We start from the raw sequence: 228,622 nt of genomic DNA, 5'->3' as shown, positions 1-228,622 counted from the left end.
CGCGCGAGGTTGATAGCGCCCTCGAAGCCGCCGCCGAGCACAACGATGCCGTCTACCTTCGCCGGCAAAGGCGGCTTGGGAAAGCGTTCTTCCAACGGATTGAGCATCATGGCGCCCAGCGACGTCCAGGCCGATAGCGCAAGGATCGCAAACGCCAGCACGCTGCCGGTGACGGCAAGTCGCCGCCGGCCGAGCATCCCGGCGATCAGCCCTGCCAGAAGCAGGAAGATCGTCAGGTTGAGCGGCTGGATGAAGAACCAGAAGATCTTGGAGAGAAAGTAGAACATCGCTCAACCCCTACAGCGCCAAGGACGCTGCAATGCTTTAGTTTTGCGCATGCCCCCGGAAATCGATCGCAATTTCGGGGTCATACGTCAGGCGAGCGATATCCTTACCACCACTTCTCCGGCTGGAATGTGCCGGCCGCCTGCTCGATGACGGCAGCGGTCTGGAACAATGTCTCTTCCTCGAACGGCCTGCCGATCAGCTGCAGGCCGAGCGGCAATCCCTTGGGATCGAGCCCGGCGGGCACGGCGATGCCCGGCAGGCCGGCCATATTCACGGTGACCGTGAAAATGTCGTTGAGGTACATCTTGACCGGATCGGCGGCCATGTCCTCGTCGGCGATGCCGAAGGCGGCGGACGGTGTCGCCGGGGTCAGGATGACATCGACGCCGGCAGCGAAGACGTTTTCGAAGTCGCGCTTGATCAGATTGCGCACCTTCTGAGCCTGCAGATAGTAGGCGTCGTAGTAGCCGGCGGACAGCACATAGGTGCCGATCATGATGCGGCGCTTGACCTCGCGGCCAAAGCCGGCGGCGCGGGTCTTCTCGTACATCTCGACGATGTCCTTGCCCGGCACTCGCAAGCCGTAGCGGACGCCGTCATAGCGGGCGAGATTGGACGAAGCTTCCGCGGGTGCCACGATGTAATAGGCCGGCAGCGCGTATTTGGTGTGCGGCAGGGAGATGTCGACGATCTCGGCGCCGGCATCCCTGAGCCAGGCAATGCCCTTCTGCCACAGGGCCTCGATCTCCTCCGGCATGCCTTCGACGCGGTATTCCTTGGGAATGCCGACCTTCATGCCCTTGATCGGCTTGCCGATCGCAGCCTCGTAGTCCGGCACCGGCCTGTCGACTGACGTCGTGTCCCTCGGATCGACCGAGGCCATCGACTTGAGCAGGATCGCGGCGTCGCGCACGTCGCGGGCGATCGGCCCGGCCTGGTCTAGCGACGAGGCGAAGGCGACGATGCCCCAGCGCGAGCAGCGGCCATAGGTCGGCTTGATGCCGACCGTGCCGGTGAAAGCGGCCGGCTGGCGGATCGAGCCACCGGTGTCGGTCGCCGTCGCACCGGCGCAAAGGAAGGCTGATACGGCGGTCGCCGAACCGCCGGAAGAGCCGCCCGGCACCAGCTGTGCATTGTCGAGGCTGCGCTGGGTTTTCGTGCCACCGGCCGACACGAAGCCGCCATCACCCTGATGCGTCGTCGGCATCACCACCGTATCGAGGCGCGAACGTCGCCACGGGTTGATGACCGGGCCATAGTAGGAGGTTTCGTTGGACGAGCCCATGGCGAATTCGTCCATGTTGAGCTTGCCCAGCATGACCGCGCCGTCGGCCCACAGATTGGACGTGACGGTTGATTCGTAGCGCGGCTTGAAGCCGTCGAGCACGTGGCTGCAGGCTTGGGTATGGACGCCTTCGGTACCGAACAGATCCTTGATCCCGAGCGGAATGCCTTCCAGCGCACCGCCCTCGCCCTTGAGCAGCCTGGCGTCCGACGTCTTGGCCATGTCGCGCGCCTTGTCGCCGGTCACCGCGACATAGGCATTGAGCGCCGGATTGGCGCGATCGATCGCCAAGAGATAGGCCTCGGTGATCTCGGTGGCGGTGATCTCCTTGGCGCGCAGCTTGGCGCGGGCCTGCGAAATCGTCAGATGGGTCAGGTCGCTCATCAAAGGCTCTTTTCGTAAAACACCGACCACTCGGAATCGGGATAATCCAGCACCGGGCCGCAGCGCGAGAACCCGGCACGTTCATAGACGGTCCAGGCGGCGGGATGGCGATCGCCGGTTTCCAGCACCAGCCGCTTCAACCCTTCGTCGCGCGCCAAGGCTTCAAGGCGTTCGACAATCCTGGCGCCGATCCGCTGACCGCGATGCGACGGCCGCGTGTACATGCGTTTCACCTCGCCGGTGGCATCACCATGCCGCTTCAAGGCGCCACACCCAACGGCGACACCATTGTCGCGAGCGATGAAAACCGTCGTGTCCTGGCCCGCCATCTGCTCGACCGTCAAATGGTAGCAATGCTCCTGCGGCGTCAACTCGAGCAAGGTTTCGTTGAGTTCCCTGACTAGGCCGCGCACGTCATCCTGCAGCGGCGTCTCGATGGCGATCTCGATTGCCATCGGCGCCTTACTCCACGACCTTCGGCACGAGGAAGAAATTCTCGTCGGTCGCCGGTGCGTTGGCAACGATTTCGGCCGCCTTGTTGCCGTCGGTGACAACATCCCCGCGCTTCTTCATCTCCATCGGAGTCACCGAGGTCATTGGTTCGACGCCGGAAACATCGACCTCGTTCAACTGTTCGACGAAGCCCAGTATGGCGTTCAACTCGCCGGTCATCCGCTCGGCATCTTCCTCGCTCACCGCGATGCGGGCGAGATGCGCGACGCGCTTCACTGTCTTGACATCAACGGACATGTATTTTGCCTCGGGGAAAACCAGTCCGGGCTATAGCGGCGCGGCGCGCGGCGCGCAACATGCGCCGGCCGACAATCGGGCAAACAGCTTCATGGCAGGGCAACACCCTCGCACAGATAATAGCTGCCGCTGTTACCGCTCGCCTCGCTTTCATCGTCGATGGGCCGGACCGAGACGAGATCGAACTGCGTCGGCCTGATCCGCGTTACCGACAGGACACGCGTCGCCTTGCTGACATGAACGAATTCGCATTGTATTCCACGCCTTGCAGGCCATTCTTCGAAAGTACGATGTTGCCGGTATCGATCAGCGCCTGCAGCGTGTCCTTCCTGGCCTGCGCGCAAAGCTCCTCGGACTGCAGATAGCGCCTTCGATGAATTCATCGGCGGCGAGCGCGGGCGACGCCGCGACAACCATCGATACGCAAAGAGATCGCCCCAACGCCATGGATCTGTTCTGTTTTGGTTGTTTCTAGATGGTTATCGTTTCACCAATCTTCGGCAATGCGACCTTGACGCCGGATCCTTCCATGCCGGCTTCGAATTTCTCAGCCGTCGGATCGATCATTGGAAACGTGCCGAAGTGGCAAGGGACAACCGTGTCGAACTTGAAGAAGCGGCGGCAGGCAAGGGCTGCCACCGCGCCGCCCATGGTGAAGCGGTCGCCGATCGGAACAATGCCGATCTTCGGCTCGTGCAGCTCGTTGATCAACGCCATGTCGGAAAAGATGTCGGTATCGCCCATGTGGTAGAGCGTCTTGTCTTCCGGGAAATGCAGAACCAGCCCACCCGGATTGCCGAGATAGACGTTCTTGCCGCCCTCTTCGCCAAACGAGGAGGAGTGCAGCGCCTGGACGAAGGTGGTGGTGAAGCCGCCGCAATCGACCGTGCCGCCGATATTGCCGGGATTGATCGTCTTGTCGCTGACGCCCTTGCCGACGAGGTACATGCAGATCTCGAAATTGGCGACCAGTTGGGCGCCGCTCTTGCCGAGCACTTCCAGCGCGCCGCTGATGTGGTCGCTATGCCCGTGCGTCAAAAGAACATGCGTGACCCCTTCGGCCGGCCCTTCCCAATCGCCCGTCCAGGACGGGTTGCCGATCAGATAAGGGTCGATGAGGATTTTCGCGGCACCGGTTTCGATGCGGAAGGCCGAGTGGCCGTACCAGGTCAGTTTCATGAATGCATTTCCTCGATTTTTGCCGAGCCAGACGATAGAACGCCGATAGCCCCGATATCAAAGGGTATAGTGTCCGCCGCGTATCCGAAAAGACGCGTGCTACCGAAAAGACGAGAGAAAACCGTTGGCCGTCATCACGATTGAGCAATTGCCGGCACGGCTCACCGGCGGCAGGACCCTGGCGGGGCTTGATCTCGGCGACAAGACGATCGGCGTAGCGGTTTCCGACCGCGGTTTCTCCTTCGCCCACCCCCGCCCGGTCATCCTCAGAAAGAAATTCTCGCTCGACGCCGCCGTCCTTCTGGCCTTACTGGAGAAAGAAAATGTCGGCGCGGTGGCGATCGGACTGCCGATCAACATGGACGGATCCGAAGGCCCACGCGCACAGAAATCGCGCGCCTTCGTGCGCAACATGGCGCAACTGAGCGACCTGCCCTTCGTGTTCTGGGATGAGCGGCTGTCGACGGTCGCTGCCGAACGGACGCTGATCGAAATGGACTTCTCGCGCGCCAAGCGCGCCGGCAAGATCGATTCGGCGGCAGCCGCCTTTATTCTGCAGGGAGTTTTGGACCGGCTTCAGTCGCTCGACGCAGCCGATCGAACGGAACCGGACCCGTCCAGCGGCGCCTGATCCAGCCCAAAATCTCGCGACGCCTGCGAAACACCCATATCGCAACAAGCAGCAAGCCATCGAACACGCAGGCTTTTGCCACCATGCCGGGGATGATTGCCGGATCGATGCCGAGCAGTTGGCCATAGAGCTGGAACACGAAATCGTGCAGCTGCCGGGTGAGCATCACATAGCCGAAATTCATGTCGTTGAGCGACAGGTAGAACCAGCCCCAGAACAGCGCCATCGGGCCCGCCCACAATGCGAAGATGTAGCGCATCAGCGACCTCCCTTGCCGTTCGGCCCGGTCCGGCCCGATATCAGGGAGAGCAGTGAATTATGCGCCGCCGCCTTTGCCATGCTGTGCGCCGTGGCGTGGAAATCGTCCTCATCCAACGCAGCTACCGAACGCCGTTCGGCGAGCATCGCGACATAGGAGGCCAGAAGTGCGGCCAATTGCACGGCCACCACCATGAACAGGCCGTCGATGCCTTGGGCCGCGCCGCCGATCAGGATCATCGACATCACGCCCGAAGCGGAAATAAAGGCGATGCGAACGACGCTGTCGGCGCCCGGGCTGGACGCGTCGTTGATCAGCGTATCGACAAAGGCCCAGAAGAACAGCACCGCCACGACCAGCAATGCGGTCGCCAGCGGAGCGACCACGACGATGTTCTCCAGATTGATCAATCGGGCGCTTTGGACGGCGACGCCGAGTACGCCAAGAGCCGCCGCCACACCTCGATTTCCATCGATACAGATCAGCGCGAGCAGAGCGAAAACGATCGCCCAGTGCACCGACAGAAAGGAGGTCAATACGTGTCGCATCGTGATTCCTGCTTCGACAGGAATGACAGTGGGCTTTGCGGTTCGCCGCCGCAATGGAAACCATTTGTTAAGGTTAACGGCGCCGGCCAGGATTACGTCGTCGAACGATGAATGGCTTCGTCGTCAATTCAGCGGCGGATAGAGCGTATCGATGATCATGCGCGCATCGTGACGCGAATCGAGCATACCGTAGGTATTGCGCCATTGGCCCGCGAGCCGCGTCTCGACGAAAGCATCGGCGATCCGCCCTGCCCCCAGCCGGCGCAACTCGGCGGCCGCCGCCGACAGTGCAAGCTGTTCCGTCAGCAGCCGGGCCGAGCCCTCGTCCGTTGAAGCGACCTGCATGGCCGCATTCAGAACACCGATCGTGCCGCGCCCGCCGGTGCCGAGGTCGCGGTCGATGCCGCCCAGCACCTCGTCGAAAAGGCCCGGCGCGCGGCCAAGCACGCGCAGCACGTCGAGCGCCATGACATTGCCCGATCCTTCCCAGATCGCGTTGACGGGCGCTTCACGGTAGTAGCGGGCGAGCGGAGCCTCCTCGACATAGCCATTGCCGCCAAGGCACTCCATCGCCTCGTAAAGCAGCGGCGGCGCGATCTTGCAGACCCAGTATTTGACGACCGGCGTCATGGCGCGGGCGAACGCCGCCTCGCCGCGATCGCTCGCGGCCTCGTCGAAGGAACGCGCCAGCCGGAATGACAGCGCGGTCGCCGCGGCGACATCGAGCGCCATGTCGGCCAGCACGCGCTGCATAAGCGGTTGCTCGATCAGGTTGGTCCCGAACACCTGGCGATGGCGGGCATGATGGATCGCTTCGGCCAGCCCCGCCCGCATGATCGCCGAAGACGCCACCGCGCAGTCGAGCCGGGTCAGCGTCACCATGTCCATGATCGTCTTGACGCCGGCGCCGGGCTCGCCGACCATCTCGCCGATGGCATTGACGAACTCGACTTCGGAAGACGCGTTGGAGCGGTTGCCGAGCTTGTCCTTCAGCCGCTGGAAGCGAAAGCCATTGCCCGACCCGTCACCGAGCACGCGTGGCACCAGGAAGCACGACAGCCCCTCCGGCGCCTGCGCCAGCACCAGGAAGGCATCCGACATCGGCGCCGACATGAACCATTTGTGCCCCGTCAGGCGGTAGAACCCGCTTCCGACGCGTTCGGCCCTGGTCACATTGGCACGCACATCCGTGCCGCCCTGTTTCTCGGTCATGCCCATGCCGAGCGTCAGTCCGGTCTTCTCGACCGGCGGCTTTTGGCTCTGGTCGTATTTGCGCGTCGTCACGCGCGGCGCCCATTCGCGAAACAGTTTCGGGCTGGCCATCAATGCCGCCAGCGAGGCGCTGGTCATGGTGATGGGGCAAAGGTGTCCGGTCTCGAGTTCGGCGGTCAGGTAGAAACGGGCGGCCCGCACTTGATGGCGGCGGCCGATCTCGGCATCGCCATTTTCCCAGATAGAAGAGTGCAGACCGTTGGCCACCGAACGGCGCATCAGGGCGTGGTAGGCAGGATGGAATTCGACCAGGTCGATGCGCCGTCCCTGGCGATCGTGCGTCCTGAGTTTCGGCGTCTCGACATTGGCGAGACGCGCCAGTTCCTGCGCTTCTTGCGTGAGCACGAAGCGGCCAAGCCCGTCGAGATCCTTGCGCACCGGATCCGAGAAGCGCTCGGCAAGCTGGATCAGCAGCGGATCGCCTCGCCAGGCGTTGCCTCCCGTCAGCGGCGGCGGCTGGTTCGTCACGTCGTCGGTCACGCCCAATCCTTCTAGCCAATCCTTCTGGAAAGGCCCTATCGTCGGAAAGCCTCGAATCCGAGGCCATCGGCTAGATATAGCCAAGCGTTGCTGCGCGCGCGACGAAAATACCGGGGAGAACGGCGTCAATCCAACCCGGGTGCTTGCGGGCGCGAAATCCGCACCCTATAGCAGCCCCTTGAGATGACCGACGCTTCGTCCCTGCCACTCTATCCTCACCGCCATCTTCTGGGCATCAGCGATCTTTCGCCCGCCGACATCGAGCTGTTGCTCGACAGGGCGGATCGGGCGGTCGCGATCTCGCGGCAGTCCGAGAAAAAGACCTCGACATTGCGCGGCCGCACCCAGATCAACCTCTTCTACGAAGCCTCGACCCGCACGCAGTCGTCCTTCGAACTGGCCGGAAAACGGCTCGGCGCCGATGTCATGAACATGTCGGTGGCGAGTTCTTCCGTAAAGAAGGGCGAAACGCTCATCGACACCGCGATGACACTGAACGCCATGCGGCCCGATATATTGATCATCCGCCATCAGTCGGCGGGCGCGGCGGCCCTTCTGGCGCAGAAGGTCGGCTGCTCGGTGGTCAATGCCGGCGATGGCGCGCATGAACACCCGACACAGGCGCTGCTCGACGCGCTCACCATCCGCCGCGCCAAGGGTCCGCTGTCGAAGCTGATCGTGGCGATCTGCGGCGACATCCTGCATTCGCGTGTGGCGCGCTCCAATATCATGCTGCTCAACGCACTCGGCGCACAGGTGCGGGTGGTGGCGCCCTCGACGCTGTTGCCCTCGGGCATCGACAGGATGGGCGTGATCGTCTGCCGCTCGATGGCGGAAGGCCTGAAGGACGCGGATGTGGTGATGATGTTGCGCTTGCAGCGCGAGCGCATGGAAGGCGCCTTCGTGCCGTCGGTGCGCGAATACTTCCGCTATTTCGGCCTCGATGCCGAGAAGCTGAAGGCGGCCAAGGACGACGCGCTGGTCATGCATCCCGGCCCGATGAACCGAGGTGTCGAGATTGCCTCCGAAATCGCCGACGGCCCGCAAAGCGTCATCCAGGAGCAGGTGGAAATGGGTGTCGCCGTGCGCATGGCGGTGATGGAAGCGCTGCTCGATCCCCGTCGTAATCAAGACGGTCGCAACCAAGAGGGGCGCAATCCAGAGGGCCGCGGCGCATGAGCATCACGGTCTTTGAACGCGCCCGCATCGTCGACCCTTCGCGCGGGCTCGACGAAGTCGGCTCCGTCATAGTCGATGGCAAGAAAATCGTTGCCGCTGGCAAGGTGGCTCTGAACCAGGGCGTCCCCGACGGAGCCACGGCAATCGACTGCGCCGGCAAGGCGATCATGCCAGGTTTGATCGATGGCCGCGTCTTCATCGGCGAGCCGGGCGGCGAGCATCGCGAAACCATCGCTTCGGCAAGCGTCGCCGCTGCCGCCGGCGGGGTGACGTCGATCGTCATGATGCCCGACACCGACCCGGTGATCGACAATGTGGCGCTGGTCGAATTCGTGCTGCGCACCGCCAAGGACACGGCCGTCGTCAACATCTTTCCGGCCGCCGCCATCACCAAGGGCCTCCACGGGCGCGAGATGACGGAGTTCGGCCTGCTGCGCGAGGCGGGTGCGGTCGCCTTCACCGATGGTCGGCATACCATATCGAGCGCGCTGGTGATGCGCCGCGCGCTGACCTATGCGCGCGATTTCGGCGCCACCATCGTCCATGAAACGCAGGACGCCGATCTTGGGTCGTCGGGCGTCATGAATGAAGGCCTGTACGCCAGTTGGCTGGGTCTGTCCGGCATTCCGCGTGAAGCCGAATCCATACCCCTCGAGCGGGACCTTGCGCTGGCACGGCTGACGCGCGGTTCGTACCATGCCGCGAAGATATCGACGGCAATGGCGGCAAGCGCCGTGGCGCGGGCGAAGGCTGACGGCGCGGCAGTGACATCGGGCGTATCGATCCACAATCTGTCGCTCAATGAAAACGACGTCGGCGAGTACCGCACCTTCTTCCGCCTGACGCCGCCGCTGCGCGCCGAAGAGGACCGGCTGGCGATGATCGAGGCGGTGAAGGACGGAACGGTCGATGTCGTTGTCTCTTCACATGATCCGCAGGATGTCGACACCAAGCGGCTGCCCTTCGCCGACGCGGCAGCCGGTGCCATCGGCCTCGAAACCCTGTTGGGCGCGGCCTTGCGCCTCTACCACAATGGCGACGTGCCGTTGCTCAGGCTGATCGAGACCTTGTCCACCGCGCCGGCGAGGTTGTTTGGATTGCCCGGCGGCACGCTGAAGCCGGGCGCGGTAGCCGATCTCGCCATTGTCGACCTCGACGAACCCTGGATCGTCAGTGAAAGCGGCATCCGCTCGCGCTCGAAAAACACCTGCTTCGAAGGCGCACGACTGCAAGGCAAGGTCTTGCAAACGCTGGTGGCGGGCCGCACAGTATTTTCCGCCTGAGCCGGCGGTAGCCATGCGGCATCGAGCATGGTTGTGGAAAATGCGGGGGAAACAATGACTTATGGCCTGATCCTGGCGTTGGCGTTCGGTTATTTGCTGGGCTCAATTCCGTTCGGCCTGCTGCTCACCCGTGCGGCCGGCCTTGGAGATGTACGCAATATCGGCTCCGGCAATATCGGCGCCACCAATGTGCTGCGCACCGGCAACAAGGGGCTCGCCGCAGCGACCTTGCTGCTCGATGCGATGAAAGGTACGGCAGCCGTGCTGATAGCAGGCCATTTCGCGCCTGAAACGGCGATCTGGGCTGGCCTTGGCGCCTTTCTGGGCCATCTGTTTCCGGCATGGCTGGGGTTCAAAGGGGGCAAGGGCGTCGCGACCTATCTCGGAGTGCTGGTTGGCCTTGCCTGGCAGGTGGCACTGATCTTCGCCGTCGCCTGGCTGGTGATGGCTTTTCTTTTCCGCTTCTCCTCGCTGGCAGCGCTGGCTGCGGCCGTCGTCGTCCCGATCGCCCTGTATTTCATGAGCACCCCGCGGATTGCGGTGCTGTTCGTGGTGATGAGCATCATCGTTTTCATCATGCATAGAGCCAACATTTCGCGGCTGATTGCCGGCACCGAAGGCAAGATCGGAGCCAAGGGGTGAGCGAACCGGCCACCGGGCCGCGTCTCACCGATCGCCAGCGGCTGAGCTGGCTGCGGCTGATCCGCACCCAGAATGTCGGGCCGGCCTCCTTTCGCGACCTGATCAACCGCTTCGGTTCGGCCGAGGTCGCGTTGGAAATGCTGCCGGAACTGATGATTTCCGGTGGCGCCAACCGGATCGTGCGCACCCCTTCCATCGCCGAAGCCGAGGCCGAGATGGAGGCCGCGCGGCGGATCGGGGCACGCTTTGTCGGCATCGGCGAGGCAGACTATCCGCCGCTTCTGCGCAACATGGACAATCCGCCGCCGCTGCTGGCGGTCAAGGGGAACGCCGCGGTGTTCCGGCTGCCGGGGGTCGCGATTGTCGGCGCCCGCAACGCATCGCTTGCCGGCATCAAGATGGCGCGCATGCTGGCAGCCGATCTCGGAAGAGAGGGCTACGGGATCATCTCCGGCCTGGCGCGCGGCATCGACACGGCGGCGCATCAGGGCAGCCTCTCGACCGGGACGGTCGGTGTTCTTGCCGGAGGCCTCGACCTGCCCTACCCGCCCGAAAATGCCGGACTGTGCGATGACATCGCCGAACGTGGCGCCATCATCTCGGAAATGCCGTTCGGCTGGCAGCCGCGCGCCCAGGATTTCCCGCGCCGCAACCGCCTGGTCGCGGGCGCTGCCCTTGGGCTGGTGGTGGTCGAGGCGGCGCAGCGCTCAGGCTCGCTGATCAGCGCCAGGCTTGCCGGCGAGATGGGCCGACTGGTCTTTGCCGTGCCAGGCTCTCCGCTCGATCCGCGCGCAGCCGGTACCAACGGCCTGCTCAAGGACGGCGCCACGCTGGTGACGGAAGCTTCAGACGTTTCCAGGGCGATCCTTCCGCTGACCGGCATGCGAGCACCTGATCTGCCGCCGTTTGAAGATCCGCCCGATTTTTCGGCAACACCGCCACCAGGCGAGAGCGACCGGACCAAGGTGATCGAGGCGCTGGGACCGACACCGGTGCCGGTCGACGAAATCATCCGCCACACCGGCCTGCATCCCGCCCAGGTGTTCATGGTGCTGCTGGAACTCGATCTCGCCGGCCGCCTCGAACGTCACGCCGGCGGCAATGTTTCGTTGGTTTTCGGGGAAGGCTGACCGCCCTCAGTGGCGGCTGGTCTTTTTGTCCCCGGTCTCGGCGTAATCCTGCGTGTTGGCGCCAAAGAGATCCTTTTCGACAACCTGGCGCCAGACCTCGTCAGCGTCCTGCGGGCGTGGCGGATCGAAACTCGGCTCGCTCTCGTACGCATTCGGGAGCGACCGCCGGCGTAGCCAGGTGGGCATGATCTCCCGGATGAGACTGGTGAATTGGGTCATCACCGACTCCTTTGTTTCAAGGAACGGAACGGACCAGACCTGTCGATCCATTCCCATTGCGCTGGCTCACCGCACCCAGCCAAGCCAAAGCCTCGCCAACGCCTGCAAGCGCATGGCGTGCGGCGGTCGGTCCGCGCGGTTTGATGCGGATCGAAATGCCGTCCATCTCATTGACGGCCTCGAAACCATTCTCGTCGGACGTGTCGTCGCCCAGAAACACCGGCCGCCTCCCCTCGAAAGCCGGCAGGTCCAAGAAGCGCCTGATTGCTGCTCCCTTCGCTGCCTCCAGCGGCATCAATTCGACGCCGGCATTGCCGGCCAGCACTCGATATCCCCTGGGCAACCTGTCCAGCGCCTGCTCGACCAGTTGCGTGGCGCGCTGCAACAATTGCGGTGCCGCGCGTGTGTGGATGGCCAGGATCGGGCCCTTGCGCTCGATATAGACGTCCGTATTGTCCAGCTCTGCCTCGATTTCCTCGGCAAGCGCCGCAATGTCGGCCGGCTCTCCCGCCGCCTCGACCGGACCATCACGCGTGAGCCTGTGCTCAAGGCCGTAAAGCCCGGCAGCGCGCAGTCTGAGGGGCTGGAAAAGATGGTCGACCGCGGCGATCGACCGCCCCGTGATGAATGCCAGAGCTCCGTCCAATTGCAATTCGAGCCGTGCCAACAGCGTCCGCAACGCATCGCCGACAACCACCGCATCGGGATGCGCGGCATGTTCGAGAAGCGTGCCGTCGATATCGAGAAACAAGGCCCACGCATCCCGCGGGACGTTGGGTTCGGTCAAGTCTGACAATGTCGACATCACAGCGCTGCCACGCGCTTGCGGTCGTGCAGCGATATCACATTGCCAGGAGAACCAGGGCCAGGAGAACCGGGGCCAGCAGAACCGGGGGCACCGTTGACGGCACGATCGACCGCATCGCGTTTGCGCAGGCGCGCCGCGTCGAACAGCATGCTGCCCGCCCATCGATAGACATTGTTTTCACGCACGACCTCGCGCAAGCGCCGCATGCGCTGACGTTGCTCTTCCGATGACATGGTCAAGGCCTGCAGCAGGGCATCGCCCATCATCGCCGCGTCGTAGGGATTGACGATCAACGCTTCCAGCAACTCTTTCGACGCGCCGGCGAACATGCTGAGCAGCAGCACGCCCTGTTCATCCTCGCGCGCCGCCACAAACTCCTTTGCAACCAGGTTCATGCCGTCATGCAGGCTGGTGACCATACAGACATCGGCGGCCCGGTAAATCTCGTAGACCTGCACTTGCGAGTGATGTTCGGTCACCAGCACCACGGGGGTATAGCCTTCACGACCATGGCGCTGGTTGAGATCCTCGGCATGGCGCAGACATTCCTCGTACAATTGTTGGTAGGCGGGCAAGGTGCCGCGGCTGGGCGCGGCGATCTGCAGGAACGCCACCTTGCCAATCCATTCCGGATGCAGCGTCAGCAGCTCGTCGAGCGCGTTGAGGCGATCGAGGATGCCCTTGGTATAGTCGAGGCGTTCGACGCCGACGCACAGCCTGACGTTTTCGGCCAAGCCGAATCTCTCGCCAATGAGCTGGCGACATTCTGCAACGGCAGGCAGTTTGCTCAGATGCGGCGGCTCCCATTCGATTGAAATCGGATAGGCGTGAACCAGGCTGATCTGGCCGCCATAGGAGATGGCTGAATCCTCGCGCTCGATCCTGCTCTCCAGGAAGCGGTCGACGCTATCGATGAAGTTGTTGCAATGAAACTGGGTGTGAAAGCCGACGATCGAACTGCCCAGCAATCCTTCGAGAATCTTCTCTCGCCATGGGCAGATGCTGAACACCTCGGAATTCGGCCACGGAATATGCCAGAAGGTGATGATGATCGCTTCCGGCAGGCGCTCCCGGATCATCCGCGGCAACAGCGCGAAATGATAGTCCTGGACCAGCACGATGGGCCGCTCGTTGCGGGCCTCCGCGACGACGGTGTCGGCGAATTTGCGGTTGACCGCCTCATAGGCTTCCCAGTCGGAGGCGCGGAATATCGGCCGGGTAAAGGCTATGTGACACAGCGGCCAAAGCCCTTCATTGGCAAAGCCGAGATAATAGCCTTGCTGTTCTTCCTCGCTCAGCCAGACGCGGCGCAAGGTGTAGGAAGGATTTTCAGGCGGCACCTCGACGCGGTCATTTTCGTCGACGACAAGCGCATCGGCCGAACCGCCGCCATAGGCGATCCATGTGCCGGCGCAGGCGCGCGTAATCGGCTCCAGCGCGGAGACCAGCCCGCTGGCGGGCACGACCAGCTGGATATCATCCCCCTTGCGGTTGTGGATGTAGGGTTCGCGATTTGAAACAACGATCACCTGTGCATCGGGAAGTTCCTTCGCCAAAATGTGACGCAAGGTTTCCGGCGACCACTGGACGAGCGCGGCGGTCGCGGATTGCCCGTTCTTTTCGAATTCCGGCAAAGGACCGCGAACGGGTTCTGCTTCGAGGCGGGCGAGCTTGGCGCCTCTGGCCCGAAGCCCTCGCGCCATTACCACCGCAAGCACGATGCATGAGATACCGACAATTGCGAGAATGAAGAGCCACATTGCGGCCGGAGAAACGACTAGATACGAACCGTTGTCGGGCATTTCGAATTGACTACCTTTCAATGGGACGCGGCAAATCCACCGACAGGAACTCCGGCATCCATGGCGTGGTGGTCCAACGTTCCCGACACATGATGGTTCCGATTTTTCAACTCCTGACCACCAGAGGCACCAGTCCCTCGTGCGCATCCGCAAGGAAGGCGCCGACACGATCTCCAACGCGTTGAAACGTCAGATCCACCACCACATGTCCTACCGAGAGATGACGAATGACGAGATTGTCGATACCGATCGGCAAGCGCGGCTGGGTCACGTGGATTTCGTTCGTCCGACCGTCAATCTGGAGGCCGAGGCAGGCCTGCATGAGCATGAAGGCGGAGCCTGCGGACCAGGCCTGCGGCAAGCAAGCCACCGGGTAGGCTATCGGCGCTTCGCCGGCCGCGCGCGTGAACCCGCAGAACAGTTCGGGCAGCCGCATGTTGAAATGAACGGCGGATTCGAAGGTCCCACTCATCAACCGCACCACGCTGTCGCGGATGCCGTAGCGCGCCAGTCCGGCGGCGCAGATGGCGGTGTCGTGCGGCCAGATGGACCCGTTGTGATAGGACATCGGATTGAAGAAGATCGCGTCGTCCGCCAGCGTCCTCAACCCCCAGCCGGAATGGAACGAAGCCGATAGCAGTTGGTCGGCGACAATGCGTGCGCGATCCGGATTGGGAAGGCCGACATAGAGCAGATGGCCGGCGTTGGACGTGCGCACCTTGCAGGGTTGGCCGTCGCCATCGATCGCCAGCGCATAATAACCGAGGTCTTCGATCCAGAAATGGCGTTCGACGTGTTGGCGAATCGCATCGGCGAGCACTTCCCAATTTTCCGCCCGCTCCTCTTCGCCGCGCAGCCGTGCCAGCTTTGCCAGCCCCTGGAACGCGGCAAAGACGTAACCCTGGACCTCGACCAGCGCGATCGGTCCTTTCGGAATGCGGCCATCGGCATGGAAGACGGAATCGAAACTGTCCTTCCAACCCTGGTTGGCAAGGCCGGATTCCGCGGCGCGCTGGTAGGTGAGGAACCCCGTCGAACGGCTCGCTGTCTCGATCCACTCGGCGGCGGCGCACATCGATGGCCACAGGCCATCGATAAAATCCGTGTCTCCCGTGCGGTCGGCATAGGCACAGGCGAGATGGATGTAGAGCGGCGTCGTGTCGACGCCGCCATAATAGCGGCCGAACGGCAACTCGCTCAGCGCCGCCATCTCGCCCTTGCGGGTCTCGTGCATGATCTTGCCGGGCTCGGAATCGCTGAAGGGAGAGGTCTCGGTCGCCTGGTGCTGGGCGAGAAACGCAAGCACACCACGGGCGAGGCCGGGATTGAGCCAAAGCATCTGCAGAGCTGAAATCACGCCGTCCCGGCCGAAGGCGGTGGAGAACCACGGAATGCCGGCATAGGGATAAGGCCCCGTCGCCAATTCCGTCGTGAGCAACGCCACATCGGCGCGGGCCCGCTCCATCCAATCATTGAAGACGCGGCCCGAACTATGGAGCGTCGCCCCATGCCGGCGCTTGGCGCGCATGCCGAAACGGGCGCGGGCCGCGGCGGCCCGGAACCGATCACTTTGCGGTTGGGCGTCTGTCTTGCTCCCCACCTCCACGTAAAACGTCTGGCGGCTGCGCTTGGTGACGGCAATGAAGAAATCCGCCCGCTCGGAGGTCAGTTGATCTGGCGGCAGTGAAAACGAGATCGCCGATGTCCGCACCACTTCGTCCAGGCCTTCGTAGCGGAGCACGACCGAACTCTGGTCGATCTCGGCCGTGTGCGCCGTGCCGCGCTTGGAGCGGGTCGAACCCCGGACTTCGAACATGTCGCGAAAATCGACGCCAAAGCGTAGCGACACCAGGACCGTCGAATGCTCCCGGCTATAGTTGGAGAGCGTGATGCGTTCATATAGCCTTTCCTCCCACAGAAGCCTGACCCGCTCGATATGGATCGCGCCCTGCGGGATCTGGCGGCCCGCCGCGCTCTCGATCGGCAGATTGGTCAGGTTGCTGGTGAACAGGACGTTGTCCTGGCTAAGCGATGCGCCAAGCAAGGACAGCGACCGCCCGCCAACGGTCAGGCGAAATTCCGAAAGCATACGCGTGTCGTCACGAAAGAAGCCGTCGCCAGCGCCGCGTATGTCGCCATAGGCATCGGCGACGGCAAAGCAATCGCCATGCTTGAGGGCGTAAAGCCGATGCGGTTCCCTGGGCGCGGTTTCGTCCAGGGAAGCCAGTGCTATTGCAGGATCAAGCTTGCGCTCGTCGAGTTGGGTAATGGTCAAGAAGACTGTCCCGTGCTGATTTCTGGACGGTGAAGGTTTACGAGGCTCTGCTCTGCTCGTGGCCACCGCTCAGCCGCGAATAGGCTGCGACATAATCCCTGGCCATTCTGACGGCCGAAAACCGCCTTTCGAAGACCGTTCTTATTCGTCGCCTGTCGAGTTGCAGGAGAGTCGGCATCGAGGCGACGGCATCTTCGATGGTTTCGACGACAAAGCCCGTGACTCCATGGTCGACGATCTCGGGCATGGCCCCGCAACTCCAGGCCATGACCGGGGTTCCGCAGGCCATGGCTTCGATCACCGCAAGCCCGAAGGGTTCGGGCCAATCGATGGGAAACAGCAAAGCGGCCGCATTGCCCAGAAATCCGCTCTTCTGGTCCTCGCCGATCTCGCCGACATACTCGACCTGGTCGCCATCGATCATCGGCTGCACGACTTCCTCGAAATAGGCGCGGTCGCCATCGCCGATCTTGGCGGCGAGCTTCAGTTTCAGACCGGTGCGGCGGGCAATCTCAATCGCCCGGTCCGGCCGCTTGTCGCGCGACATTCTGCCGAGAAATGCAAGATAGGTACCGTCCGAGCCTGCCTCGAAATCGGGCTCATAAAGCCCAGGCGGCAAGCCGTGGTGGATTGTCGCCAGCCAATTCGCGGATGCGAACCGCGCCCGCTGGCTGCGGGATATGGAAATCATGGGGAAACGCGGAAACCGGTCATAGGCTTGCGCGAGGTCCGCGTAATCCAGCCTGCCATGCGGGGTCGTCACCGTGCGTTGCGGCATATCGCGGAAAAACGGGAAATGCAGGAAATGGCTGAGATGGAAATGAACGACGTCAAAGTCGTCGGCCCGATTCCTCACTTCGTCGAGCATGGACAGATGTGCCGCGATCTCGGACTTCAGCGGACGCGGATCGAGACGAAGCGCCCTTTCGCGGCACGCCACCAGTTTGGCGGAAGTCTTCGTGTCACCGCTGGCGAACAATGTCACGTCGTGGCCGAGATCGACGAGAGCTTCGGTAAGATATGAGATGATGCGTTCGGTACCCCCGTAAAGCCTTGGCGGCACCGATTCGTAAAGTGGCGCGACATGGGCAATCTTCATGTCCCGGCGTCCCTCAATGAGCTGGTCATAGAGCCAAAATGCATCAGGGCCGGGATCGTTCCTGAATCTTTGGAAGGTGCGTGGAATGATCGATCCGTTCCCCCTGTTTGATTCGACCAGCCGCCCTATTTCCTGTCAGTAATGCCGACCTTGCGCTTAGGCAGCCGAAGGAGGTCCAGATGCAGGAACCCGGGGATATCGCAGCCCGGCGTCTGAGCATGATCGTCGAACAATATGTCGAGGCCAGAAAACGGCACTTTGGCTTTGTGTCCACGGACCAGGCCGCCCGAGTGATCCGCCGAACCCTGAAACCCGATCCTTCGGAGCCGGCGCTCTCCGATCGCCACCTCGACGACATGGTCGCCGCCCTCGCCGTGAAGAATGGCCTGGCGGTCATCTTCGACCGGGGCGTGCGGGGACCGGCCGACGGCGCCGAGGCCGACTTGAACAGAAAGGAACCGATCATGCGAGCACCGACGGAGACTCCAGATGTCGCCGGCGCGGTGGACGCTATCCTGAGCGATCGCACCGTCCAGCTTTCGATGAGCGCGGTGATCTCGTTGCTACGCCAACGGACCGGCACCAAGCGATCCGACGCGGATCTGGAAGGACTGATTGCCAAGAAAGCCGCCGTTTTGGACGTGCATCTGTCACCAGGCGTCTGAGCGGTTGTTGCGCGCCGCACGGATTCACAAGCAAACCAAAAGCGCTGGCATGTCCTCAGACAATGGTGAGCGCGATGGGATTCGAACCCATGACCTACTGATTAAAAGTCAGTTGCTCTACCGGCTGAGCTACGCGCTCCCGCGGGCTCGAAAGGCCGCCCTCGAAATTGCGCGGAACATAGGGAGAGTGCCGCGACCGGTCAACCGGAAAAGATGGGTTCCAAACCCGCTCTTTGCCCTAAATCGCTGGCACCTGCTTGCTCCCCGGTTTCTGGCGAGCAGCCAGGCAGGTTCGATCTCAGTCCGGCGGCGGCACCCGGTATGGGGAACAAATCCGACGCGCTATCGTTTTTTGCCCATGGGACGCCCGACAAACCCTTGAGGAGAATACCAATGAATAGAATCACAACGGGCCTGCTTGCCGCCACGCTCTCGGCCACATTCGTCGCGGCGGAGGTGGTGCCGGTGAACGCCCAGCCGGCCTACGTGCCATTATCCCAGGCGGCAACGCCGGACGTACAGACAGTGCAGTACCAGGAGTGGAGAAGGAACCGCTCCTTCCACCGCAATTTCTCGCGCAATCGCAGCTTTAGCCGCAACGGTGACATGTATTGGAATGGCCATCGCGGCTATCGTGAATATCGCCGCGGCTATCGCCGTCATGGCGACTACTGGTTCCCGCTGGCCGCCTTCGCGACTGGCGCCCTGATCACCGGCGCGATCGTCAACGAGAACAACCGCGTCTATGAAGGCAATGCCCATGTGCAGTGGTGCTACGATCACTATCGGAGCTACCGCGCCTCGGACAACACCTTCCAACCGAACAGTGGTCCTCGCCGGGAATGCCGTTCGCCTTACTGATGCGTGGGTAACTATGAGTGACCTGCAAGTGTGAGTGGAAGGCCCGCGGCAGAAACAGCGCGGGCCTTTCCTTATGCGCTCAGCGTCCTGCGCACCGCATCGCGCCAGCCTGCCAACTTGGTGGATCGGATCGAGCTATTCATATCAGGCTCGAACCGTCGCTCAAGCGCCCAGCTTTTCGCAAACTCCCTCGCCGCGGGCCACACGCCCGCCTTCGAGCCGGCGAGCCAGGCGGCCCCCAGCGCGGTCGTCTCCAGGATTGTCGGCCGATCGACCGGCGCATCGAGAATGTCCGCCAGGCGCTGCATGGTCCAGTCCGACGCCACCATGCCGCCATCGACCCTGAGCACGGTTTTTGCCTTGGCGCCCTTCCAATCCTTGTGCATGGCGTCGAGTAGGTCGCGGGTCTGGTAAGCGACTGATTCCAAAGCCGCCCGGGCGAACTCGGCCGGACCGGAATTGCGGGTCAACCCAAAGATGGCGCCGCGCGCCTCGGCGTCCCAGTGCGGCGCGCCAAGCCCGACAAAGGCCGGAACCAGATAGACGTTCTGCGTCGGATCGGCCTCGGCAGCCAGCTTGCCGCTCTGCTCGGCCTTGCCGATCACCTTGATGCCGTCGCGCAGCCATTGCACCGCGGCACCCGCGATGAAGATCGAGCCTTCCAGCGCATAGGTGGTCTTGCCGTTCAGCCGGTAGGCGATGGTCGTCAAGAGGCGGTTCTTCGAACGCACCAGATCGCTGCCGGTGTTGAGCAGCGCAAAACAGCCGGTGCCGTAAGTAGATTTCATCATGCCAGGCTCGAAACAGGCCTGGCCGATGGTCGCGGCATGCTGGTCGCCGGCAACGCCGAGGATTCTTATCTCGGCGCCAAACAGGTTTTTGTCTGTGATTCCATAATCATCGGCGCAGTCTTTGACTTCGGGAAGCATTTTAGCCGGAATATTGAGAATCGCCAAAAGCTCCTCATCCCAGGCATTCTCCGCGATGTTGTAGACCAGCGTGCGTGAGGCGTTGGTGGCGTCGGTGGCGTGCACCTTGCCGCCAGTCAGCCGCCAGATTAAAAAACTGTCGATGGTGCCGGCGAGCAATTCGCCCTTCTCGGCGCGTTTCCTCCCGCCCTTCACCTTGTCCAGCATCCAGGCGATCTTGGTACCCGAGAAATAGGGGTCGAGCAGCAGCCCTGTCTTGCGTGTAAATTTCTTCTCCAGCCCCTGCTTCTTCAGCTTCTGGCACAGCGGTGCTGTGCGGCGGTCCTGCCAGACGATGGCATTGTGGATCGGCTTGCCGGTCGCCTTGTCCCATACGATGACGGTTTCGCGCTGGTTGGTGATGCCGATGGCGGCCACCTCCGACGCATTGCAGCCAGCTTTTTTCAACGCGGCCTTCACGGTCGTCACCACACTTGCCCAGATCTCTTCCGGGTCGTGCTCGACCCAGCCCGAGGCCGGATAATGCTGGGTGAATTCCTTCTGCCCGCTGGCCACCACCTTCATCTGGCCGTCGAACAGGATCGCCCGCGTCGATGTCGTTCCCTGGTCGATTGCCAGCACAAAACCGCTCATTCCCGCATCCTCCGCCTTGACACAAAGAAGGGAGACGGCAACGCGCCGCCTCCCTCAATTTCACACGAGCGCGAACGCCCGCATAGACCGTCTTACTTCTGCCAGCTCTTGACCAACTCGTCGTAGTTGATGGTGACCGGCTTTTCCTTCTCGTTGTCTAGCTTCAGCTGCGGTGCGAGGTTGCCTTTCTTGACCGCGTCCGCATTCCAGTAAGCAAGGTCTTGCTCTTCGGCCATCTTCGGACCGATATCGCCCTGGACGCCCGACTTCTCGATGCGCTCCAGAACCTTCTCCTGATCGGCGCACAGGCCATTCATGGCCTCCTGCGGCGACTTGGCGCCCGACGAGGCGTCACCGATGTTCTGCCACCAGAGCTGTGCCAGCTTCGGATAATCGGGAACGTTGGTGCCGGTCGGCGTCCACTGTACGCGCGCCGGCGAACGGTAGAACTCGATCAGGCCGCCGAGCTTGGGAGCGCGTTCGGTGAAGCTCTTGTCGTGGATCGTGGAGTCGCGGATGAAGGTCAGGCCGACATGGCTCTTCTTCACATCCACGGTCTTGGAGATCACGAACTGCGCGTAGAGCCACGCGGCCTTGGCGCGGTCGGTCGGCGTCGACTTCATCAGCGTCCACGAGCCGACGTCCTGGTAGCCGAGCTTCATGCCGTCCTTCCAGTAGGAGCCGTGCGGCGACGGCGCCATGCGCCATTTCGGCGTGCCGTCGTCGTTCATGACCGGCAGGCCGGGCTTGACCATGTCGGCGGTGAAGGCGGTGTACCAGAATATTTGTTGCGCCACATTGCCCTGCGACGGAACCGGGCCCGATTCAGAGAAGGTCATGCCTTGCGCCTCCGGCGGCGCATAGGCCTTCAACCAGTCGAGGTATTTCTGGATCGCATAGACCGACGCCGGGCCGTTGGTATCGCCGCCGCGCGCCACGCATGAGCCGACCGGACGAGAGTTCTCGTCCACCTTGATGCCCCATTCGTCAACCGGCAGGCCGTTTGGCAGGCCCTTGTCGCCATTGCCGGCCATCGACAGCCAGGCGTCCGTAAACCGCCAGCCGAGTGACGGATCCTTCTTGCCGTAGTCCATGTGGCCATAGACCTTCTTGCCGCCGACGTCGCGGCCGGTGAAGAATTCGGCGATGTCCTCGTAAGCCGACCAGTTGACGGGCACGCCGAGGTCGTAGCCGTATTTCGCCTTGAAGTCGGCCTTGTTCTTCTCGTCGTTGAACCAGTCGTAACGGAACCAGTAGAGGTTCGCGAACTGCTGGTCGGGAAGCTGGTAGAGCTTCTTGTCCGGCGCTGTGGTGAACTTGGTGCCAATGAAGTCGTCGACATCAAGCATCGGATCGGTGACGTCCTTGCCTTCGCCCGCCATCCAGTCAGTCAGGTTTCGCACCTGCTGGTAGCGCCAGTGGGTACCGATCAGGTCCGAATCGTTGACCCAGCCATCATAGATGTTCTGGCCGGTCTGCATCTGGGTCTGGATCTTCTCGACGACGTCGCCTTCCTGGATGACGTCATGCGTGACCTTGATGCCGGTGATGGCGGTGAAGGCAGGCGCAAGCACCTGCGATTCATACTGGTGCGTGGTCAAGGTTTCCGAGACGACCTTGATGTCCATGCCGGCAAACGGCTTGGCCGCATCGATGAACCACTGCATTTCCTTTTCCTGATCGGCGCGCGAGAGCGTCGAAAGAGGTCCTATCTCCTTGTCGAGAAAGGTCTTTGCTTCATCCATTCCGGCATAGGCATTGCCCGCGCCGAGCAACAGGACAAGGGCAGTCGTTGACGTTAAAATTTGCCGTCGCATTGTGTCTCCTCCGAGTTTTTAAAAGGTTTCAAGTGCGATCTGGAGCGACCATCTACGGGCGGCCGCTCCATCAGTATCCCCCTCTATACGTAGCGGAACACGCCAACGGCGTAGACCACGGAGAGAGCGAGAGCCCACCACAGGTTGGGTCCAACCAGACCCAGCCAAGCGAGATGGATGAAGGCGCTGCCAAGCAGCGAAACGAAGAGGCGGTCGCCGCGCGTCGTCTCGAAGCGCAGCACGCCGATACGTGGGTTGCCGCCGGGCGAGGCGTATTCCCAGACACCCATGCCAAGCAGAAGCGCCGCGATGACGCTGAAGAACGCGGCCGTCGGCCAGGTCCATGCCATCCACGAGAAGTCGAGGTTCATGTCACACCCTCCCCAGGGCGAAGCCCTTGGCGATATAGTTTCGCACGAACCAGATCACGAGCGCGCCGGGGATCAGCGTCAGCACGCCGGCGGCTGCCAGCAGACCCCAGTCCATGCCCGACGCCGACACCGTACGCGTCATGGTCGCGGCGATCGGCTTGGCGTCGGTCGTGGTCAGCGTGCGGGCGATCAGCAGCTCGACCCACGAAAACATGAAGCAGAAGAAGCAGGCGACGCCGATGCCGCTGGCGATCAGAGGCATGAAGATCTTGATGAAGAAACGCGGGAAGGAATAGCCGTCGATATAGGCGGTCTCGTCGATCTCCTTCGGCACGCCGGACATGAAACCTTCCAGGATCCACACCGCCAGCGGCACATTGAACAGGCAGTGCGCCAGCGCCACGGCTATGTGCGTGTCGATGAGGCCGAAGGCCGAATAGAGCTGGAAGAACGGCAGCGCGAACACCGCCGGCGGCGCCATGCGGTTGGTCAGCAGCCAGAAGAACAGATGCTTGTCGCCAAGGAAACGATATCGCGAGAAAGCGTAGGCCGCCGGCAGCGCCACCGACACCGAAATCACCATGTTCATGACGACATAGGTGATCGAGTTGATGTAGCCGGAATACCAGGCCTTCTGCGTGAAGATGGTGACGTAGTTGGCAATCGTGGGCGCGTGCGGATAAAGCGTCAGCGAGTTGACGATCTCGGCATTGGTCTTGAAGCTCATGTTGATGAGCCAGTAGATCGGCAGCAGCAGAACGATGATGTAAAGCGTTGGCACGATCCACCACCAGCGCGATTCCTCGCCGCGCCGGCGCATGCGCCGGTCGAGTTCGCCCTGTGACAGCGAACTGGCAATCCCTTCGGTGGCGGCAGTGCCGTTCATTGCATTGCGCTCGGTGCGTTCGTTGGCGTGAGCCATGTCAGCGCTCCGCGTCGTAGTTGGTCATCACGGTGTAGAACACCCACGACAACAACAGGATGATGAGGAAGTAGACCAGCGACATTGCCGCCGCCGGACCAAGGTCGAACTGGCCTAGCGCCGTCTTGACGAGGTCGATCGACAGGAACGTCGTCGAATTGCCCGGACCGCCCCCGGTGACGACGAAGGGTTCGGTGTAGATCATGAAGCTGTCCATGAAGCGCAGCAGCACGGCGATCAGAAGCACGCGCTGCATCTTCGGCAACTGAATGTAGCGAAAGACTGCCCAGCGCGAGGCGCCGTCGATCTTGGCCGCCTGGTAGAAAGCATCGGGGATCGAGACCAGACCGGCATAGCAGAGCAGCACGACAAGGCTGGTCCAGTGCCAGACGTCCATGATGACGATCGTCACCCATGCGTCGAACGGATCCTGCACGTAGTTGTAGTCGATGCCGATCGCGTTGAGGTAGTAGCCCATCAGACCGATGTCGCTGCGCCCGAACACCTGCCAGATGGTGCCGACCACGTTCCACGGTATCAGCAGCGGCAACGACATCAGCACCAGGCACACCGGCACGCCCCAGCCCTTTTTCGGCATGTTGAGCGCGATGAAGATGCCGAGCGGTACCTCGATCGCCAGGATGATGAAGGAAAAGATCAGGTTGCGAACCATCGCTTCCCAGAAGCGGCTTGATGAAAGCAGTTCTTCGAACCACTCCGTGCCTGCCCAGAAGAAGACGTTGTTGCCGAAAGTGTCCTGCACCGAATAGTTGACGACCGTCATCAACGGAATGACGGCGGTGAAGGCCACCAGAACCAGCACCGGCAGCACCAGGAACCAGGCCTTGTTGTTCCAGGTCTTGTCCATCTATGCCCCCATCTCGACACGCCAGGAATCGGCATAGATGTTGATACCGGCCGGATCGAACCGCACCTTCGGTTCGGCCGGAACGGTCTCGTCCTCGCCGATCACCGCCGCGATGTCGCGGCCCTCCAGCTTGGCGCGCACCACCTTGTGGCGGCCGACATCCTCGACCTTGGTGATTGAGACGGCCATGCCGTCGCGGCCGAGCCGTACATATTCCGGGCGGATACCAAGCTCGACGGCTCCGGCGCTGGCCTTCGGCACTCCAGGCAATTCGATCCGTTGCGAGCCGAGCGTCGCCATCCTGCCTTCGATTGCCACCGGCACCACATTCATGCCTGGCGAGCCGATGAAATAGCCGACAAAAGTGTGACGCGGCCGCTCGAACAGTTCCGCCGGCGTGCCGATCTGCACGATGCCGCCATCATACATCACCACGACCTGGTCGGCGAAGGTCAGCGCCTCGGTCTGGTCGTGCGTGACATAGACCATCGTGTAGCCGAAGCGGCGGTGCAACTGCTTCAACTGCGAGCGCAGCACCCATTTCATATGCGGATCGATGACGGTCAGCGGTTCGTCGAACAGGATGGCGTTGACGTCCGAGCGCACCAACCCGCGGCCGAGCGATATCTTCTGCTTCTGGTCGGCGGTCAGGCCCCTCGCCTTCTTCTTCGCCCAGGAGGCCAGGTCGATCATCTCCAGCGTCTCGCGCACCTTGCGGTCGACGTCGGCCTCCGGCACGCCGCGGTTGCGCAGCGGGAAGGCCAGATTGTCGTAGACCGTCATGGTGTCGTAGATGACCGGGAACTGGAACACCTGCGCGATGTTGCGCTCCTGCGTTGACAGGGTAGTCACGTCCCGGCCGTTGAACAGCAGCTGGCCGTGCGAGGGATGAAGCAGGCCTGAAATGATGTTGAGCAGCGTGGTCTTGCCGCAGCCGGACGGCCCGAGCAGCGCATAGGCACCACCATCCTCGAAAGTGTGGTGCACTTCGCGTAGCGCGAAATCGGCATCCGTGCGCGGGTTCGGCAGATAGGAATGCCTGACATGGTTGACGTCGATGCGTGCCATATCGTCCCTCCTAAGCCGCCAGCTTCGGCGCGGTCACGGCGCGGCCGTGCTCGTCGAAGACCATGATGTGACGCGGATCGATGAACACCTCGACCACTGCATCGGTCTCGAAATCCCTGATGCCGTGGGTCAGCATCACCCAGCGCGCATCGGCAAAGTCGAGATGGATGAAGCTTTCGGACCCGGTGATTTCGGTGATGGTGACCTTTGCCCGCACCGGCACCGCGGAGGCATTGGGCCGGTCGAGCGAAAGATGGTGCGGCTGGAAGCCAATCGTATAGTTCGTATCGGTGATGCCGGCGAGTGCTGAGGGCACCGGCAGCTTGACGCCACCCTCGAGCAGGAAGTCCGGGCCTTTCTTGGCCAGCACGATGGTGTTGAGCGGAGGATCGGCGAAGGTCCTGGCCGTCACCAGATCGACCGGTTTGCGGAATACGTCGATGGTCGGCCCGAACTGGGTGATGCGGCCTTCCGACAGCGTTGCCGTGTTGCCGCCGAGCAGCAGGGCCTCGTGCGGCTCGGTGGTGGCATAGACGAAGATGGTGCCGGCGGCGGCAAAGATCCTCGGCAGCTCGGCCCGCAATTCCTCGCGCAGCTTGTAGTCGAGATTGGCAAGCGGCTCGTCGAGCAGCACCAGGCTGGCATTCTTGACGATGGCACGCGCCAGCGCCGTGCGCTGCTGCTGGCCGCCCGACAGGCTGAGCGGGGTGCGGTCGAGATAGGGTGTCAGCTTTAGGAGTGCCGCCGCTTCGCGCACCTGGCTGTCGATTTTGTCCTGCTCGACGCCGGCCACCCTGAGCGGCGAAGCGATGTTGTCGTAGACGGTCATCGCCGGATAGTTGATGAACTGCTGGTAGACCATGGCGATCTTGCGCTTCTGCACCGGCGTGCCGGTGACATTCTGGCCGTCGAACCAGACCGAGCCGGAAGTCGGCACATCGAGGCCGGCCATCAGGCGCATCAGGCTGGTCTTGCCGGAAAGCGTGGGCCCGAGCAAAACGTTGAGCGAGCCGTGCTGAAGCGTCAGCGACACATCGCGGATGTGCTCGACCGCACCCACCGTCTTGGTGACATTCCTCAGTTCAAGCATGACGCCTCCTCCCAGGCTTTCCGCATCAGCTCAAAGCCCCCTTCATTCAGCAGCCGCGACATGCCGCCTGCTTATGCCGCGCATGAATTCATCGAGTGCCGCGACCTGCTCGCGGCCAAGATGCAGGCCGTGCTTGGTCCGCCGCCACAAAACATCTTCCGCCGTGACGGCCCATTCGTTTTCAACGAGATAGCGCACCTCGGCCTCGTGGAGATCGCCACCGAAATTGCGGCCGAGATCGGCAATCGACTTGGCCAAGCCGAGCAAAATCTGTGCACGCGTCCCGTAGAGCCGGGTCAGCCGGCGCGCCAAGCGCTGGTCGAGAAAAGGATAGGCGCTTTTCAGCTTCGCAACCTGCGCATCAAAACCCGTGGCCGGGAATTCGCCGCCTGGCAGCGGCGCATCTGATGTCCACGGCTTGCCGCGCTTGCCGAGAAAACCTTCGACCTTCTCCAGCATCGATTCCGACAGCCGGCGGTAGGTGGTGATCTTGCCGCCAAACGCGTTGACCAGCGGCGCGGCACCCTCGCCGCCATCGGCCTTCAGCACATAGTCACGTGTCGCTTCCTGCGCCTTGGAGGCGCCGTCATCATAGAGCGGACGCACGGCCGAATAGGTCCAGACGATGTCCGAATGCTTGACGGGAACCGCGAAATACTCGCTGGCCGCGGCGCAGAGATAATCGATCTCTGTGTCACTGATCTTCACATCGTGCGGATCGCCTGGATAATCCTGATCGGTGGTGCCGATCAGCGTGAACTCGTCCTCGTAGGGAATGGCGAAGATGATGCGGCCATCCTTGTTCTGGAAAAAATAGGCGCGCGGATCGTCGAACTTCTTGGCGATGACGATGTGGCTGCCCTGGACGAGGCGGACATTGTGAACGTCGTTGAGGCCGACAACGCCGGACAGCACGTGGTCGACCCAAGGACCCGCCGCATTGACCAGCAACCTTGCCTTGACCTCTTCGGTCTCGCCGGTCTGCAGGTTCTCGATCTTTATCGTCCAGATGCCGCCTTCGCGGCGGGCTCCGACCACTTTCGTGCGGGTCCGGATTGTTGCGCCCCGGTCAGCGGCGTCACGTGCATTCAGCGCCACCAGCCGCGCATCGTTGACCCAGCCGTCGGAATATTCGAAAGCCTTCTTGAACAGTGGTTTCAAAGGCTTGCCTGCCGGGTCGCTTGTCATGTCGAGCGTCCTGGTCGCCGGCAGCAATTTGCGCCCGCCAATGTGGTCGTAAAGGAATAGGCCAAGCCGGATCAGCCAGGCGGGGCGCAGGCCCTTGGCATAGGGCAGCACGAAGCGCATAGGCCAGATGATGTGCGGCGCGTTCTTCCACAGAACCTCGCGCTCCATGAGCGCCTCGCGCACCAGGCGGAATTCGTAGAATTCGAGATAGCGCAGCCCGCCATGGATCAGCTTGGTCGAGCCGGACGAGGTTCCGCTGGCGAGATCGTTCATCTCGGCAAGAAAGACCGAAAACCCGCGCCCAACGGCATCACGGGCGATGCCGCAGCCGTTGATGCCGCCACCTATGACGAAAATGTCCCGGACTGAAGATGTGTCCACCCAATTCCTCCACGATTTCGCATTGCACCATTTTGGGTCTTTTACGAAACCGTGGCGGAATTATTTCGAACTCATAACGAATGTCAAACGAAATATCACGAGCCTGTGAGAGGACGGCGAAATGCCTAGCCAAGCGATGTCTCGATCAGCTGAACCTCGGCCTCCTGGCAGATTTTGCGCACCGACGCGATATCGCAGCGATCGGTGATGAAGGTGTTGACCTGCGACAGGTGACCAATGCGCACCGGCGCCGTACGCTCGAATTTGGTCTGGTCGGATACAAGGATGACGTGCCTGGCATTGGCGATGATCGCTTGCGCTACCTTCACCTCTCGAAAATCGAAGTCGAGCAAGGCGCCATCATGATCGATGGCAGAGGCGCCGATAACAGCATAATCGACTTTGAACTGCCGGATGAAATCGACTGCCGCCTCGCCGACGACACCCCCGTCCGAGCCGCGCACCACGCCCCCTGCAATCACCACCTCGATCGAGGGATAGATGCGCATCCTATTGGCAACGTTAATGTTATTGGTGATGACCATCAGGCCGTCATGATCGAGCAATGCCTTGCTGACCGCTTCCGTCGTGGTGCCGATGTTGATGAACAGCGAGGCGTTGTCGGGGATCAACCTGGCCGCCGCGCGGCCGATCGCTTCCTTCTCGTCCGCCGCGATCTTGCGCCTGGCTTCATACTCCATGTTCTCGATACCAGACGGGAACAAGGCGCCGCCATGAATGCGCGAAAGTAGCCGTTGGTCGCACAGATCATTGAGGTCCTTGCGTATGGTCTGCGGCGTCACGTTGAAATGCGTGGCCAGGTCATCGACCAGCACGCGGCCATTGTCCTTGGCCATCTGAATGATCTCGGCATGGCGCGGCGACAGATACATCAGACAAGCTCCCGTTTTCGTTTTTCTTGCTTATAATCGAAAACGAAACCGTTGAAAAGGCATAAGCCGGCTAACGAAATCCGATGATTGCACGGGTGAACCTCCCCGCGACCTCGATCCAGCCTTTTCAGGCCGTGGCACGCGCAATTTCGGTAATGACGGTGAAAGCAATATCGACATCCTCTGCCGTCGTATCGAACTGGCCGACCTGGAAGCGGATCGCCACCCTGCCATCGACTTTCGTTTGCGTCAGGTAGATGCGGCCATCGTCGTTGATCATGTTGACCAGCCGCAGATTGTGCTCGCCGGCATCGGCGCCCGAGCCAGCCTTGTGCCGGAACGAAAACAGCGACAGCATCGGCTCGCTGACAATCTCGAAATCCGGCTCCCTTGCCAGGCGCGTGGCAAGGCCTTCGCTCCAGGCGACATGGTTGCGGATCATGGTTCGCAGATTTTCCAGTCCATGGGCGCGCAGCAGAAACCAAAGCTTCAGCGCGCGGAAGCGCCGGCCGAGCGGCACCGACCATTCTGAGTAGTTGATGATGCCGTCATGGCCGTGCGTCTTGAGATAGTCGGGCTTGATGGCCAGCGTCCTGACATGGCTCGAGGGGTCACGCAGGAACTGGATCGAGCAATCGAACTGCGCGCCGAGCCATTTGTGCGGATTGAAGACGATCGAGTCCGCGCCTTCGACGCCGATCCAGAAATGCCGGAACTCCGGACAGATCATCGCCGACCCGGCCCAGGCGGCATCGACATGCAGGTAGAGCCCGTGCCGCCGGGCAATCTCCGCGACCGCTGCAATATCGTCCGTGCCGCCGGTGCTAGTGCCGCCGACGCAGGCGATAATGCCGGCCGGCAGCATGCCGGCTTTCCGGTCGGCGATGATGGCTGCTTCCAGGGCCGCCGTGTCCATGGCGCGAAAACGGCCGGCGACCGGAATGCGCACCAGATTGTCCTCACCGATGCCTGACACCCAGATCGCCCGGTCGATCGATGTATGCACCTGGTCGGAAGAATAGATCCGCAACCTCGACTGTCCAAACAAGCCCTTTTTGTTGCCTTGCCAATCGAGCACCCGCTCGCGCATCGTCAGCACGGCGTTCAGTGTCGCCGAGGAGGCCGAATCCTGGATGACGCCGGAAAAGCCTTCCGGCAGGCCGAGCGCCTGGCGCATCCAGTCGACGGTGCGTGTTTCAAGCTCGGTCGCCGCCGGTGACGTCTGCCAAAGCATGCATTGCGCGGCCATCGCCGACACCAGATACTCCGCCACCACCGAGACGGGCGCCGCGTTTGCCGGGAAATAGGCGAAGAAGCGCGGGTGCTGCCAATGGGTCATCCCTGGCACGATCTTGGCTTCAAAGTCGGCGAAAATCCTGTCCATCGGTTCCGCCTCTTCGGGCGGCGATGCCTCGATGCTCCTGAAAATGTCGCCCGGCTCGACCAGCGGCCGCACCGGCTGCTCACGCAAATTGTTGCGATAGTCGGCGCCCCAAACGGCGGCGCGTTGCGACCATTCCCGGAAATCATCATTGTTCATCTTGTCCTCCCGACATGATCCTTAGCTGCCGGTGGTTGCCGCCGGCTCTTCAGATATTAATTAACATGTGAAATAATTGCAATCGCCGTCAAGTGGCGAAACAGCGGACTAGCCAGGAAAATCCGGCAAACTGGCGAAAGCCGTCTTCAGGGCATTCGACCATCCGTCAGAGATCGTGCGGTAATACTGATCGTCCTGGGCGATCCGCTTTTTCAGGCCGACCCGAAAGGCGTCCTGTTCCAGAAAAAGGAGGTCGAGCGGCAAGCCGACCGACAGGTTCGACTTCAACGTCGAATCGAACGACACCAGCAGGAGTTTCACCGTCGCGGCGAGGCTCATCGTCTTTTCGTAGGCGCGAATGATGATCGGTTTGCCGTATTTGGTTTCGCCGATCTGGAAGAACGGCGTGTCGTCGGTCGATTCGATGAAATTGCCTTCGGGATAGATCATGAAAAGGCGCGGCGGGCTGCCCTTGATCTGCCCGCCGAGGATGAAGGAGGCATTGAAATAGGAATCGGCCTTCTCGCCGGCGGGCGACGATTGCGCGATCACCTCTTTCACCGTGTCGCCGACCAGCCGCACCGTCTGGTACATGGACGGCGTTTCGAGCAGCTTCTCGTGGCGGTCGCTCACCGCCTTGGTACGCTCGTCCAGCAGGCTGACCACGGCCTGCGTCGTCGCCAGATTGCCGGCCGACATCAAGACGATGACACGCTCGCCAGGCTGTTCCCAGACATGCATCTTCTTGAAGGTCGAGATCGAATCCATGCCGGCATTGGTGCGCGTGTCCGACATGAACACGAGCCCGCGATCGATCTTGAGGCCGACGCAATAGGTCATGGAATCTCTTGAGGCAGCAATCCCTGGGGGATTACTGCTCTACCGTGACGGTGACCGCAAGCAGTTCTTCCGCCTGTCCCAGCCGAATTCCCGACACCGGCGAAGCGTCACGGTAGTCGCGGCCGGTGGCCACCTTCACATAGCGTTCGTCGGGAGAAATACCGTTGGCGGGATCGAAGGCAACCCAACCGAGGCCGGCGACATGAGCCTCGGCCCAGGCGTGGCTCGCCGCCTGCTCCACCGCATCCATCATCAGATAGCCGCTGACGTAGCGAGCAGGAAATCCCATGGCGCGCGCGGCGGCGGCAAAAATGTGGCTATGGTCCTGGCAGACTCCGGTTTTCAGGACCAAGGCCTCCTCGGCCGAGGTTGTCGCATTGGTGGTTCCCGGCGTGTAGGCGACGCGTTCGCCGATGGCGGCCATCAGCCGGTGCAGTCTTTCGAGGTCGTTGCCCTTGCCGACCGCCTCGGTAAGATTACGGATACCGTCGCCTATGGCGGTCAAAGCGGTCTCCTGCGCGAACAGCCAGAGCGGCGCGAAGCCTTGGTGCGGCCCACAGACGCCCGATGTATCGCGCGTCACCACCTCGCCCAACGCTTCGACTGTGATGAAGTCGTGATCACCTTCGACGCTCAACAGCCTGTTGTCGTTGCCGTAGTGGTCGGCAAATCGCACTTCCTCGCGCGCGCCTTCGACCTTCAGCGCCCAGGACAGCACGGTCTGGGTCGGCCCGCTCATGGGCAGCAGCCGCAGCCTCTGAAGCAAATACTGCACCGGTGCGTCGTAGCGGTATTCGGTCCGGTGCGTGATTTTCAGCCGCATGGCTTCCTCAATAAAACCTGTAGTCCTGCGCGATCTCGTCGCCGAGCCTGGTGTTGTCGCGAATGAACCCAGCCAGGAACTCATGCAGACCGGCGTCGAATATATCCTTGATCGACCCTGCCCTCAGCATTGCCTGCGTCTTTTCCGCCGTTGCGTGACACGCATGGCGCTCGCCATAGTCGTCGGAGAGGAACTTCAGATGCTCTGCCAGGAAGCGATAGCAGAAGGTCAGCGACCGCGGCATGCGGACGTTGAGGATCAGGTAGTCCGCGATATTGGTCGGCTTGTAGTCTGCGTCGTAGACCCAACGGTAGGAGCGATGCGCCGACACCGAGCGCAGGATCGATTCCCACTGATAGTTGTCGAGCGTCGAGCCGACCCAGGAGATCGACGGCAACAGCACATAGTATTTCACGTCGAGGATGCGCGCGGTGTTGTCGGCGCGCTCGACATAGGTGCCGAGCTGCGAGAAATCGAAAATTTCGTTGCGCAGCATGGTGCCGTAGAACGAGCCACGGATCAGCGCGGTCTCGCGCTTGATCGCGTCGAGCACGTTGGGCAGGTCGCGCTCGTCGATCGGCCTCGCCAGCATCCGTTTCAGTGCCATCCAGGCTTCGTTGATGCTCTCCCAGGTCTCGCGCGTCAGTGCGGTACGCACCATGCGCGCATTGTTGCGGGCAGTCTCGATCGACGACATCGTGCTCGATGGGTTCGACGTGTCGCGCAAAAGGAAATCGGAGACATTGGCCGCCGTATAGTCCGGGTATTTCTGCTTGAAGGCGACGTCGGAGCCGGCGCTGAGCAGCACCGAATTCCATTCCTCGGACGCATTCTGGGTGCGGGTCAGCGCCATGCGCAGCCCGGCGTCGACCAGCCGCGCCATGTTTTCCGCCCGCTCGATATAGCGGTTCATCCAGTAGAGCCCGTTGGCGGTGCGGCCGAGAAGCATGGAATGGCCCTTCGGGCTAGTGAGTAGGAATTAGCGAGCAGCGAATAGCAAGCGATTGAATTTCAACGGAATATGGCATTTCCCTGTCCCCTCTGCTTCCACTACTGACTACTGACTATTCCCTACTCACCCATTTTAATCATCCAGCACCCACGTATCCTTTGTCCCGCCGCCCTGAGAGGAATTGACAACCAGCGAGCCTTCCTTCAGCGCGACACGCGTCAGCCCACCAGGCACGATCTGGATGCGGTCGGAAACCAGCACATAAGGCCGCAAGTCGACGTGGCGCGGCGCCAGCCCCTTTTCAGTCAGGATCGGACAGGTCGAGAGCGCGAGCGTCGGCTGGGCGATGTAATTAGACGGCTTGGCCTGCAGCTTCTTGGCAAAATCCTGACATTCTTTCTTGGTCGCCGCCGGGCCGACCAGCATGCCGTAGCCGCCGGAACCATGCACTTCCTTGATCACCAGCTCGTCGATGTGTTCGAGCACATATTTCAGGCTGTCCGGCTCGGAACAGCGCCAGGTCGGGATGTTGCCGAGGATCGCCTTGCGGCCGGTGTAGAATTCGACGATCTCGGGCATGTAGGAATAGATCGCCTTGTCGTCGGCGATGCCTGTTCCCGGCGCATTGGCGATGGTGATGTTGCCGGCGCGGTAGACATCCATGATGCCGGGTATGCCAAGGGCCGAATCCGGCCTGAAGGTCAGCGGGTCCAGGAAAGAATCATCCACGCGGCGGTAGAGAACGTCGATCTGCTTGTAGCCTTCGGTCGTCCGCATCGCGACATGGCCGTCGACGACGCGCAGATCCTGCCCCTCCACCAGTTGCACGCCCATCTGATCTGCAAGGAAGGCGTGTTCGAAATAGGCGGAATTGAAACTGCCGGGCGTCAGAACCGCGATGGTCGGCGCGCCCTTGGTGCCTTGTGGCCGCACCGCCGCCAGCGACTGGCGCAGCAGCTGCGGATAATTCTCCACCGGCCGCACCTTGATCTTCTGGAACAGCTCGGGGAACAGTTGCATCATCGTTTCGCGGTTCTCCAGCATGTAGGAGACACCGGACGGCGTGCGTGCATTGTCTTCCAGCACGTAGAACTCGTCCTCGCCGATACGCACGATGTCGACGCCGATGATGTGGGTGTAGACGCCGGCCGGCGGCCGCACGCCAATCATTTCCGGCAGGAACGCCTCGTTCCTGGCGATCAGGTCCCTGGGGACGCGGCCGGCGCGAAGGATTTCCTGGCGATGGTAGATGTCGTCGAGGAAGGCGTTCAGCGCCTGTACGCGCTGCTCGATGCCTTGCGTCAGGCGGCGCCACTCATTGCCTGAAATGATGCGGGGAACGATATCGAACGGGATCAGCCGTTCGGATGCTTCCTGCTCGCCGTAGACCGCAAACGTGATGCCGGTCTTGCGAAAGACGCGTTCGGCGTCCTGCATCTTTTCGGTAAGTCTGGCTGGATCCTGCTCCTTCAGCCAGCGATCGTAAGCCGAATACGGTCTTCTAAGTCCGGAGACCTCCGGAAGCATTTCATCGAACGCGGCCAATCGCATACTCCCCTGTGACGCCATTTCACTGGCGTCGTCGGAGAAAATCAAGCGCAATCGGTGATTTGGGAGGTCCGGACGATCAGTATGTTGCGGCTGCCTAAAATTGAGGCAGCCTAAATATGAGCTTGATCAGGCTTTGCCTCATGCCCGGGCAAATGCCTCGCGCTGCTAAAAGGCGCGAAAGGTGACGACGGTGAACGTGTCCTTGATGCCGGGAAGAATCTGCACCTTCTCGTTGACGAAATGGCCGACGTCTTCCTCATCGTCGACATAGAATTTCGCGAGCAGATCGTAATTGCCGGCGGTGGAATAGATTTCCGAGGCGATCTCGGCGTCGGCAAGCGCGCTGGCAACCTCATAGGATTTGCCCAGCTCGCATTTGATCTGCACGAAAAACGCCTTCATGGCTTCGTCCCGCTAACTTCCAGGTCCAGCGGCCCTTCTGGCAGACTGGAGGCGGCCTTTCAAGCGTTGGAATGCGCACTTGGCCGGGCACCTGCTTTGGCAACGGCCTCGCGCAGCACACGCTCTCTCCCTCGGGGTCCATCATTGGCGCCTCTGAAACCGTGAAGCACCGTCACCCATATGTTAGGATGCCTCCTGGAACAGCGTTTCTGGAGGCGGCTTTTCGAAGGGACGGTGGAGACAGGCCATGCGCCGCGGCTTTTTCGCATTCGCATTCGTTTCGCTCATGCTGGTTTCCCAGGCGTTTGCCGGCGATGCCGAGATCAAGGCTGGCCAGGCCGTCATCGACGGTCAATTGAAGGCCCTCGTCGCCAATGACGGCGCCAAGGCCTACAGCTTCGCCGCCCCGAATGTGAAGCAGGTATTCCCGACCGTCGACGCCTTCATGAACATGGTGACCAACGGCTATCCGCCTGTGCGCAGGCCACAGTCCTACTCTTTCGGCAAGGTCGAGCAGAGGGGCCCGGGTTCGATCGTCCAGCAGGTGCTGATCGTCGGCCCCGACGGCAAGGACTACGAGGCGGTCTACACGCTACAGCAACAGCCCGACGGCACGTTCCAGATCACCGGCTGCAGCCTGCGGGCGTCGAATTCGCTGAGCACCTGAACGCTGCAGCGTCGGGGCGTTACAACACCGGGATATCGCCCCTCGCCCAGCCTTCGCTGATCTCCGCGCCGCGTGCCTCGAAGCTGCCCGCTTCGATCGCGGCCCGGATGTCCTGCATCAGCTTCTGGTAGTAGGAAAGGTTGTTCCAGGTCAGCAGCATCGCCCCGAGCGCCTCCTGCGAGCGCACCAGATGGTGCAGATAGGCGCGCGAATAGTCGCGCGCCGCGGGGCAATCGCTCTCTTCGTCGAGCGGGCGCGGATCGTCGGCGTGGCGGGCGTTGCGCAGATTGACCTTGCCGCGCCTGGTATAGGCAAGACCATGCCGGCCGGCTCGCGTCGGCATCACGCAGTCGAACATGTCGATGCCGCGCGCCACCGATTTCAGGATATCGTCCGGCGTGCCCACGCCCATCAGGTAGCGCGGCTTGTTGTCGGGCAGTTCCGGGCACGTGATGTCGAGCATATCGAGCATCACCGCTTGCGGCTCGCCGACAGCCAGGCCGCCGACAGCATAGCCCTTCAGGTTCATCGCGCTCAGCGCCTGCGCCGAGCGCACCCTGAGCGCGGCGTTGTCGCCGCCCTGCACGATGCCGAACATCGCCTTGCCTGGCTGGTCGCCGAACGCCGTCTTGCAGCGCTCCGCCCAGCGCAGCGACAGTTCCATGGCGCGCTCGATCTCTTTCACCTCGGCAGGCAGCGCCGTGCATTCGTCGAGCTGCATCTGGATGTCGGAATCGAGCAATCCTTGAATTTCTATGGAGCGCTCCGGTGACATTTCATAGGCCGCGCCATCGATGTGCGAACGGAAGGTGACGCCTTTCTCGGTCAGCTTTCTCAGCTTCGACAGCGACATCACCTGGAATCCGCCGCTGTCGGTCAGGATCGGGTGCGGCCAGCGGGCGAATTCGTGCAGACCGCCGAGCCGCGCCACGCGCTCGGCCCCGGGCCGCAGCATCAGGTGATAGGTGTTGCCAAGGATGATGTCGGCGCCGACGCCGCGCACCTGGTCCATGTACATGGCCTTGACCGTGCCACCGGTGCCGACCGGCATGAAGGCCGGCGTGCGGATTTCGCCGCGCGGCATGTCGATCAGGCCGCGCCGCGCCTTGCCATCGGTCGCCAGCACCTTGAAGCTGAACGTCTCAGTCATTGAATTCCTTGTCGTGGACCGGCGCATCCGGCGCCTGCCTGTCGAGCGATTGACGGTACCGGATGCAGCCTCGCATGAATTTGGGCCAGGGCGGCACGGCGATCGATGGCTCGGTCTTCTCAGGCAGCAGGTCCCACAGATCGGGGTGATGCCAGCACAGATCGTGGCCTGATGTATCGCGGTGCGCGCGAATGCCGGCGCGCAGCTTTTTCACTTCCGCGATCAGGCTTTCGCGATCGAGGGTTTGCAGATCATCGTCCATCGCTCATCTCCGCTCGGTAAAGCAGGCTTGCATCGCCATAGGAGTAGAACCTGTAACGGTTCGCGATGGCATGCGCATAGGCGGCACGCATCGTGTCGAGGCCACTGAAGGCCGAAACCAGCATGAACAGCGTCGAGCGCGGCAGATGGAAATTGGTCATCAGCATGTCGGCGGTGCGAAAGCGGTAACCGGGCGTGATGAAGATGTCGGTCGGTCCGGACCATGGCGCCAGCGTGCCGTCTTCACGCGCCGCGCTCTCCAGCAGGCGCAGCGAGGTCGTACCGACGGCAACGATGCGCGCGCCCCTCGCCTTCGCGGCGTTGAGCGCCTCGGCGGTCCCCGCGCTGACCGAGCCGATCTCGGCATGCATCTTGTGGTCGGCGGTGTCATCCGCTTTCACCGGCAGGAACGTACCGGCGCCCACATGTAAGGTGACGAAACGGCGCTCGACCCCCTTGGCATCCAGCGCCGCGAAAAGCTCCGGCGTGAAATGCAGGCCCGCGGTGGGTGCCGCTACCGCACCCTCTTCCCTGGCGTAGATGGTCTGGTAATCGGCACGATCGCGCTCGTCGTCGTCGCGCTTCGAGGCGATGTAGGGCGGCAGCGGAATGTGGCCGACCGCGTGCAGCGCTTCGTCGAGGAAAGGCCCGGATAGATCAAAGCCGAGCAGCGCTTCACCGCCCTCGCCTTTTTCGATCACGGTGGCGTCGAGCTGGCCGAGGAAACAGGAATTGCCGTCATGGCCGAAATGGATGCGGTCGCCGGCGGCGATGCGCTTTCCCGGCCGCATGAACGCCAGCCAACGGTCAGGAGCCATGCGCATGTGCAGCGTGGCCTCGACCTGCGCTTGTGTTTCGCCGCGCCGCCTCATGCCCTTCAGCTGCGCTGGAATGACCTTGGTGTCGTTGAAGACCAGCACGTCGCCGGCGCCGAGCGAGGACGGCAGATCGCCAACCGTCCGGTCCTCCAGCTCCTCGCCCGGCTTGATGACGAGCATTTTGGCGCTGTCGCGCGGTTCCGCCGGGCGAAGCGCGATACGCTCCTCCGGCAGGTCGAAATCAAAGAGGTCGACGCGCATCGGGAATCAAAACAGCCGAACGAGCAGCGCTCCGGCCAGCAGAAGCACCGCGCCGGCGATCCGGCCGAGCGAGATTTCACGCACCGCAACGCCAAGGAAGCCGATGCGGTCGATGAGCATGCCGGCGATCAACTGACCGGCCACCAGGAACGCCATCAGGGCGGCCGCACCGATGCGCGGCGTCAAGATGGTTGAAAGCGTTACGTAGAAGCCGCCGAGCATACCGCCGGCGACGAACAACCACGGCGCCGGCGCCTTCCAGTCGAGCGATATGCCTTGCAGCTTCACCAGCATGACCGAGATGATGCCAAGCACGACCGCGCCCGACAGGAATGAAAACGCTGCCGCCGCGACCGGGAGGCCCAGGCCGCGTGCAAGCTGCGAGTTGATCGGCGCCTGAATGGCAATGAAGGCGCCGGACAGGATGCCGAGAAGCGACCAGACGACGCCCATCATTGTCGTTTCGCCTTACTTGACGTCTGCCGCGACCTTCAGCGACACGATCTTGTCGGGATCCTGCACCGGCTCGCCGCGCTTGATCTTGTCGACATTGTCCATGCCTTCGATGACCTGACCCCAGACCGTGTACTGGCGGTTGAGGAAAGCGGCATCGTCGAAGCAGATGAAGAACTGCGAGTTGGCCGAGTTCGGGTTCTGCGAACGGGCCATCGAGCAGGTGCCGCGCCCGTGGTTCGCGTTGGAGAATTCAGCCTTCAAGTCAGGCTTTTCAGAGCCGCCCATGCCAGCGCGCGACGGCGCAAACGAGGGCTTGCTCGAATTGCCGAACTTGACGTCACCGGTCTGCGCCATGAAGCCTTCGATGACGCGATGGAAGACGACTCCGTCATAGGCGCCTTCGCGCGCCAGTTCCTTGATGCGGGCGACATGGCCGGGGGCCAAATCGGGAAACAGTTCGATGACGACCTTGCCCTTGGTCGTTTCCATGATGAGCGCGTTCTCGCGGTCCTTGATCTCAGCCATGTCAGATATCCTTTCGAGAAAATGAAACTATTTGTCGGCGGCGATGCGCACTTTGATCATGCGGTCGGGCTCGGTGACCGCGCCATTGTCCGCCTCGTCGCCCTTCTTGATCTTGTCCACCAGGTCCATGCCGCTGACGACATTGCCGACGATGGTGTACTGGCCATCGAGCGGCGGTGCCGGTGCGAACATGATGAAGAACTGCGAATTGGCGGAGTTCGGATCCTGCGAACGGGCCATGCCGACCACGCCACGCTTGTAGTGCTCGGTCTGCGAGAATTCGGCCGGCAGGTCGGGCAGGTCGGAACCACCGGTGCCGACGGCCTGGGCATTGAATCCCTTCTCCATGTTGCCGAACTTGACGTCGCCGGTCTGCGCCATGAAGCCGTCGATGACGCGATGGAAAGCGACATTGTCATAGGCATGATCGCGCACCAGCTTCTTGATCTGCGCTACATGCTTGGGCGCCAGGTCGGGGCGCAGCGCGACGGTCACGTCGCCATCTTTCAGCGTGATGATCATGGTGTTTTCCGGGTCGGCGGCATAGGCCGAAACGGATGCGGTCAAGAGACCGGCGAGCACAACAAAGAATGAGGCAAGCCTTTTGAGCTGCATGAGGATTTTCTCCAAGCTTATTTCGCGAATTTTGCGATGAGTGCACCGGCCACGGCCGCCGGCACGAAGGGGCGGATGTCGCCACCCATCGAGGCTATCTGGCGCACAAGTGTGGCGGTAATGGTTCGCACCGACGGGCTGGCGGGCAGGAAAACCGTCTGCAGCTCCGGCGCCATGGTTTCGTTCATGCCGGCCATCTGCATTTCGTAGTCGAGGTCGGTGCCGTCGCGCAGACCTCGGATCATGATCGAGGCGCCTTCTCTTCTGGCGGCATCGATCACCAGCCCATCGAAGGCGACGACCTTGATGCGGGCGCCATCGCGTCCGAATTCGGCTTTCGTGGCGGCTTCGATCAAGCGCACCCGCTCCTCGAAGGAGAACAGCGGCTTCTTGCCCGGATGAATGCCGATCGCGGCATAAACGATGTCGGCAACCGCCAGCGACGCTTTCAGCACATCGAGATGGCCGTTGGTCAGCGGGTCGAAGGAGCCGGCATATAGGGCGATGCGTTCGGTCATGCGGGAGCTTCTAGCGAGCCTCTCTAACAAAGGCAAATCCGATCGGCAGGCGGCCCGTGAACCTTTTCCGGCACATGAACGACAGATGAATACGCTGATCACGCAGCCTTCACGCAGCGTTCACTAGGTTCCACCCTTAATAAGATGAAACCAAACTCCCATATATCCGTTGGTAAGACGCAGGAGAACACGCACATGCTGATCTACATGCTCGCCACAGCGATGACCGTCGCCATGCTGATCGCCACAGTATTCGGGCTGCATCAGGAGGCACACCGCATCCGCGTCAAGGCAACCACAAAGCGCTTCGAAGGCTTCGGCCTCCGGAAGCCGTATCGTCACTACTAAGTCAGTCTTGACTTGCTGCCGCGCCGGCGATCAGGCCGGCGTTGCTATGTCAAACCGCTCCAGGAACTATTCGGCGCTATCCGGACCGTCAGTCGTCGAATTGGGCTCCGCGCCATCCTCGACGGCCTCTTCCACTTCCTCGTCGGATTGCGGCTCCGAGATTCGCTCGACCGAAACCACCTTTTCACCTTCAGCCGTGTTGAAGATGGTCACGCCCTTGGTGGCGCGGCTGGCGAAACGGATGCCGTTGACGGGCACCCGAATGACGGTGCCACCGTCCGAAACCAGCATGATCTGGTCGTCGTTGCCGACCGGGAAAGTTGCCACCAGACGGCCGATTTCGGCCGTCTTCGAGACATCTGTGGCTCGGATGCCCTTGCCGCCACGCCCGGTCAGGCGGAAATCATAGGACGAAGAGCGCTTACCGTAGCCATATTCAGTCACTGTCAGCACGTATTGTTCGTGCATCTTGAGGAACTCGTAGCGTTCGTCTGAAAGCTCCGTCTCCTCGCCGACCTCTTCGTTGGTCAGCGCGATCTCTTCCTCTTCACCGGCGGCGATACCGGCGGCGAGCCGCCGTTCGGCCGCCGCCCGCTTGAGATAGGCGGCGCGTTCGGCCGGCGGCGCATCGACATTCTCGATCACCGACATTGAGATGATGCGGTCGGTGTCTGCCATGGTGATGCCGCGCACACCGACAGAGTTGCGGCTCTGGAAGACGCGCACGTCGCCGACCGAGAAGCGGATGCACTGGCCGGAGCTGGCGGTCAAAAGCACGTCGTCATTGTCGGTGCAGGTCTCGACGCCGAGGATCTCGTCGCCCTCCTCCTCCAGCTTCATGGCGATCTTGCCGTTGCGATTGACCTGTACGAAGTCGGACAGTTTGTTGCGGCGCACGGTTCCGCGCGTGGTGGCGAACATCACGTCGAGCTCGCCCCAACTCGTCTCGTCCTCGGGCAGCGGCATGATCGTGGTGATGCGCTCGCCCTGCTCCAGCGGCAGCATGTTGATCAGTGCCTTGCCGCGTGACTGCGGATTGCCGATCGGCAGGCGCCAGACCTTTTCCTTGTAGACGATGCCGCGCGAGGAGAAGAACAGTACCGGCGTGTGCGTGTTGGCGACGAACAGCCGGGTGACGAAATCCTCTTCCTTGGTCGACATGCCGGAGCGGCCCTTGCCGCCGCGGCGCTGCGCCCGGTAGAGCGAAAGCGGCACGCGCTTGATGTAGCCGGAATGGCTCACCGTCACGACCATGTCCTCGCGCTGGATCAGGTCCTCGTCTTCCATGTCCGCGCCGCCGTCGGTGAGCTCGGTGCGGCGTGGCGTGCCGAACTCGTCGCGTACGGCGGCGAGCTCGTCCTTGACGATCTGCTGAATACGCGCGCGAGACGACAGGATGTCGAGGTAGTCCTTGATCTCGTCGCCGATCGTGTTCAACTCATCGGCGATTTCGTCGCGGCCGAGCGCGGTCAGGCGCTGCAGGCGCAGTTCGAGGATGGCGCGCGCCTGTTCCTCGGACAGATTGTAGGTACCGTCCTCGTTGATGCGGTGACGCGGATCGTCGATCAGAAGGATCAGCGATTCGACGTCACCCGCGGGCCAGCGCCGCTCCATCAACTGCTCGCGCGCCGTCTGCGGATCCGGCGCGGTGCGGATAAGCTTGATCACTTCATCGATGTTGGCGACGGCGATTGCCAGACCAACCAGCACATGGGCGCGGTCGCGCGCCTTGCGGAGCAGGAACTTTGTCCGCCGGCTGATCACCTCCTCGCGGAAGGTGACGAACGCCGTCAGCATGTCGATCAGGTTCAGCAGTTCCGGTTTGCCGCCGTTCAGCGCCACCATATTGGCCCCGAAAGACGTCTGCAGCGGGGTGAACCGGTAGAGCTGGTTGAGGACGACGTCGGCAACGGCGTCACGCTTGAGCTCGATGACGACACGATAACCCTGACGGTCGCTTTCGTCGCGGATGTCGGAAATACCCTCGACGCGCTTGTCGCGCACCAGTTCGGCCATCTTCTCGATCATCGAGGCCTTGTTCACCTGATAGGGAACCTCGGTGATGATGATCGATTCGCGGTCGTTGCCGCGCTGTTCGATGTTGACCTTGCCGCGCATGACGATGGAGCCGCGGCCGGTCGAATAGGCGCTGTAGATGCCGGAGCGGCCAAGCACGATGCCGCCGGTCGGGAAATCGGGGCCAGGAATGATCTCCATCAGCGCCGGCAGGTCGATTGCCGGATTGTCGATGACGGCGATGGCGGCGTTGCAGACTTCGCCGAGATTGTGTGGCGGGATGTTGGTGGCCATGCCGACGGCAATGCCGCCCGAGCCGTTGACCAGTAGATTGGGAAAGCGCGCCGGCAGAACCTTCGGCTCGGTGTCCGAAGCATCATATGTGTCCTGGAAATCGACCGTGTCCTTGTCGATATCCTCGAGAAGCTCGTGCGCGACCTTGGTCAGGCGCGATTCGGTATAGCGCATCGCCGCCGGCGGATCGCCGTCGATCGAGCCGAAATTGCCTTGCCCGTCGATCAACGGCACGCGCAGCGACCAATCCTGCGCCATGCGTACCAAGGCGTCATAGATCGAGGCATCGCCATGCGGATGATATTTACCCATCACGTCGGCAACCGGACGCGCCGACTTCACATATTTGCGGTTCCAGTGGTAGCCGCTCTCATGCGCCGCATAGAGAATGCGACGGTGCACCGGCTTCAGGCCATCGCGCACATCGGGCAACGCACGGCTGACGATCACGCTCATGGCGTAAGAAAGATAAGAACTCTGCATCTCCTCGATGATGGAGATGGGTTCAATGCCGGTGGGGCCGCCGTCGGCGCCGCGCGGTGTCTTTTGGTCGGTCAAATCGGATCACAATCTAAACAGGAATCACTCGCTGCTTATATAGGAAGCGAGGCTGAAACTCCAATGTCCGCGGCACTTTTCCAGTGTCATTTTTAGTGGTAATTTCAAAAGGATACCGCCAATTGCGACGATATGGCCGTTACGCTTTTCGCCGCCACCAAGGCAAAAGCCGGCAATGGACCGTTTCCCCCAGTCGAAAGCAGCGAGCGCGATGAGCCTGAGCTCGTGGCTGCCTTTGCGGGCGCCGCGCGGCTGGACACCGCGTGATCTCAATGGCGATCTCATCGCCGGTATGACACTGGCCGCGATCGCCATTCCCGAACAGATGGCGACAGCCAGGCTCGGCGGTTTTGCTCCCGAGCTTGGTTTTTTCGCCTTTGTCGCCGGTTCGGTGGCGTTTGCCCTGTTCGGCGCCAATCGCCACCTTTCGGCGGGCGCGGATTCGACGATCACGCCACTGTTTGCCGGCGGCCTCGCCATGCTGGCCGCATCCGGTTCGCCGCACTATCTGGCGCTGGCCGCCATACTGGCGCTGATGGTCGGGCTGATTGTGACGTTGAGCGGCATCCTTCGCCTTGGCTGGCTTGCCGATCTTTTGTCGGTTCCGGTCACCACGGGATTTCTGGCCGGCATCGCCGTCCATATCATCGTTTCACAGATGCCCGGACTGCTCGGCTTGCCCCCCGAGAGCGGTGAAACCTTACGACGTGTCGGCGAGATTGCCGGCAGTCTCCATCTCACCAATCCCTGGAGCCTCGGGCTCGGCCTTGGCGTGTTCGCGATCGTCCTTGGCGCCGACCACATCAGCCCCCGCATTCCCGGCGCCTTGATTGGCATGGTGCTTGCCACGACAGCGGTCGCCGTCTTCGGCCTCGAGGATCGTGGCGTCGAGGTGCTTGGCGCCCTGCCCAATGGGCTGCCGCACGCCGGACTGCCGCTTGCCAGTCTCAACGATGTGCAGGCGCTCGTTCCGCTGGCATTGCTGATCGCCATCGTCGTCATGGTGCAGACGGCCGCCACGTCCCGCTCCTTCGCCCAGCAGGGCGACGCGCCCGACGTCAATCGCGATTTCGTTGGTGTCGGCGCTGGCAGCATCGCGTCCAGCCTGTTCGGCGCCTTCGCCGTCAACGCCAGCCCACCACGCACGGCAATCGTCTCCCAGTCGGGCGGCCGCTCGCAATTCTCGAGCCTTGTTGCAGCGGCGATCGTTCTGGCCCTTGGCGCCTTTGGCGGCGGTCTGCTCGCCGACGTCCCGCAGGCCGCCCTCGCCGGGGTCCTGATGTTCGTCGCCCAGCACATTTTGCGCTGGAAGGTGTTCGCCAGCGTCTACCGGCAGGCGCCGGTCGAATTCGCATTGATCCTGATCACCATGGCGGCCATCGTCGTGCTGCCCATCGAAACCGGCGTGGCGGTCGGCATCGGCCTCTCGCTGCTGCATGGAATCTGGAGCGCGACCCGGACGCTGCCGATCGAACTGGAACAAGTGCCGGGAACTTCGGTCTGGTGGCCGCCGGCCAAGCCGGGCGCTGGCGAAAAACTCCCCGGCGTGCTGGTCGCGGCGTTCCAGGCGCCATTGTCCTTCGTCAATGCCGACCGTTTCAAACGCGGCTTTTGCGATCTGGTCGACGCCGGCAAGGGCGATGTAAAACTCGCCGTGCTGGAGGCCAGTAACATTGTCGAGATCGACTACACCGCCGCCCAGGCATTGATCGAAACCATCGCCTATTGCCGCAATGCGGGCGCAATATTCGCCATTGCTCGAATGGAGTCGGTGCGTGCCCAAGAAGCCCTTGCAAGGTTCGGCATCATCGATCTCGTCGGCCCGCAGCGGATCTTTCACAGTGTCGATGCCGCCATCAGGGCTCTGCATTCCGGCCAGCCGGAAAACCAGGAGAGTACGCCATGGTCGTCCTGAGAGAACCGCTGGTGACCCCGGTTCCGGTCAAGGAACTGCGGCCAACGCAGATTACCGTCGGGATGCGCGAGGTGGACCTCAAACGCCAGCTGATCCGCTCGCAGAGCGCCGCGAAAACAGGCGCTTTTCTGGGCAAGCACATGATCCCAGTCGTGTTGGGGCCCAAAAAGCGCAACTACGTCACCGACCACCATCATCTCGCCCGCGCCCTGATCGACGAAGGTGTCAAGGATGTGCTCGTGACGGTGATCAGCGACCTGTCGGCCCTGGACAAGGACGCGTTCCTTTTCATGCTCGACAATCGCGGCTGGATGCACCCGTTCGATGAAAACGGCCAGCGCCGCGACTATGCCGCCCTGCCAAAGACCATCGGCGAACTCGTCGACGACCCCTACCGGAGCATGGCGGGCGAACTGCGGCGGCTGGGCGGTTATGCCAAGGACACCACCCCGTTCAGCGAATTCCTGTGGGCGGATTTCCTGCGCCGGCGCATCGACAGGAGTGCGGTGGCGAAAAATTTCGACAAGGCGATGAAGGACGCGCTCGTGCTGGCCAAGGGCAAGGACGCCGACTATCTGCCCGGCTGGTGCGGGCCGATCATGGACTGATGCCGCGGGTGTGACGCGACTTTTCAGCTGCGGCCCGCGCGCCTGGCGCGATAGCGGCCCGGCGTCTCGCCCATGACACGCCGAAACCGCCGATTGAACGTCGACAGATCGTTGAAACCGGACTCGAAAGCAATTGCCGAGATGGCATCGTTCGATGTGCGCAATCGCACCGCCGCGCGATGCAACCGGGTCCTGAGCAGGTACTGATAGGGCGTCATGCCAGCGACATGCCGGAAGCTGCGCAGGAAATGATAGGGACTGGTCGCGGTCTCATCCGCCAGCGCCGGAAGCGAGATCGGTCCGTCGGCATCCAGTTCGATCCGCCGTACCGCTTCGGCAACCCTTTTCTGATCGCGGCGGCTTGGGTCGCAACGGGCATGCGTGGCGCCGGAGATTGTGGCCACAACGGCACCCCCAATGCGTAGGGCGAGTTCCTCGAATGCGCCCGTGTCGCCCATGTCGCGCGCGGCTTCCACCTCGGCCAGCAGCGGCGCCAAGGCCGCTAACGGCGGCAGGCGTGGCGCCGCGAAGGCGAGCGTCCGGGCGCCCGGTACGTCGGCCACGATTCGGTCCATATAGGTCGGCCCGAAATGGAAGGAGAGGCAACGGTCGCCGCTGCCGTGCTCGTGCCCGCATTCGTAGCATGTGCCGGAATTGCCGAGCAGGAGGCTGCCTGGCGCGAGCATTGCCGTGCCTTGCTGCGCGCGGTAGCGGAATGAGCCGCTGGTGACCGCCGCGACGCAGAAATCCCGATGCGCTTCCTCGTACGGCCGATCGCCGGCGCTGGCCGTGCAGATTACATCCGCCACGTGCCAACCGGGTCCGGATGCAAGGGTATCCGCAATCGCCGTCATGGCTGAAATATAGCAATTTTTCCCAAGCCCAGAACCCCGTCAGCGCCTATTCCTCGCGGTCTCCTGACAAGAAGAGACCCCAGCCATGTTCGACCAATCCTCGTTTGCCGAAGCCTTGCACAGTCCCGGACCGATCGAAGGGCTTGCCGAAAAACTGAACCTTTACGGCCGCTTCGTCGGCGCCTGGACGTTTGACGCCGCGCGACATCTCGAAGATGGCACGGTGCTGACCGGACGCGGCGAGGTGCATTTCGGCTGGGTGCTCGAAGGCCGCGCCATTCAGGACGTCTGGATCCTGCCCGCGCGTGACGCCGGCCCCTCGCCCTCGCTCGGCAAATGGACCTTTTACGGCACGACGCTGCGAGTCTATGACCCCGGCGTCGACGCCTGGCACATTTTCTGGAGCGATCCGCGCAACCAGTATTTCAGCCGCCAGCTCGGCCGCGCCGAAGGCGACACGATCGTGCAGGTCGGCGCCGATGGCACCGGCTCCTCCGTGCGCTGGAGCTTTTCGCGCATTACCGAAGATTCCTTCCGATGGCTCGGCGAGCGCTCGCACGACGGTGCGGACTGGCACCTCGAAGTCGAGTTCCTGGCGCGGCGGACGGCAACAAGATGAGGCTGTAATACATTGTAAGAATCGAGAAAAACATGTTCGATCATGTCTCAATCGGTGTCCGCGACGCCCAATATACCAGATACGAAAAGGCCTCGTGACTATGGCGATTTCTTCGTTTCTCACCGCTCTTGGATCCGAAGCTCCCACAGCCGATCGAGCGAAAGACATGGAGCTGTACCGCTGGCTGATCGGAAGCTGGGAAATGGAGCTGTACCGCTGGCTGATCGGAAGCTGGGAAATGGACACGGTCCGCCACCTTGACGATGGCACAATCCAGAAATGGACTGGAGAATGCCATTTCGGCTGGGTGCTCGAAGGCCGCGCGATTCAGGATATCTGGATCAGGCCAAGGCGCCCTGCGCGGTCCACTATGTATGGCACGACTTTGCGCATCTTCGATCCTGGGATCGGTGGCTGGCACATCATCTGGAATGATCCGCTCAACCAGGATTACTCGCGCCAGATCGGGCGGGCCGAGGGTAGGGACATTGTCCAGATCGGCGATGACTCGCGCGGTCTGCAAACTCGATGGCGTTTCACCGAGATCACGGCCAACAGCTTCCATTGGATCGGCGAGGAACGACCTTCCGAGAGCGACGCTTGGCAAATCACCTATGAACATTTAGCCCACCGAACAAAGCGCGTCGCCTGAATCGGTTTTCGACTCGACGCGACATACCGCATCGAAGTCTCCAGCCCTCCGACAGTTCCCACCGACCGGGCTTTGCTCTACCAATGCGGGTACGGGCCTGGCCCGGCGGGAGGGTCAGTAATGCCGAGTTTCGACAGCCTGTTCAACGCCTTCGTCACCATTCTCGTGACCATCGATCCGCCCGGCCTGGCGCCTCTGTTCCTGGCCGTGACACGCGGCATGAACCGCGAGGAGCGCAGCCAAGTTTCCGTGCGCGCCTCGATCATCGGTTTCCTGGTGATGGCGCTGTTCGCCGTCGCCGGCGCCTCTATCCTGTCGGTGTTCGGCATCACCTTGCCGGCTTTCCGCGTCGCCGGCGGGTTCCTGCTGTTCTTCATCGCCTTCGAAATGGTCTTCGAGCGCCGGCAGGACCGCAAGGAGAAGATCGGCGACGTCGCCATCACCAAGGACATGATCCACAACATCGCCGCCTTCCCGCTGGCGATCCCGCTGATCGCCGGCCCCGGCGCGATTTCAGCGACGGTGCTGCTCTCCGGCTCGTTTCAGGGCTTTGCGGCGCAGGCGGCCCTGGTCGGCATCATTCTCGTCTGCCTCGTCATAACCTATCTGGTGTTCGTGCTGTCGGAACGCATCGACCGCGTCCTCGGCCAGACCGGCCGCTCGATCCTGACCCGCCTGCTCGGCGTCATCCTGGCGGCATTGGCGGTGCAGTTCGTGGCAGATGGCATCAAGGCGCTGATGGCCGGTTGAGCCCTACCGCCCTACTTCGCCGTGTCGACGATCTCGAAATCATGCGTAAGCGTGGCCGTCTTGGCCATCATGGCGGAAGCCGAGCAGTATTTGTCGATGGAAAGATCGATCGCGCGCTTGACCTTGTCGCGTGACAGCGCACGGCCCTTGACGATGAAATGCATATGGATGCGGGTGAACACCTTCGGGTCGGTCTCGGCCCGGTCGGCTTCGAGTTCGACCACGCAGTCCTCGACCGCCTCGCGGCCTTTTTCGAGGATATGGACGACATCATAGGCCGAGCAGCCGCCGGTGCCGATCAGCACCAGCTCCATCGGGCTCGGTCCCGGCGTCTTGCCTTCCGGACTGGACGCCGTGCCCAGCACGACCTTGTGGCCGCTGCCGGACTCGCCGACGAAGGTGCGCTCCTCGACCCATTTTACCCGTGCCTTCATCGCTCAGTCCTTTCAGCCCTTGATCGAGCTGGCGTCAGCTCAAAACCACCAATGCAAAACCCCGAAAGTCCATCCGGACCCTCGGGGCATATCGAGCACAAGCATTCGCCGTTTGGTACGGCTTCCGATCAGAACGGAATTTCGTCGTCCAGTTCGCGCGACGAACCACCGCCACCCCTGGGAGCGTTGCCGCCACCGCGGTTGAACCCTTCATTCGGGCTCGACTGGCCGAAATCGGAACCGCGGCTGCTGCTGCCACCGCTGTAGCCGCCGACCTGACCGCCCTCACCCTGGCCGCGCGCGTCGAGCATCTGCAGTTCGCCACGGAATTTCTGCAGCACGACTTCGGTCGTGTATTTGTCGGCACCGGTCTGGTCCTGCCATTTGCGCGTCTGCAGCTGGCCCTCGACATAGACCTTCATGCCCTTCTTCAGATACTGCTCGGCCACCTTGGCGATGCCCTCATTGAAGATGACGACGTTATGCCACTCGGTCTTTTCCTTGCGCTCGCCGGAATTCTTGTCGCGCCAGCTTTCCGACGTGGCGATGCGGATGTTGACGACCGGCTCGCCCGAATTGAGGCGGCGGATTTCAGGGTCCGCGCCGAGATTGCCGACCAGAATGACCTTGTTGACGCTACCCGCCATGATATTTCTCCGCGCTCATCTCTAACAAATTTTGTCGCAGCACCTTACAGGCTACCGACGTCAGCCGCCTGCCAAGGCTGGCTTTTCCCACAAGGTTTTTGTTCCCTTTTCGTTCCTATATGCACTGCCGCTGATTGTCAAGGAATGGCAGCAATGCCTCCACGCTGCATATGGGTCTCAGAACAGCGCTTGCCAAATCAATAAGTATCGACTTATGCTTTTGCCATGATCGAAGCAGAGATTTTCCGCGCCCTGGCCGACCCGACGCGCCGCGCCGTCTTCGAGCGTCTCGCGACGAGCGAGATGAGCGTGTCGGAACTGCGCAGCGGCCTCACGGTTTCGCAGCCAGGCGTCTCCCAGCATCTGGCGGTGCTGCGCGGCGCCGGCCTGGTGGTCGAACGACGTGCCGGCCGCAACGCCTATTACCGCGCCAATCCACAGGGACTTGCCCCGCTGCTCTCCTGGATTGAACGCTATCGGACGTTCTGGCCGGAACGCATCGAAAGACTGAAGGCCGTTTTGAAGGACATGGATCAATGAAGAACCAAAGCGAAGTCGCTCCAGATGCGCTCGAGTTCGAATACGACCTTGCCGAGCCGCCGGAAAAGGTTTGGCGGGCGCTGACCGTGCCGGAATTGCTCGCCGCCTGGATGATGCCGAATGACATTAGGCCTCGGACTGGCAGCCGCTTTGCCTTCGCCGGGTCTGACGCGCCGATCGAATGCGAGATCCTCGACGCCGAGCCCGAGCGCCTGCTGCGCTATTCCTGGCGCGAGCAGTCGGACGATGCGGCGCATCCACTCGACAGCACCGTCACCTTCACGCTCGCCCGTACCGTCTCCGGCGGCACGCATCTGCGCATCGTCCATGACGGCTTTGCCCGCAAGACGATGCCCGCAGTTGCGATGGCTGGCGCCGGCTGCCGGCTTTCGCTGCGCGGGGCCGGAAAACCTATCGCCGCGAACACACCACGCCTTCAGCTGCTGCGCGCGGCCTGAACACGGAAAATCGGAGAAGAAAAATGAGTGGTGTTGCCAGTCTTGTACCGATGGTGATCGAGCAATCGAGCCGCGGCGAACGCGCCTTCGACATTTTTTCGCGGCTGCTGCGCGAACGCATCGTGTTCATCAACGGCGAGATCAACGACGACGTCTCGGCGCTGGTCTGCGCGCAGCTTTTGTCGCTGGAGTCGGACAATCCCGAGAAGGAGATCTCGCTCTACATCAACTCGCCCGGTGGCATGGTGACCAGCGGCTTCGCCATCTACGACACGATGCAGTATATCAGCTGTCCGGTGTCGACCGTGTGCATGGGCTTTGCCGCATCGATGGGATCGTTCCTGCTGATGGCGGGTGCGGCCGGGCGCCGCATCGCGCTGCCGAACGCCACCATCCTGCTGCATCAGCCGCTGGGCGGCTTCCAGGGCCAGGCTTCCGACATCCAGCGGCACGCCGAACGCATTGGCCAGACCAAACGCCACATGACCGAACTCTACGCCCAGCATTGTGGCCGCAGCTATGAAGAGGTCGAACGCACGCTCGACCGCGACCATTTCATGACGGCCCGCGAGGCCCAGGCATGGGGCATTGTCGACCATGTCTTCGACACCCGCAAAAAGGCGGCATGAGGCAAAGCCCAGATCAAATCCTGTTAGGTGTCGAAGATTTAACGATACCGGTCTGGTTCCGCTGGCGGCAGGTCCCTATAACGGGGGATGACCGACACTCACCGATCCGGAACATCGCACCGTGTCACAGCCGCCATGGTGCTCGTCGTCGTCTGCCTCGCGTCCAGTTCGGCACTTGCCGACGGCGCTTCGTTGTCGGCGCAAAAAAGTGCCCTGCCTGGCGTGACCGGCGACTATCGCATCGCCAAGCCGGCCCCGGTGCCCGAACCCGACGACGCGTTCCCCAGCAGCGGCAACGGGCAGTTCAAGATCGGCAATACGGATGTCAGGATTTCCGGCAGCATCACCGTCGATGTCGGAGTTGGCGGGATCAAGCCGCCTAGATAGGCAGAGATCGGGCCTGGCAACTCGGGCCCGCCCAAAAGAACAGCCCCGCCGTGCCTTGGGGCAAACGGACGGGGCTTTTTCTGGATTTTTAATCCATTCTTGCCGGGAGTGTACTGCCGGCGTTTGATTTCGGATGCTTCGCGGCATTCAGCCGACGATCCGACCATAGTCTCTGATTTTAAGGGATACGGCAGGTCACGGTTTGTCGGGCGGCGTAAACGCCTGCCTCTGGCACTTATGCCTGCCGCGGCTCCAATGACAACTGAAGCCCTGGTGGACTATCCGGTGGCGTCATGCTCCGCTCCTGTGTCCATTGCGACATTGTCCTGGCGAAGCGCAAATCGCTAATGCCTGCGGCGTCTCGCAGGCCGCCTTGGGGCGGCGAGGCCATCGAAAGACGGCCGGCTTCGCTGACTTCCGAAGACTGCTCCCGTGAGTTGGCCGCGTCAACCATCAATAGCCGGTTACGGGAAAATGTGATCGCCGGGAGGTTACGTCCAGGTCAGTTTCCGCACAGCTTTGTCAGGAGCGTGTTCGGCCTTTGTTCTTTCCGCTTGCCCCCTCGCGCGAAAGACGGTTAAACGAGTTCTGTCGGGAGTTGTGGCGTCTCTCGACGTGGCGGCAAAAAGACCTACATAGGGGATGGCTGGGAAAACCCGCCAATCCCACGAATTCCAGATCTGAGGCGGCGACCGGCGATGGCCGACCATAAATTCCTTTCCATTCGCGGGGCGCGCGAACACAATCTGAAGAACGTCGATCTCGACCTGCCGCGTGACAGCCTGATCGTCATGACCGGCCTGTCGGGCTCCGGCAAATCGTCGCTCGCCTTCGACACCATCTATGCCGAGGGCCAGCGCCGCTATGTCGAGAGCCTCTCGGCCTATGCACGGCAATTCCTCGAAATGATGCAGAAGCCCGACGTCGACCAGATCGATGGCCTTTCGCCGGCCATCTCCATCGAGCAGAAGACCACGTCGAAGAACCCGCGTTCGACGGTCGGCACCGTCACCGAGATCTACGACTATATGCGGCTTCTGTTTGCCCGGGTCGGCGTGCCCTATTCGCCGGCCACCGGCCTGCCGATCGAGAGCCAGACGGTCAGCCAGATGGTCGACCGGGTATTGGCGGTCGAGGAAGGCACGCGCCTGTTCCTGCTGGCGCCCATCGTGCGGGGCCGCAAGGGCGAGTACCGCAAGGAACTGCTGGAGTTGCAGAAGAAGGGGTTCCAGCGCGTCAAGGTCGACGGCATCTTCTATGAAATCGCCGACGTGCCGGCGCTGGACAAGAAATACAAGCACGACATCGACGTCGTCGTCGACCGCATCGTCGTGCGCGGCGACCTTGCCACGCGTCTCGCCGACTCTATCGAGACAGCGCTGAAACTGGCCGAGGGGCTGGCGGTGGCCGAGTTCGCCGACAAGCCGCTCGACGCCAGCCAGACCGGTGAGGATTCGGTCAACAAATCGAAGAACGAGACGCATGAGCGCATCCTGTTCTCGGAGAAATTCGCTTGCCCCGTGTCCGGCTTCACCATTCCGGAGATCGAACCCAGGCTGTTCTCCTTCAACAACCCGTTCGGCGCTTGCCCGACCTGTGACGGTCTCGGCAGCCAGCGCGCCATCGATCCCAACCTCGTCGTGCCCGACGAAAACGTGTCGCTGCGCGACGGCGCCGTCAGCCCGTGGGCGAAGTCAACTTCGCCCTATTACTCGCAGACGCTCGAGGCATTGGGCAAGGCGTACGACTTCAAGCTCGGCGACAAGTTCAAGGATCTTTCGACGCAAGCCCAGGAGGCGATCCTGCGCGGCACCGGCGAGCGCGAAATCACCTTCCAATATGATGACGGACTGCGCTCCTACAAAACCACCAAGACCTTCGAAGGCGTCATCCCCAATCTCGAGCGGCGTTGGAAAGAGACCGAATCCGCCTGGATGCGCGAGGAGATCGAGCGCTTCATGTCGGCAACACCCTGCCCGGTCTGCAAGGGCTACCGGCTGAAGCCAGAAGCGCTGGCGGTGAAGATCGCCGGCAAGCACATTGGCGAGGTCACGGAACAGTCGATCCGCAACGCCGACAAATGGTTCACCGATCTGCCGGCGCAGCTCAACGACAAGCAGAACGAGATCGCTGTCCGCGTCTTGAAGGAAATCCGCGAGCGCCTGCGCTTTCTCAACGATGTCGGGCTCGACTATCTCACCTTGTCGCGCAATTCCGGCACGCTGTCGGGCGGCGAAAGCCAGCGCATCCGGCTGGCCTCGCAGATCGGCTCTGGGCTGACCGGCGTGCTCTATGTGCTGGACGAGCCATCGATCGGCCTGCACCAGCGTGACAACACCCGCCTGCTCGACACGCTCAAGCATCTGCGCGACATCGGCAACACGGTGATCGTCGTCGAGCATGACGAGGACGCCATCCTACATGCCGACTATGTCGTCGATATGGGTCCGGCCGCCGGCATCCATGGCGGCGAGATCATCGCCCAGGGCACGCCACAGCAGGTGATGGCCAACCCCAATTCGATCACCGGCAAATATCTTTCGGGCGCACTCGAAGTGGCAACGCCAGCCATTCGCCGCGAAGCCAAGAAGAACCGGCGGCTGAAGATTGTCGGCGCGCGCGGCAACAATCTGAAGAACGTCACCGCCGAAATCCCGCTCGGCACCTTCACCGCCGTCACCGGCGTGTCGGGCGGCGGCAAGTCGACCTTCCTGATCGAGACACTGTTCAAGGCGGCTTCGCGCCGCATCATGGGCTCGCGCGAGCATCCGGCCGAGCATGACCGCATCGAGGGGCTGGAATTCCTCGACAAGGTCATCGACATCGACCAGTCGCCCATTGGGCGGACGCCGCGTTCGAACCCCGCCACCTATACCGGTGCCTTCACGCCGATCCGCGACTGGTTCGCAGGTCTTCCCGAGGCGAAGGCGCGCGGCTACCAGCCGGGACGTTTTTCCTTCAACGTCAAGGGCGGCCGCTGCGAAGCCTGCCAGGGCGACGGCGTCATCAAGATCGAGATGCACTTTTTGCCCGACGTCTACGTCACCTGCGACGTCTGCCACGGCAAGCGCTACAACAGGGAGACGCTCGACGTCCTGTTCAAGGGCAAGTCGATCGCCGACGTGCTCGATATGACCGTCGAGGAAGGTGTCGATTTCTTCGCAGCCGTGCCTGGCGTGCGCGACAAGCTGGAGACGCTGAAGCAGGTCGGCCTTGGCTACATCCATATAGGCCAGCAGGCGACGACGCTGTCCGGCGGCGAGGCGCAGCGCATCAAGCTGGCCAAGGAACTGTCGCGCAAGGCGACCGGCAAGACGCTCTACATCCTCGACGAGCCGACCACCGGCCTGCATTTCCACGACGTCGCCAAGCTGTTGGAAGTGCTGCACGAACTGGTCGACCAGGGCAATACGGTGGTCGTCATCGAGCACAATCTCGAAGTGATAAAGACCGCCGACTGGGTGCTTGATCTCGGCCCCGAAGGCGGAGATGGCGGCGGCGAACTGGTCGCCTCCGGCACGCCGGAAGCCATCGTGCGCGAGAAACGCAGCTACACCGGCCAGTTCCTGAAAGAGCTTCTGGAGCGCCGCCCCGGAGGCAAGCGCGAAGCGGCGGAGTGATGACAGAGGATGGTCTGATCACGGTCCAGAGCCGCTTTGGCATGAGGCTTGCCCGTCCCGAAGATCTCGCCGCGATCGTCGCGCTGACGCAAGCGGCCTATGCTCCCTACAGTGCGATACTCGACGCGCCACCGATCCCGGTTACCGAGGACTACGCGCCACGCATCGCCCAGGGCGAGGTCCGGCTTCTTGAGAGCGACGGCGCGCTTGCCGGGCTGATCACGCTGGAACGCCATCCTGATCACGCGATGATCTTCTCCGTCGCGGTCGCCCCCGGCTTTCAAGGCAAGGGGTTCGGCATCGCGCTGCTCAATCATGCCGACGAGCAAGCGCGTCTGTGGGGTTTGCCGGAGGTGCGGCTCTACACCAACGCCAAGATGGAGCGGAACATCGCGCTCTATCTGGCCTATGGTTTTCACGAAACGAGTCGCCGACCCAACCCCTATCGGCCAGGGTGGATACTGGTCGACATGGCCAAACCCGTAGGAAGGCCCAGCGCGGCCTGATCGCTTTGAGAAATCTGGTAGGACGACAATGAGCACATCGGGAACAATCCGCGCCGGCATGGGCGGCTGGACCTTCGAGCCCTGGGACACGTCCTTCTATCCCGAAAAACTGTCGAAGGCGAAGCAACTGCAATATGCCACCCGGCAGGTGCCGAGCATCGAGGTCAACGGCACCTATTATTCGAGCTTCAAGGAGCCGACCTTCGTCAAATGGGCCAACGAGGCGCCGGACGGTTTCGTCTATTCGCTGAAAGGCAACCGCTTCGTCACCAACAGACGCGTGCTGGGCGAAGCCGGCGAATCGATGATGCGTTTCCTGAGTTCCGGCGTTGCAGCACTCGGCGACAAGCTCGGGCCGATCCTGTGGCAGTTCGCGCCGACCAAGAAGTTCGATCCGGACGATTTCGAAGCGTTTCTGAAGCTGCTGCCGGAAAGGCAGGACGGCGTCGCGCTGCGCCACGCGCTCGAAGTCCGCAACGACAGCTTTATCGTGCCGGAATTCGCCGCGCTTGCCCGAAAATACAAGGCGGCGATCGTCTATGCCGACCATGCCAAATATCCTGACATCGCCGATATCACCGGCGATTTCGTCTATGCGCGGCTGCAGACCGGCAGCGACGACAATCCTGATTGCTACACGCCAAAGGGCCTCGACGAATGGGCGGAGCGCGCAAAAATCTGGGCGGAAGGCAAGCAGCCGGCCGATCTGCGGCACGCCGACCCCGCCACCGACGCCCCGGTCCTGCCGCGCGACGTGTTCGTCTACTTCATCACCGAGGGCAAGGTGCGCGCACCCTTCGGGGCGATGGCGCTGATGAAGCGTGTGGCCGATTAAAGTGGCAAGCTTGCGCCGCGGTCATGTCTTTTGTCGCGACTTCGAGGTCGGGTGTTGCTGCGTGTTCGGAACCTGCGGGGCATCTTGACCGTTTTGCCTATCTCCCCGAGAGCCGGTTTCCACGGCGGCCGGGTGGGCAAAAGCGAGGAGAGATGGCTATCATCCTCATCGGAGCGTTGCTGACTATAGCCGGCCTTGTGTACATGGCGGTTGCAGCCCTGAGGCGCGGCCAGTTGAGCGGCGGCTCGGTGCCTGCGGGCTCGGATCGACCGAAGCCAAACCTGGCAATGACGGGTCCGACGCTTGAGCCACCCCGGCGTGGCCTTCGCTTCCTGGGCCTCTCGCAACATTGGCCGGGTTTGCTGATGATGGCGATCGGCATCATCATGCTGTTGTCGGTGGCAATTCTCTGACACAGAGAAATCCTTGGCGTTCTCGGCCCATCGTAACCTTATCGACACTTCCTTGCCGCATGAATGTGCCGACGCCAAGCCGCAGAGCTGGGACCGCCGGCAGGGAAAGAGAGGCATGTCGCTCGACTACACTTCGCTTCTGCTGGCCGTCGGGTTCTCCGCCGCTTGCCTCAGCCTCACATTGTTTGGCATGTGGCTGACCGCCCGCACGGAAAAATTCCTGCTGACATGGGCGATCAGTCTGGTGTTCGTGGTCGGCGATATCTTCATCTATGACGCCTATATCGAGATGCCGGGACGCCTGCTCGGCATCGCCACCTCGGCGTTCCTGCTGATCGGCTTTTCGGCCATGCTGGGTGCTGCCTATCAGTTCCGAACCGGCGGCTCGCCATTGCCACGGGCGCTGTGGGGTTGCGTTTCCTTGGCGATAGCGTTGCCTCCCATGGGTTTGGGCTATGATGGCCTCGGCTTCATGTTCGAGAACATGTTCGCCGCCTTGCTCCTGTTTGCCACGGCGTTCGAATATTGGAGAGGCCGCGATGAGGCACCCGCCCTGACGATCGGCATCATCGCGCTCTATTCGGCCACGGCCACGTCCTTCGCGCTCTGCGCCATGGTTCTTGCCTGGGATGGCGAACTGGTGCTCGGACACGCACCAAGCAACTGGGCCGAGGAGCTAAGCCTCATCGTGGTTATCGCCAGCATGACGGGTATTGGCGCGCTTTCGCTTGCCCTCAACCAGGGGCGTCTGGCGCGGCACCACCACCGCAACGCCCTGACGGATTCCTTGACCGGCCTGCTCAACCGGCGCGCTCTGTTCGAGATGCACGGCGACGTCCCGGTCGGCGCCTTTACCGCGGTGGTCGTCTTCGACCTCGACAATTTCAAAGCCATCAACGACGAATTCGGCCACGCGGCGGGCGATGAAGTGCTGAAGGTGTTCGCCAGGGAACTCGCTGGCAATCTTCGCCAGACCGACGTCGCCGCGCGCATGGGCGGCGAAGAATTCGCACTGGTACTGAAGCGCACGCTGCCGGAAACGGTCGAGGAATCGGCAGAGCGCATCCGGGCCGTGTTCGCGACGCGGCAGATAGAAACCGAAAACGGCTCGCTGAGCTGCACGGTTAGCGCCGGTTTTGCGTTTGGCAGCAAGGAAGGGCTCAGCTTCGACAAGGTGCTCAACGCCGCCGACAAGGCGCTCTACGACGCCAAGCGAGGCGGTCGCAACCGCGTCGTGACCGCCTCTCCCTTCCGGCGCGCGAGCTGATCACGCGTACATGCCGAGCCTGTGATTGTTGGATAGCGGAGGCCGCCCTTAGGCCGCCATGACGATTTCATTGAAGGCATCGAGGTCGACGTAGAAGACCTTGGTGATCTCCTCGATCAGATCGTCGTAGTCGCAGCCCTGTGACCTCAAGATATTGATGGCGGCGATGATGTCGACGCGTTCGGTAAGCCGCCGCTTCTGGTAGTCCTCGACGTAACGTTCCATGGCTGTCCCTTAGCCTGTGTGCCCAAACGCGTTTGAACGACAATCAGATCGGGAAGCTAGGAAGCCTTGCTTGCGTGGAACTTGCAGAACCTTCGCCGCGCCTCGATCTGCTATAACCAGACTGATACGGAAACGGCCGACTCACAAAGCCTGGAAAAGACTAGCATGCGATATTGCATGTGCCAGAGACGCAGATGATGGACGGAAGAAATATTGGACTTGCCAAGAACTTGAAATCTTCAAATGAAGTTCAGTGCCGATTCTAGACCGTGAGGAATTTGCGAACATCAGCCCGGTCTAAATCTTCCGCCGGGCCGGTGTGGACGATCTGGCCGCGATCCATGATGTTGACCTCGTCGGCGAGTTCGCGGCAGAAGTCGAGATACTGTTCGACCAGCAGCACGGCGATGCCGGCCTGGTCGCGCAGATAGCGTATGGCGCGGCCGATATCCTTGATGACAGAGGGCTGGATGCCTTCGGTCGGCTCATCGAGCACCAGCAGCTTCGGCCGCATTACCAGCGCCCTGCCGATGGCCAACTGCTGCTGTTGGCCGCCGGAAAGATCGCCGCCACGGCGGCCAAGCATCTGCCTCAGCACCGGAAACAGCTCGAAGACGTGCGCCGGCACGTTGCGGTCGGCGCGCCTCAAGGGGGCGAAGCCGGATTCGAGGTTTTCCCGCACGCTGAGCAGCGGAAAAATCTCTCTGCCCTGCGGCACGAATGCGATGCCCGACCGGGCGCGGTCATACGCCGCGCTCCGGTCGAGCGCCTTCCCCTCGAAGGCAACGCTCCCGCTCGTCAGCCGGTGGTGGCCGACGATCGATCTCATCAAACTGGTCTTGCCGACGCCGTTGCGGCCGAGCACGCAGGTGATCTTGCCCGCACCCGCCTTCAGCGACACGCCGCGCAGCGCCTGGGCGGCGCCATAGTGGAGCGTGGCATTGGAAACTTCGAGCATGTCAGCGCCTTCTCCAGAACCGGAGGAACGACATGTCGAAGTGATGGAATTGCACCCGCCAGATCATGCTCATCTTCCCAGATAGACTTCGACGACGCGCTCGTCGGCCGAGACGAAATCGAGCGTCCCTTCGGAGAGCACCGAACCTTCATGCAGACAGGTCACCTTCACGCCGAGTTCGCGCACGAAGTGCATGTCATGCTCGACGACGATGACCGAATGGTCGTGGGCGATATCCCTGAGCAGCCGCGCGGTTTCCTCGGTCTCGGCATCGGTCATGCCGGCAACCGGCTCATCGACCAGAAGCAGCTTCGGGTCCTGCGCCAGCAGCATACCGATCTCGAGCCATTGTTTCTGGCCGTGGCTGAGATTGGCGGCGAGCTCGCGGCGCTTGTCACCCAACCGGATGATGCCGAGGATGTCATCGATCCGCCGAGCCTCGGCGGCCGATTGGCGGTGGAACAGCGCCGGGAAGATCGAACGCGGCCCCTTTAGCGCCAGCATCAGGTTGTCTTCAACGCTGTGGCTTTCGAAGACGGTGGGCTTCTGGAATTTGCGACCGATGCCCATCATGGCGATTTCGGCTTCGTCATGCCTGGTGAGGTCCACCTGGCCGTCGAAGAATACTTCGCCTTCGTCGGGCCGTGTCTTGCCCGTGACGATGTCCATCATTGTCGTCTTGCCGGCGCCGTTGGGACCGATGATGGCGCGCATCTCGCCCTTGTCGAGCACCAGCGACAGATTGTTGATGGCACGAAAGCCGTCGAAGGAGACCGAGACGCCGTCGAGATAGAGGATGGTGTTGGATTTGCTCATGGCCGCTTACTCCGCCGCCTGCGGCTCGGGGGCGGACCAGGACCATTCGCCCGGATTTCTCGCCGGCGAACGAACCGGCTTCGAGGTCGCGGACACGATCCCAACCTCGGTGCCGGCTTCTTCAGCGGCGGAGGCCGCGCGCAACGCCCTGGCATTGCCGCGCCAGCTGTCCCACATGCCGATGATGCCCTTCGGCAAGAGCAAGGTGACGGCGACGAACAGGCCGCCCAGCGCAAACAACCAGAATTCCGGCAGCACGCCGGTGAACCAGGATTTGCCGGCATTGACGAGCAACGCGCCGATGATCGGTCCGACAATGGTGCCCCGCCCGCCGACCGCCGCCCAGATCACCACCTCGATGGAGTTGGACGGCTCGAACTCGCCGGGATTGATGATGCCGACCTGCGGCACGTAGAGCGCGCCGGCAATGCCGGCCATGACGGCCGAAACGGTGAAGGCAAACAGCTTTACGTTCTCCGCCCGCCAGCCGAGGAAGCGCGTGCGGCTCTCGGCGTCGCGCACGGCCATCAGCAGCTTGCCGTATTTGGAGCCGACGATCGCCCAGGTGATGAAGACGGCGAGTGCGAGCATGATGGCGCTGGCGGCGAACAGTGCCGAACGGGTCGCATCGGCTTGCACGTTGAAGCCCAGAATATCCTTGAAATCGGTGAGCCCGTTGTTGCCGCCGAAACCCATGTCGTTGCGGAAGAAGGCAAGCAGCAGCGCATAGGTCATCGCCTGGGTGATGATCGAGAGATAGACGCCGGTGACACGGCTGCGGAAAGCGAACCAGCCGAAGATGAAGGCAAGCAGGCCGGGCACTGCCAGCACCATGAGGCCGGCGAACCAGAAATGGTCGAAGCCGGTCCAGAACCAGGGCAATTCCTTGTAGTTCAGGAACACCATGAAATCGGGCAGGATCGGGTTGCCGTAGACGCCGCGCGAGCCGATCTGGCGCATCAGATACATTCCCATCGCATAGCCGCCGAGCGCGAAAAACGCGCCGTGGCCGAGCGAGAGGATGCCGCAATACCCCCAGACCAGGTCGAGCGAGAGCGCCAGCAGCGCATAGCAGAGATATTTGCCGGTCAGCGCCACGATGTAGGACGGCACGTAGAAGGCGCTGGTCGGCGAAACGGCCAGGTTGAGCAGCGGCACGATGACGGCCACCGCCAGCAGGACGAAAATGGTGATGGCGATGCGGCGGTCAGCGCCCGCGGCGAAGAAGCGTCCTGACATCATGCTTCCACCGCCCTGCCCTTGAGCGCGAACAGGCCGCGCGGGCGCTTCTGAATGAACAGGATGATCAGCACCAGGACGACGATCTTGCCGAGCACGGCGCCGGCATAGGGCTCGAGAACCTTGTTGACGATGCCCAGCGAAAAGGCGCCGACCAACGTGCCCCAGAGATTGCCGACACCGCCGAAGACGACGACCATGAAGCTGTCGATGATGTAGCCGCGGCCGAGATTGGGCGAGACATTGTCGATCTGGCTGAGCGCGACGCCGGCAATGCCGGCAATTCCCGATCCCAGCGCGAAAGTCAGCGCGTCGACCCAGGGCGTCCTGATGCCCATCGAGGCGGCCATGCGCCGGTTGGCGGTGACGGCGCGCATCTGCAAACCCCAGGGCGTGCGCTTCATCACGTAGAGCAGCATGCCGAACACCGTGAGCGCGAACACCAGAATCCACAGACGGTTCCAGGTGATGGCCAGTTGTCCGATGTCGAATGAGCCGGACATCCAAGACGGATTGCCGACCTCCTGGTTGGTCGGTCCGAAGATCGAGCGCACCGCCTGCTGCAGGATAAGCGAGACGCCCCAGGTCGCCAGCAGCGTCTCCAGCGGCCGGCCGTAGAGGAAGCGGATCACACCGCGTTCTATGATGAGACCGACGAACGCCGCAACCAGGAAGGCAAGCGGCAGCGCAATCACCAGCGACCAGTCGAACAATGAGGGAAAGGATGTCCGGATCACCTGCTGGACGACGAAGGTCGTGTAGGCGCCAAGCATCACCATCTCGCCATGTGCCATGTTGATGACGCCCATGACGCCGAACGTGATGGCAAGACCGATCGCGGCCAGCAGCAAGACCGACCCCAGCGAAATCCCGTACCAGATGTTCTGGCCGGCATCCCACAAGGCCAGCGTCGAATTGATACTGGCGATCGCAGCCGTCGCCGCGTCCTTGACGGTGCCGGAGGCACTGGCTTCGACCGAGGTAAGCACCGAAACCCCATCGCGGTCGCCACGCGCACCGATCAAGGCGACTGCGGCGAGTTTGTCGGCCTCAGGCCTATCGGAAACAAGCACCGAGGCCGCACGAGCCTGTTCTAGAAGGGCCTTGACGCTGGCCACGGTCTCGCTGGCGATCGCCGTGTCGAGCGGCCCGATATTTGCGGCATCGGGCGTCTTGAACATGGTGTCGGCCGCGGCCAACCGAACAGCCGGATCCTTGGCGCCAAGCGTCAACGTGCCCAGTGCGTCGCGGATGACGCGGCGCAGCGTGTTGTTGACCTTGATCTTGGCGACGCCGTCCTTGGCAGCCTCGCCAGATGCATCGCTGCTCAGCGGATCGAAAAGCTGGACGCTTTCGCCGGTTTCCTTGCCGACGAAGACCAGGGAATCGGTCTTGCGGATATAGAGGTTGCCGTCGGCGAGCGCCGAGAGCGGGCGTTCGACGGTCGGGTCGCCGGTAGCCGCCAGTTCATGGACGACAGCTCCGGTCTCCGAAAAACCCTTGGCCGTCGCGAATTTGGCGATGATGGCACGCAGATCGGCTTCGCCTGCCCCCGACGACGACAGCGTCGCCAGCAGGAACAACAGCGTCAGGCCAATCGTGCGGATCAAGGTCATCGGCTTCCGTGAACCCTTGGAGGCTTGAAATGGGGCGTCCGGACGATGGAGGAAACCGTCCGGACGCGCGCGGTCTTGGGCATGGGCCCGAAGGCCCAGCCCGGTAGACCTGGGAGGATCAGTTCGTTCCCTTGCCGCCGCACTTGCCCGTGGCAACGTTGAAGTTGCCGCAGGACAGAGGCTTGCGCCAATCGGAGATCAGGTCCTTGGAGTCGGGCAGGTAATCCGACCATTCGTCGCCCATCACCAGGCCCGGCGTGCGCGAAACCGTTTCGAACTGGCCGTCGGCCTGGATTTCGCCGATCAGCACCGGCTTGGTGATGTGATGGTTCGGCATCATCGTCGAGTAGCCGCCGGTCAGGTTCGGCACAGAAACGCCGACCATGGCGTCGATGACTTTGTCCGGATCGGTGGTGCCGGCCTTCTCGACCGCCTTCACCCACATGTTGAAGCCGATATAGTGGGCTTCCATCGGGTCGTTTGTGGTGCGCTTGTCGTTCTTGATGAACTTGTGCCAGTCGGCGATGAACTTCTTGTTCTCCGGCGTATCGACACTCTCGAAGTAGTTCCAGGCGGCGAGATGGCCGACCAGGGGCGCGGTGTCGAGACCGGCAAGCTCTTCCTCACCGACAGAGAAGGCCATGACCGGGATGTCCTCGGCCTTGATGCCCTGGTTGCCGAGTTCCTTGTAGAACGGCACGTTGGCATCGCCATTGACGGTCGACACGACGGCGGTCTTCTTGCCGGCCGAGCCGAATTTCTTGATCGCCGAGACTTCGGTCTGCCAGTCGGAGAAGCCGAACGGCGTATAGTTGACCATGATGTCTTCAGCCGCGACGCCCTTGGCTTTCAGATAGGCTTCGAGGATCTTGTTGGTGGTGCGTGGATAAACGTAGTCGGTGCCTTCGAGCACCCAGCGCTTCACCGAACCGCCATCCTCGCTCATCAAGTAATCGACCGCCGGAATGGCCTGCTGGTTCGGCGCGGCACCCGTGTAGAACACGTTGCGCTCGCTCTCCTCGCCTTCATACTGGACGGGGTAGAACAGGATGTTGTCGAGCTCGGAGAACACCGGCAGCACCGACTTGCGCGACACCGAGGTCCAGCAGCCGAACACCGCCGCGACCTTGTCCTTCGAGATCAGCTCGCGCGCCTTTTCGGCGAACAGGGGCCAGTTGGAAGCCGGATCGACGACGACAGCTTCGAGCTTCTTGCCGAGCAGGCCGCCCTTGGCGTTCTGCTCGTCGATGAGCATCAGCATGGCGTCCTTGAGCGTCGTCTCCGAAATCGCCATCGTGCCCGACAGCGAATGGAGAATGCCGACCTTGATCGTGTCGTCGGCAGCCCTGGCCGGAGCGGACATCACCAGACCGGCGGCAACCACGCTCGCCGAGAACATTTTTGTTATTGTCGAGAAATTACCCCTCATTGCGGAAGACTCCCAAGCTGGTTGATTGCACCGCAACACTACGATGCAACCCCCATGCCAACCGCTGTGGGTATGCCGAAAATGGGAAAATAATCGAACTTTGTCAGTTAGTTATTATATTAGACTGAACAAAATAAAGAGAGCCGGTTAAGAATTGGCTGAGGGAATTTTGCGCAGCACACAGGCATTTGCCTAAATTTTGCCCAAATTGATCAAGTGCCTAGTTTTTGATCTCGACAAACAGATCGCAGACAGCGGATGTTGCGGCACGGAACGGAAATAGGGCAAGCTCGCGTTTCAACCGAGCAACGTCATGGCATCCCTGATTTCCCGCACTTTTATTGGCACAGTGCTTCTGGCGGCGGCAACCGGGGCGGCGCGGGCCGATTTCAGCGACGGCAAGATGCCCGACGGCACCTATCACTGCGAAGTCTACCTGCTCGGCATGTTCCTCAATCTCGGCGACATCACCATCAAGGGAAACATCTATACAGGCCCCGTCACCTTCGGTACCGCCCAACAGGCTTACAATTACCAGATGGACGCAAACGGTGTGATCTCCTGGCTGGGTCCACTGGGCGGCTACACTACTGGCGGCAACGCGCTCTCGATGACCCAGGCCACGCTGGACGGCGAGAGCCCGCCCTCCTTCGACATCATCATGAAGCAGCCCGATGGTGCCTTCACCGCCTCGACCTGCACCCGGGGAGGCAATCAGTAGGTCTTCCCTTGCAACGGCACCGCCTCGGTGCGGTCTGCAACCCTGCCCGTCTTATCACGTCATTTGGATGTTGCCGCAACGACCGCCGGCCGGTCGGAGCCTGAGGCCGCGAACAACAAAAAATGGCGCGGAACCCGGTCAGGTTCCGCACCAGCAGGCAGTCGGGAGGTCAGATGGTTTTCGCCGACATTTGCGCAGCGATGTAATCGGCCTGGCGGATCGCCAGCGACACGATTGTGAGGGTCGGATTCTCGGCGGCACCCGTGGTGAACTGGCTGCCGTCCGACACGAACAGGTTCTTGATGTCGTGCGTCTGGCCATGCTTGTTGACGACGCCGTCGGCCGCCTTCTCGCTCATCCGGTTTGTGCCGAGATTGTGGGTCGAGGGATAGGGTGGCGTCGGGAAGGTGCGCGTGGCGCCGACCGCATCGTAAAGCGCCGAGGCCTGCTTGTAGGCATGGTTGCGCATCGCCGTGTCGTTGGGATGGTCGTCGAAATGCACATCGGCGATCGGCATGCCGTGCTCGTCCTTCTCGTCGGCATGCAGTGTGATGCGGTTCTCTTCGCGCGGCATGTCCTCGCCGACGATCCACAGGCCGGCCATGTGGTCGTAGTGGTCGAGTGCGGTGGTGAACGACCTACCCCAGCTGCCTGGGTCGAGGAAGGCAGCCATGAACGGCAGCCCGAGCGAAAGCGTCTCGAACTCGTAACCGCCGACGAACCCTCGCGATGGATCATGGCGAGCCTCGTCGCGGATGATACCGGCCATGGTGGTGCCGCGATACATGTGCACCGGCTTGTCGAAGATCGCATAGACCGATCCCGTCGTATGACGCATGTAGTTCTTGCCTACCTGCCCCGACGAATTGGCAAGGCCGTGCGGGAACTTGGCCGATTGCGAATTGAGCAGCAGGCGCGGGCTCTCGATCGAGTTGCCGGCGACGGCGACGATGCGGGCCTTCTGTTCCTGCAGCTTGCCGTCCTTGTCCGCATAGACGACGCCGGTGACCTTTCCCGAGGCGTCATGGTTGATCTTGATCGCCATGGCGTTCGGCCGGACTTCGAGATGGCCCGTCGCCTCGCCCTTGGGGATTTCGGTATAGAGCGTCGACCATTTGGCGCCCCATTTGCAGCCTTGAAAGCAGAAGCCGGTCTGCTGGCAGGAATTGCGGTCATCGCGTTCGACCGAATTGATCGCCATGTTGCCGGTATGGCACTCCTTGTAGCCGAGCTTGTCGGCACCAGCCTTCAGCACCTTGAAATTGTTGTTGCCCGGCAGCCGCGGCCAGTCATTGGTGCCGGTGACGCCCATCTTGGCCTCCGCCTTGGCGTAGTAGGGCCCCATTTCGGCGAGCGTCACCGGCCAATCCAGAAGATTGGCGCCGTCCAGCTTGCCGTAGGTCGACAGCGTCTTGAACTCATGCTCCTGGAAGCGCAGCGAAGCGCCCGCCCAGTGGGTGGTCGAGCCGCCGACAGATTTGACGATCCAGGCCGGCAGGTTGGGAAAATCCTTGGCCACGCGCCAGTCGCCGGAGGTGGTGCGCTTGTCCTTCCAGGCGAGCTGGGCGAACGAATCCCACTCGTCGTTGATGAAGTCCTCATATTCATGGCGGGCGCCGGCCTCGAGGATGACGACGTCGATGCCCTTCTGCGCCAGTTCGTTGCCGAGCGTGCCGCCGCCGGCGCCGGAGCCGATGATGACGACCACGCCATCGTTTTTCAGGTCAAATGCTGCTGCCATGGTTTCCTCCCATGAAATCAATTGAATGCGGTTGCGCGCAGTGAGGTCAGAGCCATTCGATGTCGCTGAAACCGCGCGCGATATAGCCGCCTTTGGAGTAGGATTCGCCCTCGTAGCCGAAGATCGGCCAGACCTCCTTCTGGTTATAGAGGCTGACGACGAGGCCGCCGCGCACCGCCTGAAAGAAAGGCGAGCTCTCGATGTCCCGAAGCAGCGCCACACGTTGCTCTTCCCAGCCGAGCCCGCGATAACCGCCCTCGCCGGCTCTCTTGTCGAGATCGGCGATGCCGTTTTCGATCAGCTCCTTGTGAGCCGGGTCCTTGGCGGCCATCTCGTCATGGCCCTTGACCGCGACGGCGTAGTACTTGTCGGGAACCTGATCATGCGGATAGACGTCGCGCGCCATCTGGATCAGCGTCGCCATCGTCTCGGGCTTCAGAGACGAGGTTTCGAGTCCCCAGGCGTGTTCTGGGCTGATAACGGCACTGCCGGCAATGACGAGCAGCGCGCCGATACCACTGCGTTTCAAGAGTTCGCGACGTGAAAGTCCGGGCTTTCCGTCATAGATCGTGACCATATGTTCCTCCCTGCTTGCTGTTCGCACCGCCGAGGGTGCCGTTGCTGGAGCCGCGCCGACCCGCGCAGCCGGTTGTCCCCTATTGGAAGCGCCCTCCGCGCTGTAGGACCTCGATCTTGTAGCCGTCGGGATCCTCGATGAAGAAGAAGCGGGCGATGAGCGCACCTTCGCGATTGAATTCGACGATCTTCTTCGGGTTGAGGCCGAGCGCGCCGAGCCGGTCGTGCTCGCTGTCGAGATCGGCGACCGAGACTGCTAGGTGGCCATAGCCGTCGCCCAGCACATAGGGCTCCTGCCGCCCCTTGTTGACGGTCAGTTCGACCTCGAAAGGTACATCGGCATTGCCGAGGTAGACCAGCGTGAAGGTTTCGAAATCCAGCCGTTCGGCGACCTCCAGGCCGAATGCCTTGGTGTAGAAATCGATGGAGCGGGCATCGTCGAGAACCCGGATCATGGTGTGGATTGCCTTCGCCAAATCAGACTCCGCAGCTTCGTGCTTTCGAGGGTGATTATGCGCGCCTGCGAAGAAAGGTGGTGGCAGCCGATTACCACGCATGAGATTGGAAAAACCGATATGTCCCCATCCTAAGGACGAAAGTCTGCTTGCCGTTGACGACCGTCCGGTCGATGATGAAACCGCAGGCAGTGTTCAAAAGGCACCGACCGCCCGTCGGTGCCCAAGACCAACAAAAACGGGAGGTAACGATGTGCAGAGTCTTTGCCGCACAGGATCCGGAAGGCTATCGCCAGATCAACCGGTCGATCCGCATCGACGGACATTCGACCAGCATTCAGCTCGAGGCCACGTTCTGGGCCTTGCTTGACGAAATCGCGGAAAGCCAGAATCTGACAACGCCGAAGTTCATCTCGAAGCTCTACGACGAAGCGATCGAGATCAACGGCGAAATCCCGAACTTCGCGTCGATGCTGCGCACCACTTGCGCACTCTATCTGCGTGGCCACCGGCCATCCATGGAGGAGGTGCTGAAGCGCGAGGCCGCCTAGCGCCCTGCCGTGGCAATTTCGAGCGCCAGGCGGCTCATGTCGGTGAAAAGTTCCTGGCGTTCGGAATAGGCGGTCGGTTCGCCGGTGACCAGATCGTCGACGACGGTCAGCAGCGACAATGCCCTCGCGCCGAAATGCGCCGAGATGCGATAGAGAGCGCTGGTTTCCATGTCTACGGCCAGCGCTCCGAGCGCCCTTACGTCGGCATAGCGGACGCGTGCTTCAGGATGGTAGAATACGTCGGTGCAGGCTGTCAGGCCGGCGTGGTGATCGATGCCGAGTTCGGCTGCCTTGACCAATGCGCAAGCGAGCAGCGCTGGATCCGGGCCGACATCAGCATCGTAAAGGCCAAAGACGCGACCGCTCTCGGTGTTTTCAGGCCGCGCCGATTGCGAGATCACAAGGCTGCGAAGCTTTGCCTCGGGGCTCAGGGTACCGCAGGTGCCGGTGCGGATCAGTGTTCGGGCGCCATAATACTCAAGCAATTCATGCGCATAGATCAGGAACGACGACACGCCGATTCCTGTCATCTGAATGCTGACAGGCTTGCCGCGAAACGAACCGGTAAAACCGAGCGCACCGCGTCGGCGATTGACGCAACGCGGCGCGTCCAGGAATGCCTGCGCCATCCACTCCGCGCGCTGCGGGTCGCCCGGCAACAATACCGTGTCGGCGTAGTCGCCTTTGCCTGCCTCGATGTGTGGCGTCAACAGCTGCTCCCCCGAGCCCGCCTGCCGTATTGCCAATAATCATGGCGTTGTTACGGCGTTGTGCAAGGGCGCAGCATCAGAAATACCTAAGCTTCAAGCACATCCTTCACGATCGTGGCCAGTTGCTTGAGCGAGAACGGCTTTGGCAGGAAGCCGAAATGCGCCTCCGCCGGCAGGTTCCTGGCGAACGCGTCCTCGGCATAGCCGGAGACGAAGACGAACTTGATGTCCGGCTGACGTTTGCGCAATTCACCGAGCAGCGTCGGCCCGTCCATTTCCGGCATCACCACGTCGGAAACGACGATATCGACCTTGCCGCCGAGTGCTTCGAACACTTCCAGCGCCTCGACGCCCGAGGACGCCTCGTGAACGGTGTAGCCGCGCGAGGTCAGCGCCCGCATGCCGCCCATGCGCACCGCGTCCTCGTCCTCGACCAGCAGCACCGTGGCCGACCCGGACAGGTCCTTGGCATTGTCGACCGGTTTGACCGGTGCCGCGGCCGGCGCTTCGCCGGGTTCGGCTGCTTTTTTCGCTTCAGCGACGTGACGCGGCAGGAAGATGCGGAAGGTCGATCCCTTGCTGAGTTCGGAATCACAGAAAATGAAACCGCCGGTCTGCTTGATGATGCCGTAGACCATGGACAGGCCAAGGCCCGTGCCCTTGCCGACCTCCTTGGTGGTGAAGAACGGCTCGAAGATCTTCTTCAGCACGTCGGGCGCGATGCCGCTGCCGGTATCCTCGACTTCGACCACCACATAGTCGGCGGCTGCAAGTTCGCGATAGGGAAAGGTCTTGCACTCCTCGGCGGTCACGTTGCGGGTGCGCACCGTAAGATCGCCGCCGGCCGGCATCGCGTCGCGCGCGTTGACCGCCAGGTTGACCACCACTTGCTCGAACTGGCCGATATCGACCTTGACCGGCCACAGGTCGCGGCCATGGTCGATCTTGAGCTTGATGTCGTTGCCAACGAGGCGGGCAAGCAGCATCCTGAGATCGGCGAGCACGTCGGTGAGGTTCAGCACTTCCGGCCGCAGCGTCTGCTTGCGCGAGAAGGCCAGCAACTGTCTCACCAGGGAGGCCGCGCGATTGGCATTCTGCTTGATGTTCATGATGTCCGGGAAGGACGGATCCGACGGCCTGTGATTGGTCAAAAGCAGGTCGGATGCCATGATTATGGCGGTCAGCACATTGTTGAAGTCGTGCGCGATGCCACCGGCGAGCTGGCCGACGGCCTGCATCTTCTGGCTTTGCGCCATCTGCCCTTCGAGCGCCTTCTGCTCGGTCGTCTCGACAGCGTAGACGATGGCCGATTCCTCGGCTCCTTCGCCGCCCGTGCCGTCGGCGACGGCGTTGACGTAGAAACGGATATGCCGCTCTTCATTGCCGGGCAGAACGGTGTCGATCGGATCGATATCGGCCTGCCGCTGCCGGGCTTTCTCGAACGCGGCGGCAAAGGCCGGCCGGTCGCGATCATGGATTACCGTGTCGAGCCGCACACGGCGATCCACGGCATCGCGGTCGACGACCGAGGAAAACAGCGACAGGAATGGTGCGTTGGTGCGCAGGATGCGCCCGCCGGCATCGACGCCGGCGATCGCCATCGGTGTCGAATTGAAGAAGCGGGTGAAGCGCACTTCCGAAGCCCGCAGATCGGCCGAGGCATCCTCGCCTTGCGTGCGGTTGAGCACGATCGTGCGCGTCGGCCCGCCGACACCTTCGCGGCTGGCGGACACGCGATGCATGAAGCGTACTGGCAGCGCCTCGCCGGTCATCGTCGTCAAGTCGAGATCGATGACCGCATTGCGCGTCGTTCCGGGGTCCGCCTTGACGGAGCGCACAAGCGCCATGCCGTCGCCGGCAACGATATCGGGCAAGGTGACGGCTCCGGGCGTGAAGCTGGCAAGGTCGATGCCCAGCCATCCGGCGAGCGTGGCGTTGATGTAGGTGACGCGGCCGTCCTGGTCCGCCGAAAAGAAACCGGCCGGTGCGTGGTCGAGGTGATCGATGGCTTTCTGCAGGTCGAGGAAGAAACGCTCCTGCTCGGCCCGCTCCTGCGAAATATCGGCGAGCTGCCATGCCAGCATCGGCAAGCGCTGGCCCGGAACGCTGAATGTGCGTGCGCGTGCCCGGTACCAGCGGGCGCCCGGTTCGGCGCCGGGCCGGATCGATTGCGCGAGCCGGAACTCGCCATCGCCCGGCTGCCCGTCACGCAATCCCGACGCCAGCCGATAGATGGTCACCGAGGCCTCGGGGACATCCGAGAGCAATCCTTCGACCGTCTTCAGGTCGGCAGCCGAGGCGGCTCCGGTCATATCGGCATAGGCTCGGTTGGCGTAGATGACGCGGCCCTTGGTGTCCGTGACCAGCAGGCCTTGCGACATCGAATCGACGAAAGCCTTGGACAGTTCGTCACCCGTCGAGCGCGGTGTGATCTGCACAAAGCCGATCGCGGTCGCGAACAGGAAGCCGACGCCGATCATCGCCAGCACGCCGAGCATGCCAAGCAGGAAGGGATCGCCGAGGCGCTCGCGGAAAAGGCCGAAGACGACGGCCGCGCCCGTCAGGACGACGATGAAGATGATCAGCCGGGTGACTGCGCCCGGCCGCGTATTCTGGTCGACGATCGGTATCGGATAGAAATCGGCGCGCGCTTCCTTGGCCATATGCCCCCTGCTCGTGAAATCCGAGTTTCCGACACCCGCCCCTAATGCATATCGCCCAAAAGTGACTTCGGTTTCGGGAAAACGACAAGCATGAAAAACAAGGACCTAAAGCGCGTCGCATGAATCCGTTTCAGCGCGACGCGCTTTAGCCGGTTGAATCACATTCTCCTAGTCCGGAAAAGGCCCGGGCGGCAAATGTCGGATAAAAATGATGTCGGCCGGCCTTCGAGTGTTTCAAGCCTGTTCACGATGCGTGAAAGGCAACTTGCCGTGGCCAGTCGCAACGGTCTAGTGTCGCGTCACTTTCCAAAACCGATCAGGGGAAACCAATGCAGTGGCTGGATAGCGTGGCGGGTCCCGGTTATGCGGCGGCACTCCTGTGGACTTTCGCGGCGCTGATCCTGCTGGTCATCGTTCTCATCATCGTCAGGCTCGTGCGCAACCTGACCTTCGGCACGTTTGTCGCCGGCGGCCGCAACCGCAAGACGCGGCTCGCTGTCATGGACGCCACCGCCGTCGACAGCCATCGCCGACTGGTGCTGGTGCGACGCGACGACATCGAACATCTGCTTCTGATCGGTGGCCCGACCGACGTCGTTGTCGAACGCGACATCCGCCTCGCCGCGCCGCGCCGTCCGGCGTTGACCGGAGATGGCGGCCTGCAGCCCGTCCCGGCGGCCGCGGCCCCGGCCGCGAAGCCGCGGCCGCCGCAGCCCGCTCCCGCGCCTCCCCGACAAGCACCCGCACCGCAGCCGGTGGCAGGGCCCGCCCGCCAGCGTCCGGCTGCGCCACCACCGGCGCCCACGCCCGCGCCGAAACCAGCGACGCAAAACTACCAGTCGACCAATGTCACGCCGCTGCCTGCCTATGGCTCCGCCAACACCAATGGCGCCAGGCAAGCGCCACCGCCTCCGAGGCAGGACAGCATAGACGACACGCTGATGAAGGAGCTCGAGGTTTCGCTGGACCAGCCCCGGTCCGGCGCCTCGACAGGCAAACCGGCGGCCAAGGCGCCGCCGTCGCTCGACGATGAAATGACCAGGCTTTTGGGCGAACTCTCGAGCCAGAAGAAATGATTTGCACCTGGACCGCCCGCCAGTGAATTGAACTGGTCGACGTTCAAGCGCGCTTGGCCTGTTGAAGTGCGCGGCGACATCGAACAAAAATGGCCGGAAAACCGGCCATTTGGAAATCAATGCGGAGGCGATCTATCAGTCGTCGCGATAGACTTTTTCACGGCGCTCGTGCCGCTCCTGCGCTTCGATCGACAAGGTAGCGATCGGGCGCGCGTCGAGCCGCTTCAACGCGATCGGCTCACCGGTCTCCTCGCAATAGCCATAAGTGCCTTCGTCGATGCGCTGCAGCGCCGAATCGATCTTTGAGATGAGCTTCCGCTGACGGTCGCGGGCCCTGAGCTCGATGGCGCGGTCGGTTTCCGAAGAGGCGCGGTCGGCGAGGTCGGGATGGTTGGCGTTTTCCTGCTGCAGGATTTCGAGGGTTTCGCGCGCTTCGCGCAAGATGTCATTTTTCCAGGTGACGAGCTTCAGGCGGAAGTAGGATTTCTGCCGTTCGTTCATGAACGGCTCGTCTTCGGAGGGTACGTAATCGGCGGTAACGATGTCGTTCATTCGACTCACCCAACTGCCCCAAATTTGGCGCCTATATATTCGTCGCCTGACGCCTGTACAAGCGCAATCAGCGGCTGTCTCACGCAATTGTTAAAGTGCGTCCGCAGCCTTCTCCGGAGGGGGATGGGTCTGTTTTGATGGCGAAAGTAGGACGATCTTCACCGCTCGCCCCGCAAGTGATTCGCCGCGCTGAAGAGCGCGCGCCATTGTGCGTGAAGCTTTTCTCGTGGCTAATCGCGGCGGGACATCGGCTCTCGGGCGTCATTGGAGGTTGGGTGAGCAGGCTTTATCTGTTGCGACACGCCAAGGCCGGCTGGGCCTTGCCGGGCATGCGTGATTTCGATCGTCCACTCGACGCATCCGGCCGCGCCGATGCCGAAAAGATGGGGACCGCGATGCGATCCCGTTCCTATGTGCCGGACCTGACGCTGTGCTCCAATGCCAAACGCGCCAGGGAAACGCTCGAGGGGCTGGCCAGCAAGACAGACACGGGCAAGGTGCTGTTTTTCGACTCGCTCTACAGCGAAGACGCGGCCGGCTATCTCCGGCTCGTCCAGGATCATGGCGGATCCGGCTCATTGCTGGTCATAGGCCACAATCCGATGACGGAGGATCTCGCCATGGCGGTTTCTGGCGATGGTGGCGAGACGGCGCGGGCAATGCTCAATCATGGCTTTCCGACCTCGGGCCTCGCGGTCGTCCGTTTCCCCGGCAACCTGGCGAAAGCGGCCCAGGGAGCGGGCTATCTCGAAGCGTTCCTGACACCGGTCGATCTCTGATGCCGATTTCCGGCGCCATTTCAAAGCCGGGTTCCAGCGCCTATATCGAGCGGACGCAAGTCCGAGAGATCATATTTTGGCATCATCGCTGACCACCTTCACCGACGAGGCAAGAATTGCCCTCGACACATTGTCGGGACGTGCCACCGGACTTTTTTCTCCATCGCTGCGTTTGGGTGTCACGGGTCTCTCCCGCGCCGGCAAGACCGTCTTCATTTCGGCCTTCGTCCACAATCTGATCCACGGCGGACGCCTGCCGCTGTTCGAGGCGCAGAAATCGGGGCGTATCGCGCGCGCCTTCCTCGAACAGCAGCCCGACGACGCCGTGCCGCGTTTTCAGTACGAGGACCACATCGCCGCTTTGGTCAACGATCGCGTCTGGCCGGACTCGACCCGCGCCATTTCGGAGCTGCGGCTGACGATCGAATATGAATCGGCCTCCGGCTGGAGCCGCATGTTCTCGTCAGGCAAACTGTCGGTCGACATCGTCGATTACCCCGGCGAATGGCTGCTCGACCTGCCGCTGCTCGGCAAATCCTTCGCCGATTTTTCGCGCGAGGCCCTCGAAATGGCCACGCTGCCGGTGCGCGAGGACCTTTCGCGGGACTGGCGAGCGATCTTGGAGGAAATCGATCCGAATGCCGACGCCGACGAAATGACGGCACGCCGACTGGCTGAAAGCTTCGCCGCCTACCTCAAGGCATGCAAGCTGGACGAGCGGGCGCTTTCCACCTTGCCGCCCGGACGCTTCCTGATGCCCGGCGACCTCGAAGGCTCGCCCGCGCTGACCTTCGCGCCGCTGGCAGGCCTCGGCGACAGGCGCGCGCGCAACGGTTCCCTGTACGCCATGATGGAACGACGCTACGAGGCCTACAAGACACATGTCGTCAAACCGTTCTTCCGCGAGCATATCACCCGTCTGGACCGCCAGATCGTGCTCATCGACGCCATGCAGGCGCTGAACGCCGGGCCTGGTGCCATGGCCGACCTGGAGCGCGCGGTCACCGAGATCCTGAGCTGTTTCCGTCCCGGCCGGGGCAGCTTCCTCACCGACCTTTTCTCCCGGCGTATCGACCGCATCCTGGTTGCAGCGACCAAGGCCGATCATCTGCATCACGAGAGCCATGACCGGTTGCAGGCGATCGTGCGGCGCCTTGCCGACCGCGCCGTGGCGCGGGCGAATTTCACTGGCGCCGATGTCGACGTGGTCGCCATGGCGGCGATGCGCGCGACCCGCGAAGGCACCGTAAAGCAGGGCCGCGAAACATTGCCTGTCATCATCGGCACGCCGATGGCCGGCGAGAAGATCAATGGCGAAACATTCGACGGAAAAACAGAAACAGCTATATTTCCTGGAGATTTACCGGAAAACATTGATGCTGTTTTCGACCTTTCGGGGCCGGACCACAGGCAGGACTCCACGGACCCGGCAATCCGCTTCGTCCGGTTCCGCCCGCCGAAACTCGAACGCACGGCCGAAGGTGTCACGCTGTCGCTGCCACATATCAGGCTCGACCGCGCCTTGCAGTTCCTGATCGGAGACCACCTGGCATGACTGCGCCCCGCAAACCGGCGGCATTCCGTATCGAGCAGGAAGCCGCGCCGAAACAAAACGCGCCACAAGCACGCCAGGCCGAACCGTCGCGCAGACCGCGCCCGATGAAGGCCGATGTGGCGCTGGTCATCCCGGCGGAGGTCGACGTCTTCGACGAACCGGACATGATTGCCGCCGAGCCGCCGCCGTCGATCGCCCCCAGAAAGCGCTCGGTTCTCGGCAGCATCTTCTTCGGCGCCGCCGGCGTGCTGGTTTCGCTGGCTGTCGGCCTGTGGACCGACCAGCTGATACGCGATCTCTTTGCCCGCGCCGAATGGCTGGGCTGGCTGGCCGCCGGCATGGCGGCGATTGCGCTGCTGGCGCTTCTGGTGATCCTGATACGCGAATTCCTGGCGATCGCCCGCCTCGCCGAGGTCGAAAAGCTGCAGAAGCGCGCGCTCGATGCCACCGCGCGCGACGATCCGAAGGCAGCACGCGCGGTGGTCGACGAACTGTCGGCCTTTGTCGCGGCCAAGCCCGAGACCGCGGCCGGCCGGCGCGCGCTGGCCGAATTGCGCGGCGAGATCATCGACGGCGCCAATCTGGTGCGCCTGGCGGAAGCGGAAATCCTCGGTCCCCTCGATGTCAGGGCCAAGGTGATGATCCTCGAGGCCGCCAAGCGCGTCTCTCTGGTGACGGCGGTCAGCCCGCGCGCGCTCGTCGATGTCGCCTATGTCGTCTTCGAGGCCGGGCGCCTCATCCGCCGGCTGTCGGAACTCTATGGCGGACGGCCCGGAACGCTGGGTTTCTTCCGCCTGGCGCGCAGCGTGCTGGCGCATCTGGCGGTCACCGGTTCGATCGCCGTCGGCGACAGTTTTGTCCAGCAGATCGTCGGCCATGGCCTGGCGGCGCGCCTTTCGGCCAAGCTCGGAGAGGGCGTCGTCAACGGCATGATGACGGCGCGCATCGGCATCGCGGCGATGGAAACGGCGCGCCCCCTGCCCTTCAGCGCCGCCAGGCGCCCGGGACTGGGCGACTTCCTCGCCGCACTGACATCGTTCGCGACCAAGAAAGACGCCGAAACAGCCGGTCCCGGCAAATAGCGTCCGGCTCTTTGGGACGGTGCTCGGATTGCGGTTTCGAAGGCTCCCGGTGACGAAGCATTAACCAATCTTCTTCATGGTCAAACCGGTTTCAAACAGCCTCGTTGTTGCCGGGTGTCGTCGATGAAAAGCGTAATTCTGTCCAGCATCCTGCCCCTGGTGGCGGCGATCACAGCGGTCGCCGGTATTGCCTCCGGGGCTTGCGCCGGAGAGCCGGACAAGCAGTTTTTCCAGTCAGCCGAAGGCAAATGGGTCGGCCCCGGCGAAATCGTCGCCGGCAAGTACAAGGGTACGAAATTCAACTGCAGCTTCACCGGCTCCACGCCCGACGGCAAGATGGGCATGACGCTTGACGGCGGTTGCCGGGTCGGCGTGTTCACCCAGCCGATGTCGGCCAGGATCGAGCGCAAGGGCCGCGACTACAAGGGCTCCTTCATGGGTGGCTCGGCCGGCGCCGGGCTCGATATCATCGGCGGCAACGTCGTCGACGCCCGCAAGGTGGTCTTCACCATCAACCGCAACCAGCTGCGCGGCGTCATGCAGGCACGCATTCCCGACGACAATTCGATGACGGTGACGGTCGCCGTGCGCGTTCAGGACCAGTTGGTGCCGGTCATCGGTATGAGCCTGAAGCGGGTCGATGCCGTCGAAGTCGGCTCCATCGCGCCGAACTGAGCACACCCCGCCTCTATTTCTTTACGAAATTCCGGACACTTTTCTTGGAATTGCTCGAAATACCCCCACAAAGCAAAGAGGCGGCAACCCATCGCCACCGCCTCCTTTGAGCAGACGAACCGGGCGTCAGCCCTTGATCGCGGCGGTCACCTCGTCATACGCCTTGCAGGCGTCGGCCAGGGTCGTGGAGCCCTGATACTTGGTCGTCACCGCCTGGACTTTGGCGGTCAGGTCAGCCGCCTTGGTCGGATCCTTGGTGATCGCCTCCTGCAGCGCGGCGGCCATGTCCTGCGCCTTCTTGGTCGCCATCTCGGTCGTGCATTCCGGCGCCTTCGAACAGGCCGAACCGGCAAGCACCGCCAGCCCGACGGCGACGAGCAAAAACTTCTTCATGTCAGTCATCTCCTCAAAGGGGTGCGACTTGATCGCCGCTCACCCCCAATGGCCGAAGCCGAGCGTGCTTAGCCTTCGACCGTGGCAAGATGCAACGCGTTACCGACGTCAACTTGTGTAAGCGCCTGCAACATCGCCAACGGCCGGATTCAGGCTACTGCGTCGGCGGCGGCAAAGTTCAGCTGCGCGGTTGTAGCAGCGCCAAGACGGCCGTCGATGCGGCAAGGATGGCAGTCGCAGTCAAAGGCGCTGTCGGGCCATAAGTGTCCACAACATAGCCGCCGACAACCGCGCCGATGGTGATGGCGACCTGAAAGGACGCGACCATCAGGCTGCCCGCTGCTTCCAGCGCGTCCGGCGCCGCGCGAGACAGATTTGTCGGCAGCACCACCGGCGCCATGCCGAAGGCGAAACCCCATAGTGTGGCGAAGCCAAAGGCAACGCCGATGTGCACGCCCCAAAGCACCAATGCCAGCGCCGCGAACGCCATCAATGCGGCCGTAACCACGAGAGCCACGTGGACACTGGCGTCGGCCATGCGGCCACCGGCAATATTGCCGATCACAGCCGCGATGCCGAATCCGAGCAACGCCAGGGCAATTGGCCCGGTCGCAAGGAGCGTCACGTGTTCGAGAAACGGACGCACATAGACCGAGCCGGCAAAATGCCCCGTCATCAGCAAAAGGATAGCAAGCATACCGAGTTGAATGCCACGCCGCCGTGTCAGGCGAAGGACGTCTGCAAGACTATTGCTTGCCGTTGCAGGCAAGGTCGGCAGGCTGAGTAACTGCAGCAGCATGGCAAGCAAGGCCAACCCCGCCGTCATGGCCATGGCGCTGCGCCAACCCAGCCAGTCGCTGATCAACGCGCCCATCGACGGTGCGGCAATTGTTGCGAGCGAGACGCCGAGGGTGACGATAGCCATGCCCCGCCCCGTCGCATTGGCGCCAACCAGCCTCGCCACGACGGCTACAGAAAGTGCCCAGAAAGCGCTGAGAGCGATCCCCAGCCCGGCCCGGCCCAACAATAACAGCCAGAAATTGGGCGCCAGCGCCGCAAGAATGTTGGAACCGACCGCCAAGGCCATGAGGCCGACAAGCACCGTCTTGCGGTTCAATCGGCCGATGAGGACATTGCTCAACATGGCCGTCACGGCGCCGACGGAAGCGGTGGCGGTGACCACCTGCCCGGCCGTCCCCTCGCTGATGCCGAGATCGCGCGCCATCGGCGTCAACAGACCTGCCGGCAGGAATTCGGCGGACACCAGCGCAAAGCTGGTGGCCGCCAACGAAAGGACCGCGAACCATGTGGTTGCGCTCCATGTGGCCGGCGCGGCGGCATCAAGGTCTATCGCCGCGTCTTCAAGCTGTAATGTTGTGTCAGTCACGGAAGGATCTCCAAAGTTTGGAGATCTTCATAAACGACTCTTTCCGGATGATATGTATCTTAAAATCCGAAATTCATATCTATTCGTCCGGGAATTGTGCGACGCACAACGCCCGGCGAGACATTGGTGATGCGCTTGAAGGCGCGAGCGAAGGACGCCTCGGAATCATAGCCCAGGCGGGTGGCAACCTCGGCCACCGACAAGCCGTTTTGCCCCAACAACTCGCGGGCAAGCTGCATGCGCAGACGGGCTAGATAGCGTGCCGCGCCTTCTCCCAACACGGCACTGAAGCGCTCCGCGAAAATCGAGCGAGATTGGCCTGCCAGGCCGGCGAGGCTTTCGAGCGTCCAGTTATGGCCGGGGTCTCTGTGCATGGCTGCCAGAGCGCGGCCAATATGGGGGTCGCGGATGGCCGCGAGCCAACCGGAGGTCGAAGCCCCCGTGCAATTGACCCAGCAACGAATGAGCCGGGCTGTCAGCAAGTCCGCCATCCGAGACAAGATGGTGGCGCTGCCCATCTGCGGTTGCGCGGCTTCCGCGGTCATAGCCGCCAGTAAAGGACCAACGACCGGGTCATTGCCGGCCACGTGGCAACCCTTGATGATGGGCGGCATCAACGTAATCAACGGGTTTAGCGCACAGGCACCCAAGGCCATCGAGCCGCAGAAAAGGGTGCTTGTCGCGCCCGTGCCTTCCCGCACCACTTCGCAGACGTTGCCCCCCAACTTGGTCACCTGGCAACCCTCGAGCGAGTCGCCCACGACGTCCGGCGCACTCGCCAGCCGATGGGCGATACCTTGCGGCAGCAGCACCAGATCGCCATCGCGCAACTCCTGCCAGCCTTGCGCTTCGGTATGAATCCAGCATGGACCCTGACCAACAAAGTGGAAACGAAGCAGCGATTGTTGCGGAAATTCTATGCTCCAAGGATGTCGGAGCTCGCAGCGGCCATAATTGACTCCACTCAAGCGAAAGTCCTGTAGAACTTCGCTGAGCGCATCCATCGGGATGTGAGGCGGGGGACCCGGCCGGGACGAATGGTCAGTCATCCCGCCGATATAGATACCAAACGTCCGGCAGGCAAGCGGAGACCGCTGTTCCACCAGGGGAATCGCTTCAACGGCACCCCCTGCCTGTCCTGGCAGGCTTCCCGCCCTTGCCTCCCGCTCCAACTGCATGCAAGGAGTGCTGTCGGACACAGGGACAAGAGGCATGGCAGCGGAAGCATCGGGCAGCGATCTAGTTCAGGTGGTGGCGTTGTTGGCGGCAGGCGTGGTGGCCGTCCCGATCTTCAAGCGCATGGGTCTCGGTTCGATTCTCGGTTACCTGGCCGCCGGCGCGGTGATCGGCCCGTTCGGCATCGGCGTCTTTTCCGAATCGGGAGCCATCCTCCATGTCGCCGAACTCGGCGTCGTCATGTTCCTGTTCATCATCGGCCTGGAAATGCAGCCGTCGCGGCTGTGGGGCCTGCGCCGCGAGATCTTTGGGCTTGGCGCGCTCCAGGTCGGGGTCTGCGCGGTGCTGCTGACCGGTGTCGGCATGGCCGGAGGGTTTCCGATCGCGCAATCCTTCGTCGCCGGCGCCGGTTTCGTGCTGACCTCGACGGCCATCGTCATGCAGCTTCTGGAGGAGCGCGGCGAAATCGCCTCGCCCAAGGGCCAGCGCATCGTCTCCATCCTGCTGCTGGAGGATCTGGCCATCGTGCCTCTGCTCGCCCTGATCGCCTTCCTGGCGCCCGGCGGTGCCGATACCAGCCTGTCGGAGCGGCTGACCGAGGTCGGTATCGGCATCGCCGCGATCGTCGGACTGGTGGTGGCGGGACGCTACCTGCTCAACCCCTTCTTCCGCATCCTGGCGGATGCCCGTGCACGCGAGGTGATGACTGCCGCGGCTCTGCTGGTCGTTCTCGGGTCGGCGCTCGCCATGCAGCTCAGCGGCCTGTCGATGGCGATGGGCGCGTTCCTGGCCGGCGTGCTGCTTTCGGAATCGACTTTCCGCCATCAGCTCGAAGCCGACATCGAGCCGTTCCGTGGAATCCTGCTCGGCCTGTTCTTCCTTGCGGTCGGCATGTCGCTCGATCTGCATGTGGTGGCCGCGAACTGGAAGCTGATCGCCATCTATGTCGTCGCCTACATGGTGATGAAGGCCTTCGGCATCTACATCGTCGCCCGCATCCTGAAATCAGGCCACCGCGAGGCGCTCGAGCGCGCGGTCTTCATGGCGCAAGGCGGTGAATTCGCCTTCGTGCTCTATTCCGCGGCCGCCGCAGTCGGCATCATCGACGGCCAGGCAAACGCGACGCTGACGGCGATAGTCATCATCTCTATGGTCCTGACGCCGCTGGCGATCATTGCCTTGCGCTATTTCACGCCGCGTGACGAGCAGTCGCTGGACGGCGTCGAAGTCGCCGACGGCCTGACCGGCAGCGTGCTGATCATCGGCTTTGGCCGCTTCGGCCAGATCGCCAGCCAACCGCTGCTCTTGCGCGGCATCGACGTCTCGATCATCGACAATGATGTCGAGATGATCCAGGCGGCCGCCGATTTCGGCTTCAAGGTCTACTATGGCGACGGCACGCGGCTGGACATCCTGCACGCTGCCGGGGCCGGCCGCGCGCGGGCCGTGCTCATCTGTGTTGACAAGCCCGACGCCGCCATCCGCATCGCCGAACTCGTCAAGGCGGAATTTCCCTTGCTTACGGTGCTGGCACGTGCGTTCGACCGCGGTACGGCGTTGCAGCTCATCCGCGCCGGCGTCGATTATCAGTTGCGCGAGACCTTCGAATCGGCGCTCGTCTTTGGCGGCTCGACGCTGGAAGCGCTGGGCGTTGACCCCGAAGACGTCGCCGAAACGATCGAGGACGTCAGGCGCCGCGACACGGCCCGCTTCGAGACCCAGCTCGCCGAAGGCATCCGCTCGGGACAGCGTTTCCTGAAAGGCAATATCGGCACGCCAATCCCGACTCCGCTCTCCACGCCCCGCCGTCCTGGCCAGGCGCTCAACGAGGAAACGGCCGGCGTACTGCATAAATCCGAACGGGCGGATTGAACGAGGGAATCAGGCATGGAATTGGACAGCAGAGCCCTGTCGGTCACCAAATTCTGGCGCGACGCCGGCGAGGATGCGTGGTTCGAGAAGAACAACGCTTTCGATGCCGATTTCCGCGATCGCTTTCTCGACCTCCACTACGCTGCGGCGCGGCGCGAGTGCGACGACTGGTCAAACCATGCCGACGGCTCGCTGGCGCTGATGATCCTGCTCGACCAGTTTCCGCGCAATTGCTTCCGCGACACCGGCCACATGTTCGCGACCGACCCACTGGCAAAGCACTTCGCGCAAAAGGCGGTCGATGCCGGCCATGATGTCGTACTGGAGCCGGAGGTCCGCGTGTTCCTTTATCTGCCGTTCGAACATTCGGAAAACTTTGCCGACCAGGACCTGTCCGTCGAACTTCACACCGCCAGGGCCGCGTTCAATCTGAAATACGCGCTGGAACACCGTGACATCATCCAACGCTTCGGCCGCTTCCCGCACCGCAACAGAATGCTCGGCCGCGAGACGACGGCTGAGGAAAAAGCATTCCTGGATGACGGTGGTTTCTCGGGCTGATACCGCCGTTCTAGGCCACCCACCAATCCTGGCCGGATGGCAGCCGCTCGATGCCGGCCGCATCGACCGAGCCCAACCGATCGACAACGCGTTTGCCGTCTACGGTAAGGTCCGGCGCGATCTCGGCCAGCGGCGCCAGCACGAAGGCGCGCTCCAGCATCCGCGGATGTGGCACTTCCAGGCCCGTTTCATGGATGATGCGGTCGCCGAACACCAGGATGTCGATGTCGATCAGACGCGGCCCCCACCTCTCCTCGCGCACGCGTTTGAGCTTTCGCTCGGCATCGAGGCACAGGTCGAGCAATGCCCGCGGCGACAGCCGCGTCGACAATTCGGCCGTAGCGTTGAGGAAATCCGGCTGGTCGAGCTTGCCCCAGGGCGGTGTCCGATAGAGCGAAGAAACGGCGGCCACGTCAGTATCGGGATCGGCGTCGAGCAGGCGCAACGCAGCCCCCATCGACTTGGCCGGATCGCCCAGATTGCCGCCGAGGCTCAGATAGACGGTGTTACTCGGGCCAGACAACGGTCACCTCGACGTAATCGAGCACGCCAGGCACCGGCGCATTGGGCTTGCGAACGGTGATCTCGGCTTTCCTGATCTGGGGAAAGCGCCCAGTGAGAGCCTTTGCGACTTCCAAGGCCAAGGCCTCGATCAGGAAGCGCCTGTGTCCGGTGATGATTTCCTCGATGACGGTGAAGGCAACGCCGTAATTGACCGTTTCCCCGATGGCGTCATCGACGAGCGCGCGTCCGGGCTCGACGGTGAGCGAGGCATCGACATAGAAGCGCTGACCGAGCGCTTCTTCCTCATCCAGCACGCCGTGCCGGGCAAAGAAGGCGCAATTCTTCATGCGGATGACGTACATGGCTCAGCGTTCCGATCCGGTTTCCCGCGCCAGCATAGCATCCGCCACGGCCAGCGCGTCCACGTTGATTGCGACATCATGGACGCGAAACAGATGCGCGCCCTTGAGTCGGAGAATGACGCTGGTCGCCGCTGTCCCGGCAGCCCGGTCGGCGGCGTCGCGACCGGTGACGGTGCCGATGAAGCGTTTTCGCGACGTGCCGGCCATCAGCGGGAAGCCGAGTGCGCAGAGCTCGGAGAACCGCGCCATCAGGTCGAGGTTTTCCTCCGCGGTCTCCTTGGCGAAGCCGAAGCCGGGGTCCAGCACGATGTGGTCGTCGGCGACACCCTGCCCGCGCCCGATCTCCAGCGATTTTCCCAGGAACGCCAGCTGGTCGGCGATCACGTCGGGCAGCTTCTCGCGATCCCGGCCGGTATGCATGATGACAAGCCCGGCGCCGGTTTCGGCCGCCACCCGCGCAATGTCGGGTTCGCGCTGCAGACCCCAGACATCATTGACGATGTGCGCGCCGGCAGCCACCGCGAGCCGCGCTGTCTCCGCACGATAGGTGTCGACCGAGATCAGCACGTCGCCGGCATGCGCCAGTGCTTCGATCACGGGCAGGATACGGGCCTGCTCCTCGCCGGCCGATATCGCGGCGGCGCCCGGCCGGGTCGATTCTCCGCCGATATCGATGATCGCGGCGCCTTCCCCGATCATGCGGTGCGCCTGGACCATCGCGGTTTCGGGAGCATCAAACAGGCCGCCATCGGAGAAGCTGTCGGGCGTGATATTGAGGATGCCGACGACCACGGCCTTGCCGCCAAGCTCGAGATGACGCCCATGCGCCAGCTGCCATCGCCTCGCCGTCATTGCGCATCAACCATGGGTTCATCAACCAAGGGGCCATCAACGATGTGTGATCCGCATCGGATCAGTTCCGTTGCGCCGGCAAAGGCCGTAAAGCAAGGTGACCGAAGAGGCAACATGATGACACGATCCCTGCTCTGCGCACTGCTGCTTACCGTCGCCGTTCCGGCGGATGCGGCTAATCTGGTGAAGACATACAGCTATTTCGCCATTGGCGGCAGAACGCTGGAGGATATCGAGCAGCAACTCGCCAAACACGGGCCGCAGGTCAAAAGCACGGGGTCGCGCCACCCTGGCGCCACCCAGATGGCCTTCACGACACGCATCAGCTACGCCAGCCAGTCCGGCTCCTGCCGGATCGCCGACGCGGTCGTCACCGTCAAGGTCAAGGTGATCCTTCCCGAATGGCGCCGCCCGCGCAAAGCCGACGCCGATGTGCGGCTGTTCTGGGATACATTGTCGGCCGACATCAAGCGCCATGAAGACCGCCATGTCGAGATCGCCAAGAACCACGGCCGCGCATTGGAAGATGCGCTCAAGGCGACCTATCCGCAGAAGGATTGCGATGCGGCAAAGGCCAAGGCCGCCGAGATCACGGCGGCTGAGCTTGCCAGACACGATCAGGACCAACTGCGGTTCGACCGTGTCGAAGGTGTCAATTTCGAAAGCCGCATCCTGCGGCTGATGCGCTACCGGATGGAACGCATCGGAAGTGGCCAATTGCAGCCGCCGACCTGAATTTCCTCGCCGCCTCCATTCGCCAGGGTCCAAGCCAACCGGGTGGAAGCGTAGAGCCAGTTTCGATTTTTTTTCGAGCACCAGGCGAAATCGGCCTATACGGAACGACATATCCAGGGTTGCCACGGGCACGAACTGGAAGCACGGGCATCACGATCGATCGTGACGCGGATGCACCAGGCAGACCCGATGCGGCAGCGCAAAGCGCGTGGACGAGAAGACATGGACCAGGCTGTCGACAAGCAGGCCGTGGCGGCGGCGAGCGCGCCGCTGACAGAAAGCGAAAAGAACGCCATCATCGGCGGCGTTCTCCTGTCGATGCTGCTGGCAGCCCTCGACCAGACCATCGTCGCGCCCGCCATGCCGACCATCGGGCGCTCGCTCGGCCATGCCGAATATCTGCCATGGATCGTCACCGGTTATCTCTTGACCGCAACCGCCGTGGCACCGCTCTACGGCAAGATTTCCGACGTCCATGGGCGTCGGCCGACCGTCTACGCGGCAATCCTCATCTTTCTCGCCGGATCGCTGGTCAGCGCACTGGCCCCCAACATGTTCGTCCTTATCCTGGGGCGCGCGATCCAGGGGGCCGGTGGCGGTGGCCTTTTCGCGCTGACGCAGACCGTGGTCGGAGACCTCGTCCCGCCGCGCGAGCGGGCGCGCTATGCAGCGTGGTTCTCAGGCACCTGGGCCGTCGCCAGCGTCGCCGGTCCGCTGCTGGGCGGCACTTTTGCCGAGCATCTGCACTGGTCACTCATCTTCTGGATCAATATCCCGCTGGGCTTTGTTGCGATGGCGATCATCAACAAGCCGCTCAAGAAGCTGCCGATCGTGGCCAAGAATCACAGCATCGATGGTCTCGGCGCATTGCTGCTCATCGTCGCCACGGCGCTGTTGCTGCTGGCGCTGAACTGGGGCGGCAGCGCCTATCCCTGGTTATCGCCGGAAGTCATTGGCGTCCTGGCGTGCTCCGTGCTTTTCTGGGGCGCCTTTGCCCTGCGGCTGACGCGGGCGGCCGAACCGCTCATTTCGCTCGAGGTACTGGGCAACCCGATCGTCCTGGCTGGCACTCTGTCGATGTTCCTGCTCCAGGCCTCCAGCGTCGGCCTCGCCGTCTATCTGCCCGTCTATCTGCAATCGATCCTTGGCCTGACGGCCAGCGAATCGGGCATTGCAATGCTTGGCCTTCTGCTTGGAACCGTGGCCGGCGCCGCTTCCAGCGGCCGCCTGATACCGCGCTTCACCCACTACAAGCGCATCGCCATGGTCGGCGTCATCTTCGCCATCCTGTGCATGGGCCTGCTGGCCTTTGTCGCCGGCCATGCATCGCTGCTTATCGTCGAAGTCCTGACCATCTGTATCGGACTGGGGACGGGGACGACATTTCCGGTAACCACCGTATCCGTGCAGAACGCCGTCGACCGCATGCATCTTGGCGTAGCGACGGGAGTGCTGACCTTTCTACGTTCGCTCGGCAGTGCATTGGGGGTCGCGATGCTCGGCGCCGTCGCTCTCGGATTTGGGTTGCCGCTGGCCGGCGAAGGCGTCGAGGTGGCTGGACATGTCGTATCGGCCGAGCCCTTCGTGATGATCTTTCTCGTCGCGGCCAGCACTCTGGTACTGGGCCTTATCACGCTGACCCTGATGCCCGAGAAAGAACTTCGAGGCCACGTCGACGATCCGGCGCCGATCCTGCCGGAATAATTAGCCGGAGACGCCGAGCTTCTTCTGGAGGCTGGTCGACGAAGTCGTATACTGGAACACGATGCGTTCGCCGGGGCTGATGACGCGCTTGGCGGCCTGCGCCATCAGCGCCACCTCGTGGAAACCCGACAGGATCAGCTTCAGCTTGCCCGGGTACCAGTTGATGTCGCCCACCGCGAAAATGCCGGGCACCGATGTCTGGAATTTCTCGGTGTCGACCGGGATCAGGTTCTCATTGAGATTGAGCCCCCATTCCGCGATCGGGCCGAGCTTCATGGTCAGGCCGAAGAACGGCAGCATGCGGGTACAAGGCACCTCGATGTCGCCATCCGGGCCGCCCTTGATGGTGGCCGATGCCAGTTGGCCATCGGCTCCAGTGAGCCCGGCCACCTGGCCGACCTTGAATTCCAGCTGCTTCATCTCCTGCATGGCGTACATCTTGTTGACGCTGTCGGGCGCCGCGCGAAACTCCGCCCGCCGGTGAACGAGTGTCACGCTCCTTGCCACCGGCTGCAGGTTCAGCGTCCAGTCCAGCGCCGAGTCGCCGCCGCCCACGATGACCAGGTCATGGCCCCGAAAATCCTCCATCCGGCGGACCGAATAGAAAACGCTCGTGCCTTCATAGGCTTCGATGCCGGGAATTGGCGGGCGCTTCGGCTGGAATGAGCCGCCGCCGGCGGCGATCACCACCACCTTGGCCTCGAACACCTCGTTCTCGTCCGTGGTCACGCGAAAGCCGCCGTCGTCCAACTTTTCGAGACTGGAAACCATGCGGTTGTAGGTGAAGTCCGGCTTGAACGGCGCAACCTGCTCGAGCAGCTTGTCGACGAGCCCTTGCGCCGAGATCGAAGGCCAGCCGGGAATGTCGTAGATCGGCTTTTCCGGATAGAGTTCCGCGCATTGGCCGCCGGGCTTGTCGAGAATGTCGATCAGATGGCACTTCAGGTCCAGCAAGCCGAGCTCGAACACGGCGAACAGGCCGACCGGCCCTGCCCCGACAATGAGGACGTCTGTGCTGATGATCCCGGTCATTGATGCGCCTCGCTGCGAAAGTCCGGGCGAGACTGCATGACCATTGCCCCGCTGCCAAGCGTCAGCGGGAAAAATCGCCGATGCTGGATTTCAGCCCTGACGTTCGGGCACCCGCACGATCAGGCCGTCGAGTGCGTCGCGCACCTTGATCTGGCACGACAGGCGCGAGTTCGGCTGGACCTCATAGGCGAAGTCCAGCATGTCTTCTTCCATCGCCTCGGGCTCACCGACTTCTGCCGTCCATGCCTCATCGACATAGACATGGCAGGTCGCGCAGGCGCAGGCGCCGCCGCACTCCGCCTCTATGCCAGGCACGGCGTTGCGGATGGCATTTTCCATGACCGTCGAGCCGTTTTCGGCATCCATGTCGAAATGTGTGCCGTCATGGGCGATGAAGGTCAGTTTGGTCATTTGTCACCTGAAGGGAGTTTCGCCCGAGACGAAAGGAATTTCGCCCGGGACGAAAGCGAGTTTCGCCCGAGATAATCACTCCGGCAAACAAGTCAACTGCCGCGCGAAAGCGCCGCTCCGTGACGTTTTTGTCGCAAACCGGAATCAGCGATTGATGGCGGCGATGAAGTCGCGCACTTCGTCGATAAGCTTGCCGAGCCGATTGAGCGTCTGGAGGTTCTCCGGCTGGTGCTCGATATCGGTGGTGCAATCGGCGATGGCGAAGGCGCCCACGCCGCGGGCCGATCCTTTCAAGCCATGAGCCAGCAGAAGCCGGTCCTTGATGTCGGCATCGACTATTTTGTCGCGCACCGACAATGCCTGCTGTACAAACAGCGCCAGCACCTCTTGCTCAAGGGCGCGGTCGCCCATCGTTTGCCGGGCAAGGTGTGCCAAATCGACCGGCCGGGACTGTCTCGTTCCCGACACGTCGCCCCCCGGCATTGAGAAGGCAATGCCGCTTTCGCCACGCATGAACTCGAACTCCATTTTCTTCGGCCGCCTGAAAAAACTAGGCGATTCCAGTGGACAACGGGTTAATGAATGGCCCGGAAAAATGTTGCCAAAGCGGGGCCCAAATCACGCTTCCGTTAACCTTATATTTAAAGTTTTACGTATCCCGCGGAATGCATGTTTTCTTTACCCCCCTGTGTCATTACGATACGAGGGTCCATTTTCAGCCTCCTGCGCGGGGGTAAGACAAACAGAATTATAAGCCCCCGCGGCAGCTAGTACAGGGTAGCGAAGGCATGGCGAAGAAACCAAATACGACCAGAAATCTCGACAGCGACGTAGCCAGGGAACTCGAAAAAGCGCTCGATCTCGACCTGAGCGGCGATACCGACAGTGGCGACCTCGATATCGCGGCTTCGATGGAAGATCTGGAAGCGCAGATATCGCAGGCCGCCGACGAGCTGGCACGCGAGGGACGCAATCAGCCGGCGGCGCCCGTCGTCAATCAGGCTCAGGCCGAGAAGCCCGCGCCAAAGGCCAAGCCGGCCGAACTTCGCCCGGTAGAGACGCGCAATGGTGGCCAGCCCGCCGGCTTCGCGCCAGCCAACGACGATCGCCAGAAAGATTACAAGACCCTTCTGCACAGCCTGAACAGGCGCGCCTCCAACACCATCTACTGGGTCATCGCCTTTGTCTCGCTCGCCTGGATTGCCGGCGCCGGCGGACTGGCCAACCTGCTTTTTGGACCGAGCATCTGGCGGATAGGCACGCTGGACCAGTTCTTTGCCCGCCCCGAACTGATCGGCCTGGCCGTCGCGGCAATCGTGCCCGTCATCCTGTTCTGGGCCTTCGCGGCGATGATTCGCCGCGCCCAGGACATGCGCATCGCCGCGCAATCGATGACGGAAGTGGCCTTCCGCCTGACCGAGCCGGAAAACATGGCTCAGGATCGCGTCATGATGATCGGCCAGGCCGTCCGCCGCGAGGTGGCCGCCATGGGTGAAGGCATCGAACGCACCCTTGCCCGTGCCGTGGAACTGGAAACGCTGGTTCACAGCGAGGTCAACCAGATCGAGCGCTCCTATTCGGAAAACGAAACCCGGATCAGGTCGCTGGTCGACGGACTGGGCAGCGAACGCGAAGCGGTGGTCACCCATGCCGAACGCGTCCGCGCCTCGATCTCCGGCGCGCACGAGACGTTGCGCGATGAAATCGGCGCGGCAAGCGACATCATCCGCGACAGCATCCTCAATGCGTCGACCAAACTGTCGATGACGATCACCAATTCCGGCGACACGCTGATCGACCGCATCAACGAAAGCTCGCTGTCGATCTTCGACTCGGTGGAGGGCCGCCTCGACAACATCACCGACCGGCTTTCGACCTCCGGCGAGGCTTTCGCCAGCCTGCTCGACACCCGTATCGCCAAGCTGACGGACACCACGGACGGCTTGACCCGCTCGTTGACCGACCTGCTCGACGACCGCACCACCGGCATGGTGTCGCTGCTCGGCGGCGCCGCGCGCACCCTCAATTCCGAGTTCGAGGCTAGCCTCGACGGCATCGAGCGTACCTTGGCCGAACGCGGCCAGGCGCTGATCAGCGAGTTCCAGACCCGCGCGGAAGCGCTGGATACCGGCACGCAGAAGCTCAATGCCGCGCTTGAGGCCCGTGCCCGCCAGATCAACGAAACGCTGGTCGAGCGTGCGCGTGAAATCGCCCACACCTTCGCCGAGAGCAAGGACACGTTGTCGGCCATGATCGATCAGGGCAAGACCCAGATCGGCGCCGACATGGCCGACATCGTCACCTCGACCTCATCCATGCTCGAAGCGCGCGCCAGCGATTTCGCCGGCCGCATGGAGGCAGCCCGCCACGTCGTGTCGCGTTCCTTCGACGCCGATATCCAGAGGCTTGCCGATGCCCGCGTCGGCATCGAGGAAGCCGTCGAAAACCACAGCCGCAAGCTCTCCGAAAGCCGCGAGCGCATGGCTGCCGCCATGGAGGCGGACCTGGAGAAATTCGCCGAGGGCCGCGCCGGCATCGATGCCGCCGTGACCAATCAGGTGCAGAAGCTGGCCGAAGGCCGCAGCCTGATAGCGCGTGCGCTCGAAGAAGATCTGCGCAAGGTCAACGAATCGCGCGCCGCCATCGATGCGTCGCTCGGCAGCCATCTCGAACGATTGGAGGAAGGCCGCAACCGGCTCTCTCTGGCTCTCAACGAAGACTCTGGTAAACTGGTGCAAGCTCGTACGATCATTGATGAAATGGTCGCCGGACATGTCGGAAAATTGGCAGAAGGCCGCAACATCCTGTCGCGTGCGCTGGAAGCTGATCTCGGCAAACTGTCCGACAGCCGCGCCGACATAGACGGCCTCGTCGCCGGCCAGGTCGAGAAGATCGCCGAGGGCCGCGCGGTGCTCGCCAAGGCGCTGGAAAACGACATTGCCGGTATCAAGAACCTCATCGAGGCGCATTCGGCAAAGCTGGCCGAAGACCGCACGCAGCTAGGCCGTTCGCTTGAAAGCGACCTGTCGGGCATACGTGGCCTGATCGACAGCCATTCCGGGCGCCTGGCGGAAGACCGTAGCCTGCTGTCGCAGACGCTTGAAGCCGACCTCACCAAGCTGGCCGAAAGCCGCTCCAGCATCGACGGTCTGGTCGCCGGCCAGGTCGAGAAACTGGCCGAGGGCCGCGACATTCTCAAGCGCGCCCTGGAATCCGATCTCAACACAATCAAGAACGTCATATCGAGCCAGTCGGACAAACTGGCGGAGGATCGCGGACAGCTCTCGCGCGTTCTGGAAGCCGATCTGCAGAATGTGAACAGCGTCATCGCCGACCACATGAACAGGCTGGTTCAGGATCGCTCGACCCTGTCGAAAGCGCTGGAGGACGATCTCGCCAAGCTGGCCGAAAGCCGCTCCAGCATCGACGGGCTGGTCGCCGGCCAGGTGGAGAAGCTCGCCGAAGGTCGCGACATCCTGCGCCGCGCATTGGAAGCCGACCTCAACACGGTCAGAAACACCGTTGCCGATCAGTCCCAGAAACTGGTCGACGACCGCACCCAGTTCGCCCGTGCGCTGGAGGCCGATCTCGAAACCGTCAACAGCCTTGTCAACAGCCACTCGGACCGGCTTGTCCAGGAGCGTTCGACACTATCGAAAGCGCTGGAAGCCGACCTCGAAGCTGTCGGCAACCACGTCGACAGCCACACCGAGCGGCTTGCCCAGGAGCGTTCGACCTTGTCGAGAGCTCTCGAGGCCGACCTGCTGACCGTTAGCGGACACGTCAACAACCATGCGGAACGGCTTGTCCAGGAGCGTTCGACCTTGTCGAAGGCCCTTGAGGACGACCTTGCCAAGCTGGCCGAGAGCCGTTCCAGCATCGACGGTCTGGTCGCCGGTCAGGTCGAGAAGCTGGCCGAAGGCCGCGATGTCCTCAAGCGGGCGCTGGAGGCCGACCTTGCCAAGCTGGCCGAAAGCCGCTCCAGCATCGACGGTCTGGTCGCCGGCCAGGTCGAGAAGCTGGCCGAAGGCCGCGACATTCTCAAGCGCGCTCTCGAAGCCGACCTGCAGAAGCTGACCGAAAGCCGCGGCGAGATCGACGACATCATCGCCGGACATGTCGGCAAGTTGTCCGAAGGCCGCAATATGCTCAGCCGCGCGCTGGAAGACGATCTCGGCAAGCTCGCCGAGACCCGCAAGGACGTCGATCGCTCGCTGTCGGGCCACATCGACCAGATCGCCGCCAGGAGCACGGACATTTCCGCCGCGATCGCTGCCGATGTCGACAAGATCGAGCAGGCGTTCAGCCGCCAGACCGGCATCATCGAGGAACGCGCCGGCACCATGGAGCGCGCGCTGTCGACCGGTGTCGACAACGTTCGCAGCGTGCTCGAGAAGAGCGCGGTCTTCGTCGCCGGCGCCTTGCGCGAAAAGGTGCTGGAAGTCACCAGCACGCTGCACGAACAGGCCGGTGCCGCCTTCAGCGACGCCGATCGCAAGATCGCCGAGCGCGCCGAACAGACGTCCGCCGCCCTGCTGGCACGGGCCGAAGACATTGCCCGCACCTTCGAGGAGGCCGATCGTCGCCTCCACGCCCGAGCGGAAGATACGTCGAACGCCTTGCTTGCCCGCGCCGACGACACCTCCAGTTCGCTGCTGGCCCGCGCCCATGAAACCGCCGATCAGCTAGCCGCTCGCGCTGGCGAGATCGCCGGCGCCTTCGATATGGCCGACCAGAAGCTGGCCGCCCGCGCACAAGCAACCACTGATCAACTGGCCGCTCGGGCTCAGGAGGCCGCCGATCAGCTTGCCGCCCGCGCTAGCGAGATTGCCGGCACGTTCGACGCGGCCGACCAGAAGCTCGTCGCCCGGGCCGTGGAAACGGCGCAGTCGCTGGCCGCCCGCGCCGGCGACATCCTGCGCAACTTCGAAAGCGCCGACCAGCGGCTCGGCATGCGCATCGGCGAATCCGCCGAGGCGCTCGCCGCCCGCGCGTCGGATCTCGGCCGCATCTTCGATGCCGCCGACCAGCACTTGGTCTCGCGCATCGCCGAAGGCTCGGACGCGCTTTCCAGCCGGGCATCCGAAATCGCCCGCATCTTCGACGACGCCGACCAGCGCCTGGTTTCGCGCATCGCCGACAGCACCTCGACGATCGGCGAGCATGCGCAGACCATTGTCGGCGCCTTCGCAAGCACCGAACAGAGGGTCGCCGATCGCGCGCGCCAGACCGGCCAGGAACTGGCCGTGCATGCCCGCGAAATCGAGCAGGCGCTTGCCGGCGCCGACGAGCGTCTCGCGTCGAGCGCGGCGGCCGCGGCCGCCCGGGTCGAAGAGCAGATCGCCGGCGTCGAAAACCGGCTCGCCTACACTGCCGAGACGATGGGCCAGAAGATCAACGAGCAGGTATCGACCGCCGAGGCGCAACTCGTATCGCGTGCCAATGTCATCGCGGAGACCTTCACCGCGGTCGGCCAGCATATCGGCCAGAGCACCAACGACGCCGCCAAGACGATCGGCGCCAACACCCGCGAGCTCAACACCATGCTCGCGGCGCGGTCCGCCGAGATGTCGAAGATCCTCGACGAAACCGCGCGGCCTTTGGTCGAGCGCTTCGCCCAGGGCGGCTCGGAACTGCAAAAGAGCATGGAAGAGGTCACCGAACGCGCGACCGAGAAGCTGCGCAGCGAGAATGCGACCCTGGTCAACGCGCTCGCCAACCGTACCGCCGAAACCCTGTCGGCGGTCGAAGGCGCCCGTTCGTCGCTGTCCGACAGCGTCGCCGATCTCATCGGCCGTATGACCAAGTCCAGCTCGCAGCTCGGTCAGCTGATCGAGCAGGCCGCGGTCAACCTCGGCGAGGTCGACCAACGCCTGACCGGCAGCACGCAAAGCTTCGCGGCGACCACCGAAAAGGCGGCGCAGACCTTTGCCAGCTCGGCTCGTCTGGTCGATTCGAACACGACAAGGCTGACGGAACTGTCGTCGTCGACCTTGCGTGAAGTCGCCTCGATCGCCACCAAGTTCGACGAACACAGCCGCCTGCTCGCCGGCGCTTCCGACCTCCTGAGCTCGGCCCAGAGCAACCTCGAACACACGCTGGAAAGACAGTCGTCGCTCGAGGATCTTGCCGTTGGCCTGGTCAAGAAGTCGGAAGATCTCGAGAGGGTCATGCGTTCTTTCGAAAACCTCGTCGGCCAGACGCTGCAGAACGCCGAAGGCAAGACGCTGGAATCTGCCGACAAGATCCGCAACGCCATCACCGATGTCGTCGAGTCGGCAACCAAGCGCTTCGCCGATGCGACCGAGGAAATGCGGCGCACGGCGGGCTCGATCAAGAGCGAACTCGACCTCACCCGGGCCGAACTCAAGAAAGGCGTCATCGAGATGCCGGAAGAGGCCAAGGAATCGACCTCGGCCATCCGCCGCGCTGTTTCCGAGCAGATAAACGCCTTGAAGGAGCTTTCGGATATCGTTGCGAAATCCGGTCGTGGCGGCGACTCCTCGGAACCGCGCCCCTTGCGCCCGGCCCCGCAGGCACCGGCCGCACGGGCCGCCGAGCCGCCCCGTCGCGCCCCGGCACCGCCGCAGGCGGATTTGCGCCCGCCGCAGGCGCCGCTGGGCGGCGCGGGACTGCGTGGCACGCTCGATCTGGAGCGTCCGGCGGAGGCGGCACCGCGCCAGCGTGCCGCCGACACCACTGCCCGCGCGCCGCAAGGCGGCTGGGTGCGTGATCTGCTGACCGCCGCGTCGAACGATGCCGACCTCCAGCCGGCGGCCCCCCAGGCGCCTGCCGAAGCCCCGCGCCCGACCCCTGCCCAGCGTTCGCCGCTGCATGTCGTGGAATCGCTGAACTCGCTGTCCGTCGATATCGCACGGGCGATCGATCACGATGCCTCGATCGAGCTGTGGAACCGCTACCGGCGTGGCGAGCGTGACGTGTTCACACGCAGGCTCTACACTCTGAAGGGCCAGCAGACGTTCGACGAAATCCGCCGCAAATACCAGGCGGAGGCCGAATTCCGCGCCGCCGTCGACCGCTATTGCGACGATTTCGAGAAGCTGCTCAAGGATGTCTCGCGCAACGACCGCGACAACATCATGGCGCAGACCTATCTCACGTCGGACACCGGCAAGGTCTACACCATGCTGGCCCATGCCAGCGGCCGCCTGCACTAAGCGGTCGACGAGCCAAAACGAAAAAGGCGGGAGACTCCCGCCTTTTTCTTGACGGGACTGATGTCGCAACCCGGAAGACGCATCCGGGTTTTATCTCGTTTTCCGGAACCGGATCCTGAGTTGTGAAGACGGCAATCATCTTCGACTGCGAGTTTCTCTGCCTCGAGGGCTCACAACGCAGATTCTGGTGCGCGGCGCATGACCCCGATCCGATCATCGCACAAATCGGCGCGGCAAGGTTCGGCCTCGAAGGTGACTTCCCCGTGCTGGGCACGCACAAGGCCTACATCAGGCCGATCGACCGATTTGGCGAGAGATACGCGCTCGATCCGTTCTTCACCAGGCTGACCGGAATCACCGAAGAAGTCATCGAGGCAGAGGGCGTCGAACTGGAAGAAGCTCTTGCCGGCATCGATCGTTTCTCCGATGGGGCTCGGTTCTGGTCCTGGGGCAAGGACGAACTGAACATGATCGCCATCAGTTGCTATGTCGCGGGCATCGAGCCGCCCATCCCGGCCACCCGGTTCGACAACGCCGTCAAGCTGCTGATCGCGGCCGGCATGCCGATCGAGGACCTGGCAAGGACGCCGAGCAACAAGCTTGCGGATTACTACGGCGTCGAACACCCACCATTGCAGGGACATGACGCGCTCGACGATGCGCTGTCCGTGACTTACACCCTGCAGCATCTGATGAAGACTGGAAAGCTGCGGCCGGACGTCTTTGACCGTCCGTAGCCTGAAAGAGTTTGGTGGAATCCCTGCGCGCCTGACGCTCAGATCACCGAATCGGTCCACCGGACGATCTGTTTGGCAGCATCGCCGAAGGCCGCGTCGAGAGCGCCGACATAGGCCGGGTTGCCGCTGCCCGATACCGGTGCCGATGCGGTGAAACTCTTGGAAGCCTTCACTTCGCCGTTTCGATCGTTGAGCAAGCGCACGAACAGCTCGACCTCGGCATGTTCGCCGCCGTCGACACGCACTTCGAAGGACCGGACCTCGACGATCACCTGATAGTCGATCGCCAGCCCCTCGCCCGGCTTCCCGACGCCGGCAAAGCTGCCCGAGCGCTGGAACGTCTCGGCCAGCCGCGCCTGCACGACCAGCGGCAGGCGGTCGGCCCATTGAGCGCCCTTCAAATATTGGATCGAGCGATCCGAGGGTTTGATGACGATGTTCTGGCTGTCCAGCGCCTTCAGCGCCGAAGGCTGCGCGATCAGGATTTGCTTGCGGCTATGGCCATGCGCGTCGACGGATGGCGCTGACAGTTCGAACGTGTCGAGCGGTGTGGGCTTGGCGCCCAGCACCGCACAACCGGCAACCGCCAGGACAAGCAGCGCCGCGGCTGATTTCAACCCGCCCGTTCCAAGCCTGCTCAAAGTCACGCGTGATCCCCGTTGTCCCCGGATCGTAAGATCAACCCGCATTCGCGAGCAATGTTCTTGCGGCGGGCCGGCGCCGAAGTCAACGCCGCGCCCTGCCGTCGAACTGCCGAACCTCGCCTTCGCCACCCGAAAGGATGCGCTGCGGATTTCGGCTGAGATCCGTCACCGCCTCCTCGATGCGATTGATCGAGCGGCGGCTGTCCTGCACAAGCGCCTCGACATTCTGCAGCCCCTGACCGGAGAAGCGCGCCAGATTGTCGGTGATGACCCCAAGGCGGGCATTCAGCGTATCGGCGACCTGCTTGAACGATTTCAGCGTATCCCTTGCGTCGGCCAACACGCCGTCGGCCTGGCCCGAGCCGAGCAGCTTGTCGACCTTGGCGAGGATGCCGTCGACCCGCACCGAGGCGTCGTTGAGCCGTTGCGCCAGGTGCCTGGCGTCCTTGATCGTCTGGTCGATGTCGTCGGCCCGATTGGCGATCTTGCCTGTCACCTGCGCGATATCGGCTGCCGCCTTGTTGGCGTTGTCGCTGGCCTTCTGGATGTTGGCCAGCGCTTCGCGCACTTGCGCCGGGTCGATGCCGTCGAGCACGCCGTCGACCTTGGCCAGTGTGCCTTGCGTCTGCTTGGCGAAATCGTTGACGGAGCCAACGGCCGTATCGACGTTCTTGATCACACCATCGAGCTGCCGCGAGGTTTCCTTGAGGTTCCCCGTCACCGTATCGACATTGGCAACGATGCTCTTGATCTTGTCCTTGTCGACAGCGTTGAGCAGGCCTTCCGCCGCCTTCAGCGTGCCGTCGAGCTTTCCTGAAACGCCTTTCAGCTCATCGGACAGCGCGCTGACGGCGGACAGGAATTTGTCGATGCCGTCGGAATTCCTGGCCAGTGCATCGGAAAACGTCTGCACGTTGTGCACGGTCTGCGTCAGCGGCCCGCGGACGTCCTTGGTGAAGCCTTCCAGCTCCGTCAGCACCTTGTCGGCGCGGGTGAAGATGTTCTGCGCCGTCTGCAGCAAATTGGTCACCGCCGATGGATTGGCGACGATCTCGGCGACCTTGCCTTCCTTTTCGGCCTGGTCGAGCAGCTTCACTTCCTTGGGGTCGGCGCCCTTGAGCTCGATATTGGCCTGCCCTGTGAGGCCGGCAAGGCCGATATCGGCCTGCGTCGACTTGGTGATCGGCGTCATCCGGTCGATCTCGGTGTCGGCGATGGCGACAGTCGGATTGTCGACGTCGATATAGACGCGCTTGACGTCGCCGACCTTGACGCCGTTGAACAGCACGAAGCTGCCGCGGCCGAGACCAGAGGCCGAGCCCGGAATGCGCACCCGCAGCAGCGTCGTCTCACCCCTGTTGCCGATCGCGGCCGTCCAATAGACGAAGCCGAAAGCCGCCAGGATCGCAACCAGCGTGAAAATGCCGACAATGACGTAGTTGGCTCTGGTTTCCATTGCTTCACTTATGGCTATGCACGTGCGGCAAGATCAAGTTGCCGGGCGCGTTTTCCGCGGAAATAGGATTTCACCCACGGTTCCTCGCTCTTCAGCATGTCGTCGATAGTGCCTTCGACCAGCACCTTTTTCTTGCCGAGCACCGCCACGTGGTCGCAGGCGGTAAACAGCGTGTCGAGGTCGTGGGTCACCATGTAAACGGTCAGATCCATGGTGTCGCGCAGCTTGACGACGAGTTCGTCGAACTCGGCCGCGCTGATCGGATCGAGGCCTGACGTCGGCTCGTCGAGAAAGACGATGTCCGGATCGAGCGCCAGCGCCCTGGCAAGGGCGGCACGCTTGATCATGCCGCCGGAGAGCTCGGAGGGGAATTTCAGGGCCGCGTCCGGCGGCAGCCCGACCAGCTCGACCTTGAGCAGCGCCAACTCGTCCATCAGCTTCCTGGGCAAATCGAGATATTCGCGCATCGGCACCTGCACGTTCTCCATCACGGTCAGCGACGAAAACAGCGCACCATGCTGGAACAGCACGCCAAGGCGCATGTCGATGCGCAGACGCTCCATATCGCTTGCCTTGTCGACATCGACGCCGAACAGTTTGATTGTTCCCGACTGCTTGGGCATCAACCCGAGAATGGTGCGCAACAGCACGGACTTGCCGGCGCCCGAGGCACCGACGAACCCCAGTATCTCGCCGCGCTTGATGTCGAGCGACAGCTTGTCGAGAATCAGCTTGTCATCGATGGCAACGGTGACGTCGCGCACCGAAAGCACGATCTCGCTCTCGTCCGGCACCTCAGTCGTGACTCCGTTGCCTTTTGCCATGTTACTAGAACTGGATCGCTGCGTAGAACATGGCAAAAAGCCCATCGAGGATGATGACGACGAAGATCGATTTCACCACCGAAGCGGTCACGTGCTGGCCGAGCGATTCGGCACTGCCGCCGACCTTCATGCCCTCGACGGAGGCAATCGTGCCGATGATCATGGCCATGAAGGGCGCCTTGATCAGGCCGGCGAAAATCGTGCTTAGATCGATTGCGACACGCAACCGGTCGATGAATGCAGCGGGCGGGATATCGGAGTAAAGCCAGGCAGCGACAATGCCGCCGCCGAGTGCGGCGAAATTGGCGATGATCGTCAGGCAAGGCAAGGCGATCACCAGCGCCACAAGACGCGGAAAGACCAGGACGCCGATCGGATTGAGGCCGATGACTTTCAGCGCATCGACCTCCTCGCGCATCTTCATCGAGCCGATTTCGGCGGTGATCGCGCTGCCTGAGCGGCCGGCGATCATGATTGCCGTCATCAGCACGCCGAGTTCGCGCAGGATCAGCACGCCGACGAGATCGACGACGAAGATGTCGGCGCCGAAATAGCTGAGCTGATAGGCGCCCTGCTGGGCAACGATGGCGCCGACGATGGCCGACATCAGCACCACCACGGGTATCGCGCCGACGCCCATGCGATCGATCTGGTTGAAGATCGCCGCCGGATTGACGGCATGACCGCGGCCGAGCTTCATTTGCGCGCCACGGATGGTGGCGCCCAATATATTCATCGAAGCGAGAAAATCGTCGCGCATCTCGTAGACGCGCCGGCCAACCGCCTCCAGGGCCCGAATGACGATGTTGGGCGGCCGCGCCGGTCCGGATTCGGGTTCGCGCCGGACAGCTTCGTTGACCGCGTCGAGCAGGATGGAAGCGATCTCGCTCTGGCCTTGCAGCCGGACCTCGACGTTCTTCTTCTCGAAGGCGCTGACCAGCCGGTCAATTAGCCAGGCGCCGGCGGTATCGATCTTCTCGATTTTCGAAAGATCGAGCGCCAAAGTCTTGAAACCGCTTCGCTTCTCGATTTTGCGCATGTCGGCGTCGATCGATGCCACGGTCCGTGTCGTCCAGATACCGGAGAACGCGCAGCCGAGGACATCACCCTCCTCGCCGACCGCCACGCGCGGGTCGTGATCAGCCCCCGAGGCGGCCGTGCCGCTTGCGTCGCGTTTGCCGATGGTCAACATGGCGTCCTGTTTAACCTGATGGGTCCGACCTTGTCGATTTGCCGACAACCCTTCTCGCATAGCCGGAGCAGAAAAATATGGCGCGTGTCATTTCGGTCGAGGCCGAGCGTTTCCCGATCGCCGGAACCTTCACCATTTCGCGCGGCTCCAAGACCGAGGCCGAGGTTATCACCTGCACGATCAGCCAGGGCGGTCAAAGCGGGCGCGGCGAATGCGTTCCCTACAAGCGCTATGGTGAGACCATGGACGGTGTCCGTGACGCGATAGAGGCGATGCGCGACCGGATCGCCGGCGGAATGGACCGAACCGCCCTGCTTGACGCAATGCCTGCCGGAGCGGCGCGCAACGCCATAGACTGTGCCCTTTGGGACCTTGAAGCCAAGATCAGCGGCAATCCGGTGGCGGACGCAATCTGGCCGGCCCCGTTGCATCAACTCGAGACCGCCTACACGCTGTCGCTCGGCGAACCGGAAGCGATGGCGGCACAGGCTCGCGCCAATGCCGGCCGACCGCTGCTCAAGGTCAAGATTGGCGGCGACAATGACATCGCCCGCATCCGGGCGGTGAGACAGGCCGCGCCCGAGAGCCGACTGATCCTCGATGCCAATGAAGGTTGGACCGACGACAACATTGTCGCCAACTTCGCCTTTGCCACCGAACAGGGAATCGTCCTGATCGAGCAGCCGCTGCCGGCGGGCCGGGACGGCATTCTGCGCCACATAGCGCATCCGGTGCCGATCTGCGCCGACGAGAGCGTTCATGAAGCAAGCAACCTCGAAGCGCTTGTCGGTCTCTACGACGCCGTCAACATCAAGCTTGACAAGTCCGGCGGGCTGACGGCGGCGCTCACCTTGCGCGACCGCGCCCGTGAATTGGGCTTTGGTGTCATGGTCGGCTGCATGGTCGGCACGTCACTGGCAATGGCGCCGGCGGTGCTGCTCGCGCAAGGAGCCGATTTCGTCGACCTCGACGGTCCGCTGCTGCTTGCTCGCGACCGTGTGCCGGGCCTCGTTTACCAGGGATCGCTCGTCTCACCCCCTGATCGGGCGTTGTGGGGCTGAGCGCGCGGCAAGCCCGATCAGCACGAGACCAATGATCGCGATCGGGATCATCGCCAGGAACCCGTCGACGCCAAGGCGATCATAGAGCGGACCGGACACAAGCGTGACGGCGGCCATGAAGAAGCCGTTGAAGAAATAGGCAATGCCTTGCGCGGCACCCGTGCGCTCTTCGGAGACGGTCTCGGCGATCATCTTCTGCAGGCCGATCAGCACCATTGCGACAGACACCGAATGCAGCGACTGCACGGCGAAGAAGCCGCTGACGCCAAGGCCGAGCGGCCACACCAGCGGAAAGGCGATCCAACGCACGATCGAACCGATTCCGGCAATGAGCATGACCCGGACGACGGGTACGGAGGCGAATATGCGATTGAAAAACAGGAACATGCAGACCTCGGACACCACGCCCCATGCCCATAGCAGACCGACGAGGGAATCGCTGATGCCGATCGATTTCCAGTAGATCGAGACGAAGCCGTAGAGGAAGGCATGGCTGGCGGTAATGATGCCGACGCCAAGCGTGAAATAGAGGAAATAAGCATTGAATAGCCCCGGCGCCGCGTGCTGGATTTCCGCCGCCGACAACGGCGATGCCTTGCGCGGCCGCCCCATGCGCGGCGCCAGCAGGCCTGCGGCGAGTGCCGCGCCAAGGGCAAGGAATATGATCACCGGAACGGCTTGAGGGCCGCTGGCCGCCAGGATGAACCCGCCCGCGACATTGGCCAGGAGATAGCAGATCGACCCCCATTTGCGCATGCTCGCATAATTGGAACCGAAGCGGCGCACGCCCGAAAGCGCCAGCGAATCGGCGATCGGCGAATGCGGCGTCCAGACAATGGTCAGCAACAACGAAACTGCCAGCACAGTCGCATAGGTCGGTGTCAGGAAGTACCCCGCGGAGAGCAGCAGCGAGGCAGCGACCAGCACGACATAGACATCGGCGCGGTCCCTGGCTCGGTCGGCGAGCGTCGTCAGCAGCGGCGTCGTCACAACGCGCAGGAACATCGGCGCCGACAGGATGACCGCGATCTGTTCGGCGTGAAATCCCTTAGCCTGCAGCCAAAGCGGGAAATAGGGCAAATGGGTGCCAAGCGATATGAACAACGTGCCGAAGATCAGGCTCATGCGCAGCTCAAAACGGCTCGGCTTCACGAGTTGTTCGGGCGAAAGCGGTGGCAGCGGCATGAATCGATCCAATGACGCTGCGCTCAACGACCGGCGAGCAGCGCAAACCGATCCTTAACATGAGGAAAAACCGGGCGAAACCGGCTGGACCAGTCGATTGGCACCAGAAAGTTCAGGGCCGGCTTCCGCCTCAGGCGGCCTGCACTACCCTGTCCTCGATGAGCATCGGGATGAAGGGCTCGTCAGGCGCTTCAGGCAGGATATGCGCCCATGTCAGGATTTCCATGCGGCCGTCGAAATGCTCGACCACGGCGGTGCAGCTCTCCACCCAGTCACCGGTGTTGATATATTGCACGTCGCCATAGCTTTCGATGGCGGCATGGTGGATGTGCCCGCAGATGACGCCGTCGACATGCGAGCGTCGCGCTTCCTCGCTGAGCACCGTCTGGAACGAGCCGATGAAGTTCACCGCCTTCTTGACCTTGACCTTGGCCCAGGACGAAAACGACCAGTAAGGCAGGCCGAGCAGCTGTCGCAGCCGCGTGATCACCCGGTTGACCTGCATGGCGGCGTCATAGGCATGGTCGCCGAGATAGGCTAGCCAACGCTGGTTGTGGACGACGGTGTCGAACTGGTCGCCATGGATGACCAGCAGCCGCCGGCCATCGGCGGTTTCGTGGATAGCACGGTCGGCAACGACGATGCCGCCGAAATGCACGCCCTGGAACTGGCGGGCGAATTCGTCGTGATTGCCGGCGATATAGGTGATCGAGGCTCCCTTGCGCGCCTTGCGCAGCAGTTTCTGCACGACGTCATTGTGGCTTTGCGGCCAGTGCCAGCTGCGCCTCAGGCGCCAGCCGTCGACGATATCGCCGACAAGGTAGATGATGTCGGCATCGTGGTAGCGCAGGAAATCGATCAGGAAATCGGCCTTCGCCGCCTTCGAGCCCAGATGGACATCGGAAATGAACATGCTGCGGAAAGTGCGGGGCTCTTGGCCTGGCATCGCGGATCACCCTTGCTTTCGAGCAGCCTATGCCCCGATTCATGCAACAACCGTATGACGGTTGCGATTGGTCCAGCGCTGGCGCTAGCCTGCCGGGCAAATCAAAGGAGAAATCGTCATGGATCTCGGTATCCGCGGAAAGAAGGCCATCGTCTGCGCTTCGAGCAAGGGGCTCGGTCGTGGCTGCGCCATGGCGCTGGCCGAAGCAGGCTGCGACATCGTCGTCAATGGGCGCAATGCCGAACTGGTCGCCAAAACCGCCGCGGAGCTGCGCCAGCGCCATGGCGTGACGGTGACGGAAGTCGTCGGCGACGTTTCGAAGCCGGAGGTACAGAAGGCGTTGCTCGCCGCCTGTCCGGAACCCGACATCCTCGTCAACAACAATGGCGGGCCGCCGCTTCGCGATTTCCGCGAGCTCGATCGTGGAAAAATCCTCGAAGGTGTTACCCAGAACATGGTGACGCCAATCGAACTGGTGCAGGCGGTCATCGACGGCATGGCGACGCGCGGCTTCGGGCGCATCGTCAACATCACCTCGCTGTCGGTCTATGTCCCGATTCCCGGCCTTGACCTCTCATCGGGCGCGCGCGCCGGTCTGACATCGTTCCTTGCCGGCGTGGCGCGCACGGTGATCGAGCGCAACGTGACCATCAACAGCCTGCTGCCGGGCAAGCTCGACACCGACCGGCTGCGCGGCCCGCATGAGGCCGGTACGCCAGAGGATCCAAAGGCGGCCGCGGCGCGCAAGACCCGCATCAGTGCCGACGTACCGGCCAAGCGGCTCGGCACGCCCGAGGAATTCGGCCAGATCTGCGCCTTCCTGTGCTCTGTCCACGCCGGCTATCTGACCGGGCAGAACATACCCGTTGATGGCGGTCTCTACGTCAGCGCCTTTTGACCAGCGTGCCTGCGAAGGCGCGCACCTGATTTCGCATGAAACAACGATAACAACCTGATAAATATCTGATTTTGGCGTGCCGGGATTTAAAGCTGCCGGCGCGTCAATTAGCGTCGCGAAAAACCTTGGCCTCATGCTAAAAGGACTCCCAAAGCAGGTTTCGAGGAGCGGCCGCATGGAAGGCGAGAACAAGAAGACGGCACGTTCGGACCTCGACGAAGCCGCCCTCTACTTCCACAAATACCCAACGCCGGGAAAGCTCGAGATTCAGGCGACCAAGCCGCTCGGCAACCAGCGCGACCTGGCGCTCGCCTATTCGCCCGGCGTCGCCGCCCCTTGCCTCGAGATCCGCGACAATCCAGCGACCGCCGCCGACTACACGGCGCGCGCCAATCTGGTCGGCGTCGTGTCGAACGGCTCGGCCGTGCTCGGCCTCGGCAATATCGGGCCGCTGGCCTCCAAACCGGTGATGGAGGGCAAGGCGGTCCTGTTCAAGAAGTTCGCCGGCATCGACGTCTTCGACATCGAGATCGACGCGCCGGAAATCGAGCGCATGGTCGAAACGGTTGCCGCACTGGAACCGACCTTCGGCGGCATCAACCTCGAGGACATCAAGGCACCGGAGTGTTTTGAAGTCGAAGAACGCCTCAAGGCTCGCATGAGCATACCGGTGTTCCATGACGACCAGCACGGCACCGCCATCATCGTCGCCGCCGCCGTGCTCAACGGGCTGGAATTCGCCGGCAAGACCATTTCGGACATCAAGGTCGTCACCTCCGGCGCAGGTGCCGCCGCCCTTGCCTGCCTCAACCTGCTCGTTTCGCTCGGAGTGCGCGTCGAGAACATCTGGGTCACCGACCGTTTCGGCGTCGCCTACAAGGGCCGTGTCGACGAGATGGACCGCTGGAAAGACCCTTATGTAAAGGACACCGAGGCGCGCACGCTGGCCGACGTCATTGCGGGCGCCGATGTCTTTCTCGGCCTCTCGGCCGCCGGCGTGCTGAAGCCGGAGCTGCTGCGACACATGGCGCCGAAGCCGTTGATCCTGGCGCTGGCCAATCCCAATCCGGAGATCATGCCGGAAGTGGCGCGCGCGGCGCGTCCTGACGCCATGATCTGCACCGGCCGCTCCGATTTTCCCAATCAGGTCAACAACGTCCTTTGCTTCCCTTACATCTTCCGTGGCGCGCTCGACTGCGGCGCCAGCGCCATCAATGAGGAGATGAAGATGGCGGCGGTGCGGGCGATTGCCGCCCTTGCCCGCGAAGAACCTTCCGATGTCGCCGCGCGCGCCTATTCGGGCGAGACACCGATCTTCGGACCCGAATTCCTGATCCCCTCGCCCTTCGACCCGCGCCTCATCCTGCGCATCGCGCCGGCCGTCGCCAGGGCAGCCTGCGAGACCGGTGTGGCGACGCGGCCGATCACCGACTTCGCTGCCTACATCGACAAGCTCAACCGCTTCGTCTTCCGCTCCGGCCTGGTGATGAAGCCGGTGTTCTCCTCCGCCAAGGCTTCCAGTGCCAAACGCGTCATCTACGCCGACGGCGAGGACGAGCGTGTCCTGCGTGCCGCCCAGGTTGTGCTTGAGGAAGGCATCGCCGAGCCGATCCTGATCGGCCGTCCGCATGTCATCGAGGTCAGGCTGAAGCGTTATGGCTTGCGCATCAAGCCTGGTGTCGATTTCGGCCTGATCAATCCAGAGGACGATCCGCGCTACCGCTACTATGTCGATCTCCTGATCGAGCTCGCCGGCCGCCGCGGCGTGACGACGGAGGCCGCGCGTACCATGGTGCGCACCGACAACACGGTGATCGCGGCGTTGGCACTGAAGCGCGGCGATGCCGACGCCATGGTCTGCGGCCTCGAAGGCCGTTTCGAGCGGCATTTGCGCAACGTGACGCTGATCATCGGGCCGCGCACCGGCATCAAGGACCGGGACCTGTCGACTCTTTCCATGCTGATCTCGCAGCGCGGCATCATCTTCCTCACCGACACCCACGTCTCCGTCGACCCGACGGCGGATGAAATCGCCGAGATGACCGTGCTGGCGGCGGAAGAAATCCAGCGTTTCGGCATCGAGCCGAAGGCGGCACTGCTGTCGCATTCGGATTTCGGCTCGCGCGATTCGCCGAGCGCGCTGAAGATGCGTCAGGCCGCGGCCATTCTGGCGCGCATCGCGCCGGAGCTGCAGTGCGACGGCGAAATGCATGCCGATTCCGCTTTGTCGGAGCATCTGCGCCAGCGCGTCTATCCGCATTCGCGTCTGAAGGGCGAAGCCAATCTCCTGGTGTTCCCGAACCTCGATTCGGCCAACATCACGCTGACGGCGCTGCGAGCCATGATGGATGCCCTGCATGTCGGCCCCATCCTTCTCGGCACCGACAAGCCGGCGCACATATTGACGCCCTCGGTAACCTCGCGCGGCGTCGTCAACATGACGGCGCTGGCAGTGGTCGAAGCCGCGCACAAGGCGCAGGCGATCGCCAATCTGGACTGAACCGGCTCTCGCGACCGGATTGGTCCAGCCCCAGTTGATCAAGGCTAGGTAGCGACGCGCCGCGGAACGCGTTGGCCGGATCGGGTGTTGCGAACCAACAACTCTTAACCGTGAAGTCCGGCATTGAACGAATGCGGATTTCACGGGAAGGAGCAATTTGATATGGTCACGCCGTCTGATTAGGCGGTGAGAGTGTCATGAGAGCCCTGTTGCTCGCTTCGGCAATGCTGACTGTGACTGGCGTAGAGGCGTTCGCCGCCGACGCCATCGCGTTGGAGCCGGCCGTGCATGACTGGTCCGGCGTCTATGTCGGCGGGCATCTTGGCTATGGTTTTGGCAGCACCGACGCGACCTACAACCTGCCAAACACGCCAACGATCCGGGGCACGCAGGATTACGACATCGACGGCTTTCTGGGCGGTGTCCAGATCGGCTACAATTACCAGGTCAACTCCGCGGTTCTGGGGATCGAGGCCGATATTTCGGGCGCCGATATCAAGGGACATTCCGACGAGGTCAATGTAGGCGGAGGCGATGTCTACGACACCAAGGTGGATTGGTTCGGAACGATCCGCGCCAGGGCGGGCTATGCGTTCGACAGCACCCTTGTTTACGGGACCGGCGGCCTTGCTTTCGGAGGTGTCGAGAACCAATATCTCGATGGGCCCGCCAACAGCTATTCCGAAAAGAACACCAAGGTTGGCTGGACGATTGGCGCGGGGCTGGAGCAGGCAATCACCGATCATTGGTCGGCAAATGCCGAATATCGATATGTCGATCTGCGGGACCAGACCATCAACTACGGACCCAACTCCAATACGACCTTCGACAACACGTTCAGTACCGTCAGGATCGGGATGAACTACAAGTTCTGACGGCCCGCCCGGCCATTGCCGGGACTGATGGGCGCCATCCAATGCGCGCCGCTTCTCAGCCGGCGACAAGGCGACTTCCGAAATGGACGATTAACCGCGAACGGGTTAGCCTTGGCGACCAGAAGACAAGCGGGATCGAGACGGATGGCAAGCGGAGGTTTGAAGCAGGCGCATGCTGCCGTGCTGCTTGGCATCCTGCTGTCCGGCGCAGCGGTCAGCGAGCCGCAGGCCGCTTCACGGATCTGCCGGCAACTGGAGGCCGACCTCGCCGCGGGCTCACGCGGCGGTGGCGGTGGCCCGGCACTGGTCCGGAAATATGACGCCGCGATCGAAAGGCAGCGCGAACAGATCTCGAAGGCTCGCGGTCAGGCGAACAATGCCGGCTGCGGGTTCTCGTTGTTTTCGCGCAACATCAACCAGTGTGCCGGGCTGAACGCCACCATCGAGCGCATGAACGCCAATCTCGACAGTTTGCAAACCAAGCGTGCCCAACTCGCCGGCGGCGGCGGCTCACGCCGCGACCGGGGGCGTATCCTGGCGGCGCTCGATGCCAATGACTGCCGTGACGATGCGGTGGCACCCCGCTCGCCTCCGCGGGAAGCCAATCGTGAAGAAGGGGGCAATGCCAACCTCTTCGACCAGCTTTTCGGCGGCAACCGGCAGATCGATACGCTGGACCAGCCTGACGATTCCGGCGAGGAACGCGATGTCAGCCGCGTCCTCAACCAGCCCGGCATTCCTGATGTTGCGAGCAACGGCGGCGAATTCCACACCAGTTGCGTGCGCACTTGCGACGGCTATTTCTTCCCCATGTCGAACGCCGCCTCGGCCGGCGATTTCGAGCGCGACCAGAAGAATTGCGAATCGGCCTGCCCCGGCACGGAGATGCAGGTCTTCTATTCGCGCGGTATGGACGACGATTCGGCATCGATGACGTCATCGGTCACCGGCAGGCCCTACGGCGAACTGCCGACCGCCTATCTCTACAAACAGGCCAACATGTCACGGCCACCCACTTGCGGCTGCAATGCCGCGCAGAATTTCCAGATCATTGGCGGCAACCCGCCAAGCCAGCAACAATCACCGCCCGAACCGGATACGGCGCCGATTGTTCCGGTGCCGGCCTCGAAGCCTGATCCGGGTGCCGACCCCGAGACCTTGGCCAATATGGATGGCGGGCTCGATCGTGAAGCCATCAAGCGCCTTTCGGCCAAGCCGGTGGCATCGCCCGTTTCGGCCGTGCCCCCGGAACAGCGCAAGGTCAGGGTCGTCGGGCCAACGTTCCTTCCCGACCCATCAGCGGCAATAGATCTGCAAGCTCCGGCCCCGAAGGCAGTCCGGTAAGGGCAAGCCTGAGCGGCATGAACAGCGATTTGCCCTTGCGGCCGGTCGCTTCCCTGATCTTGCCGGTCCAATCCTTCCAGACCGTCCCGTTCCATGGCTCCTCAGGCAGGAGATCGAGCGCATGGTGCAGAAAATCGCGGTCGTCGTCGGAAAATTCGGGCTTCTCCTGCGGCCCTTCGCGCAGGACACGCCACCAGGCAACCGCATCGGCCAGCCGGTCGATATTGCCGCGCACCGCCAGCCAGAACGGTTCGGCGTGTTCGCCGGAAATACCCAGCACCATCAGCCGGTCCCGCGCCTCGTCGAACGGCATACGATGCAGCAGCACCCGGTTGAGCACGAACAATTCGGCCGGATCGAACTTGGACGACGATTTCGAGGTCGCGGCCGGGTCGAAATGGCCGGCGAGTTCGGCCAAGTCATGCGCGGCCGCGACATTCTCCGACGTGCCGACCAGCACGGCCAGCGAAGCGACGGCCATCGGCTCGATGCCGTCCTCGCGCAGGCTCTCGATGGAAAGCGCGCCGGTGCGCTTCGACAGCCCCTCGCCCGAAACGGTGGTCAGGAGGTTGTGATGGCCGAAGACCGGCGGCTCGGCACCCAGCGCCTTGAAAAGGGCGATCTGCACGCCAGTGTTCGTGACATGATCGTCGCCGCGGATGACGTGGCTGACGCCCATCTCGATATCGTCGACGACTGAGGGCAGCGTGTAGAGATAGGTGCCGTCCTCACGCACCAGAACCGGATCGGACAGCGAAGCCAGATCCACCGTCTCCTCGCCACGCACCAGATCGTCCCAGTGGATATCGGTACGCACCGGCTGCAGCGGATCGCAGGAGAAATTGGGCAGCAGGAAACGCCAGTGGGGCCGGCGCCCGTCGGCCTGATATTCGGCCACCTGCTCTGTCGTCAGCGCCAATGCCTCGCGGCCATAGACCGGCGGCAGGCCTCGCGTGCGGCGCACCTTGCGCCTGAGATCGAGTTCTTCCGGCGTTTCGTAGCAGGCGTAGAGGACACCCGCCGCCTTCAGCCGCTCGACCGCCGCGTCATAGATTTCGAAGCGCCGCGACTGATACTCGGTGGCGTCCGGGAAAATCCCCAGCCAGTGCAGGTCGTAAAGGATGGCGTCGGCGAATTCCTGCTTCGAGCGGGCGATGTCGGTGTCATCGAAGCGCTGGATGAAGCGGCCCTTGTTGTTGAGGGCAAACAACCAGTTGAACAGAGCGGTGCGCGCATTGCCGATATGGATGCGGCCGGTCGGTGACGGGGCGAAACGAACGGTAACTGTCATGAGCGGGGCGTACCGGATGCCTTTGTGATTGACAAGATGCGCCCCCGCGCCGTGCCGCAGACATAGAACATGGCGGCTGGAATGAAAAGACCGGCCGGATGCGTCTCTGGCGGCGCATGGGTGGCGGCCGGCCGGCCGAGCCGACGAAGGCGATCAGCCGCCGAAGTCGTCGGAGCTGAGGCGGGTCCAGCGGTCGCCCATCAAGCCGCCGATGGCGATATCGCCGGAGCGGACCGCTTCAGTGACCTCGGGGATTCGCGAGCGGACCATCGTTCCCCCGGCATAACGGAAGAAGAGATTCCTGTAGCCGAAGAGGTGAGGCATGAATCGGCTCTGGGTCTGTCCGGTGATGCCCACGCAGCCCCTATCCCGCGCGGCCGCGACAAGGCCATCCAGCGTCGCGCCCCAGTGAGGTCCGGAAGCCTGGATTTGCAACAGGCTCGCCATGTCGCCGGCTTGACCGTAGAAGGCATAGCAACCGAGCATTTTGCCCGTCTCGTCGTAAGTTCCTCCGAAATGAAGTGGGCCGTCGGCCCGCTTCTCGGCCGCCAGTGCGAGCAGCCGCGGCAACTCGCCGTCCCTCCAACTCGGCCGGAGAGCGTAATCGGACAGGAGGGTCGGCAGCCGCTCGGCAAATTGCGCGGCATTGATCGCCTCGGCATGGACCCGATGCGACGATGAAGGCTGGACAGGCGGTTCGAACCTTCCCTTCGCGAGGGCGTCGAATGCCCTCGCGAGGGGATCGAGTGCCAGGCGAGGCATGCGGGCCCATTTGCGATGCAATGCGGCGGCGGCCATCGCGGCCGGCCGGAAAACATAGGTCCATCCCAGACAATGGACCGGCAGGAGTTGGTATTTCATCGGACGCGCGAAGGCCAGAGATACGCGGTTGGCCGAATCGATCAGCTGCAGATCGAATTCACCTCGATGCAAGGCACGCAGCAATTGCGGTCCTGCAGAGCCGTGATCGACGCCAGTGTCTGCCATGGCCGGACCGATGATCGCCGCATTCAATGCCGCTCCGTTGAGCTCGTAACGGGCCTTCAGGACACCAAGGAACCCACCTAGATCGCCCTGCCGGTTGATATGCACAAGAGCGTTGCTCTCACCGGACTGGCCGGCATGGTCGAGATAGATCCTTCTCATATACTCGGCCGTCTCCACGATTGCGCGATCGAGGAGGTGGCGCCGCCGCCGGCGAAACTTCGTCAGGAAGAGTGCGGCGACGCGCTCGAGATCTTCGGCGGCGAGCGGCCGAACCGAGCCGTGCCGAGATTCCCGCACCGATGGCGCAGTCACCTTTTCCATGCCGGTAGTTTCGGAAAACAAGATGCATTGTGAAAGCCGCTTAGGTTGCTGTTTTTAGCATACGGCAACCAAAAGTAGAGACAACGAATCTCGGTCGGTAGCGTAAACAGACGTCTCGAATTCGATATCTGGAAAAGGACTCCACTGGCGGATTTGCCCAGCCGGCATACGCCAGGCGACCGGGCCTTCGGACGTGTCGCAGCGCGTGATGGACATGGCCCCCGGCCGAGGCCGGAGGCCATGTCAGGTCAGCTGACCAGACCTTTGGTCAGCTCCAGCGCCTGGCGCTCGAACAGGCGCCGGTAGATGCCGCCCTTCAGGCGGATCAAATCGTCATGCGAGCCTTCCTCGACGATCTTGCCGCGATCGAAGACCAACAGCCTGTCGAGCGCCCTCACCGTCGAAAGCCGATGCGCGATGACCAGCGTCGTGCGGCCGACCATCAGCCGTTCCATCGCCTGCTGGATCAGCACCTCGGATTCCGAATCGAGGCTCGACGTCGCCTCGTCCAGGATCAGGATGCGCGCATCGGCCAGGAAAGCGCGGGCAATCGCCACACGCTGCCGCTCGCCGCCCGACAGCTTCACGCCACGCTCGCCGACCAGCGTGCCATAGCCCTTCGGCAGGTTGGCGATGAAGTCGTGCGCGCTCGCCAGCCTGGCGGCATGCTCGATCTCGTCCTGCGTTGCGCCTGGCCTGCCATAGGCGATGTTTTCCGCCAGGGAACGGTGGAACAGGATCGGTTCCTGCTGGACGATCGCGATCTGGCCGCGCAGCGACGCCTGGGCGACCTGCGAGATATCCTGGCCATCGATCACGATCTGGCCCGCGCCAACGTCATAGAGCCGCTGGATGAGCTTGACGAAAGTGGTCTTGCCCGAACCCGAGTGACCGACCAGCCCGACACGCTCACCCGGGGCGATGTCGACCGAAAAGTCGCGGTAGAGCGGCGACCGGTGATTGCCGTAGTGAAAGGTGACGTCGTCGAAGGCGATGTGGCCCTGCGTGATGGCAATCGGTCCGGCGCCGGGCTGATCCTCGATGCCCAGCGGTTCCGACTGGAAATCGACCAGTTCCTCCATGTCGTTGATCGAACGCTGCAAATTGCGGATATGCGTGCCGATATCCCTGAGATAGCCTTGCAGCACGAAGAACGAGGTCAGCACGAAAGCGACATCGCCGGCGCTCGCCTGCCCCCATGACCACAGCATCAGCGCCAGGCCGATCACCGCGGCCCGCATGACCAGCAGCAGCGCCCCTTGCGTGGTGCCGTTGATGGTGCCGCGCACCCAGGTCCGCCGTGTGCGGGCGCGCCATTTGGCGACCACCCTGGCGAGGCGGCGCTCCTCGCGTTCCTCTGCGCCAAAGCCCTTGACCACGGCGTTGCAGCTCACTGCGTCGGCCAGCGAGCCACCGAGACGCGTGTCCCAGGTGTTGGCAAGCCTTGCCGCCGGCGCGACATAGCCTAGCGACAGCATCGCAGTCACCACGATGAACAGCACCGAGCCGGCAGCAACGACCGCGCCCATCAGCGGCCAGAACCAGCCGAGCAGCAGCGTCGAACCAGCAAGCATCACCACCGACGGCAACAGCGCGATCAGGACGGTGTCGTTGAGCAGGTCGAGCGCCCACATGCCGCGCGTCACCTTGCGCACCGTCGAGCCGGCAAAACTGTTGGCATGCCAATCGGTCGAAAAGCGCTGAACGCGATGGAAGGCGTCCGCCGCGATGTCGGCCATCATCTTGAGTGTCAACTCAACGATGCCCATGAAGGCGAGATTGCGCAACATGACACCAGTCAGCGCCAGCGCCATCAAGATGAAGAATGCCGTCATCGCAGCGTTCCAGGCAACGGTATCCGCTCCGGCGCTGCTGGCGACGGCGTCGACCAGCCGGCCGGAATAGAGCGGTGTCAGCACGTCGGCCAGTGTCGACAGCAGGAACCCGCCCATGATCAGCGAAAGCCGCCACGGCTGGCGCCGCCAATGCGTTAGCGTGAAGCCAAGAACGCTGCGAAAGGCGCTCGCGCGCAAATCGATCTTGAAACGAGCCATGATGTCATCCGGGCGCAAACGAGCCCGATCCCAGTAAGGTCGAAAGTTGAAAACCGCGCGGGGCTAATTGCCCGTGAATGCGGAGGTTCGGCTATGGTAGGTTGCCTGCCCATGGGCGGCGACCGGCAGCGGCAAATGCCTTTTCTGCGTCCGGTATGGTTCCGACACTTCGGAACACCGGCGCAGACCTAGGCCTCGCGGCCTCGCATAACGATGTCAAATCCTGGCATTCGGTCCTCCCTGAAGGGAATCGCGGAAAAGCCGTTATAGGGATGCTTCGATCGCTCGCCAAGGCAAGCCACGGCCAAAAGCACTTCTGGCCCAGCCGGTGAGGCGATTTTGCAACAGTCGGGGCTTGTGCCTATCGTCGTTGCAGAGTGTTCACCCCGCACGCCATCAGCAGGTCGGAGGTCGCTCGGAAATCGATCCGCGACAGTCGGCATGGTTGCACACTCGCCCGCGGCATCGCGCAATCCCGCTCAGCAAGCGAAAGGACGCCTATCCACGATCCCTGAAACGGTTGGTGATGGGATAGCGGCGGTCGCGGCCAAAATTCTTCCTGGTGATCTTCACACCCGGCGCCGCCTGCCGGCGCTTGTATTCGGCGATGTAGAGCAAGTGCTCGATGCGCGTCACCGTCGCCCGGTCATGGCCGCGTGCGACGATGTCGTCGACGCCCATCTCGTTCTCGACCAGACATTCCAGAATATCGTCCAGCACCGGATAGGGCGGCAGCGAATCCTGGTCGGTCTGGTTCTCGCGCAGTTCGGCCGACGGCGCCTTGTCGATGATGTTCTTCGGGATCACCTCGCCCGAAGGCCCGAGCGCGCCCGGCGGCACATGGCTGTTGCGCCAGCGCGACAGCGCATAGACCTGCATCTTGTAAAGGTCCTTGATCGGATTGAAGCCGCCATTCATGTCGCCGTAGAGCGTGGCGTAACCGACCGACATCTCGCTCTTGTTGCCCGTGGTGACCACCATCGAGCCGAACTTGTTGGAGATCGCCATCAGGATGGTGCCGCGCGCGCGGCTCTGCAAATTCTCCTCGGTGATGCCTTCCTTGGTGCCTTCGAACAACTGCGTCAGCGTATGCAGAAATCCTTCGACCGGCTCGAAGATCGGCACAATGTCATAGCGGCAGCCGAGCGCACGGGCGCAGTCCTCGGCATCCCTCAGCGAGTCCTTCGAGGTGTAGCGATAAGGCATCATGATGGCACGCAGCCGCTCCTCGCCGAGCGCGTCGACCGCAAGGGCGGCACAGATCGCCGAATCGATGCCGCCGGACAGGCCAAGCACCACATTCTTGAAGCCGTTCTTGTTGACGTAGTCGCGCAGGCCGAGCATGCAGGCGCGGTAGTCGGCCTCCTCCTTGTCCGGGATTTTCGACATCGGTCCTTGCGAACAGATCCAGCCGTTATCAGTACGTTTCCAGGTGGTGACGTCGACCGCGTCCTCGAACTGGCTCATCTGGAAGGCGAGCGTCTTGTCCGCCCCGATGGCGAAGGAGGCGCCGTCGAAGATCAGCTCGTCCTGGCCGCCGAGCTGGTTGGCATAGATCATCGGCAAGCCGCATTCGATGACTTGCTTGATGACGACCTGGTGGCGAACGTCGATCTTGGCGCGATAGTAAGGCGAACCGTTCGGCACCAGCAGGATTTCCGCGCCGCTTTCGGCCAGCGTCTCGCAGATGCCGACTTCGCCCCAGATGTCCTCGCAGATCGGTATGCCGATGCGCACGCCACGGAAGTTGACCGGCCCCTGGACCTCGGGTCCAGCCTGGAAGACGCGCTTCTCATCGAACTCGCCGTAGTTCGGCAGGTCGAGCTTGTAGCGTTCGGCGATGATCTTGCCGCCATCGGCGAAGACGATGGAATTATGCGTGCCGCTCTTGCGCTTCAGCGGTGTGCCGATGATGACGCCAGGACCGCCATCGGCGGTATCGGCTGCAAAGTCCTCGGCGGCGCGCTCGCATGCCCTGAGGAAGGCCGGCTTCAGCACCAGATCCTCCGGCGGATAGCCTGCAAGGAAAAGCTCGGTGTAGAGCACGAGATCGGCGCCCTGGCGGGCGGCATCCGCCCTCGCCTCGCGCGCCTTGGCGAGATTGCCGGCGACGTCGCCGACGGTCGGGTTGAGCTGGGCGATGGCGATACGCAGTATGTCGAGCTTCCTGATCATGCTGCTGACTTAGCGCGGCAGAATTCACCTCGCAATGGCGTTCGCTTGGACCAATTCAGACCGTCAATCGTCGCCCATATAGTCGCGCAAGGATTGCGGAGAGTGGTTTTCGCCGATCGACATCGCCAGGATACGCGAGATGTGCCGGCGCGGCAGGCCCGTGTCGGCCACCCATCGGTTGATCTGGACCTGGATCTTGTCGAGGTCCTTCTTCGATGTCGGATTTTCGGCGATGTCGAGGCCTGCGTCGCGAAGGGCGGCGGCCATATCGGCCGAAATGACGAAAGCATCCCAGCCCAGCCAGCGCAGCAAATACTGGCCGGTGTTGCCGCCGAGCCGGCTGCCATGCTTGCCCAGATAGGCCATCAGCCCGACCTGATCATTGGCGGGCCATTCGGCGAGAAAATTGCCGAAGCCGCCATGTTCCCTGGACACGCGTTCGACGAAAGCGGCGTTGTCGCGAACGGATTTGATCTTTTGCGGATTGCGCACGATGCGTTGATCCGACGCCAGGTCGTGCCAGAAATCGTCAGGCTGGAACAACAGCCGCTTGGGCTCGAAGCGTAGGAACGCCTCTTCGAATCCAGGCCATTTCTGCTCGATGACCCGCCAGACGAAGCCGGCCGCAAAGACCCGCTCGGCCATCGTCGAGAGGATACGGTCATCGGTGATGTCGGCCACCGCCGCATTGTCGGGCATCGGCCCCAACAGGGAGGTCAGTTCCGCCTCACCGCCCTTGCGATTTGCCGCGCGAGCGCGAATTTTCTTGAAGTCGGCCATCGGTCCCCCTCGGTTCGCTTCAATCTAGCACTTCCCGCCCGGGCCGGCAGCCTCTACCTCTAGCGCAGCAAAGCGCTTGGAGACGGCCATGAATAAGACGATCGACGATCTGGCGAACCGCTGGCTGAGGCGAAAACCGGATGGGCTGAGCCAGCTCGAAAGCCGGGTGCTGCAAAGCACCATCGAGCGTACCACCATCACCAGGGACACCAACAAGGCCGTCGCCTTCCACCAGACTTTTGGTGACCGCCTTGCCGATACGATCGCCCGCATCGGCGGCTCGTGGTCCTTCATCCTGACCTTTGTCGCCTTCCTGATCGTCTGGACATCAGGCAATGTCTGGCTGTTGTCGCGCGATGCGTTCGACCCCTACCCCTTCATCTTCCTCAACCTGGTGCTCTCTATGGTCGCCGCCTTGCAGGCGCCGGTGATCATGATGGCGCAGAACCGCCAGACCGAACGCGACCGCATCGATGCCGCCCACGACTACGAGGTCAATCTGAAAGCCGAGATCGAGATCATGGCGCTGCATGAGAAAATGGATGAGCTGCGCCACAGCCAGATCATCGGCATGCGCGACGAGATCGTGCGGCTGGCGGAAGTGGTCAAGCGGATCGATGAAAGACTGTCGCAACAGTCGGCGTCATGACCGAGACGATCCACCATTTCATCGAACAATACGGGTTGCTGGCGGTTTTTCTCGGTTGCGTGGCCGAAGGCGAAAGTGCCGCGATCCTGGGCGGCTTCTTCGCTCACCAGCATGTCTTCGTGCTGTGGCATGCCTTTGTCGCGGCGGCGCTGGGCGCCTTCGCCGGCGACACCTTCTTCTTCATCCTCGGCAGGAGTTTCGCCGATAATCGCCATGTCGTGAAACTGCGCCGGCGGCCAGGCTTTCGCCGCGCCTACCGCCTGCTCAACACCCATCCCAACATCTTCGTGCTGTCGAACCGCTACGTCTACGGCATGCGCCTGGTCGGCGGCGTCGCGGCCGGCCTTTCGACCATAGCGGCGCCGCGCTTCGTCGTTCTCAACGCCATTTCATCGGTGATCTGGGCGGTGCTGTTCAGTTCGATCGGCTATATCTTCGGATTGGGAGCCGAACAGTTGATTGGCGAGGCGCTGATGCGCCACGAGCGGCTGTTCGTCGGGCTTGGTATCGGTCTTGCCGTGGCCGTGCTTGCCTGGCTTGTCGCCCGCCACATCGCCAAGCGGGAGCGCGACCGGGAGCAGTGAACCGGTTCTCTCCTCGCGAGGAAAATCAGATGGAAGCGCCGGTGATCCGCTCGATGAGAGCGATACTCCAGACGCCGGCAACGATCACGACCGAAATCAGCACCGCCAGCGAGCCGCAGTCCTTGGCCAGCTGGATATCGACATTGAATTCGCGGCTGAACGCATCGCAGGCCGCCTCGATGCCGGTGTTCAGCACCTCCACCATGATCAGCATCAGCACCGCACCGATGAGCAAGGCGTAACCGCGCCAGGAGACCGAGACGAACCATCCGGCCGGCAAAGCCAGCACCAGCAGCATCAGTTCCTGCTGGAAAGCCTTCTCGCTGACCGCAAGCTTGCGAAATGCCCGCACCGAATTGATAAAAGCATCGATCAGCCGCTGCATGCCAAGGCCCCTCTCGGAATCACCGGCCCGGGATAAAGCAATGCCCCGATCAATGGAATAAGGCTGATCGCCCAAAATTCATTTGCCCGACAGTACCTTGATCGACGGCGTCGACATTTCAAACTGGGGCAGCCCGTCGTCGATCGAATAGTAGTCGCCTTTGTCGCCGACGAAGATATGGCATTCGCCCTTGAGCTCTGTCGGCGTGTCGAACGATCCCGCCAGGACCGAGATATAAGCGTCGTCCCGTGGCTTCCAGAACAGCAGCGAGCCGCATGTCTTGCAAAAGCCGCGCTTGGCAAAGGAAGAAGCCTCGTACCAGGTGATGCTTTCCGTGCCGTCGATCACGATGTCGGGGTCGGCGACATTGGTCGCGGCATAGAAATGCCCGCTCTGTTTGCGGCATTGCGAACAATGGCAGTAGACAACCCCACGCAGCGCGCCACTCGTGCGGAAGCGGACCGCTCCGCACAGACATGATCCCTGGTGGTTGTCGCTCATTTCGGCACTCCTTGAAGAAAACTCGTCCAGCATCACTGTCAGGATTCCAGCTTCGCCGTGATTACGCGCAAGCAAATACGACATCGACTGGCGTGACGAATTCGAAATTCAGTTTCATTTGCGGCAGCACACCGCGGAATTTGGAATTCAAGACCACCAAACTGAGTGCTGTCCCGCGATGGCAATGCAAAACTTTACGCGCGTACAGCGACACGTAGAGAAAATCTGTGGAAGTCGTGCGAATTAAGGAAACTTTAGCGCTGACGCAACTATGATCTCACAAGCGAAGGGTGCGGATGGGGCCGCGCCTCTTCGCAAGTTGTTCTGGAGCATTGGGTAGCGCTCCCCAGGTCGGCGATCAAGGGAACCCGCGAATTCTGCGTCGGGATCCGAGGGGAAGAGTGAATCAGACATGCAGCCGGCAGCAGCCCCGACCGAACGAAGCACCGATATCGCAACCACCGTTGTCGCCACCATGCGCCAGCTTGGCGTACTCGGTGTGCCACGCAACTACGAGATTTTCTATGAGGCCTTGAGCGGTACCAACCGCGAGCTCAGCCTCGCCGTCGTATCGCTGAGCAACCGGCCGACGCAGGACGAGATCGACCAGATCGGGCGCACCTTCTTCGCCCATAACCATGGCCCTGGCATCGTCGAGCATGCCAGAGACATCATCGCCCGAGAACTCGAGGAGGTCGCGTCGCTCCTGCGCAGCGAGCGCAGCCACATCGAAAAATACGGCAGAATCCTCGATGAGACATCGAGCGGCCTGAGCAACCGCAGCCTTCTCTCCCAGGATCTTCTGCAAAAGATCGCCAACGCAATGACGACGGCGACCAATTCGACGATCGATCACGGCCGGCAGATCGCCTCGACGCTCAGCGACAAGACGGCAGAGCTCGAGAGCGTCAAGTCGAAGCTCGAGGAATACAAGCGGCTGGCCGACACGGATCCTTTGACCCATATCTGGAACCGCCGCGCCTTCGACAAGGAAATCACCAGGATCTACAACAGCACCAAAGGTATCCTGTTCAATGCCCTGGTTCTTGTCGACATCGATCGGTTCAAGGACATCAACGACCGCTACGGCCATCCTGTCGGCGACAAGATCATCCAGATCATCGCCGAGATTTTCCAGACCAGCATTCGCGGCGACATGTTCGTCGCCCGCACCGGCGGCGAGGAATTCGCGCTGATCATCGAGGGCGCCAGCGAAGACGCAACCTACGAGATCGCGGAACGCATTCGCGCCCTGATCGAGCAGACGCCATTCACCAGCAGCCAGACCGGAATGAATTACGGCACCGTGACGGTATCGATGGGCATCTGCATGGCGTCCGAGGCCGAAGGCCCCGAAGATCTCTACACCAAGGCGGATCGCGCGCTCTATCGCTCGAAAGTCGGTGGCCGCAACCGCATTACCAGGCATTCGGCCATGGCAGGGCGCACCGGCAAGAGCTGGCTGCTCTACAAGCAAGACTGAAGCCTTTGCTTTTTTCGGGTCGCGCCAGCGCGGTCGAAGGAACAAACAAAAAAGCTGAAAATGGAAAAGGCGCCGGGTTTCTCAGACGCCTTTCCTTTATCGATCCAATTGGCCAGGCTCAGCCGTTCGCGACTTGCCTGTGCTGCACCGGGTGGCTCTTCTTCAACAAGTCCGAGACCAGGAAGGCCAGTTCGATCGCCTGGTCGGCGTTGAGGCGCGGATCGCAATGGGTGTGGTAGCGGTCCTGCAACTCCTCGGCGGTGATGGCACGCGCGCCACCGGTGCATTCGGTGACGTTCTTGCCGGTCATCTCGACATGGATGCCGCCCGGATGGGTGCCTTCGGCGCGGTGCACCTCGAAAAAGGTCTGCACCTCCTTCAGGATGCGGTCGAAGGGCCGTGTCTTGTAGCCGGCCGCTTCGATCGTGTTGCCATGCATCGGATCCGACGACCAGACCACGCTGCGGCCTTCCTTCTGCACCGCGCGCACCAGCTTCGGCAGATGGTCGGCAACCTTGTCCGAACCGAAGCGGGCGATCAGTGTCAACCGCCCCGGCTCGTTCTCGGGGTTCAGCAGGTCGATCAGTTCCAGCAGGCCGTCCGGCGTCAGCGACGGACCGCATTTCAGGCCGAGCGGGTTCTTGATGCCGCGGCAATATTCGACATGCGCGTGGTCGGGCTGGCGCGTGCGGTCGCCGATCCAGATCATATGGCCCGACGTGGCGTACCAGTCGCCGGAGGTCGAATCGACACGGGTCAGCGCCTCCTCGTAGCCGAGCAGTAGCGCCTCGTGGCTGGTGTAGAAGTCGGTTTCGCGCAGCGCGAAATTGGTTTCGGACGTAATGCCGACCGCGCGCATGAAATCCATCGTCTCGGTGATGCGGTTGGCGAGCGACTCGTATTTTTCGCCCTGCGGGCTATCGGAGACGAAACCGAGCATCCAGCTATGCACATTCTCCAGGTTGGCATAGCCGCCTTGCGCGAAGGCGCGCAAAAGGTTGAGCGTCGCCGCCGACTGGCGATAGGCCATTTCCTGGCGCGCCGGATCGGGAATACGCGACTTGGCGTCGAACTCGATGCCGTTGATGATGTCGCCGCGGTAGCTCGGCAGCGTCACGCCGCCCTTGGTCTCGTTGTCGGACGAGCGCGGCTTGGCGAATTGGCCGGCGACGCGGCCAACCTTCACCACCGGCTGGGCACCGGCAAAGGTCAGCACGACCGACATCTGCAGGAAGACGCGGAAGAAGTCGCGGATGTTGTCCGCGCCATGTTCGGCAAAACTCTCGGCGCAGTCGCCGCCCTGGAGCAGGAAGGCGTCACCGGCAGCGACAGCCGCGAGCTGCTTCTTCAGCTTGCGCGCCTCGCCGGCGAAGACCAGCGGCGGAAAGGTGGCGAGTTGGGCTTCCGTGTTCTTCAGCGCGGCAAGATCCGGATAAGCGGGAACCTGCTTGATCGGCTTTGCTCTCCACGAATTCGGCGACCATTTCGTCATCGCTGCACCCAACGCTCTTTCCGGCGAACACCCTTGCCCGCCATTTCAGCCCCTAAATGGGGTGGCGGCTCCATACACGAAGCCGATTTCCTATTCTAGACCGGAATTTCGGTGCTGGCGAATGGCCTGGCGCCTCCAGCATGGCCCGGAAGGCGAGATCAGGCCGCCTTCTCCACCAACTTCGCCAGTTGCGTCATGACGATAGCTGAGCCCGCCAGGCGCTTCTCCGCCGTCGGCCAGTCACGGATGAAGACCACGCTATGGTCGGCCCGGATCTTGGCCAGCGAACCCTGTTCGCCAATATACTTGACCAGTCCGACCGGGTTCGAAAACTCGCGCTTGCGGAAATGGATGACGACGCCCTTCGGCCCGGCGTCGAGCTTCTCGACATTGGCCTTGCGGCAGAGCGCTTTGATGAAGACGATCTTGAGGAGATGCTTCACCTCGTCCGGCAGCGGTCCGAAACGGTCGATTAGCTCGGCGCCGAAGGCGTCGATCTCCTCGGTGGTTTCGAGATCGCCGAGACGGCGATAAAGTGCCAGCCTGAGCTGCAGGTCCGGCACGTAGCCTTCCGGGATCATCACGGCGGTGCCGACAGCAATCTGCGGCGACCAGCCGCCATCCTGGACCTCGCCGGTGTCCTTCACCTCGGCCACCGCTTCCTCCAGCATCTGTTGGTAGAGCTCGAAGCCGACCTCCTTGATATGCCCGGACTGTTCTTCTCCGAGAAGATTGCCGGCGCCCCTGATGTCGAGGTCATGGCTGGCGAGTTGGAAGCCGGCGCCGAGCGTATCGAGCGATTGCAGCACCTTCAGCCGGCGCTCGGCCGTGTCGGTCAGCTTGCGGTTGGCCGGCAGGGTGAACAGCGCATAGGCGCGCACCTTCGAGCGCCCGACGCGGCCGCGCAGCTGGTAGAGCTGCGACAGGCCGAACATGTCGGCGCGGTGGATGATCAGCGTGTTGGCGGTCGGGATGTCGAGACCGGATTCGACGATGGTGGTCGACAGAAGCACATCGTACTGGCCGTCGTAGAAGGCGTTCATGATGTCATCGAGTTCGCCCGGCGGCATCTGCCCATGGGCCACGGCGACTTTCAGCTCAGGCACGGATTCTCTCAGGAAATCATGGATTTCCGAGAGATCGCTGATACGAGGCACGACATAGAACGAGTGCCCGCCACGATAACGCTCACGAAGCAGCGTCTCGCGGATCACCAAGGGATCGAACGGCGAGATGAAGGTGCGCACCGCCATGCGGTCGACCGGCGGCGTGGCGATCAGCGACAATTCCCGCACGCCGGTCAGGGCCAGTTGCAGCGTGCGCGGAATTGGCGTCGCCGACAGCGTCAGCACGTGGACGTCGGTCTTCAGGTCCTTCAGCCTTTCCTTGTGCTTGACGCCGAAATGCTGCTCCTCGTCGATGATCAGCAGGCCGAGATTCTTGAACGAGATCGCGGCGCCCAGCAGCGCATGGGTACCGACGACGATGTCGACCTGCCCTTCGGCAATGCTCTTCTTGGTCTCAGCCAGGTCCTTGGCACCGACCAGCCGCGAGGCCTGGGCGACACGGATGGGAAGCCCTGAGAAACGCTGCGAGAATGTCTTGAAATGCTGGCGCGACAACAGTGTCGTGGGCACCACCACCGCGACCTGAAACCCTTCCATCGCCGCGATGAAGGCGGCGCGCAGCGCCACTTCGGTCTTGCCGAAGCCGACGTCGCCACAGATCAGCCTGTCCATCGGCTTGCCCGCGCCAAGGTCGTCGCGCACCGTGTCGATCGCCGTCTGCTGGTCGTCGGTTTCCTCGTAAGGGAAGCGGGCGGCAAACTCGTCATAGAGGCCTTCGGCTGGCACCAGCGGCGGTGCGGCGCGCATCTGCCGCTCGGCGGCGATGCGGATCAGCTGTCCGGCCATGTCGAGCAGGCGCCGTTTCAGCTTGGCTTTGCGCGACTGCCAGGCGCCGCCGCCGAGCTTGTCCAGCGTTGCCTCGGCTGTGTCGGAGCCATAGCGCGACAGCAGCTCGATGTTTTCCACCGGCAGGAACAGCCGGTCGTCGCCGGCATAGTGGATTTCCAGGCAGTCATGCGGCGCGCCGACCGCTTCGATGGTGCGCAGGCCGATAAAACGGCCAATGCCATGGTCGGTATGGACGACAATGTCACCGGCCGACAGCGCCGAGGCCTCCGCAATGAAATCGGAAGCACGCTTCTTGCGCTTCGAGCGGCGGATCAGCCGGTCGCCCAGAATGTCCTGTTCGGCGACAACGACCAGCTTTTCAGTCTCAAAACCGGATTCCAGTGGCAAAACCGCCAATGCCGCCTGTCCGGGCTCGAGCTGTTCCGCCTGCGCCAGCGTCTCGACCTGTTTGAGATTGCCGAGATGGTGCTCGGCCAGGATCTGGCCAAGCCGGTCGAGCGAGCCTTCCGTCCAGCCGGCAATGACAACCCGGCGGCGCGCCGCGCGCTCGTCGGCTATGTGCCGGACGACGACATCGAAGACATTGACGTTCGGATCGGCTCGCTCCTCGACGAAGCTGCGACCATGGCGCGAGCCGGCGTGGAAGACTTTCTTACCCCCAACGTCGGGCGCATCGAACACGGTAAAGTCGATGTCCTCGCGCTCGCCAAGCGAAGCCTTGAGATTCTCCGGCGAGAGATAGAGCAGGTCCGGCGCAACAGGCTTGTAGGGCACCGCATCCCTGAGCGCCCCTTCAGCCTGCTTTTTGCGCGCCTCGTAGTGGTCGAGGATCAGCGTATGGCGTTCGGCAAGCGCCTCATGCGCCAGATGGTCGAAAACCACAGGTGCGTCGGGCAGGTAGTCGAAAACCGTCTCCAGCCGCTCGTAGAAGAACGGCAGCCAATGCTCCATGCCGGCGAAGCGCCGCCCTTCGCTGACCGCCGCGTAGAGCCCGTCGTCACGCGATGGCGCGCCAAAGGCTTCGATATAGGCGCGGCGGAAGCGGCTGATGGTGTCGGGCGTCAGCGCCACTTCGCTCATCGCCTGCAGCGCCATCGACTTGCGCTGGCCGGTGGTGCGCTGCGTGGCGGCGTCGAAGACGCGGATCGATTCCAGCGTGTCGCCGAAGAAATCGAGCCTCAGCGCCTCGGTCCAGCCGGGTGCGAAGAGGTCGAGAATGCCGCCGCGCACCGCGAATTCGCCGATGCCGCGCACGGTCGGCACCCGCTCGAATCCCGACGTCTCCAGCCGCGCGATCAGCGCATTCATGTCAATCTGGTTGCCGGGTCTGGCGTGGAAGGTCTGCGCCTCGACAAGCTCAGCAGGCGGGATGCGCTGCAGTAGCGCATTGGCGGTGGTGAGAATGACGGCACGGTGCGGTTTCTTCGCCAGCGCGATCATGGCGGTCAGCGCATCGAGGCGCTTGGCGGCGGCATCGGAACCGGGCGACACACGGTCGTATGGCAGGCAGTCCCAGGCAGGCAGCTCCAGCACAGGCAGGCCGGGCGCGACGAAGGACAGCGCCTCGACGATGGAAGGCAGGCGCTGACCGTCGCGGGCCACGAACAACACCGGCTTGTCGGGTGCGATCTCGAGCGCCGTCTGTACCAGCGCGAAGGCCTCGTAGCCGTCGGCGACACCGTCGACGATGAACTGGCCGGCGCGGCCCTTCGGCAAGCCAATGGTGGGAATGAGAGCCATCAAATCACGGTCTTGTTTATCGCAATTCCGGACGGAAAACCGCTTCGCACTTTTCCTGGAATTGCTTTTGTTCAGAATGTCATGGTCCGGCGGGACGCCAGGATTTTTTGCAGGACGGCACAATCGATCTCCGCCGGCACCGGGCGTTCGCCCGTGACCAGCGGCAGGAAATCTGTGTCGACAATATCGAGGAGCCTCTCATATTGGTCGATTTCCTCGGCGGTCAAGGTGCCGATCTCGGCATCGGCGAAGGTGCCGAGGATGAGGTCCATCTCGCGCATGCCGCGATGCCAGGAACGGAACAACAGCTTGCGGCGGTGGGCGTCCAGCCCCTCGCTTGATCGTTTCGTTCCGGTCATTGTGCCGCATCCTCGCTTCAAGCGGCGCATATAGCGTGGATAGTGGGCGGTGTCAGCCTTGCGCTGCGGCCGTCGCGACATAAGCTGACATCATGCGTCCTTCCATCCTCGATCCCCTGTTTGTCCCGATCACCTCGCTTACCGGCGTCGGGCCGAAAGTTGGCGTGCTTATCGAGAAGGTCGTCGCGGCCGATCTCGGCGATCGCGCCGGGCGCGCCGGCGATCTCTTGTTCGTGCTGCCGCATACCGTCATCGACCGCCGCAGCCGGCCTGGCATCGCGCTTGCCGCGGAAGGCGCCATCGTGACGCTCGAGCTACGCATAGACCGCCACCAGCCGCCGCCGCGCGGCAACAGGTCGGTGCCCTACCGCGTATACGCCCATGACGATACCGGCGAAATCGGCCTGACCTTCTTCCATGCCCATGCCGCCTATCTCGAAAAAGCAATGCCGGTGGGCGAGCATGTCGTGGTGTCGGGCCGTATGGAATGGTTCAACGGACGCCCGACCATGGTCCATCCCGACCATATCGCACTCGCCAGCGAAGCCGAGAACCTGCCGCTGGTCGAGCCGGTCTATCCGCTGACGGCGGGGCTCTCCGGCAAGGTTTTGCGGCGTGCGATCGGCCAGGCGCTCGGCCGCCTGCCGGAACTGCCGGAATGGCAGGATGGTGCCTTCATGCGCCGTCAGAGCTTTCCGTCCTTCGGCGACGCGCTGACCCGTATCCACTATCCCGCCGATCCGATCGATGTCGCGGTCGAAGGGCCTGCATGGCGCCGCCTCGCCTATGATGAATTGCTTGCCGGCCAGGTCTCGCTGGCGCTGGTGCGGGCGAAGGTGCGACGCCTGTCAGGCCGCCCTCTCGTCGGCGATGGCCGCATTGTCGAGAAGCTGCGCACGGCCCTTCCCTATTCGCTTACTCCCTCGCAGGAATTCGCGCTCGCCGAAATCAACGCCGATCTCGCTGACCCCGAGCGCATGTTGCGGCTGTTGCAAGGCGACGTCGGCTCCGGCAAGACGGTGGTGGCGCTGCTTGCAATGGCACGCGCCGTAGAGGCCGGCGGCCAGGCGGCGCTGATGGCGCCGACCGAAATCCTGGCGCGCCAGCATCTGGCGACGATCACCCCGCTTGCCGCCCAGGTCGGGCTGCGCGTCTCTATCCTCACCGGCCGCGAAAAGGGCCGCGAGCGAGCCGAAACACTGGCTGGTCTTGCCAGCAGCGAGATCGATATCGTCGTCGGCACCCACGCGCTGTTTCAGGAAACTGTCAGCTTCCACGACCTAGTCCTGGCCGTCATCGATGAGCAGCATCGCTTCGGCGTTCATCAGCGGCTCGCCATCACCGCCAAGGGCGATGCGCCCGACATGCTGGTGATGACCGCGACTCCCATCCCGCGCACGCTGGTGCTGACCGCCTTCGGCGACATGGACGTGTCGAAGCTGACGGAAAAGCCGGCCGGCCGCCAGCCGATCCGCACCGTCACGCTGCCGCTCGAACGGCTCGACGAACTGGTCGGCCGCATGCTCGATGCCGTCGCGGATGGCCAAAAGATCTACTGGATCTGCCCGCTGGTCGAGGAATCCGAAGAGATAAAACTGATGTCGGCCGAGGATCGTTTCGCCTCGCTGAAACCAATGTTCGGCGATCGCATCGGCCTTGTCCATGGCCGCATGAAGGGTGCCGAGAAGGACGAGGCGATGCGCGCCTTCAAGCAGGGCGAGACGCGCATCCTGATCGCCACCACCGTCATCGAAGTCGGCGTCGACGTTCCCGACGCCACCATCATGGTCATCGAGCATGCCGAACGCTTCGGCCTCGCCCAGTTGCACCAGCTGCGCGGCCGGGTTGGGCGCGGCGACATCAAGTCATCCTGCGTGCTGCTCTACAAGGACCCGCTCGGCGAAACCGCCAAACGCCGGCTGTCGGTGATGCGCGAGACCGAGGACGGCTTCCTGATCGCCGAAGAGGACCTGAAATTGCGCGGCGAAGGCGAGTTGTTGGGTACCCGTCAGTCCGGCACGCCGGGGTTCCAGGTGGCGCGGATCGAGGCGCACGCCGACCTGCTGGAAGCCGCCCGAGACGACGCCAGGCTGATCCTGTCGCGCGACCCCGAACTGCAATCGGATCGCGGCGAGGCGCTGCGCCTCCTGCTCTACTTGTTCGGCCGCGACGAGGCCGTACGGCTCCTGCGCGCCGGATGAGGCCCTAGCGGCGGATTTGCCAGGGTTCCGTTGATCGGCTCACCGTTCAGCGTCACCAATTTCGTCTTCACCTCGGGCGCCACCAACCCGGCCGACACGATCAGCTTGGCGCCGTCCTCGATCGTCATGTCGAGCGGCACGATGTCCGACTTCAGAACATACATCAGGAAGCCGGTCGTCGGGTTCGGCGTGCACGGCATGAACACCGCGATCAGCGGATCGCCTTCCTGGTCGAGTTTCTGGTTGATCTCGGTTTCCTTTTCGCTGGCGACAAACACCAGCGACCACACGCCCTTGCGTGGATATTCGACCAGCCCGACCTGGCGGAACATGTCGCCCTTGTTTGACAGCACGGTCTCGAAAATCTGCTTCAGCGAGCCATAGATGCCGCGCACCAAGGGCATGCGGCCAAGCAGGCGCTCGCCAAAGCCGACGATGGCGCGGCCGACGATGTTGGCGGTCAGGAACCCGATCAGCGTGATCAGGATCAGCGCGACGATGAGCCCGAACCCCGGGACCGGGAACGGCAGATAGGTGTCGGGGCTGTAGCGCAACGGAATATAGGGTTTGACCCAGGAATCGACCCAGCCGATGAACGACCAGGCGATGTAAGCGGTGATCGCCAGCGGCGCGCAGACGACGAAGCCCGTGAGGAAATAGTTCCTCAGCCGGGTCATGCCGGAAGTCTTGGGAGCGTCTGACATGGTTCACCGGGGCGCGGGTTGCGGCTCGACACTAGTGAACCGGAAGACGCTTTGGAACTGCGAAGTTTTTAGAAGTTTTTAAAGGTCCTGTTATGCGGCTGCTTCCAGCGGCGCGATCTTCTCAAGTTCCGGCGCCAACTTCTTCGCCTCGGTCTCAAGCTCGTAAGCCTGCTGAAAATTCATCCAGAATTCAGGCGTGGTATTGAAAAACCTCGCCAGGCGAAGGGCCGTGTCGGGAGTCAGGCCGATCTCCTCCTTGACGATGCGTTCAATACGGGTGCGCGGAAGATTGAGCTTTTTCGCCAGCGCGCCTGCACTCATGCCGAGCGGGACGAGATATTCTTCACGCAGGAATTCTCCAGGATGAACTGGACGTGCGAACTTGAGCATAGTTCAGGAGTCCTCAAGGGTTCAGGGCAAGTGCCCGCTCAATGGTAATCGACGATCTCCACGTCTTCGGCGCCAGCAGCCGTCCATCTGAAGCAGATGCGCCACTGGTCGTTGATACGAATTGAATGTTGCCCAACGCGGCTCCCTTTCAGGGCTTCCAAATGATTTCCGGGCGGCGACCGAAGGTCATTCAGCTGGGCAGCGTTGGCAATCGCGCGAAGACGACGTTCGCCACGAGCAACCAAATCCGGCGGAAAGCCTTTTGGCGCCTTTCCTTCGGCAACCGCTTCGACCGCCTTACCTTTGAACGAAACGATCAAGAGGCGCCCTCTTGGTTGTATCATACATTGATACAGTGTGGCGCGCAAGTATCATCGATCGATACAAAGTTTGGCAGCGGCAAATTGGGAATCGCCGATAGCTATTCCACCGTCACCGATTTCGCCAGATTGCGCGGCTGATCGACGTCGGTGCCCATGAACACGGCGGCGAAATAGGCGAGCATCTGGATCGGCAGCGCGTAGATGATGGGCGAGATCATTTCCGGCACATCCGGAAGCACGATCGTCTCCATCGTCTTCACGCTCACCTGTGCCGCGCCCTTGGCGTCGGTGATCAGGATGATCTTGCCGCCGCGAGCCGCTACTTCCTGCATGTTGGACACGGTTTTCTCGAAGATGCGGTCGTGCGGCGCAATGACGATGACGGGCATGTTCTCGTCGATCAGCGCGATCGGCCCATGCTTCAACTCGCCCGCGGCATAGCCCTCGGCATGGATGTAGGAGATTTCCTTGAGTTTTAGCGCGCCTTCCATGGCCAGCGGGAAATTGGTGTCGCGGCCGAGATAGAGCACATCGGAGTAGCGCGATATCTCACGCGCGACCCGCTCGATCTGCTCTTCGAGCTTCAGCACCTGGTTGGCATAGCGCGGCGCTTCGGAGAGCTCCCGCACCAGGGTTTTCTCCTGCTCTTTCGAGATCGTGCCGCGTGCCACGCCCGCCCGCACCGCGAGCGAGGCCAGTACTGAGAGCTGGCAAGTAAAAGCCTTGGTCGAGGCGACGCCGATCTCGGGGCCGGCCAGCGTCGGCAGCACGACGTCGGATTCGCGCGCCATGGTCGATTCGCGCACGTTGACGACGGCGCCGATCTTCATGCCGGCCTTGCGGCAATAGCGCAGCGAAGCCAGCGTATCGGCGGTTTCGCCGGATTGCGAGATGAAGAAGGCGGCATCGTTGGCCGACAAAGGCATCTCGCGGTAACGGAATTCCGACGCGACATCGATATCGACCGGCAGCCGCGCATAGCGCTCGAACCAGTATTTGCCGATCAGGCCGGCGAGATAGGCAGTGCCGCAGGCCGAGATCGCCAGCCGGCCGATCCTTGCGAAATCGAACGGCAGATCGAGCGGTCTGGAGACGCCGGAGACGAAATCCACATAATGAGCCAGCGTGTGCGAAATCACCTCGGGCTGCTCATGGATCTCCTTCTCCATGAAATGGCGGCGGTTGCCCTTGTCGACCATGAAGCTGGTCGACAGCGACTGCTGGCGCTTGCGGTCGACCGTTTTGCCGTCGATGTCGAAGATGGCGACGCTGTCGCGGCGAACCACCGCCCAGTCGCCGTCCTCGAGATAAGTGATCGAATTGGTGAACGGTGCGAGCGCGATCGCGTCCGAGCCCAGGAACATCTCGCCATCGCCATGGCCGACGGCCAGAGGCGGACCGTTGCGGGCGCCAACGATCAGGTCCTCGTCGCCCTTGAACATGATCGCCAGCGCAAAAGCGCCTTCCAGCCGTTTCAGAGCCTTGTGCGCCGCCTCGACCGGATTCAGCCCCTTGGCGAGTTCGCGCGCCACCAGATGCGCCACGACTTCTGTGTCGGTCTGCGACGAGAAAGAATAACCGTCGCGGATCAGCTCGTCGCGCAGTTCGGCGAAATTCTCGATGATGCCGTTATGGACGATGGCGACGCCGTCGGAAAAATGCGGGTGCGCATTGGCCTCATTGGGCACGCCGTGGGTCGCCCAGCGCGTATGGCCGATACCGATCGTGCCGTCGAGCGGCTCATCCTTGAGCCGGCGTTCGAGGTTGACCAGCTTGCCCTCGGCACGGCGGCGACCGAGCTCGCCCTTCGCGATGGTTGCAACGCCTGCCGAGTCATAGCCGCGATATTCGAGCCGCTTCAGCGCATCGACGATGAGCGGCGCAACCTGCGAGCGGCCGACGATTCCAACAATACCGCACATGCAGACAGTCCCCGATTGCCCATGGAAAACCAGCGCAATTTAGGCGTGGCCGGCCTGCCGCGAAAATCACATTGCATTTCGTCCGGTGTAACGGACGCTTGCGCACGCATGCACTATGACACACCGCTCTTGCAATCCGGTTACTGCAATCGTTCGGTTTTTCGATTGCTCCAACAAGAAAGCAGATCTGTCGACCAATCGCTAATGGTCGGCGCCGGCCGCCTTCTTCTTTGCCGCCGCCGCGGAAGCAAGCCGTTCGCGCAGTTCCTTCCCCTTGCCGGGGATCGTTTTCTGGCGAGCTCGGCCGAAGGCCAGCGCTTGGTCGGGTACGCTTTCGGTGATGACACTGCCCGAGGCGATATACCCGCCACTACCGATGGTGATTGGCGCCACGAGCGAGGAATTGGAGCCGATGAAGGCGCCCTCGCCGATGTCGGTGAAGAATTTCGAATAGCCGTCGTAGTTGCAGGTGATGGTGCCGGCGCCGATATTGGCCCTGGCGCCGACGCGCGCGTCGCCAATATAGGTCAGGTGATTGACCTTGGCGCCCTCCTCGATAACGGCCTGCTTGACCTCGCAGAAATTGCCGACCTTGGACTTCTGCTTGAGATCGGCGCCCGGCCTCAGCCGCGCAAACGGCCCGACATCGCAATTGGACGCGATGGTTGCGCCTTCGATATGGCTGAACGCATGGATCTTGGCGCCGCCGGCGATTTTCACGCCAGGACCAAACCAGACATTCGGCTCGACAATGGTGTCGGCGCCGATTTCGGTGTCGTGCGAGAAATAAACGGTTTCCGGCGCGATCAGCGTCACGCCCGACAACATGGCCTCGTGCCGACGGCGTGCCTGCCAGACGGCCTCGGCCTGCGCTAGGTCGATGCGATTGTTGATGCCGAGCGCGCTTTCGAAGCTGGCTTCGGTGGCAACCACATCGAGGCCCTGGGCTCTGGCGATCTCGACAATGTCGGTTAGATAATACTCGCCCTTGGCATTCTTGTTGCCGACGGCGTCGAGCAGCTTCAGCGCATGCGCGCCGGCCACCGCCATCATGCCGGCATTGCAGAAACCAATCTTCCGTTCCTCCGCGCTGCAGTCCTTTTCCTCCCGGATGGCGGTCAGCTTGCCGCCTTTTTCGATCAGCCGGCCATAGCCGGTCGGATTGGGCGGACGGAAGCCGATAACCACGACAGCCGCACCTTCCGCGAGCCTAAACCGAGCTGCCATCAGCGCATCCGCGTCGATCAGCGGCGTGTCGCCGAACATCACCAGCACATCGTCATAACCCCTTGATATCGCTTCGCGAGCAGCCAAGACAGCATGCGCCGTTCCCAAGCGCTTTTCCTGCACGAAGGTCTCTGCCTTCGGCGCAAACTTCGCCGCCGCCTTGCGCATCTCATCCGCGCCATATCCGATGACCAGCGCCTGGCTGCTGGCGCCAGCGGCCTCGGCCGCCCTCACCACATGAGCCACCATCGGCAACCCCGCGATCTGGTGCAGCACCTTCGGCAGCGCGCTCTTCATGCGCGTACCTTCGCCGGCGGCGAGGATGACGGACAGGCAGGTTCTCTGGCTCATGGAAGGCAACCATAGGAAAAGGGTTGGGAATCAAGACAGGATAGCAGTGGCGCCATGCTGCACCAATGCGGTTAAATTCCGGTGAGATGCAGACGGAAGAGCAACTGACTTTTAATCAGCAGGCTTACCCCAGCCGCCCCAGCACCGGGAAGTTCTCCAGCAACCAGTAGGACACCGTCTGCACGCCGCCGGTGAGGAAAAAAACGCCGGCGACCACCAGCAGCGCGCCGATCGCCTTTTCAACGCGGCCAAGGTGGACGCGGAATTTGCCGAGGAAGCGCATGAAGGCGCCGGAGAACAGCGCGGCGATCAGGAACGGTATGCCGAGGCCGAGCGAATAGGCGGCGAGCAGCAACGCGCCCTCGCCCACGGTTTCGCGCCCGCCGGCCAGCGTCAGGATCGGTCCCAGGACCGGGCCGATGCAGGGCGTCCAGCCGAAGGCGAAGGCAAGGCCCATGACATAGGCGGCGACGGCGCTGGCCGGCTTGCCCTGCGACTGGAAGCGCGCCTCGCGTGACAACAGCGGAATGCGCAGAATGCCGAGGAAATTCAGGCCCATCAGGATGATCAGCACGCCGGCGCCCATCGCCAGGGGCTCCTGCCAGACGCGCAGCAGCCGGCCGATGGTCGAGGCGCCGGCACCGAGCGTGACGAACACGGTCGAGAAGCCGAGCACGAAGGCGATCGAGGAGTAAAGCAGCGCGCCGCGTGCGCCTTCCCGTGCCGTCACACCGGCATTGCCGCGGAAATCGTCGACCGAGACGCCGGCCATGTAGCAGAGATAGGGCGGCACCAGCGGCAGCACGCATGGCGACAGGAACGAGATGGCACCCGCCCCGACCGCGCTGACATAGCCGATGTCCAATGCCATTTCCGAAGCTCCGACTGTTTGGCGTTCGATATAGCGGCACGCGGGTTTGTCCGCCAATCACCATCGTGTGGCAAGTCATCGCGGGCGGGGAAGAAAGCATCCGCGCAGGACGTTGACACAACGAGGCCGCGATTTCCCGCGCGCCTTCGAATATCAGCCACGGAGATTTCCATGAAAACGATAACCGCAGCGCTGGCCGCGCTTCTGCTCAGCACCGCCGCCTCCTTTGCCGCAGAGGCGTGGAAGGAAGCCGAGGTCGGCGGCACCAAGATTTATACCGATGCCAAAGGCATGACGCTTTACACTTATGACAAGGACGAGAAGGGCAAGAGCAATTGCTACGACAAATGCGCCGCCAACTGGCCGGCGCTGAAGGCCAAGGCCGGCGCCAAGTCCGACAATGAATGGAGCGTTGTCGATCGCACCGACGGCACCAAGATGTGGGCCTATGACGGCAAGCCCGTCTACACCTTCATCAAGGACAAGAAGGCCGGCGACATGAGCGGTGATGGCGTCGCCGGTGTCTGGCACGTCGTCAAAGCCAACTAGGCCTGCCCCTGCTCTGCGCCTGCCGTCGGGCAAGCTGGTCGCCGCATTCCTCCACGCAGCCGGCGGCCAGCATCGATCGGCGGCATTGCCCGGCGAGGCATTGAACGGCTTTCCACGACTCGGCCGGAGTTTGAAGCGGTCGTTTTCCGCCGACTCGCGACCACCGTCGCCCTGACCGAAATTCTGTGATCTTCTCCATACACTCTAAGAGTGTATTGCTGCCGGCGCCCCCGCAATTTGGCTTCTTCCCCTTGACCGGATGCCAAAGCGCGGCCATGTGAGCGACGAACAGAACCGAGATTTCGTCGCGCGCAGCGGAATTCTTCTGCCGCATCACAGCTGATATGAGACCTCATGGACGTCGTCGTCGTCGAATCGCCGGCCAAGGCAAAGACAATCAACAAATATCTGGGCAGGAACTACAAGGTTCTGGCCTCGTTCGGCCATATCAGGGATTTGCCGGCCAAGGATGGCTCGGTGCGTCCGGACGAAGATTTTGCTATGTCCTGGGCGGTCGACACCGCGTCCGGCAAGCGTCTCGCCGACATCGCCAAGGCGGTCAAGGATGCCGACGGCCTGATCCTCGCCACCGACCCGGATCGCGAAGGTGAAGCGATCTCCTGGCATGTGCTGGAAGTGCTCAAGCAGAAGCGCGCGCTGAAGGACAAGCCGGTCAGCCGCGTCGTCTTCAACGCCATTACCAAATCGTCGGTGTTGGAGGCGATGGCCAATCCGCGCCAGATCGATGCGCCGCTGGTCGACGCTTATCTCGCCCGCCGCGCGTTGGATTACCTCGTCGGCTTCACGCTGTCGCCGGTGCTGTGGCGCAAATTGCCGGGCGCCCGTTCCGCCGGCCGCGTCCAGTCCGTGGCATTGCGTCTGGTCTGCGACCGCGAATCCGAGATCGAGCGCTTCATCCGCGAGGAATATTGGCAGATCGCTGCCATCCTCGGGACACCGCGCAACGAGACTTTCGAAGCCCGCCTGACCGCATTCGAGCGCAAGAAGCTGCAAAAGCTCGACATTTCCAACAAGGCGCAGGCCGACGACATAAAGGCGATGCTCGAGGGTGCTACCTTCAAGGCGCTGTCCGTCGAAGCCAAGCCGACCAGGCGCAACCCCGGTCCAGCCTTCACCACCTCGACGCTGCAGCAGGCCGCCTCATCGGGCCTCGGTTTCTCCGCCACGCGCACCATGCAGGTGGCGCAGCGGCTCTATGAGGGCATGGAGATCGGCGGCGAAACCACCGGCCTGATCACCTATATGCGAACCGACGGCGTGCAGATGGCGCCCGAGGCGATCGATGCCGCTCGCGATGCCATCGCAAAGGAATTCGGCCCGAAATACCTGCCGGAGAAGCCACGCCAGTACACCACCAAGGCCAAGAACGCCCAGGAAGCGCACGAAGCCATCCGCCCGACGGATTTCATGCGCACCCCGGCGTCGGTCAGGCAATATCTCGATGCCGACCAGATGCGGCTCTATGAGCTGATCTGGAAGCGCGCAATCGCCAGCCAGATGCAGTCGGCCGAGATCGAGCGCACCACTGTCGAGATCGAGGCGCTGAACGGCGCCCGTACCGCCGAACTTCGCGCCGTCGGCTCGGTCGTCCGTTTTGACGGCTTCATCGCCGCCTACACCGACCAGAAGGACGACGACGCCGAAGACGAGGAAAACCGCCGTCTGCCCGAAATCCGCGCCGGCGAGCAGCTTGCCCGCCGCGCGATCAATGCCACCCAGCACACCACCGAGCCGCCGCCACGTTATTCGGAGGCGTCGCTGATCAAGAAGCTGGAAGAGCTCGGCATCGGCCGTCCGTCGACCTACACGGCGATCCTGAAGACGCTCGAGGACCGCGACTATGTCACGATCGACAAGCGCCGGCTGGTGCCGCAGGCCAAGGGCCGCCTGCTGTCGGCCTTCCTGGAAAGCTTCTTCGAGCGCTATGTCGAGTACGACTTCACCGCATCGCTGGAGGAAAAGCTCGACGAGATCTCCGACGGCAAGCTCGCCTGGAAGGACGTGCTGCGCGATTTCTGGAAGGATTTTTCGGGCGCCGTCGCCGACATCAAGGAGCTGCGCGTCACCGATGTGCTCGATGCGCTGAACGAGGAACTGGCGCCGCTGGTTTTCCCCGCCCGCGAGGACGGCTCCAATCCGCGCATCTGCCCGAAATGCGGCACCGGTAATCTGTCGCTGAAGCTCGGCAAGTTCGGTGCTTTCGTCGGCTGCTCGAACTATCCGGAATGCTCCTTCACCCGCCAACTCGGCGACGCCGCCAATCCCAATGGCGAGAATGGCGGTGGCGAGGACGGCACCAGGGTGCTCGGCAAGGATCCTTACACGGCCGAGGAAATCACGCTGCGCTCGGGCCGCTTCGGCCCCTATATCCAGCGCGGCGACGGCAAGGAAGCCAAGCGCTCGAGCCTGCCCAAGGGCTGGACGCCTGAATCCATCGATCATGAGAAGGCGCTCGCCTTGCTGGGGCTGCCGCGCGACGTGGGCAAGCATCCCGAAAGCGGAAAGATGATCTCGGCCGGGCTCGGCCGCTACGGTCCGTTCGTGCTGCACGATGGCACCTATGCCAATCTCGACAGCATCGAGGACGTGTTCTCGATCGGCCTCAACCGTGCCGTCACCGTGATTGCCGAGAAGCAGTCGAAGGGCAAGGGCGGCCGCAACGGCGGCACACCGGCAGCCCTGAAGGAGCTCGGCGACCATCCGGACGGCGGCGGCAAGATCGTCGTGCGCGACGGCAAATACGGCCCTTACGTCAATTTCGGCAAGGTCAACGCCACGCTACCCAAGGGCAAGGATCCGCAATCGGTGACGATCGAGGATGCGCTGGCGCTGATTGCCGAGAAGGAAGCCAAGGGCGGCGGCGGCAAGAAACCGTTCCGCAAGGCTGCGGCGGCCAAGGCGCCCGCAGCCAAGAAAACGGCGGCCAAAAAGCCGGCTGCGAAGAAGCCGGCCGCAAAGAAGAAAGGATAGGACGGCGTGGCGCGCAGGATCACCGGACGAAGCCACGGCGATCCGCGCACCGCCGACACCCGGGCCAAGGTCAAGGACGACTACCGGCCCTCGCGTGACGAAATCCTGCGCTACATCGCCGAAAACCCAGATCGCGCCGGAAAGCGCGACATCGCCAAGGCGTTCGCGCTGCGCGGCGACGACCGCATCTGGCTGAAGGATCTCCTGCGCGACTTGCAGGACGAAGGCGTTCTGACCAAGGAGCGCAAGCGGCTGGCCCGGGTCGGCGCCCTGCCCCATGTCGCCGTGCTCGACATTTTTGGCCGCGACGCCGATGGTATCTTGCTGGCGCATCCGGCCGAGCCCGTTGGTCCGGGCGAACCTCCCGTGGTCTCGATCCGCGTTTCGCGTGGGGGCAACGGACCGGCGCCAGGCATTGGCGACCGCGTGCTGGCCAAGACGTTTCCGACCGATGATCCATCAGGCCCCGCCTATACCGGCCGGGTGATGAAGATCTTCGAGAAGCGCGCGGACGCCGTCCTCGGTGTCTTCCGCGTGCTTCAGGACGGCACTTTCCGCATCGAGCCGGTGGAACGGCGCCAGCCGGAATTGATCGTCGACAAGGAATTCCAGAACGGCGCCAAAAATGGCGACCTGGTCGAGGTCGAGCCCGCGCGCGCCTCGCGCTATGGGCTGCCGCGCGCCAAGGTGCTCAACGTGCTGGGTTCGCTGACCAGCGAAAAGGCGGTCTCGATGATCGCCATCCACGCGCATGACATTCCGCACATTTTTCCGGCCGACGTCATCGCCGAATCCGAGGCGGTGAAGCCGGCGACGCTTGCCCATCGCGAGGATTGGCGCGACCTGCCGCTGGTCACCATCGATCCGGCCGACGCCAAGGATCATGACGACGCCGTCTTCGCCACGCCTGACCTCGACGAGAAAAATCTCGGCGGCTTTATCGCCACCGTCGCGATCGCCGACGTCGCCACCTATGTCCGCTATGGCACCGCGCTCGACCGCGAGGCACTGAAGCGCGGCAATTCGGTCTATTTCCCGGATCGCGTCGTGCCGATGCTGCCCGAGCGCATCTCCAATGATCTCTGCTCGTTGCGGGAGGGCCAGGATCGGCCGGCTCTGGCGGTACGCATGACCTTCTCCGCCGACGGCCGCAAGATCAGGCATTCCTTTCATCGCGTCATGATGAAATCGGCGGCCAAGCTCGCCTACAGCCAGGCCCAGGCAGCGATCGACGGCGTGCCGGACGACAAGACCGGCCCGATCCTCGACACCGTGCTGAGGCCGCTGTGGGATGCCTATGCGATCCTCAAGCGCGGCCGCGACAGCCGCCAGCCGCTCGAGCTCGACCTGCCGGAGCGCAAGATCCTGCTCAAACCGGATGGCACGGTCGACCGCGTCATCGTGCCGGAGCGGCTCGACGCCCACAAGCTGATCGAAGAATTCATGATCCAGGCCAATGTCGCGGCCGCCGAAACGCTGGAGGGCAAGAAGCAGGCGCTGGTCTATCGCATCCACGACGCGCCGTCGCTGGCCAAGCAGGAATCGCTGCGCGAATTCCTGCAGACGCTCAGCCTGTCATTGGCGCGCGGCGCCCAGATGCGGCCCAGCCAGTTCAACGGCATTCTGGAGCGCGTGCGCGGCGCCGACAACGAGGCGCTGGTCAACGAAGTGGTGCTGCGCTCGCAGAGCCAGGCCGAATATTCACCCAAGAACATCGGCCATTTCGGCCTCAACCTCAGGCGTTACGCGCATTTCACCTCGCCGATCCGCCGCTACGCCGACCTGATCGTGCATCGCGGGCTTATTGCCGCGCTCGGCCTCGGTCCAGGCGGACTGACGCAAGATGAGGAGGCTCGCCTCGAAGACGTCGCCGTGCTGATCTCCGGCACCGAACGGCGCGCAATGGCAGCCGAGCGCGACACGGTCGACCGGCTGATCTCCGCCTATCTCGCCGAGCGCATCGACGACCGCTTCGACGCCCGCATCTCCGGAGTCACCAAATCAGGACTTTTTGTCCAATTGCCGCAGTATGGCGCCGATGGTTTCATCCCTGTGTCAACTCTGGGCGGCGATTATTATATATACGACGAAACGGCCCGCTCCCTGTTCGGGGAACGCTCGGGCAAGGGCTACCAGCTCGCTGACCGCGTCGAGGTCCGGCTCGTCGAGGTGGCGCCGATGGCCGGCGCGATGCGCTTCGAGATGTTGACCGACCCAAAGCCCCTGCCAGGCTCCAGCAGGTCGTTTCACAAGGCTAAGGGCCGCGCCCGTGCGTCGCAATCGCGACCGGGGTCGCGCGGCAGGAGACGATGATGGAACAACAGGTTTTTGGCGGCGAACATCACTCAGGCCGGATTGCCCGCCCGTTGTGGACGGCGATGAAGCGGGGCCTCTTGGGCCGCTGCCCGAATTGCGGCGAAGGCAAGCTCTTCCGCGGTTTCACCAAGACCGTCGAAACCTGCGGCGTCTGCGGCGAGGAGGTTCATCACCATCGCGCCGACGATTTGCCTGCCTATCTCGTCATCGTCATCGTCGGCCACATCGTTCTCGGCGCCTTCATGGGTATCGAGGCGACCTCGACGCTCTCCACCTGGCAGCACATTGCCATATGGGTGCCTTTGACCATCCTGCTGTCGGTCGCGCTGTTGCAGCCTGTCAAGGGCGCCGTCATCGGATTGCAATGGGCATTCTATATGCACGGATTTGGTGGCGAAAAGGATGTGATCGAGCCGCATCCCGGCGCCTGAAATGTCGGCTGGCGCAACATGCCAATCGTTAGGGCCACTTTCGCATGCAAGAAGTTTCCGCTAGGTCCTGCGCATGGAAGCAATGACCAAGGCGGATGCCGACAAGCTCGACAAGGGTCTTGCCACGCATGGCGGCCGTCCCTTGCGTCCGCGTGACGCCGCGACTCTCATCCTTCTCGACCGCAACGGCGACGACGTCCTGGTGCTGATGGGACGCCGCCACGCCGCGCATGCCTTCATGCCCGGGAAATTCGTCTTCCCCGGCGGCCGCACCGACCCTGCCGACAGCCGCATCCCGACGGCGACGGCACTTAACCAGCACGAAGAAGCCAAGCTGACGGCCGGCCCCGGCCGCACCAGTCACGCCCGCGCCCGCGCCATCGCTTTGTCGGCGGTCCGCGAGACCTACGAGGAAGCCGGGCTGCTGATCGGCCGCAAAGGCGCCTTTGCCACGACCAGGCGCGACTGGCAGGGTTTCGTCGAACATGGCGTGGCACCGTCGCTGGAGGCATTGCGCTTCGTCGCGCGCGCCATCACCCCGCCGAACCGGGTGCGCCGCTTCGACACCCGCTTCTTCAGTGCCTGGCGTGGCGACGTCGCCATCGAATTGCCCGATGGCGGCCCGACCAACGAACTGGAGGAACTGGTCTGGCTGCCGCTCGCCAAGGCCAAGCAGGCTGACATACCCGACATCACCCGAATGATCCTGGACGAGCTTGAAAAGCGGCTCGCCAATGATCCACTGCTGCGTCCGGGCGGCCCTGTCCCCTTCTACAGGCTTGTCCGCAACCGCTTCACCCGCGAACTTCTCTAGAGCAATTCCAGGAAAAGTGTGACGCGGTTTTCCGTCCGGAATTGCGTAAGATCAAACAGACAGAGTATTCAGCATCTCATGACGGTCGATACCCAACCAAAGGGCGACGAACGCGTACACTGGCTGCCGATGGTGGCGGCGATCTCGTCGATCAGCGTCGTCGGCATTGCCATCGGCCTCGGCATGCCGCTGCTCAGCGTCATCCTGGAAACACGCGGCCATTCGGCCTCGATGATCGGCCTCAACACGGCCGTCGCCGGTCTCGCCTCGATCGCCGGAGCGCCGCTCGCCACGCCGCTTGCCATGCGCTTCGGCGTCGCCTGGACCATGATCGCCATGATCGCCGCCGGCGCGCTGGCCTTCGTCGGTTTCCATTTCGCGCCCGATTTCTGGATGTGGTTCCCGCTGCGTATCGTGCTGCACATCGCGCTGACGGTGCTGTTCATCCTGTCCGAATTCTGGATCAGCACATCGGCGCCGCCACACCGGCGCGGCCTCGTGCTTGGCATCTACGCCACCGTCCTGTCGCTCGGTTTTGCCGCGGGGCCGTGGCTGTTCGCCCACCTCGGCAGTTCCGGCTTCAGGCCGTTCGGCGTCATCATCGCCCTGGTGACGCTGGCCGCCATACCGGTGCTGGCCGCGCGCAACGAAAGCCCCACCATCGTGGCGAACAGCGAAACCAGCCACTTCCTGCGCTACATCTGGCTGGTGCCGACCGCGACTTTCGCCGTGCTTGTGTTCGGTGCGGTCGAGACCGGCGGCTTCGCGCTGTTCCCGGTCTACGGCAACCGCATCGGCTACTCCGAGGCCGATGCGGCGCTGCTGCTGACCATGATCGGCCTTGGCAATGTGCTGCTGCAGATCCCGATCGGCATGATCAGCGACCGCGTCACGGACCGGCGCTATCTGCTGCTCGCCTGCGCCGCGGTCGGTCTCGCCGGCACGATGTTCATGCCGTTCTTTGCCGCGAACTGGCACTTGATGGCTGCCCTGCTTTTCGTTTGGGGCGGTTTCGTCGCGGCCATGTACACGATCGGCCTCGCCCATCTCGGTTCGCAGCTTTCCGGCCACGAACTGGCGTCGGCCAATGCCGCTTTCGTGCTGTGCTACGGCGTCGGCATGGTGCTTGGCCCGCAGGCGATCGGCATCGGCATGGACAGTTTCGGGCCTTCCGGCTTTGGCTGGTCGCTCGGCCTGTTCTTCGCCGCCTACATCGCCCTGGTCTGCTTCAGGCTCGTCCGCAAGATCCTCCTGTAGAGCCCAACCAATCGTTTATCGGCACTGTGCAGCGGCAGGCTGCTGACAGAACCGTGTCAGCAGCCACCGGTTAAAAGGGTGTCCTAAAACACCCCTGAACCGAGGACACTCCGATGATCGACAGCGGTTTTGAAACCACTTCGCTGCGAATGACGCTCCTTCTGCTCGTCAGCTTCCAGGCTCCGGCTGCCGACGTCGACCGCATCATGGATGCGGTGGTGGCGATCGCACCGCTCGCCATGGGCAAGTATGACCGCAATGCGTACCAGTCGGCGCATGGCATCGAGCGCTACAGGCCACTGGAAGGGGCCGCGGCCGGCGCCGAGACCGAATTGCGCCGCCGCCCGGGCACGGTCGAGGTTTCATTCGAATTGCCTGATGACCAAGCGCTGGCAGCCCGCGTCGTCGAGGCGATTTTCCAGGCGCATTCCTATCAGGAGCCGGTGATCCGCATCCAGCCGATCCTTGCCAGCCGCTCCAAGGGGCTGGACGACCGCGCCAATCCGAATCGCTGGTGGAATACGACCGGAGACTGGAAGAGGGTTGCGGTATCAGAGGTGGAAACCGCCTGATTTATGTTCCCAGCCTCCTTTGGCTGGCGATAAAAACCGGACAATTCATGTGCTACCTAATCCGGACAACTCATGTGCTTACGACAATGGGGGACGCCGGGCTTGACTTTCCAGGCACGTTCTTTATGTGTCGCGCCAAGTTTCCCGCGTCCGGGTGTTTTCCCCGTGCTCCAGCGGCCAAAACTCCACGAACATAACGGACTGAGATCATGGCCAAAGCCGCAAACATCAAGATCAAGCTTCTGTCGACCGCCGACACCGGTTTCTTCTACGTCACCAGCAAGAACAGCCGTACCAAGACCGACAAGCTGTCGTTCCGCAAGTACGACCCGGTCGCCAAGAAGCACGTCGAATTCAAGGAAACCAAGATCAAGTAATCTGGGTTTTTCCTCTGGAATGCCGAAACGCCGCCCATCGGGCGGCGTTTTCGTTTCGTTTGCAAGGCGGAAGGCTGCGGGCTGAGTTCCCTCGGCCCTGGATGAATTCATTCAGCCGATTCGATCGCCGCTTTTCGGATCGAACAGATGCAGCGACGCCGGATCCGCCGCCAGCCGCACCAAGTCGCCGGGCTTCACGGCCGCGCGGCCCATGGCAAAGACGCAAAGCTGCTGGCCGGCCAGTTTGACGTAGAACTGCGTCGACAGGCCGAGCGGCTCCACCACTCCCACTTCGCCCTGCAGGGCGCCGTCATCGGCGAGCCCGATATGCTCGGGGCGCAGCCCGACGGTGATGACGTCGCCATCCCTGAGCGGCAGGCCGTCCGGCAGCCGAAGCTTCTGGCCATCGGACAACACGGCATCCGCCTGGCCGCCCTTCTCCACCGTCGCCGGCAGGAAATTCATCCCCGGAGAGCCGATGAAGCCGGCGACGAACATGTTGGCCGGCCGGTCATAGAGATCGAGCGGCGCGCCGACCTGCTGGATCAGCCCGTCATGCATGACGACGATGCGGTCGGCCATGGTCATAGCCTCGATCTGGTCGTGGGTGACGTAGACAGAGGTGGTCTTCAACTGCTGGTGCAGCGCCTTGATCTCGGCGCGCATGTGAACACGCAGCTTGGCGTCGAGGTTCGACAGCGGCTCGTCAAACAGGAAGACTTTCGGATCGCGCACGATGGCACGGCCCATGGCGACACGCTGGCGTTGGCCGCCGGACAGTTGTCGCGGCAGGCGTTGCAGGAACGTATCGAGCCCCAGCCGCTTGGCCGCGCCATCGACGCGAGCATCGATCGCCGGCTTCTCGGCCTTCTTCAGCATCAGGCTGAAGCCCATGTTCTTCGACACGTCCATATGCGGATAGAGAGCATAGGACTGGAACACCATGGCGATGTCGCGGTCCTTGGGCGCGACATCGTTGACCAGCCGATCGCCGATGCGTATCTCGCCGCCAGAGGCTTCCTCGAGCCCGGCGATCATGCGCAAAAGCGTGGACTTGCCGCAGCCGGACGGTCCGACCAGGACGACGAACTCGCCATCGGCGATCTCGAGATCGACCGCGTGCAGGACGCGCACGGCGCCATAATCCTTACGGACCTTTTCGAGCGTGACAGAGGCCATCGATCTATCCTTTGACCGCGCCGGCGGTCAGGCCGGTGACGAGATAACGTTGCAGGAAGGCGAAGAAGATGCAGACCGGGATCAGCGCCAGGATGGACGCCGCCATCATCTGCCCCCAGTCGACGGCGAACTTGCCGATGAAGGTGAGCAGGCCGACCGCGAAGGTCTTCTGGTCGTCGCTGGAAATCAGCATCAGCGCGAACAGGAGCTCGCTCCAGGCGGCGGTGAAGACGAAGCCCAGTGTCGCGCCCATGCCGGGCAGCGTCAGCGGCACGATCACCCGGCGCATCGCTTGCGCGCGGGTACAGCCGTCGATCATCGCCGCCTCTTCGAGGTCCTTCGGGATGCCGTCGAAGAAAGACTGCATTAGGAAGGTGGCGAAGGCGGTGTTGAAGGCGGTGTAGATGATGATCAGCCCGGTCAGGCTGTTGATCAGGCCGATCTGACCCATCACGCGATAGATCGGCGGAATGACCATCACCAGAGGAAAGGTCTGGGTCAAAAGCAGCATCAACGCCAGTGCCGCCTTGCCGCGAAAGGTAAAGCGCGACATCGCGTAGCCGGCGAGCGTGGAGATGATCGTCACCAGGGCCGCCGTCGACACCGAGACGATGACGCTGTTGAGGAAATAGCGCGGGAAATCGGTGGCCTCCAGCACGGTGACGAAATTCTGCAACGTCATGTGCGACGGCCAGAAGGTGATGCCTTCGGAATAGAGCAGCCGCTCCGGCGTGACCGAGATCTTCAGCGTCCAGTAGATAGGGAACAAGGCGAAGACCACATAGGCGGCGATCGCGGCGTAAAGGCCGATGCCGCCGAAGAAGCGCTGCGGGGCTGAGCGTCCAGCGATCATCAGACGTGCCTCACAAGGGAGCGGCGGATCGCGATCAGCCCGATCGCATAGGCGATGAGCAGGACGAGCAGCAGCACGGCCACAGCCGAGGCATAGCCCTTGTCCAGTGACTTGAAGGCGCTGACATAGATGTAGACCGGCACCGTGTTGGTCGAGCCGGCCGGTCCGCCCTCCGTCATGACGAAGATCAGATCGGCGAAGGTGGCGATCCAGATGGTGCGCAACATCACCGTGATGGCGATGGTCGGCGCCAGGAACGGCAGCGTGACCTTGGTGAAACGTTGCAACGGGGAAGCGCCGTCGATCGCCGCCGCCTCATGCAGCTCCGAGGGGATAGACTTCAGCGCCGCCAGCAACGTTATGGCGAAGAACGGAATGCCGAACCAGACATTGGCGATGATCGGCCCCCACATCGCGGTGGCCGGATCGGACAGCACATTGGTCGGTTCGGCTTTCAGCCCCAAGGCGAACAGCCAGTGCGGCAGCGGCCCGACGATCGGGTTGAACAACCAGGCCCAGGTCAGCCCCGACAGGAAGGAGGGCACCGCCCAGGGCAGGAAGACCAGCGCCTGCACGGCCTTGCGGCCCCGAAACGGCTTGTCGAGCAGCAGCGCCAGGCCAAGGCCGAGGAAGAATTGGAAGAACAGGCTGGCCACCGTCCACCACAACGTGTTGATCAGCGCCTGGCCCAGCACCTGATCCGACAGCATCGCCTGATACTGCCCGAGCCCGACATATTCCGACTTGAAGGCAGAGAATTTGCGGAAGGAGTAGCTGATGCCGATGACCAGCGGCACGAGCAGCACCACGACCAGCAGGATGATCGCCGGGCTGAGATAAAGCCAGGGCTCGATGGCAGCGTGTGTGAGCCACTTACGTCGCGGCTTGCCGACAGATCGTATTTCGGACACGGCATAGGTCATTGGCTGTGGAACGTCCTCTGGGAGCGCGGCGTTGGCGACAAGCGTCCTTCTCCCCGTTCAACGGGGAGAAGATGCCGGTCCACCCTCCGCAGCTGCTGCGGAGGACGGGCAGGCAGATGAGGGGCGGCGCTAGGCTGGCAGAACTTGGCGCTGCCCCTCATCCGGCCCTATCGGGCCACCTTCTCCCCGTGAACGGGGAGAAGGGACGAAAAATTACTTCTTGTTCTTCGCCAGCCAGTCCTGCTGCTCCTTTGTCAGGAAGGCAGCCCACTGGTCGGCGACGTCCTTGGCCGTCTTCTGGCCAAGCAGCACTTCCTGAAAATTCTTGATGGCCACCTGGTCGACGAAATTGCCGAGGTTTTCCAGATGCGTCGGAGGCGTCACCATTTCGTATTTGGAACTGTCGCTGAGCTCGGTGAACCAGCCCTTGAACTGCTCGGTCTTGAAATGGGGATCCTGGTCGGCGCCCTTGTGGATCGGCACGACCCCGACTTCCTTGGCCCATTCCAGATTGTCCTTTGGCGACAGAAGGGTCGCCATCAGCTTCCAGGCATCGTCCTTGTGCTGGGAATTGGCGAACATCGCCCAGCCGGCATAGCCCAGCGTCGGATAGGATTTGCCGCTTGGGCCGACCGGCAGCGGCGCCACGGCGAAATCGTCGGCGCTCATCTTGTCGGCGATGCCGAGCAGCGCGTCCGGATCCTGGTTAAGCATGGCGCAAGTACCGGAATAGAAGCCGGTGACGGTCTCGTTGAAGCCCCAGCTCACGGAATCCTTCGGCGCAAGACCGTTCTTGTACATGTCGGCTAGCATCTGCAGGCCCTTGACCGAGCCCTCTTCATTGATGGTCGAGGTGCCGTCTTCGTTGAAATAGCCGCCCTTGCCGGCGGCGATGTTCATGAACATGTGCATGCCATTGAAGGCACCCGGCCCGCCGCGCAGGCAGTAGCCGTATTTGCCGGGAATGGCCGAGATCTTCTTGGAATCGGCGACGAATTCTTCGAGCGTTGCCGGCGGGCCGTCGAGACCGGCCTCCTTGAACAGCTTCTTGTTCCAGAACAGCGCGTTCACATAGTAGCCATAGGGGATCATGAACTGGGTGTTGTTCACGGTCGAGCCGAACTGTTTGGCACGCTCGCCCAGCGTCTTGGCGTCGTCCCACTTGGCCATATAGGGGCCGAGATCCTCGAGCTGGGCATTGTTGGCGTAAAGCCCCATCCAGCGTTCCGGCATCTCGACCACGTCAGGCGTGTCGCCGGCCTGCACCATGGTCAGGAATTTTTCGAAGGCCTGCCCCCAGGGCAGCGAGACGAGCTCGACCTTGACGCCCGGATTGGCCGCCTCGAACTCGGCGATCTGCTTCTTGAGGAATTCGGTGCGTGGCGGGCTGGTGATCACCTCGACCATTTTCAGGGTCGAATCGGCCAGCGCGCTTCCGGCGGAAATCGCCAGCCCCGCAACGGTGGCAAGCATGACGGTCAGTTTTCTCATGTTCAAGACTCCCATTTTGAACCCGCTTGTTATTTTCTGGCTTTTTCGAAGGCCTGAGCGACATCCGCCCAGAGATCCTCGACATTTTCCAATCCGACATTGAAGCGGATGGTTCGGGGGCTGACGCCGAAGCGCGCCATCGAATTCAGTCCCGGCGTCTGCTCTAGCGACGCCTTGGCCGGTACGACCAGGCTCTCATGCCCGCCCCAGCTGACGCCGATGCGGAAATATCTCAGCGCGTCGACGAAGACGGGAATGTCGATGTCGTCCGTCACCTCGAAGGAGAACAACCCGCCATAGCCGGCAAGCGTCGCCTTGCCCGGATGGTTGGAATAGGCGGGGTGGTTGACCCGCTCGACATTGCCATGCGCCTTCAGCCGCTCGGCGATGGCGAGCCCGCTCTTCATGTGGTGCGGCAGGCGCAGCGGCAGCGTGCGCAGGCCGCGCAGCAAAAGCCAGGCCTCGAAAGGCGATAGCTTGCCACCGAGATAGGAATAGGTCTGCTCGTTGATGTGCTTGATATGCGCGGCCGAGCCTGCGACCACGCCGGCGACCGTGTCGCTGTGGCCACCGAGATATTTCGAGGCCGAGTGCAGCACCAGGTCGACGCCGTGCGTGATCGGCTTCTGGAAAACCGGCGTCGCCCAGGAATTGTCGATGGTGGTGACGATGCCCTGCTCTTTTGCCAGCCGGGTCAGATGCGGCAGGTCCTGGAGCTCGAACACCATCGAGGTCGGGCTTTCCAGGTAGAGCAGCTTGGCGCCGGGCAATGCCGCCGCGACCGCGTCCGGGTCGGAGCCCTCGACGTAGTCGACCTTGATGTCGAGCCGCGGCAGGAGGCGTTCGAACAGCCGGTAGGCATCGCCATAACAATTGCGCACCGCAACGATGCGCTCGCCTGCCCCGACAAAGGCAAGCACGGTGGCGCTGATCGCCGCCATGCCGCTGGAGAACCCACGTGCGGCCTCGGCGCCTTCGAGAGCCGCGACACGCGACTCGAACTCCATGACCGTCGGATTGTCGCCGCGCGAATAGATCGGCTGCTTTCGTTTGCCGGCAAACGTCTCGGCCATTTCGGCATAATTGGCGAAGGTGAACAGCGACGTCTGGTAGATCGGTGGCACGACGGCGCCACCGGGGAACGGTTCGTCATGCGCCAAGAGCGTCGCCGCCTCGGCGAGATAGTCGTGATCGAAACCGGCTGGCTGCTCGTTCATCTCAGGTCCGAAAGTTTGAGTTTGGCCGCACCGCGCTTCAGGTCGTCCTCGACGGTTGCGATGAGCTTCAGCGCCTCTGCGCGGGCGCCTTGCGGATCGCGTGCGGCGATGCGTTCGTAGATGGTGCGGTGATAGGGAAAGCTGGCATGGCCGAAATCGCGCACGCCGAGCGGATGCTCCCAGAAGCGATGGAACAGTTCGTGCATGGCGGCGATAATCTGTTCGAACAGCGGATTGCCGGAGACCCGGTAGATCGCCTGGTGGAATTCCCAGTCCTCTTCCGACGACATGCCGTCAAGGGTGCGAAACGCCTGCTCCATGATATCAAGCTTGCGTTCGATCTCGGCAATGTCGGCCGGCCTTGCCCGCTCGGCGCACAGCGCCGCCGCTTCCGCTTCCAGTGCGCGGCGGATTTCCAGCGTCTGCATCAGGCTGGTGAAGTCGTTGCCGCCGGCCAGCGTCAGCGGCAAATGCAGCATGTCGGGCGAGACGGCCGCCTTGAGATAGGTGCCGCTGCCTTGCCGGCGTTCGACCAGGCCCAATCCCTCCCACCGGGTCAGCGCCTCGCGCACCGTGTTGCGGCTGACCTTGAGCCGTTCGGCCAGGATGCGCTCGGTCGGCAATCGCTCGCCAGGCTGCAAGGCCTCGGCGCGGACGAAGCCCACCAATGCCTTCAGCACGGCGTCGTCGCGCGCCGTCGTCTGAATGGGTGGCAGGCTGTTCTGGTCCACATTTCCTCCAAGTGGTCCAATGGTCCAACCAATTTCTGCACAGATGAAGCCCTCCTGTCAATCGCGTGTCAGGAGACTTTCAGTCTTCGGCCCAAGGAGGTTGTGAAGCGCCATGTTCGGAAGGATGCGCGGCAGCCGGCCCGAACCATCTGGTCAACGCATCGGCCAATCCCTGTTGCGTCCCAACTCCTACCCAGGCCACGTATCCATCGGGCCGGATCAAGACAGCGTCGGGCACAGCGACCGTTCCCAGTACGGGAAGCTCCCAGGCGCCGGCATACACGGCGTCGATCTGCCGAATCCTGTCGGTCCAAGGCGCAATGTCCAGTCTGCCTGGCTCACCGAAATTGAGGAGCACCGGCCGCGCGTCGTGCAGCAAGGTAAACAGCCGCAACGGCCCGTTGGCGGTGAGCAGGTCGAGGTCGGGTATTCGCCGCCCAAGCAGCGCGTGGCCTTCGCCGAGGTCGTAATGGACACCCAGGCCGGACATGTCCGCGGCGATCCGTTTGCGTGGCCCATCCATGGCGAGCAGTTCGGCAAAGGTGTCGCCCAGAGCCTTGGTGCGTGCATCCATGCGACGGAGCGCAACCTGCGCCAGCGCGTTGCGCAGCACGCGGGCGGCGACCGGATGGCGTTCGGCATGGTAGCTGTCGAGCAGGCTGTCCGGTAATATCAGCTTGACCACCTGTGCCAGTTTCCATCCAAGGTTGACTGCGTCCTGCACACCGATGTTGAGGCCCTGTCCGCCCATTGGGGGATGGATGTGCGCGGCGTCGCCGGCCAGCAGAATACGTCTGTCGCGGTAAGCGGCAGCCTGGCGCGTCATGTCGGTGAACCGCGAAATCCAGGTCGGACTGTGGACCCCGTAATCGGTGCCATACACCGCGACGAGCGCCTCGCTGAGATCGCGCAGGGTCGGTTCGCCACCAATGGTCAGTTGTCTCTCGGTCAGCACGACACCCAGCCGGCCACCTTCCTCGACCTTGCCAATCGCATGAATACCATGGGCGTCGCTGCGAAAGCCCACTGCTGGTTCCTCCGCCATCTCGACCTCGGCGATCATCCAGCTCATCGTCGGATCCCATCCGTCGAACGCGATGCCCGCCGCCTTGCGGATCATGCTGCGTCCGCCGTCGCAGCCGACGAGATACTGCGTCCGCAACCGCTGGCCACCGGACAGCTCGACATCGACGCCACCGTCATCCTGTGCAAAACCCGTGACGTCCTGTCCGCGACAGATCGGCACTCCCAACTCGCTGATCCAGTCGGCCAATATCCGCTCGATATGGTTTTGCCGCAGCGCCAGCAGATAATTGTGCCGCGTGGGAAAATCGCTGACATCCAGCCGGATCATGTGGAAGCTGACGGACGGCGATCGCTGTCCCTGCGATAGGAATCGGTCGGCAATTCCGCGCTGGTCGAGCACCTCGATGGTGCGTGCGTGCAGGCCACCCGCGCGCGAGCCGATGAGTTCCTGGTTCGGGCGCCGCTCGACAATGGCCACATCGACGCTTGCCAATGCGAGTTCGCCAGCCAGCATCAACCCGGTCGGACCGCCTCCGACGATCACCACCGCGTGGTCCCGACGCACTTGGCCTCCTGGCAACCATTCCGGCATTTCGCCACTCCCGTTTCCGTTAATTTGGGTCGTGGTTTTACGGGAACAGCCAGGTCTTGCCGCAAGCCCCTTGTGCGCCATATCTACGAAATTGAGGGGATAGCTTTTCTCCTTCCCTTTTTAGTACGGCAGTGAAAAGTCGCGGCGCTGCGAAGTGACGGCTCACGCGGGGCGCAACGGAAGCCGTTACAAGCCAGGAAAGCGTTCCTTCAGACCCTGCCGCGCACAAAATAGCCCCGGCACTTCCGGGGCTTGACGCAGATTCCTAATGTCGTGTCGGACAAAGGGGGCCGGTCGGCGTTTGGCAGCGGTACGAGGAGGCCACTATGTGCCAGCGCCGGCCGGCCGACCCCACGGACCCAGGAGATGCGGCGGACCTGAGCATCATGGGGTATTCCTGAGGGACCGAGCCGGCGATCTACCCTCGTGCCGGCTTCGTCTTGCCTGCACATTTGCGCAAGAGCTTATGAAAATCAACAGTTTCTTAACCAAGGCTCGCGAATCGCTTGGATTAAGGTAAATGGGTAACCCTCTTGGGTCGACGGGCCGGCCCGGCCGTCAGGCCGCCTTGGCAACGACGCGGTTGCGGCCGCCGCTCTTGGCTTCGTAGAGCGCGAGATCGGCGCGCTTCATCAGCGCCGCCACCGTATCCACGCCCTTCAGCACCGATGACACCCCAACGCTGACGGTGACCTCGATCGTCTTGCCGTCGGCACCGATGGCGAACGGCATCTGGGCGATTTCGGCGCGGATGCGCTCGGCCACCTTCTCGGCCACGGTGCCGTCGGTGTCCGGCATCACCACCACGAACTCCTCGCCGCCGAACCGGCAGGCAAGGTCGATACCCCTGACATTCTTGCGCAGCCGCCGCGCGAATTCGCGCAACACCTCGTCGCCGCCGTCATGGCCATGCGTGTCATTGATAGACTTGAAGCGGTCGAGATCGGTGATCATCACCGACAGCGGCCGGCGCCGCGCCACGGCGCGGTCGAACAGCGTCTGCAGATGGCTGTCGAGATAGCGGCGGTTGTGCAGACCGGTCAGGCCATCGGTCACGGCCATTTCGATGGTCTGGGTGACGCTGGCGCGCAATTGGTCATTGTAGCGCTTGCGGCGCACCTGGGTGCGCAGCCGCGCCGTCAGTTCCTGCTGGTCGATCGGCCGCATCAGATAGTCGTTGATGCCGAGTTCAAGCCCACGGATGATGCGCTCATCCTCGCCCTCCTCCGCCAAAAGGATGATCGGCACGAAACGGGTGCGGTCGAGCGAGCGCAGTTGCGAGCAGAGCCTGAGCGGATCGAAGTCGGCGAAGGCCGTCGAGATCATCACGCATTCATAGGGGGTTTCGGCGGCCTGGAAGAACCCGGCATGCGGATCGCCGGTGACGTCGACGTCGGCACGTTCGCGCAACATCTTCTGGATGCGCTCGACCGACGATTTGCGCTCGTCGATCAGAAGCACTTTCGGCGTGGTATCCTGGGACGCGAAATTGCGGCTCAAAAGTTCTTCGATGCCGATGTTGCGTGTGGTCGAGGCGCGCAGCCGAAGCTCGTCGGTCAGCGACTTCAGGCGGACAAGGCTCTTGACGCGCGTCATCAGTTGCAGGTCGTTGACCGGCTTGGTCAGGAAGTCGTCGGCGCCGGCCTCCAGCCCGCGCACGCGGTCGGAAACCTGGTCGAGAGCCGTGATCATCACCACCGGAATGTGCGACGTCGCCGGATCGCTCTTCAGCCGCCGGCAGACCTCGAACCCGTCCATATCGGGCATCATCACGTCGAGCAGCACGACATCGATTTTGCCGTTCTCGCAGGTCTCGATCGCGTCGGGCCCGTTGGTGGCGGTCAGCACCTCGAAATATTCGGCAAGCAGCCGGACTTCCAGCAGCCTCACATTGGCAGGGATGTCGTCGACGACGAGGATCCGCGCGGTCATTTCACAAGGCTCCGGCTCGGCTGGAAGGGAACATCAGGCATCGCCCAGATAGGATTTGATGGTTTCGATGAAGCGCGGCACCGAGATCGGCTTCGAAATATAGGCCTCGCAGCCACCTTGGCGGATGCGCTCCTCGTCGCCTTTCATCGCGAAAGCAGTCACGGCAATGACCGGGATGACATGCAAATCATCGTCCTCCTTCAGCCATTTGGTCACTTCCAGCCCCGACACTTCTGGCAGTTGGATATCCATCAGGATGAGGTCCGGCCGGTGCTGGCGCGCCAGGTCGAGCGCTTCCAGGCCGTTGCGGGTGCGCACCGTCTCGTAACCGCTTGCTTCGATGAGGTCCCGAAAGAGCTTCATATTGAGCTCGTTGTCCTCGACGATCATGACCTTCTTAGGCATCGAAATCCCGTCCCGGCCGTCCTCCGCCCGGAGGTGGCCGTCATGCGCTCTTTCCTTGGACGCACCAAACCCTGCTCCACGATACGGCAATATGATTGACGAAACGGAAACCCGCGGCCTGCAAAGCACCACGAATTCCGCCCTCGCCTCCCACGCGTCTAAAAGGCGCGCCACACTCTAATGGCTTGCCGCAAGCAACTCTTGCCATTACTGCGGGAGAGACTCATTCCACACACCGAAGGTAGTGATGGCAAACGCAGCGTCAATGCGCGAAGAGGCCGAAACCATTGCCGTAAAGGCATTGGGCTTCGTTGCCGCGGATCCGGAGCTTTTGCCGCGCTTTCTGGCGATCACGGGAATAGAGGCGCATTCGATCCGCAGGGCGGCCGGCGAGCCGGGTTTCCTCGCCGGCGTCCTGCAGTTCATCCTCGCCCACGAGCCGACTTTGATGCGCTTCGCCGAGGAAACCGGCATCCCGCCGGCGGCTGTCGGCAAGGCGTTGCGCGCCTTGCCGCTTGGCGACGACAATCACGAGCGTTCCACATGAGCGATGATCCCGAAACCGCGCGGCAGATCGAGGAACTGGCGGCCGACGACCGGCCGCTGCTGGTACTCGACGTCGACGACGTGGTGCTCGAATTCATCCGCCCGTTTCCGCATTTTCTCAAGGAGCGCGGCTATGGCCTGACCCTGGCTTCCTTCCGGCTGACCGGCAACATTGCAGAAACGGCCAGCGGTCGCCTGATCGAACAACCCGAGGTCACGGCACTCCTGGGCGATTTCTTCGACGCGCAAGCCGATTGGCAGGGCATCGCGGATGGCGCCGCGGAAGCTTTGACGGAGCTCGGAGACCGGGCGGAAATCATATTGCTGACGGCCATGCCGCACAGGCATCGTGGCGTGCGCCGCGCCCACCTCGACGCCCTCGGACTAAGCTACCCGCTGCTGACCACCGAAATGGCCAAGGGTCCGGCGGTGGCCAAGCTGCGCGGCAAGACCGGCAGGCCCGTGGTCTTCGTCGACGACCAGCCAGCCAATCTGGCGTCGGTGCGGGACTCGGTCGCCGACGCAAATCTTTTCCATCTAATGGCCGACAATTCGCTGCGCGCGTTCCTGCCATCTGTCCCGGACGATGTCATCGTCGTCCAGGATTGGCACGAAGCCGCGCCTAAGATCGCTGGCGCGCTGGGGTTCTAATCTAAGCGTTTTGGTGCGATCCCGGACGGAAAACCGGGGCGCAATTTTTCCTGGAATTGCTCGAAGGCAGAACCCTCAAGGCTTGAGCTTCGCCCCTGCCCCGCCGTTAGCGCTGCCGCCATTATCGCTGCCGCCATTGTCGCTGCCGCTCTCGTCCGAGCCGTCACCGTCGTCGACGCTGTCGTCCACCGCCGGGTCGGCGGGCTTCAGCATGACGCCATTGACGGCGACCGATCCGTCGGCCTTGGTATCGATGACCCATTCCAGCTTGCCGTCCGGCAGCGTCTTGGCAAAACCCTTCGCCATGAGGGCAACAGGCACGTACTGCCCGACCTCCGGCTCCGCTTTCGCCGCTTCCTGCAGGTGCTCCATGATCTTGTCGAAGCCGGCGACATCGACAGTGAGATTGGCGTCGGGTTTCTGGCCGAAGCTTGTCATCTCACCTTCCAGCGCGATCTCCATGTCCTTGTTCTTCACGGTGCTGTGGCCGATGACAACCTTCGGCGTCTTAGCCAGGAATTCGGCTTTGAGCTGGTCGCCGAATTCGGCCGGCAGCGGCGGATCCTGATTGAGATCAAAGGCTTCGATCGCCTTCTTCGCCATGCTGTCGAGATCGATGTTGGCGCCGCCGAAATTCAGGTCGATATCGGTGGGCAGCAGGGCCACGCTCCAGCTCGGCAAGAGCTGCTGCGGCACGGTCAGCCCCGAAGCCTTGATGCCATAGCTGACCTTGCCGTTCTGGGCGACCCCATCGGAACCGAACGCTATGCCGAACTGGGTTGCCCCAAACGTGCCGATCGGGCTGTCGACCGCGAAATCCTTGAAGCCATAGGTTCCGTCGATACGCTCCCACACCGGAAGTGCTGCAAGCAGAAGCGACTTGAGCTGCGCCTGGTTTGCCTTCAGCGTCTTCTCGTCCTCATTGGCCACGCCAAACGCCAGGAGGTCGAGCAGAGGCTTGGTCTGGACGCCCTTGCCGCTGGCCTCCACAGAAAATTCCGGCGACTTCACGGTAACGGGAAAATTCAGTCCGCTCTCGGGATCATTGAATTTTATCGCTTCGACGAAGTTCGAAATCTTTTGCGATGTCGTGAAATCGACGCCGCCATTGGCCGCCTTGGTCGCGGAAAGCGTCACGGTGCCGGCACCGGCGCTCGCCTCCATCTGCTGCTTGCTATCCTGCGACGACATCGTCATCCCGGCCATCGAGCTTGTGGCGCTGGTGAAGGCCGCCAGCTTGGGGTCATAAACGCCGCTGCCCTTGCCGTCCTTGATCGAGAATTGCGTGCTTTGCTTTCCCTGGGGGCCGTTGAATTCGAAGGACGCGCTCTGCGAAAAATCCATCGAGACATCCCAGGACCCATCACTGCGCGGCTTGACCAGCAGGGCGTAGGGCGCAAAGTCGAATTTCATCAGCTTCTGGTCGGGAAAGCTGCTGGCAAGCGCCTTGAAATCGAACACGATCTTGTAGGCGTCGCCTTCGGCCGAAACCTTCAGAATACCCTTGTCGAGCGCCTGTTTGCCGACATAGCGGGACAGGTCATCGGACAATTGCTTGGCGCCCTGGCTGTCGACGGTCTGGCCGAAAGCAGGCGCACTGAGCAGAAGCGCGGTAAAGGCAACTGGCAACATACGGTTCACGGGAATTCTCCGTTCGATCGAAGGCAAAATTCGTCTCGTATCTCTGGTAGGGAAATACCATCACGACTGCAAGACGATGACAGTCAGGCATTCGGCTTCAACACCAGCCGCATCGGCGGCGGATGGTTCGTCGACCAGCCGCGCAATCTGGCACCGCTGCAGAATCAAGGATTCAGTTTCGCCCCGCCCCCACCGCTACCGTGATCGGCCGGCTTCAATATGGCGCCATTGACCATCACGGAGCCGTCGGGCTTGGCATTGATGACCCACTCCATCCTGCCGTCCGGCAACGTCTTGGCAAATCCTTTGACGGCCAATGCGAAGGGGAAATATCGGGCCGCTTCCGGTTCGGTTTTAGCCGCCGTCTGCAAGGTCGCAACGATCTTGTCGTAGCCCGCGACATCGACGGTCATGGTTGCATCTGGCTTCTGGCCGGGGAAGGTCACTTCGCCTTCTAGCGCAATCTCCGTGCCTCCATTCTTGAAAAGGCTGTGACCGACGATGAATTTTGGTGTGTTGGCCATGAAGTAGGCCTTGATCTGATCGCGGAACCCCGCCGGCAGCGGTGGGTTCTTGCCGAGATCGAATGTAGCGATCGTCTTTCTCGCCATGCTGTCGAGGTCAATGTTGGACCCGCCGAATTTCAGATCAAGCTCGGTGGGAAGTATTGCGGCGATCCAGCCGGGTATGACCTCGGGGAAGGTCAAGCCAGAGGCTTTGATTGCGTAATCGAGCTTGCCATTCCGGGCGACGCCATCGGCCTCGAACGCGGTGCTCAGTTGCGCCGCGCCCCAATTGCCCGCGTATGTATCAAAGGCAACGTTCTTGAACGAATAGGTTCCGGCCAACCGGTCCCAGAGCGGCAGCGCGGCGAGCAGAAGCGCTTTGAGTTCCGCCTGGTCGGCTTTCAGCCGCGCCTCATCTTCATGGGCGACGGCGAACGCCAACAGGTCCAGGAACGGCCTTGTCCGTATCGCTTTGGCGGTTACATCCACGACGAGGTCCGAAGCTTTGATCGCTCCAACAGCCCGGTCGTCGATTTTAACCGTTTCGACCAAGTCGGCTATCGCCCGCGTCACCTTGAGATCGACACCACCGTTCGCCGACTTGCTGGCGCCGAACTTGGAAGTGCTCGAGCCGATGCCGAGTTCCGTTACTTGCCTGGGCATGCGCGACGTCACCGTCATGCCTGCTATCGAACTGGCGCCCTCGGCAAATGCCGCCAGCTCAGGATCGTAGACACCCGTGAACTTGCCGTCCTTGATGACGATCTGCGCGCTTGTCTGACCATTCGGATCATCTACTTGAATTGACCCGCTGGTCGAAAAATCCGAGGAGACGTCCCAGTTGCGGTCGCCGCGAGGTTTGACCAGCAGCGTGTAAGGCGGGAAATCGAACTTCGGCGGATCCTGTTTCAGCAAGCCGGCGGCGATCGCCTTCAAATCGAAGGTGATCTTGTAGGCATCGCCTACGACCGAGACCTTCAAAATGCCCTCGTTGAGCACCTGCTTCCCGACATAGCGTGACAGCTCATCGGAAAGCTGCTTTGCGCCCCGATTGTCGACGGTCTGCCCCCAGGCAGGCGCAACCAGAGCAAAACCAAGAACAGCTGGCAGAACACGCTTCACTTTAGTCTCCCCCTTATTTCCTGATGAGCAAAAATCGCTTTGCTGTAGAAAATACTATATACAACTATGAGCTGAGGCTTCCTTACAATATCAGCCGCATCAGCGGCCGGCCGGCCTTGCGCTCCACAAGCCTCTCGAACCCGGCCTTCTCGAAAACCCGCGACGAGCCGACGAACAGGCCGATCGAACGCCAATCGCGGGACAGGTCGATCGGGCAGGCCTCGACAAGCCGTGCCCCGTTCCTGCGGGCGAAATCGATGCCGCCTTCGACGAGGCGGTGCGTGATGCCCCTGCCGCGCGCCTTGGCGCGGATGAAAAAGCACGAGATCGCCCAAACGGCCGGATCGGACGCGTCGGCGGGATCGATCGGCGCCGAGCCCCTGCCCTTGTTGTTCCATTCGGGCACGTCGGCGCGTGGCCCGATCTGCATCCAGCCAATCGCCTTGCCATCCTCGAAAGCCAGCAGGCCAGGCGGTGGGCCGGCCTCAATGCGCGCCTTGATGTGATCCTTGTTGCGTTCACGACTGCTCTCGCGCCGCGCCGCCGGAGCCAGCCGGAAATGCGTGCACCAGCAGCCGTAGCAGGCGCCCTGCTTGCCGAAAAGATCCTCGAATTCAGGCCAGAGGTCAGGCGCCAGCGGCACTATGGTCGTGCTCATGCGTTCTCCCCAGGCCAGGCTTGTCGCTGGCCTTGCGCTGTCGTACCATTGCTTCTGTTCTCTTTATGTTCGCAGCGATGGCGGCTCCTGTCAACAATCCCGATCACGGTTTTTGTCGTGACTGCCTGACGTTTCAGCGCGGTGAGACGCGCCGCTGCGAACGCTGCGGCAGCCCTCGCCTTGCCCGCCATCCCGAGCTTTACCGGCTGCATCTCGCCCATATCGATTGCGATGCCTTCTACGCGGCGATCGAAAAGCGCGACAACCCGGCGCTCAAGGACAAGCCGTTGATCATCGGCGGCGGCAAGCGCGGCGTCGTCTCCACCGCCTGCTATATCGCGCGCATCCGCGGCGTGCGCTCCGCCATGCCGATGTTCAAGGCGCTCGAGGCCTGCCCCGAGGCGGTCGTGATCGCGCCCAACATGGAAAAATACGTGGCCGTCGGCCGTGAGGTGCGCGCCATGATGCAGGCGTTGACGCCGCTGGTCGAGCCGCTGTCGATCGATGAGGCATTCCTCGATCTCGCCGGTACCGAGCGGTTGCACGGCCTGCCGCCGGCGCTGGTGTTGGCGCGCTTCGCGCTGGCAGTCGAGAAGGAGATCGGCATCACCGTTTCATCAGGCCTGTCCTATTGCAAGTTCCTCGCCAAGATCGCGTCCGATTTCCGCAAACCGCGCGGCTTTTCCGTTATTGGCGAGGCCGAGGCGGTCGGCTTTCTGGCAGCGCAGCCGGTGACCATGATCTGGGGTGTCGGCAAGGCGTTCAACGCCACGCTCGAACAGGATGGCATCCACACCATCGGCCAGCTTCAGAAGATGGAACGTGGCGACCTGATGCGCCGCTATGGGGTGATGGGCGAACGGCTCTACCGGCTTTCGCGCGGTGAGGATGTCCGCCGCGTCGACCCCGACCAAGACGCCAAGAGCGTATCGGCCGAAACCACTTTCGACACCGACATCGCCTCGCTGGAAGAGCTGGTCTCGGTACTGAGAGGCCTTTCTGAAAAGGTCTCGGCACGGCTGAAAAAGTCAGGCATCGCCGGGCGCACCGTGGTGCTGAAGCTGAAAACCCAGGATTTCAAGCTGCGCACGCGCAACCGCCAGCTCGGCGACCCGACCCGGCTCGCCGACCGTATCTTTTCGACCGGTGTGGAACTCCTTCGCAAGGAGACTGACGGAACGAAATTTCGGCTGCTCGGCATCGGCGTCAGCGATCTCTCCGACGACGACAAGGCCGATCCACCGGATCTGGTCGATGTCCAGTCGCGCAAGCGCGCCATGGCCGAAGGCGCCATCGATGCATTGCGCGACAAGTTCGGGCGCAAGGCTGTGCAAACCGGCTACACCTTCGGCAAGGGCCGCGATGCCCATCCGCCGGAGCCGCTCGAAGATTGAGCCCGATCAGCTGCGTCGAAGATCGATGCGGCTGGTCACCACGTTTTTGCCAGTCTTGGGATCACGGTCGACCACGGTCAAAACAATGCCGTCGGCCCCGTTTTTCTGTACGGTAAGCTGCGCGGCGAGGTCGCCGTTGACCTCCTTGGCCCAGCGGATGGCGAGGTTTATCGCATTGCCGGAACGGCGTCCGTTCAGCTGCGCCGGTCCGGTGCGCGATCCCACATAGACGCCGCTGTATTTGCCGCCGCTGACCTTCAGACGAGCGCTGATGGCGCGTGTCACCAGGATCAGGCCGCGGCAGTTGCCGTCGAGCGACAGCGAGGCTGAGGTCGCGTTCGACTTGAAGCTGCAAGAGACACTGACGTTCGGCACATCCGTGGTTACCTGGACAGTGCCCTTGCCAGCGAAATTGCCGTTGAACGACTGGAGAAATTTGGTCTCGTCGGCATGAGCAGCGCCCGCGGCAATCACCAGGCAGCCAGCAAGCGCGACTTGCGCGAATAGTCTCATGAAACTCTCCTTGTCGAGATGGGAATGCGCGTTGCACAGCACGGACAATAAGAGGCTCAACGCCCGCGGCCGTATCAGGTTCCGCTCGCATCTCAAAGCCTTCGCCGCGACTGGCCCAGAAGAATAGATGGACTAGCGATTGCTCCGGCAACCACGGCTTGCGACATAGCTGCAATGGCACCCACCCCTTCGATCCCCAAGGCCGCGTTCTGGATGGCGCTGTCGATCACGTCGTTCCTGGCGATGTCGGTCGCCGGCCGCGCCACGACGGCCGAACTCAACGTCTTCCAGGTGCTGGAACTGCGTTCGGTCATCGGGTTCTTCATTCTGCTGCCGCTGGTGATGGCGACAGGCGGGCTTGCCGCGATGCGCACGCAGCGGCCGCTGGCCCATATCGCGCGCAATGTCGTCCACTATAGCGGCCAGGCTGCCTGGCTCTACGCGTTGACGCTCATTCCGCTGGCGGTGCTGATCTCGATCGAATTCACCACACCGATCTGGACGGCGATCCTGGCGGTCACGTTTCTGGGCGAAAGGCTGAGCCGGCCACGGCTCGCGGCGATCGTGCTCGGCCTGATCGGCGTGGTCGTCATCGTGCGTCCAGGCGTCGGCTCGGCGGATGTGGGCCATCTGGTCGTGCTGGGCGCGGCGGTCTGTTTCGGCGTCTCGCTGGTGCTGGTCAAGTCGCTGACGCGCACGGACAGCGTCGTACGGATCATCTTCTGGATGCTGGTCATTCAGTCAGTGGTCGGCCTTATTCCGGCCCTTTACGAATGGCGCAACCCCTCGCTTGCACTGTGGCCGTGGATCGTCCTGATCGGTTTCACTGGCATGTCGTCGCATTTCTGCCTCGCCCGCGCCCTGGCCTATGCCGACGCGACCGTGATCTCGCCGATGGATTTCCTCCGCGTGCCGCTGTCGGCATTGATCGGCTGGTTGCTCTATCAAGAGCAGATCGATGCCTTCACCGCCGGCGGCGCGTTGCTGATCCTGACAGGCAATCTGCTCAACTTGCAGCGCAAAACCGTAAAGCCGGCCGAGGTCGCGGCGTCATAGCACTGCCGGTCAGTTTCCTTCGTCTGGAATGTTGAGCACATGGCCGCAGGCCTTGCAGTGCACGGCGTCCGGCTCGTGCCGCCGCAGCCCGCATTGTGGACAGGGAAAGAACACCTTGGCCGGCCGAAAGATCGCCTGCGCCAGCCTGACGAACAGCGATATGCCGATGATCATGGTGACGATCGCCGTCAGCTTGCCGGCGATGCCCGGCAGCACGATGTCGCCGAAGCCCGTCGTCGTCACGGTGGCGACCGTGAAGTAAAGCGCGTCGACGTAGTTTTCCAGTCCGGCTCCGTTGCGGAAAAAGAACGTGTAAACGAAGCCGGTGATGACAAAGAGAAAGGTCAACAGGTTGATGACCGCGTGGCTTGCCTCGCGCCAGGGTCGCAGCCCGCGCATTTCGAAATGCCGCCAGATCGAACCGCTGCGCGACAGCGACCACAGCCGCAGGATGCGCAGAAAGCCGAGACTTGCGAGCGCCGTCGGCATCAGCAGCGTCAGAAGGATGAAGGCATCCACCCAGAAGGTAGGCTGCTTCATCAGGCGCAACATGTCGTTGGAGGCCAGCAGCCTGGCAATCAGATCGGCGGCGACGAGAGCCGCCACCGCATAGTCCAGCCACAGAAACGAGGCCGACTGCTGGATGACCGGCGTGGCGATGAAAAAGGCGATGATGGCGAGGTCGATGATGACAGCCACCAGTTGGAACCAGAACGCGCCCGGCGAGCGGCCATGGTAGAGCCTGCGCAGCATGTCGCGTAGCCGCGCCGCCGCGGAAAGGTCCTGCGATGCGCGCTTCCCCTTGGCCTTCATGCCGGCATGAGCAGCAGGTGACGGCCCGCGGGCAGCCGCCTGGCAAGCGCGCGGATCACACCAGTTCCACTTCGACCACGCCCGGCACGGCGCGCATTGCCGAGGCGATCTGCGGCGAGACGCGGTAGCCGCCATTCAGGGCAATCTCGACCTCGCCCTGCGCCTCTTCCTTGATCACGATGATGCTCACCTGGCTTTCACCGCGCTGGGTAAGCTGGGATTGGATCATCGAGGCAGGCCCATCGTTCCTGACGAAAATGCGCAGGGCCTTCTGAATGCGGCTTGCCTCGTCCTCCAGCGATTGCACGGAGTTGATGCGCAGGTTGACGCCCTCGGGCCTGTCCTCCGCCGCGACTGTGATGACAACGGAGCGGCCCGCTTCGAGGAGATCGCGGTACTGCGCCAATCCTTCTGAAAACAACACGGCCTCGTACTGGCCGGAGGTGTCGGAAAAGGCCACCACGCCCATCTTGTTGCCGGTGCGTGTCTTGCGCTCCTGCTTGCTGGTAACGGTGCCGGCTAACCGGCCGGCGGAAGCGCCGCGCTTGACGGCAGCGGAGAACTCCGCCCAGTTCTGCACCCGCATCTTCTGCAGCGCCGCCTTGTACTCGTCGAGCGGATGCGCCGAGAGATAGAAGCCGACGACCTGGAATTCGCGGTGCAGCCGGTCGGCGGCGAGCCACGGATCGGTCGCCGGCAGATTAAGTGCCTGCGACTGTGCGCCGAGCGAGGCGCCGAAGATGTCGGCCTGGCCCGAAACGGCGTTCTGCTGGGCGAGCGACGCCAGCCCCATCATCCGTTCGACGCCAGCCAACATCTGGGCGCGATCGTGGCCGAAGCAGTCGAGCGCGCCGGCCATGATCAGGCTTTCGAATACCCGCTTGCCGACGATCTTCGGGTCGACCCTCTCGCAGAAATCGGCAAGGCTCTTGAACGGCTTTTCGCCACGAACGGCGACGATGTGCTCCACCGCGGCATCGCCGACGCCCTTGAGCGCGGCCATCGAGTAATAGATGCGGTTGTCGCCGACCTCGAAGGCACGGAAACTCGTCATCACCGACGGCGCCAGGACTTCGATGCCCAGGCGCAGCGCATCCTGGCGGAAGTCGGCCAGCTTGTCGGTGTTGCCCATGTCGAGCGTCATCGACGCCGCCAGGAACTCGACCGGATAATGCGCCTTGAGATAGGCGGTCTGGTAGGAGACGACGGCGTAGGCGGCGGCGTGCGACTTGTTGAAACCATAGTCGGCGAACTTGGCCAGGAGGTCGAAAATGAAGTCGGCTTGCGGCTTTGCGACGCCGCGCTCGACAGCACCCGTGACGAAGCGTTCACGCTGCTTGTCCATCTCGGCGCGGATCTTCTTGCCCATGGCGCGGCGCAGAAGGTCGGCTTCGCCGAGCGAATAGCCGGACAACTCCTGCGCGATCTGCATCACCTGTTCCTGGTAGACGATGACGCCTTGCGTCTCCTTCACCAGATGATCGATCTTGGGATGAATCGAGGCCACCTCCTCCTCGCCATGTTTTCTGGCGTTGTAGGTCGGGATGTTTTCCATCGGTCCCGGCCGGTAGAGGGCAACCAGCGCGATGATGTCCTCGATGCAGTCGGGCCGCATGCCGATCAGCGCCTTGCGCATGCCGGCACTTTCCACCTGGAACACGCCGACCACCTCGCCGCGCGACAGCATGGCATAGGTATCGGGATCGTCGAGCGGAATCGTCGCGAGATCGATGTCGATGCCGCGGCGACGGATCAGCTTCACCGCCGTCTCCAGCACCGTCAGCGTCTTCAGGCCGAGGAAGTCGAACTTCACCAGCCCGGCCTGCTCGACATATTTCATGTTGAACTGGGTGACAGGCATGTCGGAGCGCGGATCGCGGTACATCGGCACCAGCTCCGACAAGGGTCGGTCGCCAATGACGATGCCGGCAGCGTGCGTCGAGGCATGGCGGTAGAGGCCCTCCAGCTTCTGCGCCATGTCGAGCAGCGTCTGGACGATCGGTTCCTTCTCGGCCTCCTCGGCAAAGCGCGGCTCGTTGGCGATGGCGTCGGCGAGCTTGACCGGATTGGCCGGGTTCTGCGGTACCATTTTTGAGAGCTTGTCGACCTGGCCATAGGGCATCTGCAGCACACGGCCGACGTCGCGCAGCACGGCGCGCGCCTGCAGCGTACCGAAGGTGATGATCTGGCCGACCTGGTCGCGGCCGTATTTCTGCTGGACGTAGCGGATCACTTCCTCGCGGCGATCCTGGCAGAAGTCGATGTCGAAGTCGGGCATCGACACGCGGTCCGGATTGAGGAAGCGCTCGAACAGCAGCGAGAAGCGCAGCGGATCGATGTCGGTGATGGTGGTGGAATAGGCCACCAGCGAACCGGCGCCCGAACCACGCCCCGGCCCGACCGGAATGCCTTGCGCCTTGGCCCATTTGATGAAGTCGGCAACGATCAGGAAGTAGCCGGGGAATTTCATCTTCTCGATGATGCCAAGCTCGAATTCGAGCCGCTCACGATATTGCTCGACCGTGTAGCCCGGTGTCGGTCCGTGCAAGGCGAGCCGTGCGTTAAGCCCCTCGCGCGCCTGGCGCGCCAGTTCCTCGGCCTCGGCCTTTTCGGCCGCGTCCTTGTCGGAGGCATCGCCGCCCGTGAACCGTGGCAGGATCGGGCTGCGGGTTTTCGGATAGTAGGAGCAGCGCAGCGCAATCTCGATCGTGTTGTCGATCGCTTCCGGCAGGTCGGCGAACAATTTCGCCATATCGGCCTGGCTACGCAGGAAATTGTCCGGCGACAGCCGGCGGCGGGTATCGACGGCGACGACCGAACCCTCGGCGATGGCGATCAACGCATCATGCGCCTCATATTCGTCGCGCGAAGAGAAGAAGGCCTCGTTGGTGGCAACCAGCGGCAATTCATGGGAATAGGCGAGATCGATCGAGGATTTCTCGATCATGCGATCGTAGCCCGAAACCCGGTCCAATTCGACATAGAGGCGGTCGCCGAACATCGTCTTGAGAGTGACTAGGCGCGCCTCGGCAAGATCGCGCCGATCTTCCTTCAGGGCTATGCCGATCGGGCCGCGCGGCCCGCCACTGAGACAAATCAGGCCGTCACATTGGCCGTTCATCATTTCGGTGGTCAGGTGTACCGCTTCACCGGGCGGTGTTTCGAGGTACACGCGGCTGACCAGCCGGACGAGATTGGAATAGCCGGCTTCGGTGGCCGCGATCAGCACGACCGGCCGCATATCGGGACCTTGCCGACGGCGGTCACGCTGGCCGTCGCTGTTTTCGCCGGAGAAGGCGAGCGCGATCTGGCAGCCGATGATCGGCTGGATGCCTTCCTTCACCGCCTTCTGGGCGAACTCCAAGGCGCCAAACAGATTGTTGGTGTCGGTGACGGCGATGGCCGGCGCTTCGTCTTTCACCGCGTGGCCAACGATCTTGCCGAGTTGCAGCGCGCCCTCGAGCAGCGAATAGGCCGAATGCACGCGAAGATGGACGAACGGCCGCGCCGGCACCTCCGGCCTGGCGGCTGCAATTGCTGCTTCGCGCTTCAGGGGATCGCGTGGAAGTCTGTCATCCGCCATGGTTTCTCGCGCTGCCGAAGGTCCTTGAGTCGATGGAAACGTATTGTCCGGGACCGGGCGATACCAGTCCAGCACAAACGACTACTGACCACAGGGATCCAGCCCGCTCACGCAAACTCCATGATTATCGCGTCCACGGCCAGGCTGTCGCCCGGTTTGGCGTTGAGTTTCGCCACGACGAGATCGCGATCGGCGCGCAGCACGTTTTCCATCTTCATCGCCTCGACCACGGCCAAAGTCTCGCCGAACTTGACCTCCTGGCCTTCGGCGACAGCGATCGACACGACGAGGCCGGGCATCGGGCAGAGCAGCAGTTTCGATGTGTCCGGCGCCACTTTCTCCGGCATCAGCCTTTCCAATTCGGCGGTGCGCGGCAGCATGGCGCGCGCGGTCACCGACATGCCCTTCCAGGCGATGCGAAGGCCATTGGCGACAGGCCGGATCTGGGCCGCAACCTTGCGCTTGCCGACCGTGCCGCGCCAGATCAGGTCACCCGGCCGCCAATCGGACGAAACGGTCAGCGCCTTGCCGCCATCGATGGACAGGTCGATCTCCATCGGGATCGAAATCATGCCTTCGAGGATCGAAGCCGGCAGATAGTCTTCGCCGATCTTCACCACCCAATCGCGCTTGAGCGCTCCCGAATGCGGCGCCAGCCGCCCGCCCAGCCGGTCGAGGCGGTCGCGGCGCAGCAGTTCCACCGCCGTGACGATCGATGCCAGCACGGCCCTTTCCTCGCCGTTCGGCACGACGGGGGCAAAACCGTCCGGATATTCCTCCGCGATGAAGCCGGTCGATATCGCCCCTTCCCGCCAGCGCGGATGCTGCATCAGCGCCGCCAGGAACGGGATGTTGTGCTCGATGCCGTCGACGACAAAGCTGTCGAGCGATTCCGACATAGCGTCTATCGCCTCGAGCCGCGTCGGTGCCCAGGTGCATAGCTTGGCGAGCATCGGATCGTAGAACATCGAAATTTCCGAGCCTTCGGTGACGCCGGTATCATTGCGGATGACGATGTCGCCGAACTGTCCCTGCTCCGGCGGCCGATAGCGCGTCAGCCGGCCGATCGACGGCAGGAAATTCCGATAGGGATCCTCGGCGTAGAGCCGGCTTTCCACCGCCCAGCCGTTCAGCTTCACGTCGCTCTGCCTGATGGCGAGTTTCTCGCCGGCGGCGACGCGGATCATCTGCTCGACCAGATCGATACCTGTGACGAGCTCAGTCACCGGATGTTCGACCTGCAATCGTGTATTCATTTCAAGGAAATAGAAGTTCTTGTCCTTGTCGACGATGAATTCGACGGTGCCGGCGCTCTGGTAGTCGACGGCCCTGGCCAGCGCCACCGACTGCTCGCCCATCGCCTTGCGCGTCTTGGCATCGAGGAATGGCGACGGCGCCTCTTCCGCCACCTTCTGGTTGCGGCGCTGGATCGAGCATTCGCGTTCGCCGAGATAGAGCGCGTTGCCATGCGCGTCGGCCAGCACCTGGATCTCGATGTGACGTGGGTCGACGACGAATTTTTCGATGAAGACGCGGTCGTCGCCGAACGAACTCTTGGCCTCGGAGCGGGCCCGGTCAAAACCGTCGCGCACTTCCGACCTGTCCCAGGCAATGCGCATGCCTTTTCCGCCGCCGCCGGCCGAGGCCTTGATCATCACGGGATAGCCGATTTCGCCGGCTATCTTTTCGGCATGGTCGGCATTTTCGATGACGCCAAGCCAGCCCGGAACCGTCGAAACCTCAGCCGCGTTGGCGAATTTCTTCGATTCGATCTTGTCGCCCATCGCCTTGATCGCCTTGGGCTTCGGCCCGATGAAGACGATGCCTTCCGCTTCCAGCGCTTCGCAGAACGTGGCTCGCTCGGACAGGAAGCCATAGCCCGGATGCACGGCCTGGGCGCCGGTCGCCTTGCAGGCGGCGATGATCTTTTCAGGAACGAGATAACTCTGCGCGGCGGGTGATGGCCCGATATGCACCGCCTCGTCGGCCATTTCGACATGCACGGCATCGCGATCGGCGTCGGAATAGACGGCGACCGTGGCAATGCCCATCTTGCGCGCCGTCCTGATGACGCGGCAGGCGATCTCGCCACGGTTGGCGATCAGGATCTTGGTGAACATGCGGGCAGAATTCCCCTCCGGCAGACAGTTCAGTTCTATGGACTATGTCGCCATGTCTCAAGTACCGGCATAGCGCCATGAAAGTCGCCGCTACCGACGCACCATCGCGCCCGCTGCCGGGCCGGTTATCGAATGGTGTGCTATCTGCGTCAACAAAGCCGACATTTCGTCTCATCTGACAGTTGATGAGCAGCCCAAAACCTGAAAACTTGGCTACAAAAATCGCCTCTGGAGGAATTGCCCGATGAAAACCCGCGCCGCTGTAGCTGTTGGAGCCGGAAAGCCGCTGGAGATCATGGAGGTCGACCTCGAGGGACCGCGCGATGGCGAGGTACTGGTCGAGATCAAGGCGACCGGCATCTGCCACACCGATGAATTCACGCTGTCGGGCGCCGATCCCGAAGGCATCTTCCCGGCCATTCTCGGCCATGAAGGCGCCGGCGTCGTCGTCGATGTCGGCAAGGGCGTCACCTCGGTCAAGAAGGGTGACCACGTCATTCCGCTCTATACGCCGGAATGCCGGCAGTGCCCGTCCTGCCTGTCCAGAAAGACCAATTTGTGCACCGCCATCCGTGCCACGCAAGGCCAAGGCCTGATGCCGGACGGCTCGTCGCGCTTTTCGATCGGCAAGGACAAGATCTTCCATTACATGGGCTGCTCGACCTTCTCCAATTTCACCGTGCTGCCCGAGATCGCGGTCGCGAAGGTCAATCCCGACGCCCCCTTCGACAAGATCTGCTACATCGGCTGCGGCGTCACCACCGGCATCGGCGCCGTCATCAACACCGCCAAGGTCGAGCAAGGTGCTACATCAGTGGTCTTCGGCCTCGGCGGCATTGGCCTCAACGTCATCCAGGGCCTGAAGCTTGCCGGCGCCGACATGATCATCGGCGTCGATTTGAACAACGACAAGAAGGAATGGGGCGAGCGCTTCGGAATGACACATTTCGTCAATCCGAAGGAGATCGAGGGCGACATCGTCCCCCACCTCGTCAACATGACCAAGCGCGGTGCCGACCAGATCGGCGGCGCCGACTACACGTTCGACTGCACCGGCAATACCAAGGTGATGCGCCAGGCGCTGGAGGCTTCGCATCGCGGCTGGGGCAAGTCGGTCGTCATCGGCGTCGCCGGCGCCGGCCAGGAGATTTCGACACGGCCTTTCCAGTTGGTCACCGGCCGCAGTTGGATGGGCACCGCCTTCGGCGGCGCACGCGGTCGCACAGACGTGCCGAAGATCGTCGACTGGTACATGGACGGCAAGATCCAGATCGACCCGATGATCACCCACACGCTGAAGCTCGAGGACATCAACAGGGGATTCGACCTCATGCATGAGGGCAAGTCGATCCGGAGTGTCGTGCTTTACTGAAGACGGCCACACGCCGCCAGCCAACCGGCCAGCGACCTCTGTGGTGAAACATGGGAGGAAGTAAGAATGGCGGAGAAACTGCATCCGAAAATCGACAATGGCCTGCCCAGGGAAAGCGCAAGCTTTGCCGGCAGCACGTTGGTCTGCGCCTGTACCAGCAACCCGGTCAAGGTGAGGGTCAAGGGCCAGATCGCCCACAACCACGCCTGCGGCTGCACCAAATGCTGGAAGCCCGAAGGCGCTATATTCTCTGTGGTAGCGGTTGCCGGTACCGGCGATGTCACCGTCACCGAGAATGGCGACAAGCTGAAGGTGGTCGACCCGTCAGCGCTGATCCAGCGTCATGCCTGCACCCAATGCGGCGTCCACATGCACGGACCGGTCGAGCGCGACCATCCGTTCAAGGGCCTGTCCTTCATCCACCCTGAGCGCTTCGAGGAAGACGGCTGGTCGCCTCCGGGCTTCACCGCCTTTGTCTCGTCGATCATCGAATCGGGTGTCGACCCGAGCCGGATGGACGGCATTCGCGGCAGGCTGAGGACAATCGGCCTGGAGCCTTACGATTGCCTCAACCCGGGCCTGATGGACTACATCGCCACCTGGACGGCCAAGAAGTCCGGCGCTTTGCCGGCCTGACCGCTATGAGATTTCAGGCAGGGGCCGGACATGTTTCCGGTCCCTGCGCGTTTTCTGGAGAAACAATGCCCGCACCCGCCATCTACGTCGACGCCGACGCCTGCCCGGTGAAGGCCGAGGTAGAAAAGGTCGCCGAGCGCCATGGCATTGTCGTAACCTACGTCTCCAATGGCGGCCTGCGCCCTTCCCGCGACCCGATGATCCGCAATGTCGTGGTCTCCAAGGGCGCCGATGCCGCTGACGACTGGATCGTCGAGAACGCCAAGTCCAACGACATCGTGGTGACGGCGGACATTCCGCTTGCCGCCCGCACGGTGGCGCTCGGCGCGCATGTGCTGGGACCGACCGGGCGGCCCTTCACACCCGAGACGATCGGCATGGCGGTGGCGATGCGGGACCTCAAGCAGCATCTACGCGAAACCGGCGAAAGCAAGGGCTACAACGCCAGTTTTGCGCCGCAGGACCGCTCGCGTTTCCTCGGCGAACTCGACCGTATCTTGCGGCGGGCGCTGAAATCCGCCACACCAAGCTAGCAACAAAGCGCCATCCAGGTGGAGACCGCCATGGCCGCCGAAACCCCGGTCAAGAATCCGATGCAGCGCCATATGCTGTTCGCAGTCTCGGCTTGTATCGGTGCGTTTGCGCTGCTCGTGGCGTTGCTGCTGCACGCCCCGCTCGCCTACTCGATCGGCGCCAACGCATTTTTCGCCGCTTACGTCATTCTTGTCGTCAGCCAGATGCCCAAACTCACCGGCAAATATCTCAGCAAGAATGCACGCGCCACCGATCAGCCGGTGCTGGTCATCTTCGCTGTGACGCTCGTTGTCGTCGGCGTTGCCGTTATCTCCCTGTTCCTGCTGATCAATCGGAAGGACGGAGGTCACCCGATCGAACTCGGCTTCGCACTGCTGTCGATCCCGCTCGGCTGGTTCACAATCCATGCCATGGCGGCGCTCCATTATGCCCATGTCTACTGGATGGACGGCGACGCGGTCGACACCGACACCAACAAGAAGATCCCGGTCGGTGGCTTGCTGTTCCCGGGCGACAAACGCCCCGAGGGCTGGGATTTCCTCTACTTCTCGACCGTCATCGGCATGACGGCGCAGACCGCCGACACCAACATCTCGACGACGCACATGCGTCGTGTCGTGCTTGTGCACTCGGTCCTGTCGTTCTTCTTCAACACGGTCATCGTCGCCGCGGCCGTCAATCTTGCCGTCAGCCTGGGTGGTTCGTAATAAATCCGTGATCCGATGAAACATCGGTTTGGATCGCGACGTATCAGGAGGACAATGAACGCGCAGGCCAAGCCGCAAGGCCGGGAGAGCAGACAAGATGGAATCGGTTGCCAGAAGCCAATCCGAAATTGAACCGGGTGTCCCCGCTTCAAAAGAGAAAACATTGATCTATCGCCAGTCGCGCTGGACGCGGCTGACACACTGGCTCTGGGCCATCTCGTTGTTTTTCATGCTTCTTTCCGGCCTGCAGATCTTCAATGCCCGGCCGCAGCTCTACATCGGCAAGCAATCCGGCTTCGGCTACAACAACACCATTTTCGCCATAGGCGCCGAAAATACCAATGCCGGGCCGCGCGGTTATACCGAAATCTTCGGGCACCGTTTCGACACGACAGGTGTCCTCGGCTGGTCGGGTCCGACAGGCAACGAGACGGCGCGCGGTTTCCCGTCCTGGGCGACGATTCCCTCCTACTATGACCTCGGCACCGCCCGCGTCATCCATTTCTTCTTTGCCTGGATACTGACGACGACCTTGATCGTCTGGCTGGTCGCCAGCCTGATCAACGGCCACATCCGCCGCGATCTGGCGCCGCGCCTGGATGATCTCAAGCGCTTGCCACAGGACATCGCCAACCACGCCAGGCTCAAATTCCATCACACGCGCGAGTACAACACGCTGCAGAAAATGGCTTATGGCGGCGTGCTGTTCGTGCTCTTGCCGCTGATGATCATCACTGGTCTCGCCATGTCGCCGAGCATGGATTCGGTGCTGCCGTTTCTCAACGATCTGCTCGGCGGCCGGCAGACCGCACGCACCATCCATTTCAGCGTCATGGTTCTGCTGGTCGCCTTCTTCGTCGTCCACATCCTGATGATCCTTGCCGCCGGCCCGATCAACGAACTGCGCTCGATCATCACCGGCTGGTACCGCACCGATCCTCCCGTGCATGACTCCAAAACGTCCGAGAGGAGTGTCTGACATGGCGAAATTTGAGATCAGCCGCCGAAAATTCCTCACCGCCGCCAGCCTCGGCGCTTCCGGCATCATGCTGTCGGGCTGCGATGCCTTCGATAGCGGCCTCGGCATCGGTGGCGGCTTGCGCAGTTTCCTCGAAAACGCCAATGGCCTGACCCACAAGGCACAACGGTTGCTCGGCGGCGGCAATTCGCTGGCGCCGGAATTCAACGAGGCCGATATCCGTCAGCCTATGCGGCCAAACGGAGTGACCGCGCCGGATGACGACACATACAAAGCCCTGCTCACCAACAACTTCGCCGATTGGCGTCTGGAGGTGTCAGGCCTCGTCGAAAAGCCGTTGTCGCTCACCCGCGAGCAGCTCATGAACATGCCGAGCCGTACCCAGATCACCCGCCACGATTGCGTCGAAGGCTGGAGCTGCATCGCCAAATGGACAGGTACGCCGCTGGCGCTGGTGCTCGACCAGGCGGTGGTCAAGCCGCAGGCGCGCTATGTCATGTTCCACTGCCTCGACACGATCGACCGCAGCCTGTCCGGCGACATCAAATATTACGGCACCATCGACCTGATCGATGCCCGCCACCCCCAGACCATCCTTGCCTATGGCGTGAACGGCAAACCGCTGCCGGTCGAGAACGGCGCGCCGCTGCGTGTCCGCGTCGAGCGCCAGCTCGGCTACAAGATGCCGAAATATCTCTACAAGATCGAACTGGTCGACGGCTTCGCCAATGTCGGCGGCGGCCGCGGCGGCTATTGGGAAGACAATGGCTACGACTGGTATGGCGGGATTTGATGGACGCTCGCATTGCGGCCGAGCACGACCTGTCTCCAGTCGAATTGAGTTCGCTCGAGGAGCGTCTTCATCGTGACAACCGGCGTGTAACGGACCGCGACGACGACCGAGGGCTGGTCTTTGTCATCCGCGATGATGCGGGACACGCGATCGGAGTAGCCGCCGGCTATTCCTGGGCGGGCACGTCCGAGCTCACATTGATGTGGATTGACGAGTGTTATCGCGGTCGCGGCCATGCAAGGCAGTTGCTCGAGGCTTTTGTCGCGGAGGCCGTGGATCGCGGCGTCAAGAAGATCTGGGTCTCCAGCCACGACTTCCAGGCGCCAGGCCTGTATGAAAAAGCCGGCTTCGAGCGCATGGCGGAACTCGCGGGATGGCCCGAAGGCCATTCCAATATCATTCTTTGCAGAACGATAGCAGCAGACGGCGCGGCTTAGGCTACCCTGTCGAGCAGCGGTTTGAGGGCCGGATGGATTTCCGGCGACGCGTGCTTGATCAATGTCAGTAGCGCGCGTTCGTTCTCGTACAACGGCCGGTCCGCGCCGATATGTTCGATCAGCCATTTGGCTTCGCCGGCATCGATCGTCTCGGCGCGGCGGGCCAAGGCCTCGGCCGCCCTGTTCTTGGCTTCCCACTCGGCCTCAATGTCGTCCGGAGAGCGATAGGCCTCGATGATGCCGGTAAGGCCGCCGGAGACCATGCGGCTGTAGAAACCGCCGATTTCCGGATCGGCGTGTTCGAGGAAGGTTTCCTGGCGCAGCGCCACGTCGCGGGTAGGCGCCTCGTAACCGGCCGAGCACATGACGAAATTGGCGATCGCCTTGACGAACAGGTCGTTCCAGGACGGATCGTTGTTGGCCTGGGCTGTCCGCTCGTTGATCCTGAACAGCACCTCGGCCTCGGCCCGGGTGATGGCGATGTTGCCGTCGCCGCCATGGGCATGGAGGATACGGCGCAGAAGCTCGACTTCTGCCTTGGCGATCAATCCGGGCACCAGCGCACCGCCGAGCATCAGCGGTCCCTTGCCGTCGACGACCGCATTGGCGACCTGCTCCAGCGCGTAGACGCAAAGCCGGCTCGGGGAGGATTTCGCCTCTTCCAGCACATGGACCAGCAATTCGAGTTCGGTCCGGCTGTCGACCATGCCGTCGCGCGAAATCGTGCGGACCAGCCAGTCGGCATTTTCCTGTGAAATGTAGCCCGAGGGCTTTTCCTGGCGGACGATGTAGTCGGTGACCGCCTCGACGAAGAACGGTGCCCATTCCGCGCACTTGTCCCGCGCCGTCTGGTCGAGCGCGAACAAGGCCTCGGCTTCGCCCCGGGTCACCACGCCGTCCGCGAACACGTCGCGGCGCAGCATCGCCACATCCTCCGAAGCAATGCGGTTCTTCGACGTCAGCCCCGCCACCGGCGCACTCATGATCAACTCGCCCATCCGTCGTCTCCGTCCGCCCAACGCGTCACATCGGCCTGCTATATCAGGAGTGTCTTGAAAAACCGCCAAACGGCGTGGTTAGCGAAGACTTGTCAGCCAATGCATGTCGCCCAAAAGTGTGCAGCGGTTTTGGGAGAACGACATGCATCAACACAAAGATCTAAAGCGCGACGCGCTTAGATGTCGCTGGGAGGTGACAAGGTGTCGCCGACGGGCTATGGATGGCGCGTCGAGGGCTCACGGTTTGAGTCCTACCTGTTTGCGGGAGAGAGCAGCGAGAGCTGCCGCCGAAGGGGAAATCGCCCGAAATCTCTCAGGCAAAAGAACCGTAGACGGGAAAGACACTCTGGAAAGTCGGGGCTTGCCCCCGCGCCGAAGGTGTAAGCGCCGCTGACAGAGTTCCGGCTGCGCGAGTCTCTCAGGCTTCAGACAGAGGGGCACGGACTGGTCGCCATCAGCGACCGATTGCGTGCGACTCTGGAGACGACATGACGGGCGACGACGATAGACACCTTCCTCTCGAAGATATCCACACTGCGGCCGGAGCGCGCTTCGGCGCCTTTGCAGGCTGGTCGATGCCGCTGACCTATCCGGCCGGCGTCATGAAGGAGCATCTTCACACCCGCGAACATGCGGGCCTGTTCGACATCTCGCACATGAAGCTGTTCGAGGTCAGCGGGCCGGATGCCGTCGCGCTGCTCGATCGCGCCTGCCCTTTGGATGCCGGCGCGCTCGAAATCTCGCAATCCAAGCTGACCTTCTTCCTCAATGAGGCGGGCGGCATTCTGGATGACCTGATCGTCACCCGGCTCGGCGATACGAGGTTCATGGTGGTCGCCAACGCCGGCAATGCCGTCGCCGACGAAAAGCATCTGCGCGCGCTGGCAGCCGATTTCGATTTGAAGGTCGAGCCTCTCGACCGCGTCTTCCTGGCGATCCAGGGTCCGGAAGCCTGGGCGGCACTTTCCCGCGCCGGCCTCGAGACGGGCTCGCTGCTGTTCATGCATGGCATCGAGCCGCGAAAAAGCTGGTTCATGAGCCGGTCCGGCTACACCGGCGAGGACGGTTTCGAGATCGGCCTGCCGGAAGCCGATGCAAGAGAACTCGTCGCCAAACTGCTCTCGGACGAGCGCGTACTGTGGATCGGGCTCGCCGCGCGCGACAGCCTGCGGCTCGAAGCCGGCCTCTGCCTGCATGGTCAGGACATTTCGCCGGAGATCGACCCGGCCGCGGCGGCGCTAATGTGGGCAATCCCGAAAGAGATCCGTGCTTCCGGCACCTTCATCGGCGCCGACGCGTTGCGCGCCGCCGTGGAGCGGGGCCCGGCGCAAAAGCGCGTCGGGTTGAAGGCCGATGGCCGCCAGCCGGTACGAGCGGGCGCAACCCTTTTCGATGCCGACGGCAACCCTGCCGGCCATGTCACATCGGGCGGCTTCGGCCCCTCGGCCGGTCATCCGGTCGCCATGGGCTATGTCGCCACCCCGCTGGCCAAGCCCGGAACACGGGTTTTCGCCGACGTGCGCGGCACGAAGATCCCCGTCGATATCAGTTCCCTGCCCTTCACCCCTCATCGCTACCGCAAAGGATAGACCCCATGGCAAAGATCTATTTCACCGCCGATCACGAATGGCTCAGCGTCGAGGGCGGCGTCGCCACCGTCGGCATCACCAACTACGCGCAGGAGCAACTCGGTGACCTCGTCTTCGTGGAACTGCCAGAAACGGGAAAGAAGCTCGCCAAGGGCGATACCGCCGTCGTGGTCGAGTCCGTCAAGGCGGCCTCCGACGTTTACGCGCCGGTCGACGGCGAGATCACCGAGGCCAATGGCACGCTGTCATCCGACCCTTCGCTGGTCAACTCGGCGGCAACCGGCGCCGGCTGGCTGTGGAAGATGAAGCTCGCCGACGAAAGCCAACTCGCCAGCCTCATGGATGAGGCCGCCTACAAAGCCCATATTGGCTGATATCAGGACGCATTGACATGACCGCTGCACCTTACCCCTTCTCGGCCCGCCACATCGGCCCCGGCCTTGCCGACGTCAGAGCCATGCTCGCCGTCCTCGGTGTTCCCTCGGTCGAGACGCTGATCAGTCAGGCCGTGCCGAGATCGATCCGCCTCGACCACCCGCTGGCCCTGCCCGCGCCGGCCAGCGAAGCCGAAGCGCTCGCCGAATTGTCGACGATCATGGCAAGGAATACCGTGCTGAAGAGTTTTATCGGCGCCGGTTACCACGGCGTCCACGTGCCGCCGGTCATCCAGCGCAATCTGTTCGAGAATCCAGCCTGGTACACCGCTTACACACCTTACCAGGCCGAGATCAGCCAGGGCCGGCTCGAAATGCTGTTCAACTTCCAGACGCTGGTCACGGAACTGACCGGCCTGCCGGTGGCATCGGCTTCATTGCTCGACGAGGCAACCGCGGTCGCCGAAGCGGTCGGCATTGCGCTTCGCCACCACCGCGACAAGCGCACGAAGGTGGCGCTCGCCGGCACGCCGCACCCGCAGACGCTGGACGTGGTGCGTACCCGCGCCGAGCCACTCGGCATCGAGATCGACGGCGAGGCGATCGACGACAACACCGCCGCCCTGCTCGTCTCCTGGCCGGATACTTTTGGCGTCTATGGCGACCACAAGGCGGCGATCGAAAAAGCGCGCGCCACCGGCGCCCTTGTCGTCTTCATCGCCGACCCGCTTGGCCTGACGCTGACCGACGCGCCGGCGAAACTCGGCGCCGACATTGCCGTCGGCCCGATGCAGCGCTTTGGCGTACCGATGGGCTTTGGCGGCCCGCACGCCGCCTATTGCGCCGTCGCCGACAGACTGACGCGGCTGATGCCCGGCCGCCTGGTCGGTCAGTCGACCGACAGCATGGGCCGTCCCGGCTACCGCCTCGCCTTGCAGACACGCGAGCAGCATATCCGCCGCGACAAGGCAACGTCCAACATCTGCACGGCGCAGGCGCTGCTTGCCAATATGGCCACCGCCTACGCCATCTGGCATGGCCCGGTTGGCCTGCAGGCGATCGCCGGGCGCGTCCATGCACTGGCCAACCGCCTGGCGAGCGGCCTCGAGGGGGCGGGTGTATCGGTGCTCGGCTCCAGCCGTTTCGACACGGTGACGGTGGAGGTCAAAGGCAAGGCCACCCGGATCGCGGCCGCCGCCGAAAAGACCGGCAGGCTGCTGCGTGTGCTCGACGCCGACCATGTCGGGATCAGTTTCGACGAGACGTCGACCGATGCCGATCTCGAGGCGATCGCGGCCCTGTTCGACGCCAAGGCTGCTTCTGCCGCCGACAGCACGGTGCCGGGCAAGCCGCGCGGCAAGGAGTTTTTGACCCAGCCGGTCTTCCACGAGAACAAGTCGGAGACCGAGATGATGCGCTTCCTGCGCCGGCTGGCCGACAAGGACCTGGCGCTCGACCGCGCCATGATCCCGCTGGGATCCTGCACCATGAAGCTCAACGCCGCGGCCGAAATGATGCCGGTGAGTTGGCCGGAAATCGCCAATTTGCATCCATTCGCGCCCGCAGCGCATTCGGCCGGCTACCGCGCCATGATCGGCGAACTGGAAGGCTGGCTGTCGGAGATCACCGGCTTCGACGCCGTGACCTTGCAGCCCAATGCCGGCAGCCAGGGCGAATATGCCGGGCTGCTCGCCATTCGCGCCTATCATCGCTCGCGCGGTGAAGGCCATCGCACTGTCTGCCTGATCCCCTCCTCCGCGCATGGCACCAATCCGGCGAGTGCCGCGATGGCCGGCATGAGCGTTGTGGTCGTGCGCTGCCTGGAAGACGGCAACATCGACATGGACGATATGCGCGCCAAGGCCAATGAGCATTCCAGGAATCTCGCGGCGCTGATGTTCACCTACCCCTCCACGCATGGCGTCTACGAGGAAGGCGCGCGCCACCTCTGCGCGCTCATTCATGAGCATGGCGGACAGGTCTATTTCGACGGCGCCAACCTCAACGCCCTGGTTGGGCTTGCCCGTCCCGGCGACATCGGCGCCGACGTCTGCCACATGAACCTGCACAAGACCTTCTGCATCCCGCATGGCGGCGGCGGACCGGGCGTCGGTCCGATCGGCGTCAAGGCGCATCTGAAGCCCTATTTGCCCGGCCATGTCAGCGAAGGCTCGGCGCATGCCGTGGCCGCCGCCCCCTTCGGCAGCGCTTCCATCCTGCCGATCACCTGGATGTACATCCGTATGATGGGCGCTTCCGGCCTGAAGCAGGCGACCGAGACGGCGATCGTGTCCGCCAACTATGTGGCGACGCGGCTCGCCCCGCACTTCCCGCTACTTTACAAGGGCAGGAGCGATCGTGTCGCCCATGAATGCATCCTCGATACCCGCGTGCTCAAGGAGAGCGCCGGCATCGGTGTCGAAGACATCGCCAAGCGCCTGATCGACTATGGTTTCCACGCGCCGACCATGTCGTTCCCGGTCGCCGGCACGCTGATGGTCGAACCGACCGAGTCCGAGCCCAAGCGCGAGTTGGACCGGTTTTGCGAGGCGATGATCGCCATTGCCGGCGAGGCGGCGAAAGTGGCCAGGGGCGAATGGCCTTTGGCCGACAATCCGCTGGTCAACGCGCCTCATACATCAGCCGAGGCGCTGGCCGGTCAATGGACCCACCCTTACTCGCGCCTCGAAGCGGCCTATCCCGCCGGCGACGCCGACACAGCGGCAAAGTACTGGCCGCCGGTATCGCGCATCGACAATGTCGCGGGAGACCGCAACCTGGTCTGCTCCTGCCCGCCGCTGTCGGACTATCTGGGTGCTGCCGAATAGCTACGCAGAGCGCAAGGCCGGCTTGACTGGGTCGGCCTTGCCCATCCTCTTGCGACTGATGACGCAATTTCGCCCCGCGCGTTTGGCGGCATAGAGCATGGTGTCGGCCCTGGCCAGCACCTCGTCGAGGGTGCTGCCGTCGGCTTCGCCGAACCCGATCCCGCCGCTGACCGTGCTGCGCAAGTGGCCGAGCGGGGTGGGCACGACTTCCGTACCGAAAGCAACACCGATCTTGCTGGCAAGATCATAGGCCCGCTCGTCCGTCATGCGCGACATGACGATTGCGAACTCCTCGCCGCCCAAACGAAAGGCGTCGACCCCGGTCCTGGCATATTTCCTGATGACGGCGGCAAAGCGGCACAGGACCTGATCCCCGACCGGGTGTCCATAGATGTCGTTCGTCCGCTTGAAGTGATCGAGATCGAACATGACGATCGCCATGAACGGGCTGAAGGTGCGCTCGCCATAAAGCGACGTCAGGCCCCGACGGTTCATCAGTCCGGTCAACGGATCGGTCATGGTCTCAGCCTTGAGCTCGATCTGCGCCTGCAGATGATGGAGCGAAAGCGTCAACGCGCCGAGGCCGGTCATACAGGCCACCGCCACGACCGAGTTGAGGCGCTCGGCCCAATTGTCGGGCGCGACACCGAGCGTCCACTGCCCTTTGGCCATCAAGACCACGCCGCAAAGGGCAAACGACAGCGCACAAGTGCCGCTCAGGAACGAAACCACCAGCAGGATGCGGCGATCGTGACTGCCATTGATCCAGAACATGGCCCCGATCGTCGAGAGCAGCGCGGTAACCGTCGCGTAGGTGATCACGAAACCGATGCCGTCAAGGCCCATGAAGGTCACGGCCGCACAGACAGCCATGGCGGCAAGCGTCGGCGCAATCGCACGCCTGTGGTCCGGCACACCGAGATATTGCATGGCCGAAATGCAGATGATCAGAAAACCCAGGCTGAGCAGCGCCAGCGCGATCTGGCAAAGCAGCGGATCGGGCTCCCTTGTGTAGCGCCAGAACAGGATCACATGCGCGACCAACACGAGAATGCCGCATGCCACCGTCAGCACGAACCTTGCCCGCGGCGCGGTGGCCCAGATCGCGAACATCGTGGCGCTGAGACAGATGCCCGACAGCGCGGCTGCGAGCAGGAGCGAACTGAAATCCAGCATATCGGGCGGAGGCCTCTCGAGCGTCGGCGGTTGCGCCGCATTCTAGGTCGGCGGCAGCCCTCGGACATGGTTTTCAGGCGATCTCTCCGCCCAACCTGCGGATAGGGTTTACAAAGCGTCGATGCCACCTGTCCCGAAACCGCATCCCTGGCCGGCCGAGGATCAAACGGCATCAGCCCTTGTTCAGCAGGGCGAGGTTGGCGTCGACGACCGTGGGATCGGCCATGCCGGCCTTCGCCTCGAGCAGCAGCGCCCTGGCCTTCTTCTTGTTGCCGCGCAACAATTGCGAATAGCCCATATTGTTGACGATCCGCGGTTTGCGGCCGGCGACTTTCAAAAGCTGGCCATAGGCTCGGTCGGCGAAGTCGAAGCGGCCGAGTTCGTCATAGGAAGCGGCGAGCCCCATCCAGGCCTCGGCGTTGTCGGCCTTCAGTTCGACGGCCTTGCGGAAATGCTGTTCGGCAAGGCCATAATTGGCATCGCGAAACTGTGCCTTGCCTTCCGCCAGGTCGGATGTGTCGACGTCCTTGGCCGCCGGCCGGATCGCGGTGGTCTTGGTCGTATCGACGTTGGTGTTCGTCGTGCACCCGGTGATCATCAGGACGGTTGCCATCGTAGCCACCGCCGTAAATTTTATCTGACGCATGCCCTGCCCCGTCGCCCGATTTGTCGGGTCGTTCTTCAGGGAAAGACACTACAGCACAGCGATTAAGCTTCGGTGCCGAAATGCAGCTAAGATTCGGTTCCGAAAATACCGGCCGTTAACCACTGGGGCGAAGGCTGCGGGCATTCAACATTTTCGCGGCCCGCCCAGCGAGTATCGGACGCCGCTAGTGACCAGTCATTTTGACGATGATGGGAATGACGGCGATCATCAGCACCACCGGCAGGATGCAGACCACGACCGGCACGGACATCTTTGCCGGCAAGGCATGCGCCTTCTCCTCGGCCAGCGACATGCGCTTGTGGCGCATTTCATCGGAAAACACCCTGAGCGCACCCGATAGGCTGGTGCCGAGTTCCTTCGACTGCTGCAGGAGCGTGGCGAAGGAGCGTACCTCGTCCAAGCTGAGGCGATCGGCGAGCGCCTTCAGCGCGTCGTCGAGGCTGCGCCCCGCCCGAAGCTCCAACGATACGAGCTGCAGGTTCTGGCTGAGCGACGGATAGGTCCTGGCGAGCTCTTTCGACACACGCTCGACGCCCGCTTCCATGCTCATTCCGGCGTCGGAGCAGACGATCATCAGGTCCATGAAATCGGGGAAGCCGTTGCGGTATTCGCGCATCTTTTCCCGCACTTTCTGGGTCAGCACCAGGCCCGGCAGGAAATAGCCGGCAGCGCCCGACAGGATGATGAAGGTCCACCGGCTGGTCATGGTCGCGTCCGGGCTGGCCATCCACCGGTTGAGCACGAAGACGGCGAATGCCGTGCCGATCATCGCCGTGAACCGGATGAGGAAGAACATGCCGACGGCGCGCGGCTCCATGTAACCGGCCTGGATGAGCTTCAAACGCAGGCGGGCGACGTTTTCCGGATCGCTCTTGGCATAGAATTCCTGCGCCCTCTTCACCGCTTTTTCGCGCACGACGCCGCTGTTCTTCTTCTGCACCGGTTCGGGCTTGGCCACCACCGGACCGTGGTCGACCTTGAGCCGGCGCTTGACCTCGTTGCGGTCGCCCCTCGCCGCCACTATCGGCCAGGCGACCGCGGTGGCTCCCAGGGCCAGCAACAGCACGGCCACCGGCATCAGCGACGTCGGCGCGAGCGAGGCGAGGAATTCGATGACGCTTTGCATGTCAGAATCTGAAGTTCGACATCTTGAACATGATCAGATTGCCCAGCATCAGCCAGGTAACCGAGCCGCCAATCATGTACCATGTCTTCGGCACACCCCAGACGTCGCTGTAATATCCCGGCATCATGGCCATGATGGCTGTGAAGAGCAGCGCCGGCACGGCCGTCAAGATGTAGGCCGACAAACGGCCTTCAGTGGAAATGGCGCGCACCTTGCGGCGCAGCTTGCCGCGTTCGCGGATCGTCGTCGACAACCCATCGAGGATTTCGCGCAGATTGCCGCCCGAGCTGGTCTGGATCGACACGGCGGTGACGAACAGCGGCAGATCCTCATGGCCGACCCGGTCGAACAACGAATTCAGCGCCGAGACCAGGTCGGAGCCATAGGTCACCTCATCGGCGATGACGCCGAATTCGGTGCCGATCGGATCGGGCATCTCGCGCGACACCATGGCGATGGCCACCGGGACCGGATGACCGGCCTTGAGGCCCCGCGTGATCAGTTCTAGCGCCTCCGGCAACTGCATGCCGAAACGCTTCAGCCTGCGCTTGCGCATGGAGCGCATCGCCATGACCGGCAGCAGCGGCACCAGCATGACGAACAGGATGAGCCCCATCAACAGCGGCAAGCCGCGCGAGATGGCGAACAGGGCCACGGCCATCGCCACGCCGCAGGTGATCATCAGGAATTTCGAGAGCGGCATGACCATGCCCGACTGCGTGCGCAAGGCACGGAACCGGTCAGGTGAAAATAGCGACGTTCCCGCGTCGAGGCCGCGCTCCTTGCGCAGTTGGATCAGCACCTGTTCCTGGCTGATCTTGTTTTCCTGCAGCTTCATACGCCGGTTGATGGCGGTGCGCTTGTCGCTGCGGCCGGCATAGAGCAGGTAGACCGCCTCGGCGACCATGATGCCGGTCAGAGCGGCCCCGGCATAGACGACATAGATCGCGCTGAACCCGTCGAACACGCCGGCTACTCCTGCGGCCGGCCGGGTTCGAAATAACGTCCGGGAAACTCGATGCCCATCGCGCGCAGATCTTCCAGGAAACGCGGCCGTATGCCGGTCGCCTCGTAGTAGCCAAGGATCTTGCCATCCGCCTCCATGCCGGTGCGCACGAAACGGAATATCTCCTGCATCTGAATGACGTCGCCTTCCATGCCGGTCACCTCGGCGACGCTGGTCACCTTGCGCTTGCCGTCGGAAAGCCGGGTCAGCTGGACGATGATGTCGATGGCGCTGGCGATCTGGCTGCGGATCGACTGCACCGTCATCGGCATGCCGGTCATGCCCAGCATCTGCTCGAGGCGCGAAATGCAGTCGCGCGGCGTGTTGGCGTGGATGGTCGCCATCGAGCCTTCGTGGCCGGTGTTCATCGCCTGCAGCATGTCGAAGGCTTCCTCGCCGCGGCACTCGCCGAGGATGACCCGGTCGGGGCGCATGCGCAGCGCGTTCTTGACCAGATCGCGCTGTTTGAGCTCGCCATGGCCTTCGATGTTGGCGGGACGCGTCTCCATGCGCGCGACATGCGGCTGCTGCAATTGAAGCTCCGCCGCGTCCTCGATGGTGATCAGCCGCTCGTCTTCCGGAATGAAGGCCGACAGCGCGTTGAGCATCGTCGTCTTGCCGGTGCCGGTGCCGCCCGAAATGATCGTCGTCTTGCGGGCATGCACGGCCGCCGCCAGCACTTCGGCCATGTTCTGTGTGATGGCGCCGAATTCGACCAGCCTGTGCAGGCCAAGTTTGTTCTTGGAGAACTTGCGGATCGACACCAGCGGACCGTCGACGGCCACCGGGCGGATGGCTGCGTTGAAGCGCGAGCCGTCCAGCATGCGAGCGTCGACCATCGGCTGCGATTCGTCGACGCGGCGGCCGACGGCGGCCACGATCTTGTTGACGATCCTGAGCAGATGCGCCTCGTCCTTGAACGGGATATGGACCTGCTGCAGCTTGCCCTTCTTTTCGACGAAACAGTTCTGATGACCGTTGATCAGGATATCGTTGATGTCGGGATCCTTGAGCAGCGGCTCGAGCGGGCCGAGGCCGACCATCTCGTCGACGATATCGTCGACCAGCGCGTCGAGTTCGGCGGTGTTGATCGCCATCCGCTCCTGGCGGGTCTTTTCCGACACGAAATCATGCACTTGCCGGCGCATCTCGTCCTTGGGCAAGCGCTCCAGCGCGACCAGGTTGATCTCCTCGAGCAGCATCCGGTGGATGCGCACGCGGGCATCGAGCACCTTGTTGGCATTTTTTACCGGTGCTGCTTCCGGTTTCGCCGGCAAAGCCTTTCGGCTGCTCGGGATGACGACGGCATGATGCGCGACCGGTGTTGATTCCGGCGGACGCTGCGGGCGCGCGTCGCGGTTCTGCAGGGTTGAGAAACGGCTGGTCATCCTGCCTTCCTCTTCAAGAGGCCCTTGCCGAGGCCGAACAGCGACTTCGACTTGCTCGCGGTCGCCACAGCCTCTTCCGGAAGGATGATCTTCTTCAGATCGTTGACGACATTGGCGTTGGCGTCGATCTCGTGCAGCGGCACGCCGCGGTCGACCGCCTCGCGCACCAGCCGGTAGTTGTTGGCGATGCCGCCGACAAAATGCTCGCCAAGGATTTCCTGGACGTCCGCCTGCTTGATGCCGTTGTCGAACATCTTCTGCTCGAAACGGTTGACGATCACGTTCGGCTTCACTTCCTTGCCGGCGGTCTCGTAGACGGCCTGGATCAGCCGTTGCGTATGGCGCAGGCACGGCACCGTCATCTCGGCAACGATGTAGAGCTTGTTGGAGCCGAGCAGCACCGTTTCCGTCCACGGAAACCAGGTGCGTGGCATGTCGATGACGACATTGTCGAAATAGGCCGAAACGAGGTCCAGCATGCGCACCACGACATCGGTCTTGAACGAGCGCATCTCGGCCGGACGCGTCGGCGCGGCCAGCACGCAAAGTCCGCTGGCGTGCTTGGACAGCATCACATCGAGCAGTTGCCGGTCGAGGCGTTCGGGCTGGTTCTCGATTTCGGTGATGTCGAAACGCGGCTCCAGATCGAGATATTCGGCGCAGGCACCTTGCTGGAAATTGAGGTCGACCACGCAGGTCGAGGCACCGCGCGTCACCGAATGATGCAGCTGGAACGCGGTTTGCAGCGCCAGCGTCGTAGTGCCGACGCCGCCGGCGGCGGGCATGAAGGTATAGATCTGCGACTCGGTGTTTTCCTCGCGCCCGGGCCCCTGCAGCGCTCGCACGACCGAACGCACGAGGTCGGCCGTGGTGATCGGCTTGACCAGGAAGTCGGCGACCTTGAGCTGCACCAGGATGCGCACGGCGGCGGCGTTGAACTCCTGGGTGACCACGACCACCGGTGCCTTGCCCTCGAGCCGGCGCATGACGCGCTGCAGTGACTCGATTTCCTCCAGTTTCGCCGCGTCCATATCGACGATAACGACGCCGAACTCGGCCTCCTGGACCTCGCCGCGCAGCTCGGTGACGTTCTTCTCAACCGTCATCAGTTGGATGATCTCGGAGGCGGCAAAGGCCGTCTTCGTGTCCTGCGCGAAGGTCCGGTCTGTCGATACGAGCAGGATCTTCTTGGTGCTGTTTGCCATTCTTGCCGCCTGTGAGGTCGATCGCCGTGTGGATCAGTTGCCGGTGGTCGTTTGCGCTGCCTTGGCACCGGCCGCCTGATCGGGCGTGACGGGTCCGGCGCTGCCACGCTTGGCGGGCACGAGAAGCCTCGTGTTCTGGACGCCGTACTTCCACGGGTCGACCATCTGCATGACGGTGTTGGCGGCCTGCGCCTCACCGGCGGCCGAGGTTACGCCTTCGCTGCGCACATAGTCGTCGCTGGTGCAGCCGCTTGCCAAACCGGCAATAAACAGGGCGATGCTCGATCTAAGGACCAAACGCATGGCTTCAGTCCTTCGGCAGGTCGAGGAAATGCCCGACTTTGGTGGCGGAAGCGCTCCGGGCAGCGCTGCCGTCAGCCAACGCCAGCGCACGGTTGGTGTCCGACGCCTTCACCTCCTCGGTGTTGTTGAGGAAATAGTCGACATTGCTGGCAGGCTGCGTGCCGTCGGTCGGTTCAGCCATTTTCTTCGACGGATCGACCGGCTTGACCAGATAGGGTGTGACGATGATGACCAGGTCGGTCTCGCGCCGTTGGTAGGATTTCGACGAGAACAGCGACCCCAGCACCGGCATCTTGCCGAGACCGGGAATGCGAGACGTGGTGATATCGTTCTGGGACTGCAGCAGCCCGGCGATCATGAAGCTCTGGCCGTTCTTCAGGTCGACCGAGGTTTTGGCGCGGCGCACGATGAACCCCGGCACCGAAATGCTGCCGATGTTGTAAGACGACGACGCATCGATCGAGGAGACTTCCGGCGCGATATCGAGGCTGACCAGACCGTCCTTCAGCACCGTCGGCGTAAAGTCCAGGCTGACGCCGTATTTCTTGTAACTGACGGAGATCTTGCCGTTGTCTTCGGAAACCGGGATCGGGAACTCGCCGCCGGCGAGAAAGCTCGCCGTCTCGCCGGAACGGGCAATCAGGTTCGGTTCGGCCAGCCTTCGGGCAAGACCGCGCTCCTCCAGCGCCTTGATGGCGATATCGATCGAGACGCCATTGGACAGCAGCCGGCCGATGATCTCGCCGGTGCCGGCTGCAGGCACCGAGCCCGGATCGAGAGAGACATCGCGACCGCCGAAGCCGTAGGCGAAATTGGCGCTGTATTTCGCACCCAGGTCCTGCCCGGCCTGCCGGTTGATCTCGACGAAGCGGACATTGAGCTGAACCTGCTGTGACGAGGAGATATTGACCGAATTGATCACCTCCTCATTGCCGGAGAAGCGGCTGGCGATCTTGTTGGCCTTTTCGGCGGCGACCGCATCATCCGCCTCGCCCGAAAGCACGACGCGGCCATTGGCCGAGCCGACCTTGATCTTGGCGTCCGGCACGCTGGCGCGGATGGTGCTCGCCAATTGGTCGGTGTCGAGCGTCACTTCGATGTCGACGGTGCCGACGAGCTGCTTCTTCTCGTCGAACAGCGCGATGCCGGTGGTGCCGAGATTGTTGCCCAGCACATAGAAGGATTTGTCGGTCAGCGGGTTGACGTTGGCGATCTCCGGATCGCCGATGACGATCTGGAAGAAGGCCGCGCTCGTCATGATCGTCTTGGGCTTGCCCTTGGCGACCTTTATCGACGCATTCTTGGTCGACGAGACATAGACGATGTCGTTGTCCGCCTTGGCCGCGCCTGCGAAGGCGAGCATGCCGCTCGCGACCAGTGAAGCCGCCATCACCAGGGCGCGCACGAAACGCAACCGATCCGTCATTCGATATAGGGTATGCATCACCATGATCCCGTCCCGCCCGGTCCCCACCGGTCTTTACTTCTGGTCCCGCGAAGGGACCTTGTATTCCTCGGCCTGCGTGCCGCGTGTCACGATGACCGTCTTGAATTTCGGCTTCTCTGGCTCCTTGGCGATGGCATCGAACAAGGAGCCGGCCGCGGCCTCGGCCTTGGAAGCCACGGATCCGCCGAAGGAAGAGATGGTGGTGACGCCGTTCTTGCCGTCGCCGCCTTCGCTGGCGGAGCGCAGCGACAGCGACAGCGTCCCGACCGTGCGGGCAAGCGCCACTTTCTGCGCGCCGTCGCTCGTCACCTCGATGGTCACGGAATTGGCCACCTGCGGCGTCGTCTGGCGCTCGTCGGCGCCCTGCCCGACGCTGAGCACCTTGGCGTCGGCTACGACGATCTCTGAAGTGATGGTCGAACCGGCCGCACCTTGGGCGTTCTTGGCGACTTCCTGGATTTCGCCGGCATCACGCGTCAGGACGACATCGACCCGGTCGCCCGGCGTGACGAAGCCACCGACGCCGGCGATCTCGTCGGTGCGGATGGTGACCGCCCGCATTCCGGGCGTCAGCATGTTGGACAGCGTCGCACGGCCGTTCGGTCCCGACAGCTTGGTGAGCAGCACCGGCTCGTTGACCTCGATCGGCGACAGCACGACCCGGCTGCCTTCGCCAAGCAATCCATCGACGGTGGCAAAGGCGCCCTGCGGCAGGGAATCCTGCGGCCATGGGATTTCGCTGAGCTTGGCGCGGTCGAGCTCCATGCCGTAACGCAACGGCGCGTTCGCTACCACGATGGTCTTGAACTCGATTTTGGGTGCCGCCGGAGCGGCGATGGACGCCGTTTTCTCCTGGGCGTCGGCCTTGGCCTGGCTCTTGACCCAGAAATCCGCGGCAAAGATCGAGATCGCGCCGAAAACGGCGGCGATACCGATCATCGTTATGGCCTTGCCCCTCACGCCGAAACCCCTGATGCCCGTCGTTTCTTGTTATGTTGGGCTCACGCTAGTCCGCATTGTTAAAGAATCGGGAATCTTGTGCGGTTGCATTCGACCTATTTCCGCCTGCTTGGTTATCGAATGGTTTTAGGGTAAGAGGGGTTAAATCCCCGAACGTAACAGGAACCTCCGTCGCTTGGCGCTGAAAAGCGTGGCAGTATCGACGGGGTGATTCGCAGCTTGGGCTCTATGGCAGGCATGGACGACAACAACGATCTTTTCGGCAACCTGGAGAAGCAGCCGCAACCGGTTCGCACGTCGGCGCGCCCGGCGGATCCGCTGGTGCAAGCGGCCGCCAGGCGCCCGGCCGCGGCCAAGGATGGCAGCGAGGGTTACAGCGCCGCCGACATCGAGGTGCTCGAAGGCCTGGAGCCGGTGCGCCGCCGGCCCGGCATGTATATCGGCGGCACCGACGACAAGGCGATGCACCACCTGTTCGCCGAGGTCATCGACAATTCGATGGACGAGGCGGTGGCCGGTCACGCCACCTTCATCGATGTCGAACTTTCGGCCGATGGCCATCTCACGGTCACGGACAATGGCCGCGGCATTCCGGTCGACATGCACCCAAAATTCAAGAAGCCGGCGCTCGAAGTCATCATGACGACGCTGCATTCGGGCGGCAAGTTCGATTCGAAGGTCTACGAAACATCCGGCGGCCTTCACGGCGTCGGCGTGTCGGTGGTCAACGCGCTGTCGGATCATCTCGAGGTCGAGGTGGCACGTGGCCGCCAGCTCTACCGCCAGCGCTTTTCGCGTGGCGTCCCGGTGACCGGCCTCGAGCAGCTCGGCGAAGTGCACAACCGGCGCGGCACAAAAATCCGCTTCCATCCCGACGAGCAGATTTTCGGCAAGGGCGCGGCATTCGAGCCGGCGCGTCTCTACCGCATGACGCGTTCGAAGGCCTATCTGTTCGGCGGCGTCGAGATTCGCTGGACCTGCGATCCCTCCCTGATCAAGGAAAAGGATCAGACACCGGCCAAGGCGGAGTTCCATTTCCCCGGCGGCCTCAAGGATTATCTGAAAGCGTCGCTCGGCGACGAATTCCAGGTGACGCGCGAAATCTTCGCCGGCAAGAGCGACAAGCAAGGCGGCCACGGCTCGCTCGAATGGGCGGTGACCTGGTTCGGCGGTGACGGCTTCATCAATTCCTACTGCAACACCATCCCGACCGGCGAAGGCGGCACCCATGAGGCCGGCTTCCGCAACGTGCTGACGCGCGGCCTGCGCGCCTATGCCGACCTCGTCGGCAACAAGCGCGCCTCGATCGTCACGTCGGAAGACGTCATGATCTCGGCCGCCGGCATGCTGTCGGTATTCATCCGCGAGCCGGAATTCGTCGGCCAGACCAAGGACAGGCTGGCGACGATCGAAGCGATACGCATCGTCGAGACCGCGATCCGCGACCCGTTCGACCATTGGCTGGCCGACAACCCGCAGGAAGCCTCGAAGCTGCTCGAATGGGTGATCGCACGCGCCGACGAGCGGGTGCGCCGCCGCCAGGAAAAAGAGGTGTCGCGCAAGAGCGCGGTGCGCAAGCTGCGCTTGCCTGGCAAGCTCGCCGACTGCACGCAGAACGCGGCGGCAGGTGCCGAACTCTTCATCGTCGAAGGTGATTCCGCCGGCGGCTCGGCCAAGCAGGCGCGCGACCGTGCCAGCCAGGCCGTCTTGCCGTTGCGCGGAAAAATCCTCAACGTCGCCAGCGCCGGCAATGACAAGCTGGCCGCCAACCAGCAGATATCGGACCTGATTCAGGCGCTTGGCTGCGGCACGCGCTCAAAATATCGCGACGAGGATTTGCGCTACGACCGCGTCATCATCATGACCGATGCCGACGTCGACGGCGCCCACATCGCCTCGCTGCTGATCACCTTTTTCTACCAGGAGATGCCGGCGCTGGTACGCGGCGGTCATCTCTATCTGGCGGTGCCGCCGCTTTACTCGATCAGGCAAGGCGGCAAGGTCGCCTATGCCCGCGACGACGCGCACAAGGACGAGCTTCTGCGCACCGAATTCACCGGGCGCGGCAAGGTCGAGCTCGGCCGCTTCAAGGGCCTGGGCGAAATGATGGCCGCGCAGCTCAAGGAGACCACCATGGACCCGAGGAAGCGCACGCTATTGAGGGTCGATGTGATCGACGCCGAGGCGGCGACCAAGGATGCGGTCGACGCGCTGATGGGCACCAAGCCTGAGGCTCGCTTCCGCTTCATCCAGGAACGCGCAGAATTCGCCGAGACGGAAGTGCTGGATATCTAGCCGCCGGCGAGTTTAGCTTGCTTTCCTGACATGGAGACCGGCCTGTGACCTGGGCGCGGCTGAAAATCTATTTCGAGACGAGCCTGGCTGGGCTGACGCAACCGACGCGCTCGGACTGGATTTTTGCCCTGCGCACCGTTTCGGCCGGCATGATCGCGCTTCTCGTCGCCTATGCGCTGAAGCTCGACCATCCGCAATGGGCGATGATGACGGTGTTCATCGTCGCCCAGCCGGTTGCCGGCATGGTGCTCGCGAAAGGCTTCTACCGGCTGCTCGGCACGCTTGCCGGCGGCGTCGCGGCAATCGGCATCACCATGGCGTTCGGCACCGGCCCCTGGATTCTGGTGACGGTACTTGCCGTCTGGATTGGCATTTGCACCTTCGTCTCGTCGCTGCTGCGCAATCCCGAAGCCTATGGCGCCGCACTTGCCGGCTATACCGCCATGATCATCGGCCTGCCCGCTTTCGGACAGCCGCATCTGGTCGTTGACCTCGCGGTCGCGCGCTGTGCCGAGATCGTGCTCGGCATCGTTTGCGCCGGCCTCACTAGCCGGCTGATTCTGCCAAAACTGGCCAGCGACGCCATCATCTCGCGGCTGAAACGCTGCATTCTCGACCTCGCCACTTACGCTGGCGGTGCGTTCTCCGGCGGAGACAGGGCAACACTCGTCGGCCTGCACCGGAAGCTTGTCTCCGACACCCAGACGCTTGGCGAGATGCGCGCCTATGCCAGGCTCGAAGCGCCGAGCTTCGCGCCTCGCGCGCATCCGGTGCGACGCACCATCGGACAGCTGCTCTCGGCCCTTTCGGCGGCGCGTGCGCTCTATTCGCATGCCGCTCCGAAAAACGCAGCCCTCATCCCGGTACGCTCGGAGCTGCAGGCCCTTGTCAGCGAACTGGCAGCCAAGCCGGGAGCTCTGGACGATACCTCGCCCTGGTTGGCGCGACTCGACGCGATCTCGACCAGGGCCCGGCAAATGCCCGATACCTCGGCCGACCAAGGTGAGGACAGGGTCGGGACCATCACGCGCCTCACCATAGCGGCCGACTTCGCCGAGGCGCTGAAACAGGTGTTGCGCGGCCTCGACGCCTTGCGCGCGCCGGTCACCCGCCGGCCAGGTCCCGGCAGCCAGCAGCCGGCACTGGTGGTGCATCGCGACTATCCCGGTGCCGCGCGCAACGCCATCCGCGCGGCCGTTGCCACGCTGCTGGTCGCGGCATTCTGGCTGACGACGAAGTGGTCGGAAGCGGCCGGCACCGTCATCCTCGTTGCCGTCGTGTCGAGCCTGTTTGCCGCTCGGCCCGACCCCGTGCAGGTATCCTGGGGGTTCTTCAAGGGAACGCTGCTCGCTTTGCCCTTTGCCTTTCTCGTCGGTCAGGTCGCGCTTCCCGCTTTGCCCGGCTTCGGCTGGTTCATGCTGTTCGTCGTGCCCATCATGGTGCCGGCGGCGCTCGCCATGGCCAATCCGCGCCATGTCGGCGTGGCGACCGCCTTCGCCATCAATTTCCTGGCCTTCCTCAGCCCGCATCAGGCGATGACCTACGATCCCGGCCCCTTCTTCGCCGGCTCGGCATCGATCCTGGTCGGCATATTGCTGGCGATCGGCGTCTTCATTGTCGTATTGCCGGCGGATCCATGGCTCGCGGCCGACCGCATCGTGCGGGCCATGCGTGAGGATCTGGCGCGGCTTTGCCTGCACGAGCGCGTGCCGAGGCGTTCAGCCTTCGAGAGCCTCGCTTATGACCGGGTCAATCAGTTGATGCCGCTGGTGCAGAATTCCGGCAGGAAGGGCGAGGCGGTGCTGGGCGGCGGCGTCGCCTCCGTCACGGTCGGCCTGGAGATCCTGCGGCTGCGCACTGCCAGCCAAAACCATGCCATCCCATCGGAAACGGCGCTTTCAATCGCCAACTTCCTGAGGGGATTGGCGCGCGAGCTGCTTTTTCGTGCCCCTGGCGATCCGCAAACAGCAACCATCGCCGTCGCCCGGCAGTATGCGGCAGGCATCGCCCAGCGAAATGCCACCGGCGACATGCTGCAGATCGCAGCGTCCCTGCGCATCATCGCCGCGGCGATGGAGGATTTCCCGGATTTCTTCGCGAGGGACAAAACCTAAGCTGCGGCGATCGCCAGCGCATGGCCACGTGCGTTCTCGCGCAGGGCATCAAGATGGATCGACTTGACCAGGGCGGCGAGATCGCCTTCGGCGGATTGCCCACCCAATTCCTTGAGCATCAGCCAGCTGACCTCCTGAACGCCGGCGACGCGCTTGCCGTTGGCGACCTCACGCCAGATCTTCAGGGCGCGCAGGATGACCGCATGCGTGGCGGCGGCCAGGCCGGCGCTGCGGAACAACGCCTGCAGGGCCACATCGTGCCCGCCGGCCAGCAGCGCCCTCACCCTTGGCTCGGACTGCTGGCTGAGCGCGACCAGCGCCGAGCCGAAGAAATCGACCTTGCCGTGCGCGATGGTGCGGACCAGGAAGCTCGCGGTCAGATCGCCGCGCAGGCGCAGATGCTCGATCAGTGCGGAATGTTCTTCCTGGCGCGTGCCCTCGATCAGGGTCACCGAGGCCTTGACGCAGGCGTCCCGCATGACGCGGTCGGCTCGCGCCGCGCCCATCAACGCCATGACCAGCGGCGACGTCTTCAATGTCTCGCCGAGCTTGATGAGCAGCATATGCCGGCAGTCGGCAGGCAGCCTGATATCCGATATCAGCGCCTCGCGCACCAGAGGCACGTGCCCGTGGCGTTCAGCCATGCGGCGAAAGCTGAGGGAGGCAATGTCGGCGCCGGTGTTGGCCAAAAGCACGGCGCAGGCCTCCGCCTCGCCGATCTCGGCGATAGCCGCCGACAGCGCCATCGAGACTACAGGCCGGTCGGCGATCAGTTTCTGCGTTGCCTTCTGGCACGCCGCCACACGGTTGATCAAATCGGCGTCGGTAAGCAGCGGCGAGCGCGCCAGCACGACACCGGCGACTTCCGGCTGGTCGGCGGCGAGCACGCTGATAATCTGCAGCGGCGCGTGGTGGCTCATCGAGAGCGCTTCCGCCATCGCCAGCCGCACTTTCGACGAGGCATCGTCGAGCAGCAGCGTGAGCGCCGCTTCGGCGGCGCAGCGGTCCTCGAATGGCAATTCTGAATTGACATAGGCCCGGGCCAGCGCATTGGCCGCGGCGGCGCGCTCCGACACCCTGGCCGTGTAGATCCATTTCAGGAAATGCGAAACAACAACCATGCCGTCTGCTTACGCCCCTTGCCGGAAGGTTTCCGGCCCCGCTGACGACGGTAGGCAGAAATGGTTTACGAACGGTTCACCATGTTCATTAACTGGCTTGCGAGCGCTGGAGGCAGCGCCTATCAACCGTCAGACAGCGCAGGAGACAGAAATGGCCGGGCTATATCTCGAGGAGTTTGTCGTCGGCCACGTCTTCCAGCACACGCTGCGCAAGACCGTCACTGAAAGCGACAACATGCTGTTTTCGGTGATGACGCTGAACCCGCAGCCGCTGCATATCGACTTCGACTTCGCCGCCAAGAGCGAATGGGGCAAGCCGCTGGTCAACTCGCTGTTCACCCTCGGCCTGATGATCGGCATTTCGGTCAACGACATCACCGTCGGCACCACTGTCGCCAATCTCGGCATGAAGGAAACCGTGTTTCCGCATCCGGTATTTCATGGCGACACCATCCGTGTCGAAACAACGGTGATTTCGGTGCGCGAATCCAGGTCGAAACCCGATCGCGGCATCGTCGAATTCGAGCATCGCGCCTATAACCAGCATGGCGATCTCGTCGCCAAATGCACGAGACAAGCGATGATGCTGAAGAAGGCGGCCTGATGCGCTCGTTGCTGTTCGTTCCCGGCGATTCCGAGCGGAAGCTGGAAAAGGGATTTGGTGCCGGTGCCGACGTGGTCATCGTCGATCTCGAGGACTCCGTGGCGTCGCACAACAAGGCGCATGCACGCGAGATCGCGGCGCGCTTCATCCTCGAACGCAGGGGGCAAACCAGCTCGGCGATCTATATCAGGGTCAACGACCTCTCGACCGGGTTGACGGACGACGATCTTGCCAAGCTCGTTCCGGCAAGGCCGGACGGCATCATGCTGCCAAAATCGAACAGCGGCCAGGATGTGCAGCAACTCGCGGCCAAGCTCAGGGTCCGGGAGGCCGAGAACGATCTGCGCGACGGTTCGATAAAAATCCTGCCGATCATCACCGAAACTCCGGCGGGCGTGCTGGCGGCATCGACCTATGCCGGAGCGAGCGAGCGGCTTGCCGGTCTCACCTGGGGGGCCGAGGATCTGTCGGCGGCGATCGGCGCGCGCACCGCCCGCGACGAGCGTGGCCGCTACACGGACGTGTTTCGCTTCGCCCGCACCATGGCCATCCTTGCCGCGGGTGCGGCGGAAGTCGCGGCGATCGATACCGTGTTCCCGAATTTTCGCGACATGGCGGCCTTCGCCGCGGAATGCGCCGAGGCCGAGCGTGACGGCTTCACCGGCAAGATGGCGATCCACCCTGATCAGGTGCCCGTCATCAACACTGCCTTCACGCCCTCGGCCGAGGCGGTGAAGCAGTCGGCGGCCATCGTGGCGGCATTCGAGGCAGCCGGAAATCCCGGCGTCGTCGGCATCGACGGCAAGATGTTCGACCGCCCGCATCTGCGGCTGGCCGAACGCCTACTGGCGCGCGCAAGGGCGGCCGGTATATCCGTCTGACAGCTACTTTTGTTCCCAGCGCGGCCGGCGCATCGAAAAGACCTCATCGACGCTGGCGTACTCCATGTAGCCGAGACGAGCGACATTGCCGGCCTTGGTGATGTCGAACAGGCCGTCTTTCAGGAAAGCATCGTCGATGTGCACGCCGATCACCTCACCGGCGACGACGAAGGCGCTCGTCGACGATCCGTCCAGCGCCTTTGGGCGAAACACTTCCGTCACCCGGCATTCGAGCGCCGCGGGCGCTGCAGCCACACGCGGCGGCCTGACGAGACGCGAGGGCGCCATGGCGAGATCGGCATAGACGAACTCGTTGACGCCACGCGGTGCGTCGACGGACGTGTAATTCATCTTCTCCGCAAGGTCCCGGCTGACCAGATTGGCGACGAACTCGCCGGTTTCCTGCGCAAACGAGGCGCTGTCCTTCTCGCCCTCGGAGGAAAACCAGACGATGAAAGGCCGGGTCGAGACGGCATTGAAGAAGGAGTATGGCGCGAGATTGACCTCACCGGCCTTGTTCAGCGTCGATATCCAGCCGATCGGGCGCGGCGCCACGATCGCCTTCGAAGGATCGTGCGGCAGCCCGTGCCCCTTGGACGGCTCGTAGAACATTCAGCCCGCCCAAGGCCCGGCGTAGTCGGCGTAGAGTTTTGCCGGATCGGGCCGTGGCCGCTCCGGCGCCGGACCGGCATAGGAACCGATATGGACAAAACCGACGACGCGCTCCTGTGGCGCCAGTCCGAGAATCGCCCTGCCCTCCGGCACATCGGAATACCAGTTGCTGATCATGTTGGTGCCATAGCCGAGCGCATTGGCCGCTATCATCAGGTTCATCGCCGCCATGCCTCCGGACAGGAACATCTCCCATTGCGGGATTTTAGGATTCTCCTTCGGAATAGACACGACACCGATCACCAGCGGCGCGCGCGAGAACCGCGCCAGTTCCTGGTTGCGGCGGCCCTCCGGCAACGGCCCCTCACGTTGTTCGGCCAGGGCCGCCAGCTTTTTGCCGATCTCGATGCGGGCCTCGCCGCGATAGAGGATGAAACGCCAGGGTTCGAGTCGTCCATGGTCGGGCACGCGTGTGGCGGCGGCAATCATCGTCGCGATATCGGCGTCGCCGGGCGCCGGCTCCCTGAGGTCGGGAATAGGCGCCGAATTTCGGGTCAGCAGGAAGTCGATGATCGGCGACGCCATGGGCGCAAGTCTCCTAAAACGTTCTGTTTTGAGCTGAAGCGCACCATCGGGAATTCGGGCGGCTCGGGCAAAGGCGCGCTAGCGCCGGGCTGAAGAGTCGCGCATCGGACTCTTAAGCCTTGAAATTGCCACCGCCATGGGCTTCAACGCAAGGCATGTTTGAGGGGCGACTGCGTCTTTTCCTGGTCCGGCTCTGCGCCGCGCTGTTCCTGCTGCCGGTCGCCATGGCTGTCGCGCAGGAAAAGGACGGCGTCGGCGACCTGAAACTTCCCGGAATTTCGAGCTATGCGACGCCGAAGAGCGAGACCTCGCTGGCGCTTGGCGGCGGTGGCGCCATCACCCTGTCGGCCCAGTTGACCGACAAAGGCACCGACATCACCCGCGGCCTCGTCTGGCGTGTCTTCAAGCCTGAAGCCGTCAACGGCAAATTGCCGATGGTCGCTTCCGCGCATGGCGGCAGCGCCGTCTTCCAGCTCGAGCCCGGCAGCTATCTGGTCCACGCCTCCTATGGCCGTGCCGGCGCCACCAAGCGCATCACCGTCGGCAAGGATGCCAAGCGAGAAAGCCTGGTCCTCGATGCTGGTGGTTTAAAGCTCGACGCGGTTCTGTCCGGCGGCGTGCGCATTCCCCCGAAGAAACTGCGCTTCTCGATCTATGAGGGCACCGCCGAGGCCAATGGCGACCGCGCGCTGATCATTCCCGATGTCGAACCCAACAGCGTCGTGCGGCTCAATGCCGGCATCTACCATGTCGTCTCGACCTATGGCGCGGTCAACGCCGTCATCCGATCCGACATCCGTGTCGAGGCCGGCAAGCTGACCGAAGCCACCGTCGAGCATCACGCCGCCGAGATCACCATGAAGCTGGTGCGCGAGGCTGGCGGCGAAGCGATTGCCGACACCTCGTGGTCGCTGCTCAACGAATCCGGCGATCCGATCAAGGAAACCGTCGGCGCCTTCGCCTCTATGGTGTTGGCCGAAGGCGACTACACCATCATCGCCAAGAACCGCGACCGCATCTACCAGAAGGATTTCACGGTCGTTGGCGGGCAGAATCAGGAGATCGAGGTCCTGGCGACCGAAGCGGCGGCGATGGATCCGGAAGAAGGAGCCGATTAGCCTTTATGCGGCGAGCTTGGCTCGGGCCGGCAGGAAGGGAATGCGCCGACGCGGCAGCTCTGGCGCCAGGTCGAACACGCCGCGATACAAGCGATCGAGCAACGCTTTGCGGTCGCGCAACGGTTCCAGTTCGCTCCAGCTGAGTACATTGCCGACACGCACGTCGATCGCCTTGCCGGACAGCCGCGCGAATTCACGGATGAGCAGCGAGGTACGCAAAGTCAGCGAGGCCTTGCCTACGAATTTGGCCACACGCCCGTCGCGCTCGGCCATGTTCATCGGGCCGCTGACCAGATGGAAAAGTCTGCCGTTCTGACCGGAAAAATGCATGGGAATGACCGACGCCTTGGCTTCCTGGACGAGGCGGGCTGGAAACATCTTCCATGGCAGGTCGCGCGCCCGGCCAAAACCGTTTGGCGCCGTGGCAACGCCACCGGCCGGAAACACCACGATGGTGACGCCCTCCTTCAGCAGCCGCACCGCCTCATGGCGCACCGCCATGTTGTTTTTCACCGCGTCCTTGGTTTCGGAAAAGTCGATTGGCAACGAATAAGGCCCCATCTCGCGAATCCTGAGCAGATCCTTGTGGATCATCACTCGGAAAGGTCGCCCGAGTTGCTCTGCCAGTGACAGCACGGCGATGCCGTCGCCAATGCCGAAGGGATGGTTGGCAATGATCACCAGCGGCGTGTCGGGCAATTCCGCGGGCGGCCATTGGTCGGGGGTTCGCACGCCCACATCGATGAGGTCCAGCATGCGGCTGAACACACGCTGACCGGTCGGCACTACCTGATGGCGCCAGAATTCATAGAGCGCGGCAAACCGGTCGCGGCCCGAAAGGCCTTCCACCGAATGAATGAACCAGCGCGCCAGAGCCGGCTGGTGCGGATTGGCGTAGGAAAGCTCGGGGAACGGTCGTTCGCGCGATTTCAGCTTGAGCATAAGGGCTCGTTACAACGTTGCCGTGACAGGGATATGAAAAACGGCGGTGGATCGCTCCACCGCCATTGGATCGAAAACGCTCCGAATCAAGCGGCGCGCTTGCGCCGGCGATCAGGTGTGATCGCTTCTTCAGTCAGACGTTCGATCGCTTCGGCAAGGCCGAGCGATTCCTGGTCGCGCGAACCGAGCCGACGGACATTGACCGTCTGCTCCTCCGCCTCGCGCTTGCCGCAGACGAGGATGACCGGCACCTTGGCTAGGCTGTGCTCGCGGACCTTGTAGTTGATCTTCTCGTTGCGCAGGTCGGCTTCCGCCAACAGCCCGGCGGCCTTCAGCTTCGCCACCACCTCGGTCGCATAGCTGTCGGCGTCCGAAGTGATCGTCGCCACCACCACCTGCAGCGGCGCGAACCACAGCGGGAAATGGCCGGAATAGTTCTCGATCAGGATGCCGAGGAAACGCTCCATCGAACCGCAGATGGCGCGGTGCACCATGACAGGCTGCTTCTTCTCCGAGTCCGAGCCGATGTAGAAGGCGCCGAAACGTTCCGGCAGGTTGAAGTCGACCTGCGTCGTGCCGCACTGCCATTCGCGGCCGATCGCATCCTTCAGCACATACTCGAACTTCGGCCCGTAGAAGGCGCCCTCGCCTGGATTGATCGAAGTCTTGATCCGATTGCCGGAGCGCGTCCTGATCGTCTCCAGCACGCTGCCCATGATCGCCTCGGCGTGGTCCCAGGCTTCGTCGGTGCCGACGCGCTTGTCCGGCCGCGTCGACAATTTGACGCTGATTTCGTTAAAACCGAAATCGGCATAGGTCGAGAGAATCAGGTCGTTGATGCGCAAGCACTCGGATGCCAGCTGTTCCTCGGTGCAGAAGATATGTGCATCGTCCTGCGTGAAGCCGCGCACGCGCATCAGCCCGTGCAGCGCGCCCGACGGCTCGTAGCGATGCACATTGCCGAATTCAGCAAGTTTAACGGGCAGATCGCGATAAGACTTCAACCCATGCTTGAATATCTGCACGTGACCCGGGCAGTTCATAGGTTTCAGCGCGAAGACGCGGTCATCGTCGGTTTCGTCGCCGGCGACCGTCACCTTGAACATGGCGTCGCGGTACCAGCCCCAGTGGCCCGAAGTCTCCCACAGGCTCTTGTCGAGCACCTGTGGGGCATTGACCTCCTGATAGCCCTGCTCGTCGAGGCGGCGGCGCATGTAGTTGACCAGGTTCTGGAACATCTTCCAGCCCTTGGCGTGCCAGAAGACGACGCCCGGCCCCTCCTCCTGAAAATGGAACAGGTCCATTTCGCGGCCAAGCTTGCGGTGGTCGCGCTTCTCGGCCTCCTCCAGCATCGTCTGGTAGGCTTCGAGCTGCGCCTGGTCGGCCCAGGCCGTGCCATAGATGCGCGTCAGCATCGGGTTGTTGGAATCGCCGCGCCAATAGGCGCCGGCCACCTTCATCAGTTTGAAGGCGTTGCCGATCTGGCCGGTCGAGGCCATATGCGGACCACGGCAAAGGTCGAACCAGTCGCCCTGCGCATAGATCTTGAGATCCTGATCCTCGGGAATGGCGTCGATCAGTTCGAGCTTGTAGCGCTCGCCCTTGTCGGCGAAGACCTTCTTCGCCTTGTCGCGCGACCAGACCTCCTTGGTGAACGGCTTATTGCGCGCGATGATCTCGCGCATCTTCTTCTCGATCACCGGGAAATCGTCCGGGGTGAACGGTTCGTTGCGGGCAAAATCGTAATAGAATCCGTTCTCGATCACCGGCCCGATGGTCACCTGCGTTCCCGGCCATATCTCCTGAACGGCTTCCGCCAGCACGTGTGCGGTGTCATGGCGGATGAGTTCCAGCGCACGTGGGTCTTCGCGGGTGATGATCTCGACCTTGCCGGATTTGCCCAGGGGATCACTGAGGTCGCGCACGGTGCCGTCGATGGCATAGGCCACGGCCTTCTTGGCCAGCGACTTCGAAATCGATTCGGCAAGGCCGGCGCCGGTCATCGCTGCGTCGTAGTCGCGCACGGAGCCATCGGGAAATGTCAGGGAAACGGAATTCAGCATATGTATCTCCTATCCAGTCCCGCAAACGAGCGCGGGTGGTAAAATGCAGATATCAGCGGTTCGGGAACTGCGACCTGCCAGGGTGCCGGAGGCGTCCGGCGGCGGCAGTCTTTTATGAGCAGATGCCGCCGCCGTAAAGCCCGGCTCACTTAATCAGCTGCGGCAGGTCTTTCAGGAACGCGGCCCGTGTCGCCAACCCCTTCGGCATGTCGGTCCGCTTCGTATCGACGACGAGCCGGGCGAACACGATCTGGCGGCCGTCTTTCCGCGCCCAGCCGACAAACCAGCCGAGCGAGCGCTTGTCCTTGCCGCCCTCGCCGAGCCTGGTGCTGCCGGTCTTGCCCTGAACGGCCCAATCGCCGGCCTTGAAGCTCGGTATGATGGCCCGCGTCATTTCATGCGCCTTGGCCGACACCGGCATTGTGCCGGCGAGCAGTTGCCGCAGGAAGGCAACCTGTTCGATGGGCGTGATCTCGAGCGAAGAGTTGACCCAGGAATGGGTGAGCCCGTCATCCTTGCCGGGATCTCCGGAAACGTCAGTGTTGCCATAGTTGAACTTCGATACGTAGCCGGCGAATTTCTCGGCTCCGAGCCTTTGGGTGATCTCGCGTGAGAACCAGATGATGGAATCACGTTCCCAGATCACCGGATCGACGGTTTTCCGATCCCGCTTCACCGCGTTGAATTCGGGTTTATAGTCCCAGCTTGGCGTGTGCTCGTCGCTCAGGATGCCGGCATCATAGCCAATCAGCGAAAGCGGCACCTTGAATGTCGATGCCGGGCTGAAGCGCTGGTCGCAGGTACCCTCCTGGTAAAGCATCTTGCCGCTCTGGGCATCGGCGATGAGGGTACAACGCACATCCCCGAGCGGCGCCGATTGAGCGCGCATTGGAAATCCCAACAGCCAGGCGAGCAGGAACAGGACTCCGGCAAAGATGAAGGGAAGACGGTCGATGTTGCGCATGGGATGCTCGCTCCAGGAGGGGGTTCGCGAGCTGGCTTAGCGAGGCCTCTTGTCTCGATTTTGTCTCAAATGCGCAGTTGTCGTGCAGGCTGGCGTTAACCCTACCGGATCGTAAACCCGGCGCGGTGCGACCAGCGCCCTCATCCCCGGGCTTCTCCGCGCTTACGGCCAATCCGCCAGTACCGCCAGGGCATGAACCAGACGTAACGGGACGCCAGCACTTCCGGCACCAGGTCGATGCCGTGCGTGCCGAATGGGCCGCAGCGCAGCACGCGGAACAACCCCATCCAGCCGCCGGCCCACAGACCATGCCGGGCGATCGCCTCATGCGCGTATTCCGAACAGGTCGGCAGATGCCGGCAGGAATTGCCGACAAAACCGGACAGCGTCAGCTGGTAAAGTCGCACGAGCGACGTGCCGAGCAACCGGCCGGGCGTCTTGCGCCACGGACCAGGCCAGTTGCGGCCGCGCCTCGACGCCGTATGCGCATGCTCGTGCTGGTCGCCCACTGCGATCTCCGCGTTTCCAAGGTGATAGATGTGAGCTTGCGCCAAAGAACGCAATCCCGCTCGCCCTGCCGTCACGGGCGGTAACGGCGAAATGGCTGCCGGTCGGCCGGCGGTGCCCACCGGCCAGGGTGAACCCACTCTTCGTGATGCCTTGCATCGCGTCTTTCATCACGCCATTGAAACGTCGCGACCCGCATGACATCGCCGAGAATGTTCAGGAACTGCATCATGGTCGTGTCTCCTTTGACGGGATTAGACCGCTGCTGGCCTTCGCCTTCAAACGAGTATAATTTCCGCTTCGGATAATCCTGGGTTATGCGAAATGAAGCGTGGACGCCTGCCCTTGACCGCATTGAGGAGCTTCGAGGCGGCTGGCCGGCATTTGAGCTTCAGCCGGGCAGCCGAGGAGCTCTTCGTCTCGCAGGCGGCGATCAGCCGGCAGATCCGCGAGCTCGAAACCTTCCTGCGCCAACCACTTTTCGAACGGCACCATCGCCGCGTCGAACTGACGGATGCCGGCCGGCGGCTGCTTGCTCAACTGGTCAGAAGTTTCGATGCGATCGACCGCCTGCTCGGTGACCTGGCCGTCACGCCGGCCCAGTCCGTGGTTCGCGTCAGCGTCGAACCTTCGCTTGCAGCGGTGTGGCTGGTGCCGAGGCTCAACCGGTTCCGGCAGTTGCGGCCCGACATCGACGTCTCTCTCGAAGTCGACCCAAGGCTGATCGAGTTCCGTGGCGACCAGCCCGAACTTGCCTTGCGTTTCAGCTCGAGCGCGGCGTCATGGCCCCGTAGCGAGGCCGAGCGGCTGGCCTCGACAGTGGATTCGCCGGTTCTGTCGCCGACACTGCTTTCATCAGGCCCAGCCCTCGAGAAGCCGGCCGACCTTGTTCGCTTCACGCTTTTGCATGAGGAAAACCGCCAGGGTTGGGCGCGCTGGTTCGAGGCGGCGGGCGTGCCCGCAGATGCCGTGCCCGCGCGCGGCCCGATGCTTGCAGACGCATCGCTCGCGAAGCAGGCCGCGCTGCTTGGGCACGGCGTGGCGCTGGGCGATCTCCTGCAGATTGGGGAGGAGCTTGCAACCGGGGCGCTGGTCAAGCCGTTCGACGTCGACGTCGGGTCCGGCGCCTATTGGCTGGTGGCTAGGCGTTTGAGCGATTTGTCGGAGCCAGCCGCAGCGTTCGCCGATTGGGTCAGAAGCGAGTTCGCTGAAAGCAGGCGCGATTCAGGCGGGCGCTAAGCCGCTTCGTCGGCGCGTTTCTTCTCGATCTGGCCGATGGCGTCGACCACGGCGTCGAAGGTCAGCATGGTCGACGCATGCCGCGCCTTGTAGTCGCGCACCGGCTCCAGATAGCTGAGGTCGGCGAATCGGCCTTCCGGCGGCGCACCGTTCTCCTTCAGCATCTTCAGCATGGTCTCGCGTACCGCGCGCAATTCCTCGGCACTGGCGCCGACGACATGTTGCGCCATGATCGAGGACGATGCTTGGCCCAGCGCGCAGGCCTTCACGTCGTGGGCGAAGTCGGTGACCACGCCGTCCTCCATCTTGAGGTCGACGGTAACGGTCGAACCGCACAGCTTGGAATGCGCCTTCGCGGTCGCGTCGGGATGATCGAGCCGGCCGATGCGGGCGATGTTTCCGGCAAAACCGAGAATTTTCGCGTTGTAGACGTCGTTGATCATTATTTTCCAATCCGTCGCCGCCAAGCGAACAGCGATTGCCGTTGTTGCGTCTTTCATTCGCTCGGCACGACCATATATAATGCTGGCAGTCCGGTATCGACAAGGCGGCGAACGCCACTGTCCTTGCCGGGGAGTTCACGCCGCTTACGGGGCTGGAAACGGGGGAGTTTCCGACACCGAAAGGTCGTGGTCCGTTCAACTCGTTCCTCCTGAGAGAGGAACTACGGGAGACGCCTTTTATGGATGCCGTCATTAAGAAGCTCATGCCCCAGTCCGCCTATATGGAAAAGCCGGTCACCGACCGCCCGAGCGAGGCCGAAGTCGAGGCCGCCGTTCGCACCTTGCTGCGCTGGACCGGCGACAATCCCGATCGCGAGGGTTTGATCGACACCCCCAAGCGCGTGGCCAAGGCGTTCCGTGAAATGTTCGGCGGCTATGATATGTGCCCGGCGGACGAGCTCGGCCGTACCTTCGAGGAGGTCGCCGGCTACGACGACCTGGTCATCGTCAAGGACATCACGTTCCACTCGCATTGCGAGCACCACATGGTGCCGATCATCGGCAAGGCGCATGTCGGCTATTTGCCGGACGGCAAGGTCGTCGGCCTGTCCAAGATCGCGCGCGTCGTCGATATCTTCGCCCACCGCCTGCAGACGCAGGAAGCCCTGACCGCGCAGATTGCCGGTGTCATCCAGGACGTGCTCAACCCGCTCGGCGTCGCCGTCATGATCGAGGCCGAGCACATGTGCATGGCCATGCGCGGCATCCGCAAGCAGGGCTCAACCACGCTGACCTCCACCTTCACCGGCGTCTTCAAGGATACGCCCGAAGAGCAGGTTCGTTTTGTCACCATGGTGCGCGGCGCAAGCCCCTTGCCGACGTCATGGTCAACAGGAAAATAGACCGGCAATGTCGGCACTGGAATTTCCGAAAGCTCCGTCAAATAAGAAAAATCTGGAGGAAGGCGCGGTGTTCTCGCCGCGCTTCGATGCCGCCGGTCTTGTCACCGTCGTTGTCACCGACGCCGCCGACGGCATGCTGCTGATGGTCGCGCATATGAATGCGCAGGCGCTGGCGCTGACGCTGGAGACAGGCATCGCCCACTACTGGTCGCGCTCGCGCGACACGCTCTGGAAGAAGGGCGAAACGTCGGGCAATTTCCAGCATGTCGTCGAGATGCTCACGGATTGTGACCAGGACGCCATATGGTTGCGCGTCAAAGTGTTGGGCCACGACGCAACTTGTCACACTGGCCGACGTTCATGCTTTTATCGGACGGTGGGGCTGGTCGACGGCAAGGCGACGCTTGCCGACGACGGCAGTAAACCGCTGTTCGATGCGGAAAACATGTATCGGAAGCCACCAGCTTGAACCTTCTGCCTCACACCGACCACTCAGATTCATCATTTCGATACGGCCCATTCGTATATTAGCCTCGGGACAAGGGAGATCATGATGCTCGAATGGGCGTCATCGCGTAACAGACCAGACGTCAGGGAGGCCAACGGCCTGTCCTCGGCCGGCGGCGCATCCGAAGCAAAATCCCCGAAGAAAACCGGCATTTCGCTCGCGCTCGGCGGCGGTTGCGCCAGAGGCTGGGCTCATATCGGCGTGCTGCGCGCGCTCGATGAAGCCGGCATCGAAGTTTCCATGATCGCCGGCACCTCGATCGGTGCGCTCGTCGGCGGCTGTTATCTCGCCGGCAAACTGGATGAGCTGGAAGAGTTCGCCCGGAGCCTCACCAGACGGCGAATCTTCGGCCTGCTCGATCTCAACCTGCGCGGCAGCGGCCTCTTCGGCGGCATGAAACTGGATGCGCGTCTGCGCGAGCACGTGGCCGGTATCCGCTTCGACGATTTGCGCAAGCCATTCGTCTGCGTCGCGTCGGAAATCCGCACCGGCCACGAGATCTGGCTGTCGAGCGGCTCGCTGATCACGGCCATGCGCGCGTCCTACGCACTGCCGGGCGTGTTCGAGCCGGTCGATTGCAACGGCCGCGTGCTGGTCGACGGAGCGCTGGTCAATCCGGTGCCCGTTTCGGTCTGCCGCGCCTACGAGCAGCCGCTCGTCGTGGCCGTCAACCTCCACTACGACCTGTTCGGCCGCGCCGCCGTGATCAAGCACAGTGCCGGCGAACTGATTATCGAAAAGGATGCGCCAAGGCCCGGCCAAGTCGGCGCCCAGCACCAATCGCACCAGACGCGTCTGGGCATCACCGGCGTGATGGTCGAGGCCTTCAACATCATCCAAGATCGCATTTCACGGGCGAGACTTGCCGGCGATCCGCCCGACATGTCGCTGCAGCCCAAGCTCAGCCATATTGGCCTCACCGAATTCCACCGGGCCGACGAGGCGATCCAGCTCGGCTACCAGGCGACGATGGCGCAGATCGGCGAACTGACGCGGCTGCAGACGGTTCTCGCCTAGACTAGTGCCGACGCGGAGCGGTCGAGAACCACATCAAGTCTTGGAAAACGCATCTCGCCGCCGACCGCACATCCTGCACAAGAGCGACGGCCAACCAGTTCCGGCTGTTCCTGCATACCGGCGCCTATTGGCTGATGTGGGGCCTGCGTGCTGCGATGAGGCTTGCCAAAAAGCACCGCAACGGCGGCCAGATCACCGCTTCAGGCCGCCAAAAGCTCATCGCCGTGAATCAAGGCGGCTAAGTTTGTCCGTCACATCGATTGCGAGATTTCGATCACCTTCTTAGGATCGATGATGTGCCCATCGGAAGTGCCGGCAGCATTTCATCGGCGGCATTTCCATTAGTCTAGCTCGATGTACCGCTCCCTTCCGGCGGTCACTGAGTAGCTCTGGAGCGAGTGTTGCAGAAAAACAATATTCAGTTTCGGCGGCAAGTGTTACAGGCAAAAAGCCTAGTGGGAATTTTCATGAAATCGATTCTGTTTGCGCTATCTTCGGTGTTGCTCGCCACAGGCACGGCGATGGCTGCGGATTTGCAGGCAGTCGCCCAGTCGATACCGGTCGCGTCGTGGTTCGGTTATGTTGAGGGCGGGTACGTCTTTCGGGCCAACAGCCAAACGCAGGAGTTTGAGACCGGCAACTACGACGAAGCACGCACCGGCGACGGCGGTTATGGGGCGGCGAAGTTGGGATACCGCATCAACGATGCCTGGGACATGGCGGCGAGCTACAGCTATTTGGAGCAGTCCGCTGGTCGGATCAACGACGATCTCTATGGCTGGCAGTTCAGCGGTGGGCGGCACTGGAATGCGGACGTTGAGGCAGGATACCACCTGCAGCAGGACGACCGGTCCCTGCGCCCGTTTGCGGGACTGCGTTATCAGCACTATGGCGCGGACTTTACAGACAACGAACCTCCAGTCTTTACCGCAACCGAGATTTCATGGGGCATCGGCCCGCGTCTCGGCATGGATGTGTCCAAACCTCTAGGCGCTCAATTAAGCTTCTTTGGATCGGCCGACGCTTCCGTTCTGTTTGGAAAGATCAAGGCAAAGAGAGACTATGGTAGTGGCTTGGAAGAGTTTTCCGAAAGTCGCACCTTTGCAACCGTCGGTCTCAAGACCGGACTGGCATGGGAGTTCGCCCCTGGGGTAAAGCTTGGGGCAGGTTATCAGCTCGAATATCTGTACGGCGTCGGCTACAAGAACTTCTATGACGCCAACACAGTACCGGCGGGTAAAGCCAGCCAACTCACCCATGGGCCGTTTGCGCGTATTTCGTTCAACTACTGATCGGACGCCGGGGGCGTCGGGGCGCTTTCACTACGAGTACGATTTCGGCGATCTTTGGGAGCACGAAGGCCACCCGAAGCGGAGGTGCCGATGGCCAGGATTGTCTATTCCATGCTGACGTCGTTGGACGGCTATATCGCCCGATCGAACGAGGACATCGGCTTGCCGGTGCCCGAGACGGAGTTGCACCAGCACTTCAACGACATGATGAGACAGGCCTCCGCCGTGCTCGCGGGACGGCGCATGTACGAAACGATGCGCTTCTGGGACAGCCCTGAGCGCGAGACCGGCGCCGACGAGGTCGGGCGGGATTTTGCCCATGCATGGCGCGAAACGCCGAAGATCGTCTTCTCGACCAGGCTTCGGCAAGTCGGGCTCAATGCCCGCCTAGTGAGTGGCGATGCCGAGAACACGGTACGATCCCTCAAGGAGCAGACCGGTGGCCTCGTCATTCTCGGCGGCGCCGATTTTGCAGCCTCTCTGACGCGGGCCGGTCTCATCGACGAATACCGGCTCTATATGCATCCTGTGGTGCTGGGTGGCGGTAAGCCATATTTCCAACCCGGCCTGTCGCTGGCGCTGAAACCGCTCGGCACGGAAATTCTTACCCAGGGCGTGACGTTGCTGCGTTATGCGCCGGCCGGCTGAATTGCCCGGTTTCCGCCGTGGCTACGCGCGTGCGGCGTCGATGATGCGAAACTGCACCGTGCGGTTGCCGTTCCAGTGATTGCCCGACAGCGAGCCGGCGACATGCATCGTCTTGCCGCGGTTCTTGAACAGGAATTCGCCAAGCACGGTGTCGACGGCGCGAAAGGCGATCGCCTGGATGCGGCCGCCGCTCTCCGACTGCAAGTCGGCGCGAATATGGTTGGTGCCGACCGGCCTGATATCGACCAGCCGATGGCGTGGCAGCACGAATACCGGCTCGACATGCCCGGCCCCGAAAGGCCCCGCCTTCTCCAGCGCGTCGAGCAGGCCGAGCGTCGCGCCTTCCGCGGCAAGAGCGCCGTCGATCGCCAGGCTTTCCTCATCCTGCAACCGGAAAACGTCGGCGGCCGCGCGCTCCTCGAAGAAGGCCCTGAGCTCGCCCAGCCTTGCGCGCTCCACTGTGATGCCGGCGGCCATACCATGGCCGCCGCCCTTGACGATGAGCCCGGCATTGGCGGCTTCGCGCACCAGCCGGCCAAGATCGAAACCCGACACCGAACGGCCCGAACCGGTACCGGTGCCGTTGGCGTTGAAGGCGATGGCGAAAGCCGGCCGTCGTGCGTGATCCTTCAGTCGTGAAGCAAGCAGGCCGACAATGCCGGGATGCCAGTTGTTGCTGGCGGTGACGACGATCGCCGGGCCGCTGCCGCCCGCGAGCTCGGCATCGGCCTCGGCGCGCGCGGCGGCGAGCATCTCCTGTTCCATCAGTTGCCGTTCCTGGTTCAGCCGGTCGAGCGTCTCGGCGATGGTCAGCGCCTCGACCGGATCGTCCGTTGCAAGCAACCGGCTGCCGAGCGCCGCATCGCCGATGCGCCCGCCCGCATTGATGCGCGGGCCGATCAGATAGGCGAGATGGAAGGTGCCGATCGGTTCGCCGATGCGCGACACCCGCGCAAGGGCAGCCATCCCTACATTCTTCTGTTGGCGCGCGACTTGCAGCCCTTTGACGACGAAGGCGCGGTTGACGCCCGTGAGCGGCACCACGTCGCAGACGGTGGCAAGCGCCACGAGATCGAGCAAGGAGAGCATATCCGGCGGCGTGGCGCCGGTCATCGCGCGCAGCACCTTCGCGGTCTGCACCAGAGCGAGAAAGACCACGCCGGCGGCACAGAGATGGCCCTGCCCGGAAAGGTCGTCGTCGCGGTTTGGATTGACGACGGCATGCGCCGCCGGCAGCGCGCCGCCAACCTGATGGTGGTCCAGCACCACGACATCGGCGCCCGCCTCGTTGGCTGCCTCGACGGAGGCGGCGCTGTTGGTGCCGCAATCGACGGTGACGATCAGCGTCGCGCCGCGCGAAACCAGTTCGCGCATGGCATCGGGATTGGGACCGTAGCCCTCGAAAATACGATCCGGAATATAGATTTCCGACGGCACAAAGAAATGCGCGAGAAACCGTTTGAGCAAGGCCGACGAGGCCGCGCCATCGACGTCGTAATCGCCGAAGATCGCTATTTTCTCCCGGGCAACGACGGCGGCGGCGATGCGGATGGCGGCCTTGTCCATGTCGGTCAGCGAGGCTGGATTCGGCAACAGGTCACGGATCGTCGGATCGAGAAACCGCTCGGTCTCATCGGCGGCAACGCCGCGTCCGGCAAGAACGCGCGCGACGATGTCGGGCACGCCATGGCCTTGCGCGATGGCGAGCGCGATCATGTCCTGCCGTTCGGTCAGGCGGTGCTCCCAGGAGAGACCGGTGGCCGACTGCCTGACATCGAGGAAGAGGCGCCTTTCGCCCATCATGCGCTTTGCCAACTCATTGTTGGCCGCAGGATAATGCATGTCGCCCAAAAGTGCGCAGCGGTTTTGGGATAACGGCATGTACAAACAACACCCTGAAGCGCCGTGTTAACGCGACGCGCTTTAGGGCCAAAGGCCAGCAAAGCCAAGCGGTTCACGGAGGCGCGCGTCGCGGGAGACTTCAAGAAGAACTACGCTTTCCGCTTTTCAGCCTGGCGCCCAACCATTCACTTGCCGCCCGAGACACCAGGGCCGCGTAGCAGTCGGGGCGGTCTCATCGTTAAACCCCTTGCCTCCATCGGAGGCAGCCAGATGGCTAACAACTCAAACCCGGCTTCGCAAGCAGGTCTAGAACTTATCCAGATCCTGGTGCCGGGCCTTGATCTCCCGCACGGTGCGCGACGACGAGCGCAAGATGATCGTGTGCGTGGTGATGTAGGTGCGGCCGAACTTGACGCCCGCCAGCATGTTGCCGTCGGTGACGCCGGTGGCCGCGAACAGCACATCACCGCGCGCCATGTCCTCGGCCCGATAAACCCGCTTCGGATCGGCAATCCCCATCTTTGCCGCGCGTGCCACCTTCTCCGGCGTATCGAGGATCAACCGGCCTAGCATCTGGCCGCCGGTGCAGCGCAGCGCCGCCGCGGCCAGAACGCCTTCCGGTGCGCCTCCGGTGCCGAGATAGATGTCGATGCCGGTTTCTTCCGGGTCGGTGGTGTGGATGACGCCGGCGACGTCGCCGTCACCGATCAGCCGGATCGCGGCGCCGGTGGCACGCACGGCGTCGATCAGCTTGGCGTGGCGCGGCCGGTCGAGGATGCAGGCGGTGATGTCGGACACAGCGACGCCCTTCGCCCGGGCGAGGCTGGCGATGTTGTCGGCCGGCGTGGCATCGATGTCGATGACGCCTTCGGCGTAACCCGGACCGACCGCGATCTTGTCCATGTAGACGTCGGGCGCGAACAGCAGGCTGCCCTTTTCGGCGATCGCGATCACCGCGAGTGCGTTCGGCAGGTTCTTGGCGCAGATCGTCGTGCCTTCGAGCGGATCAAGCGCGATATCGACCGCCGGGCCTTGGCCGGTCCCGACCTCCTCGCCGATATAGAGCATCGGCGCCTCGTCCCGCTCGCCCTCGCCGATCACCACCGTGCCCTTGATGGCGAGGCGATTAAGTTCCTCGCGCATGGCGTCGACTGCGACCTGGTCGGCAGCCTTTTCGTCGCCGCGGCCACGCAGCCGGGCGGCCGCGACGGCGGCTCGTTCGGTGACGCGCACCAGTTCCATGGTGAGTATCCGGTCAAGGCCGGCGACGATGTTCTGGGCCACATTCATGTCGGCAAATCCTCGTTTGATGCCGCCTCCCGCCGGAGGCGCGCCTGTTTTGTCAAACGAGCATGACAACGGCAAGACCTGCCGGCAGTTTTATCGAAAGGATAGCAATATCAATCGATTGAACCGCATTCTTGAAACAATGCCGGCCCGGCTTGAAACGAGCCAGGCCAATACGAAACGAGAAATTGCCGCTCTTCGCGGCCTAGAATACCGCGAGGTATTTGAGCAGCGAAATAATGCCGATGATGATGACGATGATCTGCACGATCTGCCTCATCCTGGCGTCGAGCGGCAGGCGCTGGACGAGATACAGAACCAGGATAATGACCAGGAATGTAATGAGAATGCCGATCAGCATGGACGACGCCATGATACCCTCCCCGAGACGAACATGTTGAAACGTAGCGAGATGATGCGGCCGGCCAATCTGGCCGCCTTGCAGCTAATGGTACCAGCGGCGCGGCGTGTCGTTCATCGACTGGCCGACGGCAATCCCGGCCAGGAAGCCTAGTAGGCCAATCACGCCAATCACTGCGGTCGTCGTGACGGGATTTTCGCGCGCGGCTTCTGAAACGGACTGAGCCTGGCTGCGCAACTGCTGCGCTGTCCGCGAGGCGCGGGAAGCGGCTGTATCGTAGAAATCCGACGCTTGTTCGCTGGCGTCATCGAGCATTTCCGCGCTGCGCGCCGAAATGCTCTTGTTGATCTTGGTGATCTCCTTGCGCAGGTCGGCGATCTGCTTTTCCAGCGTCTTCTGGATATCCTCGATGTCAGGAGGGCCGGATTTGTTGGTATCAGCCATGAAGCGGCTCCCTTGGTTGCTGACCAAGAGAACGGTGCCGACGCCAATTCGTTCCGGGCGCAGCGGAATCCTCACAGAACGGAGATGCGTCGCCGGTGGTTATGCTCCGCGACGACGAGGCTGCTGCTACCCTGCCCGCTCGATGCGGATGACCTGTGGCTTGTCGGTCAGATGGCCGTCCTTGGTGATGCCGTCGACGGCCTTGCGCACGGCGGCCTCGGTGGTCTCGTGGGTGACGAGGATCACCGTCTTCTGCGCCGCCGCCTCGCCGCTGACCGCGTGCTGGACGATCGATTCCAGGGAAATGTCGTTGTCGGCCATGCGCTTGGCGATCGCCGCGAACACGCCGATACGGTCATGCACGGTCAGCCGGATGAAGTAGCCGCCGGCATGGCTGCGCATCTGCGCCTTCTTGTAGGGTTTCAGCTCCTTCGCCGGCCGGCCGAAGACGGGACCATGCTGGAAGCCAGGCCGGCTCTTGGCGATGTCGGCGATGTCGCCGATGACCGCCGAGGCGGTGGCATTGCCGCCGGCGCCGGGACCGGAGAGCAGCAATTCGCCCAGAATATCGGTCTCGATCGCCACCGCATTGGTGACGCCATGCACCTGCGCGATGACGGAAGCCGTCGGCACCATGGTCGGATGCACGCGCTGCTCGATGCCGCTCTCCGTGCGCTGGGCGACGCCGAGCAGCTTGATCCGGTAGCCGAGATCGCCTGCCGCACGGATGTCGGCCTGGGTAATGTTGGAAATGCCTTCCATGTAGATGTCGTTCGCCGCGATCTTGGTGCCGAAGGCAAGGCTGGTCAGGATCGACAGCTTGTGCGCGGTGTCGTGGCCCTCGATGTCGAAGGTCGGATCGGCTTCGGCGTAACCCAGCCGCTGCGCGTCCTTCAGTACGACGTCGAAGGAGACGCCCTCGGCCTCCATGCGGGTCAGGATATAGTTGCAGGTGCCGTTGAGAATGCCGAACACACGGTTGACCGAGTTGCCGGCCATCGCTTCGCGCATCGTCTTGATGACGGGAATGCCACCCGCCACCGCGGCCTCGTAGTTGAGCAGCACGCCCTTCTTCTCGGCGATTTCGGCAAGCGCCACGCCATGCTTGGCAAGCAGCGCCTTGTTGGCGGTGACGACATGGCGGCCAGCTTCGAGAGCCGCCTTCACTGAGGCGCGCGCCGACCCCTCATCGCCGCCGATCAGCTCGACGAAAACGTCGATCTCGCCGGTCTGGGCCATCTCCATCGGATCGTCGAACCATTTTGCGGCGCTCAGATCGATGCCACGGTCGCGTTTCCGGTCGCGTGCCGAAACCGCCGACACGATGATGTCGCGCCCGCATTGGCGGGTCAGCTCCGCCGCCTTGTCGCGCAACACGCGCGCCACCGATGCACCGACCGTGCCAAGTCCGGCAATTCCAACACGCAGTGCTTCAGCCATGGAAGGCGGCGCCCCTCAAATCAGATCGAATTTGTATTTACCGGTGGGCGGAAAGCGGCACCACATTGTTGGGCTGCTTGGCGCTGGTAGACAGGAAGCGCTTGATGTTGCGCGCCGCCTGGCGGATCCGGTGCTCGTTCTCGACCAGCGCCACGCGCACGAAATCATCGCCATGCTCGCCGAAACCGACACCAGGCGCCACCGCAACGTCGGCATGCTCGATGAGCAGCTTGGAGAATTCGAGGGAACCCAGATGCCGGAACGGCTCCGGGATCGGCGCCCAGGCGAACATCGACGCCGCCGGTGCCGGAATTGTCCATCCAGCGCGGCCAAACGCATCGACCATCACGTCGCGGCGCTTGTGATAGATGTCACGCACCTCGGCGATATCGGCGCCGTCGCCATTGAGCGCGTGCGCGGCCGCCACCTGGATCGGCGTGAAGGCACCGTAATCGAGATAGGATTTGACCCGGGTCAGCGCCGAGATCAGCCGTTCGTTGCCGACCGCGAAGCCCATGCGCCAGCCGGGCATGGAGAAGGTCTTCGACATCGAGGTGAACTCGACGCAGACGTCGATGGCGCCCGGAACCTGCAGCACGGAAGGCGGCGGATTGCCGTCGAAGTAGATTTCCGAATAGGCAAGGTCGGACAGGATGATGATGTCGTTCTTCTTGGCGAAGGCTACCACATCCTTGTAGAAATCGAGCGAGGCGACCAACGCCGTCGGGTTCGACGGATAGTTGAGGATCAGCGCCAGCGGCTTCGGGATCGAGTGGCGGACGCCGCGCTCGAGCGCGGGAATGAAACCGTCATCGGGCTCGACCTGCAGCGAACGGATAACGCCGCCCGACATGATGAAGCCGAAGGCATGGATCGGATAGGTCGGGTTGGGACACAGGATCACGTCGCCGGGCGCGGTGATCGCCTGCGCCATGTTGGCGAAGCCTTCCTTCGAACCAAGCGTGGCCACCACCTGGGTGTCGGGGTTGAGCTTCACGCCGAAGCGGCGGGCATAGTAGTTGGCCTGGGCGCGGCGCAGGCCAGGAATGCCGCGCGACGAGGAATAGCGGTGCGTACGCGGATCGCGCACGACCTCGCACAATTTGTCGACGATGGCCTTGGGCGTCGGCAGGTCCGGATTGCCCATGCCGAGGTCGACGATGTCGGCGCCTCGCGAGCGGGCGCTGGCCTTGAGCCTGTTGACCTGCTCGAACACGTAAGGCGGAAGCCGGCGGACCTTGTGAAATTCTTCCATGGCAGTTCCAGACAGCAAGGGAGCGTTGGGCGCGCGCTATATACTCATTTGCAGGTAGGGTCGAGGGCCGGGTCGCATTTGCCTTCGATCTGCTTCAGCGTCTGCGGACCATGTTTCTTGGCGAGATCGGTCAACGCCGCCTGGTTGCTGACGGCCGCGCCCTTGGCGCCTTGCCCGTTCTCGTCGGCCTTCAGTTGGGCGAGCTTGGCGTTCTTCTCGGCCTCGGTGAATTGTTTCGCCGCCACTTGCGGCGGGATGTTGAGGTTCGGGAAGGTGCCGGTATCCTTCGGACCCGCGTCGGTGGCCAACGGCACCGGACCACCGGTATTCGTGCTCGAGCATCCGGCAACGCCCAGGAGCATGACGGCCGCGCCGATGCGGCAAAAGTGGCCGGCACCGAAAAAAACAGTCTCGCCAAACTTAATCGTCATATTGTTTCCTTGGCAGCCGGGGTAAGCGAGATTGGACCCTGTCGGATGTCCCATGTTAATATGTCAAGAAAACGCTTCCGGAGGAACCCCGCGAACCATGTCCAAAACACCCGATTCGGGCAAAGCGGAAGATGGCGGACCTTCGACGGTCGAGCAATATCTGGTGAAGGACCCGGAACGCTTCGCGCTGAACATGGCGCGGATGATCGAGCAGGCCGGTAAGGCGGCGTCCGCCTGGGCCGAACCGCGCGAAAAAGGTGAGGTGCGCGACCATGTCGCCGAGCCGGTCGTCGACATGGTCAAGACCTTCTCCAAGCTCAGCGAATACTGGCTTGCCGATCCGCAGCGAGCGCTCGAAGCGCAGACGCGGCTGTTCGCCGGCTATATGACGGTTTGGGCGAACGCCATCCAGCGCGTCAGCCCCAACGCCGAGGGTGCCGACGATGCCGTCAAGCCGGAGCGCGGCGACAAGCGCTTCCAGGATCCGGAATGGGGCCGCAACGCGTTCTTCGATTTCCTCAAGCAGGCCTATCTCGTCACCTCGCGCTGGGCGTCCGAGCTGGTCGACCACGCCGAAGGCCTCGACGAGCATACTCGCCACAAGGCGAGCTTCTACGTCAAGCAGGTATCCAACGCTATCTCGCCATCCAATTTCATCCTGACCAATCCGGAACTGTTTCGCGAAACCGTCGCCTCCAACGGCGAAAACCTGGTGCGCGGCATGAAGATGCTGGCCGAGGACATCGCCGCCGGCAAGGGCGACCTGAAATTGCGCCAGGCCGACTATTCGCCCTTTGAGATCGGCAGGAACATCGCCACCACGCCCGGCAAGGTGGTCGGCCGCAGCGATGTCGCCGAGATCATCCAGTATGATCCGGCGACCGAGACGGTGCTGAAACGCCCGCTGCTGATCTGCCCGCCCTGGATCAACAAGTTCTACATCCTCGACCTCAACCCGCAGAAATCCTTCATCCGCTGGGCGATCGAGCAGGGCCACACCGTTTTCGTCATCTCCTGGATCAATCCGGACGAGCGCCACGGCGCCAAGAGCTGGGAAGCCTATATCAGGGAAGGCCTGCAATACGGTCTCGACACGATCGAGAAGGCGACCGGGGAACGCGATGTCAACGCCATAGGTTACTGCGTCGGCGGCACGTTGCTGGCGGCGGCATTGGCGCTGATGGCTGGGGAAGGCGACGACCGCATCAAGTCTGCGACCTTTTTCACCACGCAGGTCGACTTCACCCATGCCGGTGATTTGAAAGTGTTCGTCGACGAGGAACAGGTCGCGGCGGTGGAAAAGTCGATGAACGAAAAGGGCTATCTCGACGGCACCAAGATGGCCACCGCCTTCAACATGCTGCGCTCAGGCGACCTGATCTGGCCCTATGTCGTCAACAATTACATGCGCGGCAAGGATCCCCTGCCCTTCGACCTGCTCTACTGGAACGCCGATTCGACCCGCATGGCGGCGGCCAACCATTCCTTCTACCTGCGCAACTGCTATCTCGAGAACAACCTCTCGCGCGGGACGATGGAACTTGCGGGCCACACGATCTCGCTCGGCGATGTCACCATCCCAATCTACAACCTCGCCTCCAGGGAAGATCACATCGCGCCGGCGCTTTCAGTGTTCCTCGGTTCGAAATACTTCGGCGGCCCGGTCGAATACGTGATGGCGGGATCGGGCCATATCGCGGGCGTCGTCAATCCGCCCGCATCCAACAAATACCAGTACTGGACCGGCGGCCCGCCGAAAGGCGACTTCGACCAGTGGATGGCCTCTGCCACGGACCATCCTGGGTCCTGGTGGCCGCACTGGCAAAGTTGGATAGAGGCCAAGGACAACACCCGCGTGCCTGCCCGCAAACCCGGCAAGCATATGAAAACCTTGGGCGATGCTCCCGGTACCTATGTCAAGGTGCGTGTGTAACGGACTGTAATGTCTGGTGAGTTGACGCCCCTCTAAAAGCGGGCGAAATGGTGTCGTCAACCATCAAGCAGCCGCAATTCGGCAATCGCTGCAAAAATACTTACAGGCTTGCTGATTTGACACAGGTCTCGTTTCCGGATCGGAGACAAGGGCACCCTGACGCAGACATACCAGTCAGCGCCACGGATATACCCGACCGGGCATCGAGGGGGAATTTGACTTTGAAATCAGCAGGATGGAGCCTCGCAAAGGGAGAACGCCGCGCCATTGTGGCAGCGCTCTGCTCGATGCTTCTGGCCTCCTGCACATCGGCTGGCGACCCGACAATGTCGGTCGGAATGCCCGGCTACAATGCTTCCGCATCGGACATCCAAGCCGCCTCCACGGGCAAGCCCCTCGCCGCTGCCGATTCGTCGTCGCAGGTAGCGACAGAGCAGACGACCGTGATGAGCGAAAGCGACACGGCACTCCCCGAAACGGTTGCCTACGTGCCGATGGCCAAGCCAGGAGCCACTTTCCCGCTCACCATACCGGCGGGCGCGGAAACGATCGCGGGACAGACGCCGCAGTCCTTGCAGCAGCCGGTACAGTCGGCGCAACAGACCGACGCGGTCGCCCAGAAGATCGCCGCCGCCGATGCCGCCGCGACAGCGCCGAAGCCGGTCGCGGCACCGGCGATGAACAATCCGGTCTATGTGACCGCTGGTGAGGCGCCGCTAGCCGAGGCGCCGAGGAAAAAAGGCTTCCTGGCCTCGATGTTTGGCGCCACCCCAGCGTCGGCAACACCCGCTCTGTTGGTCAATACCCGATCGGGCGAACAGACTGCCGTGCAGGCCAAGCCCGCTCAGGCAGCGGCAAAGCCGATCATCACTTTGGCCTCGGCCGATTCCACGGCAAAACCGATACAGTTGGCTTCGACCGGCGGTGATGATGCCGGTCACATCACGGGTAGCGACGCCCTGCCCGGCGTGCGCCAGACAGCCCTGTTCGAGATCAAGCGCAAATCCGGCCTCGACGACGAAAGCGACGTCGACCTCAATGAGGATGAAGGCTCGGGCGGCAGCTATCAGGTTGCGTCCGCCGCCGGCATGGCCCGCCTGGCGCCCAACGGTCTCTTGAAGCAGAATGAGAGTGTCGACGTCGCCTGCCTGAAGCCGTCCCTGGTGCGCGTGCTGAAGACGATCGAAGGCCATTACGGTCGCAAGATGGTCGTCACTTCGGGCTATCGCGACCCGGCCCGCAACCGCCGCGCCAACGGCGCCAAGAATTCGCTGCACATGTATTGCGCGGCCGCCGACATCCAGGTGCCCGGCGTCTCCAAATGGGAGCTGGCGAATTACATCAGGACCATGCCCGGCCGCGGCGGCGTCGGCACCTATTGCCATACCGAATCGGTCCATGTCGACGTCGGCCCCGAGCGCGACTGGAACTGGCGCTGCCGCCGGCGCAGCGGCGGTGACGACGGCTAACAGCGAATTTGACGGACCGAAGCCTGTTGGCAGTCCAGAGTCCTTCCCATGTCGTCACCCCTGGGCGAAGCTCCGTCGCGAAGACCCGAGGATCCATGCTATGCCCTTGGTCGAAGAGCGCAACGAGAGCAGAATTCCGCACGCAGCAACGTGTTGAAGTCGCGGCATGGATCCTCGGGTCTGCGCCGCGTCGCTACGCTCCTTGCTCCGCCCGTGGATGACGAAGCGACTAATGTCACCGCTGATCGCCAAGTCCTGCCGACGCCTCGCGAAATCGCTGATTTGACAGGCTGGAAAAAAGTTGTCCAAGGCGGCACCTAACGGGTTGCCGGCTGCGCGCAACGCCAGTATAAGCCGCTTCGTCTGAGCGCGCCCATCGTCTAGCGGTTAGGACACCGCCCTTTCACGGCGGTAACAGGGGTTCGATTCCCCTTGGGCGTACCAGATCTTTCAAGCACTTAGCTGATTTTCTGCATTTCCCGTCCAACGTTTGGCCAATATCTCACAGCGAATCCGGGCGGAGTCTCCGTGCGATACAGACAAGGAGCTGCCGCCAGCACGATCGCTGACAGACGGCTGGTGGCCGCGAGCAATGTCGTGGCCGCCGCTATCGGAGTTTTTGTTGGTCTGGCCTTGGTGGACTTCCCAGACTTCCATGGACACTGATGATGTATCAGAGGGGCGAGCTTCTTGGAAATCAACTTGCCCCCTTTGAGGAGCGCCTTGCGAAGTGAACACTATCAAGGGCTTGGTGGTCGACTGAGCGCCTTTAAGGTTTTTTCAATATAGCTAAATTAGCATTTGCGAATGCGCTTCTCCGTTCTGCTGTTATGCTGGGCAGGATTCTTCGGTTGGGACTTTGCTACCAACGAAGGAGAGTTCACGATTGGTCTTGGTACGCGAGTTGCCCACCTGATCCACATGATTTCGCGACTTCTGTGAAGACGTGCGCCTGGCCGGCGCCAGGATGACTGGCATGCGGTCGTGGATCGGCGCCACGTCTCCTTCATCACCAGCCCTTTCCGCCTCTGCGCGAAAAGCGGTGGACCGTAACCAACCGTGATCTTCATGCATACTCACTAATGTAGTCTTTGTTTCAGCCGGCTCCCCACCCGAGTCGGCTAGGCCCGGCGGTTCATCCCAACACTACCCCAACGAGGAACTGTCGGGCCGCTAAGGGCAAGCATCAGCCTTGCGCTTCTCAGGCGTCAACGCGTGGTTCGTGAACCGCAGGTTTTTGCCATCGCGGCCGGCTGCACGGCATTCGTGACAGAAGACGACCTTGATCAATCCCCAATGCATGCAGGAATGATCCGGCCCGAGCCTCCGACCATGACCCAAGTTGGGTCCGTTTGTTGGCCCCGGAATTGCAAGTCCTTATATTCTAATTTAGACGACGCTTGCACTCCTCCCTTGATCACGCGATGCTCGGTTTGGGCAATAAAGGGGCGGGGTTTTGCGTAGATTCTGACACGTCGTGTCATCGCGCACCGCATGGAGCGCATGATCACAGACTTATTTCTCGCTGGCGTCGCCGGTTTCTCAATCCTCATTCCGCTTTACTTCATCCTCAAATGACAACCCGGCTGGCTCTCTCGGTCATGTCGGGATCGTGGATCGGCGCGACGCAGGCTGATACAACGCTGAGAGACAGGGGGTCGAGGGGCGGCACCGCGTCGGCAATATTGCGGGATGCGGCGCCCACTGCAGCCGATGCACATGCCTTTCACCAGCCGCTCGGCTCCTCGATCTTGTCGAGCAGACGGGCCGGTGGTTAAATGGAATGCGAAGGGAGCGCTAATATGGCAGTTGACCTTTCGGCGAATACACGCGCTCCTGCGGCAACGCCCCCGAAATATCTCTTTGGTCCGCTCGCGGACTTTCTGATGCTTGGCGGCAGCGCGTTCCTGATCTTGCCGGCGCTGTACTTCGTGCCACTGAGGTACGAAGGGCCGGTGGCGGCGACGATGCTTTTCCTGGCTTATCTGATCAACTATCCGCACTTCGCCCACTCATACCAGCTCTTCTACCGCAATTTCGGGCGGAAGTTGCGCGGCGACGGATACGACAGGACCCTCCAGATCCGCTACATCTTCGCCGGCATCGTCGTTCCCCTGCTCATGGGCGCATTTTTTGCCTACAGCTCGATAACGGCGGACGCCCGGCTGCTGGGAAACGCAACCAATGCGATGTTCTTTTTCGTGGGCTGGCACTACGTCAAGCAAGGCTACGGCATATTGATGGTGGATGCCGTCCTGAAGCGCAGGTTCTTCTCCGATCCGGACAAGAAAATCCTGCTGATCAACAGCTATGCCGTCTGGCTGTTCGCATGGCTTCAGACGAACGCGGCGTTCAGCCAGGGAAAATACCTGGGGCTGGAATATTATACGTTTGCCACCCCTGCATGGCTCAATGCGATTGCGCTGTCGGCCGCGGCCGCTTCCACGGCAGCCGCTGCCGTGATGCTGATCAATCGTTGGAGCAGGAATGACGGCAGCCTGCCGTATAACGGCGTCATCGCCTACATCGCGTCGCTATACCTTTGGATTCTGATCGTAAGGACAAATCCACTCTGGCTGCTCGTGGTGCCGGCGCTCCATTCCTTGCAATATCTGGCGGTGGTCTGGCGTTACCAAAGCAATGTCGAGCGTGACGGGCGAAGTGCCGAAGAAGTGTCGCCATCCAAAATCCTGTCCATCCTTGGTCCGGCCTACAGGGTGCGGCTTCTGGAGTTCATCAGTGCTGGCCTCCTCCTCGGCGGTCTGGGTTTCTGGCTGATTCCGACCGCGCTGACGGCCCTTGTTCCCTATGACCGGGAAGTCCTGGGATCGTCGCTGTTCTTCTTCATCGTGCTGATTTTCATCAACGTGCACCACTACTTTCTAGACAATGTGATGTGGCGCCGCGGCAACCCCGAGGTGTCGAAATATCTGTTCCGTTAGCGCTTTTTGCGCTCGAGCGGAATCGCCTGGCATAATGCGGAGATGGACCGGGGATGGGATCCACTCCCGCCCGATCCGCCAGTCCATCAGCTTTGGAATTTTGGAGGCCTCGCCTCGGAATCGAACCGAGGCTTCCGAGATTTGCAGTCTCTAGCGTAGCCGCTCCGCCACGAGGCCATACGTGCCTTGGTAGCGGGCAGAAGTTTAAAGATTCTTGACGTCTTGGGTAAAAATTTCGACAATGCCCGTTGTGGAAAAGAGCCTGTCACGCTGCGGAAAAGAGCGGCCCAGGACGCCTTTGCCAGATTTGAATTGAATGCCCGTCGACGAGGGGAACTCATGCAGCCTGACCGCGGCCTTGAGGCCAACAGCTTCGCGGTCTGGCAGACTACGTGGCTAACTGCCGACCAGTGGCACGGTAACGGTGGTCGCGTAGTTGATCGGGTAGGCGTTGAAATATGGGAAATCTATCACGAACGCATAGGCAGCGGTCAGGTGCGCCATGCGAAAGCCGCCGCTCGCCGGGTCGGTGGCGATCGTGACGTTCACATTCCTCAGACCCAGCGCAAGCAGTTTCTGCGTCGCGATCGCCTGGATGTCGGCCTGGGTCAGCGTGTTGTTAAGCTGCAGGGACCGTGCGGACGCCTCCAGCGTGTAACGAACGCTGGAAGCCGAATTCATAGACCAGCCGAAGGCGAAGATTCCGAATAGCAGCATGATAAGGAACGGTGCGATCAGCGCGAATTCGAGCGCGGCTCCGCCCGATCGATCGGCCCTGAAGCCTCCCGCATTACCGAACACGGATCAGCTCCTGCTGGCCGATCGTGCTGGGGGCGGAAAAGACGCCGAAGGTGAAGGGCGGAGTCCACGTCGCCGATGCGTCGATCTGGACAAAGACCGACGGTGCCTTCGGCCCGCTGCACAAGGTCGAGGCGACGACCACGGTCGTCCCGCATTTGTAGATCCGACTCAGCGTAACCTGACCGTCGTCCGGCATCCTCTCCCAGTTCGCCAGTGCCGCGGCCCGCGTCGCGCTGTCGTCGGCGGAGCCCGCCAAGACCATGTTCGCTGCCGTCTTCACGCCGGCGCGCATCGACAGCGAACTCGTGACGTATGACCAGCCGTCGGCGATGCCGAGCAGTACCAGACACAGGATCGGCAGGACCATCGCGAACTCAACCGCGGCACCGCCCGCGTCTTCGCGAATGGCTGAGGTCAATCGATAGGCCCCGCGCTTCATTCGACAATCGCCACTGACGCCGCCGCGGGAATGTCCTTCATTCCCAGACTCGAGCAGTCCTGGTTGATCGTGGAATTGCCAGACCACTGGATAGTGTCGGCCACAATCTGCGTGCAGCCATTCTTGCCTGAGAAGTTGCCGAGGTAGTTGACCTGCTGCTTGGGGAAATAGATGGCGCCGGTCAGCAAGGATGTTGCCGTACCGTTGAAGGTGCTCTGCGCCGCCGCGCCTGTCCTGTCGCCGTAGAACAGCATGCCGGAATAGGTGCCCGACTGCGGCGCGCTGAGCGTCACGTTGGCGTTTCCGTTCATGCTGACGGTGCTGCTGCCGGCCATGAAGATGGTTACGCCGTCGCCCTGGATGACCGCGCCCGCGTTGATTTTCAAATTGCCCTGCACGACATAGACGCCGGGCGAAAGCGTGACATTGCCGGAGAGGTCCATGCCACTGCAATAAGTCCCGGGCTGGATTGTTTGCGTTGTCTTATTGCCTTTGAGATTCTGGCATGGGTTGCTGGCGGCGGGCGCTGGCACGCTGGCGAACGGATCGGATACGGGCAAGGCCTGGGTGATCGGAGAGTTGCAGACCGTCGTCACCGGATTGTTCAGCACGACGCCGCCCGCCGATATCAGGCAATCGACCTGGAGGGCCGCCGAGCCCTGAAGCCGGATGGCGTCCGGGGCGATCGAATTGGACGTCACCACGCAACCAGTGACCTTCACGCTGGTATTGCCGGAAAACAATACAGCCTGCGAGGCGGTCGGATCGAGCGCGGTCATGCAGGCCTTCGAGGCGTTGGTGATGAGCGCCACCGCCCTCGCCCGCTCCGGCACCTTGCCCTGCGTGAAGACGGAGGTGAACATCCGGTCGAGGTTCTGGTCGAGGATCACCTCGACCGCCTTTTTGGCAGCATTCGGCCCTGATGTCGGTGGCGTGTTGACGACGATGGTGCCGTTCCCGAGGCCGTTGTCGGTCGCCGACTGGGTCGCGGCCGCCGTGATCGATGCCGTGTCGGACCCCGCGAGCTTTTCCAGCGCACCGGCATAGGCGGCCGCGTCGGCCGTGGCCTGCAGTTTTAGGCTGCTGTAATACCAGTAGGAGGTCTCGACGCCGAAACCCGCCGCACCGACGACGATCGGCAAGGCTAGGGCGAAGATCGTGGCGACATTCGCGTTCCTACCCCGGCGGATGCCGTCCGCCAGGTGCCGAATCCGGGTGAAGCAGTTGAAGCCCATAGCATAAATTAGTAAGCACGCATGTATGAAGGAACGGCTAAAAAGTTCGGTCGATTTTTGGTGAGGATGTACAATCGCCTCGACAAGGCCGACAGGCAGGCATCATCGCGGCCGATTGGACCGCGGCAACCAAAGGCCCCGTAGGAGCGCATAGCCGGCTGACAATAATTTTTTCAGGCGGACAGGCTTGGCGTCGCCTCGACCGTCGGGGCAGCCAAAAGCTCGCGCTGCACGGCTAGGAAGAACCTGCGAACTTCGTCACTGGCTGCCGTTCTGTCCCTGCCGGATCCGACCACGAAATCGAGCAGCTCCGCCGCTTTTGCCTTCCAGAACGAGGTGGCGGTCTCGCCATGCAGATTGCCGAGCTTGGCGGCAACTTCCCTGACCAGGAACAGCTGACGATCGATCGGGAACGCACGGACTTTTTCTGGGGACATCTTCCGAACCATGAGACTGACGCAACGAATCAACCATTGCAGAACAAGCAATGGCTAACCGCGAAGGTGGAAACGGAAGCTTAACGGCGCCGGCTGATGCATCACCGCACGCGAATTGTCAGGCGCACTCGAAGCTGAACGGGTTCTCCCCATTCGAAGCGGCCTTCAGGCTTGCAGTGCGCTCGCCTCGCCGCCGCGCTTGCGTGGCGCCATCATGTCGCCGGCCATCACTCCGGTGACGCGGCAGAACGCCATGAATGCCCGGCAGGCGTCTTCGGTCTTGACCACATCCACGGTCGCGCCAAAACAGGCATTGAAGGCTTTCTGATACACCGGTCCCTGCCGGCGTGCCGGCCAGTCCTGCAGAAAATCGAGCGCCTGTTCGACGCTGTAGATTTCCTCGACGGGCAAGCCTGGGCCTGGTGCGATGCGTACCGGCACCTCGAATTGCAATCTGTCCATCCGACATCTCCCGACCGGCATCGCCCAGCAACGCCGCTCGTCGTCAAAAGTTGCTTTGTCCGCTTTGTGCCGCGGAAATGTGTCGTCACTGCGGAAAGCTGCCTCCTTTGCCGCGGCTGGCAAAGGCAAGGCCTGCCGTCATCGGCCATTCGGCGCACCCGGTTGCATTGGATTGATCCGAAAAACGACGCGCCGCACCACCAATGCGCGGCCCTCGACCGCCGCACGGGTCGCGACGCGAAATAGTTTGGAATGGGGATGAACGTGCGGTCCAGGATCGCCTCGGCGAGCGAAAATCCGGGCGGCTCGGGCCACATCAGGCAGTTCGTCCTTGAACCTTTCGCCCCCAAGTGCCAAATCTGATGGCATCTTCGCGCCTGCGCTCCTGCGGCGCGCCACCTTCTATACGGACAAAATGGTCACCTATCTCGACGCCGCCACGGCACCGCTCAGAAACACCGGCCAGATCCGCCTCTATGGCGAGGAAGGCTTTGCCGGCATGCGCAAGGCATGCGACCTCACCGCGCGCTGCCTGGACGAACTGGCGCCGATGGTCGGCCCCGGGGTCACCACCGACACCATCGACCGCTTCGTCTTCGAATTCGGCATGGACCACGGCGCACTGCCGGCCACGCTCAACTATCGCGGTTACACGAAATCGTCCTGCACCTCGATCAACCATGTCGTCTGTCACGGCATTCCCGACAACAAGCCGCTGAAGGATGGCGATATCGTCAACATCGACGTGACCTACATCCTCGATGGCTGGCACGGCGATTCCTCGCGCATGTATCCGGTCGGCACGATCAAGCGGGCTGCCGAACGCCTGCTCGAGGTCACCCACGAATGCCTGATGCGCGGCATCGCCGCCGTCAGGCCAGGAGCGCGTACCGGTGCCATCGGCGCTGCCATCCAGACTTACGCCGAAGCCGAGCGCTGCTCGGTGGTGCGCGATTTCTGCGGCCACGGCGTCGGCCAGCTCTTCCACGACGCACCCAACATCCTGCACTACGGCAATGCCAATGAAGGAGTGGAAATGCGCCCCGGCATGATCTTCACCATCGAGCCGATGATCAACCTCGGCCGGCCGCATGTGAAGGTTCTGTCGGATGGCTGGACGGCAGTGACACGTGACCGCTCGCTGTCGGCGCAATATGAGCACACGATCGGCGTGACCGACGCCGGCTGCGAGATTTTCACACTGTCGCCCAAAAAGCTCGACCGTCCCGGCTTGCCGGCTTAGCAGGCCGCAGCGAGGTCTTGGCCTCTATTGCCTGAGTCCGCTCGGTCAATAGCGGCCTATTTCCAGCGTTTGCGTGGCCGCCAGTCTTCGTCCTCGTCCTGGTCTCGGAACCACCGCATTATTTCCCGGCAACTGCGCGGACGGCCATCGCTGACCCTGCCATCGGTGCAGGGATCATAGCGTTCGCGCGGGTAATAGTCGTGACGCTCCCGATAACGCTCCCGCCGATCCAGCATGCGCAGGAGCTCCCGGCAGTTATGCGGCCTCCCGTCGCTGTAACGGCCGTCCGTGCAGGGATCATCATATCGGATCAAATGGATCGGCAGGTTCCGACCAGGACGGCTACCGGCGGATACGGCATCGATCACCGGGGCAGCCATTGCGGGACTGAAGCTCAAAAGCAGCCCGGCTGACAGCAGGATACGAATGAGCCTGGGCATCTTGGTTGTCTCCGAATGTGGCGTCATCAACGACGACACCGCGAACTTGCGCCACTCCCATTGCCGCAACATTGCGCGAAAGGCGGAGCCGCTCATTCCTTGCCGCCGAAAAGACCTCGACCGCCCTTACCCGCCGTCCTAGTATTTCGCGGGGATCAGCGATCATTGCCAGCTGCGGGCTGGATATGGGCGGCACATGGCGACACAAGGCGACGATGACGAGCGGAGTTTTTTCTCCGAGGTGCCGGTGCGGCCGGCGGCGAGAGCCAAGGCGGCAATCGATGAAAAGCCGCATTATCTCGGCCATCGCGATCGTCTGCGCGAGCGCTTTGCCTCGGCCGGTCCGGATGCCTTGCCCGACTATGAGCTTCTGGAGCTCCTGCTCTTCCGCCTGATCCCGCGCGCCGACACCAAGCCGGTCGCCAAGGCGCTGCTGGTCCGCTTCGGCACCCTGGCCGAAGTGCTTGGCGCGCCCGTCGGCCTGTTGCAGGAGGTCAAGGGCATCGGACCGACCGTAGCGCTCGAGCTGAAGGTCGTCGCGGCGACCGCACAGCGCATGGCGCGCGGCGAGGTCCATGGCCGCGAAGTGCTGGCCTCATGGCAACAGCTTCTCGACTATTGCCGCTCGGCCATGGCGTTC

213 protein-coding genes, 3 tRNA genes, 2 pseudogenes and 1 riboswitch (2 of these 219 cut by a window edge) are annotated in these 228,622 nt (G+C 62.6%); of the genes and pseudogenes, 85 read left to right on the top strand and 133 right to left on the bottom strand.

Going from position 1 to position 228,622, the window contains the following annotated elements; genetic code table 11:
* From LB536_RS04420 to LB536_RS04395, 6 genes and pseudogenes are all read right to left on the bottom strand, one after another.
* Positions 1-287, bottom strand: the start of a protein-coding gene (locus LB536_RS04420; RefSeq protein ID WP_224590245.1) for a YdcF family protein. Its footprint begins 511 nt before the window's first position; the window shows 287 of its 798 coding nt (coding positions 1-287); it begins with the start codon at positions 285-287; the stop codon falls past the left edge of the window.
* 104 nt (positions 288-391) lie between these two features.
* Positions 392-1,957, bottom strand: coding sequence for an amidase (locus tag LB536_RS04415; RefSeq protein ID WP_224590244.1), 1,566 nt, complete (start codon positions 1,955-1,957; stop codon positions 392-394).
* Complete coding sequence (locus LB536_RS04410; RefSeq protein ID WP_224590243.1) at positions 1,957-2,412, bottom strand: GNAT family N-acetyltransferase; 456 nt, start codon at positions 2,410-2,412, stop codon at positions 1,957-1,959. The genes LB536_RS04415 and LB536_RS04410 overlap by 1 nt, the downstream gene beginning before the upstream one ends.
* Positions 2,413-2,419: 7 nt before the next feature.
* Positions 2,420-2,707: an Asp-tRNA(Asn)/Glu-tRNA(Gln) amidotransferase subunit GatC gene (gatC, locus tag LB536_RS04405; protein ID WP_140808498.1), complete on the bottom strand. Its 288-nt coding sequence runs from the start codon at positions 2,705-2,707 to the stop codon at positions 2,420-2,422.
* 89 nt (positions 2,708-2,796) lie between these two features.
* A pseudogene (locus LB536_RS04400) lies at positions 2,797-3,154 on the bottom strand (hypothetical protein).
* Positions 3,155-3,178: 24 nt separating this feature from the next.
* Positions 3,179-3,886 carry a metal-dependent hydrolase gene (locus LB536_RS04395; RefSeq protein ID WP_224590242.1) on the bottom strand — a complete coding sequence of 236 codons (708 nt, stop codon included), beginning with the start codon at positions 3,884-3,886 and terminating at the stop codon, positions 3,179-3,181.
* Positions 3,887-4,010: 124 nt separating this feature from the next.
* On the opposite strand from LB536_RS04395, the gene ruvX reads away from it, so the two are divergent.
* Positions 4,011-4,517 (top strand): Holliday junction resolvase RuvX, encoded by a 507-nt coding sequence (ruvX, locus tag LB536_RS04390; RefSeq protein WP_140757488.1) that lies wholly within the window; start codon positions 4,011-4,013, stop codon positions 4,515-4,517.
* Here ruvX and LB536_RS04385 read toward each other — a convergent pair.
* The 3 genes from LB536_RS04385 to LB536_RS04375 form a co-directional block, all read right to left on the bottom strand.
* On the bottom strand, positions 4,435-4,776 hold the full coding sequence (locus tag LB536_RS04385) for a DUF6105 family protein (protein ID WP_140757489.1): 342 nt from the start codon (positions 4,774-4,776) through the stop codon (positions 4,435-4,437). The two genes, ruvX and LB536_RS04385, sit on opposite strands and share 83 nt — an antisense overlap.
* On the bottom strand, positions 4,776-5,324 hold the full coding sequence (locus LB536_RS04380) for a hypothetical protein (protein WP_224590241.1): 549 nt from the start codon (positions 5,322-5,324) through the stop codon (positions 4,776-4,778). The genes LB536_RS04385 and LB536_RS04380 overlap by 1 nt, the downstream gene beginning before the upstream one ends.
* A 123-nt stretch (positions 5,325-5,447) precedes the next feature.
* The gene (locus tag LB536_RS04375; RefSeq protein ID WP_224590240.1) at positions 5,448-7,076 is read right to left on the bottom strand and encodes a DNA alkylation response protein; all 1,629 of its coding nucleotides are present in this window, start codon (positions 7,074-7,076) and stop codon (positions 5,448-5,450) included.
* 183 nt (positions 7,077-7,259) lie between these two features.
* Here LB536_RS04375 and LB536_RS04370 point away from each other — a divergent pair, with 183 nt between their 5' ends.
* From LB536_RS04370 to dprA, 4 genes are read left to right on the top strand one after another with little or no spacing between them, the layout of a single operon-like run.
* Positions 7,260-8,255 (top strand): aspartate carbamoyltransferase catalytic subunit, encoded by a 996-nt coding sequence (locus tag LB536_RS04370; RefSeq protein WP_140757492.1) that lies wholly within the window; start codon positions 7,260-7,262, stop codon positions 8,253-8,255.
* On the top strand, positions 8,252-9,538 hold the full coding sequence (locus LB536_RS04365) for a dihydroorotase (protein ID WP_140757493.1): 1,287 nt from the start codon (positions 8,252-8,254) through the stop codon (positions 9,536-9,538). The genes LB536_RS04370 and LB536_RS04365 overlap by 4 nt, the downstream gene beginning before the upstream one ends.
* A 54-nt stretch (positions 9,539-9,592) precedes the next feature.
* Entirely contained in the window at positions 9,593-10,180 is a 588-nt protein-coding gene (gene plsY, locus LB536_RS04360; protein ID WP_224590239.1) for a glycerol-3-phosphate 1-O-acyltransferase PlsY, read from the top strand.
* The gene (gene dprA / locus LB536_RS04355) at positions 10,177-11,310 is read left to right on the top strand and encodes a DNA-processing protein DprA (RefSeq protein ID WP_224590238.1); all 1,134 of its coding nucleotides are present in this window, start codon (positions 10,177-10,179) and stop codon (positions 11,308-11,310) included. The genes plsY and dprA overlap by 4 nt, the downstream gene beginning before the upstream one ends.
* A gap of 6 nt (positions 11,311-11,316) precedes the next feature.
* On the opposite strand, the gene LB536_RS04350 is transcribed toward dprA, so the two are convergent.
* The 5 genes from LB536_RS04350 to LB536_RS04330 all read right to left on the bottom strand — a co-directional run bounded on the left by LB536_RS04350 (position 11,317) and on the right by LB536_RS04330 (position 17,513).
* Positions 11,317-11,529, bottom strand: coding sequence for a hypothetical protein (locus LB536_RS04350; RefSeq protein ID WP_140808510.1), 213 nt, complete (start codon positions 11,527-11,529; stop codon positions 11,317-11,319).
* A gap of 16 nt (positions 11,530-11,545) precedes the next feature.
* The gene (otsB, locus tag LB536_RS04345; protein WP_224590237.1) at positions 11,546-12,334 is read right to left on the bottom strand and encodes a trehalose-phosphatase; all 789 of its coding nucleotides are present in this window, start codon (positions 12,332-12,334) and stop codon (positions 11,546-11,548) included.
* Positions 12,334-14,139, bottom strand: coding sequence for a trehalose-6-phosphate synthase (locus tag LB536_RS04340; protein ID WP_224590357.1), 1,806 nt, complete (start codon positions 14,137-14,139; stop codon positions 12,334-12,336). Before LB536_RS04340 ends, otsB begins: the two co-directional genes overlap by 1 nt.
* A gap of 106 nt (positions 14,140-14,245) precedes the next feature.
* Positions 14,246-16,408 (bottom strand): glycogen debranching N-terminal domain-containing protein, encoded by a 2,163-nt coding sequence (locus tag LB536_RS04335; RefSeq protein ID WP_224590356.1) that lies wholly within the window; start codon positions 16,406-16,408, stop codon positions 14,246-14,248.
* Positions 16,409-16,451: 43 nt separating this feature from the next.
* Positions 16,452-17,513, bottom strand: coding sequence for a glycosyltransferase family 4 protein (locus LB536_RS04330; protein WP_224590236.1), 1,062 nt, complete (start codon positions 17,511-17,513; stop codon positions 16,452-16,454).
* 179 nt (positions 17,514-17,692) lie between these two features.
* Between LB536_RS04330 and LB536_RS04325 the strand changes: the two genes are divergently transcribed.
* Positions 17,693-18,178, top strand: a complete 486-nt coding sequence (locus tag LB536_RS04325) for a hypothetical protein (RefSeq protein WP_140757621.1) — start codon at positions 17,693-17,695, stop codon at positions 18,176-18,178.
* A 63-nt stretch (positions 18,179-18,241) separates the two neighbouring features.
* On the opposite strand, the gene LB536_RS04320 is transcribed toward LB536_RS04325, so the two are convergent.
* A tRNA-Lys gene (locus tag LB536_RS04320) sits at positions 18,242-18,317 on the bottom strand.
* Positions 18,318-18,571: 254 nt separating this feature from the next.
* Here LB536_RS04320 and LB536_RS04315 point away from each other — a divergent pair.
* Entirely contained in the window at positions 18,572-19,039 is a 468-nt protein-coding gene (locus LB536_RS04315) for a BA14K family protein (protein WP_224590235.1), read from the top strand.
* Between the two features lie 71 nt (positions 19,040-19,110).
* Here the strand turns inward: LB536_RS04315 and glpK are convergent, their stop codons facing one another.
* From glpK to LB536_RS04240, 15 genes are all read right to left on the bottom strand, one after another.
* A complete protein-coding gene (gene glpK / locus LB536_RS04310; RefSeq protein ID WP_224590234.1) occupies positions 19,111-20,601 on the bottom strand; it encodes a glycerol kinase GlpK in 1,491 nt (496 codons plus the stop codon).
* A gap of 92 nt (positions 20,602-20,693) precedes the next feature.
* Positions 20,694-22,418: an ABC transporter substrate-binding protein gene (locus LB536_RS04305; RefSeq protein WP_140757501.1), complete on the bottom strand. Its 1,725-nt coding sequence runs from the start codon at positions 22,416-22,418 to the stop codon at positions 20,694-20,696.
* 83 nt (positions 22,419-22,501) lie between these two features.
* Positions 22,502-22,789 (bottom strand): DUF2160 domain-containing protein, encoded by a 288-nt coding sequence (locus LB536_RS04300; RefSeq protein WP_140757502.1) that lies wholly within the window; start codon positions 22,787-22,789, stop codon positions 22,502-22,504.
* A 1-nt stretch (position 22,790) separates the two neighbouring features.
* On the bottom strand, positions 22,791-23,711 hold the full coding sequence (locus tag LB536_RS04295) for a carbohydrate ABC transporter permease (RefSeq protein ID WP_140757503.1): 921 nt from the start codon (positions 23,709-23,711) through the stop codon (positions 22,791-22,793).
* Position 23,712: 1 nt separating this feature from the next.
* Positions 23,713-24,579, bottom strand: coding sequence for a carbohydrate ABC transporter permease (locus LB536_RS04290; RefSeq protein WP_140757504.1), 867 nt, complete (start codon positions 24,577-24,579; stop codon positions 23,713-23,715).
* A complete protein-coding gene (locus LB536_RS04285; RefSeq protein WP_224590233.1) occupies positions 24,580-25,647 on the bottom strand; it encodes an ABC transporter ATP-binding protein in 1,068 nt (355 codons plus the stop codon).
* 10 nt (positions 25,648-25,657) lie between these two features.
* The gene (locus LB536_RS04280) at positions 25,658-26,737 is read right to left on the bottom strand and encodes an ABC transporter ATP-binding protein (protein WP_224590232.1); all 1,080 of its coding nucleotides are present in this window, start codon (positions 26,735-26,737) and stop codon (positions 25,658-25,660) included.
* A gap of 42 nt (positions 26,738-26,779) precedes the next feature.
* Positions 26,780-28,306 (bottom strand): glycerol-3-phosphate dehydrogenase, encoded by a 1,527-nt coding sequence (glpD, locus tag LB536_RS04275; RefSeq protein WP_224590231.1) that lies wholly within the window; start codon positions 28,304-28,306, stop codon positions 26,780-26,782.
* Positions 28,307-28,431: 125 nt separating this feature from the next.
* Entirely contained in the window at positions 28,432-29,199 is a 768-nt protein-coding gene (locus tag LB536_RS04270) for a DeoR/GlpR family DNA-binding transcription regulator (RefSeq protein WP_140503763.1), read from the bottom strand.
* Between the two features lie 127 nt (positions 29,200-29,326).
* Positions 29,327-30,739: a pyridoxal phosphate-dependent decarboxylase family protein gene (locus LB536_RS04265; RefSeq protein ID WP_224590230.1), complete on the bottom strand. Its 1,413-nt coding sequence runs from the start codon at positions 30,737-30,739 to the stop codon at positions 29,327-29,329.
* 108 nt (positions 30,740-30,847) lie between these two features.
* Positions 30,848-31,579, bottom strand: a complete 732-nt coding sequence (locus LB536_RS04260; RefSeq protein WP_224590229.1) for a peptidase — start codon at positions 31,577-31,579, stop codon at positions 30,848-30,850.
* A 31-nt stretch (positions 31,580-31,610) separates the two neighbouring features.
* Complete coding sequence (locus LB536_RS04255; RefSeq protein ID WP_224590228.1) at positions 31,611-32,402, bottom strand: transglutaminase domain-containing protein; 792 nt, start codon at positions 32,400-32,402, stop codon at positions 31,611-31,613.
* A gap of 7 nt (positions 32,403-32,409) precedes the next feature.
* Complete coding sequence (locus LB536_RS04250) at positions 32,410-33,351, bottom strand: alpha-E domain-containing protein (protein ID WP_224590227.1); 942 nt, start codon at positions 33,349-33,351, stop codon at positions 32,410-32,412.
* 135 nt (positions 33,352-33,486) lie between these two features.
* The gene (locus tag LB536_RS04245) at positions 33,487-34,899 is read right to left on the bottom strand and encodes a circularly permuted type 2 ATP-grasp protein (protein WP_181182816.1); all 1,413 of its coding nucleotides are present in this window, start codon (positions 34,897-34,899) and stop codon (positions 33,487-33,489) included.
* A gap of 171 nt (positions 34,900-35,070) precedes the next feature.
* On the bottom strand, positions 35,071-35,307 hold the full coding sequence (locus LB536_RS04240) for an Lrp/AsnC family transcriptional regulator (RefSeq protein ID WP_010909609.1): 237 nt from the start codon (positions 35,305-35,307) through the stop codon (positions 35,071-35,073).
* Positions 35,308-35,554: 247 nt separating this feature from the next.
* On the opposite strand from LB536_RS04240, the gene LB536_RS04235 reads away from it, so the two are divergent.
* Positions 35,555-35,974: a DUF4864 domain-containing protein gene (locus tag LB536_RS04235; RefSeq protein WP_224590226.1), complete on the top strand. Its 420-nt coding sequence runs from the start codon at positions 35,555-35,557 to the stop codon at positions 35,972-35,974.
* 19 nt (positions 35,975-35,993) lie between these two features.
* Here the strand turns inward: LB536_RS04235 and tgt are convergent, their stop codons facing one another.
* The 7 genes from tgt to coaD are packed head-to-tail and all read right to left on the bottom strand — an operon-like array spanning position 35,994 to position 40,578.
* Positions 35,994-37,124 carry a tRNA guanosine(34) transglycosylase Tgt gene (gene tgt / locus LB536_RS04230; RefSeq protein ID WP_224590225.1) on the bottom strand — a complete coding sequence of 377 codons (1,131 nt, stop codon included), beginning with the start codon at positions 37,122-37,124 and terminating at the stop codon, positions 35,994-35,996.
* Positions 37,117-37,386, bottom strand: a complete 270-nt coding sequence (locus LB536_RS04225) for a hypothetical protein (RefSeq protein ID WP_224590224.1) — start codon at positions 37,384-37,386, stop codon at positions 37,117-37,119. The genes tgt and LB536_RS04225 overlap by 8 nt, the downstream gene beginning before the upstream one ends.
* The gene (gene queA / locus LB536_RS04220) at positions 37,376-38,464 is read right to left on the bottom strand and encodes a tRNA preQ1(34) S-adenosylmethionine ribosyltransferase-isomerase QueA (RefSeq protein ID WP_224590223.1); all 1,089 of its coding nucleotides are present in this window, start codon (positions 38,462-38,464) and stop codon (positions 37,376-37,378) included. The genes LB536_RS04225 and queA overlap by 11 nt, the downstream gene beginning before the upstream one ends.
* Positions 38,465-38,470: 6 nt before the next feature.
* Positions 38,471-38,920, bottom strand: coding sequence for a DMT family transporter (locus LB536_RS04215; RefSeq protein ID WP_224590222.1), 450 nt, complete (start codon positions 38,918-38,920; stop codon positions 38,471-38,473).
* A gap of 12 nt (positions 38,921-38,932) precedes the next feature.
* A complete protein-coding gene (locus LB536_RS04210) occupies positions 38,933-39,445 on the bottom strand; it encodes a peptidylprolyl isomerase (RefSeq protein ID WP_015317720.1) in 513 nt (170 codons plus the stop codon).
* A 27-nt stretch (positions 39,446-39,472) separates the two neighbouring features.
* Positions 39,473-40,060: a peptidylprolyl isomerase gene (locus LB536_RS04205; protein ID WP_224590221.1), complete on the bottom strand. Its 588-nt coding sequence runs from the start codon at positions 40,058-40,060 to the stop codon at positions 39,473-39,475.
* Between the two features lie 17 nt (positions 40,061-40,077).
* Positions 40,078-40,578 carry a pantetheine-phosphate adenylyltransferase gene (gene coaD / locus LB536_RS04200; protein WP_224590220.1) on the bottom strand — a complete coding sequence of 167 codons (501 nt, stop codon included), beginning with the start codon at positions 40,576-40,578 and terminating at the stop codon, positions 40,078-40,080.
* Positions 40,579-40,773: 195 nt separating this feature from the next.
* Here coaD and LB536_RS04195 point away from each other — a divergent pair, with 195 nt between their 5' ends.
* Positions 40,774-40,926 carry a hypothetical protein gene (locus LB536_RS04195; protein WP_224590219.1) on the top strand — a complete coding sequence of 51 codons (153 nt, stop codon included), beginning with the start codon at positions 40,774-40,776 and terminating at the stop codon, positions 40,924-40,926.
* Between the two features lie 66 nt (positions 40,927-40,992).
* Here LB536_RS04195 and gyrA read toward each other — a convergent pair whose 3' ends face one another.
* Positions 40,993-43,794 (bottom strand): DNA gyrase subunit A, encoded by a 2,802-nt coding sequence (gyrA, locus tag LB536_RS04190; protein WP_140808548.1) that lies wholly within the window; start codon positions 43,792-43,794, stop codon positions 40,993-40,995.
* A 211-nt stretch (positions 43,795-44,005) separates the two neighbouring features.
* On the opposite strand from gyrA, the gene LB536_RS04185 reads away from it, so the two are divergent.
* A complete protein-coding gene (locus LB536_RS04185) occupies positions 44,006-45,709 on the top strand; it encodes a SulP family inorganic anion transporter (RefSeq protein WP_224590218.1) in 1,704 nt (567 codons plus the stop codon).
* Positions 45,697-46,317, top strand: coding sequence for a ParB-like protein (locus LB536_RS04180; protein ID WP_140757522.1), 621 nt, complete (start codon positions 45,697-45,699; stop codon positions 46,315-46,317). The genes LB536_RS04185 and LB536_RS04180 overlap by 13 nt, the downstream gene beginning before the upstream one ends.
* Before the next feature lie 23 nt (positions 46,318-46,340).
* Here LB536_RS04180 and LB536_RS04175 read toward each other — a convergent pair whose 3' ends face one another.
* Positions 46,341-47,171 (bottom strand): helix-turn-helix transcriptional regulator, encoded by an 831-nt coding sequence (locus LB536_RS04175; RefSeq protein WP_224590217.1) that lies wholly within the window; start codon positions 47,169-47,171, stop codon positions 46,341-46,343.
* A gap of 85 nt (positions 47,172-47,256) precedes the next feature.
* On the opposite strand from LB536_RS04175, the gene LB536_RS04170 reads away from it, so the two are divergent.
* The 3 genes from LB536_RS04170 to LB536_RS04160 all read left to right on the top strand — a co-directional run bounded on the left by LB536_RS04170 (position 47,257) and on the right by LB536_RS04160 (position 49,192).
* Positions 47,257-47,790: a hypothetical protein gene (locus LB536_RS04170; RefSeq protein ID WP_140808552.1), complete on the top strand. Its 534-nt coding sequence runs from the start codon at positions 47,257-47,259 to the stop codon at positions 47,788-47,790.
* 100 nt (positions 47,791-47,890) lie between these two features.
* Positions 47,891-48,442, top strand: a complete 552-nt coding sequence (locus tag LB536_RS04165; protein WP_224590216.1) for a hypothetical protein — start codon at positions 47,891-47,893, stop codon at positions 48,440-48,442.
* Positions 48,443-48,562: 120 nt separating this feature from the next.
* Complete coding sequence (locus LB536_RS04160) at positions 48,563-49,192, top strand: MarC family protein (protein WP_224590215.1); 630 nt, start codon at positions 48,563-48,565, stop codon at positions 49,190-49,192.
* An 11-nt stretch (positions 49,193-49,203) separates the two neighbouring features.
* Here LB536_RS04160 and LB536_RS04155 read toward each other — a convergent pair whose 3' ends face one another.
* On the bottom strand, positions 49,204-49,626 hold the full coding sequence (locus LB536_RS04155) for an OsmC family protein (protein ID WP_224590214.1): 423 nt from the start codon (positions 49,624-49,626) through the stop codon (positions 49,204-49,206).
* 128 nt (positions 49,627-49,754) lie between these two features.
* A complete protein-coding gene (locus tag LB536_RS04150) occupies positions 49,755-50,273 on the bottom strand; it encodes a single-stranded DNA-binding protein (protein ID WP_224590213.1) in 519 nt (172 codons plus the stop codon).
* Positions 50,274-50,498: 225 nt separating this feature from the next.
* Here LB536_RS04150 and LB536_RS04145 point away from each other — a divergent pair, with 225 nt between their 5' ends.
* From LB536_RS04145 to LB536_RS04105, 9 genes are all read left to right on the top strand, one after another.
* A complete protein-coding gene (locus tag LB536_RS04145) occupies positions 50,499-50,813 on the top strand; it encodes an ArsR/SmtB family transcription factor (protein WP_224590212.1) in 315 nt (104 codons plus the stop codon).
* The gene (locus tag LB536_RS04140) at positions 50,810-51,271 is read left to right on the top strand and encodes an SRPBCC family protein (protein WP_140808560.1); all 462 of its coding nucleotides are present in this window, start codon (positions 50,810-50,812) and stop codon (positions 51,269-51,271) included. The genes LB536_RS04145 and LB536_RS04140 overlap by 4 nt, the downstream gene beginning before the upstream one ends.
* Before the next feature lie 23 nt (positions 51,272-51,294).
* Complete coding sequence (locus tag LB536_RS04135) at positions 51,295-51,900, top strand: ATP-dependent Clp protease proteolytic subunit (protein ID WP_140757529.1); 606 nt, start codon at positions 51,295-51,297, stop codon at positions 51,898-51,900.
* Between the two features lie 87 nt (positions 51,901-51,987).
* Complete coding sequence (locus tag LB536_RS04130; protein ID WP_224590211.1) at positions 51,988-52,287, top strand: hypothetical protein; 300 nt, start codon at positions 51,988-51,990, stop codon at positions 52,285-52,287.
* A 698-nt stretch (positions 52,288-52,985) separates the two neighbouring features.
* Positions 52,986-55,907, top strand: a complete 2,922-nt coding sequence (gene uvrA, locus LB536_RS04125; RefSeq protein WP_224590210.1) for an excinuclease ABC subunit UvrA — start codon at positions 52,986-52,988, stop codon at positions 55,905-55,907.
* 41 nt (positions 55,908-55,948) lie between these two features.
* Positions 55,949-56,413 (top strand): GNAT family N-acetyltransferase, encoded by a 465-nt coding sequence (locus LB536_RS04120; protein WP_224590355.1) that lies wholly within the window; start codon positions 55,949-55,951, stop codon positions 56,411-56,413.
* Between the two features lie 28 nt (positions 56,414-56,441).
* Positions 56,442-57,248, top strand: coding sequence for a DUF72 domain-containing protein (locus LB536_RS04115; protein WP_224590209.1), 807 nt, complete (start codon positions 56,442-56,444; stop codon positions 57,246-57,248).
* A gap of 152 nt (positions 57,249-57,400) precedes the next feature.
* Entirely contained in the window at positions 57,401-57,661 is a 261-nt protein-coding gene (locus LB536_RS04110) for a hypothetical protein (RefSeq protein ID WP_224590208.1), read from the top strand.
* A gap of 115 nt (positions 57,662-57,776) precedes the next feature.
* A complete protein-coding gene (locus LB536_RS04105; protein ID WP_140808569.1) occupies positions 57,777-58,928 on the top strand; it encodes a GGDEF domain-containing protein in 1,152 nt (383 codons plus the stop codon).
* 48 nt (positions 58,929-58,976) lie between these two features.
* On the opposite strand, the gene LB536_RS04100 is transcribed toward LB536_RS04105, so the two are convergent.
* The 6 genes from LB536_RS04100 to urtA form a co-directional block, all read right to left on the bottom strand.
* On the bottom strand, positions 58,977-59,153 hold the full coding sequence (locus LB536_RS04100; RefSeq protein WP_084636783.1) for a hypothetical protein: 177 nt from the start codon (positions 59,151-59,153) through the stop codon (positions 58,977-58,979).
* Positions 59,154-59,415: 262 nt separating this feature from the next.
* Entirely contained in the window at positions 59,416-60,111 is a 696-nt protein-coding gene (urtE, locus tag LB536_RS04095) for an urea ABC transporter ATP-binding subunit UrtE (RefSeq protein WP_140757535.1), read from the bottom strand.
* 69 nt (positions 60,112-60,180) lie between these two features.
* Complete coding sequence (gene urtD, locus LB536_RS04090; protein ID WP_140757536.1) at positions 60,181-60,927, bottom strand: urea ABC transporter ATP-binding protein UrtD; 747 nt, start codon at positions 60,925-60,927, stop codon at positions 60,181-60,183.
* Between the two features lie 6 nt (positions 60,928-60,933).
* A complete protein-coding gene (gene urtC / locus LB536_RS04085) occupies positions 60,934-62,169 on the bottom strand; it encodes an urea ABC transporter permease subunit UrtC (protein WP_224590207.1) in 1,236 nt (411 codons plus the stop codon).
* Positions 62,166-63,782 (bottom strand): urea ABC transporter permease subunit UrtB, encoded by a 1,617-nt coding sequence (gene urtB, locus LB536_RS04080; RefSeq protein WP_224590206.1) that lies wholly within the window; start codon positions 63,780-63,782, stop codon positions 62,166-62,168. Before urtB ends, urtC begins: the two co-directional genes overlap by 4 nt.
* A 118-nt stretch (positions 63,783-63,900) precedes the next feature.
* On the bottom strand, positions 63,901-65,181 hold the full coding sequence (gene urtA, locus LB536_RS04075; protein ID WP_224590354.1) for an urea ABC transporter substrate-binding protein: 1,281 nt from the start codon (positions 65,179-65,181) through the stop codon (positions 63,901-63,903).
* A 343-nt stretch (positions 65,182-65,524) separates the two neighbouring features.
* On the opposite strand from urtA, the gene LB536_RS04070 reads away from it, so the two are divergent.
* Positions 65,525-65,932: a hypothetical protein gene (locus LB536_RS04070; protein ID WP_140757540.1), complete on the top strand. Its 408-nt coding sequence runs from the start codon at positions 65,525-65,527 to the stop codon at positions 65,930-65,932.
* Positions 65,933-66,101: 169 nt separating this feature from the next.
* On the opposite strand, the gene LB536_RS04065 is transcribed toward LB536_RS04070, so the two are convergent.
* From LB536_RS04065 to LB536_RS04055, 3 genes are all read right to left on the bottom strand, one after another.
* A complete protein-coding gene (locus LB536_RS04065) occupies positions 66,102-67,673 on the bottom strand; it encodes a GMC family oxidoreductase (protein ID WP_224590205.1) in 1,572 nt (523 codons plus the stop codon).
* A gap of 46 nt (positions 67,674-67,719) precedes the next feature.
* Positions 67,720-68,250 (bottom strand): gluconate 2-dehydrogenase subunit 3 family protein, encoded by a 531-nt coding sequence (locus tag LB536_RS04060; protein WP_224590204.1) that lies wholly within the window; start codon positions 68,248-68,250, stop codon positions 67,720-67,722.
* Positions 68,251-68,329: 79 nt separating this feature from the next.
* Entirely contained in the window at positions 68,330-68,725 is a 396-nt protein-coding gene (locus LB536_RS04055) for a VOC family protein (protein WP_224590203.1), read from the bottom strand.
* A gap of 230 nt (positions 68,726-68,955) precedes the next feature.
* Here LB536_RS04055 and LB536_RS04050 point away from each other — a divergent pair, with 230 nt between their 5' ends.
* Positions 68,956-69,255 carry a ribbon-helix-helix domain-containing protein gene (locus tag LB536_RS04050; protein WP_140701458.1) on the top strand — a complete coding sequence of 100 codons (300 nt, stop codon included), beginning with the start codon at positions 68,956-68,958 and terminating at the stop codon, positions 69,253-69,255.
* Here the strand turns inward: LB536_RS04050 and LB536_RS04045 are convergent.
* Positions 69,252-69,965: a DeoD-type purine-nucleoside phosphorylase gene (locus LB536_RS04045; RefSeq protein ID WP_224590202.1), complete on the bottom strand. Its 714-nt coding sequence runs from the start codon at positions 69,963-69,965 to the stop codon at positions 69,252-69,254. The two genes, LB536_RS04050 and LB536_RS04045, sit on opposite strands and share 4 nt — an antisense overlap.
* Before the next feature lie 86 nt (positions 69,966-70,051).
* Positions 70,052-72,628 carry a cell cycle histidine kinase CckA gene (cckA, locus tag LB536_RS04040; RefSeq protein WP_224590201.1) on the bottom strand — a complete coding sequence of 859 codons (2,577 nt, stop codon included), beginning with the start codon at positions 72,626-72,628 and terminating at the stop codon, positions 70,052-70,054.
* Positions 72,629-72,957: 329 nt separating this feature from the next.
* On the opposite strand from cckA, the gene LB536_RS04035 reads away from it, so the two are divergent.
* Entirely contained in the window at positions 72,958-73,704 is a 747-nt protein-coding gene (locus LB536_RS04035; RefSeq protein WP_224590200.1) for a flagellar biosynthetic protein FliO, read from the top strand.
* A 135-nt stretch (positions 73,705-73,839) separates the two neighbouring features.
* On the opposite strand, the gene dksA is transcribed toward LB536_RS04035, so the two are convergent.
* Complete coding sequence (dksA, locus tag LB536_RS04030; RefSeq protein WP_006202025.1) at positions 73,840-74,256, bottom strand: RNA polymerase-binding protein DksA; 417 nt, start codon at positions 74,254-74,256, stop codon at positions 73,840-73,842.
* Positions 74,257-74,531: 275 nt separating this feature from the next.
* Here dksA and LB536_RS04025 point away from each other — a divergent pair, with 275 nt between their 5' ends.
* From LB536_RS04025 to LB536_RS04010, 4 genes are all read left to right on the top strand, one after another.
* The gene (locus tag LB536_RS04025) at positions 74,532-75,035 is read left to right on the top strand and encodes a SixA phosphatase family protein (protein WP_224590199.1); all 504 of its coding nucleotides are present in this window, start codon (positions 74,532-74,534) and stop codon (positions 75,033-75,035) included.
* 76 nt (positions 75,036-75,111) lie between these two features.
* On the top strand, positions 75,112-76,590 hold the full coding sequence (locus tag LB536_RS04020) for a YcjX family protein (protein ID WP_224590198.1): 1,479 nt from the start codon (positions 75,112-75,114) through the stop codon (positions 76,588-76,590).
* On the top strand, positions 76,587-77,672 hold the full coding sequence (locus tag LB536_RS04015) for a YcjF family protein (protein WP_224590197.1): 1,086 nt from the start codon (positions 76,587-76,589) through the stop codon (positions 77,670-77,672). The genes LB536_RS04020 and LB536_RS04015 overlap by 4 nt, the downstream gene beginning before the upstream one ends.
* 123 nt (positions 77,673-77,795) lie before the next feature.
* Positions 77,796-78,347, top strand: coding sequence for a hypothetical protein (locus tag LB536_RS04010; protein WP_224590196.1), 552 nt, complete (start codon positions 77,796-77,798; stop codon positions 78,345-78,347).
* A 126-nt stretch (positions 78,348-78,473) separates the two neighbouring features.
* Here the strand turns inward: LB536_RS04010 and LB536_RS04005 are convergent, their stop codons facing one another.
* From LB536_RS04005 to LB536_RS03995, 3 genes are all read right to left on the bottom strand, one after another.
* Positions 78,474-78,740 carry a hypothetical protein gene (locus LB536_RS04005; protein ID WP_140808596.1) on the bottom strand — a complete coding sequence of 89 codons (267 nt, stop codon included), beginning with the start codon at positions 78,738-78,740 and terminating at the stop codon, positions 78,474-78,476.
* A 178-nt stretch (positions 78,741-78,918) separates the two neighbouring features.
* Positions 78,919-80,127, bottom strand: coding sequence for an MFS transporter (locus LB536_RS04000; RefSeq protein ID WP_224590195.1), 1,209 nt, complete (start codon positions 80,125-80,127; stop codon positions 78,919-78,921).
* A 59-nt stretch (positions 80,128-80,186) separates the two neighbouring features.
* The gene (locus LB536_RS03995; RefSeq protein ID WP_224590353.1) at positions 80,187-81,176 is read right to left on the bottom strand and encodes an AraC family transcriptional regulator; all 990 of its coding nucleotides are present in this window, start codon (positions 81,174-81,176) and stop codon (positions 80,187-80,189) included.
* A gap of 163 nt (positions 81,177-81,339) precedes the next feature.
* On the opposite strand from LB536_RS03995, the gene LB536_RS03990 reads away from it, so the two are divergent.
* Positions 81,340-83,175: a monovalent cation:proton antiporter-2 (CPA2) family protein gene (locus LB536_RS03990; RefSeq protein ID WP_224590194.1), complete on the top strand. Its 1,836-nt coding sequence runs from the start codon at positions 81,340-81,342 to the stop codon at positions 83,173-83,175.
* Between the two features lie 15 nt (positions 83,176-83,190).
* Positions 83,191-83,736, top strand: a complete 546-nt coding sequence (locus LB536_RS03985) for a DUF924 family protein (protein ID WP_224590193.1) — start codon at positions 83,191-83,193, stop codon at positions 83,734-83,736.
* A 10-nt stretch (positions 83,737-83,746) separates the two neighbouring features.
* On the opposite strand, the gene folK is transcribed toward LB536_RS03985, so the two are convergent.
* Genes folK through folP form a run of 3 tightly spaced genes read right to left on the bottom strand, consistent with a single transcriptional unit; the run spans position 83,747 to position 85,454 of the window.
* Entirely contained in the window at positions 83,747-84,259 is a 513-nt protein-coding gene (gene folK / locus LB536_RS03980; RefSeq protein WP_224590192.1) for a 2-amino-4-hydroxy-6-hydroxymethyldihydropteridine diphosphokinase, read from the bottom strand.
* Entirely contained in the window at positions 84,243-84,602 is a 360-nt protein-coding gene (gene folB, locus LB536_RS03975) for a dihydroneopterin aldolase (protein ID WP_140701472.1), read from the bottom strand. The genes folK and folB overlap by 17 nt, the downstream gene beginning before the upstream one ends.
* A 3-nt stretch (positions 84,603-84,605) precedes the next feature.
* Positions 84,606-85,454 (bottom strand): dihydropteroate synthase, encoded by an 849-nt coding sequence (gene folP / locus LB536_RS03970; RefSeq protein ID WP_140757555.1) that lies wholly within the window; start codon positions 85,452-85,454, stop codon positions 84,606-84,608.
* Positions 85,455-85,568: 114 nt separating this feature from the next.
* On the opposite strand from folP, the gene LB536_RS03965 reads away from it, so the two are divergent.
* The gene (locus LB536_RS03965; protein WP_181178407.1) at positions 85,569-86,189 is read left to right on the top strand and encodes a DUF922 domain-containing Zn-dependent protease; all 621 of its coding nucleotides are present in this window, start codon (positions 85,569-85,571) and stop codon (positions 86,187-86,189) included.
* A gap of 222 nt (positions 86,190-86,411) precedes the next feature.
* Positions 86,412-87,893: an MDR family MFS transporter gene (locus LB536_RS03960; protein WP_224590191.1), complete on the top strand. Its 1,482-nt coding sequence runs from the start codon at positions 86,412-86,414 to the stop codon at positions 87,891-87,893.
* Here the strand turns inward: LB536_RS03960 and LB536_RS03955 are convergent, their stop codons facing one another.
* The 3 genes from LB536_RS03955 to LB536_RS03945 all read right to left on the bottom strand — a co-directional run bounded on the left by LB536_RS03955 (position 87,894) and on the right by LB536_RS03945 (position 89,849).
* Positions 87,894-88,925, bottom strand: a complete 1,032-nt coding sequence (locus tag LB536_RS03955) for an NAD(P)/FAD-dependent oxidoreductase (RefSeq protein ID WP_140757558.1) — start codon at positions 88,923-88,925, stop codon at positions 87,894-87,896.
* A gap of 90 nt (positions 88,926-89,015) precedes the next feature.
* On the bottom strand, positions 89,016-89,336 hold the full coding sequence (locus tag LB536_RS03950) for a 2Fe-2S iron-sulfur cluster-binding protein (protein WP_140757559.1): 321 nt from the start codon (positions 89,334-89,336) through the stop codon (positions 89,016-89,018).
* Positions 89,337-89,480: 144 nt separating this feature from the next.
* A complete protein-coding gene (locus tag LB536_RS03945; protein WP_140757560.1) occupies positions 89,481-89,849 on the bottom strand; it encodes an Hpt domain-containing protein in 369 nt (122 codons plus the stop codon).
* 275 nt (positions 89,850-90,124) lie between these two features.
* On the opposite strand from LB536_RS03945, the gene LB536_RS03940 reads away from it, so the two are divergent.
* Together LB536_RS03940 and LB536_RS03935 are read left to right on the top strand one after the other, a co-directional pair.
* Positions 90,125-96,514, top strand: coding sequence for a kinesin (locus LB536_RS03940; protein ID WP_224590190.1), 6,390 nt, complete (start codon positions 90,125-90,127; stop codon positions 96,512-96,514).
* Positions 96,515-96,636: 122 nt separating this feature from the next.
* Complete coding sequence (locus tag LB536_RS03935; protein WP_224590189.1) at positions 96,637-97,251, top strand: exonuclease domain-containing protein; 615 nt, start codon at positions 96,637-96,639, stop codon at positions 97,249-97,251.
* Between the two features lie 38 nt (positions 97,252-97,289).
* On the opposite strand, the gene LB536_RS03930 is transcribed toward LB536_RS03935, so the two are convergent.
* The 4 genes from LB536_RS03930 to LB536_RS03915 are packed head-to-tail and all read right to left on the bottom strand — an operon-like array spanning position 97,290 to position 101,367.
* A complete protein-coding gene (locus LB536_RS03930) occupies positions 97,290-97,940 on the bottom strand; it encodes an ABC-type transport auxiliary lipoprotein family protein (protein WP_224590188.1) in 651 nt (216 codons plus the stop codon).
* 37 nt (positions 97,941-97,977) lie between these two features.
* On the bottom strand, positions 97,978-99,351 hold the full coding sequence (locus LB536_RS03925; RefSeq protein WP_224590187.1) for an MCE family protein: 1,374 nt from the start codon (positions 99,349-99,351) through the stop codon (positions 97,978-97,980).
* 14 nt (positions 99,352-99,365) lie between these two features.
* Complete coding sequence (locus tag LB536_RS03920) at positions 99,366-100,175, bottom strand: ABC transporter ATP-binding protein (RefSeq protein ID WP_224590186.1); 810 nt, start codon at positions 100,173-100,175, stop codon at positions 99,366-99,368.
* A gap of 4 nt (positions 100,176-100,179) precedes the next feature.
* Positions 100,180-101,367: an ABC transporter permease gene (locus LB536_RS03915; protein WP_140757566.1), complete on the bottom strand. Its 1,188-nt coding sequence runs from the start codon at positions 101,365-101,367 to the stop codon at positions 100,180-100,182.
* A 77-nt stretch (positions 101,368-101,444) separates the two neighbouring features.
* On the opposite strand from LB536_RS03915, the gene dgcA reads away from it, so the two are divergent.
* A complete protein-coding gene (gene dgcA, locus LB536_RS03910) occupies positions 101,445-102,428 on the top strand; it encodes an N-acetyl-D-Glu racemase DgcA (RefSeq protein WP_224590185.1) in 984 nt (327 codons plus the stop codon).
* On the opposite strand, the gene LB536_RS03905 is transcribed toward dgcA, so the two are convergent.
* Together LB536_RS03905 and LB536_RS03900 are read right to left on the bottom strand one after the other, a co-directional pair.
* On the bottom strand, positions 102,399-103,613 hold the full coding sequence (locus LB536_RS03905; protein ID WP_224590184.1) for an MFS transporter: 1,215 nt from the start codon (positions 103,611-103,613) through the stop codon (positions 102,399-102,401). The two genes, dgcA and LB536_RS03905, sit on opposite strands and share 30 nt — an antisense overlap.
* Before the next feature lie 130 nt (positions 103,614-103,743).
* Positions 103,744-104,526 (bottom strand): UDP-2,3-diacylglucosamine diphosphatase, encoded by a 783-nt coding sequence (locus tag LB536_RS03900; RefSeq protein ID WP_032936358.1) that lies wholly within the window; start codon positions 104,524-104,526, stop codon positions 103,744-103,746.
* A 151-nt stretch (positions 104,527-104,677) separates the two neighbouring features.
* Between LB536_RS03900 and LB536_RS03895 the strand changes: the two genes are divergently transcribed.
* The 4 genes from LB536_RS03895 (at position 104,678) to LB536_RS03880 (ending at position 110,176) form a co-directional block, all read left to right on the top strand.
* Positions 104,678-105,457, top strand: coding sequence for an SDR family oxidoreductase (locus tag LB536_RS03895; protein ID WP_140757569.1), 780 nt, complete (start codon positions 104,678-104,680; stop codon positions 105,455-105,457).
* 175 nt (positions 105,458-105,632) lie between these two features.
* On the top strand, positions 105,633-107,957 hold the full coding sequence (locus LB536_RS03890; RefSeq protein ID WP_224590183.1) for an NADP-dependent malic enzyme: 2,325 nt from the start codon (positions 105,633-105,635) through the stop codon (positions 107,955-107,957).
* 197 nt (positions 107,958-108,154) lie between these two features.
* Complete coding sequence (locus tag LB536_RS03885) at positions 108,155-108,832, top strand: outer membrane protein (RefSeq protein WP_224590182.1); 678 nt, start codon at positions 108,155-108,157, stop codon at positions 108,830-108,832.
* 144 nt (positions 108,833-108,976) lie between these two features.
* Positions 108,977-110,176, top strand: a complete 1,200-nt coding sequence (locus LB536_RS03880; RefSeq protein WP_224590181.1) for a DUF2865 domain-containing protein — start codon at positions 108,977-108,979, stop codon at positions 110,174-110,176.
* Here LB536_RS03880 and LB536_RS03875 read toward each other — a convergent pair.
* The 5 genes from LB536_RS03875 to LB536_RS03855 all read right to left on the bottom strand — a co-directional run bounded on the left by LB536_RS03875 (position 110,094) and on the right by LB536_RS03855 (position 117,784).
* A complete protein-coding gene (locus tag LB536_RS03875) occupies positions 110,094-111,467 on the bottom strand; it encodes a glutamate--tRNA ligase (protein ID WP_224590180.1) in 1,374 nt (457 codons plus the stop codon). The genes LB536_RS03880 and LB536_RS03875 overlap by 83 nt on opposite strands.
* Before the next feature lie 153 nt (positions 111,468-111,620).
* Positions 111,621-112,775 (bottom strand): hypothetical protein, encoded by a 1,155-nt coding sequence (locus LB536_RS03870; RefSeq protein ID WP_224590179.1) that lies wholly within the window; start codon positions 112,773-112,775, stop codon positions 111,621-111,623.
* 248 nt (positions 112,776-113,023) lie between these two features.
* Positions 113,024-114,829, bottom strand: coding sequence for an ABC transporter ATP-binding protein (locus tag LB536_RS03865; protein ID WP_224590178.1), 1,806 nt, complete (start codon positions 114,827-114,829; stop codon positions 113,024-113,026).
* A 498-nt stretch (positions 114,830-115,327) separates the two neighbouring features.
* A complete protein-coding gene (locus LB536_RS03860; protein WP_224590177.1) occupies positions 115,328-117,004 on the bottom strand; it encodes an NAD+ synthase in 1,677 nt (558 codons plus the stop codon).
* 63 nt (positions 117,005-117,067) lie between these two features.
* The gene (locus LB536_RS03855; RefSeq protein WP_224590176.1) at positions 117,068-117,784 is read right to left on the bottom strand and encodes a DNA-3-methyladenine glycosylase I; all 717 of its coding nucleotides are present in this window, start codon (positions 117,782-117,784) and stop codon (positions 117,068-117,070) included.
* An 88-nt stretch (positions 117,785-117,872) separates the two neighbouring features.
* Here LB536_RS03855 and LB536_RS03850 point away from each other — a divergent pair, with 88 nt between their 5' ends.
* Entirely contained in the window at positions 117,873-118,433 is a 561-nt protein-coding gene (locus tag LB536_RS03850; protein ID WP_140808644.1) for a DUF1003 domain-containing protein, read from the top strand.
* Positions 118,430-119,017 carry a DedA family protein gene (locus tag LB536_RS03845; protein WP_224590175.1) on the top strand — a complete coding sequence of 196 codons (588 nt, stop codon included), beginning with the start codon at positions 118,430-118,432 and terminating at the stop codon, positions 119,015-119,017. Before LB536_RS03850 ends, LB536_RS03845 begins: the two co-directional genes overlap by 4 nt.
* A gap of 25 nt (positions 119,018-119,042) precedes the next feature.
* On the opposite strand, the gene LB536_RS03840 is transcribed toward LB536_RS03845, so the two are convergent.
* Complete coding sequence (locus LB536_RS03840; protein WP_140808648.1) at positions 119,043-119,402, bottom strand: diacylglycerol kinase; 360 nt, start codon at positions 119,400-119,402, stop codon at positions 119,043-119,045.
* Positions 119,403-119,480: 78 nt separating this feature from the next.
* The gene (locus LB536_RS03835) at positions 119,481-119,903 is read right to left on the bottom strand and encodes a GFA family protein (protein ID WP_224590174.1); all 423 of its coding nucleotides are present in this window, start codon (positions 119,901-119,903) and stop codon (positions 119,481-119,483) included.
* 412 nt (positions 119,904-120,315) lie between these two features.
* Between LB536_RS03835 and LB536_RS03830 the strand changes: the two genes are divergently transcribed.
* Positions 120,316-121,386, top strand: a complete 1,071-nt coding sequence (locus tag LB536_RS03830; protein WP_224590173.1) for a sensor domain-containing diguanylate cyclase — start codon at positions 120,316-120,318, stop codon at positions 121,384-121,386.
* A gap of 118 nt (positions 121,387-121,504) precedes the next feature.
* Here the strand turns inward: LB536_RS03830 and LB536_RS03825 are convergent, their stop codons facing one another.
* The 3 genes from LB536_RS03825 to LB536_RS03815 all read right to left on the bottom strand — a co-directional run bounded on the left by LB536_RS03825 (position 121,505) and on the right by LB536_RS03815 (position 126,893).
* Positions 121,505-122,878: a class II 3-deoxy-7-phosphoheptulonate synthase gene (locus tag LB536_RS03825; protein ID WP_140757582.1), complete on the bottom strand. Its 1,374-nt coding sequence runs from the start codon at positions 122,876-122,878 to the stop codon at positions 121,505-121,507.
* Positions 122,879-123,036: 158 nt separating this feature from the next.
* On the bottom strand, positions 123,037-126,534 hold the full coding sequence (gene mfd / locus LB536_RS03820) for a transcription-repair coupling factor (protein ID WP_224590172.1): 3,498 nt from the start codon (positions 126,532-126,534) through the stop codon (positions 123,037-123,039).
* 71 nt (positions 126,535-126,605) lie between these two features.
* Positions 126,606-126,893 (bottom strand): succinate dehydrogenase assembly factor 2, encoded by a 288-nt coding sequence (locus tag LB536_RS03815; RefSeq protein ID WP_140757584.1) that lies wholly within the window; start codon positions 126,891-126,893, stop codon positions 126,606-126,608.
* A gap of 92 nt (positions 126,894-126,985) precedes the next feature.
* Here LB536_RS03815 and recG point away from each other — a divergent pair, with 92 nt between their 5' ends.
* Positions 126,986-129,094, top strand: coding sequence for an ATP-dependent DNA helicase RecG (gene recG, locus LB536_RS03810; RefSeq protein ID WP_224590171.1), 2,109 nt, complete (start codon positions 126,986-126,988; stop codon positions 129,092-129,094).
* Here the strand turns inward: recG and LB536_RS03805 are convergent.
* From LB536_RS03805 to LB536_RS03780, 6 genes are all read right to left on the bottom strand, one after another.
* Positions 129,046-129,798 (bottom strand): DUF502 domain-containing protein, encoded by a 753-nt coding sequence (locus tag LB536_RS03805; protein ID WP_224590170.1) that lies wholly within the window; start codon positions 129,796-129,798, stop codon positions 129,046-129,048. The two genes, recG and LB536_RS03805, sit on opposite strands and share 49 nt — an antisense overlap.
* A 90-nt stretch (positions 129,799-129,888) precedes the next feature.
* The gene (locus tag LB536_RS03800; protein WP_224590169.1) at positions 129,889-130,188 is read right to left on the bottom strand and encodes a HigA family addiction module antitoxin; all 300 of its coding nucleotides are present in this window, start codon (positions 130,186-130,188) and stop codon (positions 129,889-129,891) included.
* A gap of 38 nt (positions 130,189-130,226) precedes the next feature.
* Positions 130,227-130,508 (bottom strand): type II toxin-antitoxin system RelE/ParE family toxin, encoded by a 282-nt coding sequence (locus LB536_RS03795; protein ID WP_224590168.1) that lies wholly within the window; start codon positions 130,506-130,508, stop codon positions 130,227-130,229.
* Between the two features lie 101 nt (positions 130,509-130,609).
* Positions 130,610-132,433, bottom strand: a complete 1,824-nt coding sequence (gene glmS, locus LB536_RS03790) for a glutamine--fructose-6-phosphate transaminase (isomerizing) (RefSeq protein ID WP_224590167.1) — start codon at positions 132,431-132,433, stop codon at positions 130,610-130,612.
* 201 nt (positions 132,434-132,634) lie between these two features.
* The gene (glmU, locus tag LB536_RS03785) at positions 132,635-134,011 is read right to left on the bottom strand and encodes a bifunctional UDP-N-acetylglucosamine diphosphorylase/glucosamine-1-phosphate N-acetyltransferase GlmU (RefSeq protein ID WP_224590166.1); all 1,377 of its coding nucleotides are present in this window, start codon (positions 134,009-134,011) and stop codon (positions 132,635-132,637) included.
* A gap of 124 nt (positions 134,012-134,135) precedes the next feature.
* Positions 134,136-134,882: a cytochrome c biogenesis CcdA family protein gene (locus tag LB536_RS03780; protein WP_224563142.1), complete on the bottom strand. Its 747-nt coding sequence runs from the start codon at positions 134,880-134,882 to the stop codon at positions 134,136-134,138.
* Between the two features lie 171 nt (positions 134,883-135,053).
* Here LB536_RS03780 and LB536_RS03775 point away from each other — a divergent pair, with 171 nt between their 5' ends.
* The 8 genes from LB536_RS03775 (at position 135,054) to rpmG (ending at position 144,189) form a co-directional block, all read left to right on the top strand.
* Entirely contained in the window at positions 135,054-135,431 is a 378-nt protein-coding gene (locus tag LB536_RS03775) for a hypothetical protein (RefSeq protein ID WP_140757591.1), read from the top strand.
* A gap of 354 nt (positions 135,432-135,785) precedes the next feature.
* The gene (gene topA, locus LB536_RS03770; RefSeq protein WP_224590165.1) at positions 135,786-138,422 is read left to right on the top strand and encodes a type I DNA topoisomerase; all 2,637 of its coding nucleotides are present in this window, start codon (positions 135,786-135,788) and stop codon (positions 138,420-138,422) included.
* 6 nt (positions 138,423-138,428) lie between these two features.
* Positions 138,429-140,735 (top strand): ribonuclease R, encoded by a 2,307-nt coding sequence (gene rnr, locus LB536_RS03765; RefSeq protein WP_140808671.1) that lies wholly within the window; start codon positions 138,429-138,431, stop codon positions 140,733-140,735.
* On the top strand, positions 140,735-141,169 hold the full coding sequence (locus LB536_RS03760) for a DUF983 domain-containing protein (protein WP_224590164.1): 435 nt from the start codon (positions 140,735-140,737) through the stop codon (positions 141,167-141,169). The genes rnr and LB536_RS03760 overlap by 1 nt, the downstream gene beginning before the upstream one ends.
* A gap of 73 nt (positions 141,170-141,242) precedes the next feature.
* Positions 141,243-141,983 carry an NUDIX hydrolase gene (locus tag LB536_RS03755; protein ID WP_224590163.1) on the top strand — a complete coding sequence of 247 codons (741 nt, stop codon included), beginning with the start codon at positions 141,243-141,245 and terminating at the stop codon, positions 141,981-141,983.
* Positions 141,984-142,061: 78 nt separating this feature from the next.
* Positions 142,062-143,240, top strand: a complete 1,179-nt coding sequence (locus tag LB536_RS03750) for an MFS transporter (protein WP_140757596.1) — start codon at positions 142,062-142,064, stop codon at positions 143,238-143,240.
* 113 nt (positions 143,241-143,353) lie between these two features.
* Positions 143,354-143,812 carry a hypothetical protein gene (locus LB536_RS03745; RefSeq protein WP_140757597.1) on the top strand — a complete coding sequence of 153 codons (459 nt, stop codon included), beginning with the start codon at positions 143,354-143,356 and terminating at the stop codon, positions 143,810-143,812.
* Positions 143,813-144,021: 209 nt separating this feature from the next.
* The gene (gene rpmG / locus LB536_RS03740; protein ID WP_006201775.1) at positions 144,022-144,189 is read left to right on the top strand and encodes a 50S ribosomal protein L33; all 168 of its coding nucleotides are present in this window, start codon (positions 144,022-144,024) and stop codon (positions 144,187-144,189) included.
* 111 nt (positions 144,190-144,300) lie between these two features.
* Here rpmG and LB536_RS03735 read toward each other — a convergent pair whose 3' ends face one another.
* The 9 genes from LB536_RS03735 to LB536_RS03695 all read right to left on the bottom strand — a co-directional run bounded on the left by LB536_RS03735 (position 144,301) and on the right by LB536_RS03695 (position 154,538).
* The gene (locus LB536_RS03735; protein ID WP_224590162.1) at positions 144,301-145,368 is read right to left on the bottom strand and encodes an ABC transporter ATP-binding protein; all 1,068 of its coding nucleotides are present in this window, start codon (positions 145,366-145,368) and stop codon (positions 144,301-144,303) included.
* A gap of 4 nt (positions 145,369-145,372) precedes the next feature.
* Entirely contained in the window at positions 145,373-146,221 is an 849-nt protein-coding gene (locus tag LB536_RS03730) for a carbohydrate ABC transporter permease (protein ID WP_140757599.1), read from the bottom strand.
* Complete coding sequence (locus LB536_RS03725) at positions 146,221-147,144, bottom strand: carbohydrate ABC transporter permease (protein WP_140757600.1); 924 nt, start codon at positions 147,142-147,144, stop codon at positions 146,221-146,223. Before LB536_RS03725 ends, LB536_RS03730 begins: the two co-directional genes overlap by 1 nt.
* Before the next feature lie 213 nt (positions 147,145-147,357).
* Positions 147,358-148,635, bottom strand: a complete 1,278-nt coding sequence (locus tag LB536_RS03720; protein WP_140757601.1) for an ABC transporter substrate-binding protein — start codon at positions 148,633-148,635, stop codon at positions 147,358-147,360.
* 29 nt (positions 148,636-148,664) lie between these two features.
* Positions 148,665-149,852 carry a PLP-dependent transferase gene (locus tag LB536_RS03715; RefSeq protein ID WP_224590161.1) on the bottom strand — a complete coding sequence of 396 codons (1,188 nt, stop codon included), beginning with the start codon at positions 149,850-149,852 and terminating at the stop codon, positions 148,665-148,667.
* Entirely contained in the window at positions 149,849-150,583 is a 735-nt protein-coding gene (locus tag LB536_RS03710) for a FadR/GntR family transcriptional regulator (protein WP_224590160.1), read from the bottom strand. Before LB536_RS03710 ends, LB536_RS03715 begins: the two co-directional genes overlap by 4 nt.
* Positions 150,584-150,662: 79 nt before the next feature.
* Positions 150,663-152,201: an FAD-dependent monooxygenase gene (locus tag LB536_RS03705; RefSeq protein ID WP_224590159.1), complete on the bottom strand. Its 1,539-nt coding sequence runs from the start codon at positions 152,199-152,201 to the stop codon at positions 150,663-150,665.
* A 558-nt stretch (positions 152,202-152,759) separates the two neighbouring features.
* Positions 152,760-154,133 (bottom strand): PleD family two-component system response regulator, encoded by a 1,374-nt coding sequence (locus LB536_RS03700; protein ID WP_140757605.1) that lies wholly within the window; start codon positions 154,131-154,133, stop codon positions 152,760-152,762.
* A gap of 33 nt (positions 154,134-154,166) precedes the next feature.
* Positions 154,167-154,538, bottom strand: a complete 372-nt coding sequence (locus tag LB536_RS03695; RefSeq protein ID WP_006334976.1) for a response regulator — start codon at positions 154,536-154,538, stop codon at positions 154,167-154,169.
* 247 nt (positions 154,539-154,785) lie between these two features.
* Here LB536_RS03695 and LB536_RS03690 point away from each other — a divergent pair, with 247 nt between their 5' ends.
* Positions 154,786-155,085 (top strand): DUF3572 domain-containing protein, encoded by a 300-nt coding sequence (locus LB536_RS03690; RefSeq protein ID WP_224590158.1) that lies wholly within the window; start codon positions 154,786-154,788, stop codon positions 155,083-155,085.
* Positions 155,082-155,735 (top strand): DUF2608 domain-containing protein, encoded by a 654-nt coding sequence (locus tag LB536_RS03685; RefSeq protein WP_224590157.1) that lies wholly within the window; start codon positions 155,082-155,084, stop codon positions 155,733-155,735. Before LB536_RS03690 ends, LB536_RS03685 begins: the two co-directional genes overlap by 4 nt.
* A 75-nt stretch (positions 155,736-155,810) precedes the next feature.
* Here the strand turns inward: LB536_RS03685 and LB536_RS03680 are convergent, their stop codons facing one another.
* The 3 genes from LB536_RS03680 to LB536_RS03670 form a co-directional block, all read right to left on the bottom strand.
* Positions 155,811-157,367, bottom strand: coding sequence for a hypothetical protein (locus LB536_RS03680; RefSeq protein ID WP_224590352.1), 1,557 nt, complete (start codon positions 157,365-157,367; stop codon positions 155,811-155,813).
* A 173-nt stretch (positions 157,368-157,540) separates the two neighbouring features.
* Positions 157,541-159,004 (bottom strand): hypothetical protein, encoded by a 1,464-nt coding sequence (locus LB536_RS03675; protein ID WP_224590156.1) that lies wholly within the window; start codon positions 159,002-159,004, stop codon positions 157,541-157,543.
* A gap of 82 nt (positions 159,005-159,086) precedes the next feature.
* Positions 159,087-159,662 carry a GNAT family N-acetyltransferase gene (locus tag LB536_RS03670; protein WP_224590155.1) on the bottom strand — a complete coding sequence of 192 codons (576 nt, stop codon included), beginning with the start codon at positions 159,660-159,662 and terminating at the stop codon, positions 159,087-159,089.
* A 65-nt stretch (positions 159,663-159,727) separates the two neighbouring features.
* On the opposite strand from LB536_RS03670, the gene LB536_RS03665 reads away from it, so the two are divergent.
* The gene (locus LB536_RS03665; protein ID WP_224590154.1) at positions 159,728-161,056 is read left to right on the top strand and encodes a DNA polymerase IV; all 1,329 of its coding nucleotides are present in this window, start codon (positions 159,728-159,730) and stop codon (positions 161,054-161,056) included.
* Positions 161,057-161,062: 6 nt separating this feature from the next.
* Here LB536_RS03665 and LB536_RS03660 read toward each other — a convergent pair whose 3' ends face one another.
* Complete coding sequence (locus tag LB536_RS03660) at positions 161,063-161,569, bottom strand: hypothetical protein (protein ID WP_140808691.1); 507 nt, start codon at positions 161,567-161,569, stop codon at positions 161,063-161,065.
* A 174-nt stretch (positions 161,570-161,743) separates the two neighbouring features.
* Here LB536_RS03660 and LB536_RS03655 point away from each other — a divergent pair, with 174 nt between their 5' ends.
* Complete coding sequence (locus tag LB536_RS03655; RefSeq protein WP_224590153.1) at positions 161,744-162,625, top strand: DMT family transporter; 882 nt, start codon at positions 161,744-161,746, stop codon at positions 162,623-162,625.
* 9 nt (positions 162,626-162,634) lie between these two features.
* Here LB536_RS03655 and LB536_RS03650 read toward each other — a convergent pair whose 3' ends face one another.
* The 3 genes from LB536_RS03650 to LB536_RS03640 all read right to left on the bottom strand — a co-directional run bounded on the left by LB536_RS03650 (position 162,635) and on the right by LB536_RS03640 (position 169,141).
* Positions 162,635-163,438: a potassium channel family protein gene (locus tag LB536_RS03650; protein WP_224590152.1), complete on the bottom strand. Its 804-nt coding sequence runs from the start codon at positions 163,436-163,438 to the stop codon at positions 162,635-162,637.
* Positions 163,439-163,493: 55 nt separating this feature from the next.
* Complete coding sequence (gene dnaE, locus LB536_RS03645; RefSeq protein WP_224590151.1) at positions 163,494-167,021, bottom strand: DNA polymerase III subunit alpha; 3,528 nt, start codon at positions 167,019-167,021, stop codon at positions 163,494-163,496.
* Positions 167,022-167,128: 107 nt separating this feature from the next.
* Complete coding sequence (locus LB536_RS03640) at positions 167,129-169,141, bottom strand: acetyl/propionyl/methylcrotonyl-CoA carboxylase subunit alpha (RefSeq protein ID WP_224590150.1); 2,013 nt, start codon at positions 169,139-169,141, stop codon at positions 167,129-167,131.
* Positions 169,142-169,385: 244 nt separating this feature from the next.
* Here LB536_RS03640 and LB536_RS03635 point away from each other — a divergent pair, with 244 nt between their 5' ends.
* The 7 genes from LB536_RS03635 to LB536_RS03605 all read left to right on the top strand — a co-directional run bounded on the left by LB536_RS03635 (position 169,386) and on the right by LB536_RS03605 (position 174,599).
* The gene (locus tag LB536_RS03635; RefSeq protein ID WP_224590149.1) at positions 169,386-170,513 is read left to right on the top strand and encodes an S-(hydroxymethyl)glutathione dehydrogenase/class III alcohol dehydrogenase; all 1,128 of its coding nucleotides are present in this window, start codon (positions 169,386-169,388) and stop codon (positions 170,511-170,513) included.
* A gap of 66 nt (positions 170,514-170,579) precedes the next feature.
* Positions 170,580-171,149 carry an S-(hydroxymethyl)glutathione synthase gene (gfa, locus tag LB536_RS03630; protein WP_224590148.1) on the top strand — a complete coding sequence of 190 codons (570 nt, stop codon included), beginning with the start codon at positions 170,580-170,582 and terminating at the stop codon, positions 171,147-171,149.
* A 65-nt stretch (positions 171,150-171,214) separates the two neighbouring features.
* A complete protein-coding gene (locus LB536_RS03625) occupies positions 171,215-171,682 on the top strand; it encodes a YaiI/YqxD family protein (protein WP_224590147.1) in 468 nt (155 codons plus the stop codon).
* 30 nt (positions 171,683-171,712) lie between these two features.
* The gene (locus LB536_RS03620; RefSeq protein ID WP_140808705.1) at positions 171,713-172,390 is read left to right on the top strand and encodes a DUF1345 domain-containing protein; all 678 of its coding nucleotides are present in this window, start codon (positions 171,713-171,715) and stop codon (positions 172,388-172,390) included.
* A 97-nt stretch (positions 172,391-172,487) separates the two neighbouring features.
* Positions 172,488-173,369, top strand: a complete 882-nt coding sequence (locus tag LB536_RS03615; RefSeq protein ID WP_140760618.1) for a cytochrome b/b6 domain-containing protein — start codon at positions 172,488-172,490, stop codon at positions 173,367-173,369.
* A 1-nt stretch (position 173,370) separates the two neighbouring features.
* On the top strand, positions 173,371-174,162 hold the full coding sequence (locus tag LB536_RS03610; RefSeq protein WP_224590146.1) for a molybdopterin-binding protein: 792 nt from the start codon (positions 173,371-173,373) through the stop codon (positions 174,160-174,162).
* Positions 174,162-174,599, top strand: coding sequence for a GNAT family N-acetyltransferase (locus LB536_RS03605; protein ID WP_224590145.1), 438 nt, complete (start codon positions 174,162-174,164; stop codon positions 174,597-174,599). Before LB536_RS03610 ends, LB536_RS03605 begins: the two co-directional genes overlap by 1 nt.
* Here the strand turns inward: LB536_RS03605 and LB536_RS03600 are convergent.
* Positions 174,596-175,597 (bottom strand): hypothetical protein, encoded by a 1,002-nt coding sequence (locus LB536_RS03600; protein ID WP_224590144.1) that lies wholly within the window; start codon positions 175,595-175,597, stop codon positions 174,596-174,598. The genes LB536_RS03605 and LB536_RS03600 overlap by 4 nt on opposite strands.
* Before the next feature lie 252 nt (positions 175,598-175,849).
* Positions 175,850-175,936: riboswitch (glycine riboswitch) on the top strand.
* Positions 175,937-176,085: 149 nt separating this feature from the next.
* Here LB536_RS03600 and gcvT point away from each other — a divergent pair.
* From gcvT to gcvP, 3 genes are read left to right on the top strand one after another with little or no spacing between them, the layout of a single operon-like run.
* Entirely contained in the window at positions 176,086-177,186 is a 1,101-nt protein-coding gene (gene gcvT, locus LB536_RS03595) for a glycine cleavage system aminomethyltransferase GcvT (protein WP_140808714.1), read from the top strand.
* A gap of 5 nt (positions 177,187-177,191) precedes the next feature.
* Positions 177,192-177,560: a glycine cleavage system protein GcvH gene (gene gcvH / locus LB536_RS03590; RefSeq protein WP_140760607.1), complete on the top strand. Its 369-nt coding sequence runs from the start codon at positions 177,192-177,194 to the stop codon at positions 177,558-177,560.
* A gap of 17 nt (positions 177,561-177,577) precedes the next feature.
* Positions 177,578-180,388 carry an aminomethyl-transferring glycine dehydrogenase gene (gene gcvP, locus LB536_RS03585; RefSeq protein ID WP_224590143.1) on the top strand — a complete coding sequence of 937 codons (2,811 nt, stop codon included), beginning with the start codon at positions 177,578-177,580 and terminating at the stop codon, positions 180,386-180,388.
* Here the strand turns inward: gcvP and LB536_RS03580 are convergent, their stop codons facing one another.
* The 9 genes from LB536_RS03580 to cpaB form a co-directional block, all read right to left on the bottom strand.
* Entirely contained in the window at positions 180,389-181,564 is a 1,176-nt protein-coding gene (locus LB536_RS03580) for a GGDEF domain-containing protein (protein ID WP_224590142.1), read from the bottom strand.
* A gap of 172 nt (positions 181,565-181,736) precedes the next feature.
* Complete coding sequence (locus LB536_RS03575) at positions 181,737-182,210, bottom strand: hypothetical protein (protein WP_224590141.1); 474 nt, start codon at positions 182,208-182,210, stop codon at positions 181,737-181,739.
* 184 nt (positions 182,211-182,394) lie between these two features.
* Entirely contained in the window at positions 182,395-183,357 is a 963-nt protein-coding gene (locus LB536_RS03570) for a type II secretion system F family protein (protein WP_224590140.1), read from the bottom strand.
* 1 nt (position 183,358) lies between these two features.
* Entirely contained in the window at positions 183,359-184,324 is a 966-nt protein-coding gene (locus tag LB536_RS03565; protein ID WP_140760595.1) for a type II secretion system F family protein, read from the bottom strand.
* A 5-nt stretch (positions 184,325-184,329) separates the two neighbouring features.
* The gene (locus LB536_RS03560) at positions 184,330-185,751 is read right to left on the bottom strand and encodes a CpaF family protein (protein ID WP_140760592.1); all 1,422 of its coding nucleotides are present in this window, start codon (positions 185,749-185,751) and stop codon (positions 184,330-184,332) included.
* Positions 185,748-186,956 (bottom strand): CpaE family protein, encoded by a 1,209-nt coding sequence (locus LB536_RS03555; RefSeq protein ID WP_140760590.1) that lies wholly within the window; start codon positions 186,954-186,956, stop codon positions 185,748-185,750. Before LB536_RS03555 ends, LB536_RS03560 begins: the two co-directional genes overlap by 4 nt.
* A gap of 33 nt (positions 186,957-186,989) precedes the next feature.
* Positions 186,990-187,259 (bottom strand): hypothetical protein, encoded by a 270-nt coding sequence (locus tag LB536_RS03550; RefSeq protein ID WP_224590139.1) that lies wholly within the window; start codon positions 187,257-187,259, stop codon positions 186,990-186,992.
* 4 nt (positions 187,260-187,263) lie between these two features.
* On the bottom strand, positions 187,264-188,649 hold the full coding sequence (locus tag LB536_RS03545; protein WP_224590351.1) for a type II and III secretion system protein family protein: 1,386 nt from the start codon (positions 188,647-188,649) through the stop codon (positions 187,264-187,266).
* Positions 188,650-188,739: 90 nt separating this feature from the next.
* Entirely contained in the window at positions 188,740-189,645 is a 906-nt protein-coding gene (gene cpaB, locus LB536_RS03540; RefSeq protein WP_140760646.1) for a Flp pilus assembly protein CpaB, read from the bottom strand.
* 258 nt (positions 189,646-189,903) lie between these two features.
* On the opposite strand from cpaB, the gene parE reads away from it, so the two are divergent.
* The gene (gene parE, locus LB536_RS03535; RefSeq protein ID WP_224590138.1) at positions 189,904-191,961 is read left to right on the top strand and encodes a DNA topoisomerase IV subunit B; all 2,058 of its coding nucleotides are present in this window, start codon (positions 189,904-189,906) and stop codon (positions 191,959-191,961) included.
* Positions 191,962-192,005: 44 nt separating this feature from the next.
* The gene (locus LB536_RS03530) at positions 192,006-194,075 is read left to right on the top strand and encodes an FUSC family protein (RefSeq protein WP_224590137.1); all 2,070 of its coding nucleotides are present in this window, start codon (positions 192,006-192,008) and stop codon (positions 194,073-194,075) included.
* Here the strand turns inward: LB536_RS03530 and LB536_RS03525 are convergent.
* The gene (locus LB536_RS03525) at positions 194,072-195,196 is read right to left on the bottom strand and encodes a DUF2336 domain-containing protein (RefSeq protein WP_224590136.1); all 1,125 of its coding nucleotides are present in this window, start codon (positions 195,194-195,196) and stop codon (positions 194,072-194,074) included. The genes LB536_RS03530 and LB536_RS03525 overlap by 4 nt on opposite strands.
* 151 nt (positions 195,197-195,347) lie before the next feature.
* On the opposite strand from LB536_RS03525, the gene LB536_RS03520 reads away from it, so the two are divergent.
* Together LB536_RS03520 and LB536_RS03515 are read left to right on the top strand one after the other, a co-directional pair.
* Complete coding sequence (locus LB536_RS03520; RefSeq protein ID WP_140760577.1) at positions 195,348-195,800, top strand: MaoC family dehydratase; 453 nt, start codon at positions 195,348-195,350, stop codon at positions 195,798-195,800.
* Positions 195,800-196,681: an HpcH/HpaI aldolase/citrate lyase family protein gene (locus tag LB536_RS03515; protein WP_224590135.1), complete on the top strand. Its 882-nt coding sequence runs from the start codon at positions 195,800-195,802 to the stop codon at positions 196,679-196,681. The genes LB536_RS03520 and LB536_RS03515 overlap by 1 nt, the downstream gene beginning before the upstream one ends.
* A gap of 3 nt (positions 196,682-196,684) precedes the next feature.
* Here the strand turns inward: LB536_RS03515 and LB536_RS03510 are convergent, their stop codons facing one another.
* Together LB536_RS03510 and LB536_RS03505 are read right to left on the bottom strand one after the other, a co-directional pair.
* Positions 196,685-197,293: a flavin reductase family protein gene (locus tag LB536_RS03510; protein WP_140760572.1), complete on the bottom strand. Its 609-nt coding sequence runs from the start codon at positions 197,291-197,293 to the stop codon at positions 196,685-196,687.
* A complete protein-coding gene (locus tag LB536_RS03505; RefSeq protein ID WP_224590134.1) occupies positions 197,294-197,878 on the bottom strand; it encodes a nitroreductase in 585 nt (194 codons plus the stop codon).
* Positions 197,879-198,033: 155 nt separating this feature from the next.
* Here LB536_RS03505 and LB536_RS03500 point away from each other — a divergent pair, with 155 nt between their 5' ends.
* On the top strand, positions 198,034-198,996 hold the full coding sequence (locus LB536_RS03500; protein WP_224590133.1) for a hypothetical protein: 963 nt from the start codon (positions 198,034-198,036) through the stop codon (positions 198,994-198,996).
* 3 nt (positions 198,997-198,999) lie between these two features.
* Here LB536_RS03500 and LB536_RS03495 read toward each other — a convergent pair whose 3' ends face one another.
* The 5 genes from LB536_RS03495 to LB536_RS03475 form a co-directional block, all read right to left on the bottom strand.
* Entirely contained in the window at positions 199,000-199,938 is a 939-nt protein-coding gene (locus LB536_RS03495; protein ID WP_224590132.1) for a lysophospholipid acyltransferase family protein, read from the bottom strand.
* Positions 199,939-200,024: 86 nt separating this feature from the next.
* Entirely contained in the window at positions 200,025-202,001 is a 1,977-nt protein-coding gene (gene thrS, locus LB536_RS03490) for a threonine--tRNA ligase (protein ID WP_224590131.1), read from the bottom strand.
* A 145-nt stretch (positions 202,002-202,146) separates the two neighbouring features.
* Positions 202,147-202,965 (bottom strand): class D beta-lactamase, encoded by an 819-nt coding sequence (blaOXA, locus tag LB536_RS03485; protein ID WP_224590130.1) that lies wholly within the window; start codon positions 202,963-202,965, stop codon positions 202,147-202,149.
* A gap of 140 nt (positions 202,966-203,105) precedes the next feature.
* A complete protein-coding gene (yidD, locus tag LB536_RS03480) occupies positions 203,106-203,474 on the bottom strand; it encodes a membrane protein insertion efficiency factor YidD (RefSeq protein WP_140760559.1) in 369 nt (122 codons plus the stop codon).
* A gap of 71 nt (positions 203,475-203,545) precedes the next feature.
* A complete protein-coding gene (locus tag LB536_RS03475) occupies positions 203,546-203,704 on the bottom strand; it encodes a hypothetical protein (protein WP_181178689.1) in 159 nt (52 codons plus the stop codon).
* 92 nt (positions 203,705-203,796) lie between these two features.
* On the opposite strand from LB536_RS03475, the gene LB536_RS03470 reads away from it, so the two are divergent.
* A complete protein-coding gene (locus tag LB536_RS03470) occupies positions 203,797-204,711 on the top strand; it encodes a LysR substrate-binding domain-containing protein (RefSeq protein WP_224590129.1) in 915 nt (304 codons plus the stop codon).
* On the opposite strand, the gene LB536_RS03465 is transcribed toward LB536_RS03470, so the two are convergent.
* Entirely contained in the window at positions 204,708-205,154 is a 447-nt protein-coding gene (locus LB536_RS03465) for an iron-sulfur cluster assembly scaffold protein (RefSeq protein ID WP_127277427.1), read from the bottom strand. The genes LB536_RS03470 and LB536_RS03465 overlap by 4 nt on opposite strands.
* 239 nt (positions 205,155-205,393) lie before the next feature.
* Between LB536_RS03465 and folE the strand changes: the two genes are divergently transcribed.
* The 6 genes and pseudogenes from folE (at position 205,394) to LB536_RS03435 (ending at position 209,521) form a co-directional block, all read left to right on the top strand.
* Positions 205,394-206,056 (top strand): GTP cyclohydrolase I FolE, encoded by a 663-nt coding sequence (gene folE / locus LB536_RS03460; protein ID WP_224590128.1) that lies wholly within the window; start codon positions 205,394-205,396, stop codon positions 206,054-206,056.
* Between the two features lie 7 nt (positions 206,057-206,063).
* Entirely contained in the window at positions 206,064-206,525 is a 462-nt protein-coding gene (gene hisI, locus LB536_RS03455; RefSeq protein WP_224590127.1) for a phosphoribosyl-AMP cyclohydrolase, read from the top strand.
* Between the two features lie 84 nt (positions 206,526-206,609).
* A complete protein-coding gene (locus tag LB536_RS03450; RefSeq protein WP_140808750.1) occupies positions 206,610-207,581 on the top strand; it encodes a patatin family protein in 972 nt (323 codons plus the stop codon).
* A 5-nt stretch (positions 207,582-207,586) separates the two neighbouring features.
* Positions 207,587-207,823, top strand: a pseudogene (locus tag LB536_RS31300) (transposase); the annotation flags it as partial.
* A gap of 159 nt (positions 207,824-207,982) precedes the next feature.
* Positions 207,983-208,873 (top strand): Lpg1974 family pore-forming outer membrane protein, encoded by an 891-nt coding sequence (locus tag LB536_RS03440; RefSeq protein WP_224590126.1) that lies wholly within the window; start codon positions 207,983-207,985, stop codon positions 208,871-208,873.
* Positions 208,874-208,963: 90 nt separating this feature from the next.
* A complete protein-coding gene (locus tag LB536_RS03435) occupies positions 208,964-209,521 on the top strand; it encodes a dihydrofolate reductase family protein (RefSeq protein WP_224590125.1) in 558 nt (185 codons plus the stop codon).
* A 21-nt stretch (positions 209,522-209,542) separates the two neighbouring features.
* On the opposite strand, the gene recJ is transcribed toward LB536_RS03435, so the two are convergent.
* From recJ to LB536_RS03400, 7 genes are all read right to left on the bottom strand, one after another.
* Positions 209,543-211,324, bottom strand: a complete 1,782-nt coding sequence (recJ, locus tag LB536_RS03430) for a single-stranded-DNA-specific exonuclease RecJ (RefSeq protein WP_224590350.1) — start codon at positions 211,322-211,324, stop codon at positions 209,543-209,545.
* Between the two features lie 345 nt (positions 211,325-211,669).
* Positions 211,670-212,653, bottom strand: a complete 984-nt coding sequence (glpX, locus tag LB536_RS03425; protein ID WP_224590124.1) for a class II fructose-bisphosphatase — start codon at positions 212,651-212,653, stop codon at positions 211,670-211,672.
* Positions 212,654-212,855: 202 nt separating this feature from the next.
* Positions 212,856-213,023 (bottom strand): Thivi_2564 family membrane protein, encoded by a 168-nt coding sequence (locus LB536_RS03420; RefSeq protein ID WP_081293949.1) that lies wholly within the window; start codon positions 213,021-213,023, stop codon positions 212,856-212,858.
* 72 nt (positions 213,024-213,095) lie between these two features.
* The gene (locus tag LB536_RS03415) at positions 213,096-213,455 is read right to left on the bottom strand and encodes a YqjD family protein (protein ID WP_224590123.1); all 360 of its coding nucleotides are present in this window, start codon (positions 213,453-213,455) and stop codon (positions 213,096-213,098) included.
* Between the two features lie 126 nt (positions 213,456-213,581).
* Positions 213,582-214,895: a homoserine dehydrogenase gene (locus LB536_RS03410; protein WP_140760537.1), complete on the bottom strand. Its 1,314-nt coding sequence runs from the start codon at positions 214,893-214,895 to the stop codon at positions 213,582-213,584.
* 37 nt (positions 214,896-214,932) lie between these two features.
* The gene (locus tag LB536_RS03405) at positions 214,933-216,150 is read right to left on the bottom strand and encodes an LL-diaminopimelate aminotransferase (protein WP_140760535.1); all 1,218 of its coding nucleotides are present in this window, start codon (positions 216,148-216,150) and stop codon (positions 214,933-214,935) included.
* Between the two features lie 44 nt (positions 216,151-216,194).
* Positions 216,195-216,581 (bottom strand): hypothetical protein, encoded by a 387-nt coding sequence (locus tag LB536_RS03400; RefSeq protein WP_224590122.1) that lies wholly within the window; start codon positions 216,579-216,581, stop codon positions 216,195-216,197.
* Positions 216,582-216,678: 97 nt separating this feature from the next.
* Here LB536_RS03400 and phaC point away from each other — a divergent pair, with 97 nt between their 5' ends.
* From phaC to LB536_RS03380, 4 genes are all read left to right on the top strand, one after another.
* Complete coding sequence (phaC, locus tag LB536_RS03395) at positions 216,679-218,514, top strand: class I poly(R)-hydroxyalkanoic acid synthase (protein ID WP_224590121.1); 1,836 nt, start codon at positions 216,679-216,681, stop codon at positions 218,512-218,514.
* 215 nt (positions 218,515-218,729) lie between these two features.
* Positions 218,730-219,983, top strand: coding sequence for a YcbK family protein (locus tag LB536_RS03390; RefSeq protein WP_224590120.1), 1,254 nt, complete (start codon positions 218,730-218,732; stop codon positions 219,981-219,983).
* A 369-nt stretch (positions 219,984-220,352) separates the two neighbouring features.
* Positions 220,353-220,427: transfer RNA gene (locus LB536_RS03385), tRNA-Glu, on the top strand.
* Between the two features lie 1,358 nt (positions 220,428-221,785).
* Positions 221,786-222,925, top strand: coding sequence for a hypothetical protein (locus LB536_RS03380; protein ID WP_224590119.1), 1,140 nt, complete (start codon positions 221,786-221,788; stop codon positions 222,923-222,925).
* Positions 222,926-223,026: 101 nt separating this feature from the next.
* Here the strand turns inward: LB536_RS03380 and LB536_RS03375 are convergent.
* The 6 genes from LB536_RS03375 to LB536_RS03350 form a co-directional block, all read right to left on the bottom strand.
* Positions 223,027-223,102: transfer RNA gene (locus tag LB536_RS03375), tRNA-Cys, on the bottom strand.
* A 219-nt stretch (positions 223,103-223,321) separates the two neighbouring features.
* The gene (locus LB536_RS03370) at positions 223,322-223,726 is read right to left on the bottom strand and encodes a TadE/TadG family type IV pilus assembly protein (RefSeq protein WP_140760469.1); all 405 of its coding nucleotides are present in this window, start codon (positions 223,724-223,726) and stop codon (positions 223,322-223,324) included.
* On the bottom strand, positions 223,716-224,165 hold the full coding sequence (locus tag LB536_RS03365; RefSeq protein WP_224590118.1) for a TadE/TadG family type IV pilus assembly protein: 450 nt from the start codon (positions 224,163-224,165) through the stop codon (positions 223,716-223,718). Before LB536_RS03365 ends, LB536_RS03370 begins: the two co-directional genes overlap by 11 nt.
* Positions 224,162-225,400 carry a pilus assembly protein TadG-related protein gene (locus LB536_RS03360; protein ID WP_181178686.1) on the bottom strand — a complete coding sequence of 413 codons (1,239 nt, stop codon included), beginning with the start codon at positions 225,398-225,400 and terminating at the stop codon, positions 224,162-224,164. The genes LB536_RS03365 and LB536_RS03360 overlap by 4 nt, the downstream gene beginning before the upstream one ends.
* 173 nt (positions 225,401-225,573) lie before the next feature.
* Positions 225,574-225,837 (bottom strand): DUF6074 family protein, encoded by a 264-nt coding sequence (locus LB536_RS03355; protein ID WP_140760465.1) that lies wholly within the window; start codon positions 225,835-225,837, stop codon positions 225,574-225,576.
* A 165-nt stretch (positions 225,838-226,002) separates the two neighbouring features.
* The gene (locus LB536_RS03350; RefSeq protein ID WP_140808762.1) at positions 226,003-226,299 is read right to left on the bottom strand and encodes a DUF982 domain-containing protein; all 297 of its coding nucleotides are present in this window, start codon (positions 226,297-226,299) and stop codon (positions 226,003-226,005) included.
* A 415-nt stretch (positions 226,300-226,714) separates the two neighbouring features.
* Here LB536_RS03350 and map point away from each other — a divergent pair, with 415 nt between their 5' ends.
* Positions 226,715-227,542 carry a type I methionyl aminopeptidase gene (gene map / locus LB536_RS03345; protein ID WP_224590349.1) on the top strand — a complete coding sequence of 276 codons (828 nt, stop codon included), beginning with the start codon at positions 226,715-226,717 and terminating at the stop codon, positions 227,540-227,542.
* 56 nt (positions 227,543-227,598) lie between these two features.
* On the opposite strand, the gene LB536_RS03340 is transcribed toward map, so the two are convergent.
* Positions 227,599-228,078 (bottom strand): hypothetical protein, encoded by a 480-nt coding sequence (locus LB536_RS03340; protein WP_224590117.1) that lies wholly within the window; start codon positions 228,076-228,078, stop codon positions 227,599-227,601.
* Between the two features lie 100 nt (positions 228,079-228,178).
* Between LB536_RS03340 and radC the strand changes: the two genes are divergently transcribed.
* On the top strand, positions 228,179-228,622 hold the 5' portion of the coding sequence (radC, locus tag LB536_RS03335) for a RadC family protein (protein WP_224590116.1). The gene runs 318 nt beyond the window's last position; only the first 444 of its 762 coding nucleotides appear in the window; the start codon lies at positions 228,179-228,181; the stop codon falls past the right edge of the window.

This window comes from Mesorhizobium sp. ES1-3, assembly GCF_020164795.1.
Classification (GTDB): domain Bacteria; phylum Pseudomonadota; class Alphaproteobacteria; order Rhizobiales; family Rhizobiaceae; genus Mesorhizobium.
The sequence above is the reverse complement of the archived record's forward strand: the minus strand, read 5'-3'. Positions and strand labels throughout refer to the sequence as shown.

Excerpts from the sequence above, each read along its gene's own strand:
- LB536_RS03640 (WP_224590150.1), bottom strand. The coding sequence starts at position 169,141 with ATGTTCACCAAGATCCTGATCGCCAACCGTGGCGAGATCGCCTGCCGC.
- LB536_RS04105 (WP_140808569.1), top strand. The coding sequence starts at position 57,777 with ATGTCGCTCGACTACACTTCGCTTCTGCTGGCCGTCGGGTTCTCCGCC.
- dnaE (WP_224590151.1), bottom strand. The coding sequence starts at position 167,021 with ATGGCGGATGACAGACTTCCACGCGATCCCCTGAAGCGCGAAGCAGCA.
- LB536_RS03815 (WP_140757584.1), bottom strand. The coding sequence starts at position 126,893 with ATGACCGGAACGAAACGATCAAGCGAGGGGCTGGACGCCCACCGCCGC.
- LB536_RS04165 (WP_224590216.1), top strand. The coding sequence starts at position 47,891 with ATGGCGATTTCTTCGTTTCTCACCGCTCTTGGATCCGAAGCTCCCACA.
- LB536_RS03940 (WP_224590190.1), top strand. The coding sequence starts at position 90,125 with ATGGCGAAGAAACCAAATACGACCAGAAATCTCGACAGCGACGTAGCC.
- LB536_RS04250 (WP_224590227.1), bottom strand. The coding sequence starts at position 33,351 with ATGCTTCTCGGCCGCACCGCCAACGGGCTCTACTGGATGAACCGCTAT.
- LB536_RS04350 (WP_140808510.1), bottom strand. The coding sequence starts at position 11,529 with ATGACCCAATTCACCAGTCTCATCCGGGAGATCATGCCCACCTGGCTA.
- LB536_RS03855 (WP_224590176.1), bottom strand. The coding sequence starts at position 117,784 with ATGGCCGACTTCAAGAAAATTCGCGCTCGCGCGGCAAATCGCAAGGGC.
- LB536_RS03435 (WP_224590125.1), top strand. The coding sequence starts at position 208,964 with ATGGCCAGGATTGTCTATTCCATGCTGACGTCGTTGGACGGCTATATC.
- LB536_RS04130 (WP_224590211.1), top strand. The coding sequence starts at position 51,988 with ATGACCGACACTCACCGATCCGGAACATCGCACCGTGTCACAGCCGCC.
- LB536_RS03560 (WP_140760592.1), bottom strand. The coding sequence starts at position 185,751 with ATGACCAGCCGTTTCTCAACCCTGCAGAACCGCGACGCGCGCCCGCAG.
- LB536_RS03495 (WP_224590132.1), bottom strand. The coding sequence starts at position 199,938 with ATGCTCAAGCTGAAATCGCGCGAACGACCGTTCCCCGAGCTTTCCTAC.
- LB536_RS04300 (WP_140757502.1), bottom strand. The coding sequence starts at position 22,789 with ATGAACCTCGACTTCTCGTGGATGGCATGGACCTGGCCGACGGCCGCG.
- LB536_RS04015 (WP_224590197.1), top strand. The coding sequence starts at position 76,587 with ATGACTGCGCCCCGCAAACCGGCGGCATTCCGTATCGAGCAGGAAGCC.
- LB536_RS04295 (WP_140757503.1), bottom strand. The coding sequence starts at position 23,711 with ATGGCTCACGCCAACGAACGCACCGAGCGCAATGCAATGAACGGCACT.
- LB536_RS03635 (WP_224590149.1), top strand. The coding sequence starts at position 169,386 with ATGAAAACCCGCGCCGCTGTAGCTGTTGGAGCCGGAAAGCCGCTGGAG.
- gfa (WP_224590148.1), top strand. The coding sequence starts at position 170,580 with ATGGCGGAGAAACTGCATCCGAAAATCGACAATGGCCTGCCCAGGGAA.
- LB536_RS03350 (WP_140808762.1), bottom strand. The coding sequence starts at position 226,299 with ATGGACAGATTGCAATTCGAGGTGCCGGTACGCATCGCACCAGGCCCA.
- dgcA (WP_224590185.1), top strand. The coding sequence starts at position 101,445 with ATGGCGCGTGTCATTTCGGTCGAGGCCGAGCGTTTCCCGATCGCCGGA.
- LB536_RS03670 (WP_224590155.1), bottom strand. The coding sequence starts at position 159,662 with ATGAGCACGACCATAGTGCCGCTGGCGCCTGACCTCTGGCCTGAATTC.
- blaOXA (WP_224590130.1), bottom strand. The coding sequence starts at position 202,965 with ATGCGCAACATCGACCGTCTTCCCTTCATCTTTGCCGGAGTCCTGTTC.
- LB536_RS04235 (WP_224590226.1), top strand. The coding sequence starts at position 35,555 with ATGCGCCGCGGCTTTTTCGCATTCGCATTCGTTTCGCTCATGCTGGTT.
- LB536_RS03680 (WP_224590352.1), bottom strand. The coding sequence starts at position 157,367 with ATGTTGCCAGTTGCCTTTACCGCGCTTCTGCTCAGTGCGCCTGCTTTC.
- LB536_RS03505 (WP_224590134.1), bottom strand. The coding sequence starts at position 197,878 with ATGGCGTCGCCGATCATCGACTTCCTGCTGACCCGAAATTCGGCGCCT.
- LB536_RS03830 (WP_224590173.1), top strand. The coding sequence starts at position 120,316 with ATGCAGCCGGCAGCAGCCCCGACCGAACGAAGCACCGATATCGCAACC.
- cpaB (WP_140760646.1), bottom strand. The coding sequence starts at position 189,645 with ATGATCGGTATCGCCGCCGTTTTCGGCGCGATCTCGATCTTTGCCGCG.
- LB536_RS04260 (WP_224590229.1), bottom strand. The coding sequence starts at position 31,579 with ATGACCTATTGCGTCGGCCTCAAGATCGATCGCGGGCTCGTGTTCATG.
- LB536_RS04115 (WP_224590209.1), top strand. The coding sequence starts at position 56,442 with ATGAGCACATCGGGAACAATCCGCGCCGGCATGGGCGGCTGGACCTTC.
- LB536_RS03920 (WP_224590186.1), bottom strand. The coding sequence starts at position 100,175 with ATGGCAAAAGGCAACGGAGTCACGACTGAGGTGCCGGACGAGAGCGAG.
- LB536_RS03800 (WP_224590169.1), bottom strand. The coding sequence starts at position 130,188 with ATGCTCAAGTTCGCACGTCCAGTTCATCCTGGAGAATTCCTGCGTGAA.
- LB536_RS04280 (WP_224590232.1), bottom strand. The coding sequence starts at position 26,737 with ATGCTTGAACTGAGGAATGTCACCAAGACGGTGGGTGCGGTCGAGCAC.
- LB536_RS04145 (WP_224590212.1), top strand. The coding sequence starts at position 50,499 with ATGATCGAAGCAGAGATTTTCCGCGCCCTGGCCGACCCGACGCGCCGC.
- LB536_RS04270 (WP_140503763.1), bottom strand. The coding sequence starts at position 29,199 with ATGTATCTGTCGCCGCGCCATGCCGAGATCATTCAGATGGCCAAGGAC.
- LB536_RS03420 (WP_081293949.1), bottom strand. The coding sequence starts at position 213,023 with ATGGCGTCGTCCATGCTGATCGGCATTCTCATTACATTCCTGGTCATT.
- LB536_RS03665 (WP_224590154.1), top strand. The coding sequence starts at position 159,728 with ATGTTCGCAGCGATGGCGGCTCCTGTCAACAATCCCGATCACGGTTTT.
- LB536_RS04205 (WP_224590221.1), bottom strand. The coding sequence starts at position 40,060 with ATGCAGCTCAAAAGGCTTGCCTCATTCTTTGTTGTGCTCGCCGGTCTC.
- urtD (WP_140757536.1), bottom strand. The coding sequence starts at position 60,927 with ATGAGCAAATCCAACACCATCCTCTATCTCGACGGCGTCTCGGTCTCC.
- LB536_RS03655 (WP_224590153.1), top strand. The coding sequence starts at position 161,744 with ATGGCACCCACCCCTTCGATCCCCAAGGCCGCGTTCTGGATGGCGCTG.
- LB536_RS03625 (WP_224590147.1), top strand. The coding sequence starts at position 171,215 with ATGCCCGCACCCGCCATCTACGTCGACGCCGACGCCTGCCCGGTGAAG.
- LB536_RS03470 (WP_224590129.1), top strand. The coding sequence starts at position 203,797 with ATGAAGCGTGGACGCCTGCCCTTGACCGCATTGAGGAGCTTCGAGGCG.
- LB536_RS03955 (WP_140757558.1), bottom strand. The coding sequence starts at position 88,925 with ATGACCGGGATCATCAGCACAGACGTCCTCATTGTCGGGGCAGGGCCG.
- LB536_RS03705 (WP_224590159.1), bottom strand. The coding sequence starts at position 152,201 with ATGCCGGAATGGTTGCCAGGAGGCCAAGTGCGTCGGGACCACGCGGTG.
- LB536_RS03450 (WP_140808750.1), top strand. The coding sequence starts at position 206,610 with ATGCTCGAATGGGCGTCATCGCGTAACAGACCAGACGTCAGGGAGGCC.
- LB536_RS04325 (WP_140757621.1), top strand. The coding sequence starts at position 17,693 with ATGCAGGAACCCGGGGATATCGCAGCCCGGCGTCTGAGCATGATCGTC.
- LB536_RS03775 (WP_140757591.1), top strand. The coding sequence starts at position 135,054 with ATGAAAACGATAACCGCAGCGCTGGCCGCGCTTCTGCTCAGCACCGCC.
- LB536_RS04225 (WP_224590224.1), bottom strand. The coding sequence starts at position 37,386 with ATGGACGATGATCTGCAAACCCTCGATCGCGAAAGCCTGATCGCGGAA.
- LB536_RS03950 (WP_140757559.1), bottom strand. The coding sequence starts at position 89,336 with ATGACCAAACTGACCTTCATCGCCCATGACGGCACACATTTCGACATG.
- LB536_RS03835 (WP_224590174.1), bottom strand. The coding sequence starts at position 119,903 with ATGAGCGACAACCACCAGGGATCATGTCTGTGCGGAGCGGTCCGCTTC.
- LB536_RS03615 (WP_140760618.1), top strand. The coding sequence starts at position 172,488 with ATGGAATCGGTTGCCAGAAGCCAATCCGAAATTGAACCGGGTGTCCCC.
- LB536_RS03780 (WP_224563142.1), bottom strand. The coding sequence starts at position 134,882 with ATGGCATTGGACATCGGCTATGTCAGCGCGGTCGGGGCGGGTGCCATC.
- LB536_RS03895 (WP_140757569.1), top strand. The coding sequence starts at position 104,678 with ATGGATCTCGGTATCCGCGGAAAGAAGGCCATCGTCTGCGCTTCGAGC.
- LB536_RS03915 (WP_140757566.1), bottom strand. The coding sequence starts at position 101,367 with ATGTTGACCATCGGCAAACGCGACGCAAGCGGCACGGCCGCCTCGGGG.
- LB536_RS03545 (WP_224590351.1), bottom strand. The coding sequence starts at position 188,649 with ATGGCGGCTTCACTGGTCGCGAGCGGCATGCTCGCCTTCGCAGGCGCG.
- queA (WP_224590223.1), bottom strand. The coding sequence starts at position 38,464 with ATGCGCGTCGACCTCTTTGATTTCGACCTGCCGGAGGAGCGTATCGCG.
- LB536_RS04060 (WP_224590204.1), bottom strand. The coding sequence starts at position 68,250 with ATGGTCACGATCTATGACGGAAAGCCCGGACTTTCACGTCGCGAACTC.
- LB536_RS03620 (WP_140808705.1), top strand. The coding sequence starts at position 171,713 with ATGGCCGCCGAAACCCCGGTCAAGAATCCGATGCAGCGCCATATGCTG.
- LB536_RS04120 (WP_224590355.1), top strand. The coding sequence starts at position 55,949 with ATGAGGCTTGCCCGTCCCGAAGATCTCGCCGCGATCGTCGCGCTGACG.
- LB536_RS03405 (WP_140760535.1), bottom strand. The coding sequence starts at position 216,150 with ATGGAAGAATTTCACAAGGTCCGCCGGCTTCCGCCTTACGTGTTCGAG.
- LB536_RS03690 (WP_224590158.1), top strand. The coding sequence starts at position 154,786 with ATGGCAAACGCAGCGTCAATGCGCGAAGAGGCCGAAACCATTGCCGTA.
- LB536_RS04415 (WP_224590244.1), bottom strand. The coding sequence starts at position 1,957 with ATGAGCGACCTGACCCATCTGACGATTTCGCAGGCCCGCGCCAAGCTG.
- glpX (WP_224590124.1), bottom strand. The coding sequence starts at position 212,653 with ATGAATGTGGCCCAGAACATCGTCGCCGGCCTTGACCGGATACTCACC.
- LB536_RS03880 (WP_224590181.1), top strand. The coding sequence starts at position 108,977 with ATGGCAAGCGGAGGTTTGAAGCAGGCGCATGCTGCCGTGCTGCTTGGC.
- LB536_RS04285 (WP_224590233.1), bottom strand. The coding sequence starts at position 25,647 with ATGGCACGCATCGACGTCAACCATGTCAGGCATTCCTATCTGCCGAAC.
- LB536_RS03380 (WP_224590119.1), top strand. The coding sequence starts at position 221,786 with ATGGCAGTTGACCTTTCGGCGAATACACGCGCTCCTGCGGCAACGCCC.
- glpK (WP_224590234.1), bottom strand. The coding sequence starts at position 20,601 with ATGAGCGGTTTTGTGCTGGCAATCGACCAGGGAACGACATCGACGCGG.
- LB536_RS03510 (WP_140760572.1), bottom strand. The coding sequence starts at position 197,293 with ATGTTCTACGAGCCGTCCAAGGGGCACGGGCTGCCGCACGATCCTTCG.
- LB536_RS04330 (WP_224590236.1), bottom strand. The coding sequence starts at position 17,513 with ATGAAGATTGCCCATGTCGCGCCACTTTACGAATCGGTGCCGCCAAGG.
- LB536_RS03550 (WP_224590139.1), bottom strand. The coding sequence starts at position 187,259 with ATGCGTTTGGTCCTTAGATCGAGCATCGCCCTGTTTATTGCCGGTTTG.
- LB536_RS04365 (WP_140757493.1), top strand. The coding sequence starts at position 8,252 with ATGAGCATCACGGTCTTTGAACGCGCCCGCATCGTCGACCCTTCGCGC.
- LB536_RS04180 (WP_140757522.1), top strand. The coding sequence starts at position 45,697 with ATGGTCGTCCTGAGAGAACCGCTGGTGACCCCGGTTCCGGTCAAGGAA.
- LB536_RS03410 (WP_140760537.1), bottom strand. The coding sequence starts at position 214,895 with ATGGCTGAAGCACTGCGTGTTGGAATTGCCGGACTTGGCACGGTCGGT.
- LB536_RS04215 (WP_224590222.1), bottom strand. The coding sequence starts at position 38,920 with ATGATGGGCGTCGTCTGGTCGCTTCTCGGCATCCTGTCCGGCGCCTTC.
- LB536_RS04160 (WP_224590215.1), top strand. The coding sequence starts at position 48,563 with ATGCCGAGTTTCGACAGCCTGTTCAACGCCTTCGTCACCATTCTCGTG.
- LB536_RS04395 (WP_224590242.1), bottom strand. The coding sequence starts at position 3,886 with ATGAAACTGACCTGGTACGGCCACTCGGCCTTCCGCATCGAAACCGGT.
- LB536_RS03845 (WP_224590175.1), top strand. The coding sequence starts at position 118,430 with ATGACCGAGACGATCCACCATTTCATCGAACAATACGGGTTGCTGGCG.
- LB536_RS03600 (WP_224590144.1), bottom strand. The coding sequence starts at position 175,597 with ATGGGCGAGTTGATCATGAGTGCGCCGGTGGCGGGGCTGACGTCGAAG.
- parE (WP_224590138.1), top strand. The coding sequence starts at position 189,904 with ATGGACGACAACAACGATCTTTTCGGCAACCTGGAGAAGCAGCCGCAA.
- urtB (WP_224590206.1), bottom strand. The coding sequence starts at position 63,782 with ATGACCTTGATCCGCACGATTGGCCTGACGCTGTTGTTCCTGCTGGCG.
- folP (WP_140757555.1), bottom strand. The coding sequence starts at position 85,454 with ATGACGGCGAGGCGATGGCAGCTGGCGCATGGGCGTCATCTCGAGCTT.
- LB536_RS04010 (WP_224590196.1), top strand. The coding sequence starts at position 77,796 with ATGAAAAGCGTAATTCTGTCCAGCATCCTGCCCCTGGTGGCGGCGATC.
- LB536_RS04070 (WP_140757540.1), top strand. The coding sequence starts at position 65,525 with ATGGCATCCCTGATTTCCCGCACTTTTATTGGCACAGTGCTTCTGGCG.
- hisI (WP_224590127.1), top strand. The coding sequence starts at position 206,064 with ATGTCGGCACTGGAATTTCCGAAAGCTCCGTCAAATAAGAAAAATCTG.
- LB536_RS03700 (WP_140757605.1), bottom strand. The coding sequence starts at position 154,133 with ATGACCGCGCGGATCCTCGTCGTCGACGACATCCCTGCCAATGTGAGG.
- LB536_RS03745 (WP_140757597.1), top strand. The coding sequence starts at position 143,354 with ATGATCGACAGCGGTTTTGAAACCACTTCGCTGCGAATGACGCTCCTT.
- urtC (WP_224590207.1), bottom strand. The coding sequence starts at position 62,169 with ATGATGTCAGGACGCTTCTTCGCCGCGGGCGCTGACCGCCGCATCGCC.
- tgt (WP_224590225.1), bottom strand. The coding sequence starts at position 37,124 with ATGACTGAGACGTTCAGCTTCAAGGTGCTGGCGACCGATGGCAAGGCG.
- LB536_RS03340 (WP_224590117.1), bottom strand. The coding sequence starts at position 228,078 with ATGAGCGGCTCCGCCTTTCGCGCAATGTTGCGGCAATGGGAGTGGCGC.
- LB536_RS03355 (WP_140760465.1), bottom strand. The coding sequence starts at position 225,837 with ATGTCCCCAGAAAAAGTCCGTGCGTTCCCGATCGATCGTCAGCTGTTC.
- LB536_RS04050 (WP_140701458.1), top strand. The coding sequence starts at position 68,956 with ATGTGCAGAGTCTTTGCCGCACAGGATCCGGAAGGCTATCGCCAGATC.
- LB536_RS04315 (WP_224590235.1), top strand. The coding sequence starts at position 18,572 with ATGAATAGAATCACAACGGGCCTGCTTGCCGCCACGCTCTCGGCCACA.
- LB536_RS03865 (WP_224590178.1), bottom strand. The coding sequence starts at position 114,829 with ATGGCTCGTTTCAAGATCGATTTGCGCGCGAGCGCCTTTCGCAGCGTT.
- LB536_RS04100 (WP_084636783.1), bottom strand. The coding sequence starts at position 59,153 with ATGGAACGTTACGTCGAGGACTACCAGAAGCGGCGGCTTACCGAACGC.
- folE (WP_224590128.1), top strand. The coding sequence starts at position 205,394 with ATGGATGCCGTCATTAAGAAGCTCATGCCCCAGTCCGCCTATATGGAA.
- LB536_RS03760 (WP_224590164.1), top strand. The coding sequence starts at position 140,735 with ATGGAACAACAGGTTTTTGGCGGCGAACATCACTCAGGCCGGATTGCC.
- LB536_RS03575 (WP_224590141.1), bottom strand. The coding sequence starts at position 182,210 with ATGCGTCAGATAAAATTTACGGCGGTGGCTACGATGGCAACCGTCCTG.
- gatC (WP_140808498.1), bottom strand. The coding sequence starts at position 2,707 with ATGTCCGTTGATGTCAAGACAGTGAAGCGCGTCGCGCATCTCGCCCGC.
- LB536_RS04005 (WP_140808596.1), bottom strand. The coding sequence starts at position 78,740 with ATGAAGAAGTTTTTGCTCGTCGCCGTCGGGCTGGCGGTGCTTGCCGGT.
- LB536_RS03415 (WP_224590123.1), bottom strand. The coding sequence starts at position 213,455 with ATGGCTGATACCAACAAATCCGGCCCTCCTGACATCGAGGATATCCAG.
- LB536_RS03725 (WP_140757600.1), bottom strand. The coding sequence starts at position 147,144 with ATGACCTATGCCGTGTCCGAAATACGATCTGTCGGCAAGCCGCGACGT.
- LB536_RS03360 (WP_181178686.1), bottom strand. The coding sequence starts at position 225,400 with ATGGGCTTCAACTGCTTCACCCGGATTCGGCACCTGGCGGACGGCATC.
- LB536_RS03825 (WP_140757582.1), bottom strand. The coding sequence starts at position 122,878 with ATGACGAAATGGTCGCCGAATTCGTGGAGAGCAAAGCCGATCAAGCAG.
- LB536_RS03965 (WP_181178407.1), top strand. The coding sequence starts at position 85,569 with ATGATGACACGATCCCTGCTCTGCGCACTGCTGCTTACCGTCGCCGTT.
- LB536_RS03365 (WP_224590118.1), bottom strand. The coding sequence starts at position 224,165 with ATGAAGCGCGGGGCCTATCGATTGACCTCAGCCATTCGCGAAGACGCG.
- LB536_RS04155 (WP_224590214.1), bottom strand. The coding sequence starts at position 49,626 with ATGAAGGCACGGGTAAAATGGGTCGAGGAGCGCACCTTCGTCGGCGAG.
- LB536_RS03610 (WP_224590146.1), top strand. The coding sequence starts at position 173,371 with ATGGCGAAATTTGAGATCAGCCGCCGAAAATTCCTCACCGCCGCCAGC.
- LB536_RS04135 (WP_140757529.1), top strand. The coding sequence starts at position 51,295 with ATGAGTGGTGTTGCCAGTCTTGTACCGATGGTGATCGAGCAATCGAGC.
- LB536_RS03720 (WP_140757601.1), bottom strand. The coding sequence starts at position 148,635 with ATGAGAAAACTGACCGTCATGCTTGCCACCGTTGCGGGGCTGGCGATT.
- LB536_RS04195 (WP_224590219.1), top strand. The coding sequence starts at position 40,774 with ATGCTGATCTACATGCTCGCCACAGCGATGACCGTCGCCATGCTGATC.
- LB536_RS04385 (WP_140757489.1), bottom strand. The coding sequence starts at position 4,776 with ATGCGCTACATCTTCGCATTGTGGGCGGGCCCGATGGCGCTGTTCTGG.
- LB536_RS03570 (WP_224590140.1), bottom strand. The coding sequence starts at position 183,357 with ATGCAAAGCGTCATCGAATTCCTCGCCTCGCTCGCGCCGACGTCGCTG.
- thrS (WP_224590131.1), bottom strand. The coding sequence starts at position 202,001 with ATGCTGAATTCCGTTTCCCTGACATTTCCCGATGGCTCCGTGCGCGAC.
- LB536_RS03685 (WP_224590157.1), top strand. The coding sequence starts at position 155,082 with ATGAGCGATGATCCCGAAACCGCGCGGCAGATCGAGGAACTGGCGGCC.
- LB536_RS03890 (WP_224590183.1), top strand. The coding sequence starts at position 105,633 with ATGGAAGGCGAGAACAAGAAGACGGCACGTTCGGACCTCGACGAAGCC.
- LB536_RS03925 (WP_224590187.1), bottom strand. The coding sequence starts at position 99,351 with ATGGAAACCAGAGCCAACTACGTCATTGTCGGCATTTTCACGCTGGTT.
- LB536_RS04170 (WP_140808552.1), top strand. The coding sequence starts at position 47,257 with ATGTTCGACCAATCCTCGTTTGCCGAAGCCTTGCACAGTCCCGGACCG.
- LB536_RS03660 (WP_140808691.1), bottom strand. The coding sequence starts at position 161,569 with ATGAGACTATTCGCGCAAGTCGCGCTTGCTGGCTGCCTGGTGATTGCC.
- glmS (WP_224590167.1), bottom strand. The coding sequence starts at position 132,433 with ATGTGCGGTATTGTTGGAATCGTCGGCCGCTCGCAGGTTGCGCCGCTC.
- recJ (WP_224590350.1), bottom strand. The coding sequence starts at position 211,324 with ATGATGGGCGAAAGGCGCCTCTTCCTCGATGTCAGGCAGTCGGCCACC.
- LB536_RS03945 (WP_140757560.1), bottom strand. The coding sequence starts at position 89,849 with ATGCGTGGCGAAAGCGGCATTGCCTTCTCAATGCCGGGGGGCGACGTG.
- LB536_RS04110 (WP_224590208.1), top strand. The coding sequence starts at position 57,401 with ATGGCTATCATCCTCATCGGAGCGTTGCTGACTATAGCCGGCCTTGTG.
- LB536_RS04370 (WP_140757492.1), top strand. The coding sequence starts at position 7,260 with ATGACCGACGCTTCGTCCCTGCCACTCTATCCTCACCGCCATCTTCTG.
- recG (WP_224590171.1), top strand. The coding sequence starts at position 126,986 with ATGCGTCCTTCCATCCTCGATCCCCTGTTTGTCCCGATCACCTCGCTT.
- LB536_RS03755 (WP_224590163.1), top strand. The coding sequence starts at position 141,243 with ATGGAAGCAATGACCAAGGCGGATGCCGACAAGCTCGACAAGGGTCTT.
- coaD (WP_224590220.1), bottom strand. The coding sequence starts at position 40,578 with ATGACCGAACGCATCGCCCTATATGCCGGCTCCTTCGACCCGCTGACC.
- topA (WP_224590165.1), top strand. The coding sequence starts at position 135,786 with ATGGACGTCGTCGTCGTCGAATCGCCGGCCAAGGCAAAGACAATCAAC.
- LB536_RS03750 (WP_140757596.1), top strand. The coding sequence starts at position 142,062 with ATGACGGTCGATACCCAACCAAAGGGCGACGAACGCGTACACTGGCTG.
- LB536_RS03985 (WP_224590193.1), top strand. The coding sequence starts at position 83,191 with ATGGAATTGGACAGCAGAGCCCTGTCGGTCACCAAATTCTGGCGCGAC.
- otsB (WP_224590237.1), bottom strand. The coding sequence starts at position 12,334 with ATGTCGACATTGTCAGACTTGACCGAACCCAACGTCCCGCGGGATGCG.
- LB536_RS03555 (WP_140760590.1), bottom strand. The coding sequence starts at position 186,956 with ATGGCAAACAGCACCAAGAAGATCCTGCTCGTATCGACAGACCGGACC.
- LB536_RS04305 (WP_140757501.1), bottom strand. The coding sequence starts at position 22,418 with ATGCGACGGCAAATTTTAACGTCAACGACTGCCCTTGTCCTGTTGCTC.
- phaC (WP_224590121.1), top strand. The coding sequence starts at position 216,679 with ATGTCCAAAACACCCGATTCGGGCAAAGCGGAAGATGGCGGACCTTCG.
- dksA (WP_006202025.1), bottom strand. The coding sequence starts at position 74,256 with ATGAACGACATCGTTACCGCCGATTACGTACCCTCCGAAGACGAGCCG.
- glmU (WP_224590166.1), bottom strand. The coding sequence starts at position 134,011 with ATGAGCCAGAGAACCTGCCTGTCCGTCATCCTCGCCGCCGGCGAAGGT.
- LB536_RS03715 (WP_224590161.1), bottom strand. The coding sequence starts at position 149,852 with ATGAACGAGCAGCCAGCCGGTTTCGATCACGACTATCTCGCCGAGGCG.
- LB536_RS03900 (WP_032936358.1), bottom strand. The coding sequence starts at position 104,526 with ATGTTCATTTCCGATGTCCATCTGGGCTCGAAGGCGGCGAAGGCCGAT.
- LB536_RS03875 (WP_224590180.1), bottom strand. The coding sequence starts at position 111,467 with ATGACAGTTACCGTTCGTTTCGCCCCGTCACCGACCGGCCGCATCCAT.
- LB536_RS03860 (WP_224590177.1), bottom strand. The coding sequence starts at position 117,004 with ATGATCAGGAAGCTCGACATACTGCGTATCGCCATCGCCCAGCTCAAC.
- gcvP (WP_224590143.1), top strand. The coding sequence starts at position 177,578 with ATGACCGCTGCACCTTACCCCTTCTCGGCCCGCCACATCGGCCCCGGC.
- mfd (WP_224590172.1), bottom strand. The coding sequence starts at position 126,534 with ATGGCTCTCATTCCCACCATTGGCTTGCCGAAGGGCCGCGCCGGCCAG.
- LB536_RS03805 (WP_224590170.1), bottom strand. The coding sequence starts at position 129,798 with ATGTCAGACGCTCCCAAGACTTCCGGCATGACCCGGCTGAGGAACTAT.
- LB536_RS04290 (WP_140757504.1), bottom strand. The coding sequence starts at position 24,579 with ATGGACAAGACCTGGAACAACAAGGCCTGGTTCCTGGTGCTGCCGGTG.
- folB (WP_140701472.1), bottom strand. The coding sequence starts at position 84,602 with ATGTACGTCATCCGCATGAAGAATTGCGCCTTCTTTGCCCGGCACGGC.
- urtE (WP_140757535.1), bottom strand. The coding sequence starts at position 60,111 with ATGCTCGAAGTTTCCAATGCCACGCTCCACTATGGCGCCGCCCAGGCG.
- LB536_RS03500 (WP_224590133.1), top strand. The coding sequence starts at position 198,034 with ATGTTTGAGGGGCGACTGCGTCTTTTCCTGGTCCGGCTCTGCGCCGCG.
- LB536_RS04065 (WP_224590205.1), bottom strand. The coding sequence starts at position 67,673 with ATGGCAGCAGCATTTGACCTGAAAAACGATGGCGTGGTCGTCATCATC.
- LB536_RS03850 (WP_140808644.1), top strand. The coding sequence starts at position 117,873 with ATGAATAAGACGATCGACGATCTGGCGAACCGCTGGCTGAGGCGAAAA.
- LB536_RS03695 (WP_006334976.1), bottom strand. The coding sequence starts at position 154,538 with ATGCCTAAGAAGGTCATGATCGTCGAGGACAACGAGCTCAATATGAAG.
- LB536_RS04240 (WP_010909609.1), bottom strand. The coding sequence starts at position 35,307 with ATGAAGGCGTTTTTCGTGCAGATCAAATGCGAGCTGGGCAAATCCTAT.
- LB536_RS03960 (WP_224590191.1), top strand. The coding sequence starts at position 86,412 with ATGGACCAGGCTGTCGACAAGCAGGCCGTGGCGGCGGCGAGCGCGCCG.
- LB536_RS03465 (WP_127277427.1), bottom strand. The coding sequence starts at position 205,154 with ATGATCAACGACGTCTACAACGCGAAAATTCTCGGTTTTGCCGGAAAC.
- LB536_RS03525 (WP_224590136.1), bottom strand. The coding sequence starts at position 195,196 with ATGGTTGTTGTTTCGCATTTCCTGAAATGGATCTACACGGCCAGGGTG.
- urtA (WP_224590354.1), bottom strand. The coding sequence starts at position 65,181 with ATGTTCTCGGCGAGCGTGGTTGCCGCCGGTCTGGTGATGTCCGCTCCG.
- LB536_RS04210 (WP_015317720.1), bottom strand. The coding sequence starts at position 39,445 with ATGGCTGAGATCAAGGACCGCGAGAACGCGCTCATCATGGAAACGACC.
- uvrA (WP_224590210.1), top strand. The coding sequence starts at position 52,986 with ATGGCCGACCATAAATTCCTTTCCATTCGCGGGGCGCGCGAACACAAT.
- LB536_RS04035 (WP_224590200.1), top strand. The coding sequence starts at position 72,958 with ATGCAGTGGCTGGATAGCGTGGCGGGTCCCGGTTATGCGGCGGCACTC.
- LB536_RS04255 (WP_224590228.1), bottom strand. The coding sequence starts at position 32,402 with ATGCGGCTGAAAATCACGCACCGGACCGAATACCGCTACGACGCACCG.
- LB536_RS03730 (WP_140757599.1), bottom strand. The coding sequence starts at position 146,221 with ATGATCGCTGGACGCTCAGCCCCGCAGCGCTTCTTCGGCGGCATCGGC.
- LB536_RS03515 (WP_224590135.1), top strand. The coding sequence starts at position 195,800 with ATGCGCTCGTTGCTGTTCGTTCCCGGCGATTCCGAGCGGAAGCTGGAA.
- LB536_RS03990 (WP_224590194.1), top strand. The coding sequence starts at position 81,340 with ATGGCAGCGGAAGCATCGGGCAGCGATCTAGTTCAGGTGGTGGCGTTG.
- cckA (WP_224590201.1), bottom strand. The coding sequence starts at position 72,628 with ATGGCCAAGGAAGCGCGCGCCGATTTCTATCCGATACCGATCGTCGAC.
- LB536_RS03930 (WP_224590188.1), bottom strand. The coding sequence starts at position 97,940 with ATGCGGGTTGATCTTACGATCCGGGGACAACGGGGATCACGCGTGACT.
- LB536_RS04175 (WP_224590217.1), bottom strand. The coding sequence starts at position 47,171 with ATGACGGCGATTGCGGATACCCTTGCATCCGGACCCGGTTGGCACGTG.
- LB536_RS03400 (WP_224590122.1), bottom strand. The coding sequence starts at position 216,581 with ATGACGATTAAGTTTGGCGAGACTGTTTTTTTCGGTGCCGGCCACTTT.
- LB536_RS03840 (WP_140808648.1), bottom strand. The coding sequence starts at position 119,402 with ATGCAGCGGCTGATCGATGCTTTTATCAATTCGGTGCGGGCATTTCGC.
- LB536_RS03995 (WP_224590353.1), bottom strand. The coding sequence starts at position 81,176 with ATGACTGACCATTCGTCCCGGCCGGGTCCCCCGCCTCACATCCCGATG.
- LB536_RS04185 (WP_224590218.1), top strand. The coding sequence starts at position 44,006 with ATGAGCCTGAGCTCGTGGCTGCCTTTGCGGGCGCCGCGCGGCTGGACA.
- LB536_RS04265 (WP_224590230.1), bottom strand. The coding sequence starts at position 30,739 with ATGAACAATGATGATTTCCGGGAATGGTCGCAACGCGCCGCCGTTTGG.
- LB536_RS04380 (WP_224590241.1), bottom strand. The coding sequence starts at position 5,324 with ATGCGACACGTATTGACCTCCTTTCTGTCGGTGCACTGGGCGATCGTT.
- LB536_RS03905 (WP_224590184.1), bottom strand. The coding sequence starts at position 103,613 with ATGCCGCTGCCACCGCTTTCGCCCGAACAACTCGTGAAGCCGAGCCGT.
- LB536_RS03475 (WP_181178689.1), bottom strand. The coding sequence starts at position 203,704 with ATGATGCAGTTCCTGAACATTCTCGGCGATGTCATGCGGGTCGCGACG.
- LB536_RS04340 (WP_224590357.1), bottom strand. The coding sequence starts at position 14,139 with ATGCCCGACAACGGTTCGTATCTAGTCGTTTCTCCGGCCGCAATGTGG.
- LB536_RS03580 (WP_224590142.1), bottom strand. The coding sequence starts at position 181,564 with ATGCTGGATTTCAGTTCGCTCCTGCTCGCAGCCGCGCTGTCGGGCATC.
- map (WP_224590349.1), top strand. The coding sequence starts at position 226,715 with ATGGTCACCTATCTCGACGCCGCCACGGCACCGCTCAGAAACACCGGC.
- LB536_RS04140 (WP_140808560.1), top strand. The coding sequence starts at position 50,810 with ATGAAGAACCAAAGCGAAGTCGCTCCAGATGCGCTCGAGTTCGAATAC.
- LB536_RS03870 (WP_224590179.1), bottom strand. The coding sequence starts at position 112,775 with ATGGAAAAGGTGACTGCGCCATCGGTGCGGGAATCTCGGCACGGCTCG.
- gcvT (WP_140808714.1), top strand. The coding sequence starts at position 176,086 with ATGACGGGCGACGACGATAGACACCTTCCTCTCGAAGATATCCACACT.
- gcvH (WP_140760607.1), top strand. The coding sequence starts at position 177,192 with ATGGCAAAGATCTATTTCACCGCCGATCACGAATGGCTCAGCGTCGAG.
- LB536_RS03885 (WP_224590182.1), top strand. The coding sequence starts at position 108,155 with ATGAGAGCCCTGTTGCTCGCTTCGGCAATGCTGACTGTGACTGGCGTA.
- plsY (WP_224590239.1), top strand. The coding sequence starts at position 9,593 with ATGACTTATGGCCTGATCCTGGCGTTGGCGTTCGGTTATTTGCTGGGC.
- LB536_RS03520 (WP_140760577.1), top strand. The coding sequence starts at position 195,348 with ATGGCCGGGCTATATCTCGAGGAGTTTGTCGTCGGCCACGTCTTCCAG.
- LB536_RS03650 (WP_224590152.1), bottom strand. The coding sequence starts at position 163,438 with ATGAAGGCCAAGGGGAAGCGCGCATCGCAGGACCTTTCCGCGGCGGCG.
- LB536_RS03605 (WP_224590145.1), top strand. The coding sequence starts at position 174,162 with ATGGACGCTCGCATTGCGGCCGAGCACGACCTGTCTCCAGTCGAATTG.
- LB536_RS04410 (WP_224590243.1), bottom strand. The coding sequence starts at position 2,412 with ATGGCAATCGAGATCGCCATCGAGACGCCGCTGCAGGATGACGTGCGC.
- rpmG (WP_006201775.1), top strand. The coding sequence starts at position 144,022 with ATGGCCAAAGCCGCAAACATCAAGATCAAGCTTCTGTCGACCGCCGAC.
- LB536_RS03735 (WP_224590162.1), bottom strand. The coding sequence starts at position 145,368 with ATGGCCTCTGTCACGCTCGAAAAGGTCCGTAAGGATTATGGCGCCGTG.
- LB536_RS04150 (WP_224590213.1), bottom strand. The coding sequence starts at position 50,273 with ATGGCGGGTAGCGTCAACAAGGTCATTCTGGTCGGCAATCTCGGCGCG.